The sequence below is a fragment of the Lentzea sp. NPDC036949 genome (genome assembly GCF_055608075.1).
This window is the reverse complement of the sequence record NZ_JBVJRA010000004.1, coordinates 168,980-394,395: the sequence shown is the minus strand read 5'-3', so window position 1 is coordinate 394,395 and position 225,416 is coordinate 168,980. Positions and strand designations below refer to the sequence as shown.

220 protein-coding genes, 4 tRNA genes, 2 pseudogenes and 1 riboswitch (1 of these 227 cut by a window edge) are annotated in these 225,416 nt (G+C 70.1%); of the genes and pseudogenes, 136 read left to right on the top strand and 90 right to left on the bottom strand.

Annotated features, from left to right (window positions below; all coding sequences use genetic code 11):
* Positions 1–574 precede the first annotated feature (574 nt).
* Positions 575–1,978 (top strand): hypothetical protein, encoded by a 1,404-nt coding sequence (locus ACZ7CD_RS14360; protein WP_470379026.1) that lies wholly within the window; start codon positions 575–577, stop codon positions 1,976–1,978.
* 44 nt (positions 1,979–2,022) lie between these two features.
* Positions 2,023–2,586: an HD domain-containing protein gene (locus tag ACZ7CD_RS14355; RefSeq protein ID WP_470379117.1), complete on the top strand. Its 564-nt coding sequence runs from the start codon at positions 2,023–2,025 to the stop codon at positions 2,584–2,586.
* Here ACZ7CD_RS14355 and ACZ7CD_RS14350 read toward each other — a convergent pair.
* On the bottom strand, positions 2,571–3,044 hold the full coding sequence (locus ACZ7CD_RS14350; RefSeq protein ID WP_470379025.1) for an NUDIX hydrolase: 474 nt from the start codon (positions 3,042–3,044) through the stop codon (positions 2,571–2,573). The two genes, ACZ7CD_RS14355 and ACZ7CD_RS14350, sit on opposite strands and share 16 nt — an antisense overlap.
* Before the next feature lie 10 nt (positions 3,045–3,054).
* Entirely contained in the window at positions 3,055–3,798 is a 744-nt protein-coding gene (locus tag ACZ7CD_RS14345) for a DUF5919 domain-containing protein (RefSeq protein WP_470379024.1), read from the bottom strand.
* A gap of 224 nt (positions 3,799–4,022) precedes the next feature.
* Here ACZ7CD_RS14345 and ACZ7CD_RS14340 point away from each other — a divergent pair, with 224 nt between their 5' ends.
* From ACZ7CD_RS14340 to ACZ7CD_RS14315, 6 genes and pseudogenes are all read left to right on the top strand, one after another.
* Complete coding sequence (locus ACZ7CD_RS14340) at positions 4,023–4,412, top strand: plasmid replication, integration and excision activator (RefSeq protein ID WP_470379023.1); 390 nt, start codon at positions 4,023–4,025, stop codon at positions 4,410–4,412.
* Between the two features lie 203 nt (positions 4,413–4,615).
* Positions 4,616–4,876 carry a hypothetical protein gene (locus ACZ7CD_RS14335; protein WP_285642567.1) on the top strand — a complete coding sequence of 87 codons (261 nt, stop codon included), beginning with the start codon at positions 4,616–4,618 and terminating at the stop codon, positions 4,874–4,876.
* Positions 4,863–5,123 carry an AMED_5909 family protein gene (locus ACZ7CD_RS14330; RefSeq protein ID WP_470379022.1) on the top strand — a complete coding sequence of 87 codons (261 nt, stop codon included), beginning with the start codon at positions 4,863–4,865 and terminating at the stop codon, positions 5,121–5,123. The genes ACZ7CD_RS14335 and ACZ7CD_RS14330 overlap by 14 nt, the downstream gene beginning before the upstream one ends.
* A gap of 418 nt (positions 5,124–5,541) precedes the next feature.
* Positions 5,542–7,005: an FtsK/SpoIIIE domain-containing protein gene (locus ACZ7CD_RS14325; protein WP_470379021.1), complete on the top strand. Its 1,464-nt coding sequence runs from the start codon at positions 5,542–5,544 to the stop codon at positions 7,003–7,005.
* A gap of 26 nt (positions 7,006–7,031) precedes the next feature.
* Positions 7,032–8,604: pseudogene (locus ACZ7CD_RS14320) on the top strand (replication initiator).
* A gap of 218 nt (positions 8,605–8,822) precedes the next feature.
* Positions 8,823–10,190, top strand: coding sequence for a tyrosine-type recombinase/integrase (locus ACZ7CD_RS14315; RefSeq protein ID WP_470379020.1), 1,368 nt, complete (start codon positions 8,823–8,825; stop codon positions 10,188–10,190).
* A 53-nt stretch (positions 10,191–10,243) separates the two neighbouring features.
* On the opposite strand, the gene ACZ7CD_RS14310 is transcribed toward ACZ7CD_RS14315, so the two are convergent.
* From ACZ7CD_RS14310 to ACZ7CD_RS14300, 3 genes are all read right to left on the bottom strand, one after another.
* The gene (locus ACZ7CD_RS14310) at positions 10,244–11,101 is read right to left on the bottom strand and encodes a hypothetical protein (RefSeq protein WP_470379019.1); all 858 of its coding nucleotides are present in this window, start codon (positions 11,099–11,101) and stop codon (positions 10,244–10,246) included.
* A complete protein-coding gene (locus ACZ7CD_RS14305; protein WP_470379018.1) occupies positions 11,094–11,903 on the bottom strand; it encodes an SMODS domain-containing nucleotidyltransferase in 810 nt (269 codons plus the stop codon). Before ACZ7CD_RS14305 ends, ACZ7CD_RS14310 begins: the two co-directional genes overlap by 8 nt.
* A gap of 346 nt (positions 11,904–12,249) precedes the next feature.
* A tRNA-Arg gene (locus ACZ7CD_RS14300) sits at positions 12,250–12,325 on the bottom strand.
* 162 nt (positions 12,326–12,487) lie between these two features.
* On the opposite strand from ACZ7CD_RS14300, the gene ACZ7CD_RS14295 reads away from it, so the two are divergent.
* On the top strand, positions 12,488–13,345 hold the full coding sequence (locus ACZ7CD_RS14295) for a hypothetical protein (RefSeq protein ID WP_458429475.1): 858 nt from the start codon (positions 12,488–12,490) through the stop codon (positions 13,343–13,345).
* A 46-nt stretch (positions 13,346–13,391) separates the two neighbouring features.
* On the opposite strand, the gene ACZ7CD_RS14290 is transcribed toward ACZ7CD_RS14295, so the two are convergent.
* Positions 13,392–16,589: a penicillin acylase family protein gene (locus ACZ7CD_RS14290; RefSeq protein WP_470379017.1), complete on the bottom strand. Its 3,198-nt coding sequence runs from the start codon at positions 16,587–16,589 to the stop codon at positions 13,392–13,394.
* 28 nt (positions 16,590–16,617) lie between these two features.
* Here ACZ7CD_RS14290 and ACZ7CD_RS14285 point away from each other — a divergent pair, with 28 nt between their 5' ends.
* Together ACZ7CD_RS14285 and ACZ7CD_RS14280 are read left to right on the top strand one after the other, a co-directional pair.
* Positions 16,618–17,355, top strand: a complete 738-nt coding sequence (locus ACZ7CD_RS14285) for a peptidoglycan recognition protein family protein (protein WP_470379016.1) — start codon at positions 16,618–16,620, stop codon at positions 17,353–17,355.
* Positions 17,356–17,489: 134 nt separating this feature from the next.
* Positions 17,490–18,137, top strand: a complete 648-nt coding sequence (locus ACZ7CD_RS14280; RefSeq protein WP_065914918.1) for a response regulator — start codon at positions 17,490–17,492, stop codon at positions 18,135–18,137.
* Between the two features lie 36 nt (positions 18,138–18,173).
* On the opposite strand, the gene ACZ7CD_RS14275 is transcribed toward ACZ7CD_RS14280, so the two are convergent.
* A complete protein-coding gene (locus tag ACZ7CD_RS14275; protein WP_470379015.1) occupies positions 18,174–19,673 on the bottom strand; it encodes a tetratricopeptide repeat-containing diguanylate cyclase in 1,500 nt (499 codons plus the stop codon).
* Positions 19,674–19,717: 44 nt separating this feature from the next.
* Positions 19,718–20,350, bottom strand: coding sequence for a 5,6-dimethylbenzimidazole synthase (bluB, locus tag ACZ7CD_RS14270; RefSeq protein ID WP_360385741.1), 633 nt, complete (start codon positions 20,348–20,350; stop codon positions 19,718–19,720).
* Positions 20,351–20,433: 83 nt separating this feature from the next.
* Between bluB and ACZ7CD_RS14265 the strand changes: the two genes are divergently transcribed.
* Complete coding sequence (locus tag ACZ7CD_RS14265; RefSeq protein ID WP_360385743.1) at positions 20,434–20,790, top strand: hypothetical protein; 357 nt, start codon at positions 20,434–20,436, stop codon at positions 20,788–20,790.
* Here the strand turns inward: ACZ7CD_RS14265 and rpsR are convergent.
* Genes rpsR through rpmB form a run of 4 tightly spaced genes read right to left on the bottom strand, consistent with a single transcriptional unit; the run spans position 20,738 to position 21,655 of the window.
* A complete protein-coding gene (gene rpsR, locus ACZ7CD_RS14260) occupies positions 20,738–20,971 on the bottom strand; it encodes a 30S ribosomal protein S18 (RefSeq protein WP_360386651.1) in 234 nt (77 codons plus the stop codon). The two genes, ACZ7CD_RS14265 and rpsR, sit on opposite strands and share 53 nt — an antisense overlap.
* Positions 20,965–21,258 carry a 30S ribosomal protein S14 gene (gene rpsN / locus ACZ7CD_RS14255; protein WP_360385745.1) on the bottom strand — a complete coding sequence of 98 codons (294 nt, stop codon included), beginning with the start codon at positions 21,256–21,258 and terminating at the stop codon, positions 20,965–20,967. Before rpsN ends, rpsR begins: the two co-directional genes overlap by 7 nt.
* Complete coding sequence (gene rpmG, locus ACZ7CD_RS14250) at positions 21,258–21,425, bottom strand: 50S ribosomal protein L33 (RefSeq protein WP_065914914.1); 168 nt, start codon at positions 21,423–21,425, stop codon at positions 21,258–21,260. The genes rpsN and rpmG overlap by 1 nt, the downstream gene beginning before the upstream one ends.
* Positions 21,425–21,655, bottom strand: coding sequence for a 50S ribosomal protein L28 (gene rpmB / locus ACZ7CD_RS14245; protein ID WP_360385748.1), 231 nt, complete (start codon positions 21,653–21,655; stop codon positions 21,425–21,427). Before rpmB ends, rpmG begins: the two co-directional genes overlap by 1 nt.
* Before the next feature lie 66 nt (positions 21,656–21,721).
* On the opposite strand from rpmB, the gene ACZ7CD_RS14240 reads away from it, so the two are divergent.
* Genes ACZ7CD_RS14240 through rpmF form a run of 3 tightly spaced genes read left to right on the top strand, consistent with a single transcriptional unit; the run spans position 21,722 to position 23,015 of the window.
* Entirely contained in the window at positions 21,722–22,606 is an 885-nt protein-coding gene (locus tag ACZ7CD_RS14240) for a GTP-binding protein (protein ID WP_470374311.1), read from the top strand.
* Positions 22,603–22,854 (top strand): type B 50S ribosomal protein L31, encoded by a 252-nt coding sequence (locus ACZ7CD_RS14235; RefSeq protein WP_360385751.1) that lies wholly within the window; start codon positions 22,603–22,605, stop codon positions 22,852–22,854. Before ACZ7CD_RS14240 ends, ACZ7CD_RS14235 begins: the two co-directional genes overlap by 4 nt.
* On the top strand, positions 22,854–23,015 hold the full coding sequence (gene rpmF, locus ACZ7CD_RS14230; protein WP_470379014.1) for a 50S ribosomal protein L32: 162 nt from the start codon (positions 22,854–22,856) through the stop codon (positions 23,013–23,015). The genes ACZ7CD_RS14235 and rpmF overlap by 1 nt, the downstream gene beginning before the upstream one ends.
* Here the strand turns inward: rpmF and ACZ7CD_RS14225 are convergent.
* Positions 23,012–23,659, bottom strand: a complete 648-nt coding sequence (locus ACZ7CD_RS14225) for a histidine phosphatase family protein (protein WP_360385755.1) — start codon at positions 23,657–23,659, stop codon at positions 23,012–23,014. The genes rpmF and ACZ7CD_RS14225 overlap by 4 nt on opposite strands.
* Before the next feature lie 74 nt (positions 23,660–23,733).
* On the opposite strand from ACZ7CD_RS14225, the gene ACZ7CD_RS14220 reads away from it, so the two are divergent.
* The 8 genes from ACZ7CD_RS14220 (at position 23,734) to lepB (ending at position 30,528) form a co-directional block, all read left to right on the top strand.
* Positions 23,734–24,054, top strand: coding sequence for an EthD family reductase (locus ACZ7CD_RS14220; protein WP_458429470.1), 321 nt, complete (start codon positions 23,734–23,736; stop codon positions 24,052–24,054).
* Positions 24,051–24,866 carry a 3-hydroxyacyl-CoA dehydrogenase family protein gene (locus tag ACZ7CD_RS14215; protein WP_470379013.1) on the top strand — a complete coding sequence of 272 codons (816 nt, stop codon included), beginning with the start codon at positions 24,051–24,053 and terminating at the stop codon, positions 24,864–24,866. Before ACZ7CD_RS14220 ends, ACZ7CD_RS14215 begins: the two co-directional genes overlap by 4 nt.
* A gap of 10 nt (positions 24,867–24,876) precedes the next feature.
* Positions 24,877–26,046 carry a GNAT family N-acetyltransferase gene (locus ACZ7CD_RS14210; protein WP_360385761.1) on the top strand — a complete coding sequence of 390 codons (1,170 nt, stop codon included), beginning with the start codon at positions 24,877–24,879 and terminating at the stop codon, positions 26,044–26,046.
* Between the two features lie 69 nt (positions 26,047–26,115).
* Positions 26,116–26,877 carry a nucleotidyltransferase domain-containing protein gene (locus tag ACZ7CD_RS14205; RefSeq protein WP_470379012.1) on the top strand — a complete coding sequence of 254 codons (762 nt, stop codon included), beginning with the start codon at positions 26,116–26,118 and terminating at the stop codon, positions 26,875–26,877.
* Positions 26,878–26,896: 19 nt separating this feature from the next.
* Entirely contained in the window at positions 26,897–27,508 is a 612-nt protein-coding gene (locus ACZ7CD_RS14200; protein ID WP_360385765.1) for a trimeric intracellular cation channel family protein, read from the top strand.
* 81 nt (positions 27,509–27,589) lie between these two features.
* On the top strand, positions 27,590–28,285 hold the full coding sequence (locus ACZ7CD_RS14195; protein ID WP_360385767.1) for a response regulator transcription factor: 696 nt from the start codon (positions 27,590–27,592) through the stop codon (positions 28,283–28,285).
* Positions 28,282–29,667, top strand: coding sequence for a sensor histidine kinase (locus tag ACZ7CD_RS14190; protein WP_458429467.1), 1,386 nt, complete (start codon positions 28,282–28,284; stop codon positions 29,665–29,667). The genes ACZ7CD_RS14195 and ACZ7CD_RS14190 overlap by 4 nt, the downstream gene beginning before the upstream one ends.
* A gap of 9 nt (positions 29,668–29,676) precedes the next feature.
* Entirely contained in the window at positions 29,677–30,528 is an 852-nt protein-coding gene (gene lepB / locus ACZ7CD_RS14185) for a signal peptidase I (protein WP_360385769.1), read from the top strand.
* Between the two features lie 56 nt (positions 30,529–30,584).
* Here the strand turns inward: lepB and ACZ7CD_RS14180 are convergent, their stop codons facing one another.
* Genes ACZ7CD_RS14180 through ACZ7CD_RS14170 form a run of 3 tightly spaced genes read right to left on the bottom strand, consistent with a single transcriptional unit; the run spans position 30,585 to position 33,744 of the window.
* Positions 30,585–31,487: a carbohydrate ABC transporter permease gene (locus tag ACZ7CD_RS14180; RefSeq protein WP_458429466.1), complete on the bottom strand. Its 903-nt coding sequence runs from the start codon at positions 31,485–31,487 to the stop codon at positions 30,585–30,587.
* The gene (locus ACZ7CD_RS14175) at positions 31,484–32,440 is read right to left on the bottom strand and encodes a carbohydrate ABC transporter permease (protein WP_360385773.1); all 957 of its coding nucleotides are present in this window, start codon (positions 32,438–32,440) and stop codon (positions 31,484–31,486) included. Before ACZ7CD_RS14175 ends, ACZ7CD_RS14180 begins: the two co-directional genes overlap by 4 nt.
* Positions 32,437–33,744 (bottom strand): ABC transporter substrate-binding protein, encoded by a 1,308-nt coding sequence (locus ACZ7CD_RS14170; RefSeq protein WP_458429465.1) that lies wholly within the window; start codon positions 33,742–33,744, stop codon positions 32,437–32,439. The genes ACZ7CD_RS14175 and ACZ7CD_RS14170 overlap by 4 nt, the downstream gene beginning before the upstream one ends.
* 251 nt (positions 33,745–33,995) lie before the next feature.
* Here ACZ7CD_RS14170 and ACZ7CD_RS14165 point away from each other — a divergent pair, with 251 nt between their 5' ends.
* From ACZ7CD_RS14165 to ACZ7CD_RS14130, 8 genes are all read left to right on the top strand, one after another.
* Complete coding sequence (locus tag ACZ7CD_RS14165; RefSeq protein WP_470379011.1) at positions 33,996–35,978, top strand: beta-galactosidase; 1,983 nt, start codon at positions 33,996–33,998, stop codon at positions 35,976–35,978.
* A 1-nt stretch (position 35,979) separates the two neighbouring features.
* Entirely contained in the window at positions 35,980–36,777 is a 798-nt protein-coding gene (locus ACZ7CD_RS14160) for a DeoR/GlpR family DNA-binding transcription regulator (RefSeq protein ID WP_360385779.1), read from the top strand.
* Positions 36,774–37,856 carry a galactose-1-phosphate uridylyltransferase gene (galT, locus tag ACZ7CD_RS14155; RefSeq protein ID WP_470379010.1) on the top strand — a complete coding sequence of 361 codons (1,083 nt, stop codon included), beginning with the start codon at positions 36,774–36,776 and terminating at the stop codon, positions 37,854–37,856. The genes ACZ7CD_RS14160 and galT overlap by 4 nt, the downstream gene beginning before the upstream one ends.
* 66 nt (positions 37,857–37,922) lie before the next feature.
* On the top strand, positions 37,923–39,491 hold the full coding sequence (locus ACZ7CD_RS14150; RefSeq protein WP_470374318.1) for a S1C family serine protease: 1,569 nt from the start codon (positions 37,923–37,925) through the stop codon (positions 39,489–39,491).
* Positions 39,492–39,715: 224 nt separating this feature from the next.
* Positions 39,716–40,402 carry a response regulator transcription factor gene (locus tag ACZ7CD_RS14145; RefSeq protein WP_360385785.1) on the top strand — a complete coding sequence of 229 codons (687 nt, stop codon included), beginning with the start codon at positions 39,716–39,718 and terminating at the stop codon, positions 40,400–40,402.
* 23 nt (positions 40,403–40,425) lie between these two features.
* Positions 40,426–41,286: a sensor histidine kinase gene (locus tag ACZ7CD_RS14140; RefSeq protein WP_360386657.1), complete on the top strand. Its 861-nt coding sequence runs from the start codon at positions 40,426–40,428 to the stop codon at positions 41,284–41,286.
* Between the two features lie 5 nt (positions 41,287–41,291).
* Positions 41,292–41,792 carry a MogA/MoaB family molybdenum cofactor biosynthesis protein gene (locus ACZ7CD_RS14135; RefSeq protein WP_360385787.1) on the top strand — a complete coding sequence of 167 codons (501 nt, stop codon included), beginning with the start codon at positions 41,292–41,294 and terminating at the stop codon, positions 41,790–41,792.
* A gap of 7 nt (positions 41,793–41,799) precedes the next feature.
* Entirely contained in the window at positions 41,800–41,985 is a 186-nt protein-coding gene (locus ACZ7CD_RS14130) for a hypothetical protein (protein WP_458429462.1), read from the top strand.
* A gap of 239 nt (positions 41,986–42,224) precedes the next feature.
* On the opposite strand, the gene mscL is transcribed toward ACZ7CD_RS14130, so the two are convergent.
* The 4 genes from mscL to ACZ7CD_RS14110 form a co-directional block, all read right to left on the bottom strand.
* Positions 42,225–42,674: a large-conductance mechanosensitive channel protein MscL gene (gene mscL, locus ACZ7CD_RS14125; protein ID WP_458429461.1), complete on the bottom strand. Its 450-nt coding sequence runs from the start codon at positions 42,672–42,674 to the stop codon at positions 42,225–42,227.
* The gene (locus tag ACZ7CD_RS14120; protein ID WP_360385793.1) at positions 42,674–43,228 is read right to left on the bottom strand and encodes an SAF domain-containing protein; all 555 of its coding nucleotides are present in this window, start codon (positions 43,226–43,228) and stop codon (positions 42,674–42,676) included. The genes mscL and ACZ7CD_RS14120 overlap by 1 nt, the downstream gene beginning before the upstream one ends.
* Before the next feature lie 72 nt (positions 43,229–43,300).
* On the bottom strand, positions 43,301–43,621 hold the full coding sequence (locus tag ACZ7CD_RS14115) for an FmdB family zinc ribbon protein (RefSeq protein ID WP_470369487.1): 321 nt from the start codon (positions 43,619–43,621) through the stop codon (positions 43,301–43,303).
* A gap of 94 nt (positions 43,622–43,715) precedes the next feature.
* On the bottom strand, positions 43,716–44,282 hold the full coding sequence (locus ACZ7CD_RS14110; RefSeq protein WP_360385797.1) for a 5-formyltetrahydrofolate cyclo-ligase: 567 nt from the start codon (positions 44,280–44,282) through the stop codon (positions 43,716–43,718).
* A 38-nt stretch (positions 44,283–44,320) separates the two neighbouring features.
* On the opposite strand from ACZ7CD_RS14110, the gene ACZ7CD_RS14105 reads away from it, so the two are divergent.
* The 7 genes from ACZ7CD_RS14105 to ACZ7CD_RS14075 all read left to right on the top strand — a co-directional run bounded on the left by ACZ7CD_RS14105 (position 44,321) and on the right by ACZ7CD_RS14075 (position 49,485).
* Positions 44,321–45,205 (top strand): UTP--glucose-1-phosphate uridylyltransferase, encoded by an 885-nt coding sequence (locus ACZ7CD_RS14105; protein WP_360385799.1) that lies wholly within the window; start codon positions 44,321–44,323, stop codon positions 45,203–45,205.
* 32 nt (positions 45,206–45,237) lie between these two features.
* The gene (gene glp / locus ACZ7CD_RS14100; protein WP_360385801.1) at positions 45,238–46,461 is read left to right on the top strand and encodes a molybdotransferase-like divisome protein Glp; all 1,224 of its coding nucleotides are present in this window, start codon (positions 45,238–45,240) and stop codon (positions 46,459–46,461) included.
* Complete coding sequence (locus tag ACZ7CD_RS14095) at positions 46,461–47,114, top strand: GNAT family N-acetyltransferase (protein WP_360385803.1); 654 nt, start codon at positions 46,461–46,463, stop codon at positions 47,112–47,114. The genes glp and ACZ7CD_RS14095 overlap by 1 nt, the downstream gene beginning before the upstream one ends.
* A gap of 155 nt (positions 47,115–47,269) precedes the next feature.
* Positions 47,270–47,998, top strand: a complete 729-nt coding sequence (gene sepX / locus ACZ7CD_RS14090) for a divisome protein SepX/GlpR (RefSeq protein WP_360385805.1) — start codon at positions 47,270–47,272, stop codon at positions 47,996–47,998.
* A gap of 58 nt (positions 47,999–48,056) precedes the next feature.
* Positions 48,057–48,129, top strand: a tRNA-Ala gene (locus ACZ7CD_RS14085).
* 130 nt (positions 48,130–48,259) lie between these two features.
* Entirely contained in the window at positions 48,260–49,024 is a 765-nt protein-coding gene (locus ACZ7CD_RS14080) for an excalibur calcium-binding domain-containing protein (protein WP_470379009.1), read from the top strand.
* A gap of 89 nt (positions 49,025–49,113) precedes the next feature.
* The gene (locus ACZ7CD_RS14075; protein WP_360385809.1) at positions 49,114–49,485 is read left to right on the top strand and encodes a cupin domain-containing protein; all 372 of its coding nucleotides are present in this window, start codon (positions 49,114–49,116) and stop codon (positions 49,483–49,485) included.
* 595 nt (positions 49,486–50,080) lie between these two features.
* Here ACZ7CD_RS14075 and ACZ7CD_RS14070 read toward each other — a convergent pair.
* The 3 genes from ACZ7CD_RS14070 to ACZ7CD_RS14060 form a co-directional block, all read right to left on the bottom strand.
* The gene (locus ACZ7CD_RS14070) at positions 50,081–52,093 is read right to left on the bottom strand and encodes a hypothetical protein (protein ID WP_470379008.1); all 2,013 of its coding nucleotides are present in this window, start codon (positions 52,091–52,093) and stop codon (positions 50,081–50,083) included.
* A complete protein-coding gene (locus tag ACZ7CD_RS14065; protein WP_360385813.1) occupies positions 52,090–52,818 on the bottom strand; it encodes a nucleotidyl cyclase domain-containing protein in 729 nt (242 codons plus the stop codon). Before ACZ7CD_RS14065 ends, ACZ7CD_RS14070 begins: the two co-directional genes overlap by 4 nt.
* Before the next feature lie 94 nt (positions 52,819–52,912).
* A complete protein-coding gene (locus ACZ7CD_RS14060; RefSeq protein WP_470379007.1) occupies positions 52,913–53,575 on the bottom strand; it encodes a Crp/Fnr family transcriptional regulator in 663 nt (220 codons plus the stop codon).
* Positions 53,576–53,638: 63 nt separating this feature from the next.
* Between ACZ7CD_RS14060 and ACZ7CD_RS14055 the strand changes: the two genes are divergently transcribed.
* The 4 genes from ACZ7CD_RS14055 to ACZ7CD_RS14040 all read left to right on the top strand — a co-directional run bounded on the left by ACZ7CD_RS14055 (position 53,639) and on the right by ACZ7CD_RS14040 (position 57,579).
* Positions 53,639–54,472 carry a hypothetical protein gene (locus ACZ7CD_RS14055; RefSeq protein ID WP_470379006.1) on the top strand — a complete coding sequence of 278 codons (834 nt, stop codon included), beginning with the start codon at positions 53,639–53,641 and terminating at the stop codon, positions 54,470–54,472.
* Positions 54,473–54,517: 45 nt separating this feature from the next.
* Complete coding sequence (locus tag ACZ7CD_RS14050; RefSeq protein ID WP_360385821.1) at positions 54,518–54,781, top strand: hypothetical protein; 264 nt, start codon at positions 54,518–54,520, stop codon at positions 54,779–54,781.
* A complete protein-coding gene (locus ACZ7CD_RS14045; protein ID WP_470379005.1) occupies positions 54,778–55,362 on the top strand; it encodes a hypothetical protein in 585 nt (194 codons plus the stop codon). Before ACZ7CD_RS14050 ends, ACZ7CD_RS14045 begins: the two co-directional genes overlap by 4 nt.
* A gap of 243 nt (positions 55,363–55,605) precedes the next feature.
* Entirely contained in the window at positions 55,606–57,579 is a 1,974-nt protein-coding gene (locus tag ACZ7CD_RS14040; protein WP_470379004.1) for a serine/threonine-protein kinase, read from the top strand.
* A 175-nt stretch (positions 57,580–57,754) separates the two neighbouring features.
* On the opposite strand, the gene ACZ7CD_RS14035 is transcribed toward ACZ7CD_RS14040, so the two are convergent.
* Complete coding sequence (locus ACZ7CD_RS14035) at positions 57,755–59,296, bottom strand: dolichyl-phosphate-mannose--protein mannosyltransferase (protein WP_470379003.1); 1,542 nt, start codon at positions 59,294–59,296, stop codon at positions 57,755–57,757.
* 24 nt (positions 59,297–59,320) lie between these two features.
* Between ACZ7CD_RS14035 and rsmI the strand changes: the two genes are divergently transcribed.
* Positions 59,321–60,166, top strand: coding sequence for a 16S rRNA (cytidine(1402)-2'-O)-methyltransferase (gene rsmI / locus ACZ7CD_RS14030; protein WP_458429452.1), 846 nt, complete (start codon positions 59,321–59,323; stop codon positions 60,164–60,166).
* A gap of 67 nt (positions 60,167–60,233) precedes the next feature.
* Here the strand turns inward: rsmI and ACZ7CD_RS14025 are convergent, their stop codons facing one another.
* From ACZ7CD_RS14025 to ACZ7CD_RS14015, 3 genes are read right to left on the bottom strand one after another with little or no spacing between them, the layout of a single operon-like run.
* Positions 60,234–60,947, bottom strand: coding sequence for an ABC transporter permease (locus ACZ7CD_RS14025; RefSeq protein ID WP_360385831.1), 714 nt, complete (start codon positions 60,945–60,947; stop codon positions 60,234–60,236).
* Positions 60,937–61,869, bottom strand: coding sequence for an ATP-binding cassette domain-containing protein (locus ACZ7CD_RS14020; RefSeq protein ID WP_470374326.1), 933 nt, complete (start codon positions 61,867–61,869; stop codon positions 60,937–60,939). The genes ACZ7CD_RS14025 and ACZ7CD_RS14020 overlap by 11 nt, the downstream gene beginning before the upstream one ends.
* A 58-nt stretch (positions 61,870–61,927) precedes the next feature.
* Positions 61,928–62,479 (bottom strand): PadR family transcriptional regulator, encoded by a 552-nt coding sequence (locus ACZ7CD_RS14015; RefSeq protein ID WP_360385835.1) that lies wholly within the window; start codon positions 62,477–62,479, stop codon positions 61,928–61,930.
* A 54-nt stretch (positions 62,480–62,533) separates the two neighbouring features.
* Here ACZ7CD_RS14015 and metG point away from each other — a divergent pair, with 54 nt between their 5' ends.
* The 10 genes from metG (at position 62,534) to ACZ7CD_RS13965 (ending at position 74,332) form a co-directional block, all read left to right on the top strand.
* Positions 62,534–64,327 carry a methionine--tRNA ligase gene (gene metG, locus ACZ7CD_RS14010; protein WP_470379002.1) on the top strand — a complete coding sequence of 598 codons (1,794 nt, stop codon included), beginning with the start codon at positions 62,534–62,536 and terminating at the stop codon, positions 64,325–64,327.
* 26 nt (positions 64,328–64,353) lie between these two features.
* Entirely contained in the window at positions 64,354–65,148 is a 795-nt protein-coding gene (locus ACZ7CD_RS14005) for a TatD family hydrolase (RefSeq protein WP_360385839.1), read from the top strand.
* A 301-nt stretch (positions 65,149–65,449) separates the two neighbouring features.
* Positions 65,450–66,859 carry a transglycosylase family protein gene (locus ACZ7CD_RS14000; protein ID WP_360385841.1) on the top strand — a complete coding sequence of 470 codons (1,410 nt, stop codon included), beginning with the start codon at positions 65,450–65,452 and terminating at the stop codon, positions 66,857–66,859.
* Positions 66,860–67,050: 191 nt separating this feature from the next.
* Positions 67,051–67,872, top strand: coding sequence for a 16S rRNA (adenine(1518)-N(6)/adenine(1519)-N(6))-dimethyltransferase RsmA (gene rsmA / locus ACZ7CD_RS13995; protein WP_470379116.1), 822 nt, complete (start codon positions 67,051–67,053; stop codon positions 67,870–67,872).
* Between the two features lie 88 nt (positions 67,873–67,960).
* Positions 67,961–68,054, top strand: a riboswitch (SAM riboswitch).
* 218 nt (positions 68,055–68,272) lie between these two features.
* Positions 68,273–69,271: a methionine ABC transporter ATP-binding protein gene (locus ACZ7CD_RS13990; RefSeq protein ID WP_360385843.1), complete on the top strand. Its 999-nt coding sequence runs from the start codon at positions 68,273–68,275 to the stop codon at positions 69,269–69,271.
* Positions 69,268–69,951, top strand: coding sequence for a methionine ABC transporter permease (locus tag ACZ7CD_RS13985; RefSeq protein WP_360385845.1), 684 nt, complete (start codon positions 69,268–69,270; stop codon positions 69,949–69,951). Before ACZ7CD_RS13990 ends, ACZ7CD_RS13985 begins: the two co-directional genes overlap by 4 nt.
* 28 nt (positions 69,952–69,979) lie before the next feature.
* Positions 69,980–70,780, top strand: a complete 801-nt coding sequence (locus tag ACZ7CD_RS13980; RefSeq protein WP_360385847.1) for a MetQ/NlpA family ABC transporter substrate-binding protein — start codon at positions 69,980–69,982, stop codon at positions 70,778–70,780.
* Between the two features lie 57 nt (positions 70,781–70,837).
* The gene (locus ACZ7CD_RS13975; RefSeq protein WP_360385849.1) at positions 70,838–71,800 is read left to right on the top strand and encodes a 4-(cytidine 5'-diphospho)-2-C-methyl-D-erythritol kinase; all 963 of its coding nucleotides are present in this window, start codon (positions 70,838–70,840) and stop codon (positions 71,798–71,800) included.
* Between the two features lie 246 nt (positions 71,801–72,046).
* Complete coding sequence (locus ACZ7CD_RS13970) at positions 72,047–73,813, top strand: ABC-F family ATP-binding cassette domain-containing protein (protein ID WP_470379001.1); 1,767 nt, start codon at positions 72,047–72,049, stop codon at positions 73,811–73,813.
* 111 nt (positions 73,814–73,924) lie between these two features.
* On the top strand, positions 73,925–74,332 hold the full coding sequence (locus ACZ7CD_RS13965; RefSeq protein ID WP_470379000.1) for a hypothetical protein: 408 nt from the start codon (positions 73,925–73,927) through the stop codon (positions 74,330–74,332).
* Positions 74,333–74,396: 64 nt separating this feature from the next.
* On the opposite strand, the gene ACZ7CD_RS13960 is transcribed toward ACZ7CD_RS13965, so the two are convergent.
* Both ACZ7CD_RS13960 and ACZ7CD_RS13955 read right to left on the bottom strand, forming a co-directional pair.
* Complete coding sequence (locus ACZ7CD_RS13960; RefSeq protein ID WP_470379115.1) at positions 74,397–75,566, bottom strand: DivIVA domain-containing protein; 1,170 nt, start codon at positions 75,564–75,566, stop codon at positions 74,397–74,399.
* 6 nt (positions 75,567–75,572) lie between these two features.
* Positions 75,573–75,677: pseudogene (locus tag ACZ7CD_RS13955) on the bottom strand (DivIVA domain-containing protein); the annotation flags it as partial.
* Positions 75,678–75,831: 154 nt separating this feature from the next.
* Between ACZ7CD_RS13955 and ACZ7CD_RS13950 the strand changes: the two are divergent.
* Positions 75,832–77,445, top strand: a complete 1,614-nt coding sequence (locus ACZ7CD_RS13950; protein ID WP_458429445.1) for a fatty acyl-AMP ligase — start codon at positions 75,832–75,834, stop codon at positions 77,443–77,445.
* Here ACZ7CD_RS13950 and ACZ7CD_RS13945 read toward each other — a convergent pair.
* From ACZ7CD_RS13945 to ACZ7CD_RS13905, 9 genes are all read right to left on the bottom strand, one after another.
* Positions 77,442–77,756 (bottom strand): hypothetical protein, encoded by a 315-nt coding sequence (locus ACZ7CD_RS13945; RefSeq protein ID WP_458429444.1) that lies wholly within the window; start codon positions 77,754–77,756, stop codon positions 77,442–77,444. The genes ACZ7CD_RS13950 and ACZ7CD_RS13945 overlap by 4 nt on opposite strands.
* A 35-nt stretch (positions 77,757–77,791) precedes the next feature.
* Positions 77,792–78,370: an aminoacyl-tRNA hydrolase gene (pth, locus tag ACZ7CD_RS13940; protein WP_470378999.1), complete on the bottom strand. Its 579-nt coding sequence runs from the start codon at positions 78,368–78,370 to the stop codon at positions 77,792–77,794.
* Positions 78,360–78,866, bottom strand: coding sequence for a DivIVA domain-containing protein (locus tag ACZ7CD_RS13935; protein ID WP_470374330.1), 507 nt, complete (start codon positions 78,864–78,866; stop codon positions 78,360–78,362). The genes pth and ACZ7CD_RS13935 overlap by 11 nt, the downstream gene beginning before the upstream one ends.
* A gap of 62 nt (positions 78,867–78,928) precedes the next feature.
* Positions 78,929–79,534: a 50S ribosomal protein L25/general stress protein Ctc gene (locus ACZ7CD_RS13930; RefSeq protein ID WP_360385863.1), complete on the bottom strand. Its 606-nt coding sequence runs from the start codon at positions 79,532–79,534 to the stop codon at positions 78,929–78,931.
* Between the two features lie 299 nt (positions 79,535–79,833).
* Entirely contained in the window at positions 79,834–80,805 is a 972-nt protein-coding gene (locus ACZ7CD_RS13925) for a ribose-phosphate diphosphokinase (RefSeq protein ID WP_360386664.1), read from the bottom strand.
* Between the two features lie 14 nt (positions 80,806–80,819).
* Positions 80,820–82,289: a bifunctional UDP-N-acetylglucosamine diphosphorylase/glucosamine-1-phosphate N-acetyltransferase GlmU gene (gene glmU / locus ACZ7CD_RS13920; RefSeq protein ID WP_470378998.1), complete on the bottom strand. Its 1,470-nt coding sequence runs from the start codon at positions 82,287–82,289 to the stop codon at positions 80,820–80,822.
* 47 nt (positions 82,290–82,336) lie between these two features.
* Positions 82,337–84,079 carry a GGDEF domain-containing protein gene (locus tag ACZ7CD_RS13915; protein WP_360385867.1) on the bottom strand — a complete coding sequence of 581 codons (1,743 nt, stop codon included), beginning with the start codon at positions 84,077–84,079 and terminating at the stop codon, positions 82,337–82,339.
* Positions 84,050–84,120 (bottom strand) — tRNA-Gln (locus ACZ7CD_RS13910). Before ACZ7CD_RS13910 ends, ACZ7CD_RS13915 begins: the two co-directional genes overlap by 30 nt.
* Before the next feature lie 100 nt (positions 84,121–84,220).
* Positions 84,221–85,360, bottom strand: a complete 1,140-nt coding sequence (locus tag ACZ7CD_RS13905; protein ID WP_470369473.1) for an alpha/beta hydrolase family protein — start codon at positions 85,358–85,360, stop codon at positions 84,221–84,223.
* A 73-nt stretch (positions 85,361–85,433) separates the two neighbouring features.
* Here ACZ7CD_RS13905 and ACZ7CD_RS13900 point away from each other — a divergent pair, with 73 nt between their 5' ends.
* On the top strand, positions 85,434–86,033 hold the full coding sequence (locus tag ACZ7CD_RS13900; RefSeq protein WP_360386666.1) for a TetR/AcrR family transcriptional regulator: 600 nt from the start codon (positions 85,434–85,436) through the stop codon (positions 86,031–86,033).
* 123 nt (positions 86,034–86,156) lie between these two features.
* Here the strand turns inward: ACZ7CD_RS13900 and ACZ7CD_RS13895 are convergent, their stop codons facing one another.
* A complete protein-coding gene (locus tag ACZ7CD_RS13895) occupies positions 86,157–87,266 on the bottom strand; it encodes a PQQ-dependent sugar dehydrogenase (protein WP_360385871.1) in 1,110 nt (369 codons plus the stop codon).
* A 154-nt stretch (positions 87,267–87,420) separates the two neighbouring features.
* Positions 87,421–87,549 carry a DUF4291 family protein gene (locus ACZ7CD_RS13890; RefSeq protein ID WP_470379114.1) on the bottom strand — a complete coding sequence of 43 codons (129 nt, stop codon included), beginning with the start codon at positions 87,547–87,549 and terminating at the stop codon, positions 87,421–87,423.
* A gap of 152 nt (positions 87,550–87,701) precedes the next feature.
* On the opposite strand from ACZ7CD_RS13890, the gene mfd reads away from it, so the two are divergent.
* From mfd to ACZ7CD_RS13865, 5 genes are read left to right on the top strand one after another with little or no spacing between them, the layout of a single operon-like run.
* Complete coding sequence (gene mfd / locus ACZ7CD_RS13885) at positions 87,702–91,256, top strand: transcription-repair coupling factor (RefSeq protein WP_360385873.1); 3,555 nt, start codon at positions 87,702–87,704, stop codon at positions 91,254–91,256.
* 13 nt (positions 91,257–91,269) lie between these two features.
* On the top strand, positions 91,270–92,211 hold the full coding sequence (locus ACZ7CD_RS13880) for a hypothetical protein (protein ID WP_360385875.1): 942 nt from the start codon (positions 91,270–91,272) through the stop codon (positions 92,209–92,211).
* A complete protein-coding gene (locus ACZ7CD_RS13875; RefSeq protein WP_470378997.1) occupies positions 92,208–93,128 on the top strand; it encodes a nucleoside triphosphate pyrophosphohydrolase in 921 nt (306 codons plus the stop codon). The genes ACZ7CD_RS13880 and ACZ7CD_RS13875 overlap by 4 nt, the downstream gene beginning before the upstream one ends.
* A 29-nt stretch (positions 93,129–93,157) precedes the next feature.
* Positions 93,158–96,334 carry a S41 family peptidase gene (locus tag ACZ7CD_RS13870; RefSeq protein WP_470378996.1) on the top strand — a complete coding sequence of 1,059 codons (3,177 nt, stop codon included), beginning with the start codon at positions 93,158–93,160 and terminating at the stop codon, positions 96,332–96,334.
* A gap of 41 nt (positions 96,335–96,375) precedes the next feature.
* Positions 96,376–97,005, top strand: a complete 630-nt coding sequence (locus ACZ7CD_RS13865; protein WP_470378995.1) for a hypothetical protein — start codon at positions 96,376–96,378, stop codon at positions 97,003–97,005.
* Here the strand turns inward: ACZ7CD_RS13865 and ACZ7CD_RS13860 are convergent, their stop codons facing one another.
* Positions 97,006–97,812, bottom strand: a complete 807-nt coding sequence (locus ACZ7CD_RS13860) for a lysozyme family protein (RefSeq protein WP_458429435.1) — start codon at positions 97,810–97,812, stop codon at positions 97,006–97,008.
* 130 nt (positions 97,813–97,942) lie between these two features.
* Between ACZ7CD_RS13860 and efeU the strand changes: the two genes are divergently transcribed.
* Genes efeU through efeB form a run of 3 tightly spaced genes read left to right on the top strand, consistent with a single transcriptional unit; the run spans position 97,943 to position 101,132 of the window.
* A complete protein-coding gene (gene efeU, locus ACZ7CD_RS13855) occupies positions 97,943–98,761 on the top strand; it encodes an iron uptake transporter permease EfeU (protein ID WP_360385884.1) in 819 nt (272 codons plus the stop codon).
* Positions 98,762–98,781: 20 nt separating this feature from the next.
* The gene (gene efeO / locus ACZ7CD_RS13850) at positions 98,782–99,897 is read left to right on the top strand and encodes an iron uptake system protein EfeO (RefSeq protein WP_470378994.1); all 1,116 of its coding nucleotides are present in this window, start codon (positions 98,782–98,784) and stop codon (positions 99,895–99,897) included.
* The gene (gene efeB, locus ACZ7CD_RS13845; RefSeq protein WP_360385888.1) at positions 99,894–101,132 is read left to right on the top strand and encodes an iron uptake transporter deferrochelatase/peroxidase subunit; all 1,239 of its coding nucleotides are present in this window, start codon (positions 99,894–99,896) and stop codon (positions 101,130–101,132) included. Before efeO ends, efeB begins: the two co-directional genes overlap by 4 nt.
* A gap of 7 nt (positions 101,133–101,139) precedes the next feature.
* Here efeB and ACZ7CD_RS13840 read toward each other — a convergent pair whose 3' ends face one another.
* Positions 101,140–101,523 carry a tetratricopeptide repeat protein gene (locus ACZ7CD_RS13840; protein WP_360385890.1) on the bottom strand — a complete coding sequence of 128 codons (384 nt, stop codon included), beginning with the start codon at positions 101,521–101,523 and terminating at the stop codon, positions 101,140–101,142.
* Positions 101,524–101,630: 107 nt separating this feature from the next.
* Positions 101,631–102,785 (bottom strand): MalY/PatB family protein, encoded by a 1,155-nt coding sequence (locus tag ACZ7CD_RS13835; protein ID WP_470378993.1) that lies wholly within the window; start codon positions 102,783–102,785, stop codon positions 101,631–101,633.
* Positions 102,786–102,866: 81 nt separating this feature from the next.
* Between ACZ7CD_RS13835 and ACZ7CD_RS13830 the strand changes: the two genes are divergently transcribed.
* The 3 genes from ACZ7CD_RS13830 (at position 102,867) to ACZ7CD_RS13820 (ending at position 105,677) form a co-directional block, all read left to right on the top strand.
* Complete coding sequence (locus ACZ7CD_RS13830; protein WP_360385894.1) at positions 102,867–103,307, top strand: Lrp/AsnC family transcriptional regulator; 441 nt, start codon at positions 102,867–102,869, stop codon at positions 103,305–103,307.
* A gap of 61 nt (positions 103,308–103,368) precedes the next feature.
* Positions 103,369–104,886 carry a BTAD domain-containing putative transcriptional regulator gene (locus ACZ7CD_RS13825; protein ID WP_360385896.1) on the top strand — a complete coding sequence of 506 codons (1,518 nt, stop codon included), beginning with the start codon at positions 103,369–103,371 and terminating at the stop codon, positions 104,884–104,886.
* A gap of 50 nt (positions 104,887–104,936) precedes the next feature.
* Positions 104,937–105,677 carry an SDR family NAD(P)-dependent oxidoreductase gene (locus ACZ7CD_RS13820; RefSeq protein WP_458429432.1) on the top strand — a complete coding sequence of 247 codons (741 nt, stop codon included), beginning with the start codon at positions 104,937–104,939 and terminating at the stop codon, positions 105,675–105,677.
* Here ACZ7CD_RS13820 and ACZ7CD_RS13815 read toward each other — a convergent pair.
* On the bottom strand, positions 105,662–106,363 hold the full coding sequence (locus tag ACZ7CD_RS13815; RefSeq protein WP_470378992.1) for an alpha/beta fold hydrolase: 702 nt from the start codon (positions 106,361–106,363) through the stop codon (positions 105,662–105,664). The two genes, ACZ7CD_RS13820 and ACZ7CD_RS13815, sit on opposite strands and share 16 nt — an antisense overlap.
* A 16-nt stretch (positions 106,364–106,379) precedes the next feature.
* Here ACZ7CD_RS13815 and ACZ7CD_RS13810 point away from each other — a divergent pair, with 16 nt between their 5' ends.
* The 13 genes from ACZ7CD_RS13810 (at position 106,380) to ACZ7CD_RS13750 (ending at position 119,497) form a co-directional block, all read left to right on the top strand.
* Positions 106,380–107,600 (top strand): cytochrome P450, encoded by a 1,221-nt coding sequence (locus tag ACZ7CD_RS13810; RefSeq protein ID WP_470378991.1) that lies wholly within the window; start codon positions 106,380–106,382, stop codon positions 107,598–107,600.
* Between the two features lie 147 nt (positions 107,601–107,747).
* Positions 107,748–109,034 (top strand): phosphopyruvate hydratase, encoded by a 1,287-nt coding sequence (gene eno, locus ACZ7CD_RS13805; RefSeq protein ID WP_470378990.1) that lies wholly within the window; start codon positions 107,748–107,750, stop codon positions 109,032–109,034.
* Between the two features lie 3 nt (positions 109,035–109,037).
* A complete protein-coding gene (locus tag ACZ7CD_RS13800) occupies positions 109,038–109,532 on the top strand; it encodes an FtsB family cell division protein (RefSeq protein ID WP_360385906.1) in 495 nt (164 codons plus the stop codon).
* 17 nt (positions 109,533–109,549) lie between these two features.
* Entirely contained in the window at positions 109,550–110,011 is a 462-nt protein-coding gene (locus tag ACZ7CD_RS13795) for a DUF501 domain-containing protein (protein ID WP_360385908.1), read from the top strand.
* A 152-nt stretch (positions 110,012–110,163) separates the two neighbouring features.
* On the top strand, positions 110,164–111,489 hold the full coding sequence (locus tag ACZ7CD_RS13790; RefSeq protein ID WP_470379113.1) for a lytic transglycosylase domain-containing protein: 1,326 nt from the start codon (positions 110,164–110,166) through the stop codon (positions 111,487–111,489).
* A 104-nt stretch (positions 111,490–111,593) separates the two neighbouring features.
* Positions 111,594–112,151: a GNAT family N-acetyltransferase gene (locus ACZ7CD_RS13785; RefSeq protein ID WP_360385912.1), complete on the top strand. Its 558-nt coding sequence runs from the start codon at positions 111,594–111,596 to the stop codon at positions 112,149–112,151.
* Positions 112,152–112,200: 49 nt separating this feature from the next.
* The gene (locus ACZ7CD_RS13780; protein WP_360385914.1) at positions 112,201–112,752 is read left to right on the top strand and encodes a GNAT family N-acetyltransferase; all 552 of its coding nucleotides are present in this window, start codon (positions 112,201–112,203) and stop codon (positions 112,750–112,752) included.
* 3 nt (positions 112,753–112,755) lie between these two features.
* The gene (locus tag ACZ7CD_RS13775) at positions 112,756–113,703 is read left to right on the top strand and encodes a Ppx/GppA phosphatase family protein (protein WP_470378989.1); all 948 of its coding nucleotides are present in this window, start codon (positions 112,756–112,758) and stop codon (positions 113,701–113,703) included.
* Positions 113,704–113,873: 170 nt separating this feature from the next.
* Positions 113,874–115,493 carry a peptide ABC transporter substrate-binding protein gene (locus ACZ7CD_RS13770; RefSeq protein ID WP_360385918.1) on the top strand — a complete coding sequence of 540 codons (1,620 nt, stop codon included), beginning with the start codon at positions 113,874–113,876 and terminating at the stop codon, positions 115,491–115,493.
* A 122-nt stretch (positions 115,494–115,615) separates the two neighbouring features.
* Positions 115,616–116,545, top strand: a complete 930-nt coding sequence (locus ACZ7CD_RS13765) for an ABC transporter permease (protein WP_360385920.1) — start codon at positions 115,616–115,618, stop codon at positions 116,543–116,545.
* On the top strand, positions 116,538–117,512 hold the full coding sequence (locus ACZ7CD_RS13760; RefSeq protein ID WP_360385922.1) for an ABC transporter permease: 975 nt from the start codon (positions 116,538–116,540) through the stop codon (positions 117,510–117,512). The genes ACZ7CD_RS13765 and ACZ7CD_RS13760 overlap by 8 nt, the downstream gene beginning before the upstream one ends.
* A 10-nt stretch (positions 117,513–117,522) precedes the next feature.
* Positions 117,523–118,509, top strand: coding sequence for an ABC transporter ATP-binding protein (locus ACZ7CD_RS13755; protein ID WP_360385924.1), 987 nt, complete (start codon positions 117,523–117,525; stop codon positions 118,507–118,509).
* Entirely contained in the window at positions 118,502–119,497 is a 996-nt protein-coding gene (locus ACZ7CD_RS13750) for an ABC transporter ATP-binding protein (RefSeq protein ID WP_360385926.1), read from the top strand. The genes ACZ7CD_RS13755 and ACZ7CD_RS13750 overlap by 8 nt, the downstream gene beginning before the upstream one ends.
* Positions 119,498–119,655: 158 nt before the next feature.
* Here the strand turns inward: ACZ7CD_RS13750 and ACZ7CD_RS13745 are convergent, their stop codons facing one another.
* The gene (locus ACZ7CD_RS13745; protein WP_470378988.1) at positions 119,656–120,084 is read right to left on the bottom strand and encodes a GNAT family N-acetyltransferase; all 429 of its coding nucleotides are present in this window, start codon (positions 120,082–120,084) and stop codon (positions 119,656–119,658) included.
* The gene (locus ACZ7CD_RS13740) at positions 120,081–121,538 is read right to left on the bottom strand and encodes a S10 family peptidase (protein ID WP_360385930.1); all 1,458 of its coding nucleotides are present in this window, start codon (positions 121,536–121,538) and stop codon (positions 120,081–120,083) included. The genes ACZ7CD_RS13745 and ACZ7CD_RS13740 overlap by 4 nt, the downstream gene beginning before the upstream one ends.
* On the opposite strand from ACZ7CD_RS13740, the gene ACZ7CD_RS13735 reads away from it, so the two are divergent.
* The 12 genes from ACZ7CD_RS13735 to ACZ7CD_RS13680 all read left to right on the top strand — a co-directional run bounded on the left by ACZ7CD_RS13735 (position 121,494) and on the right by ACZ7CD_RS13680 (position 131,281).
* Positions 121,494–122,201: a uracil-DNA glycosylase gene (locus ACZ7CD_RS13735; protein WP_360386676.1), complete on the top strand. Its 708-nt coding sequence runs from the start codon at positions 121,494–121,496 to the stop codon at positions 122,199–122,201. The genes ACZ7CD_RS13740 and ACZ7CD_RS13735 overlap by 45 nt on opposite strands.
* A 62-nt stretch (positions 122,202–122,263) precedes the next feature.
* Positions 122,264–123,394, top strand: coding sequence for a type IV toxin-antitoxin system AbiEi family antitoxin (locus ACZ7CD_RS13730; RefSeq protein ID WP_470369460.1), 1,131 nt, complete (start codon positions 122,264–122,266; stop codon positions 123,392–123,394).
* Entirely contained in the window at positions 123,391–124,215 is an 825-nt protein-coding gene (locus ACZ7CD_RS13725; protein WP_470378987.1) for a hypothetical protein, read from the top strand. The genes ACZ7CD_RS13730 and ACZ7CD_RS13725 overlap by 4 nt, the downstream gene beginning before the upstream one ends.
* Before the next feature lie 16 nt (positions 124,216–124,231).
* Positions 124,232–125,083, top strand: a complete 852-nt coding sequence (locus tag ACZ7CD_RS13720) for a DUF4129 domain-containing protein (protein WP_470378986.1) — start codon at positions 124,232–124,234, stop codon at positions 125,081–125,083.
* A complete protein-coding gene (locus ACZ7CD_RS13715) occupies positions 125,080–125,430 on the top strand; it encodes a hypothetical protein (protein ID WP_360385934.1) in 351 nt (116 codons plus the stop codon). The genes ACZ7CD_RS13720 and ACZ7CD_RS13715 overlap by 4 nt, the downstream gene beginning before the upstream one ends.
* A 109-nt stretch (positions 125,431–125,539) precedes the next feature.
* Positions 125,540–126,481 (top strand): AAA family ATPase, encoded by a 942-nt coding sequence (locus tag ACZ7CD_RS13710; RefSeq protein ID WP_360385936.1) that lies wholly within the window; start codon positions 125,540–125,542, stop codon positions 126,479–126,481.
* The gene (locus ACZ7CD_RS13705; RefSeq protein WP_470378985.1) at positions 126,478–127,707 is read left to right on the top strand and encodes a DUF58 domain-containing protein; all 1,230 of its coding nucleotides are present in this window, start codon (positions 126,478–126,480) and stop codon (positions 127,705–127,707) included. The genes ACZ7CD_RS13710 and ACZ7CD_RS13705 overlap by 4 nt, the downstream gene beginning before the upstream one ends.
* 210 nt (positions 127,708–127,917) lie before the next feature.
* Positions 127,918–128,163 (top strand): hypothetical protein, encoded by a 246-nt coding sequence (locus ACZ7CD_RS13700; RefSeq protein WP_470378984.1) that lies wholly within the window; start codon positions 127,918–127,920, stop codon positions 128,161–128,163.
* Positions 128,164–128,305: 142 nt separating this feature from the next.
* Entirely contained in the window at positions 128,306–129,631 is a 1,326-nt protein-coding gene (locus ACZ7CD_RS13695; RefSeq protein WP_360385942.1) for an NAD(P)/FAD-dependent oxidoreductase, read from the top strand.
* Between the two features lie 231 nt (positions 129,632–129,862).
* Positions 129,863–129,985: a hypothetical protein gene (locus ACZ7CD_RS13690; protein WP_360385944.1), complete on the top strand. Its 123-nt coding sequence runs from the start codon at positions 129,863–129,865 to the stop codon at positions 129,983–129,985.
* Positions 129,982–131,085, top strand: a complete 1,104-nt coding sequence (locus ACZ7CD_RS13685) for an ATP-grasp domain-containing protein (protein WP_360385946.1) — start codon at positions 129,982–129,984, stop codon at positions 131,083–131,085. Before ACZ7CD_RS13690 ends, ACZ7CD_RS13685 begins: the two co-directional genes overlap by 4 nt.
* Before the next feature lie 119 nt (positions 131,086–131,204).
* Positions 131,205–131,281, top strand: a tRNA-Leu gene (locus tag ACZ7CD_RS13680).
* A 155-nt stretch (positions 131,282–131,436) separates the two neighbouring features.
* Here the strand turns inward: ACZ7CD_RS13680 and ACZ7CD_RS13675 are convergent.
* Complete coding sequence (locus ACZ7CD_RS13675) at positions 131,437–131,916, bottom strand: very short patch repair endonuclease (RefSeq protein WP_470374343.1); 480 nt, start codon at positions 131,914–131,916, stop codon at positions 131,437–131,439.
* A 103-nt stretch (positions 131,917–132,019) separates the two neighbouring features.
* On the opposite strand from ACZ7CD_RS13675, the gene ACZ7CD_RS13670 reads away from it, so the two are divergent.
* A complete protein-coding gene (locus ACZ7CD_RS13670; RefSeq protein WP_470378983.1) occupies positions 132,020–133,402 on the top strand; it encodes a DNA cytosine methyltransferase in 1,383 nt (460 codons plus the stop codon).
* Positions 133,403–133,430: 28 nt separating this feature from the next.
* Here the strand turns inward: ACZ7CD_RS13670 and ACZ7CD_RS13665 are convergent, their stop codons facing one another.
* Positions 133,431–134,240 (bottom strand): hypothetical protein, encoded by an 810-nt coding sequence (locus ACZ7CD_RS13665; protein WP_470378982.1) that lies wholly within the window; start codon positions 134,238–134,240, stop codon positions 133,431–133,433.
* A 286-nt stretch (positions 134,241–134,526) separates the two neighbouring features.
* On the opposite strand from ACZ7CD_RS13665, the gene ACZ7CD_RS13660 reads away from it, so the two are divergent.
* The 4 genes from ACZ7CD_RS13660 to ACZ7CD_RS13645 all read left to right on the top strand — a co-directional run bounded on the left by ACZ7CD_RS13660 (position 134,527) and on the right by ACZ7CD_RS13645 (position 142,381).
* Positions 134,527–135,231, top strand: a complete 705-nt coding sequence (locus tag ACZ7CD_RS13660) for a hypothetical protein (protein WP_470378981.1) — start codon at positions 134,527–134,529, stop codon at positions 135,229–135,231.
* Positions 135,232–135,280: 49 nt separating this feature from the next.
* On the top strand, positions 135,281–136,675 hold the full coding sequence (locus tag ACZ7CD_RS13655; RefSeq protein WP_470374347.1) for a ParB N-terminal domain-containing protein: 1,395 nt from the start codon (positions 135,281–135,283) through the stop codon (positions 136,673–136,675).
* Positions 136,676–136,821: 146 nt separating this feature from the next.
* Positions 136,822–138,498: a DEAD/DEAH box helicase gene (locus ACZ7CD_RS13650; protein WP_470378980.1), complete on the top strand. Its 1,677-nt coding sequence runs from the start codon at positions 136,822–136,824 to the stop codon at positions 138,496–138,498.
* A gap of 298 nt (positions 138,499–138,796) precedes the next feature.
* Entirely contained in the window at positions 138,797–142,381 is a 3,585-nt protein-coding gene (locus tag ACZ7CD_RS13645; protein WP_470378979.1) for a DUF4082 domain-containing protein, read from the top strand.
* Positions 142,382–142,387: 6 nt separating this feature from the next.
* On the opposite strand, the gene ACZ7CD_RS13640 is transcribed toward ACZ7CD_RS13645, so the two are convergent.
* Together ACZ7CD_RS13640 and ACZ7CD_RS13635 are read right to left on the bottom strand one after the other, a co-directional pair.
* A complete protein-coding gene (locus ACZ7CD_RS13640) occupies positions 142,388–143,068 on the bottom strand; it encodes an SDR family NAD(P)-dependent oxidoreductase (RefSeq protein ID WP_360385950.1) in 681 nt (226 codons plus the stop codon).
* The gene (locus tag ACZ7CD_RS13635; RefSeq protein ID WP_470378978.1) at positions 143,065–143,814 is read right to left on the bottom strand and encodes an inositol monophosphatase family protein; all 750 of its coding nucleotides are present in this window, start codon (positions 143,812–143,814) and stop codon (positions 143,065–143,067) included. Before ACZ7CD_RS13635 ends, ACZ7CD_RS13640 begins: the two co-directional genes overlap by 4 nt.
* A gap of 116 nt (positions 143,815–143,930) precedes the next feature.
* Between ACZ7CD_RS13635 and ACZ7CD_RS13630 the strand changes: the two genes are divergently transcribed.
* Entirely contained in the window at positions 143,931–144,776 is an 846-nt protein-coding gene (locus ACZ7CD_RS13630) for an SGNH/GDSL hydrolase family protein (protein WP_470378977.1), read from the top strand.
* Here ACZ7CD_RS13630 and ACZ7CD_RS13625 read toward each other — a convergent pair.
* The 6 genes from ACZ7CD_RS13625 to pqqA form a co-directional block, all read right to left on the bottom strand.
* Complete coding sequence (locus tag ACZ7CD_RS13625) at positions 144,730–145,878, bottom strand: PucR family transcriptional regulator (RefSeq protein ID WP_470378976.1); 1,149 nt, start codon at positions 145,876–145,878, stop codon at positions 144,730–144,732. The two genes, ACZ7CD_RS13630 and ACZ7CD_RS13625, sit on opposite strands and share 47 nt — an antisense overlap.
* A gap of 68 nt (positions 145,879–145,946) precedes the next feature.
* Complete coding sequence (pqqB, locus tag ACZ7CD_RS13620) at positions 145,947–146,825, bottom strand: pyrroloquinoline quinone biosynthesis protein PqqB (protein ID WP_360385958.1); 879 nt, start codon at positions 146,823–146,825, stop codon at positions 145,947–145,949.
* On the bottom strand, positions 146,822–147,901 hold the full coding sequence (gene pqqE, locus ACZ7CD_RS13615) for a pyrroloquinoline quinone biosynthesis protein PqqE (protein WP_360385960.1): 1,080 nt from the start codon (positions 147,899–147,901) through the stop codon (positions 146,822–146,824). Before pqqE ends, pqqB begins: the two co-directional genes overlap by 4 nt.
* Complete coding sequence (pqqD, locus tag ACZ7CD_RS13610; RefSeq protein ID WP_360385962.1) at positions 147,894–148,163, bottom strand: pyrroloquinoline quinone biosynthesis peptide chaperone PqqD; 270 nt, start codon at positions 148,161–148,163, stop codon at positions 147,894–147,896. Before pqqD ends, pqqE begins: the two co-directional genes overlap by 8 nt.
* Positions 148,157–148,855 (bottom strand): pyrroloquinoline-quinone synthase PqqC, encoded by a 699-nt coding sequence (pqqC, locus tag ACZ7CD_RS13605; RefSeq protein WP_360385964.1) that lies wholly within the window; start codon positions 148,853–148,855, stop codon positions 148,157–148,159. Before pqqC ends, pqqD begins: the two co-directional genes overlap by 7 nt.
* A 169-nt stretch (positions 148,856–149,024) precedes the next feature.
* The gene (gene pqqA / locus ACZ7CD_RS13600; protein ID WP_360385966.1) at positions 149,025–149,147 is read right to left on the bottom strand and encodes a pyrroloquinoline quinone precursor peptide PqqA; all 123 of its coding nucleotides are present in this window, start codon (positions 149,145–149,147) and stop codon (positions 149,025–149,027) included.
* Between the two features lie 289 nt (positions 149,148–149,436).
* Here pqqA and ACZ7CD_RS13595 point away from each other — a divergent pair, with 289 nt between their 5' ends.
* Positions 149,437–150,474, top strand: coding sequence for a PQQ-dependent sugar dehydrogenase (locus ACZ7CD_RS13595; protein WP_458429356.1), 1,038 nt, complete (start codon positions 149,437–149,439; stop codon positions 150,472–150,474).
* Positions 150,475–150,590: 116 nt separating this feature from the next.
* On the opposite strand, the gene ACZ7CD_RS13590 is transcribed toward ACZ7CD_RS13595, so the two are convergent.
* The 3 genes from ACZ7CD_RS13590 to ACZ7CD_RS13580 form a co-directional block, all read right to left on the bottom strand.
* On the bottom strand, positions 150,591–151,727 hold the full coding sequence (locus ACZ7CD_RS13590; protein ID WP_360385970.1) for a polysaccharide deacetylase family protein: 1,137 nt from the start codon (positions 151,725–151,727) through the stop codon (positions 150,591–150,593).
* 82 nt (positions 151,728–151,809) lie between these two features.
* A complete protein-coding gene (locus ACZ7CD_RS13585) occupies positions 151,810–152,511 on the bottom strand; it encodes a class F sortase (protein WP_360385972.1) in 702 nt (233 codons plus the stop codon).
* Positions 152,508–153,872, bottom strand: a complete 1,365-nt coding sequence (locus ACZ7CD_RS13580; protein WP_458429355.1) for an MSCRAMM family protein — start codon at positions 153,870–153,872, stop codon at positions 152,508–152,510. Before ACZ7CD_RS13580 ends, ACZ7CD_RS13585 begins: the two co-directional genes overlap by 4 nt.
* A 354-nt stretch (positions 153,873–154,226) precedes the next feature.
* On the opposite strand from ACZ7CD_RS13580, the gene ACZ7CD_RS13575 reads away from it, so the two are divergent.
* A complete protein-coding gene (locus ACZ7CD_RS13575) occupies positions 154,227–155,030 on the top strand; it encodes a Bax inhibitor-1/YccA family protein (RefSeq protein WP_360385976.1) in 804 nt (267 codons plus the stop codon).
* Between the two features lie 94 nt (positions 155,031–155,124).
* A complete protein-coding gene (locus ACZ7CD_RS13570; protein ID WP_470378975.1) occupies positions 155,125–155,514 on the top strand; it encodes a GNAT family N-acetyltransferase in 390 nt (129 codons plus the stop codon).
* On the opposite strand, the gene ACZ7CD_RS13565 is transcribed toward ACZ7CD_RS13570, so the two are convergent.
* From ACZ7CD_RS13565 to ACZ7CD_RS13555, 3 genes are all read right to left on the bottom strand, one after another.
* A complete protein-coding gene (locus tag ACZ7CD_RS13565; RefSeq protein WP_360385980.1) occupies positions 155,511–155,723 on the bottom strand; it encodes a hypothetical protein in 213 nt (70 codons plus the stop codon). The two genes, ACZ7CD_RS13570 and ACZ7CD_RS13565, sit on opposite strands and share 4 nt — an antisense overlap.
* Positions 155,724–155,890: 167 nt before the next feature.
* Complete coding sequence (locus ACZ7CD_RS13560; RefSeq protein WP_458429354.1) at positions 155,891–157,111, bottom strand: acetyl-CoA C-acetyltransferase; 1,221 nt, start codon at positions 157,109–157,111, stop codon at positions 155,891–155,893.
* A 92-nt stretch (positions 157,112–157,203) separates the two neighbouring features.
* Positions 157,204–158,076 carry an SGNH/GDSL hydrolase family protein gene (locus ACZ7CD_RS13555; protein ID WP_360385984.1) on the bottom strand — a complete coding sequence of 291 codons (873 nt, stop codon included), beginning with the start codon at positions 158,074–158,076 and terminating at the stop codon, positions 157,204–157,206.
* A gap of 115 nt (positions 158,077–158,191) precedes the next feature.
* Here ACZ7CD_RS13555 and ACZ7CD_RS13550 point away from each other — a divergent pair, with 115 nt between their 5' ends.
* The 3 genes from ACZ7CD_RS13550 to ACZ7CD_RS13540 all read left to right on the top strand — a co-directional run bounded on the left by ACZ7CD_RS13550 (position 158,192) and on the right by ACZ7CD_RS13540 (position 161,973).
* Entirely contained in the window at positions 158,192–159,562 is a 1,371-nt protein-coding gene (locus ACZ7CD_RS13550) for a cystathionine beta-synthase (protein ID WP_360385986.1), read from the top strand.
* Between the two features lie 88 nt (positions 159,563–159,650).
* Entirely contained in the window at positions 159,651–160,730 is a 1,080-nt protein-coding gene (locus ACZ7CD_RS13545; protein WP_360385988.1) for an RDD family protein, read from the top strand.
* Positions 160,731–160,827: 97 nt separating this feature from the next.
* Entirely contained in the window at positions 160,828–161,973 is a 1,146-nt protein-coding gene (locus tag ACZ7CD_RS13540) for a cystathionine gamma-synthase (protein WP_360385990.1), read from the top strand.
* A 258-nt stretch (positions 161,974–162,231) separates the two neighbouring features.
* Here ACZ7CD_RS13540 and ACZ7CD_RS13535 read toward each other — a convergent pair whose 3' ends face one another.
* Together ACZ7CD_RS13535 and hppD are read right to left on the bottom strand one after the other, a co-directional pair.
* Positions 162,232–162,480 (bottom strand): hypothetical protein, encoded by a 249-nt coding sequence (locus ACZ7CD_RS13535; protein WP_360385992.1) that lies wholly within the window; start codon positions 162,478–162,480, stop codon positions 162,232–162,234.
* Between the two features lie 54 nt (positions 162,481–162,534).
* Complete coding sequence (gene hppD / locus ACZ7CD_RS13530) at positions 162,535–163,716, bottom strand: 4-hydroxyphenylpyruvate dioxygenase (RefSeq protein WP_458429351.1); 1,182 nt, start codon at positions 163,714–163,716, stop codon at positions 162,535–162,537.
* A gap of 74 nt (positions 163,717–163,790) precedes the next feature.
* Here hppD and ACZ7CD_RS13525 point away from each other — a divergent pair, with 74 nt between their 5' ends.
* On the top strand, positions 163,791–164,300 hold the full coding sequence (locus ACZ7CD_RS13525; RefSeq protein ID WP_458429350.1) for an Lrp/AsnC family transcriptional regulator: 510 nt from the start codon (positions 163,791–163,793) through the stop codon (positions 164,298–164,300).
* Between the two features lie 24 nt (positions 164,301–164,324).
* Here the strand turns inward: ACZ7CD_RS13525 and greA are convergent, their stop codons facing one another.
* On the bottom strand, positions 164,325–164,822 hold the full coding sequence (gene greA / locus ACZ7CD_RS13520; RefSeq protein ID WP_360385997.1) for a transcription elongation factor GreA: 498 nt from the start codon (positions 164,820–164,822) through the stop codon (positions 164,325–164,327).
* A gap of 184 nt (positions 164,823–165,006) precedes the next feature.
* Positions 165,007–165,429 carry a DUF4307 domain-containing protein gene (locus ACZ7CD_RS13515; protein WP_360385999.1) on the bottom strand — a complete coding sequence of 141 codons (423 nt, stop codon included), beginning with the start codon at positions 165,427–165,429 and terminating at the stop codon, positions 165,007–165,009.
* A 96-nt stretch (positions 165,430–165,525) separates the two neighbouring features.
* Here ACZ7CD_RS13515 and mca point away from each other — a divergent pair, with 96 nt between their 5' ends.
* Both mca and ACZ7CD_RS13505 read left to right on the top strand, forming a co-directional pair.
* On the top strand, positions 165,526–166,395 hold the full coding sequence (mca, locus tag ACZ7CD_RS13510) for a mycothiol conjugate amidase Mca (RefSeq protein WP_360386001.1): 870 nt from the start codon (positions 165,526–165,528) through the stop codon (positions 166,393–166,395).
* A gap of 2 nt (positions 166,396–166,397) precedes the next feature.
* A complete protein-coding gene (locus ACZ7CD_RS13505) occupies positions 166,398–166,646 on the top strand; it encodes a hypothetical protein (protein ID WP_458429349.1) in 249 nt (82 codons plus the stop codon).
* 48 nt (positions 166,647–166,694) lie between these two features.
* Here ACZ7CD_RS13505 and ACZ7CD_RS13500 read toward each other — a convergent pair whose 3' ends face one another.
* Positions 166,695–169,163 carry a polynucleotide kinase-phosphatase gene (locus ACZ7CD_RS13500; protein ID WP_470378974.1) on the bottom strand — a complete coding sequence of 823 codons (2,469 nt, stop codon included), beginning with the start codon at positions 169,161–169,163 and terminating at the stop codon, positions 166,695–166,697.
* On the bottom strand, positions 169,163–170,500 hold the full coding sequence (locus ACZ7CD_RS13495; protein ID WP_360386004.1) for a 3' terminal RNA ribose 2'-O-methyltransferase Hen1: 1,338 nt from the start codon (positions 170,498–170,500) through the stop codon (positions 169,163–169,165). The genes ACZ7CD_RS13500 and ACZ7CD_RS13495 overlap by 1 nt, the downstream gene beginning before the upstream one ends.
* 55 nt (positions 170,501–170,555) lie before the next feature.
* Between ACZ7CD_RS13495 and ACZ7CD_RS13490 the strand changes: the two genes are divergently transcribed.
* The 3 genes from ACZ7CD_RS13490 (at position 170,556) to ACZ7CD_RS13480 (ending at position 173,834) form a co-directional block, all read left to right on the top strand.
* A complete protein-coding gene (locus ACZ7CD_RS13490) occupies positions 170,556–172,535 on the top strand; it encodes a thioredoxin domain-containing protein (RefSeq protein WP_470378973.1) in 1,980 nt (659 codons plus the stop codon).
* Positions 172,536–172,593: 58 nt separating this feature from the next.
* Positions 172,594–173,148 (top strand): hypothetical protein, encoded by a 555-nt coding sequence (locus tag ACZ7CD_RS13485; RefSeq protein ID WP_360386007.1) that lies wholly within the window; start codon positions 172,594–172,596, stop codon positions 173,146–173,148.
* Between the two features lie 98 nt (positions 173,149–173,246).
* Positions 173,247–173,834: a hypothetical protein gene (locus tag ACZ7CD_RS13480; RefSeq protein WP_470378972.1), complete on the top strand. Its 588-nt coding sequence runs from the start codon at positions 173,247–173,249 to the stop codon at positions 173,832–173,834.
* Here ACZ7CD_RS13480 and ACZ7CD_RS13475 read toward each other — a convergent pair.
* Positions 173,818–175,467, bottom strand: a complete 1,650-nt coding sequence (locus ACZ7CD_RS13475; RefSeq protein WP_470378971.1) for an ATP-dependent DNA ligase — start codon at positions 175,465–175,467, stop codon at positions 173,818–173,820. The two genes, ACZ7CD_RS13480 and ACZ7CD_RS13475, sit on opposite strands and share 17 nt — an antisense overlap.
* A gap of 90 nt (positions 175,468–175,557) precedes the next feature.
* Here ACZ7CD_RS13475 and ACZ7CD_RS13470 point away from each other — a divergent pair, with 90 nt between their 5' ends.
* On the top strand, positions 175,558–175,698 hold the full coding sequence (locus tag ACZ7CD_RS13470) for a hypothetical protein (protein ID WP_470369438.1): 141 nt from the start codon (positions 175,558–175,560) through the stop codon (positions 175,696–175,698).
* A gap of 118 nt (positions 175,699–175,816) precedes the next feature.
* Here the strand turns inward: ACZ7CD_RS13470 and pdxR are convergent, their stop codons facing one another.
* Entirely contained in the window at positions 175,817–177,163 is a 1,347-nt protein-coding gene (gene pdxR / locus ACZ7CD_RS13465; protein ID WP_470369437.1) for a MocR-like pyridoxine biosynthesis transcription factor PdxR, read from the bottom strand.
* A gap of 47 nt (positions 177,164–177,210) precedes the next feature.
* On the opposite strand from pdxR, the gene ACZ7CD_RS13460 reads away from it, so the two are divergent.
* From ACZ7CD_RS13460 to ACZ7CD_RS13440, 5 genes are read left to right on the top strand one after another with little or no spacing between them, the layout of a single operon-like run.
* Positions 177,211–178,074, top strand: a complete 864-nt coding sequence (locus tag ACZ7CD_RS13460; protein ID WP_360386017.1) for a DMT family transporter — start codon at positions 177,211–177,213, stop codon at positions 178,072–178,074.
* Positions 178,071–178,847 (top strand): GNAT family N-acetyltransferase, encoded by a 777-nt coding sequence (locus tag ACZ7CD_RS13455; protein ID WP_360386019.1) that lies wholly within the window; start codon positions 178,071–178,073, stop codon positions 178,845–178,847. The genes ACZ7CD_RS13460 and ACZ7CD_RS13455 overlap by 4 nt, the downstream gene beginning before the upstream one ends.
* Before the next feature lie 43 nt (positions 178,848–178,890).
* Positions 178,891–180,330, top strand: coding sequence for a GuaB1 family IMP dehydrogenase-related protein (locus tag ACZ7CD_RS13450; protein WP_360386021.1), 1,440 nt, complete (start codon positions 178,891–178,893; stop codon positions 180,328–180,330).
* Positions 180,331–180,333: 3 nt separating this feature from the next.
* Positions 180,334–181,287 (top strand): ABC transporter ATP-binding protein, encoded by a 954-nt coding sequence (locus tag ACZ7CD_RS13445; protein ID WP_360386023.1) that lies wholly within the window; start codon positions 180,334–180,336, stop codon positions 181,285–181,287.
* Positions 181,284–182,054, top strand: a complete 771-nt coding sequence (locus tag ACZ7CD_RS13440; protein ID WP_360386025.1) for an ABC transporter permease — start codon at positions 181,284–181,286, stop codon at positions 182,052–182,054. The genes ACZ7CD_RS13445 and ACZ7CD_RS13440 overlap by 4 nt, the downstream gene beginning before the upstream one ends.
* Positions 182,055–182,129: 75 nt before the next feature.
* On the opposite strand, the gene ACZ7CD_RS13435 is transcribed toward ACZ7CD_RS13440, so the two are convergent.
* Together ACZ7CD_RS13435 and ACZ7CD_RS13430 are read right to left on the bottom strand one after the other, a co-directional pair.
* Positions 182,130–183,422, bottom strand: coding sequence for a PhoH family protein (locus ACZ7CD_RS13435; protein WP_360386027.1), 1,293 nt, complete (start codon positions 183,420–183,422; stop codon positions 182,130–182,132).
* 387 nt (positions 183,423–183,809) lie between these two features.
* Positions 183,810–185,063, bottom strand: coding sequence for a DUF885 domain-containing protein (locus tag ACZ7CD_RS13430; protein ID WP_470378970.1), 1,254 nt, complete (start codon positions 185,061–185,063; stop codon positions 183,810–183,812).
* Between the two features lie 227 nt (positions 185,064–185,290).
* Between ACZ7CD_RS13430 and ACZ7CD_RS13425 the strand changes: the two genes are divergently transcribed.
* Together ACZ7CD_RS13425 and ACZ7CD_RS13420 are read left to right on the top strand one after the other, a co-directional pair.
* On the top strand, positions 185,291–185,605 hold the full coding sequence (locus ACZ7CD_RS13425; RefSeq protein WP_360386031.1) for a hypothetical protein: 315 nt from the start codon (positions 185,291–185,293) through the stop codon (positions 185,603–185,605).
* A gap of 95 nt (positions 185,606–185,700) precedes the next feature.
* Positions 185,701–185,970: a hypothetical protein gene (locus tag ACZ7CD_RS13420; protein WP_360386033.1), complete on the top strand. Its 270-nt coding sequence runs from the start codon at positions 185,701–185,703 to the stop codon at positions 185,968–185,970.
* Positions 185,971–186,033: 63 nt separating this feature from the next.
* Here ACZ7CD_RS13420 and ACZ7CD_RS13415 read toward each other — a convergent pair whose 3' ends face one another.
* Entirely contained in the window at positions 186,034–186,813 is a 780-nt protein-coding gene (locus ACZ7CD_RS13415; RefSeq protein WP_360386035.1) for an isoprenyl transferase, read from the bottom strand.
* A 77-nt stretch (positions 186,814–186,890) separates the two neighbouring features.
* Between ACZ7CD_RS13415 and trhA the strand changes: the two genes are divergently transcribed.
* From trhA to ACZ7CD_RS13395, 4 genes are all read left to right on the top strand, one after another.
* Positions 186,891–187,565: a PAQR family membrane homeostasis protein TrhA gene (gene trhA / locus ACZ7CD_RS13410; RefSeq protein ID WP_360386037.1), complete on the top strand. Its 675-nt coding sequence runs from the start codon at positions 186,891–186,893 to the stop codon at positions 187,563–187,565.
* Positions 187,566–187,798: 233 nt separating this feature from the next.
* Positions 187,799–188,854: a YaaC family protein gene (locus ACZ7CD_RS13405; RefSeq protein WP_470378969.1), complete on the top strand. Its 1,056-nt coding sequence runs from the start codon at positions 187,799–187,801 to the stop codon at positions 188,852–188,854.
* Between the two features lie 415 nt (positions 188,855–189,269).
* Positions 189,270–189,557 carry a hypothetical protein gene (locus ACZ7CD_RS13400; RefSeq protein WP_470378968.1) on the top strand — a complete coding sequence of 96 codons (288 nt, stop codon included), beginning with the start codon at positions 189,270–189,272 and terminating at the stop codon, positions 189,555–189,557.
* 328 nt (positions 189,558–189,885) lie between these two features.
* A complete protein-coding gene (locus tag ACZ7CD_RS13395; RefSeq protein WP_470378967.1) occupies positions 189,886–190,203 on the top strand; it encodes a hypothetical protein in 318 nt (105 codons plus the stop codon).
* A 339-nt stretch (positions 190,204–190,542) separates the two neighbouring features.
* On the opposite strand, the gene ACZ7CD_RS13390 is transcribed toward ACZ7CD_RS13395, so the two are convergent.
* Positions 190,543–191,937: a class II fumarate hydratase gene (locus ACZ7CD_RS13390; RefSeq protein WP_470378966.1), complete on the bottom strand. Its 1,395-nt coding sequence runs from the start codon at positions 191,935–191,937 to the stop codon at positions 190,543–190,545.
* Between the two features lie 62 nt (positions 191,938–191,999).
* Here ACZ7CD_RS13390 and ACZ7CD_RS13385 point away from each other — a divergent pair, with 62 nt between their 5' ends.
* Positions 192,000–192,968: an NAD(P)/FAD-dependent oxidoreductase gene (locus ACZ7CD_RS13385; RefSeq protein WP_360386043.1), complete on the top strand. Its 969-nt coding sequence runs from the start codon at positions 192,000–192,002 to the stop codon at positions 192,966–192,968.
* A 20-nt stretch (positions 192,969–192,988) separates the two neighbouring features.
* Here the strand turns inward: ACZ7CD_RS13385 and ACZ7CD_RS13380 are convergent, their stop codons facing one another.
* Positions 192,989–193,444 carry an Lrp/AsnC family transcriptional regulator gene (locus ACZ7CD_RS13380; RefSeq protein ID WP_360386045.1) on the bottom strand — a complete coding sequence of 152 codons (456 nt, stop codon included), beginning with the start codon at positions 193,442–193,444 and terminating at the stop codon, positions 192,989–192,991.
* A gap of 110 nt (positions 193,445–193,554) precedes the next feature.
* On the opposite strand from ACZ7CD_RS13380, the gene ACZ7CD_RS13375 reads away from it, so the two are divergent.
* Positions 193,555–194,493, top strand: a complete 939-nt coding sequence (locus ACZ7CD_RS13375) for a Glu/Leu/Phe/Val dehydrogenase dimerization domain-containing protein (RefSeq protein ID WP_470378965.1) — start codon at positions 193,555–193,557, stop codon at positions 194,491–194,493.
* Positions 194,494–194,551: 58 nt separating this feature from the next.
* On the opposite strand, the gene ACZ7CD_RS13370 is transcribed toward ACZ7CD_RS13375, so the two are convergent.
* From ACZ7CD_RS13370 to ACZ7CD_RS13340, 7 genes are all read right to left on the bottom strand, one after another.
* Positions 194,552–194,971: a L,D-transpeptidase gene (locus ACZ7CD_RS13370; protein WP_360386049.1), complete on the bottom strand. Its 420-nt coding sequence runs from the start codon at positions 194,969–194,971 to the stop codon at positions 194,552–194,554.
* A gap of 159 nt (positions 194,972–195,130) precedes the next feature.
* Positions 195,131–195,901: a S1 family peptidase gene (locus tag ACZ7CD_RS13365; RefSeq protein ID WP_360386051.1), complete on the bottom strand. Its 771-nt coding sequence runs from the start codon at positions 195,899–195,901 to the stop codon at positions 195,131–195,133.
* A gap of 131 nt (positions 195,902–196,032) precedes the next feature.
* Positions 196,033–197,073 (bottom strand): class II fructose-bisphosphatase, encoded by a 1,041-nt coding sequence (gene glpX / locus ACZ7CD_RS13360; protein WP_360386053.1) that lies wholly within the window; start codon positions 197,071–197,073, stop codon positions 196,033–196,035.
* Between the two features lie 67 nt (positions 197,074–197,140).
* Entirely contained in the window at positions 197,141–197,368 is a 228-nt protein-coding gene (locus ACZ7CD_RS13355; RefSeq protein WP_360386055.1) for an exodeoxyribonuclease VII small subunit, read from the bottom strand.
* A complete protein-coding gene (locus tag ACZ7CD_RS13350; RefSeq protein ID WP_360386057.1) occupies positions 197,365–197,709 on the bottom strand; it encodes a sugar ABC transporter substrate-binding protein in 345 nt (114 codons plus the stop codon). Before ACZ7CD_RS13350 ends, ACZ7CD_RS13355 begins: the two co-directional genes overlap by 4 nt.
* Positions 197,699–198,946 (bottom strand): exodeoxyribonuclease VII large subunit, encoded by a 1,248-nt coding sequence (xseA, locus tag ACZ7CD_RS13345; protein WP_360386059.1) that lies wholly within the window; start codon positions 198,944–198,946, stop codon positions 197,699–197,701. Before xseA ends, ACZ7CD_RS13350 begins: the two co-directional genes overlap by 11 nt.
* Complete coding sequence (locus ACZ7CD_RS13340; protein WP_360386061.1) at positions 198,943–199,434, bottom strand: lipid droplet-associated protein; 492 nt, start codon at positions 199,432–199,434, stop codon at positions 198,943–198,945. Before ACZ7CD_RS13340 ends, xseA begins: the two co-directional genes overlap by 4 nt.
* Before the next feature lie 63 nt (positions 199,435–199,497).
* Here ACZ7CD_RS13340 and ACZ7CD_RS13335 point away from each other — a divergent pair, with 63 nt between their 5' ends.
* Entirely contained in the window at positions 199,498–200,442 is a 945-nt protein-coding gene (locus ACZ7CD_RS13335; RefSeq protein WP_458429332.1) for a 4-hydroxy-3-methylbut-2-enyl diphosphate reductase, read from the top strand.
* Between the two features lie 135 nt (positions 200,443–200,577).
* On the opposite strand, the gene ACZ7CD_RS13330 is transcribed toward ACZ7CD_RS13335, so the two are convergent.
* Entirely contained in the window at positions 200,578–201,297 is a 720-nt protein-coding gene (locus ACZ7CD_RS13330) for a DUF6542 domain-containing protein (RefSeq protein ID WP_470378964.1), read from the bottom strand.
* 89 nt (positions 201,298–201,386) lie between these two features.
* Positions 201,387–202,298: a DNA recombination protein RmuC gene (locus ACZ7CD_RS13325; protein ID WP_360386067.1), complete on the bottom strand. Its 912-nt coding sequence runs from the start codon at positions 202,296–202,298 to the stop codon at positions 201,387–201,389.
* Positions 202,299–202,396: 98 nt separating this feature from the next.
* On the opposite strand from ACZ7CD_RS13325, the gene ACZ7CD_RS13320 reads away from it, so the two are divergent.
* On the top strand, positions 202,397–203,536 hold the full coding sequence (locus tag ACZ7CD_RS13320) for an exonuclease SbcCD subunit D (RefSeq protein WP_470378963.1): 1,140 nt from the start codon (positions 202,397–202,399) through the stop codon (positions 203,534–203,536).
* Complete coding sequence (locus ACZ7CD_RS13315; RefSeq protein ID WP_470378962.1) at positions 203,533–206,409, top strand: AAA family ATPase; 2,877 nt, start codon at positions 203,533–203,535, stop codon at positions 206,407–206,409. Before ACZ7CD_RS13320 ends, ACZ7CD_RS13315 begins: the two co-directional genes overlap by 4 nt.
* 322 nt (positions 206,410–206,731) lie before the next feature.
* Here ACZ7CD_RS13315 and ACZ7CD_RS13310 read toward each other — a convergent pair whose 3' ends face one another.
* Positions 206,732–207,229 carry a methylated-DNA--[protein]-cysteine S-methyltransferase gene (locus tag ACZ7CD_RS13310; protein WP_360386071.1) on the bottom strand — a complete coding sequence of 166 codons (498 nt, stop codon included), beginning with the start codon at positions 207,227–207,229 and terminating at the stop codon, positions 206,732–206,734.
* Positions 207,226–208,512: an AlkA N-terminal domain-containing protein gene (locus ACZ7CD_RS13305; RefSeq protein WP_360386073.1), complete on the bottom strand. Its 1,287-nt coding sequence runs from the start codon at positions 208,510–208,512 to the stop codon at positions 207,226–207,228. The genes ACZ7CD_RS13310 and ACZ7CD_RS13305 overlap by 4 nt, the downstream gene beginning before the upstream one ends.
* 80 nt (positions 208,513–208,592) lie before the next feature.
* Between ACZ7CD_RS13305 and ychF the strand changes: the two genes are divergently transcribed.
* From ychF to ACZ7CD_RS13275, 6 genes are all read left to right on the top strand, one after another.
* Positions 208,593–209,672 (top strand): redox-regulated ATPase YchF, encoded by a 1,080-nt coding sequence (gene ychF, locus ACZ7CD_RS13300; RefSeq protein WP_360386074.1) that lies wholly within the window; start codon positions 208,593–208,595, stop codon positions 209,670–209,672.
* A gap of 53 nt (positions 209,673–209,725) precedes the next feature.
* The gene (locus ACZ7CD_RS13295) at positions 209,726–210,889 is read left to right on the top strand and encodes a Fic family protein (protein ID WP_470378961.1); all 1,164 of its coding nucleotides are present in this window, start codon (positions 209,726–209,728) and stop codon (positions 210,887–210,889) included.
* 77 nt (positions 210,890–210,966) lie between these two features.
* Complete coding sequence (locus tag ACZ7CD_RS13290; RefSeq protein WP_470378960.1) at positions 210,967–213,717, top strand: AfsR/SARP family transcriptional regulator; 2,751 nt, start codon at positions 210,967–210,969, stop codon at positions 213,715–213,717.
* Positions 213,714–216,416, top strand: coding sequence for an AfsR/SARP family transcriptional regulator (locus ACZ7CD_RS13285; protein WP_470378959.1), 2,703 nt, complete (start codon positions 213,714–213,716; stop codon positions 216,414–216,416). Before ACZ7CD_RS13290 ends, ACZ7CD_RS13285 begins: the two co-directional genes overlap by 4 nt.
* Positions 216,417–216,482: 66 nt before the next feature.
* A complete protein-coding gene (locus ACZ7CD_RS13280) occupies positions 216,483–216,638 on the top strand; it encodes a DUF6131 family protein (protein WP_170067891.1) in 156 nt (51 codons plus the stop codon).
* A gap of 189 nt (positions 216,639–216,827) precedes the next feature.
* A complete protein-coding gene (locus ACZ7CD_RS13275) occupies positions 216,828–218,171 on the top strand; it encodes a mannosyltransferase (RefSeq protein ID WP_470378958.1) in 1,344 nt (447 codons plus the stop codon).
* Between the two features lie 13 nt (positions 218,172–218,184).
* Here ACZ7CD_RS13275 and ACZ7CD_RS13270 read toward each other — a convergent pair whose 3' ends face one another.
* Positions 218,185–218,478, bottom strand: a complete 294-nt coding sequence (locus tag ACZ7CD_RS13270; RefSeq protein WP_458429324.1) for a 4a-hydroxytetrahydrobiopterin dehydratase — start codon at positions 218,476–218,478, stop codon at positions 218,185–218,187.
* Positions 218,479–218,609: 131 nt separating this feature from the next.
* Here ACZ7CD_RS13270 and ACZ7CD_RS13265 point away from each other — a divergent pair, with 131 nt between their 5' ends.
* The 4 genes from ACZ7CD_RS13265 to ACZ7CD_RS13250 are packed head-to-tail and all read left to right on the top strand — an operon-like array spanning position 218,610 to position 222,925.
* On the top strand, positions 218,610–219,614 hold the full coding sequence (locus tag ACZ7CD_RS13265; protein WP_470369413.1) for a thiamine ABC transporter substrate-binding protein: 1,005 nt from the start codon (positions 218,610–218,612) through the stop codon (positions 219,612–219,614).
* Positions 219,590–221,206, top strand: coding sequence for an ABC transporter permease (locus ACZ7CD_RS13260; RefSeq protein ID WP_470378957.1), 1,617 nt, complete (start codon positions 219,590–219,592; stop codon positions 221,204–221,206). The genes ACZ7CD_RS13265 and ACZ7CD_RS13260 overlap by 25 nt, the downstream gene beginning before the upstream one ends.
* Positions 221,206–222,156, top strand: a complete 951-nt coding sequence (locus ACZ7CD_RS13255; protein WP_470378956.1) for an ABC transporter ATP-binding protein — start codon at positions 221,206–221,208, stop codon at positions 222,154–222,156. The genes ACZ7CD_RS13260 and ACZ7CD_RS13255 overlap by 1 nt, the downstream gene beginning before the upstream one ends.
* Positions 222,157–222,166: 10 nt before the next feature.
* Entirely contained in the window at positions 222,167–222,925 is a 759-nt protein-coding gene (locus tag ACZ7CD_RS13250; RefSeq protein ID WP_470378955.1) for an SDR family oxidoreductase, read from the top strand.
* Between the two features lie 24 nt (positions 222,926–222,949).
* Here the strand turns inward: ACZ7CD_RS13250 and ACZ7CD_RS13245 are convergent, their stop codons facing one another.
* The 3 genes in view from ACZ7CD_RS13245 to ACZ7CD_RS13235 are tightly spaced (each overlapping or abutting the next) and all read right to left on the bottom strand, a layout consistent with a single transcriptional unit that may run on beyond the window.
* A complete protein-coding gene (locus ACZ7CD_RS13245; protein ID WP_360386094.1) occupies positions 222,950–223,750 on the bottom strand; it encodes an ABC transporter permease in 801 nt (266 codons plus the stop codon).
* Entirely contained in the window at positions 223,747–224,751 is a 1,005-nt protein-coding gene (locus tag ACZ7CD_RS13240) for an ABC transporter ATP-binding protein (RefSeq protein WP_470378954.1), read from the bottom strand. The genes ACZ7CD_RS13245 and ACZ7CD_RS13240 overlap by 4 nt, the downstream gene beginning before the upstream one ends.
* Positions 224,748–225,416: the 3' portion of a LolA family protein gene (locus ACZ7CD_RS13235; protein ID WP_458429319.1), read on the bottom strand. The gene runs 399 nt beyond the window's last position; 669 of the gene's 1,068 nt are visible here — the last part of the coding sequence; its start codon lies beyond the right edge, outside the window; it ends in the stop codon at positions 224,748–224,750. Before ACZ7CD_RS13235 ends, ACZ7CD_RS13240 begins: the two co-directional genes overlap by 4 nt.

The window sequence follows — 225,416 nt, the reverse complement described above, 5'->3', positions numbered from 1 at the left end:
AGTTGCAGACTGACGTCGACGACCAACGTGCGGGTTCGCATCTGCTCGCTGAGCCTGTCACTGGTAGGCAAGCGCGTACGACGTGGAGTCGGTTGACTGGTCGTCTCCGTCGTACTAAGCGCCCTGATGACGCGGAGTCGGCTAGTAGTTGACGGTGGCAAGGCGGCGGAGCCGTCGCGGCAGTCGAGCGCCGGGCTCAGCACGTCAGCGGCGACCATGCTGGCGCTCGTGGGGAGCTGCGGGCCCGCATGGCTCTATGGGCAGGCTCGTCGGTTGGTGTGAGGCCGGAGTAGCGGTGCGCAGCGCCGCCCGGCCGACCGGCGGAGCGAAGCGGATGCCGGGAGTGCCGGGATGGAAGGTGTTCGCCGTACGCGCGGGACGCGCCGCCAGCGGCGGCCTTGATCCTGTAGAGCTGAATTCGGCAGAGTCGACAGGGTGGGTAACGGGACGACCGTTGGAGCCGATCAGTGCGGTACGAGGCGGTCGGGGCGAGAAGGGCTAGGTGACCTAGCGTATGCGGGTTTCGCAGAGGTACGATCTTGTCGGCTCTCAGGGCACATTTGACTTTGTTGACGTGGATATCAGCCGCGACATACCTCTGTTCATCGATCCCGCAGCGCTGGCTGCAAGTCCGGATCCTTGGGCGAAAAGTTGTGCGGCCGCCATTCAGCACTTTTTTCAGACTGTGCTCGACGCTATTACTTCTGGTGACAATGCCCTGGCGCTTCGTCTTCTGTCTCGTCTGAATGAAGACAACTCTACGCACCTTGGATACTCCTCCATCTCTAAGGGGAGTGGGGTTGGGGACGGGCTGGCCGAGAAGTTCTTTGCAGAAATCTCATCAAGCCAGGCGGTGAAATCAGGCTTGATTTCGGATTTGGAAGACACTGCTTTGCTTATTGAGGGTGTCGCTGAGGACAGAATCTCGGATGTAACTACGAACGTAATTCGACGGCAACTGATCGAGTATACTCAAGAGGCCTGCAATTTCTACGGCATTCCGATGGAGCGAGGCGTGGTCGTTCCTCCTTGTTGGGATGTAAGTGAAAGAAAGTGGAAGCAGGAGTCCTTTAGTCTTCCGATGCCTGCTGGTTCTCCTCTCCTGCTTGTTCCAAAGTTCATTGTCAGGCGTAAACTGCACTGTAACCCAGGCGAGTACTACACCCATTACGTTTTGGAGTATCTGAGGGACGAGGAGATTCGTAAGCGGTCGCCTCTGACGTATGTCACACGGCAGGGGGAAGTAAAAGCTCTAAAGAAGGAAGTGGAGGCCAAATATCGCGAGAAGCATGCGGATGGCACTCCGGGAATTTTCAAACGGGTTAATACGGATGGCACGATGAGTAATCCGGACCTGCTTGCGCGTTTTAAGAGAGTTAAGCGTGACAATCCCCCTAGGGTCATCTCGCACGAGGACCTTGCTGATGCCTCGGGGGCTCCGCCGACGCCGGACTATGCGAGCCTGCTGGCTGAAGTTAGAAAGACCCCGAAGGGAAATGCGGCGGCCACCCCGTATGAGAGGCGGGTTGAGGCGCTCTTTAATGCCCTGTTTAATGAGCATCTGGTGCACCCGGTTCGCCAGCAGCGCATACACGATGGTCGAAAGATCCTTGATATCTCATACACGAACACGTCTCGGGACGGATTCTTCTATTGGCTATCGCAGCATCATCCTGCCGCGAACGTTGTTGTAGAGTGTAAGAACTACTCGAAGGAGCTCGGCAACCCGGAGTACGACCAGCTTGCCGGTCGCTTTTCTCCGTCAAGAGGGGTTTACGGCATCCTTGTTTTTCGTGATTGTAAAGACAAGGGTAAGTTGTTTGAATCTTGTCGCGATACAGCTCGCGATAACAGGGGTTTCATTACGCCTCTGAGCGACGATGACCTAGAGGTTCTGGTAAAGGAGATGATCGAGACGGGATCGTGCACGAATTTCGGCGGCCTGCTGCATTCGGTCTTCAATAAGCTAACGCAGTAGAGGCGGCCGCCTCTTAGGTGCTCGGGTAAAATGAGAGCGTGTCGATGCTGCCCTCGGAGGCTCTTGAGCTAGCTCGTCGTCATCTGGAAGGGCCCTTGCCTCGGCGTTGGGCTCATGTTCAAGGAGTAGCGAAGTGTGCCCGCCAAGCGGTCGGGATCCTGATGCCGGAGGAACGGGATCTTCTTGTGTCCGCTGCGATTCTGCATGATATCGGGTATGCGCCAGATCTTGCGCGCACCGGATTTCATCCCCTGGATGGAGCGAGTTTTCTTTCAAGTGTAGGTGCGTCGCAACGTCTCTGTGGCCTGGTCGCACATCATTCATGTAGCTATCGCGAGGCGGAACTTCGTGGGCTTAGTGCTGAGATTGCAAGGTGGAGGGACGAAAGAACTGTTCTGCGTGATGCTTTGTGGTGGTCAGACATGTCTACTGCGCCTGATGGTCTGCCTACGAACGTGCATGACCGAATTGAAGAGATTCAGAAGAGGTATGGCCCGGAAGGTCTAGTGACCTTCTTTATCCGGCAGGCGAAGCCTGAGTTGGTAGCTGCGGTCGAGCGCACTGAGGAACGGCTACGCGCAGCGGGAGTCGACTACACCGTGAAGTAGGGCGTCGACCGCTCTTCGAACCCGTGCTCGATCCGCAACCGGATGGACGGGTGGATGTTGAGCGCGTCAAGGTCTCCGCGGCTTACCCAATGAACTTCGCTGGACTCGTCGCTAGTTCGCAGTTCGCCACCGATCAGCCGCGCCCGGAAGCAGATGGAGAACTGCTGCCGCACCTCGCCGTCCGTGTAGGCGATGACGTGCGCGGGGTCGGAATACACGCCGATGATGTCGACGGGCTCGACGTCGATCCCGGTCTCTTCCTTGATCTCGCGGATGACGGTGTGGCCGATGGTCTCCCCGACGTCCTGCGCACCGCCTGGGATCGAGTACAGGTCGTTGTCAGTCCGCCGGATCATCAAGAGCCGGCCGTGCTCGTCCTGCACGAACGCCGTCACCGCCACGACGATGTTGGTCGCCTTGGGAGCGTTCGGGTCGTTGTAGTGATCAGTGCGAGCCATGCCTACCTGCCTACCACTTCGGCGGCTTCGCGCCATCCCAGACGCCCTGGAAGCTCTCGGCGTACGTCTCGAACAGGTCGCCCCCGGACAATCGCCGTAGGTGAAGGACCGGTGCGTGAGCTGCCATGAAGCCGTGCACGTGCGTGTTCACGAGCATCTCGTCATCGAAGCGGTAGATCGAGTTGTAGAGCGTCGTCCCGTGCACGCGGATCTCCACGCCGGGCACCTCGGCCAACGGTTTGTAGACCGCGAGGGCGTTCCGGATCTTCGCGCCAAGCGTCGTCTTGCCGATGCCCTCTTCTTCGCTGCGGCGCGCGACCTCCCTGCTCGCTGGGTCCCCGAGCAGCAACCGGATCCGGACGCCGCTCTCCGCCTTTTGGCGAAGCGTCCTGATCAAGGCTGGGTTGTCCACGAGGAACATGCCGGCGTAGACCAGGATCGAGATACTGATCTTCGACTGCTCGATCAGGTGCCCCCAGATGTCGTGCGATACAGCGTGGCGGTGCGCGTAGACCTGCACGACCTCCGACTCGTTGATCTCTTTCTTCTTCTCCGGCGCTACGGCGTCCGGCCAGAGGTAGGTCTCCGACTCGCGGACCATCGCGGCGATGGCGTGCCGGTGACGTGGGTACGGCGTCCGGTCCTGCGTGATCCACCGTTCGACGGTCTTCGGGTCTACGCCGGTTGCCTTGGCGACTTCATCGAAGCCCAAAGTGTTGCGCAGCAACGCATTCCGCAGGCGTTGGTTCGGCATGACCCACCCTCCGTACAACTAGGGACGACTTCAATGTAGCGAAGACGTCTGTAGTTGTCCCGTTGTGTGGTGTTGACGTCCTCTCGATTCGTCGAAAGTCGTAGGTGTCGAGATGTCGGGGAGTGGCCCCGACCGGCACAAACGTCAGGAGAACGACGATGGCGATCACAGGTGGGAGCAGGCTCCCGGCGGGTCACGACTTCGTGTTCCCGAGGGGCGCACTCGTGATGGGCGTCGAGCCGGTGCTCAAGTTCCAGTCGGCGGAGGACCGCGCCAAGGGCCTCCCCGTCGAGCAGGAGAAGGACAAGGAGAACGGTCAGCTCGTGTGGTCCGTCCTGGTGATCGACCAGGCTGCGGAGCGCAAGGCGGACGCTGCGGTCACGGTCAAGATCTCGGCACCCCACCAGCCGGTGCCGCCAGAGGCGATTCCGGGTACGGATATCCGCCCGGCGATGTTCGAGGGCCTGACGGTGACGCCGTGGATCGATGACAAGGGCTGCCGTGGTGGCCACGTCGGTGAACGTCACCGCTGCCGGGCGAAGCTGGGCTACAGCCTGCGTGCCACCGGCATGAAGTCGGCTGTCGCGGCTAAGTCCGCACCCAAGGCGGCGTGATCCGTGCCCGACTTGATGCGTCTGCACCTGACGGCGAACCTGCCGATCCGGGTGGAACCGCTCGTCTTCGCTGGACGGGTTGAGTTCCGGCTGGGCAACGCGTTTCCGGCCGTGCTCGTGGTTGACGCGGAAGCACTGCCTCGCCTTGCTGAGGCTGTCGCTGAGGGGCAGACGGCTCTTGATGCGTCGCGGGGTGGTCAGTGATGGGGTTCAACGCCACCTGCACGCCTGGGCAGGACGCGGGCGCGGCCATGATCCGCGTGACGCCTGAGGTTCCGGCATTGGCCATCTACCTCGACCCGGTCAACATCGCGATCCAGCTCCCGCCCTTCCCCGGCGGTTCGGACGTGCTGATGAGGTTCTGTCGGGAGTTGTCGCGTGAGGCTTCGAAGCTGGCGGATCACCTCGGTAGCCAGGAAGGCCGGCACGCCCTCGCGGAGGGAGATCCTGATGTCCGCGGTTGAGGCGATGCACTGGGGCCTCGCTGAGCAGGCCCGGACGCTGAGCGAAGCGCACGACGTGCTGAGCAAGCTCCTCCCCAATCCCAAGTCCGCGCCCGCCGTGCTGAAGGACTACTACCTCCGCTCGGCCGCCATCTATGCGCGGATCGCTGAGACCGATCGCAGCCACCACCACGAGGCCATGTACTGGGCCAACCGTGAGCGCGAGAAGGGGGAGGCGATCAAGGTCGCGAAGACGACGAAGAAGTAGCTAGAAGTCCTTATTGGACAGAGCGCGTGACTCTGCTGGGTCACGTGGCGATGCCGCACATCTTGTTGCGGTGCAAAGAGAACATGAGACGCAGGAGCGGAACCCGGCTACCAACCTCGCCGCTCCTGCGTTGTCCACCCAACTCGGGAGTGAACAAGATGAGCGTAGAGCCTGAGCGCATCCGTGCGCTAGACGGGGATCGGATGGTCTCCACCAGGCAGACCGTTGCCAGCTACGCCGTGATGCTCGACGGCGGCTCGTTGGAGACGATGGAACTCACGGCCGCACAGGCTCGGGGCTTCGAATGCCTGACCTGTCGGGCGCAGCACACAGCCGCTTCGGGAGCGTTCCAGCCTGTTGGGCGCATTCCCAGCGTGGGCAGCGTCTTCCAGTGCCTGAAGTGCGCTGGCGGTGTGCGATGAAGGGCAACCGGTGGGTCGATCCCGCGCCGTTCGAGGGTGCACGTCCGCAGGTTCCTTGGTGGATGTGGCTTCCCGGTTGGGTCAAGCTCGTACTCGCGCCGGTTGCCCTGCTGTGGCTCGCCGTCCGCTTGGCCGCGCGGTTGGTCGTGCTAGTCGTTCGGTACCCGGTCGCGGTGACTGCCGGCCTCGGCGGGTACGTCGCCTATTACCGGTTCGGTCTCTCGCCGCTGGTGCTCGCGTTGCTGTCGCTCGTGTGCGCCCTGGCGGTCTGGTACGGCCTCGACCGGGACTCGTTCCTGCGGCACGGCTGGTACCGCTTGCTGACCGAATGGCGGTGGCTCACCGTGTACGTGCCGCAGTGGCGGACCGTGGTGCGGCTTGCTGAGCTGACGAAGGAAGTCCGCGGGAAGGAGTACCTCCCGAAGCTGCGCCGCATCCGGTCGGAGGGCTGGCGGGACAAGGTGCGCGTGCGGATGATCCCTGCTCAGTCGCCGGAGCAGTGGGAGCTGCGGCGGGAGAACCTGGCGCACTCGTTCAACGCTCGGTCCTGCCGGGTGCGGGTGCTGAGGCCTCGCGTGCTTGAGCTCGACTTCATCCACGCTGACCCGTTGGCGCATTCAGTCGCCGTGCCGCAGCTTGCCGACCCCGGAGAGGTTGACCTCAAGCGCGTGGTCGTCGGTCGCACGGAGACCGGTAAGCCCTGGCGGCTGAGGCTGCTCGGGTCTCAAGTCCTCGTGGTCGGGGTTCCTGGTGCTGGCAAGGGTTCGGTGTTGTGGTCGATCGTCTGGCAGCTCGCCCCGGCCATCAAGGCCGGCATGGTTCGGCTCGTTGGGATCGACCCCAAGGGCGGGATGGAGCTGGGTCAGTGCCCGGACGCGTTCGAGAAGGTCGTCTACGACAACGGTCCTGAAGCTGTTTCCCTGCTTGAAGAAATCGCCACAGAGGTGAAGGAGCGGGCTACCCGTTACCGGGGTGTTCGGCGGCTCTGGGCGCGGAGCACGGGTGAGCCGTTCACGGTCTTGGTCGTGGATGAGCTAGCGGACCTGATTGCCTACCAGTCAGACCGAAACCTGCGAGAGCGTGCGACGCGGGCTATCCAGACGATCACCTCTCAGGGGCGTGCTCCTGGCTACGCCGTCGTCGGCCTGGTCCAGGACCCGCGCAAGGAGATCGTGGGCTTCCGACACCTGTTCACCACTCGCGTGGCGCTGCGCCTCGATGAGCCGGTGCAGGTGGACATGGTCCTGGGCGACGGCGTTCGGCAACGTGGCGCGGCTGCTCACGAGATCAGCGAGAACACGCCCGGTGTCGCCTGGGGCAAGGAAGACGGGCAGCGCGAACCGGAGTGGGCGCGGGCCTTCAACGTCACGGACGCGGACCTGGTCGAGCTGGGGGCCTACCTCGCTCCGGCCACCGTGCACGAGTTCCCCGAGCTGACAGACGGGAGGGCAGCGGCGTGACTGAGTACCTGACTCGCTCGGAGCGGATGAAGCAGCCGGCCGCGCTCGACGTTGTCCGGGCCGTGGCTGAGGAGCACGGCGTCTGTGTCCGGCCGTTGGCCAAGGAGCGGATCGACCTCGACACCGGTCGCGTGGACATCGTGCCCGTGCCGTGTGGCTCGACGGTCGCGAGTGTCTGCCCCACCTGCGCCGAGAAGAACCGGCGTCTGCGGATGGCGCAGTGCCGCGAGGGATGGCACCTGACCGAGGAACCGGACTTCACGCCGGACGCTCCGAGCGACGAACAGCAGGAGCTGACCGAGTACCGGGCTGACTTGGTCAAGGCCTTTCGCCTGGCCCTCGCTGAGGGCGACGAAGTGGGAGCGGAGGAGGTTCGGGAAAAGGTCGTGGAGGTCGACGCCGAACTTCGGCAACTCGGGGTCCGCGGTTCGCTTCCCTCCCTGGAAGTCCCGGTCAAGGGCGTGCGAAAGCGGTCCACGAGGCGGCGGCAGGATGCGCCCAACCTGCCTCGGCGGCCGGTCAGCAAGCGGACCGTCGGCAAGGTTTTCGGGGGCAAGTACCAGCCCTCGACGTTCCTCACGCTGACGCTCGACACCTACGGCAAGGTTCGGAGCGACGGCACTCCGGTAGATCCGACGAAGTACGACTACCGCCGTGCGGCTCGGGACGCGGTGCACTTCGCTGCTCTGCTTGATCGGTTCGTCCAGAATCTTCGGCGCTGTGTGGGCTGGGAGGTCCAGTACTTCTCGGCGGTCGAGCCTCAGAGGCGGCTTGCTCCGCACTGGCACGCGGCGGTTCGGGGCTCGATCTCGCGGGCGGAGCTGAAGGCGGTCACCGAGGCCACGTATCACCAGGTCTGGTGGCCTGAGCATGACGAGATCAAGTACGGCAGTGAGAACCTGCCGTTCTGGGATGTGCGGGCCAAGGGCTTCGTTGATCCGCAGACGCGAAGGGCCTTGCCTACCTGGGAAGAAGCCCTTGATGAGGTGGTGCGTCCGGCTCATGTGGCGCGGTTCGGGGTGCAGGTGCACTCCAAGGGCATCCTCGGCGGCACTGAAGAGGCCGGCCGTCACATCGGCTACCTGACGAAGTACCTCACCAAGAGCATCAACGAGTGCTTCGACGCCCAGACGGCGCGGCAGGAGGACCACGCCGAACGGTTGTGTGCAGAGCTGGCCGTGACGCCCTGCTCGCCGCAGTGCGCAGTGTGGCGAGCAGGGCGTCCAGCCTCGTGGGGCTCGGCTGTCCACGGTGCCTGGGAAGTGCAAAGGCAAGGCGCACAAGCGAACCACGCTCGGCGTTGCTGGGCGGCGGGTGCTCGTGTCGCGGAAGTGGTCGGGGAAGTCGTTGGCGGACCACAAGCACGACCGGAAGACGTTCGTTCGGCAACTGCTCGCGGACGTCGGGATCAAGCCCGAGGACCAGGCGCAGCGCGTCGTCTGGAACAACGTCCAGCCCGGTGATCCGAACGTGCCGCCACGGGCGCACCTGCTCTTGAGCGCTGTCGCTGAGCGGCGCAGGTGGAAGGCCGAATACACGGCCGCGCTGCTCGCATCTGCCGGACCGCCAGAAAGTTCGGCAACGCATCTAGCTGCGTAAACGGGGGGAATCATGAACGTCAAGGCGCGTGAGATGGCTGAACTGATGTCTGTTCCGGAGATGCTGGAGGCGCTCGGTGGGGACGTCTCTCGGGACACGTTCTACAAGTGGCGGCAGACGGGGAAGGGGCCTCGTTGCTTCCCGCTCCCGAACGGGGAGTTGCGTTGTCGGCGCTCGGACTTCCTGGACTGGATGGATGACCTGTACGGGCGGGCCGCATGAGTACGACGTTCAAGGTTCGGTTCTGGGAGATCAAGAAGCGGGCTGGGCGGAAGCGGCCCTACGGCGTGCGGTGGGTGACGGAGACCAAGGAGCACTCCGAGTGGTACGTGACGAAGGCGCTGGCTGCTAGTCGGTTGTCGGAGTTGAGCAGTGCAGCTCGGGCTGGTGAGCCTTTCGATGTGGACACCGGGTTGCCGCTGTCGGAGTTTCGTCGGAAGAACTCCTTCTCGTTCTTAGAGTTCTCTCAGTCCTACATGGACATGAAGTGGCCGGACACTGCTGCCAAGACTCGTGCTAGCACCGTTGAGGCGCTGGCGACGGCTGGAGCTTCGTTCGTGAAGGACGCGGCTGGGCGGCCTGAGGTGACCGAGTTGCGCGGGGTGTTGATTCGGAACCTGTTGCCGCCGGCCACTCGTGAACTTGAGCTGGGTGGGGAGGAGAAGGAGGTTACGGCCTGGCTCGTTCGGCACTCGCGGCCGCTCTATGACGTGACGGATGCTTCGGCGGTTCGTGGGCTGCTGGATGCGCTGGCGACGAAGCTTGATGGGAAGTCCGCGGCTGCTTCTGTGTATCAGCGCAAGCGGGCCGTGCTGTTCAACATGCTGTCGTACGCAGTTGAGAAGGAGCTGATCCCGGACAACCCGTTGACGCGGATCAAGCGCAAGGCGGCGAAGGTTGTTGAGCAGGTCGATCCTCGGGTGGTCGCCAACCCTCGGCAGGTTGAACAGTTGTTGGCGGCGGTGACCTACGTTGGACGTCGAAACGCTGATCGAGGTGCACACCTGGCAGCGTTTTTCGCCGTGGGGTACTACGCGGCGGCTCGTCCAGCTGAAGGTCTGGCGCTGAGAGAGGATGACTGCACGCTTCCCGCGGAGGGATGGGGCGTGCTGATGCTTGGCGAGTCGCGCCCCTCTGTAGGAAAGAGGTGGACGGATTCGGGGAAGGTCCACGACCGGCGCGGGTTGAAGCACCGTGGGCGCAAAGAGGTTCGGCCAGTACCGATCCCACCTGTGCTGGTGCGCATCCTGCGCGAACACGTTGAGAGGTTCGGGGTTGGGCAAGACGGCCGGTTGTTCCGGTCCCCGCGTGGTGGTGTGGTCTCTTCGTCGACCTACTACCGCGTCTGGGAAGAGGCACGCGAGTACGCCCTCACTCCGATGCAGGTGGCGTCACCTCTTGCGGGCAGGCCTTACGACCTTCGGCATGCGGCGGTGTCACTATGGCTGAACGGTGGCGTTCCGGCCCCAGAAGTCGCAGCGCGCGCGGGACATTCGGTTGATGTCCTGTTGAAGGTATACGCGAAATGTATTGATGGCCAAAAGGATATCATGAACGAGAAGATTGGCAAGTTGTTCGAGGCGTAGGCTGAGATTGCGGGGTTGGCTCCTTCCTGGAGCCTCCCATGGAGATGCGAGCGCTACGGTGCTTTGGCTATGTCTTCTCTGTCTTTCCAGAGTTTGTTCAAGCTGTCGCGGTTATTCTCGTAGATCGTGGGAGGGATAGGTGCAATCTTCGAGGTGGCTACTGCGTATTCCGAAAGGATGGTCATGATCTGCCCTTGTTGAGTGGCGAGGGAGCTGTCATCAAGATGCTTGATAGCATCAAGCTGTCGATCAAGCCTTTCAATCGAAGTTGACGCCGAACGCCACGCAAGTACGTCAACTAGGAGCGTGTATCCCAGGAGGAATGTTAGGGAGAATACAAAGATTCGCACGATGTTGACGGCTGTGTCTTGGGGTACAAGAGCAATTGCTAGGAACACCACCAGGACGGAAACAATCGTGATTGTCACAAGTATCCATCCGCCACGCTTCGATGCCTCTGAGAACAGTCTTCTGTTCCAGAAAGAATTTTCTCGGAGATGGTCACGCAAGCGTGCAAGGCCATACTGTGCATCACTCGCGAAGTAATCAGAGGTTGCTTTCGATAGGGCTCGGTCCCTTGTGGAGTTGCTGATCTTAGCTAGTAGCTCCGCGAGGTCGTATGACTGGTCGTACGGCCCCAGTGCATCCATGAGTAGGCCGCGGCGCCGGATTTCATCACCGACACCTTGTTTCTGCTGTGCGGTTTGTCGCGTATACCAAGTTGTGGCCTGGATTACCAGAACTGCTAGGGCGCCAAAATAGGCAAATTTTGGAACGAACATGATTACCACGCCAACTGCGAGCGCTGCCGCCTGTAAGTAGCGTCCTGCCAGGTAGAACTTAGATGCATCCCTCAGCTGCTCATGTGCGATCAAGCTGAGCTCGGCTGGGCTAGGCGAGGATTTAGGCACCGAAAAGTTCCTTCATAGTGTTCTGGCCTTGCATGGATTCTTCGGATCTTAGCGTCACGGCGAGGCTGTTTCTGATGATAGTTCGAGCCTTTTTTGCTGAGGTACTGCGGAATCGTCTGCCAACGGCTTTGTCCGCTTCTTTAGAGCCTTTTGACCAATCAATCACGAACTCAAAGAACTCGGTCATAAACCTCGTGTGCTCGGGCACCGTGCGGTGTCTTAGCGCAACCAAGCATACGATCTCTTCGATGTCCGATGAGATGAGTCCGGCATCATTCTTGTGGTTCCAATACTTAAGCAAGCGGATGAGCTGGCGTACATTTGAGCCGAGCTTATTGGTTGATTGCTTGACGAGGTCGTTAAGTTTAGAGGGCTCGAAACTCTGCCAATGGTTGCCGTAGTCTGGAATCAGGAAGCTGCTGCCTGAACTTGAAGTTCTGGCGGGAAGGACATCCACCAAGGGCTTGTTTGAGTAGTTGACAGTGACTGCAATGCTGCCGCGCGAAACTGACCAATCATATTTGCTGATGGCTTTTGCGACCGCTTGAAGCACTTGGTCTGGCCGCGCTGTGGAGTTATTTTCATTAGGCTTTATCTCGGCGAGTAGGTCGACGTCAGAATGTTCGCGTAGGGCAGTGTTTCGAGTGAGTGATCCAATTATGGTGCATTTCGCTATGAGGGTAGATTTGATCAGAAGATCACGTATTTCGTTTGCACGCGCGCTAAAGCGCATGCGATCCTCTTCGGTCAATTGGATTTGTTTATCCAGTTGATCGAAAGCGCTATCTAGAAAGCCGGGCACGCTGCTCCTGTTCGGTGCGGGCCAGTAAAACTGTCGAGGACGTGATGTTGGCCGGAACCCTATCTGACGCCTTGCTCAAGAAGGTGGTGCCACGCACTGCGTTCCCCCTGGGTGTCGAGATCGAGAAGGAGTCAGCAAGAGCTGTTCGGGCTGCACGGTCGTGTTGGTCGCCGACCGCGGTTGGCTGGGGTCGCGCGCTCCTGCGCAGGCTAGAGCCGACCCAGTCCGTGGTCAGTCCGTGGATGGTGGCAAACAGGGACAGATTCCCGCTGACGCTGACTGACCAAAAAGATCAAGCTCCGACCGCGTTGCCGCTGGTCAGAGCTTGATTTCACCCGGCGAAAGGTGGTGCCCCAGGCAGGATTCGAACCTGCGACACACGGTTTAGGAAACCGATGCTCTATCCCCTGAGCTACTAGGGCTGGCGTGAGCAGTCTAGCGGTCCACCGCCACCGAGTTGACCAGGCCCCCGCCTCGCAAGGCCATCACGCTCGGTAAGGGACCGAACGAGTTGTGTGCGGCCGTTCGAAGGAAGTGAGGCAGGCCACCTTCTCCCGACGGGATGCGTCGGGTACGCAGAGGGCGTGAGCAGACCCTGGCCCGACTTTCGTCCTGGCCCGCTGGGGGCCGTCCGGTCCTGGTGGCGGCGGCGGGTGCCGAACCGGCGTGACGACTACACGTACGTGCCGCCGGCGAGCAGTCATCAGCAGGAGTTCGAGACGCCGTTGCCCAGTGCGGTGTACGGGTTGGACTTCCTGTTGAAGATGAACGTCGTGTGGCGGTTCGACCTGGCCACCGGGTTGCGGCACAACTCGCCGAAGAGCGCTGCGATCCACCACGTGGTGCAGCGGGCCACGGAGATCAGTTCGTCGCGGATGTTGGTGCACCACGCGGCGTTGCAGGTGCACCTCGGGGACGAGTTGGCGCGCGAGCAGCAGGTGCCGGGGACGCACGTGTGGGCGCGGGCCGAGCAGGTCAAGGTCGAGGTGGACGACGGGGACCTGGAGATGGCGCGCAAGCACATCGAGTTGTTGCGGAGCTCGACGTTCAAGTTGGCGGAGCGGGACATCGAGCGGCAGGAGATCCGGTACCTGCGTGACGAGGTGCTGACGGACGTCGGGACCGCGACGATCTGGTGGTTGCAGCGCAACGGGTACCGGGTCGAGGAAGCGGTGAAGCTGTCGGACGAGCTGGCGCAGCTGGTGCGGATCGCGCAGCAGCAGCCGGCCAAGCACTGGGCGGAGTCGCTGATCAGCAGCGTCGAGAAGGCGTTGCCGGAGCTCGGGGACCAGCACCGGGTGGAGTTGCAGCAGCACCTGGCCAAGGCGTTGAGCGTGTACGGGGGCAGCCGGATCGCCACCGAGTTCGCCGACCAGGTGGGGTTGCCGGCCGGGGAGCAGGACGACGGTGTCCACAACGGACACAACAACGGGCATAAGTAGAGGCCGCCGACCCCTGGGGGTGGATCGGCGGCCTCATCTCGAAGGCCTACGAGCTGTAGACCTCAAGTTCGTACAGGGAGTATCCGTACCGAGTGGCCCGGTGGGTACCGGTCATCCGGAGGTGCCTCGCGTCCTGTGGCGTAAACGCTACGACATCGGAGCCGCCGTCGCCACTACTTGTCGCGAAAACGTTGCGCCAGTTTGTCCCGTCGCTGGACAGCTCGATGCGGTAGCCGGTGGCGTAGGCCGATTCCCATTGCAACACAGCGCGACCGACCCGTTGCACAGAGCCGAGATCGACCTGGATCCATTGGTCGTCGCTCCAATCGCTGGCCCAGCGCGACTGCGGGTTTCCGTCGACCACGTGCTGTGGCGGGAGGGTGTTCCAGCCGGTCTCGTGCGATGACGCGGTGGCCGTCGCGGAGGTGGCCAGGTTGGTGATGTTCTGGCCGCGGCGGGACGGGAACTGCACGACCTGCTGGTAGGTCGGGCGGTTCTGCCAGTGGATCTTGTCCTGGGTGATGCCGCCCATCGCGCGGTGGATGATCGTGTCCGCGCACCACTGGTTGCCCGCGGCGCAGTCGGCGTCACCGGGGTAGACCTGGGTGGCGGGCTTGGCCGCGGCCTGCTTCAGGGAGTCGACCAGTGCCGTCCGGCAGCCGGACAGGGTGCCGCCGCCGCAGTAGGTCTGCGGGAACGCGCCCTGGACCGGGTCGCCGAGGACCTTGCGGAGGTCCTTGTCGACGAAGCCCCACCAGCCGTATTGGAACGAGGAACCCTTGTGCGGGGCGGCGCCGTGGGTGTCGGACGGGGCCTCGTCCACCTGGATGGCGCCGACCAGGGCGGTGTACAGGTCGGTGCCGAGGGACGGCTGGAACTGCGCGGCGACCAGCAGCGGCCACCACGCGTCCAGCACGCGGATCGCGTCGGCGTGGGCGTAGGTCTTGCTGCCCTTGCTGGTCTCCTTGCGCAACGAACCGGAGCGCTGCCAGTCCTTCAGCTGCTGCACGACCGGGGCGAGCGCCGGGTCGACCGGTGCGGACTCGACGACGCGCAGCAGTTCGGGCAGCACCTGTTCGGCGCGCAGGTCGGCCACCGCGGCCTCGGCCATCGCCTTCGTCAGCGCCGCCCGCGTGACCTTCTGGCCGGAGGCGATCAGCGCGCGGACGCGGCCGTCGAGCAGGTCACCGCGGTGCACGGCGCTGTGGCCGAAGCCGCCGAACGTGAAGTCCTTGGCCTGCTTGTTGTTCCACGAGACGTAGTAGTCCTGGTTGATCGAGTTCGGGTGGCCGGCGAACGGCATGTACTGCGCGGTGTTCTCGTCGCCGTCGAAGCCCTGCCACTCGAACTCCGGGCGGCCCCACACCGGCAGGTTGGGGTCCACAGTGGACTTGCGCACCGGGTTCAGGCCCGAGTTGAAGTACGCCGTGTCCTTCGAGTCGACGTAGAACCAGTTGAACGCGTACCCGATCCGGTCGGCCGCCCGCTGGAAGTCGGTCGCCGACCGGATGGCGGTCGGGTCGTTGAGCTCCTGGAAGCCGATGATCGAGTCGACCTCGTGCAGGTAGGTCGAGCGCAGCGTCGTGTACGCCACGACCTTGCCGCCCACGGTGGCGCGGCTCGCGACCAGGCCGTACTTGGTCCGCCACATCACCAGGGTGTACGAACCGGCCGGCGTGCCGTCCGCGACGGTCGGCTTCCACGCGTTCTTGCGCTCCAGCCGCTCCATCGGCAGGCAGGCGCCGCGGTACAGGTAGTGCGAGGACGCCTTGGAGGGCGCGGAACCGTCCGGGTTGCACAGTTCCACGGCGTAGGTGTCGACGATGTCCTGACCCGCCGAGGTCGCGCTCCACGAGTAGTCGACGCCGCGGCCGAGCTGCACGTACATCGAGACGCCCGCGAACGACACGCCACGCGAGCGGATGCCGGGGCCGTTGAGCTCCTGCAGCATCAGCAGCTGCGGCGCGAAGTACCCGGTCTGCGGGCCCCACACGGCGACCGGGTTGCCGGAGTCGGTGTGGGCGCCGGACACGGCCAGCGCGTTCGACATGCCGTGCTTCTTGTTCAGCAGGTCCGCCGGCAGCACGCCGTCCGCGAAGATGCCGGAAGCCTTCTTCAGCTCGTCCGGTGCGGGAACGGAGACCGCGGCACCCGTTCCGCCCGCCTCGTCGTAGATCATCCGCTCCGGGGTCAGGCTGCCCGCGTCCGGGAGTGCCACGCCCGCGGGGGACGCAGGGGAGGCCGCGTACGGGAACGACTGTCCGTTGTGGAGGGTCAGCACGGCCTCGGGGTCGTTCTGCGCCCGGAACGCCTTCCACACCTGCTCGCCGACCGCGGCGCCGTAGCGGTTCTGCGCGGCCAGCTTCACCAGCGCCGACTGCACCTCACCGCCGCCGCCCGCGCCGAACAGGCCGCCGACGACCGCGGCGATGGCCACCATGTCGGTCGACTTGAAGGGCTGGATGTCGTTCCAGTTCGTGATCGCGTCCGCGTGGCCGGTCAGCACGTACTCGCCGGGGAAGTTCCGCGCGCTGATCGCCTGGGTCAGGTAGGCGTTGATGCCGGCGATGTAGTCGTTGACGTCGGCCAGCGCCTGCCGGCCGCGGTCGCCGCCCTTGGCCGCGGCGGTGTCGATCTGCTTCTGCAGGTCCGCCTCGGTGTAGGGGATCTGGTTGTAGAACGACTGCTCCAGCACCCGGTTGCCCGGCGCGCCGCCCGCGAAGCCGCTGAGCTGGCCGCGGCCGAGGTGGCGGAAGAGGTCCATCAGCCACATCCGGTCCTGGCCGGCCGCGTAGCCGGCGCCGAACATCGTGCCGGAGCGGGTGGTGCCGGTGATGTGCGGCATGCCGATCTTCTTGTCGCGCACGATCGTCACGTCCGCGCGCGGCTTGACGGTGCTCTCGACCTGGTCGGCGGGCACGCCGAACGACGCGTCGTTGAAGAAGTCGGTCAGCTGGGCGTTGGACAGGCCGCCGTAGCCGGCGACGAGGGCGTCGTACTTGCCGAGCTGGTCGGCGGAGTGCGCGGGCCGGGTGCCGAACGCCTTGTGGGCGAGGATCTCGGCCAGCGTCGCGTTGCCGTTGTTGCCGGGTGGCAGGACGTCGCCGCACTGGCCCAGGCAGTAGTCGTCGGCGGTGAACGTGGGCGCGGGCGCCGCCTGGGCGGGTGCGCCGGGGACGATGACGAGGGAGGCGGTGACGGCGGCGGAGGCCAGCAGGGACGTCACCGGGTTGGCTCTCCGCATCCGCGAAGCTCCTCTCCGTGCAGGGCTGATGTGGCGCAGATTACTTTCTGCCACGCCTATTGCGAAAGACCTTCGCATTTTTGGAACTGCTTCCGGATGCGCTGTATCGATCACGTATGCGACGAAGATCGGCATGATCCGCCGACGCACGCTCTTGACATCCCTCACCGCGACCGCCGCCGTCCCGGCCCTGTCCGCCACGCCCGCGACCGCGCAAGCCCCTGTTCAGATCTATTCCTGCGCCGACTGGGGTGCCCGCCCTCCGGGTGAAGGCATCGAGGTGGTGGTCCGAAAGCCGGAACGCATTGTGATTCACCATTCAACTTCCCCGAACCTCGACAACCAGTCGATAGGCCGGGCCTATGAGCACGCGCAGTGGATTCAGAACCTTCATATGGACCAAAACGGCTGGGTCGACTCAGGTCAGCACTTCTCGAACAGCCGCGGCGGGTTCGTCCTGGAGGGGCGGCACGGCAGCCTCAACGCCCTCGAGCTCGGCGACCGCATCGTGGTCGGCGCGCATTGTCCAGGTCAGAACGACTGCGCCATCGGAATCGAGAACGAAGGCCTCTACGTGGACGTCTCCCCGCCGCTGGCGCAGTGGGATTCACTGGTCGCCTTCTGCGCGCACCTGTGTTTCCGGTACGGCATTCCAACAGGTGAGATTTTCGGCCATCGGGACTTCATGGTCACTCAGTGTCCAGGTGATGCCCTCTATGCCCTGCTGCCGCGCCTACGCAGCGAAGTCACCGCGCTATTCCGGTAACTGTGAACGCCTCCCGCCATCTCGAAAAACGGTTACCACATGATGAGATAACTGAGAATTAACGTGACCTTCGGCGGTTGTACGCGAAGATCACGGCTCATGAGGGAGCACGGAACGCCAATGCGGGAGGCGTCGTGATCAAGGTTCTGCTGGCCGACGACGAGGACCTCGTCCGTTCTGGCCTTCGCATGATCCTGAGCAGTGTCGGGGACATCGAAGTCGTCGCCGAATGCGATGACGGGCACCTGGTGGCCGACCTGGCGCGCCAGCACCGTCCCCACGTGGTCCTGCTCGACATCCGGATGCGCACCTCGGACGGACTCGCGGCCCTGCGGCGGCTGCGGACCCTGCCGGAACCACCACGGGTGTGCATCCTGACCACGTTCGACGTCGACGAGTACGTCTCGGAGGCGTTGAGACTCGGGGCCTCCGGGTTCTTGCTCAAGGACACCGAACCGGAACAGCTCGTGAAGGCCGTGCGCGACCTCGCGCGCGGGGGAGCGGTGCTCGACCCCGGTGTCGCGGCCCGCGTCCTGGCCGCGGTCGCCGACGGTGAGCGGATGGCCGAGCCGGCCCGCCGGTTGCTGGCGTCGCTGTCGGAACGCGAGCGCGAGGTGCTCGTGCTGATCGGGCAGGGCATGTCGAACGCGGAGATCGGTGGCACGCTGCACCTGTCGGAGGCGACGGTGAAGGGCTACGTGTCGTCGGTGCTCGGCAAGATCGGCGCGGTCAACCGCGTGCAGGCCGCCCTGGTGGCCTACCGAGGTGGGCTGATCGCCTGAGGACGGGCTGGGCCGGGCTCCCGCACGGGGCCCGGCTCAGCCACCGGAAACGATCTCCTGCACCTCGTCGGCGGAGGGCTCGACCTCGACCCGGTTGCGGCCGTGCCGCTTGGCCCGGTAGAGCGCCATGTCCGCTGCCGCGAACAGCTGGTCGAGCTTCGCGGGGCCGGCCGCCACGCCGATGCTCACGGTCGGGCGGCGGACCGCGCCGAGCACCATGGTCCAGTCGTGGCCGTCGACGGCCGCGCGGATGCGTTCGGCCACGGTGGGGCCCACGTCCATGTTCGGGCCGGTGTCGCCGAGCAGCACCACGAACTCGTCGCCCGCCCAGCGGGCGACCAGGTCGTCGGAACGGCACTCGCGGCGCAGCAGCGCGGCGATCTCGCGCAGGGCGGCGTCGCCCGCGGCGTGACCGGCGTCGTCGTTCACGCCCTTGAACCAGTCCACGTCCACCAGCACCAGCCACGGAACCCGGCCGCGGGCCGCGGTCGACTCCAGCAGTGCCTGCGCCGCGCGTTCCAGGCCCAGGCGGTTGGCCAGGCCGGTCAACGGGTCGCGGGCCGCGGCTTCCTGGGCGGCCACCGCCAGGCGTTGCGCCTGGACGGCCACCCGGCGTTGTTCGAGCGCCTGGCCGAGTCCCTCCTGGAGGGTCTCGGTGGCGGTGCGGGCCGCGGTCATCGACCGGCGCAGCGCCTCGGCCTCCCCGACGGAGTCGCCCAGTGCGTGGCAGATGTCGGCGAGCTCGGTGGAGAAGCGCAGCAGCAGCGAGGTGTCGTTGATGCGCTCGGCGTTCGCCACCGCGCGGGCGGCGAACGTGCGGGCCTCGTCCAGCTCGTCCTTCTCGCGGCGGACCACGGCGAGGACCCAGTTGCCGACCGAGATGCCCCACAGGTCGGCGGCGTCGAGCGCCAGGCGCAGCGTCTCCTCGCCGAACTCGTCGGCCTTCTCCAGCTGGCCGACGCCCGCGAGGGAACGACCGCAGGCGCCCATCAGGGCACGGCGGATCTTCTCGTCCTTCACCAGCCCGAGGCCCTCCTCCAGGTGGGCGAGGGCCTCCTCGAAGATCGCCGGTGCGGCGGCGGGCGGACCGGAGCAGGCGCGGAAGTTCAGCGAGCCGCCGAGGCGCTGCAGGCAGCGCGCCAGGGTGTCGGTGTTGCCCGCGCGGCGGGCCACCTGCACCGACAGCCGCAGCATGTCGAGCGATGCCCGCCGGTTGCCGATGCCCTCCATGAGGTAGCCCAGGCCCGCCATGGTCTCGGCGACGGCGGGGCTGTCGGCGCGGTCGGTGTCGAGGTCGGTCCAGCCCTCCGCGGCCAGCTCCAGCGCGAGGGGGATGCGGCCGAGGCGCCACGCCATGACCGCGCGGTTCACCAGCACGGCCGACCGCACCCAGCGGTCTGCTCCGGGGGACACCTTGGTGACCACCTCGTCGAACAGGCTGTTGGCCTCCGGCTTGCGGCCAGCGTCGAGCAACGCGCGGACCTCCCGGTCCAGCCGCGGTACCTCGCCCGCTACCAGCGGATCGCGCTGCTCCACTCGTTCATCGACTCCGTTCCGACTCGCCGAGCGGCCCGCACAGGCTACCGGGTCGGTCGCGCCCCGTACCGATCGTGGTGCAGGACGTCATCGAGGGGTAGGCGGTTGCGCCAACCGTGACGTTCCAGATCAGGCGTGTCGGGCAGTGATCGGACCGGACCCACGCACAGCCACGCGACCGGGCGGACCCTCGTGGGGATGCCCAGCAGCCGGCGCAGCACATCCTCCCGGTAGAAGCTCACCCAGCCCACACCGAGGCCCTCCTCGGTGGCGGCGAGCCACAGGTTCTGGATGGCCAGGCACACCGAGTACAGCCCGGCGTCGGCGATGGCGTGCCGGCCGAGCACCGCGGGTGAGCCGCGGTCGGGGTCGTAGGTGACGACGATGCCCAGCGAGGACTCCAGGACGCCCTCGACCTTGATGCGGGAGAACGTCTCGGCGCGCTCGGCGTCCAGCGAGGCGGCGAACACGCTGCGCTCGGCCTGCACGTGGTCGCGGAACGCGCGGCGCACGGAGTCGTCGCGCACCAGCACGAAGTCCCACGGCTGGGAGAGCCCCACGCTGGGGGCGGCGTGGGCGGCGGTCAGCACGCGGCGCAGGACGTCGGGCGGGATCTCCGCACCGGTGAACTCCGCGCGGGTGTCGCGGCGGCGGTGCACAGCTTCGTACAGGTTCATTCGCGTGATCGTGCCTCACACGAAAGCACCAACTTCACACCGGAGAGGTGGCGCCGATCTCAACTTCGCGATATGGACCACGGATGACGAGAATGGCAGGTGGTTATGGCTCCGCCCTGGGTTTCGGCGCCGGGGTCGGTGTGACCGCGTTCACCGGTGCCTGGCCGGTGCTGGCGCTCGCCGGGCTGGCCGCGGTCGTGGTGGTCGTGTCGCTGCGCACGACGGTCCTCGGTGCCGCGCTGGCCGCGTTGCAGTGCTGGGGTCTGTACGCGACCTTCCTGGTCGGTGTTCGGGGCGATCTCACGGTCGACGAACACACGACCTGGGTGCTCGCGTTGCTGGTGCAGCTCGCCGCGCTGGCCTTCCTGGCCAGCGCGGCGATCCGCGTCATCGCCCTTGTGACGGGTACGGCAGCAAAGCCATCTCCCGTGCGTTTTTGACCGCGGTGGCGACCTGGCGCTGCTGCTGCGGCGTCAGGCCGGTCACCCGGCGCGACCGGATCTTGCCCCGGTCCGAGATGAACTTGCGCAGCAGCGCGACGTCCTTCCAGTCGACGACCGCCACGCCCTCCCTCGCGAGCAGGTTCTGCCTGCGCTTCGCAGGCCGCGGCGGCTTCACCAGCTGGCCTTCGACACGCCGGGGAGCTCGCCGCGGTGGGCCATCTCCCGCAGCCGCAACCGCGACAGCCCGAACGCGCGGAAGTAGGCGCGTGGCCGTCCGTCCACGACGTCCCGGTTGCGCAGCCGGGTCGGCGACGCGTCCCGCGGCAGCTTCTGCAGCCCCCGCAATGCTTCCGCGCGCGTCTCCGGGTGCCGCAGCATCTCCTTGAGCTCGGCGCGGCGGGACGCGTGGCGTGCCACGACCTCGCGCCGGCGCCGGTCGGCCGCGATCTTGGACTTCTTCGCCATCAGCGCTCCTCCTTGAAGTCGACGTGCTTGCGCGCCACCGGGTCGTACTTGCGCAGCACCAGCCGGTCCGGGTCGTTGCGGCGGTTCTTGCGGGTCACGTAGGTGAACCCGGTGCCCGCGGTCGACCGCATCTTGATGATCGGCCGGACGTCGTTGCCCTTCGCCATCAGACCTTCACCCCCTGCTTGCGCAGCTGGGCGACGACGGCCTCGATGCCGCGCTTGTCGACGGTCTTGACGGCCTTCGTGGACAGCGTCAGCGTCACGAACCGGTTCAGCGACGGCACCCAGTACCGCTTGCGCTGGACGTTCGGGTTCCAGCGCCGCCGCGTCTTGCGGTGCGAGTGCGAGACGCGGTTGCCGAAGCCGGGCTCACGGCCCGTCAGCTGGCAGCGCATTGCGTACCTCCCAGGTCGGAACAACACAGATTGAAACGACATTCGTTTTCAACTACGGTAGCGCACATGGAAACCGTTGTCGTCATGGTGGCGGGGCTGGTCGAGCACGACGTGGCCGTGCGGGTGTGGCGCGACCGGCCCGGATCGGTGCTGGTGCGGCACGTCGCCACGCCCACCGCGGTCCGGCGCTGGGTCGACGGCGTCGCCACCGAGGTCGACCTGCTGCACGGCTGCGTGTCCTGCACCGTGCGCGACGACCTCAAGGCGCTGCTCGAAGCACTCCGAGGTCACACGGTCGTGCTGCACCTGGACCCGTTGCTGGAACCGGACGTCGTGCGCCGCGACCTCGACGTGGACGTCGAGTGCGTGATCACCGTGCTGGACGCGGCGACCTGGCTGGACGACGCGCTGGGTGACGCCTCGGTGGTCAGCGACCAGCGCACGGTCGCCCAGGTCGTGGTCGCGCAGGCCGAGGCCGCCGACGTGCTGGTGCTGAAGGGCGACGCCGACGACCGCACCCTCGCCGTGCTCGACCGGCTGGCTCCCGGCGCGCACCGCTGCACGCCCGACACCGTGGAGGTCAGGCGCGGCACCAGGCCGCGGATGATCCCGCTCGTCCCCGAGTGCGGCGTCTCCACGGCGGTCTTCACCGCCGACCGCCCGTTCCACCCGAAGCGGCTCGACGACGCGCTGGACGCGTTGCTCGACGGCACGGTCGTGCGCTCGCGCGGCCGGCTGTGGGTCGCCGACGAACCGGACATCGCGCTGCACCTGGAGTCCGCGGGCGGTGGCCTGCACGTCGGCACCGGCGGGCCGCGCGAGGGCAGGACCACCCAGATCGTGGCGATCACCGTGGGCGAGCCGGACGGCATCACCGCGGCGTTCGCCGACGCACTGCTCACCGACGACGAACTGTCCTTCGTGGACTCGATCAGGAAGTTGCAGACATGAAGCCCGGCATCCACCCCGACTACCACCCGGTGGTCTTCCAGGACGCGTCCACCGGAAGGACGTTCCTGACCCGCTCGACCGCCACCTCGAACCGGACGGTCGAGTGGGAGGACGGCAACACCTACCCGTTGCTCACCGTCGACATCACCGCCGACTCGCACCCGTTCTGGACGGGCACGCAACGGCTCGTCGACACCGCGGGCCGGGTCGAGAAGTTCAACCGCCGCTACGGGAAGCGTGAGCGCTGATGGCCGTTCCCAAGCGCAAGACCTCGCGTTCCAACACCCGCCACCGCCGTTCGCAGTGGAAGGCCACCGCACCGGACCTGGTGCGCGTGAAGACGTTGGACGGCAAGGAACTCCTCGCCCCACGCCGTCTCGTCGCCGCCTACAAGCGCGGACTCCTCTAGTGGGCCAGCTGGGTCGTCCCGTCCGGTGAGTCGCGCCACTGGACGAACGGGCGATCCAGCCTCCACCGCGTCCCGTCGTGGTCGAGCACGCGGTGCTCGCACGTGTCCGGGTTGGACAGCGACTCGAACAGGTCGATGCTCCAGTCGAAGAACCTGCGGCACAGCAACCTGATCGTCAGCCCGTGCGACACGACCAGCACGGTCTTCGGGTGCTCCTCGTCCTCGTGCATCCGCACCGTGAGGCCGTCGAGGAACGCCGCCACGCGGTCGTCCACGTCCGCGCCGGACTCGCCGTTGGGCAACCGGAAGAAGAAGTGCCCGAACGCGTGCCGCTGGTGCTTGAGCACCTCCTGCTGCACCGGGTCCTGGAGGTTGCCCCAGTCCTGCTCGCGCACCCGCGGCTCGGTGACGACCCGCTCGGTGTCGAGGCCCAGCAGCTCGAACGTCCGCCTCGTCCTGCGGTACGGCGACACGTAGGCCGCGACCGGTTCGTCGCCGGCCAGCGCCCTGATCACCGGGCCGGCCGCGCGGGCCTGCTCCTCACCGGTCTCGGTCAGCGGCAGGGCGTGGTCGGGGATGCGGCAGTAGGCGAGCTCGTCGACGTTGCCGAGGCTCTGGCCGTGGCGCAGCAGGATGATCCGCACCTCTCCATCGTGCCCTGCGCCCGCGGGTGCCGTCGGCGTTACAGTGCTCGGCGAGTCGAGGAGGAAGCCGTCACATGATCAAGTACATCGCGCTGTACAAGAGGCCCGCCGACCCCGAGGGCTTCGACCAGAGGTACTTCGAGTCGCACCTGCCGATCGTCGCCTCCGTGCCCGGCCTGGTGCGGGCCGAGGTCGCGAGGGTGCAGCAGGTGTTCTTCGCCGGATTCCTGGGCGACACCGAGCCGCACCTGGTCGCCGAGATGTACTTCGAGTCCGCCGAGTCGATGAGGGCCGCCGTGCAGACGCCGGAGTGGGCCTCGTCGGGCGCCAACCTCGCCGAGATCGGCGGCATGGAGCTCGTGGCGATGTTCAGCGCCGAGGTGGTCGAACGGTGAAGGCCGTCGTCATCGGCGGCGGCACGATGGGCGCCGGCATCGCCCACGTGCTGCTCGCGGGCGGCCACCAGGTCACGCTGGCCGAGGCGGACGCCGAGCGGGCCGAACAGGGCGCGCGCACCGTCAAGCGGTCGCTCGACAAGGCGCAGGAGAAGGGCAAGCTCGCGGACGCCGGCGCGGTGTTCGCGAACCTGAGCACCGGTGAGCTGCCCGCGGACGCCGAGCTGGTCGTCGAGGCCGTGCCGGAGAACGTGCCGCTCAAGCAGCAGGTCCTCGGCAACGCCGCCCGGCGGTGCCCGGACGCGGTGCTCGCGTCCAACACCTCGTCGCTGTCGATCGCCGAGATCGCCGCGGGACTGCCCGGCGAACGCGTGCTGGGCATGCACTTCTTCAACCCCGTCCCGGTGCAGCAGCTCGTCGAGCTCGTCCACCACGACGGCGTCGACCCCGCCACCGTCGCCAAGGCGCGGACCTGGGCCGAACAGCTGGGCAAGACCGTCATCGAGGTCAGGGACTCGCCCGGCTTCGCGACGTCCCGGCTCGGCGTCGCGGTCGGCCTGGAGGCCATCAGGATGCTGGAGGAGGGGGTCGCCTCCGCGGCCGACATCGACACCGGCATGAAGCTCGGCTACCGCTGGCCGATGGGCCCGCTGGAGCTCACCGACCTGGTCGGGCTCGACGTGCGGCTGGCCATCGCCGACCACCTCGCGGCTCAGCTCGGACCGCGCTTCGCGCCGCCGCGGCTGCTGCGCGACAAGGTGGCGGCCGGTGAGCTGGGGCGCAAGACCGGCCAGGGCTTCTTCACCTGGTAGAGAGGTGCCCGTGCACATCCGTGAGTACGGCGAGGACGACCTGGACGCGGTGTTCCGGCTGCGGAGGGTCGCGTTCAACTCGACCGAGCGGCCGGAACGGCTGGTGCGCCCCGGCACGCACGGCCTGGTCGCCGAGGTCGACGGCCAGGTCGCCGGCGTCCTCGGCATCGGCGCGTACGCCCAGTTCTACGGCGGCGCCGCGGTCCCCATGGGCGGGATCGGCGGTGTCGCCGTGGACGGGTCGTTCCGCGGCAGGGGCGTCGCGGGCGCGCTGCTCGACGCGGCGCTGGGCGTCATGCGGGAGCAGGGTCAGGTCGTCTCCGCGCTGTACCCGACCGTGCCCGCGCTCTACCGGGGCTTCGGCTGGGAACGCGCGGGGCGCTTCGAGTGGGTCGAGCTGCCGATGGACCGGGTGCTCTCGATCCCCGGTCCTGCCGAGCGGGTCCCGGCGCGGCCCGCGCGGGAGAGCGACCTGGCGGCGATCCACGAGTGCTACCTGGAGGTGGCGCGGACCGTCGACGGCCTCGCCGACCGGCGGCCACCCCGGATCGACCCGGCCGAGGTGCTGGAGCTGGACGTCGTCACCGTGCTGCCGGGACCGGACGGGCTGCGCGGCTACCTCACCGCCAAGCGCGAACCCGGCGACGGCATGGGCCGGCTCAAGGTGTTCGACCTCGTCGGCGCCGACCTCGACGCCCAGCTGACGCTGCTCGCGTCGCTGAAGTCGTGGGCGGGCACGCTGGAGGCCGTCGACCTGCGGATCGTGGACCCGGCGACGGTCGACCTGCTCGGCGCGACCCCGGTGCGCCACTCGGTGCTGACCTCGACCTGGATGCTGCGGGTCGTCGACCTGCCCGCCGCCGTCGCCGCACGGGGCTGGTCGTGCACCGGCGACCCGGCCGCGGACCTGGCCGTGGACCTGGAGGTCGTCGACCCGCGGGCGCCGTGGCACGCCGGACCGTGCCGGATCGTCGCCTCGGACGGCGTGGTGCGGGTCGAACCGGGCGGATCGGGCGCGGTGCGGGTGCACGCCCGCGCGCTGGGACCGTGGTTCTCCGGCCTGCAGAACACGCACGCGCTGCGGCGGGCCGGGCTGCTCGAAGGCGACCCGGCGGACGCGGTGGCGCTGGACCGGCTCGTCGGCTCGGCGGGCGTGCCGCGGCTGGCCGACTTCTTCTGACGGCGCCGTTACCGGCCGTCCCGCATGTCACTCGTCGCCCGACCGCCCCCATCGGGTGACAATGGCGGCATGTCTGGGGAGATCAGGCGTGCGCAGTGGTACCCGAACGGGCACCCGCTGTGCCGGGACCGGGAACCGGTGGCCGCCGCGCGGGACCTGCTCGACGAGCACTTCGCGCTCGCACGGGCCGCGTTCCTCGGCGGCAGTGCCGCCTCCGGTGACTACACACCGAACTCCGACCTCGACCTCGTCGTGATCATCGACGGGCTGCGCGGCGCGTACCGGGAGACGTTCGTGCACCGCGGCTGGCCGGTCGAGCTGTTCTGCCACACCGTCGAGTCGTTCCTGGACTTCGTCGCCCGCGACACGAAGGAACGCCGCCCGCCGCTGCTGTACATGTGCGCGGAGGGGCTGATGATGCTCGACGCGGACGGCACCGGCGCGCGGCTGCGGGCCGAGGCGCGGCTCCTGCTCGACGCGGGCCCGCCGCCGCCGACCGTGACCGAGCTGGAGGACCGCCGCTACGCCGTCACCGACATGCTGGAGGACCTCGTCTCCGCGCGGGACGACGACGAGCTGCTGTTCGTCGCGGCGAAGCTGCTGACCGGCGCGGGCGAGCTGGCGCTGGTGGTGCGCAACCGGTGGCTCGGCCACGGCAAGTGGCTGCTGCGCCGGCTGCGCGACGCGGGCGAGGGCGAGCTCGTGGACGCCTACCGGGCGCTGGCGCGCGGCGGTGACCCGAAGTGGTTCGCGCAGTGCGTCGAACGCGTGCTGGCCGCTGCGGGAGGGCGGCTGGAGGCCGGTTACCGCAGGGAGGCGCCACCCCGGTGACCACGTACCCTTCTCGTCCGTGCTGCTCACCGCACTCGAGCTGATCGGGATCGCCGTCTTCGCCGCCTCCGGCGCGCTCGCCGCCGTGCGGGCCAGGCTCGACGTGTTCGGCGTCGTGATCCTGGCGCTCACCACGGCGCTGGGCGGCGGCATCGTGCGCGACGTCCTGCTCGGCGTGCACCCGCCCACGAGCCTGCGGACCTGGCCGTACCTGCTGGTCGCCGGCGTGACCGGGGTGCTCGTCTTCTGGTTCAGCCCGCAGGTGGCGAAGCTGCGGCGCTCGGTGCTGGTGCTCGACGCAGTCGGCCTGGGGCTGTTCGTCACCTCCGGCACGACGACCGCGCTCACCCTCGGCGCACCCCCGTACGCGGCGTGCCTGGTCGGCATGACCACCGGCATCGGCGGTGGCGCGTTGCGCGACTTGCTGCTGCGGGAGATCCCGTTGGTGCTGCGGCGGGAGATCTACGCCGTCGCCGCGCTGGCCGGAGCGGTGGTCGTGGCGGTCGGCGAGTGGGCGCGGCTGCCGAAGGGCCTGGTCGCGCTGGCCGGTGCGGTGCTGATCATCACCGTGCGGCTGGTGGCGCTGTGGCGGAAGTGGAACGCCCCCGTCGCGCGGGGCCTGGACGGCTGAGCGGCGGCTAACGCCGAACTCACACCCGCTGTTGAGGACCTTCTCAGGCGCCTCTCAGTTCCCTCGGCAAGACTGACCCACATGCGCATCCTCGTTGTCGATGACGATCGGGCGGTCCGGGAGTCGCTCCGGCGCTCGCTGCAGTTCAACGGCTACCAGGTCGAGACCGCCGGTGACGGCATGCAGGCACTGGAGTCGGTGACCGCCGCCAGGCCGGACGCGATGGTGCTCGACGTGATGATGCCGCGCCTCGACGGGCTCGAGGTGTGCCGCAGGCTGCGCAGCACCGGTGACGACCTGCCCATCCTCGTGCTCACGGCGCGGGACGCGGTGAGCGACCGGGTGTCCGGTCTGGACGCCGGTGCCGACGACTACCTGCCCAAGCCGTTCGCGCTGGAGGAGCTGCTCGCCCGGCTGCGGGCGCTGCTGCGGCGGGCCACCCACGACACCGAGGCCGCGTCCGGCTCCGCCGCCGTGCTGAGGTTCGCCGACCTGGAGCTCGACCCGTCCACGCGGGACGTGCGCCGCGGCGAGCGGCCGATCAGCCTGACCCGCACCGAGTTCGCGCTGCTCGAGCTCCTGCTGGCGCACCCGCGCCAGGTGCTCACCCGCGGCCGCATCCTGGAGGACGTGTGGGGATACGACTTCCCGACCTCGGGCAACGCGCTGGAGGTCTACGTGGGCTACCTGCGCCGCAAGACGGAGGCGGAGGGCGAGCCCCGGTTGATCCACACGGTGCGCGGGGTGGGCTACGTCCTGCGGGAGACGCCTCCGTGATCGCCGAACCCCAGGGACGGCTGCAACGGGCGTCGCTGCGGGCTCGGGTCACCTGGCTGGCGGCCTTCTGCGTCGCCGGCGCGGTCGCACTGGTGTCGTTCGGCGCGTACATGATCGTGCGCAAGAACGTCTACGACGCCCTGGACGAGAGCCTGCGCGAACGCGCCGTGGCCGTCGTCAACGGCGTGGCGATCAACGACGCCCAGGTGACGACGTACCCGGCGGCGTTCCTCGCGGCCGGTGACGTGCGGATGGGCCTGCTGTCCGGCTCGACCGGCACGTTGCGCTACCCGGAGAACTCGCAGGAGCCGCCGAACGCACCGCAGGCGCGCGAGGTCGCGCAGGGCCTGCGCAGCGACTTCCTGTGGACCGACTACAAGACGGACACGCGGGCGATCGCCGTCGGCTACCGCAACGGCTCGGCGATCGTGATCGCGCAGTCGCTGGAGCCGCAACGCGCCACGCTCGCGAAGCTCAGCATCGTGCTGCTGCTGATCGGCGGTGCCGGCGTGCTGCTCGCTGCCATCGCGGGCACGGCCGTGGCACGCACCGGTCTGCGGCCGGTGCAACGGCTGACCGAGGCCACCGAACGCGTCGCGAACACCGGTGACCTCACGCCGATCCCGGTCTCCGGCGACGACGAGCTGGCCCGGTTGACGCACAGCTTCAACGCCATGCTCGGCGCGGTCGCGGAGTCGCAGGAACGGCAACGCCGCCTGGTCGCCGACGCGGGCCACGAGCTGCGCACCCCGCTGACGTCGATGCGCACCAACCTGGAGCTGCTGCTCGCGTCGGAACGCCCGGATTCACCCACGTTGTCCGAAGAGGACAAGCGGGAGATCCAGTCCGATGTGCGCGCTCAGCTCGACGAGCTCACCACGCTCATCGGTGACCTGGTCGAACTGGCCCGTGAGGACGCACCTCAGGTCGTGCACGAGCCCGTCGACCTCGTGGAGGTCGTGGAACGGGCGCTGGACCGCGCCCGCCGCCGTGCCTCCGGTGCCGTCACCTTCGACGTGCGGCTGCAACCGTGGACACTTCTGGGTGATTCGAGTGCGCTCGAACGCGCGGTGCTGAACCTCCTCGACAACGCGGTGAAGTTCAGCCCCTCGGGCTCGGCGGTGCGGCTGGAGCTCCGCCAGCTCGGCGACGGCAGTGCCGCGGTGGAGGTGGCGGACGCGGGCCCCGGCATCGCGGATGCCGATCTACCTCACGTTTTCGAGCGGTTCTACCGTTCGTCGGAGGCGCGCACGCTGCCGGGTTCCGGGCTGGGGCTCGCCATCGTGAAGCAGGTCGCGCAACGGCACGGCGGCACGGCCACCGCGGGCAGGGCGCCCGAGGGCGGTGCCCTGTTCACGTTGCGCCTACCCGGACGTCCGTAAGGTGGGGGTGTGAGTCATCGCGTGAACGACGATTCTTCGTCGACCTGGGAGACGACCCCGCCGGCCGGGGACGGTCCTGCCGAACCCACGTCGCGCTTCTCCACGTCCGCGTCCCGGTCCTCCGCGCAGTCGTCGTCGTCCTCACCCGACGACGACTCGACGCCGGGGTTCTCGAAGAAGAAGCCGAAGAAGAAGCAGCCGTTCTGGAAAGAGCTGCTGGTCATCTTCGGCGTGGCGCTGCTGCTGACCGTCGTCATCCAGACGTTCATCGCGCGCGTGTTCGTCATCCCGTCGGCCTCGATGGAGACGACGCTGCACGGCTGCACGGGCTGCGTGAACGACAAGGTGCTGGTCGAGAAGATCACCTACCTGTTCCGCGACCCCCAGCCCGGTGACGTGATCGTCTTCCGCGGCCCGCCGAACTGGACCGGCGGCAAGCAGCCCCCCGGTTTCGTGCAGGGCACGCTGCAGGACCTCGGCTCGATGGTGAACCTCTCCGAGCCCAGCGGCACCGACTTCATCAAGCGCGTCATCGCCGTCGGCGGGCAGACCGTCGAGTGCTGTGACGACAAGGGCCGCGTCCTCGTCGACGGCAAGCCGCTGGACGAGCCGTACATCAACTTCGGTCCCGGCCCGAAGCAGCAGGAGACGTTCGAGAAGGTCACCGTTCCCGCGGGCAAGCTGTGGGTGATGGGCGACAACCGCAACAACTCGTCCGACTCGCGCAAGCACGGCGACCCGACGCCCGCCGACGGTGCGATCCCGATCGACAACGTCGTGGGCAAGGCGCGGGTGATCGTGATCCCGGTCAGCCGGTGGGGCACCATCTCGGACCACAACCCGCAGACCGGCGGCAAGTAGTCCGCACACGACAACGCCCCCGAGCCGATGGCCTGGGGGCGTTGCGCGTTGCCCGGTCAGCCCTTCGTCGACCCCAGCGTGAGGCCGCCGACGAACTGCCGTTGCAGCACGAAGAACACCACCAGCGTGGGCAGCGCGACCAGCAGAGAGCCGGCTGCGACGAGGTTGTTGTCGGTGAAGAACGTGCCCTTGAGGTTCTGCAGCGCCGAGGTGACAGGCATCTTGTCGCCGTCCTGGATCAGCACCAACGCCCACAGGAAGTCGTTGTAGATCCAGGTGAACTCCAGCGTCGCGAGCGCGGCGAGCACCGGACGGCACAGCGGCAGGGTGAGCTGCCAGTACTGCCGGAACACCGACGCGCCGTCCACGCGGGCGGCCTCGGTCAGCTCGTACGGGATGGTCTTCATGTAGTTCGACAGCACGAACGTGCAGAAGCCCATCTGGAACGCGATGTGGATCAGGATCACGCCGAGCGGGGAGTCGATCAGCGACTCGCTCTCCGACAGCCACGCCGGCAGCTCGATCAGCCGGTACAGCCGCCACAGCGGCGTCACGATCACCTGCTGCGGCAGCAGGTTGCCCGCCGTGAAGACCATCAGCAGCGCGATGTTGAACTTGAAGCTGAACCGGGACACGCCGAACGCGACCATCGAGCTGAGCACCAGCGTGACGACCAGCGCCGGGACGGTGATCAGGAACGTGTTCCAGTAGAAGTGCGGCAGGTCGCCGACCTCCCACGCCTTGGCGAAGTTGTCGAGCGTCAGCGACTTCGCGATGGAGAAGTAGCCGTTGACCGACGTGTCGTCGTAGGTGCGCAGCGAGGCGTAGACCGCCCACAGCAGCGGCGCCAGGGTCACCAGGCAGGTGAGGACCAGGAACACGTGCAGTGCGACCCGCGCGGGGGTCACCGGGTGCTTCTTCACGGCCGGCACCGAGGGCCGTTCCAGCGTGGCCGTCACGTCCGGTTCTCCTTGCTGAACACCTGGTACAGGTACGGGATGATGACGCCGAGCGAGATCGTCAACAGGATCACCGCGACCGCGGAGCCGCGGCCGATGCGGGAGGCCTCGCCGATGATGTTGTCGGTCACCAGCACCGACAGCAGCTCCAGTCCGTTGCGGCCCTTGTTGATGACGTAGACGATGTCGAACGCGCGCAGCGCCTCGATCACCGTCACGACGGCCACCACGATATTGACCGGCTTCATCACCGGGAAGGTGACGCGGAAGAACGTCTGCGCCGCCGACGCGCCGTCCAGTGCCGCGGCCTCCTTGAGCGCCGGGTCCACCGCCTTCAGGCCCGCCAGGTACAGCAGCATGATGTAGCCGGTGTGCCGCCACGCCGCCGCGACGAGCACCGCGTACAGGTTGATGTCCGAGTCGCCGATGAAGTCGACCGGGTTGTCCCCGAGCCCCAGCAGCGAGTTGAGCAGGCCGCCGTCGGGCGTGTAGATCAGCTGCCAGATGAAGCCGACCAGCGCGAGCGACAGCACCATCGGCATGTACAGCGCGCTCTGGTAGACCCGGCTGAACCGCAGCTCGCGGTCGAGCAGCACGGCCAGCAGCAGACCGGCGCAGGTCGGGACGACCAGCAGGAACGCCAGCCACACCAGGTTGTGCTGCACCGCGGGCCAGAACCGCGGGTACTCGGTGAAGATCTCGGCGTAGTTCCCGACACCGATCCACTCGATGTCCTCGAAGCCGCCGATGCCGTTCCACTTGCTGAACGACAGCGCGACCGAGCCCAATGCCGGGACCCACACGAACATGAGGTGCACGAGCGTGGGGATGCCGAGCATGAGCGCCAGCACCAGCTTGTCCGTGCCCGCCAGCGCGGTGGCGCGCTTCCCACGCCGGCGAGGCGGCGGCCCGCTGGGGACCACCGCCTTCGGCTTCTCCTGGACCGCGGTCACTTGAAGATGTTCTTCGCCTGGTCGGCCATGCCCTTGAGCACGGAGTCGACGCTGTTCGGGTCCTTGATGAACGCGATCAGCCCGTTGGTCGCCGCCTCGCTCGCGAAGCCGGGGTCGGTGTCGCGGTCGAGGAACTGCGTGATGTGCTTGGCGTTCTTGATGGTGTCCGCCACCTTCTTCTGCAGCGGGCTGTAGCTCGCCTGGTCCGCCTTCTGGTTGGTCGCGACCGCGGTCGGGTCGGCCTTGAGGTAGGCGAGCTGCGGTTCGGCGGAGGACAGGTATTCGAGGAGCTTGAGCGCGCCCTCGGAGTTGGCCGGCTTCTTCGCCATCAGGTAGCCGTCGATCGGCGCCTCGACCGTGTCGGTGCCGTGCGCGGGGTTGATCTCCGGGAACGGGAAGAAGTCGAGGTCGGCCTTGTCGGCGTCGGGGAACTGCTGGCCCACGAACGCGCCCAGCAGGTACATGCCGGACTTCTTCTGCTGCAACGTCTGCGCGGCTTCCTGCCACTCGCGGCCGAGCGCGTTCTCCTGGTGGAACGGCAGCAGCCGCTTCCAGGTGTCGAAGACGTCCTTGACCCGCTTGTCCTGCCAGTCCTCCTTGCCGGCCAGCAGGTCGACGTGGAACTGGTAGCCGTTGATGCGGAAGTTGAGCTGGTCGAACGTGCCCATGCCCGGCCAGCCCTGCTTCTGCGCGAAGGCGATCGGGATCAGGCCGTCCGCCTTCATCCTCGTGGACAGCGCCACGAGCTCGTCGAGCGTCTTGGGCACCTCGTAGCCGCGCTCCTGCCACAGGCTCTTGCGGTAGAACATGCCCCACGCGTACTGGGTGAACGGCACGAAGTACTGCTTGCCGTCGGTGCCGGTGGAGGCCTGCTTGAGCGCGTCGGAGTAGTTGCCGCCGACCTTGCCCCACAGGTCGCTGAGGTCGCCGGTCAGGCCCTGGTCGGCGAAGAACCGCATCCGGTAGCCGGCGAACCACGCCAGTACGTCGTCCGGCTTGCCCTGCAGGTAGTTGTTGATCTGCTCCTGGTACTGCTCGTGCTGCTTGGTGTTGATCGTGACCGACAGGCCGCCCGAGCTCGCCTCGAACGCCTTCAGCGCCGCGGTGATCGCGTCCTTCGGCACCTGGTCGCTGAGGTTGTTGCCGAACGTCACGACCTTCGAGTCCGCACCGGAGCCCGAGCCGCCGCCGCAGGCCGCGAGGCCACCGGTGGCGGCGACACCCGCACCGGCCAGCATGACGCGCAGCATGGTGCGCCTGCCGAAGTGCGGCAGGGGAGTGGAACCCGACGCGTACCGAACCATCATCGCTCCTACAGGTGACACTCGCTCGTGCGAACCGAACAGGACTCCAACAAAGTTGCGCACAATGTGGTCCCAGCCACACAGCATGTCAAGTCCCGTTACGGAGCTGTTAAACCAGTGCACACGCAGTGCACGCGCTGTGTCCGGACCGTTCCCGGTACTCGTTGCGGTCAACCGCCGAACAGAGCCAAACGCGAAGTGTTGTTTGCTTGTGTTGACGTTGGGGGTTGTTGTCGGCCACGCTTGCCGCCGTGACGACTTGGCCCACGGGCATGCCAGGCCTCGGCTGGGGTGCCGACTACAACCCCGAGCAGTGGCCGGAACACGTCTGGGCGGAGGACGTCGAGCTCATGCGCGGGGCCGGGGTCAACCTGGTCAGCGTCGGGATCTTCTCCTGGGCGAAGATCGAGGTCAGCAAAGGTGAGTACCGGTTCGGCTGGCTCGACCGGGTGCTCGACCTGCTGCACGACAACGGCATCCGCGCCGACCTCGCCACCGCCACCGCCGCACCCCCGCCGTGGCTGACGACCGAGTACCCCGAGATGCTCCCCGTCCGCGCGGACGGCGTGCGGCTCTCGCACGGCTCACGGCAGGCCTACTGCCCGTCGTCGCCGGTCTACCGCGACCGGGCGACGGCGCTCGCGGCCGAGATGGCCGGGCACTACCGCGACCACCCGGCGCTGGCCGCGTGGCACGTCGGCAACGAGTACGGCTGCCACGTCAACCGCTGCTACTGCGACACGTGCGCGGCGTCGTTCCGCGAGTGGCTGGCCGCCCGCTACACGCTCGACCAGCTCAACGACGCGTGGTCCACGGCGTTCTGGAGCCAGGGCTACACCGACTTCGCGCAGGTCCTGCCGCCGCGGGTGACGCCGACGTTCGCGAACCCCGCGCACGTGCTCGACTTCGACCGCTTCAGCGACGACGCGCTGCTGGAGCTCTACAAGGCCGAGCGCGACGTGCTGCGGATGATCACGCCGGACGTGCCGGTCACGACCAACTTCATGGTCAACTGGACGTTCGGCGCGCTGGACTACTGGAAGTGGGCGCGCGAGGTCGACTTCGTCTCCAACGACCACTACACGCAGGCGGAGTCGCCCGACCGGCACGTCGAGCTCGCGATGTCCGCCGACCTCACCCGCGGGCTGGCCGGCGGCAGGCCGTGGCTGCTGATGGAGCAGTCGACGTCGGCGGTCAACTGGCAGCACCGCAACATCGCGAAGCTGCCCGGCGAGATGCGCCGGCACTCGTTCCAGCACGTCGCGCACGGCGCGGACGGGACGCTGTTCTTCCAGTGGCGGCAGTCGCGCGGCGGCAGCGAGCGCTACCACTCGGCGATGGTCCCGCACGCCGGCCCGGACACCGAGGTCCACCGCGAGGTCCGCCAGGTCGGCGCGGAGTACGCGAAGCTGGCCGACGTCGTCGGTTCCACTGTGGACGCCGCGGTGGCGGTGCTGTTCGACTTCCAGTCCGGCTGGGCGCTGCGCCAGGACGCGCACCCCACCGCGGACTTCGACCACTGGCAGCACGTCTTGGGTTACTACAGGGCGCTCTGGCAGGCCGGCGTCACCGTCGACTTCGTCGCGCCCGGCACGAACCTCTCGAAGTACTCCCTGGTCGTGGTCCCGGCGTTCTACGCGGTGTCCGACGCGCACGCGGCGGTGGTCGCGGATTACGTGGCCGGCGGCGGTCACGTCCTGGTGACCTACCTGTCCGGGGTCACCGACGAGCACACGCGGGTGCGGCTGGGCGGCTACCCCGGTGCGTTCCGCGACGTGCTGGGCGCGTACTCGGAGGAGTTCTTCCCGCTGCGGCAGGGGGAAACCGTCTCGCTGACCGACGGGTCGACCTGCTCGTTGTGGACCGAGCACCTGCACACCCGCAGCGCCGAGGTCGTCGCCTCCTACGCCGACGGGCCGCTGCCGGGCGTCGCGGCGGTCACGCGGAACGCGTTTGGGAACGGCGTCGCGTGGTACGTCGCATGTGACCTCGACGAGGCAGGTCTCCGCCGAACGGTGGAAAGCGCGCTTTCCGGTGCGGGGGTCGCGGTGTCACGGACCGGGATCGAGCTCGTGCGGCGGCACGGGGCCGTATCGTGGCTCTTCGCCGTCAACCACACCGACACCGACGCGGAGATCGAGGCGTCCGGTGTCGACGTGGTGTCCGGCACGCAGGTCTCCGGGCGCCTCACCGTGCGGGCCGGGGACGTCGTCGTCCTCAGGGAAGAGGTGTGAGGTGCTGGCACGTCAACGGCAAGCGGTGATCCTGGAAGAGGTCAGGCGGACGGGAGCGGTGCGCGTCAGCGACCTGGTCGTCCGCCTCGGCGTCTCCGACATGACCGTGCGCCGCGACCTCGACGTGCTCGCCTCCCGCGGACTGGTGGAGAAGGTCTACGGCGGCGCCACCACGGTGGTCGGCCGCTCGACCGACGAGCCCGGGTTCGAGGCGAAGTCGGTCCGGCAGCTGCCGGAGAAGGAAGCGATCGCGGCCCAGGCCGCGGGCCTCGTGCGGCCGGGGACCGCCATCGGCCTGTCCGCGGGCACCACGACGTGGACGTTGGCCAGGTTCCTCGACGACATCCCCGACCTGACGGTCGTCACGAACTCGATCCGGGTCGCGGACGTGCTGCAGCAGAGCGGGCGCACCGACCGCACGGTGGTGCTCACCGGTGGCGTGCGCACGCCGTCCGACGCGCTGGTCGGCCCGGTGGCCGTGCAGGCGCTGCGGTCGCTGCACCTGGACGTGGTGTTCCTGGGCGTGCACGGCATGGCCGAGCGCTCCGGCTTCACCACCCCGAACCTGAACGAGAGCGAGACGGACCGCGCGCTGGTCGACGCCGCGGGCCGGGTCGTGGTGGTCGCCGACCACACCAAGTGGGGCACCGTGGGCATCTCCACGATTGCCGATCTCGACGAGGCGGACGTGCTGGTGACCGACGAGGGTCTGCCGGACGCCGCGCGCGCAGTGCTCGCCGAGCAGGTGGGCGAGATGGTGCTGGCCCATGTACCGGGAAGTGGCGAGGAGTTGGCGTGAGGCGTACCGCGGGGAAGCTGGCGGACGGCCGGGAGATCATCTACTTCGACGACAGCGCTGAGGCACCACCGCGGGTCGCGGCGGACACGCGGGACCTGCCCGCGACCCAGCCGATGTCCGAGGTGCGGCTGGACCCGTTGACCCGCGAGTGGGTCGCCATGGCGGCCCACCGGCAGACGCGGACCTACAAGCCGCCGGCCGACCTGTGCCCGCTGTGCCCGTCGACACCGGGGCGGCCCACCGAGATCCCCGAGGCCGACTACGACGTCGTCGTGTTCGAGAACCGGTTCCCGTCGCTGGCGCAGAACGTGCCGGACGTGCCGTCCACTGTGGATGGCGAGGAGCTGTTCGTGCGCGCGCCGGGGCGTGGGCGGTGCGAGGTCGTGTGCTTCACCTCGGACCACGGCAAGTCGTTCGGCGAGCTGTCCGAGTCGCGCGTGCGGACCGTCGTCGACGCGTGGGCGGACCGCGTCGCCTTCTTGTCAACGTTGCCAGGGGTCGAGCAGGTCTTCCCGTTCGAGAACCGCGGCGAAGAGATCGGCGTGACGCTCTCGCACCCGCACGGGCAGATCTACGCCTACCCGTTCGTGACGCCGCGGACCGAGCGGATGCTCTCGGCGGCGCTGGACTACCACGAGCAGCACGGGCGGCCGTTGTTCGGCGACGTGCTGGAGGCGGAGCTCCGCGCGGGCACGCGGGTGGTGGAGGAGTCGGCGCACTGGGTGGCGTTCGTGCCCGCCGCGGCGCGGTGGCCGGTCGAGGTCGTGCTGGCACCCCGCCGCCAGGTGCCCGACCTGGCCGCTCTGTCCTCTGTGGAGCGTGACGGCCTGGCCGCGCTGTACCTGAAGGTGCTGCACCGCCTGGACGCGCTCTACGACCGGCCGCTGCCCTACATCGCGGCCTGGCACCAGGCGCCGGTGAACGCCGGTCGCGCGGAGATGTGGCTGCACCTCCAGGTGTTCTCGGTGCTGCGGACCAAGGACAAGCTGAAGTACCTCGCCGGCTCCGAGTCCGGCGAGGCGGTGTGGATCAACGACGTGACGCCGGAGCAGATCGCGGAGCGGCTGCGCGCGCTCTGAGGAACCCTCACGGACCTCAAAGGCTGGTTTAAGGCTGCTCTCAGGACGGCACCCGACACTATGGGTATGACCGAGAGCAACGAGCCAGCGCAGCAGCCGGACGAGTCCCGCTCCGTGCCGCCGACCGCCGGTCACCCCGACTCCGGTGCGCGGGAGCAGGGCCCGCAGCCGCCGGAACCCGGCCAGCCGGATCCTTTGCAGGGGGGATCCGGCCAGGCCGGGACAACTTCTCCACCGGCCCAGCCGCAGGTGCACGCACCTGACGCGGGCCAGGCGCAGCTCGGCGGGTCCGGACCCGGCCGGCAGCAGTTCCCGCCCACCGGGTCCGGCCAACTTCCCCCGGCGCACCCGCTGGGGCTGGGGAGCACCACCGCGCAGTTCGACACCCCCGGTCAGCCGGGTCCGTTCAGCCCTCCCGGTCAGCACGGCCAACCCGGTGAGCACGGTCAGCCGGGCCAGCCGGGTCCGTTCGGCCCGCCCGGTGAGCACGGTCAGCCCGGTCAGCCCGGGACCGGTGCCTTCTACCTCCCGCCCGGCTACCAGTCGTCGGTGCCGAACCGCCCGAAGGGCCGCGGCAAGGTCGTGGCCGGTGTGGCGGCGTTGATGCTGCTGGTCGGCGGTGCCTCCGGCGGTGTCGGCGGCTACCTCGGGTACACGTTCGCCAACGAGTCGTCCGCGGTGAGCTCGCTCGACACCCCGCGCCCCGCCTCGCAGACGAGCAACGCGGCCCCCGGCTCGGTCGAGGAGGTCGCGGCGAAGATGCTGCAGTCCGTCGTGCAGATCCAGGTCGTCACGCGGTCCGGTGCCGGCGAGGGCTCCGGGTTCGTGATCTCCAGCAACGGTCAGGTCGTGACGAACAACCACGTCATCGAGGGCGCGGCGAGCGGCGGCAGCATCAAGGTCGTCTTCCAGGACGGCAAGACCGCCACCGCCAAGATCCTCGGCCGCGACCCCAGCTCCGACATCGCCGTGATCCAGGCCGACGGCGTCTCCGGCGCCCCGGTCGTGCAGCTCGGCAACTCCGGTGACCTGAAGATCGGTCAGAGCGTCGTCGCCATCGGCTCGCCGTTCGAGCTGTCCGGCACCGTCACGTCCGGCATCGTCAGCTCGCTCAACCGGCCGGTCTCCGCCGGCGGCGACGCCCGCAACTCGCAGGCCACCGTGCTGAACGCCATCCAGACCGACGCCGCGATCAACCCCGGCAACTCCGGCGGCCCGCTGGTGAACATGCAGGGCCAGGTCGTCGGCATCAACAGCGCCATCTACAGCCCGAACTCCGCGGGCGGCCAGGCCGGTTCGGTCGGCATCGGCTTCGCCATCCCGATGGACCAGGCCCGCCGCACGATCGACGAGATCGTGAAGACCGGCAAGCCCAAGCAGACCGTGCTCGGCGTCGAGGTCCGCGAAGCCCAGGACGGCGGTGCCCAGATCAGCAAGGTCACCTCCGGCGGTGCCGCGGAGCAGGCCGGCCTGAAGGAGGGCGACGTCATCACCAAGTTCGGCGACCGCCGCATCGACAGCTCGGACACCCTCGTGGCCGCCGTCCGCTCCAAGGCGCCCGGCGACAAGGTGACCGTGACGCTGTCGGACGGCAAGACCGTGGAAGCCACCCTCGGCGGAGTCGAGGTGGGGTAGGTCGGGGGCACGCCCGGCTCGGACAACCGCCCGTCCGAGCCGGGCGTGACGACCCGGAGGCCACATCTGCACGCACCTGCCCCGCGCGCAGATGTGGCCCCCTTCTTTCAGGTCACGCGGGAGTCCCGCGTGCCCCACAGGGGAACGCGGGACTCCCGCGTGACCTGATTACGGAGTGCTGACGGGTGCGGGTGACGGGGTCGTTCGTGGCCTAGCGTGGTGACGTGGTGGAACGGGTGCTGGTCGTCGAGGACGACACGACGGTGCGGGACGTGGTGCGCCGGTACCTCGAACACGCCGGGTACGAGGTGGAGCTCGCCGGCGACGGGGAACAGGCGTTGCGGGTGCTCGCCGTGCGGGAACCGGACATCGTGGTGCTGGACCTGATGCTGCCCGGCATCGACGGCCTCGAGGTGTGCAGGCGGATCCGCGAGCGCGGGGCGACACCGGTGGTGATGCTGACGGCGCTGGGCGAGGAGGAGGACCGGATCGCCGGGCTGCAGATCGGCGCGGACGACTACGTCACGAAGCCGTTCAGCCCGCGCGAGCTGGCGTTGCGCGTGAGCTCGGTGCTGCGCAGGGCCAACCGCGCCTACGAACCGCGCACGGTCCGCGACGGCGACCTCGTGCTCGACCTGGCCGCGCACACGGCGACGTTGAACGGCATGCCGTTGCAGCTGACGACCCGCGAGTTCGACCTGCTGGCGTTCTTCATCGGCAACGCCGGCCGCGCGTTTGGCCGCGCCGAGCTGCTGGAACGCGTGTGGGGCTGGCAGTTCGGCGACCAGTCGACCGTGACCGTCCACGTGCGACGGCTGCGGGAGAAGATCGAACAGGACCCGGCACGGCCCGTGCGGCTCAGCACCGTGTGGGGCGTCGGCTACCGGTACGACCCGTGTTCGACCGGCTGAGCCGCGTCTCGCTGACGAGCGCGATGACCGTCATGGTCATCGTGCCGGTCGTGGCGACCATCGCGGGCGTGCTGATGGTCAGCGGCTTCATGTTCACGCCGATGCTGACCGCGACCCTGCTGGCGTGCGCGCTGGTGGCCGTCGTGACGGTGCCGTTCTCGATCATGCTGGGCCGCGCCATCGCCCGCCGCAGCGTCTGGGAACGCGAGGCGGAGGCCCAGCGGCGCCAGCTGGTGGCGTGGATCAGCCACGACCTGCGCACGCCCCTGGCGGGCATCAGGGCCATGACGGAGGCGCTGGAGGACGGCGTCGTGTCCGAACCGGGCGAGGTCGCCGTCTACGCGAAGCAGATCGCCCAGGAGGCCGACCACCTGTCGAAGATGGTGGACGACCTGTTCGAGCTCTCCCGCATCACCGCGGGCGCCCTGAAGCTCACGCTGCACGACGTGCGCCTGGCCGACGTGGTGAGCGACGTCGTGGCCGCCTCCGCTCCGGTGGCCGCGCTGAGGGGCGTGGAACTGCGCGCCGACGCCCGTGAATGGCCGGTCGTCCGCGGCACCGAACCGGAGCTGATGCGGGTCGTGCGCAACCTCGTGTCGAATGCGATCCGCCACACCCCGCAGGGCGAGGCGGTGGCCGTGCAGGTCGATGTGGACGGACCCGATGCGGTGGTGCGGGTCGACGACGCGTGCGGCGGCATCCCCGCCGACGTGCTGCCGCAGGTCTTCGACGTGGGCTTCCGCGGCGCCGTCCACCGCAACCCGGTGGGCGCGGGCCTGGGCCTCGCGATCGCCCGCGGCCTCGTCGACGCCCACCACGGCCGCATCGGCGTCGAGAACCACGGTCCTGGCTGCCGCTTCGAAGTCCGACTCCCGCTACGGTGATCGGTATGGAACGCAGCGCGCAGCGCCTTGGCCGCGCTTTGGTCGTGATCGTGGACGACCGGGTGGCGCACGGCGAGCAGGACGACAGCTCCGGCCCCCTCGTCACCGAACTCCTGGAAGAAGCCGGCTTCATCGTCGACGGCACCGTCGCCGTCGAGGGCGAGGTCGTCGACATCAGGGCCGCCCTCAACACCGCCGTCATCGGCGGCGTCGACCTGGTGGTCACCGTCGGCGGCACGGGCGTCTCACCCCGCGACGTCGCCCCCGACGCCACGCAGGGCGTGCTCGACCGCCCCATCCACGGCATCGCGGAAGCCCTCCGGGCCTCCGGCCTGGCCGCGGGAGCGGTCGACGCGGGCATCTCGCGCGGCCTCGCCGGCGTGTCGGGCAGCACGCTGGTCGTCAACCTGGCCGGGTCGCGCTCCGCGGTCCGCGACGGCATGGCGACCTTGTCGTCGCTGGTGCCCTACGTGATCGAACAGCTGTCCGGGCTCGACGAAGAGTGAAGTAGCAGTGGCGGAGCAGGGAACACGGGCAGCCGATGACGGCGACGACGCGGACCGGCGTCGGCGGCGGCGTCGGCTGGCCGAGGTGTTCGGGGACGTGCTGCCGGAGACCACGTCGGACGAGCGCGGGGAGACCGGCGGTGACTCCGAGGCCTGGTACCGGGAGAACCGGCCGCCGCACCACGGCGGTTGAGGCCGGGGCGCCTCGGCGCTCCGGCCGGTGAACGCAGCGCGTCCCGCCCTCGCACCGCACCCCGCCCTACCTCGGCACCCGAACCACCGGCGGGTGCGCTGAACCAGCGCCGCCTCGCCCGCACGGCGTTTGCCCGGACGGGGCTAGCTCGCACGGCGCTTGTCCGCACGGCGCTCACTCCCCGCGTGGGGCGGGAGGTGGGTGGGCCGGCCGCCGTCGGGACGGCGGCCGGTGGGGACTCAGATCGCCGGGTCGCGGCGGTCGCGGGTGGGGGTGGTCGGCGGCTGGCTGGCCTGGGCGGCCAGGAGGTCGCGGATCTCCTTGAGCAGTTCGACGTCGGTGGGCTCGGCCGGGCCGCTCTCCTCTCCCCTCTTGCGGCGCTCCTGGATCTTCTTGATCGGCAGCACCAGCACGAAGTAGACGACCGCGGCCACGATCAGGAAGTTGATGACGGCGTTGATGAACGAGCTCAGGTCGATGAAGGTCGAGTCCTTCAGCGCCTGGGTGTCGGTGCGCAGGGAGAAACCGAGGCCCTTGGTCTCCGCGCCGCCGAACACGTTGATCAGCGGCTTGATGATGCTCGTGGTGAACGCGGTGACGATCGCGGTGAACGCCGTGCCGATGACCACGGCCACGGCCAGGTCGACGACGTTCCCGCGCATCAGGAAGTCCTTGAAACCCTTCAGCATCAGCGGAGAGTAACGGCTAAGGCGTGCTCCAGTGATGCCGCGGCCACGCGCGTCGCGTTTCGTCTCGGCAACGTCAGGACGACGACCTGGCCCCTCGTCTCGCGGACGGAGGCGTCCGAGGCGAGGACCTCGCCCTCCGCGGACACGACGTCCACGCGGTCCTGCACCCGCACCACGGCGGCGAGCTCCTGGTCAGCGACGCGGACGGCCACGGAGGCGAGGTCGGGTGGACCGGTCGCGAGGGCGAAGTCCGTCAGCGGGACGCCCGCGCGGGTCGGGGTGGACAGGGTGCGACCGATCACCGCACCGGGTGAGGGGAACGACCCCGGTAGTGGGACGGACAGCGGCTGCACGCGGACGTCGGAGGGGCCGAGCGGCACGCCGGCGGGCAGGTCGCGGGTCGCGACGACCGCGGGGTGGCCCACGTCGGGCCAGAAGAACGTCGAGAGCGCCAGCAGGGTCAGCCCGAGCGCCAGGAGACGGCGCCAGAACGGCGGGACACCGCGGCGGAGCAGCGAGCGGAGGCGGTCGGACGGGGTCGGGGACAGCGTCATGCCCTCGACGGTAGGACCGGCGAGGGCATGACGGAGGTGTCGAGCTGCGAGGTTGTGGACAACTCGCGATCTTCAGGAGGCCGCGGCCGCCGGGGAGCTCGTCGAGGACTTCGTGGAGTTCGACGAAGACGCCGTGGACGACGACGAGGACTCCGTGGACGAGGACGTCGACGAGGTCGAGGTCGAGGTCGACGAGGCGGCGGGGGCCTTGGTCGACGAACGGCTGTCCGTGCGGTAGAAACCGCTGCCCTTGAAGACCACACCGACGGCACCGAACAGCTTGCGCAGCTTGCCCGAGCACTCCGGGCACTCGGTGAGGGAGGCGTCGCTGAACGACTGCACCGCCTCGAACCGGTGCTCACACGCGGTGCAGGCGTACTGGTACGTAGGCACTGGGTTCGCTCCTAGATCTGGCACTCGACCGTTGTGAGTGCCAACACGATTTTCGCCCAGGACCTTCCCCGAGCGCAAACACCACAGGTCAACGTCACAGCCACCGCAGGCCCGCGGCGGGCGTCAGCACGCCGTTCATCCGCACGTCGTGGGGTTCCGCGGGCACCGACTCCAGCACCTCCGCATCCCTCACCACGGCCACCAGCGGCGCGGTGACCAGCGGCAACGACCGGTCGTAGTGCCCCTTGCCCTTCCCGAGCCGCACCCCGTCCACCGACACCGCGAGCGCGGGCACGAGCACCAGCGCGGCTCCAGCGATCGCCGAGGCGCCGAGCCGGGGCCCGGTGGGTTCGAGCAGCCGCAACGCCGCCGGGGCGAGGTCGGCGGGACCGGTGTGGACCGCCCAGTCGAGCGGCGAGTCACCCGTCACGACCGGCAGCAGCACCCGGCACCGCAACCCGTCGAGCCACGAGGCGTCACCGGGCTCCGACCCGACCGGCAGGAACGCGCACACGGTCTGGTCGGGCCCCACCTCCAGCCGGGCCACGTGCGCGGCCAGCGCGGCGGCCTCACGGGCGCGCACGTCGGCGGGCACCGCGCGGCGCTGCGCCAGCAACCGCGAACGCAGGGTGGCCTTCCGGTCACGAAGATCGGACGTCATGGTGGGTATCCCCCGGTATGTCGTTAGCATCGCAGCCCATGAGCAGCGCTTTCCACACCGCCATCGTGCCCGCGGCCGGCCTGGGCACTCGCTTCCTCCCCACGACCAAGGCCGTGCCGAAGGAGTTGCTGCCGCTCGTCGACACCCCCGCCATCGAGTACGTGGCCAGGGAGGCGGCCGGTGCGGGTGCCACCAGGCTCGTGATCGTGACCTCGCCGGAGAAGGCGTCGGTCGCCAACTACTTCGACGAGAACCCCGAGCTCGAGCAGACGCTCGCCGACCGCGGCAAGCCCGAGCTCGTCGAGAAGATCCGGCGTGCCCCTCAGCTGATCAAGGCCGAGACCGCGATCCAGGAGCAGGCCCTGGGCCTCGGCCACGCGGTCGGCTGCGCAGAGGCCAACCTGACCGGTGAGGACGAGGCCGTCGCGGTGCTGCTGCCCGACGACATCATCCTGCCCACGGACGCGCTCAAGAAGATGGCACAGGTGCGCGAGGAGAAGGGCGGCAGCGTCCTGCTGGCGTTCGACATCCCGCGCGAGCAGATCTCCGCGTACGGCGTGTTCGACGTCCGCGACACCGGCTCCGACGACGTCAAGCAGGTCGTCGGCATGGTCGAGAAGCCGAAGCCGGAGGAGGCGCCCTCGACGTTCGCCGCCGCCGGGCGCTACCTGCTCGACCGGGCGATCTTCGACGCGCTCAAGCGCATCACCCCCGGTGCGGGCGGCGAGCTGCAGCTCACCGACGCCATCGCGCTGCTGATCAACGAGGGGCACCCGGTGCACGTCGTGGTCCACCGCGGTGGGCGACACGACCTCGGCAATCCCGCGGGATTCCTGCGGGCTGCGGTTGACTTCGCACTCAACACCCCGGAGTACGGACCCGACCTGCGCGAGTGGTTGCGGGAACGCCTCGACAAATCCTGATCAACACCATTCTGGGCGCGAGGACCAATCACATGAGGTCAGTGGACGAGCAGCTCGCCCGGGTGATCGCGGCCGCGGTGCGGCCCGCGCCGGTGCGGGTGGCGATCTCCGAGTCGCAGGGCCTGCTCTGCGCCGAAGAGGTCGTGGCGGAACGCGCGTTGCCCGGTTTCGACCAGGCGGCGGTGGACGGGTACGCGGTGCGCAGCGTGGACGTGTCCGGTGCGAACGCGGACCCGGTGCAGCTGCCGGTCGTGGGGGAGATCCCCGCGGGCTCCCGGCAGCCGCGCAGGCTGCAACCCGGCCAGGCGGTGCGGGTCGCGACCGGTGCGCCGCTGCCCACGCTGGCCGACGCGGTGGTGCCGCTGGGCTACACCGACGGCCACCACGCCAAGGTCACCGTCAACCGCAGCGTGCCCTCCGCCGGGTTCGTCCGCCGCACCGGTGAGGACGTGCAGACCGGTGACGTCGCGGTGCGCCGCGGCGCGTCCATCGGGGCCGCCCAGGTGGGCCTGCTGGCCGCCGTCGGCCGCAACAAGGTGCTCGTCCACCCGCGCCCGCGGGTGTCGGTGATCTCGCTCGGCGAGGAGCTCGTCGACGTCGACCGCACGCCCGGCCAGGGCCAGGTCTACGACGTGAACTCGTACGCGCTGGCCGCCGCCGCCCGCGACGCGGGAGCCGAGGTCAGCCGGGTCGGCATCACGTCGGCCGACCCGCGCCGGCTGCGCGAGGTCGTCGAGGGCCGGCTGCTGCTGTCCGAGATCGTCGTCATCGCCGGTGGCGTGGGCGGCGCGATCGGCGACGAGGTCAGGGCGGCGCTGTCGGAGCTGGGCGACATGGACGTCACCCGCGTCGCCATGCACCCCGGCTCCGCGCAGGGCTTCGGCCGGCTCGGACCGGACGCGGTGCCGACGTTCCTGCTGCCGGCGAACCCGATGAGCGCGCTGGTCGTGTTCGAGGTGCTGGTCAGGCCGCTGATCAGGGCCGCGCTCGGCAAGAAGAACCCGTACCGCCGCGCGGTGTCGGCCCGCCTGCTGTCACCGCTGCAGTCGACGAAGGGCCGCCGCGGGTTCCTGCGCGGCCAGCTGCTGCGCGACGCCGACAACGGCGAGTACCTGGTGCAGCCGCTGGGCACCTCCGGGTCGCACCTGCTCGCCTCCCTCGCCGAGGCGAACTGCCTGGTCATGGTCGACGAGGACGTCACGGACGTCTCCGCCGGCGAGGAAGTGCGGGTCAGCTTCCTGGCCCAGAGGAGTTGATGAGCGCCTTCGCCGATCTCGGACGGCACCCCGGCTGGCCCGTCCGGCTGGGGCCGCTCGACGTGCGCGCGGGAACCGTCGTTCTGCGCGGCCCGCGGCTCTTCGACGGCGCGCGGTGGTCGCGGCTGCGCATCCGCGACCGCGAGTACCTGGAGCAGTGGGAACCGACCGCCGTGGAGGGCTGGGACGAGCGCAACGCCGTGCTCTCCTGGCCCGCCCAGTGGTCGACGCTGCGCTCCACGGCCCGGCGCGGCACCACCCTGCCGTTCATGATCCTCGTCAACGGCGAGGTGGCCGGCCAGATCACCGTCGGCAACATCGTCCGCGGAGCACTGCGCTCGGCCTGGATCGGCTACTGGGTGGCCGCCGACCGGGCAGGCGGCGGCGTCGCGACGGCCGCCGTGGCGTTGCTCACGGACCACGCCTTCCGCGGGGCTGGTCTGCACCGCCTCGAAGCGACCGTCCGGCCCGAGAACGGGCCCTCCTTACGGGTGCTCGCCAAGTCCGGGTACCGCGAGGAAGGCCTCCTCAAGCGTTATCTGGATGTTGCCGGGCAGTGGCGTGACCACCTCTGCCTGGCCCTCACGGCCGAAGAGGTCCCTGATGGCCTAGTGCGCCGTTTGGTCGCACGCGGAGAGGCCCGTCTTCCCTGACATCCGCTTCCGTTCGTCCTAATCGCTTCACCCGAAAGTGGGTGATACACCACACTTTGGTACGCACCGCGCTCGGCGAGCCTCCGACACAGGTGTGACTGTTGTGACTAGCGTGGTGACAGCACCACGCGTGGGCCGGGGGAGGTGAACGGGGAATGCCGAGTTCGCTGATCATCGTTGCGCTGGTAGTGGCGTGGCTGGTCGTCCTCGTCCCCATGGTGGCCCGCAAGCGCCAGGAGAGTGCGCGCAGCGTGGGGGAGGAGTACGACGCCATGCCCGACGCCGAGTACGACGACATCCACGACATCGACGACGACTACTTCGACGAGGAGGAGTACGTCGAACGCCCGTTCCGGCGTGGCCGCGGTGGCTACGACCCGGAGACCGCCGCGCTGGTCGCGCAGGCGAAGTACGCGTTCCGCCGCAGAGTCGTGGCGTTCCTGCTGGTCGCCGCCGTGGCGACCGGTGTGGTCGCCGGCGTCTTCTGGACGCCGCTCTGGTACGCCCACGCGGGCCTCGACCTCCTGCTGGCCGGCTACCTGACGTACCTGCGCCGCCAGGTGCGGATCGAGGAGGAGATCCGCGCCCGCCGGCTCGCCCGCCTGCAACAGGTCCGCCGCCGCCGTGCGACGGGCCCGCAGCAGCAGACCCCGGCCGTCGAGGCGGACGCGCCGGTGGTCGTCGAGGCGCTGGAGACCACCGAGGTCGAGGTCGTCGACGTCGCCGAGGTGGCCGACGACCTCCCGGCGCTGCCGCCGTTGCCGCGCTACGAGCACCACGTGCTCCCGGGCACGATCCCGGTCGACTCCGACGACGAGGACCCGGTGTTCGTCGAGCTCGACGGAGTGGAGTCGCTGCGGTACCGGGGTGCTGTCGGGGCATAGGAGGGGGGTGGTGAAACACCTCTTTCCGCCCTGCTATAGTTCTCTCGTAACACCGCAAGGGGCTGTAGCACAGTTGGTAGCGCGTCTCGTTCGCATCGAGAAGGTCAGGGGTTCGATTCCCCTCAGCTCCACGCAAGAAGAAGTCCGGTGGTCATCACGACCGCCGGACTTCTTCTTTTTGTCCTGAATGGACGTTCGGTCCACTGGGCCTTTTGAGTGACACGGGTAACACCGGGTGCGGGGCTTCGCGATGTGACGGCCATGACCGCCGCACGCGCCCTCTGGCGACAACTGCCGAAGAACCCCCGCATCGTCCTGGTCGCCATCACGGCCGTGTTCCTGATGGTCGTCGCGGGCTGTGGGCAGGAACCCGTCGACCTCGCCGGTTCCACGTCCACGTCGAACACGACGACGACCACGACCACCACCACGACGACGACCACGACGACGCCGCCGCCGGTGACCGTCGCGTCCGTTGTGGACGGTCGCACGGTGGCGTTGTCGGACGGCAGCAAGGTGGTCGTCGCCGGGCTGGCCGTGCCCGGCGAGTGCTGGGCGGCGGCGTCGGCCGAGTTCGCGACCAAGACCTTGGTCGGCAAGCCGGTGAAGGTGTCGGGGCTGCGGCTGCTCCTGTCCGACGGCAACGACTACTCGGTGCTCGCCGTGAGCCAGGGCGCCGCGCGGGCGCTGGCCGAGGCCGACACGGCCGTCCAGCAGGCGCAGGCGGTCGCGAAGCAGGCCGCGCTGGGGTTCTGGGGCCCGTCGTGCGGCGGCCTGGACGTGAAGCCCGCTCCGCAACCCGTTGTCCCGCAACCGGTCGCCCCGCAGCCCGTGGCGCCCCAGCCCGCACCGCAGCCCGTCGCACCCCAGCCGCAGCCGCAACCCCAGCCGCAGCCGGCGCCCGCTCCCGCGTACTACGCGAACTGCGCAGCGGCCAGGGCGGCCGGCGCGGCGCCGCTCTACCGCGGCCAGCCGGGTTACCGGTCCGCACTCGACCGGGACAACGACGGCGTGGCGTGCGAATAGCGCAAGGACACGGGCGTCCACAGGCGTAATGCCCGCGGCCTTTTCGCCTATACAACGGTCATAGCCCCCGATCCGGAAAGGCCGTGCCCGTGAGTGACACGCCGCAGGACAAGGTCACCGTCATCTCGCCGGATGCCCTCGCGCAGATGAAGCCGTTCCCGCTGCACGGCGACGAAGGGCTGCAGAACCGCATGCTGTGGAGGTCACCCACCGGCGACACGGTCGTCGGCCTGATCCAGATGGCACCGGGCGCACGGGACGCCGGCCACGTCCACCCGACGGCCGCGCAGCACACGTGGGTCGTCGACGGCACGGTCAGCATCGGCGGCGTCGAGGCCACGGCCGGTTCCTACGCCGTCGTCCCGCCCGGTGTCGACCACGAGACGGTCGCGGGTGACCAGCCGGTGACGATGTTCTACGTCTTCCAGCCGTTCGCGCCGAAGCACGACCACGGGCACTGACCCGTCCGGTGTGGACTCGGAACCCTGAGTCACCTGCGGTACAACGTTTCCGGGCTCACCCGCCCGTGGGGTGAAGCTGGTCGGCGAACGCGCCGGTCGGGGCTAGGTTGGTCTCATGGAATCGGTGGTCGCCGCCTTATTACTCGGGGCCGCCACCTCCGGCGGGTCACCGGCGTCAGCCACGACCCCGCACGCGAGGTGAGCGGCCGCCCACCCCACGGTCGTGCCCGGCGCGACGGCGGTCGAGGCGCGGGTGCTGGTCGGTTGCACGGCCGGCGAGCCCGTCGTCCTTCGCGCCGCCCTCGCCGCCCGCACCCACGGCCCTGCACCGCGACTCGCGGGCCGGGGGACGGGAACCGAACCCGGTCGCCCGCCTCGAACCGGCCCGCGCTCCCGGACGGGCGCCTCGCCCCACACGCCAGCCGTGACGCGTCGAGGACGGACATCCCACCTCGCACGCCAGCCGTGGCGCGTCGAGGACGGGCGCCTCGCCTCGCGCACGCCACCCCGCGCACGCCAGCCATAACGCGTCGGGACGGGCACCTCACCTCGCACGCCGCGGTCGACGCACCCGGCTGCTGGTCGAGCACGAGGTCTACGACGGCTGAGCCCGGCCCTTCTGCACCTTGCACGCGATGCGGAAGATCCGCTGGATCTCCGAGCGCTTGGCCGGGTGCTGGAAGCACACCGCGTCGACCGCGTCCCTGCGCCGCCACCACGACAGGTCCGGCGCGATCAGCCGGGTGAGCCGGACGAGCTCGGCCGCCTTCGCGGCGTCCCACCGGGCGTGCAGCGCCAGCTCCCCCAGGTGTTCGAGCACGTAACCGCCGAACTCCTCGTCCGCGAGCACGTGCTTGAGCAGGTCCCTGACCTGCTTCGGGAACGCGCGGCCGAACTCGACGAAGTACTCGTGGCGGGTCCGGTAGATCCCGGAGACCCAGAGCCCCAGCACGAGGGAGATCGGCTGCAGACCGGTGCGCCGGTAACGCCCCGCGGTCCAGGACACCACCGTGTCGAGCGCGATCCCGCGGATGTCCTCCTCCACGAGCATCGCCAGCACGGCGAGGACCACCTCGCGCTGCGGTGTGTACTGCTCGGACTTGCCGATCTCGGTCAGCTTCGCGAGTGCGGTGGTGAGGTCCCGGCGGCCGAACGCGGACGAGTACACCCGAGCCGCCGTCGACTTCTGGTAGGCGCTGTCGGACCTGACCCACTTCTCCAGCGCCTTCTCGGCGAGCGGCTGGACCACGACGTCGTCCATCAGCACCTCCAACGCCCGCGCCGCCAGCCCGCGGCGGCCGTAGTGCCGTTGCAGGGCGAGGTTCTCGACGATCGCCAGCGGCTCGTGGGCCGGAACGGTCCGCACCACCTCGCACACGGCCTGGGCACTCTCCTCTTTGAACCGGTCGAGCGCGGCGTCCGCGGACATCCAGTCGCGCAGGACCTGGTGGGCCGCCGGGTACTGGCGCCACATGTGCTTGAACACGCCGCGCGCCCAGTCGTGGCGTTCGAACCGGACCGTCTCCTCGAACATGTCCTTGTGCTTCGGGTGGGCGCGGACCTCGGTCGTCGCCCTGATCTCCCGCAGCAGCTGGTCCTTGGGCTTGTGGTGCACGCAGCACGGCCGCAACCTGCGGCCCTCGGCGAGCCGCGCCTTCCTGATGTCCATGTCCAGCGCCCAGGCCCGGTCCATGACGTGCTCGTAGGGCTGGTTCTCCAGCACAGCGACCGCGAACGAGTAGGCGTGCGCACGGACGTCCAGCTCCTCGAACCACCGCGCGACGGCCGCGGTGACCTCCTCCCGCAGCGACGCGAGCGCCTCCGCGACGGGCAGGCCTTCCTCGTGGATCTGCACGGCGAGATCCGCTGCGCGCACGGCCTTGTCCGGCGAGGCGCCGTCCAGCGCGGGAGCCAGCTCGTCCTTGAGCGTCTGCAGCTCCGCCTCGCCGGCGTGCCCGCGCCGGCGCAGCTCCGCCTGCGCGACCTCGACCGGTGCCGGTGCGGTGAGCAGGACGGCGTCCTTCGCCGCACCGGCGGGTACCTGGCCGAGGTGGTCCAGCAGGACCACGAGGTGGCAGCCCGCGTCCTTCAGGACGTCGCGGCACTGGGAGAAGTCCTGGTCGGTGAACGGCCGGTCGCGGCTGTCCCGGACGTCCAGCACGACACCGGTGCCCGGTTCCAGCTCGGTGGCCCGCAGGGTGCCCAGCGTGCGGGACCGGTTCATGTCGGCGATCCGCGCGACCCGCAGCTCGTAGGCCAGCAACCGGCGGGCGGCGAACGTGCGCCCGGTGCCCGGACCGCACAGGACGACGACGTTGTCCCTGCGCAGCGCGGCGAGTGCCGACGCGAAGCCTCCCGGCGGCACGAACTCGCGCTGCACGTCCTCGATGTCTTGAGGCGCCGCGTAGCGCACGATGAGATCGGCTTGTGGCTTGATGATGGCGGCGTAGTAGTTGACGTCGCCGGCCACGTCCCCGGTCTGCATCCCGTGCATGTCGCCGTGCGAGACGTTCGACATGCGCCGGACGTCGTCCGGTGACAGCGGCGCGGCGTCGGCCGGTACTTCCTCCGCGGCCGGCTGCGGCTGGTCCTTCTTCTCCTCGCTCACGGCCGGTGCCCCGCGTACAGCGTGACCCCGCCGTGGATGTCGCCCGCCTGCACCCCGTGGTTGGTGCCGTGCACCGTGTTCACCACCCGCGCCGCGCTCTCCGGCGGCGCGGGCGTGGTGGTCAGCGCGGTCAGTGCGCGCGGGTCGAAGCCGGGCACGCGCACCCACGCGGTGTGCCGGTACTCCTTGTTGGCCACCGGGAGCGGGCCGAACTCGGCGCGCCGGGCCAGGCGGGTGTGGTTGCCGCTGAAGGCGGTGTCGAGGGCTTCCGCGGAGACGATGAGGCCGGTGTTGGCGGTCTCCTCGCCGCCCTCTTCGCGGCAGCGGGTGAGCAGGGCCTTGAACTCCCTGGCGTCCAGGAGCCGGGTGTGGGTGATCCTGGCCTGGTAGAAGCCGCCGTCCGCACCGACCGGACCGGTGTGGACGGCCGCGCGCAGGCGGACCTCCGGCTTGCGCCAGCGGTTGTGCTCGGTGGTGAGCTGGTCGAGGTGAGCGGCCGCGTCGACGGCGGCGCCCAGCAGCTCGCTCGGCAGGACGAGCAGGGCGCCGTCGCCGGGTGACTCGACGGCGAGCACGTCCGACCGGTCGATGCCCGCGGCCGAGAGGGCGGCGTGCAGCAGCTCCGAGACGGTGGTGGGGACTGCCGCCAGCAGGTGGGGCGGCAGCTGTGCCGAGCCGATGACGTCGACACCGAGCAAGGTGCGGTGCTGGGGAACGGGGTTCAACTCACTGCCTCCGAGGTGCTCGCGCCCGAACTGAGCTGTCGAGTCTGGCGGCTCGCGGCGGTGGCCATCCCCGGAAAACTGGGACAACAAGTTGTCAGTTCCCGCGGTCCGCTTTGGCAATGAAATGTCCCAGCCGGTCCGGGTCCGGCAGCCAGAACCGCAGCCGGCCGGTGTGCAGCAGACCCTCGGACCGCAGTGCCTTCAACGTCTCCTGGACGTGCTGCACCGACGCCGCGACCGCCTGGGACAGCTCGTCCTGGCTCAGTCCGCGCAGCTCCAGACCTCCGCCGTCGACCTCCTCGCCGAACGCCAGGGCCCACCGCAGCAGGCAGAGCGCCACCCGCTCCGGCACCGGCCGCACGAGCAGCCGCTGGAGCTCGTCCGCGTTGCGCTGGCGGTCGCGCCACGTCTGGTCGACCAGGCGCTGCACGTCCGGGTTCGTCGCCCGCAGCGCCACGAACCGGCTGCCGGCCACGTGCCACGCCGAGCCTGCGGCGAGCGCGATCACGTGGGCGCTGCGCGGGACGCCACCGGTGACGCCCAGCTCGCCGAGCAGGTCGCCGCGGCCGAACAGGCCGGTGATCGGTTCCCGGTCGCCCGCCGTCGGCAGCACGACCTTGACCAGGCCCGAGTCGAGCAGCAGCACCTCGTCGCTGCGCTCACCCGCGTTGATCAGGTGCTCGCCCGCGGCGAACGGCCGCAGCGCACCCGCGGTGCGCAACGCGCCGCGTCCGCGGGCTGCCGAGGAATCCGCCACGATCGTCCATCGTGCCCGGCTTAATCCGTTGGAGTCCATACGACCGGCTGCCATGATTCCGCGATGCAGCCGCAAGCCTTCGTCGTCTGGGCGCACAGCAGCCCCGGCTGGGACGCCGCGCGCGTCCAGGCGTGGCGGGACACCGTGCACGCGTTCGCGCAGCTGCTGCACCGCATCGGCGTGGACGCCGACCTCGACCTGTTCAACCAGCACCTGCCCGTCGACTGGTCCACGTACTGCCTGCAGCGCATGGAGGACGCGGACCGGATCGTGGTCGCGGTGTCGGCGGGGTGGCGGCTCGCGTTCCGCGGTGACAGCCCGATGAGCGCCGGTGCCGAGTACGAGCTCAAGCACCTGCGCGGCATGCTCATGCGCAAGCCGGAGGAGTTCAAGCGCAAGGTCGTCGTCGCGGTGCTGCCGGGCGCGAGCGTCGACGACATCCCGTTCGCGCTGAACTGCGTGCCGCACTTCCGCGTCGACCCCTCGGTGCCGTCGACCGCCGTGGAGCTGGAGCACGTCCTGCACGGGCGGCCGATGTACCGCAGGCCGCGCGCGGAGCCGCGGGTACGCGAGCTGGCGCGGGCAGGTGATCCCGGCGTGGCCGCGGAGCTGCTCGGCACCACCGTGTTCCTGCCCGACCCTGGGGAGCCGGGGCTGGTCACCACGAGCGTCGACGGCTACGAGAAGGCAGTGCTCGTGTTCACCGGGCTCGACCGGCTCGTGGCCTACCGGCGGGCGAAGGAGCTGCCGTGGGAGGACCGGTGGCTGGAGGTCGAGGGCGCGGAGCTGCTGCCGTTCGTGGCGTCGGCGCGGCTCGCGGTCGTGGTCGACGCGGGCGCCGCGGAGGAGGAGACCGTCTTCCTGTCCAGTTCGGACGTCGGCGCGCTCATCAGGTAACAGGTTGGTATCGTTCAGCGTCAAACTTCCGGTGTGGAGGGTGCCGTGCGGGGGTTCGAGGTCGACCCGGCCGAGCTGAGAGCGCTCACCGGACCGCTCGCGAGGGCGGTCGAGCAGGTCGCGGAGCAGGCGGTCCACCCGGACGGCGAGGTGGACGGGCGGCGCGGTGAGCTGTTCGCGGCGCTGAGCAGGTTCCGCGGTGCGGCCGGCCACGCGACCGGCGTGCTGGGCGGCGACGCCGACGAGACCGTGCACCGGCTGAGGGACACCGCTCGGTTGTACGAGCAGGTGGACACCCCGCCGGCGTGACGCTCCCCGACGAGTTCCACTCCCTGCGGGCCGTCCAGGAGTGGCTGAGGCGGATGCGCGACGAGAGCGCATCGGCCGCGGCCGCGCACGCCGCCGCGACGGCACCGGCCTGGCGCGGGGCGGCGAGCGAGGCGTTCGACGACTACCGGCACCGGGCGCGGATGAGGTGGCTCGACACGTCCGAGGCGTTCGGGTCCGCGCACGACGCCGTCGAGGCCTACCTGCACACGGTTGCCGAGGTCGTGCGGCTCGGCCTGGGCGCCGACGGCGAGCTGCTCGACCGGCTCGACCAGCAGCGGGCCGGGGAGGAACGGCTGGCGGTCCGCGCGGTCGACCGGGCCGCGGAGGAGCTGTGGAACGTCCGGTCGGAGCTGCCGGTGCTGGTCGCGCCGCCGTTCGTCCCGCTGGTGCCGCGCCCGGCCGTACCACCACCACCCGTGCCCGCCGCTCCGGAGCCCGCCGCCCAGCCGGGGCCGGCGAGGTCGCGTGCCGCGGACTTCATGGCGAAACCGCACGTGGAGGGGGTCCTGACCTCGCTCGCCCTGGCCGCGCGGTACCGGCACTGGCTGCGCAGCAACTGAGCGGCGATTCCACACCGCAGGTCGTGGCACGTGACGCTTCCGAGTCGCAAACCGGCTCCAACCGTGATGAGCCGCCGTTCAACGGACAAGGCCGCGGACACGTCCTAGAGGGCAGAAGAGCGCATTTCTCGCGAGGTCCGGCCAGGTGCGGGAGGTGCAACGCAGTGGACGCGATTTTGGTTGCTGTGGCGTCGGCCGCACACCGATCACGCACCGTAGGCTGAATCGGCACCTAGGCTGGGGATGATCGCGGAAGGGGTGGTTCGGGTCGTGGGGCTCGCGGAGTCCTTGCTCACGTGGCTGCACGGTTTCGTGGGCGCCAGCGTCTGCCCCGGTGACTGGGTGTGGACCACGACGGCGCTCGGTGCCGTTCTCGGCCTTTTCCCCACCGTGGCCGCGTTGCTCGCCATCGCGGTGCGCCGGGTGGTCGGCAACTCCTACGGCGCCGTGACGGGCGCCGCCTTCGCCGTGCTCGGCGTCGCCGGCACGCTGGTGCTGCCGTGGCTGATCCTGCGCGGCACCGTGCAGGGCCTCGGTCAGCGCACGATCGCCGGGTCCGACTCGCTCGACCAGGCGACCTGCTTCGGACAGTTCTCCCAGGGCGCCTACCTCGTCGACGGCACGCCGTCGATCCTCGGCGTGTTCCGCGCGCCGGGCGACGAGTGGCTGTTCCTGGTCGCCGCCGGAATCACGATCGTGCTCGGCCTGCTGTGCCTGCTGTTCGTCATGCTGCAGGCCGGGTCGGCGTTCCGGCTCGGGCCCAACTGGCCGCGCCGGGTGTTCTGGCCGCCGTTCCTGGTGCTCCTCGCGTCCACGTCGGCACTGCCCGTGACGCTGGTGGGGCACGTCCTGCTCGGGTTCTTCCCGATCGCGGTGATCGGGTCGATCGTCGTGCGCATCTTCGGGTTGACTACCGCCATGCTGAACCGCCCCGGCCGTGACCGGTCCCAGGACCGCAACGCGAACCAGGCGCCACCCCAGCCGGTGGCGCGCAACACCGCGCAGCAGCCCTCTCAGCAGCCCCAGCTGCCGCAGAAGAAGGCGGCGACCAAGCCGATCACGGCCGCCCAGCAGCAGCCGCCGCCCTACCAGCCGGCACAGGTGCCGAAGTACCAGCCGGCGCCGATGAACCGGCCGATGCGCCCGGTGAACCAGCCGCCGCCCCCGCCGCAGCAGTACCCGCCGACGCGGGTGGCCGAGGTGCTCCAGCAGCCGTCCCAGGCGAACCCGCAGCCACCGCAGCCGTCCCGGCCCGCGGTGCTCGCGGACACCCCCGGCCCGCTGCCGTTCGGCCCCGGCGCCGCGAACGCGGAGTCGCCCGCACCGGTGCAGAAGTCGGGCAAGGTGTGGAACCCCGGCAACGGCCGGTTCCGCCGCGTCCGCCAGCTCGGCTCCGGCGGCTTCGGCACGGTCTGGCTCGCCGTCGACGAACAGCTCGACCGCACCGTCGCCGTGAAGCTCGCGCACGCCCCGGACAACGACACCGAGCAGCGCATGCTCCGCGAGGCCCGCGCACTGGCCGCGGTCCGCCACCCGAACTGCGTGCGGGTGTTCGACATCGTCCAGGACCCGGACGGCCTCGCGCTGGTGATGGAGTACATCGAGGGCGCGTCGCTGTCCGAGACGGTCATGAAGAACGGCCTGATCGACGACAAGCTGGCGGCCCGGCTGTGGCTGAACATGGCCGACGCCCTCACCTCCGCCCACACCCGCGGCGTCCTGCACCGCGACGTGAAGCCGTCCAACGTCATCGTCGACGTCCAGGGCACCGCCCACCTGATCGACTTCGGCATCGCCCGCTCCAAGGGCGACAGCACCCTCACCGCCACCGGCATGATGGTCGGCACCCCCGACTTCCTCGCGCCGGAGACGGCACGCGGTGAGGCCGCGTCCCCCGCCTCGGACTCGTGGCAGCTCGCCGCCACCGTGTCCTACGCCCTCACCGGCCATCCGCCGCGCGGCTCCCGCGAGAACCCGATCTCCTCGCTGATGGCCGCCGCCCAGGGCGAACCGGTGACGAAGCTGCCGCAGAACAGCGCCCACGCGCGGCTGCTGCTGGCGGCGATGGACCCGGAACCGGGCCGCCGCCCGACGCTGGCGCAGGTGCGCGGCGAGATGGCGCAGTTCCTGGAACGGGCCGGGATGAGCAAGGAGGGGCCGGTCACGAAGTTCATCAGCAAGCCGGGACCGCCGCCGACGAAGCACATGCCGATGTAGGCGAACCGGGTGAACCCCTCGCGGGGCGGTAACGGTTGTTTCGTCGCCAACGACCTAGGCGGTGGTCCACCCGCGAAGCCCCGGCATCGGAGCACCACCGCGATGCCCCGCGAAGAGTGGTGAGGCGGTTTCCGCCGATCGCCTCACCACTCACCCGCGCACCGGCCGCGACCGCTCAGCGCCAGCTGGGCAGCCACAGCTGCTGCTGCCACATCTCCGGCGTGATCGGGTTGCCGTTGAGGATCGGCCACAGCCACACGAAGTTCGCCACCACGATGCCGACGTACAGCGCCACGACCAGCAGACCGGTGCCGCGGCGTTCGGAGCCCACGCGCGCACGGCCGAGGACCTCGCCCAGCGCCAGCACGATCAGCAGCACCAGGAACGGTGCCATCGGCGTGACGTAGAAGAAGTACATCTGCCGGTCGAGGTTGAGGAACCACGGCAGCAGGCCCGCCAGGTAGCCGACGAGCACACCGGCGTAGCGCCAGTCCAGGCTGCCGACGGCCCGCCAGATCGCCCAGCCGATCGCCGGGAACGCCACCCACCACAGCGCCGGGGTGCCGATCAGCATGATCGCGCCGAGGCACGAGGCCTGGCCGCAGCCGGTCACCGAGTTGTCGTAGTAGTAGAGCATCGGGCGCAGGCCCATCGGCCACGTCCACGGCTTCGACTCCCACGGGTGCCGGTTGGTCTCCGAGGTGACCAGCTCGACGTGGAACTTGTAGACGTTCTTCGCGTTGTACCAGAGCGACTGGAGCACGTCCGGGACGTAGCTGATGTCCTGCACCTTCGTGCCGACCACGTGCCGGTCGATGCCGGTCTCGCTGGCCATCCACGGGAACCACGTCACCAGGTACACCAGGACCGGGATCGCGACCAGACCGCCCAGCGAGGGCAGGACGTCCTTCGCGATCGACCCGAGCCACGGCTCCTCGACGCCGGCCGCCCGCCGTGCCAGTGCGGTCCAGACGACCGTCAGCAGGCCGAACGCCGCGATGTACCAGATGCCCGACCACTTGATGCCGCACGCCAGGCCAAGCATCACGCCCGCGCCGAAGCGCCACCAGCGGAAGCCCAGCCACGGGCCGAAGGCCGAGTTCGTCACGAAACCCTCGCGCACGGCGACCGCGAGCCGTTCCCGCACCTGTTCGCGGTCCACGACCAGGCAGCCGAACGCGGCGACCACGAACAGCGCCAGGAAGATGTCGAGCATGCCCATCCGGGACTGGACGTGCGAGACGCCGTCCGCGATGAGCAGCACGCCCGCCAGCGCGCCCAGCAGGTCCGAGCGGGTCAGGCGGCGGGCGATCCGCACGATCAGCAGGATCGTGATCGCGCCCGCCAGTGCCGAGGCGAACCGCCAGCCGATGCCGTCGTAGCCGAAGAGAGCCTGGCCGATGGCCATGAGCTGCTTGGCGAGCGGCGGGTGGACGATCAGCTCGTAGCCGGGGTTGTCCTCGTAGCCGCCGTTGCGCAGCACCTGCGCCGCCTGCGGCACGTAGTGCTTCTCGTCGAAGATCGGCGTGCCCTTGTCCGTCGGGTACCCGACGTTCCAGAACCGCACGACCGCGCCGATCAGCGTCACGGCGATCGTGACCAGCCACCCGCGCAACCGGTTGCCGTGCGGAGGTGGGTCGAGGGCCGCCGCGCGGTCCGTCCGCGGTTCCTCCGCGACGGCGGCGGGCGCCTCTCCTGGCTGCACGAGGACTGTCACGTCGCCGATCGTAGGGTGAACCACGTGAGTCCTGTATCCGGTTCAGGCCGTCTGGTCCTCGCCGCTACTCCGCTCGGCGACATCCGCGACGCCTCCGCGCGCCTGGTGGAGGCGTTGGCGACGGCGGACGTCATCGCCGCGGAGGACACCCGCAGACTGCACAGCCTCGCGGCGGCACTGCAGGTCAAACCCTCCGGGCGGGTGATCAGCTTCTACGACCAGGTCGAGCAGGCGCGCCTGCCGGGGCTCCTCGAGTCGCTGCACGGCGGCGAGACCGTGCTGCTCGTGACGGACGCCGGCATGCCGTCGGTGTCCGATCCCGGCTACCGGCTCGTCGCCGCGTGTGTCGAGCAGGACATCACCGTCACGTGCCTGCCGGGGCCGTCCGCGGTCACGACGGCGCTGGCGCTGTCCGGGCTGCCGAGCGACCGGTTCGCGTTCGACGGGTTCCCGCCGCGCAAGTCCGGTGAGCGCAAGCGCTGGTTCGCCCCGTTGGCCACCGAGCAGCGCACCGTCGTCTTCTTCGAGGCCCCGCACCGGCTCGCGGACACGCTCCAGGACGCCGTCGAGGTGCTCGGGCCCGGCCGCCGTGCCGCCGTGTGCCGCGAGCTCACGAAGAAGTACGAGGAGGTCGTGCGCGGGTCGCTGGCCGAACTCGCCGCGTGGGCCGTGGACGGTGCACGCGGCGAGATCACCGTGGTGCTCGGCCCCGCTCCTGTGGCGGACACGCCTGACCTCGACACGCTCGTCGCCGAGGTCAGGCAGCGCGTCGCCGACGGGGAGCGGATGAAGTCGGCCGCCGCCGAGGTCGCGGAGGCGGCCGGGATCAGCAAGAAGACGCTCTACGACGCGGCGGTCAGGTCAAGCTGACCTGCCTTTTCAGGGGAACGCGGGACTCCCGCGTTCCCCTGGGGGAAACGCGGGGCCCCCGCGTGCCTCAAGCTGACTCCCGGTTGAACGTGCGGATGCCGTAGAGCACGCCGGCCACGACCAGCAGCGCGACCGAGATCAGCCCGTACGTCACCGTGCCGGGGTTGAAGATCGACCGCTCGGCGTCCACGACGTGCGCCAGCGGGTTGACCCGCGACAGCCAGTAGAGCCACTGCGGGCCGTTCGACATGGGCAGCAGCACGCCGCTCAAGAGCATCAACGGCACGATGGACGCCGACAGCACCGACGCGAAGACGTACTCCAGCTTCACCTTCAACGCGATCGCGTACGACACCGAGCCGATCGCGACGCCGAGCAACGCCACGAGCCCGAGGCCGAGCAGCACCTGACCCGCCGACGCCCGGAAGCCGAACAGCATCGCGGCCAGCATGATCAACAGGCTCTGCACGACCAGCAGCACCACGTCCTTGCCGACCCGCCCGACGAGCAGCGCGACCCGGCTGACCGGGGTGACCCGCAGGCGTTCCATCACGCCCGTGCGCACCTCCGGCAGCAGCGAGAAGCCCGCGTAGGCCGTGCCGAACAACGCCATCTGCACCAGCAGGCCCGGCACGAACCACTGCCAGCCGCCCTCGCCCAGCAACGGCCCGAAGAGCCCGAGGTAGAGCAACGGCTGGGCGATGCCGAAGACCACCGCCACGGGGTTGCGCAGCACGGGCAGCATCACCCGCCAGAACACGAGCCAGGTGTCACGCAGCATTGCTGTCCTCCCGCAGTGAGCGGCCGGTCATGGTCAGGAACACGTCGTCGAGCGTCGGCCGGTGCACCTGGACGGAGTGCAGCTCGACACCGATGTTGTCGAGGTCCTTCAGCAACGACGGCAGCGCGCGGTCGCCGTTCGGGATGCGGAAGCTGACCTCCTCGCCGTCCACGGCGGCGTCGGCGAACTTGGTCGCGACCAGCGCGGCCTGCGGCGTGCCGAGCACGACCAGGTCGCCGGAGACGCGGTGCTTCAGCTCGTCCGGCGACCCCTCGGCGACGATCGCGCCCTGGTCGATGACGAGCAGCCGGTCGCTGAGGTGGTCGGCCTCGTCGAGGTAGTGGGTGGTCAGGAAGACCGTCACGCCGTCGGCCCTGAGCTGCCGGATGTGGTCCCACAGGTTGCGGCGGCTCTGCGGGTCGAGCGCGGTGGACGGTTCGTCGAGGAACAGCAGCCGCGGGTCGTGCAGCATGCCCATCGCGAGGTCGAGCCTGCGCTGCTGGCCGCCGGAGAGCGTGCCTACGCCGCGCTGCTCCAGCCCGGTCAGGTCGAACCGTTCGAGCAGGCCGGCGACCTTCCTGCGGGCGTCGTGCCGGGAAAGGCCGTAGAACCGGGCCTGGAGCTCCAGCTCGTCGGCGACCCGCTGGTCCAGGCCCGCGCCGGGCTTCTGGCCGACGTAGCCGATGTTGCGGCGCACGCCCGCCGGGTCGGTGAGCAGGTCGTGCCCGGCGACGAGCGCTTCGCCCGCCGTGGGCCGCAGCAGCGTCGTGAGCATGCGCAGCGTCGTCGACTTGCCGGCGCCGTTGGGTCCGAGGAACCCGACGAGCTCGCCCTCGGCGACGTCGATGTCGACGCCGCGCACCGCGTCCACCGGACCGGCCTTCGTGGTGAAGCGGCGTGCGAGGCCGCGTGCCTTGATCATGCCGGAACCCCCTCTAGTCAAGTTTGACCAGAGGCTAGTCGGGACTATTCAAGTTTGACTAGTCCCGAAGTTCGTACGCACCGGCCTCCAGGCGTTCGATCAGCTCCCGAGTCCACCGGACCTGACCTTCGAGGTGGACGAGCCACAGTCGAAACAGCTCGCTGACGTGCGCCGGCTTGCCCATCTCCGGCATCGAGGTGATGCCGTGCCGGGTCGGGGTGAGCTGCCCCTCCAGGCCTGCGAGGCGGTTCTTCAGCAGCACGACGGCCTGCTTGCGCGGGACGAGGGTGAGCATCGCGACGCCCGCGGACACCTCGTCGTTGCCGGCGGCCGGGTTCGCGAGCGCGTGCGCGAGGAGGTCGTCCAGCTCGTGCTCACCGGACGGCGTGATCCGGTAGGAGGTGCGGGCGGGGCCCTCGCGGGACTCGGTGCCGACCGGTTCCAGCAGTCCGTCCTTGGCCAGCGACTTCAGCGCGTGGTAGATCGAACCTGGCTGCACGTTCGCCCAAGACTCCGCCGACCACGACTGCAGCTCACGGCGCACCTGGTAGCCGTGCGCCTCGCCGACGAGCTTGACCACGCCGAGCACCAGCATCCTGGTCGCGGACAAACCGACCTCCCATGCAGTGAAAAGCGGCTGGCACCGCCTCCGTAGGCTATGCACATGAGTGCCTCCGTACTGACCGCGGTGGCCTGGCCTTATGCCAACGGCCCCAGGCACATCGGTCACGTCTCCGGTTTCGGTGTCCCGTCCGACGTCTTCTCCCGCTACATGCGAATGTCCGGACACCGGGTGCTCATGGTCAGCGGCACGGACGAGCACGGCACGCCCATCCAGGTGCAGGCCGAGAAGGAGGGCCTGACGGCCCGCGAGCTCGCCGACAAGTACAACCGCGTCATCGCCTCTGACCTGCAGGGCCTCGGCCTGTCCTACGACCTCTTCACCCGCACCACCACCGGCAACCACTACCAGGTGGTGCAGGACCTGTTCTCCGCGCTGTGGAAGAACGGCTACGTCATCCCCAAGGTCGAGATGGGCGCCATCAGCCCGTCGACCGGCCGGACGCTGCCCGACCGCTTCATCGAGGGCACCTGCCCGATCTGCGGCTACGACGGCGCGCGCGGCGACCAGTGCGACAACTGCGGCAACCAGCTCGACCCGATCGACCTGAAGAACCCGCGCTCGCGGATCAACGGCGAGACGCCGAAGTTCGTCGAGACCGAGCACCTGTTCCTCGACCTGCCCTCGTTCATCGAGTCGCTGGGCTCGTGGATGGGCACGCGGTCCGAGTGGCGCCCGAACGTGCTCAAGTTCTCGCAGAACCTGATCAAGGACCTGCGGCCGCGCGCCATCACCCGCGACCTCGACTGGGGTGTGCCGATCCCGCTCGACGGGTGGAGCGACCAGCCGATGAAGCGGTTCTACGTGTGGTTCGACGCCGTCATCGGCTACCTGAGCGCGTCCGTCGAGTGGGCACGGCGCACTGGGAACCCCGACGCCTGGAAGGAGTTCTGGACCGGTGACGCCCAGGGCTACTACTTCATGGGCAAGGACAACATCGTCTTCCACTCGCTGATCTGGCCGTCGCTGCTGCTGGGCCAGAACGGCGCGGGCGACAAGGGCGGCGAGCCCGGCCGGTTCGGCACGCTGAACCTGCCGACCGAGGTCGTGTCGTCGGAGTACCTGACGATGAGCGGCTCGAAGTTCTCCACCTCGCGCGGCACCGTGATCTACGTCGGCGACTTCCTGAAGGAGTTCGGGCCGGACGCGCTGCGGTACTTCATCTCCGTCGCGGGTCCCGAGAACCAGGACACCGACTTCACCTGGGAGGAGTTCGTCCGCCGGACCAACTTCGAGCTGGCGAACGAGTGGGGCAACCTGGTCAACCGCTCGATCTCCATGGCGCACAAGAACGTCGGCGCCATCCCGAAGGCGACCGCGCTGACCGACGCCGATCACGAGCTGCTGCGCCAGTCGAAGGCGGCGTTCGACACGGTCGGCGCGCACCTGCGCCGCTCGCGGTTCAAGCAGGCCTCCGGCGAGGCCATGCGCGTGATCTCGCTGGCGAACAAGTACCTGTCCGACCAGGAACCGTGGAAGCTCAAGGACGACCCGGACCGCCGCGACTCCGTGCTGCACACGGCGTTGCAGGTCGTGCAGGACGCGAACACGCTCATGACGCCGTTCCTGCCGCACTCGGCGCAGCAGGTGCACGAGGCGCTGGGCGGCACGGGCGTGTGGGCCGCGCAGCCGTCGATGGACGAGGTCAGCGACCTCGACGTGCCCGACCGCTCGTACCCGGTGCTGACCGGTGACTACGCGGGCGAGCAGGCGAAGTGGGAGTCGACGCCGATCGAGGTCGGCCGGCCGCTGCAGAAGCCCTCGCCGCTGTTCGCGAAGCTCGACCCGAAGCTGGGCGAGACCGGGCCCGAGTGGGCCCCGATCGTCACCGACTAGTGGCGGAGAAGCGGGAACGACCGCCGGTGCCGGAAGCCCTTCCGGTGCCGGTGGTCGACGCCCACACCCACCTCGACGCGTGCGGTGCCGTCGACGCCGCCGACGTGGCCGTGCTGCTGGACCGGGCGGAGGCTGCCGGCGTCTCGCACGTGGTGACGGTCGCGGACGACCTGAAGTCCGCGCAGTGGGCCGCGGAGGCGTCCACCTGGGACCCGCGGGTCTACGCGGCCGTGGCGGTCCACCCGACCCGCACCGCCGCGTTCGGCGACGCGGAGAAGGCCGAGCTGGAGCGGCTGGCCCGGTTCGACCGCGTCGTGGCGATCGGCGAGACCGGTCTCGACTACTACTGGGACTACTCGCCGCCGGCCGCGCAGCAAGACGCTTTCCGTTGGCACATCGACCTTTCCAAGCGCGTCGGGAAGCCGTTGATGATCCACGACCGGGACGCGCACGAGGACGTCCTCAAGGTGCTCGACGCCGAGGGTGCACCGTCCACAGTGGTCTTCCACTGCTTCTCCGGTGACGCGGACTTCGCGCGCCGGTGCGTGGACGCGGGGTACGTGCTGTCGTTCGCGGGCCCGGTGACGTTCAAGAACTCCCGTGCCCTGCAGGAGGCGGCCCGGCTGGTGCCGCAGGATCAGCTGCTCGTCGAGACGGACGCGCCTTTCCTGACGCCCCACCCGTTCCGGGGGCGGCCGAACGAACCCTATTGTGTGAATTACACAGTTCGGGCCTTGGCCACCCTGCGTGGCGAAGATCTTTCTGAACTCGCTGCCGCCGTCACCCGTACTGCTCAACGAGTCTTCGGGCTTGGCCACTGAGATGCGACTTGAGACGAACGGAGCAAAGGGTTCCTACCTCTACGGGTGACTGAGGTCACAACATCGGTGGGGGTGTTTGCGCAACGTCGGCTGCCCCGTTACTGTCCCGTGACCGTGCCACCTGAACCGACCCTGTCGGTTCGGAGCACGCCCGCAGTCGGGGCGGGTCCCAAGCCGGAAGCGCGAAGCAGCGAGACCACGTAGGAGGAGTTGCCGGGAACCTTCGAGCTGCAACTCGAATGATCTTGTCAACGCCAACTGTGCGGTGGCCTCGGAGCTTCCGCAATGGAGGTATCGACCCTTGTCTGGTAGCGACAGAACTGCCGCTCCGTACGACTTCAACGAGGACACCGACTGGTTCACGCCGGTCGGGAACACCGCGGTCGCGGTGGCCGATCCCCACCCGAGCTTCCCCGCCGGTGCGCTGACGATCTCGCCCGCGGACGTGCTCGAGGTGCTCGGCCCTGACGCCGACGAGCTCCTCGCGACGGCGAACGTCGACGTCGACGAGCTGATCCGGCTCATCAACGCCGAGACGACGATCATGCCGCCCCTCGTCCTCCCCACGGAGGAAGAGGAGAAGGAGGACCCGCAGCTCCTCGTCACGGCCGTCTCGTCCTGGAAGCGCCGCTTCCTCAAGGGTGCGGTCGCCGCGGTCCTGGTCTCCATCTCCGGCGGTGGCGTGACCGCGATGGCGATGGACAAGTCCGTGGCCGTGGACATCGACGGCATCACCTCGACCGTCCACTCCTACGAGGGCACGGTCGGCGAGGTCCTCGCGGAGGAGGGCATCAGGGTCGGCGAGCACGACGCGCTGTCCCCGTCGCTCAACGCCCCGATCTCCGACGGCGGCAAGATCACCCTCGACCGCGGCCGCCTGCTCAAGATGAGCGTCGACGGCCAGTCCCGTGAGGACTGGGTCCGCTCGGTCACCGTCGAGGAGGCCGCCAAGCAGCTCGGCGTCCCGGTCGACGGCTCGTGGTTCTCCGCGCCCACCGGCTCCGAGGTCCCCCTCGACGGCATGAACCTCGAGGTGAAGACCCGCAAGGTCGTCAAGCTCTTCGACGGCGCGAACCCGGTCCGCGAGGTCCAGACCACCGCCGTCACCGTCGACGAGCTGCTGAAGAGCGAGAACCTCACCCTCGGTCCCGAGGACGCGGTCCAGGCCGGCACCGACGTGCGCCTGGCCTCCGGCGCCGAGGTCTACATCTCCCGCACCGGCGTCACGGTCATCAACGTGAACGAGCCGGTCGCCCCGCCCGTCGAGAAGACCAACGACCCGACCCTGAACCAGGGTCAGCAGAAGGTCCTGGAGCCCGGCGAGGCCGGCGAGCAGATCTCCACCTACCGCGTGACGGTGAAGAACGGCAAGGAGATCAACCGCGAGAAGATCGGCGGCAAGGTCACCAAGGAGCCGAAGCCGAAGAAGATCGCGGTCGGCACCAAGCCCCTCCCCGACGGCGAGGTGTGGGACCGCCTGGCCAAGTGCGAGGCCGGCGGCAACTGGGCCATCAACACCGGCAACGGCTACTACGGCGGCCTCCAGTTCAACGCGAGCACCTGGGCGGCCTACGGCGGCACCGCCTACGCGGCCCTGCCGCACCAGGCGACCCGCGAACAGCAGATCGCCATCGCCACCAAGCTCCGCGACGGCCGTGGCGGCACGTACTCCGCGTGGCCCGGCTGCCGCGCGAAGCTCGGCCTGCCGTAACCCCGCCTCCCCACCCATCCCTCCGCTCTGCTTGACCGCACGCGGGGACCTTTCGTACTCCAGGTGAGTACGAAAGCTCCCCGCGTGCACTCGTCGCAGCAGGGGGCGGGGGTCTTCGGTGGGTAACTTGAGGTCTTCGGTGGGCAACCTGAGGTCTTTGGTGGGTGACCTGAGACAATGCCCCGGTGAGCCTGTTGGGACCCGCCGAAGTCCGCCGTCTAGCCGAAGAGCTGGGCATCCGCCCGACCAAGAAGCTGGGCCAGAACTTCGTGCACGACCCCAACACGGTCCGCAAGATCGTCGCCGCCGCCGGTCTGACCGACGAGGACGTCGTCCTGGAGGTCGGCCCCGGCCTGGGCTCGCTGACCCTCGCGCTCCTCCCGGCGGCCGCTGAGGTGGTCGCGGTCGAGATCGACCCGCCGTTGGCGCACCGGCTGCCCCAGACGGTCCAGGAGCACGACCCGGCCAACGCCGGCAAGCTCCACGTGGTCCTCAAGGACGCCATGAAAGTCACCCAAGAGGACCTGCCGGTGCAACCGACCGCGATCGTCGCCAACCTGCCGTACAACGTCGCGGTGCCCGTGGTGCTGCACCTCCTGCACGAGCTGCCGAGCCTGCGCAAGGGGCTCGTCATGGTCCAGGCGGAGGTCGCCGACCGGATGGCGGCGAAGCCCGGCAGCAAGGTCTACGGGGTGCCCAGCGTGAAGCTCGCCTGGTACGCCGACGCGCGCAAGGCGGGGTCGGTCGGGCGCAACGTCTTCTGGCCCGCGCCCAACGTCGACTCCGGGCTGGTTTCCTTCCAGCGCCACGAAAAGCTGTTGTCCACAGTGGATAAGAACAAGCTGTTCAAGATCGTCGACACGGCCTTCGCGCAACGCCGCAAGACCCTCAGGGCCGCCCTCAAGAGCTACACGCCGCACGTCGACGAACTGCTGGCCGAAGCGGGCATCGATCCCCAGGTCAGGGGCGAGCAGTTGAGCGTGATCGACTTTGTCCGGATCGCCGAGGTCTGATCCGGCGATCCTTCGGCCAACAGTGTGATCTGTCGAACGAATCCGAATCTGGCTTGCGCAACCGAACGTCCGTCCGGTTGACTGCTAACTGCCATCCGGAGCGACTGAGAGACCTGGCTCTACGACGTCGCAGCAACCACCCGCTGGATGCGGGCAGGTGCTAACGCCAGGACCGATGGAGGATCACGTGGGTACCTCGCGAATGCTGACGCGCCGTCGAGTCGTCGACCAGTGCCGTCGCACCGCTTCTGCATGTCGTCGCCACCTCGTCTAAGGCGCCTTCTCAAAGTCCTTTGACGCGCACTCGGTCGCTGAGTGGCGCACACACCTGAGCAGAACTTCGACCGCGCACCCCCGCACAACGGGAGCGTGCGCCGTCGCGCGCAGCCGTGGAGCAGAAGTGATCACTGTCGAAAACCTCACCAAGTCCTTCCAGGGTGTCAACGCGCTGAACGGCGTCACCCTCGACGTCCAAGCCGGCACCGTTCTCGGCGTCGTCGGCCCGAGCGGCGCCGGCAAGTCCACGCTGGCCCGCTGCGTCGCACTGCTGGAGCGCCCCGACTCGGGTGCGATCCGCGTCGACGGCACCGACATCACCTCGCTCGACGGCTCGGCGCTGCGTGCCGCCCGTCGGCAGATCGGCGTTGTGCCGCAAGGGGACTCGCTGCTGCGGCAGCGGACCGCGGCCGGCAACATCGCGTTGCCGCTGGAGTCCGCCGGCGTGCCGGGACCGCAGCGGCGCACCCGCGTGGGCGAGCTGCTGGACCTCGTCGGGCTCACCGACAAGGCCGCCGCCTACCCCGACCAGCTCTCCGGTGGGCAGCGCCAGCGCATTGCCGTTGCGCGCGCCCTCGCCGCGAACCCGTCCGTCCTGCTGGCCGACGAGCCCACCAGCGCACTCGACCCGGAGACCACCGGGTCCGTGCTGGCGGTGCTCGACCGTGCGCGCGCAGAGCTGGGTGTGACCGTCCTCGTCGTCACGCACGACATGGGTGTGGTCCGCAAGATCTGCGATGACGTCGCGGTCTTGGAGCAGGGCCAGGTCGTCGAGCACGGCAAGGTGCTCGACCTCGTCAACAACGCCGCCAGCCGCACGAGCTCCGCGCTGCTGCCCGCCGTCGACCTGAACCCGATCAACGAGAACGCCTACGACCGCGTCGCGGACGTCGTGCTCGTCGGGTTCGCCGCGGTCGGCGCGCTGCTGCCCGAGGCCGCGCACCGGTTCGGCGTCGAGCTGAACATCGTCGGTGGCGGGCTCACCCGCCTCGGCGAGACCCCCGTCGCGCGGTTCCGCCTCGGCCTGAACGGCGAGCGGTCCGACTCGGCGCTGGAGTGGATCGGTGAGGCCGGCGGCGCGGTTCAGAGGTCCCTGAAGGGGCCGCAGGGAGTAGCTGCGTGAGGTCTGCAACACCCTGGTCCGACGTGGTGAGCTACCTCGTCGAGGCCACCGGGGAGACGCTGTACATGGTCGGCGTCTCCACCGTGATCGCCACAGTTCTCGGAGTTCCCGTCGGGGTCTGGCTGCAGCTCACCGCCAAGGGCGGGCTGCGGCCGAACGCCGCGGTGCACAGGGCCCTCAGCTTCGTCACCGACCTGGGCCGCTCGATGCCGTTCATCGTGCTGCTCGTCGCCCTCACGTCCGTGACCCGCCTGATCGTCGGCGGGTCCATCGGCAGCACGGCGGTCATCGTGCCGCTGGCCGTGGGAGCGATCCCATTCGTCGGGCGGCTCGTGCAGAACATCCTGTCCGAGGTGCACGTGACCGTGGTCGAGGCCGCGATCACGACCGGTGCCTCGACGCTCAGGATCGTGCGCAGCGTGCTCATCCGCGAGTCGTTGCCGGCGCTCATCAACGCCATCGGCGTCACGGTCATCGCCCTCATCGGCTACTCGGCCATGGCGGGCGTGATCGGCGGCGGTGGCCTCGGCGACCTGGCCATCCGCGAGGGCTACCAGCGCTTCAACGACCGGATCCTGTGGAGCACCGTGGCGTGGCTCGCCGTGCTCACCACCGTGATCCAGTTCGGCTTCACCCGTGCCGCCCGTGCGTCGGACCGACGCCGGCACGCCTCCGTCTGACCCAGTAGCAATTCTCAAAAGGAACGTCATGCGCATTCGTGCTGCCCTCATCGCTGCCGCTTTGACCGGTTTGACCGCTCTGTCCGCCTGCTCGTCCGGTGGTTCGTCCGCTTCGGACACGCTGAAGGTCGGCGTCTCGCCGGTCCCGCACGCGCAGATCCTCAAGTACGTCGCCGACAACCTCGCGGCGTCCAAGGGCCTGAAGATCGAGGTCGTCGAGTTCACCGACTACGTCCAGCCGAACACGGCACTGGTCGACGGCTCGCTCGACGCCAACTACTTCCAGACCGTCCCGTACCTGGCGACGTTCACGAAGGAGAGCGGCGCGAAGGTCGAGTGGGTCGAGGGCGTGCACGTCGAGCCGCTGGGCCTGTACTCCAAGAAGGTCAAGAAGGTCGACGAGCTGCCGCAGAACGCCAAGGTCGCGGTCGCCAACGACGCCACCAACGAGGCCCGCGGCCTGAAGCTGCTGGAGGCCAACGGCCTGATCAAGCTCAAGGCCGTGGACCAGCCGACCGTCCGCGACGTCGCGGAGAACCCGAAGAACCTGCAGTTCGTGCCCCTGGAGGCGGCCCAGCTGCCGCGCTCGCTGGAGGACACCGACGCCGCGGTGATCAACGGCAACTACGCCATCGACGCGCAGCTCAAGCCCGCCACCGACGCGCTGGTGCTGGAGAAGGCCGAGGGCAACCCCAACGCCAACGGCCTCGTCACCCGCAGCGAGCTCAAGGACGACAAGCGGATCAGGGACCTCGCCGAGCTGCTGGCGTCGCAGCAGGTCAAGGACTACATCAAGCAGACCTTCAACGGCTCCGTCATCCCGGTCTGAGGCCCGTGGTGACCGGGGGAGGAGTCCGCACACGCCGATCGCCCGTAGGCTGACGAGGTGCTCGCTGTCGTTCCCCCTCCGGTCACGGTCCGCGTCCCGGCCAAGGTCAACCTGCACCTGGCCGTCGGCGACGTGCGACCGGACGGCTACCACGACCTGGTGACCATCTTCCAGGCGCTGTCCCTGGCCGACGAGGTCACCGTCGCCGTCGCGGACGAGCCCGGCGTCGAGGTCCACGGCGAGGGCGCCGACCAGGTGCCCACCGGTGCCGGCAACCTCGCCTGGCGTGCCGTGCGGCTGCTCGCCGCCCACGTCGGCAAGGACCCGGACGACCCCAAGGTCCGCGTCGTGATCCGCAAGGCCATCCCCGTCGCCGGCGGCATGGCCGGTGGCAGCGCGGACGCCGCGGCCACCCTGGTCGGCCTGGCCGCGCTGTGGCGGCTGGAGATCAGCCGCGACGAGCTGGCCGAGCTGGCCGCGAAGCTCGGCGCCGACGTCCCGTTCTGCCTCTACGGCGGCACCGCGCTGGGCACCGGCCGCGGCGAGCGGATCGTGCCGGTGCTGGCCCGCCACCAGTTCCACTGGGTGCTGGCGTTCGACCGGCGCGGACTGTCCACGCCGGACGTGTTCGACGAGCTCGACCGGCTGCGCACCGAGGGCGACCCGCCCCGCGTCGGCGCGGTCGAGGCGGTGCTGGAGGGCCTGTCCTCCGGTGACCCGCGCCAGCTCGCGCTGCTGCTGGGCAACGACCTGCAGGCCGCCGCCGTCTCGCTGCGGCCGAACCTGCGCCGCACGTTGCGCGCGGGCGTCGACGCGGGCGCGCTGGCCGGCATCGTGTCCGGTTCAGGCCCCACGACGGCGTTCCTGTGCGAGGACAACGACACGGCCGTGCGCGTCGCCGCCGAGCTCGCGGGCGCGGGTGTGTGCCGGACCGTGCGCGTCGCACAGGGCCCGGTGCCCGGTGCGCGGGTGATCACGACCGAGGAACCGAAGCCCACCCCTCCCGAGGTCCACGCCTGACCCCCGCCCTCCGTTTTCCGCATCTCGGAACTCACGCGGGGAGCTTTCGTACCCTCTACGAGTACGCAAGCTCTCCGCGTGCACTTCGGGGGTACGCAAGCTCCCCGCGTGCACTTCGAGGGTACGTAGGGTCCCCGCGTGCACCTAGGGGGTTACGTGGGGTCCCCGCGTGCGGTCGGGGAGCGGGGGCGTTGGCGGTGCTGGGTAGCCTTCACCGGGCAGTTTCTTACGAGTCGTGAGGTTTTGATGGCCAACCTGGTCAACCTGGAGTCCGTGTCGAAGTCGTTCAGCGTCCGGCCGCTGCTCGACGGCGTGTCGCTCGGCGTCAACGAGGGCGACCGCATCGGCGTCGTCGGCCTGAACGGCGGCGGCAAGACGACGCTGCTCGAGGTGCTGGCCGGGGTCGAACCCGCCGACGACGGCCGGGTGTCGCGCTCGCGCGACCTGCGGATGGCGGTCGTGACGCAGCGGACCGAGCTGCCGGAGGGGTCGACCGTGCGCAACGCGGTCATCGACCCGCTCGGCTTCGACGCCGAGCACGAGTGGGCCTCCGACGCGCGTGTTCGGTCCATTTTGGACGGACTCGGGATCACGGCGCTGGGCCTGGACTCCGTGGTGTCCACGATGTCCGGTGGCGAACGGCGCCGGGTCGCGCTCGCGACCGCGTTGATCCAGGACCTCGAGCTGCTCGTGCTGGACGAGCCCACCAACCACCTCGACGTCGAGGGTGTGCGGTGGCTCGCCGAGCACCTGCTGGCCCGTAAGTGCGCGCTCGTCGTCGTCACCCACGACCGGTGGTTCCTCGACACCGTCTGCAACCGCACGTGGGAAGTGGTGCAGGGCAAGGTCGAGCAGTACGAGGGCGGGTACGCCGACTGGATCTTCGCGCGCGCCGAGCGGCAGCGGCTCGCGGACGCGGCCGAGGAGAAGCGGCAGAACCTGGCCCGCAAGGAGCTCGCGTGGCTGCGCCGGGGCGCTCCCGCCCGCACGTCGAAGCCGCGCTACCGCATCGAAGCCGCCGAGGCGCTGATCGCGGACGTGCCGCCGGTGCGCGACACCGTCGAGCTCGTCGCGTTCGCGAAGAAGCGGCTGGGCCGCACGGTGGTCGAGGTCGAGGACGTCACACTGTCCATTCCGGACCGTGTGCTGGTGCGCGACCTGACGTGGCGGATCGGGCCCGGCGAGCGGATCGGCCTGGTCGGCGTCAACGGCTCCGGCAAGACGACGCTGCTGCGGCTGCTGGCCGGTGAGCGCGCACCCGAGACGGGCAAGCGGATCCAGGGTCAGACCGTGAAGATCGCGCACCTCTCCCAGGAGCTGCTCGACCTCAACGGGTCCATGCGCGTGCTGGAGGCGATCGAGGAGGTCGCACGCCGGGTCGTGCTCGGCAAGTACGAGATGTCCGCGTCCCAGCTGGGCGAGCGGTTCGGGTTCTCGTCGCAGAAGCAGTGGACGCCGGTGTCGGACCTGTCCGGTGGCGAGCGGCGGCGGTTGCAGCTGTGCCGGCTGCTGATGGCCGAACCGAACGTGCTGCTGCTCGACGAGCCGACCAACGACCTCGACATCGACACGTTGCAGCAGCTGGAGGACCTGCTCGACTCGTGGCCGGGCACCCTGGTCGTGATCTCGCACGACCGGTACCTCGTCGAGCGCGTGTGCGACAAGGTCGTGGCGCTGTTCGGCGACGGCGGCCTGACCGACCTGCCCGGCGGCATCGAGGAGTACCTGCGGCGCCGCGACTCGGTGCGCGACCGGCAGTCGGCCGCTCCCGCGGCGGAGAAGGCCCCGTCGAACGCCGCGGACCAGCGTGCCGCCCGCAAGGAGCTGGCCCGGCTGGAACGGCGGCTGGAGCAGCTGCACAAGAAGGAGGCTGAGCTGCACGCGGCGCTCGCCGAGGCGGCCACCGACCCCGACCGGCTGCTGAAGCTCGACGCCGAGCTGAAGTCCGTGCTGGCCGAGGAGTCCGACGTCGAGGCCGCCTGGATGGAAGCCGCCGAGGCCGTCGAGGGCTGACCCCAAACCGAACGGAATCCTTACGGGCGCTGCCGGAGGCTCGCCAGCCGGTCCCGCACGGCACCAGACTCACCGGTGATCCACTGCGAACGGATGGAGAGTGCGGATCCCATGGGTGTGAAGGTGTTGTGGAGCAGGCGGATCGTCGCGGCGGCCAGTGCGCTGGCGGCGACCGGGGCGTTGACCCTGGGCGGTGCCGGCACCGCCGCGGCGGCCGACACGCTGCGCTACAGCGTGTGCATCAGCAAGGGCAGCAGCGCCAGGGCCCAGATCGTGTTCCTCGGGTCGCACGGCGCGTCGGGTGAGGCGGCTCCCGGGTACTGCGCGTCGGTCGACAAGGGACGCGGCCTGCTGTTCAAGGTCAGGACGCGGACGTTGTCCGGCCAGTGGAAGGAAGACGGCAAGTTCTACAGCTCGGCCGACAAGCACCCGTGCGTGACGGCTTGGAGCCGCAACGGCGGCACGGACACCGCGTACGGCATCAGCTACTTCTCCTCGCCCAACTCCCTGTGCGGCTGAGGGCATCTGCAAGTACCACCAACTCGCAGTTGGCAGTACTTGCAGACGCCGGCAGCAACAGGGGTCAGCGGCCGCGGCGGCGCAGTTCGTCGGCCAGCTGGGGCAGCAGCTCGTCGATGAACGACGTGTCGTAGCCCTGACCGGTCAGCAGCGCGTAGCTGAAGCGGGTCTTCACGACCTCCTCGGAGGTCGCCCCCAGCATGCCGTCGAGCGCGACGCCGATCTCCTCCAGCATCCGGTCGACCTGCGCGGTGCGGTAGCCGCGCTGGCCGGACGCCGCCTGCGGGATGCGCAGCTGGCGCAGGTCCTTCCACGACTTCACCTGCGGCATGCTGCGCACCGGCCCGGAGAGCTGCTGCTCGATCTGGGCGAGGAACGCGTCCACCTCGGTCTCGTCGTACCCGCGGCGGCCGATCAGCGGACGGGAGAAGCGGACGTCGCGGACGTCCTTGCCCGTCAGGTTGTCCTGCCCCAGCAGGGTCGCCTCGATGCGGTCGAGGAAAGCGTCCACCTGGGACTCCTGGTAACCGCGGCGGCCACGGGGAGGGCGGTGGAACGCGACGTTGCGGATGTCCTTCGCGGTGAGCTTCCCGTCCGCAACGGCCTCGGGGCGCGCTGAGGCGGGCAGTGCGGCCTGCGGCTGCACCGGCGGGGGCAGCTGCGGACGTGGTGCCGCCGGGGGCTTCGGTGCGGGCTGCTGCCGCGGCGGCGGTCCCTGGCGCAGCGGGCGCTGCTGCGGCAGCCGCGCCGTCGGAGGGGCCGCGGGTGCGGGCGGGGGAGCGGTCTCGAACATGAGCACGACCAGGTCGAGGAAGGTGTCGACGTCCTCGGAGTCGTAGCCGAACGTGCCGGGAGCGGTCTCACCGAACACCGCGTCCTGCACCTGCTGGGCGGTCAAGTTGTCCTCGCCGCGCAGGGTGGCCTCGATGCGGTCGAGGAACGCGTCGATCTGGCCCTCGTGGTACCCGCGGGTTCCCGGTCTGGGCTTGTGGAAGCGCACGGCGGCAACGTCGTCGGGGGACAGTCGCACCGCGGGCCTGAGCGCCTGCGACGTGGCGTGCGCGCCCTGGGCCGGTGCGGCGGCCTGCTGGCGTTGCGGAGTGGACCGCAGCGTGTCCGCCACCAGCTCCATGAACACGTTGACCTCGTTCACGTCATAACCCGGATCACGGGTCGCCGTGCGGAACCTGACGTTCAGCACGTCCTCGCGCGTGAGGATGTCCTTGCTGCGCATGGTGTCCTCAACCCGGTCGAGAAATGCGTCCACCTCAGCTGCGTCGTAGCCGCGCCGCCCCTGCGGGGGGCGGTGGAACGCGACGAGCGCCACGTCCTGCGCGGAGAGCAGAGGTGCCGGATGCGCGGGCAGACGATGCTGCGCTCCGGGGCCGCCCCGATCCACCAATGACCTCCTCCTGCGTACCTGTACTCGGGAGTATCGCGTTTCGCGTGGCACAACGTTTCGCCCTGATGGACCAAAGGCCGCCACTACGATCACGAACATGAGTCAGTTCGTGGATGTGATGCTGGCGACGGCCGCAAACGGCAGGGACAGGGGCATGACGACGGGGGAACCCGCCGCGCCCGTCCGCCGGACCTGGGCCGAGGTGCACGAACGCGCCCGGCGGGTGGCCGGTGCGCTCGACGTGGCGCCGGGCACCGCGATCGCAGTGCTCGCCGCCGAACCCGCCGCCATCGCCCCGGCCGTGCAGGCCGCGTGGCTGTGCGGCGGCAGCGTCACGATGTTGCATCAACCCACACCGCGCACCGACCTGGCCGAGTGGGCCGAGGACACGGTGCGGGTGCTCGCCATGATCGACTCGCGGCTGGTGCTGCTCGGCAGCCCGTTCGACGCGCTGGCCCCCGTGCTGGAGCAGCACGGGATCGCCTACCGGAAGCTGTCCGAGCTCGACGGCGAGCCGATCGAAAACCCTGTTCCCACCCCCGAGGATGCCACCGCACTGCTGCAGTTGACCAGTGGTTCCACGGCCGACCCGAAGGCCGTGCGGATCACCCACCGCAACCTCATGTCGAACGCGCTCGGAATGCGCGAGGCAGCGGCGCTGGACCCCGAGTCCGACGTGATGGTGTCGTGGCTGCCGCTGTTCCACGACATGGGGATGGTCGGCTTCCTGACCGTGCCGATGCTGTTCGGCCTGGAGCTCGTGAAGGTCACGCCGGTCGACTTCTTGGCCCGCCCCACCCTGTGGGCGGACCTCATCACCCGCCACCGGGGCACGATCACCGCCGCGCCGAACTTCGCCTACGCGATCGTGGCCCGCCGCCTGGCGTCCTCGTCCGACTCGTTCGACCTGTCGACCCTGCGCCTGGCGCTCAACGGCGCCGAGCCGATCGACCCGGCCGCCGTGAAGTCGTTCATCGACGCCGGTGCCCGCTTCGGCCTGCGCCCGGAGTCGATCCTCGCCGCCTACGGCATGGCCGAGACCACGCTGGGCGTCGCCTTCGCGCCGCTGGACACCGGCCTGGAAGTCGACGTCGTCGACGCCGACGAGCTGGAGGCCTCGCGCCAGGCCGTGCCGTCCGAGACGGGCCGCGCCTACCCGCTGCTGGGCCCGCCGCTGCCCGGCCTGGAACTGCGGGTCGTCACCGACACCGGTCAGGTCATGGGCCTGCGCGGCGTCGGCGAGATCCAGCTCCGCGGCGACGCCGTCACCCCCGGCTACCTGACCGTGGACGGTCCACTGGCGACGCAGGACGCCGAGGGCTGGCTGTCCACCGGCGACCTCGGCTACGTCGTCGAGGACGGCCAGGTCGTAGTCTGCGGCCGCCGCAAGGACGTCATCATCATGGGCGGCCGCAACATCTACCCCACCGACGTGGAACGCGCCGCGTGCTCCGTCGAGGGCGTGCGCGCGGGCAACGCGGTCGCCGTGCGGCTGGACGCCGGAACCCAGCGCGAACGCTTCGCCGTGGTCGTCGAGTCGAAGCTCGCCGGCGACGCGGACGCGGAGAAGGTGCTGGTCAAGGAGATCACGGCCCGCGTGGTCGACGCGGTCGGGTTGCGGCCGTTCTCCGTCGTGGTGCAGCCGCCGGGGACGTTGCCGAAGACGCCGTCGGGCAAGCTGCGGCGGTCCGCGGCGGCCGCACTGGTCTAGTAGAGGTCATCGAGTTCGTCGAGTCGCCTGCGCAGCTCCCGCGCGCTCGTGCGGGGGAGCGCGCAGGCGACGGCGTCGAGGAGGTCGCGGGCCCTGAACGGATCTTCTTCCGGGTAGTGGTCCCACTCCCACGGCGTCTCGTCCATCCACCGGTGCCGTGCCGGAGAGGCGAGCCAGCTGGTCCAGACGCGGAGCGCGAGCTCGACCGAGCCGGGGCCGAGGTAGTTGCGGGAGCGTTCGACGCGGCCCAGGTCGGCGAGGAGCCGGCCGGACAAGCCCTTGAGCACGTCGGGGCGGCGCTTACGCGGCATGGCCCTTTCGGTTGGTCATGCGCTCAGCGCACGGCTCAGTGGAAGGCGTTTTGCGCGGCTTCCAGGCCCTTCGAGATGAGGGCCTCCGTCGCGTCCGCCGCCCGGTCGATCTCCAGGGCGAGCTGCTTGCGTTCGACGGTGGAGAAGTCCTTCAGCACGTAGTCGGCGGGGTCCATGCGGCCCGGCGGGCGGTCCACGCCGAAGCGCACGCGGTGGTAGTCCTTGGTGCCCAACGACTTCGTGATGGAGCGGAGTCCGTTGTGGCCGTTGTCGCCGCCGCCGAGCTTCATCCTGACCGCGGCGAACGGGAGGTCGAGCTCGTCGTGGACGACGACGATCAGGTCCGGCTTGTAGAACTTGGCCGCGCTGGAGACGGGGCCGCCGGAGAGGTTCATGAAGCTGCGCGGCTTGGCGAGGACGACGCGGCGGCCGGACAGGCGGCCCTCGACGACCTCGGCGCCGGACTTGTGGGCCTTGAACTTGCCGCCGACGCGGGCGGCCAGCTCGTCGAGGACGAGGAAGCCGATGTTGTGGCGGTTGCCCTCGTACTTCGGGCCCGGGTTGCCCAGGCCGACGATCAGCGCGAGGCCGTCTCGGGCGAGCTCATCGTCCACGGAAGCGCAGCTCCTGCTCGATCTCGTCCAGCAACGTGTCCACGGCCTGCACCTGGTACCCGCGACCCAGCAGACCGGACGTGGTGCTGAACCGGGTGTTGCGGACCTCGGTGGAGGTCATCGCGCCCCTGCCGTCCAGGTTGGCCGCGGCACGGGCGAGGAAGGCGTCGACCTCGACGCGATCGTAGCCGGTGCTCGACCTGGGGATCTTGCGCGCCGTCAGGTCCGCGCCGGTGTTCAGGCCGGTCGGCGGCACGACGCCGTTGCGGACCTGGAACTCCAGCAGGTGCAGCAGCTCGTCCACGGCCTGCGGGTCGTAGCCGTTGGGCACCGCGGCGAACCGGACGGTCTGCACGTGCTCGGGGTTGAGGCGCATCCGGCCGGCCAGCGCGTCGGCGATGATCAGCAGGAACTCGTTCACCTGGCCGGGGTCGTAGCCCTGGCGCTTGCGGCGGAACGTGCGACCGCGGATCTCGGCCGGACTCAGGTACTGCAACGGCGCGCCTCCCCCCTCGTGAGGGGGTGGCGCGCCGTGTGTCCGGCCCGACGTGATGGGGCTCAGCTCTCCTCGGTGGCCTCGGCCGGGGTTGCAGCGGTGTCGTCGCCCTCCATCTGAGCCGCGGACGGCGCCTCGTTGACGGCGACGACGAGAGCGTCGGCGTCGGTGATCAGGGCGGCGCCTTCCGGCAGCGTCAGGTCGCTGGCGTGGATCTGCGTGCCCGCGGCGACGTCGGCGATCGACAGCTCGATCTGCTCCGGGATGTTCATCGCGTCGGACTCGATCTGGATCGTGCTGAGGTCCTGCGTCAGCAGCGTGCCCGAAGCGGGCTCGCCCGAGATGACCAGCGGCACCTCGACGGTGACCTTCTCGCCGCGCTGGACGAGCAGCAGGTCGACGTGCTCGATGTAGTTCTTGATGGGGTGCGTGGTGACGGTCTTCGTCAGCGCCAGCTCACTACCGCCGTCGAGGGCGAGGGTGAGGACGGCGTTCTGACCGTGCTCGCGGACGACACGGGCGAACTCGAGCGCCGGCAGGGCCAGGTGCTTCGGGTCGGAACCGTGGCCGTAGAGGACCGCGGGGATCTTGCCGGCGCGACGGGTACGGCGGGCGGCGCCCTTGCCGAATTCGGTGCGCTGCTCAGCGGCGAGACGAACCTCGGACACGGTGGGGTACTCCTTACAAGTCTGGCCTTGTACGTCGGGGCGGTGCACAAGTATCAGCGGTTGAGGCTTGGGGTGGTGGCCAGCGGCGGCGAGCAGCGCGGAAACGGTCAACACGCGCGGCATCAAGCCACCGCGTCGATCACGCCGAGCTGTGGAGCTCGCCCTCGCCGAGGCAACCCGACCAGTGTAGGTGAGTGGCGTCGACAGGCCTAATCGGGGGGTCCTCGCGAACGCACGCGGGGACCTTTCGTACTCCCAGACGGTACGAAAGGTCCCCGCGTGCGGTCAAAGAACGGAGGTCAGGCGTTGCCGTCGAACAGCGAGGTGACGGAGCCGTCCTCGAAGACCTCCTGGATCACGCGCGCGAGCAGCGGCGCGATGGACAGCACGGTCATGTTCGGGAACCGCTTCTCCGCCGGGATCGGCAGGGTGTCGGTGAACACGACCTCGCGGGCACCCGAGTCCTGCAGGCGCTGGGTGGCAGGGCCGGAGAGGATGCCGTGCGTCGCGGCGATGACCACGTCGGCGGCACCCTCGCTGAGCAGCTGCTTCACGGCGCCGGCGATGGTGCCGCCGGTGTCGACCATGTCGTCGATCACGATGCAGAGGCGGCCCTCGACCTTGCCGACCACGCGGTTCGAGACGACCTCGTTGGGTCGCAGCGGGTCGCGGGTCTTGTGGATGAACGCGATCGGCGCGCCGCCGAGCGTGTCCGCCCACTTCTCGGCCAGCTTGGTGCGGCCGGCGTCGGGGGAGACGACGGTGAGCTCGTGGCCCGCGTACTTGCCGCGGATGTGGTCCGCGAGCAGCGGCATGGCCCACAGGTGGTCGACCGGGCCGTCGAAGAAGCCCTGGATCTGGGCCGTGTGCAGGTCGACCGAGACGAGGCGGTCGGCGCCGGCGGTCTTGAACATGTCCGCGATGAGGCGGGCGGAGATGGGCTCGCGGCCGCGGTGCTTCTTGTCCTGCCTGCCGTAGGGGTAGTACGGCAGGATCACGGTGATGCGCTTGGCCGAGGCGCGCTTCAGGGCGTCGACCATGATCAGCTGTTCCATCAGCCACTGGTTGATGGGCGCGGTGTGCGACTGGATCACGAAGGCGTCGCAGCCGCGGACCGACTCCTCGAAGCGGACGAAGATCTCGCCGTTCGCGAAGTCGTAGGCCTGCTGCGGGGTCACGGTGACGTTGAGGTGCTTCGCGACCTCTTCCGTCAGCTCCGGGTAGGCACGCCCTCCGAAGAGCATCAGGTTCTTCTTCGGTGTGCCGGGCATCTGCGGGTTCACGGTCAGCGACCCTCCTCAGTCTTCTCGGAATTCTGCTGCGCGAGTGCCGCGGCAGCTGCCTGGGCGGCTGCCGTGCCCTCGCGCCGGCTGATGACCCAGCCTTCGAGGTTGCGCTGTGGGCCGCCGGACACGGCGAGCGCGCCCGGTGGGACGTTGCGGCGCAGGACCGTGCCCGCGCCGGTGTAAGCACCATCGCCCACCGTCACCGGCGCTACGAACATGTTGTCCGAGCCGGTGCGGCAGTGGGATCCGACGATCGTGCGGTGCTTGTTCACCCCGTCGTAGTTGACGGTTACCGATGCTGCACCGATGTTGCTGTGATCACCGATCGTGGCGTCACCGATGTAGGACAGGTGGGGGATCTTCGAACCCTCGCCGATCGTCGAGTTCTTCGTCTCGACGAACGTGCCGATCTTGCCCTTGACCCCCAGAGACGTGCCGGGGCGCAGGTAGGCGAACGGGCCGACGCTCGCGCGCTCGCCGATGACCGAGTCGCTGCCGTGCGTGCGCACGACCGACGCGCCGTCGCCCACCGTGACGCCGGACAGCGTGGTGTCCGGGCCGACCACGGCACCGGCGCCGATCACCGTGCCCGCGCGGAGCTGCACGTTCGGCTCGATCAGCGCGTCCTGGCCGATCCGCACGTCCGCGTCCACCCACGCCGAGGACGGGTCGACGAACGTGACGCCGGAGCGCAGGTGGCCCTCGACGATCCTGCGGTTCATCTCGGCGCCCACGGCGGCCAGCTGCACGCGGTCGTTGATGCCCTCGACCAGCCAGCGGTCGGACGCGACCAGCGCGCCGACCCGCAGGCCGTCGCCGCGGGCGATGCCGAGCACGTCGGTCAGGTACAGCTCGCCCTGGGCGTTGTCGGTCGACAGCCGCGACAGGCCGTCGCGCAGCACGGCGGCGTCGAACGCGTACACGCCCGAGTTGATCTCGGTGATCAGCCGCTCGGTCGCGGAGGCGTCCTTCTGCTCCACGATGCCCTGCACGGTCCCGTCGGGGTCGCGCACGATCCGGCCGTACCCGGTGGGGTCGTCCACCACGGCGGTCAGCACGGTCACGGCGTTGCCGGCGGCCGAGTGCTCGGCCAGCAGGGCCCTGAACGTCCCGGTGTCGAGCAGCGGGACGTCGCCGTAGCTCACGACCACGGTCCCGCCCAGGTCGTGGGGCAGCTCCGCCAGACCGCAGGAGACCGCGTGCCCGGTGCCCTTCTGCTCGGCCTGCACGGCGACGGTGACCTTGCGGCCCAGCGCGCCGGACAGCGCCTCCAGGTGCTCGGTGACCGCTTCACGGCCGTGTCCGACGACGACGGCCAGGTGGTCGGGGTCTGTGCCCGCCGCCGCACGCACCGCGTGTTCGACGAGAGACCGTCCGGCGATCCGGTGCAGCACCTTCGGCGTGGACGACCGCATGCGGGTGCCTTCCCCGGCGGCGAGCACGACCGTGCTGACAGGGCCTTCGAGCATCAATGCTCTCCCTAACAGGCTGGGTGGTTCGAAGTCCGCGGACCAGCCTAAGCCTCCGCGGAGGGCTCCCCCGCCACGGCCGCGACCCGGCAGCCGCCCTGGCGCTTCGCCACGTACATCGCCGAGTCGGCCCTCGACAGGGCCTGGTTGGCGGATTCACGCGGGCGCAGCGAGATGACGCCGACCGACAGCGTCACCCCGCGGGAGAGGTCGATTGGCAGGCCTGCCACCGCATCCACCGCCCGTCCGAGCGCGGCCTCCGCGGCGTGCAGGGGTGCTCCCGGCAGCAGCACCACGAACTCGTCGCCGCCGTAGCGGGCCACCATGTCGTCGCCGCGCAGGGCCTGGCGGAGTGTGCTGGCAATCACCCGAAGAACATCATCACCCTCGGCGTGGGAATGCCGGTCGTTCACGCCCTTGAACCCGTCGAGGTCCACCAGCGCGACCGAGAACGGGTAGACCTCGCCCGAGATGAGCTCGCGCATCTTGTCGTCGAGCGCGCGCCGGTTCGGCAGCCCGGTCAACGGGTCCTGCAACGCCTGCTGCGCGATCGCACCGTGGGTGCGCGTCAGCCGTTCGTGTTCACGTCGCGTCGTCAGCGTGGCGACCCGCGACTCGCGCATCTGCCAGAGCTCCAGCTCCAGCGCCGCGTTGTAGGCCTCCAAAGCGGACGTCGTGTGTGGACCGCAGAGGTGCGCGTACTCGCGTTCGAGCGACAGCAACAGCGACGGTTCCGACGTGTCGTGCTCCATCTGCGTGCGGGTGTCGCCGAGCACCTTCAGCGCGTCGTCCAGCCGGTTGGCCTCGACCAGGCACCGGGCCAGCGCTATCGCGACGATGATCAGCTCCCGCGCGTACATCGACAGCCCGCGCAGCGACCACAGCCGGTCGAGGTGGTCCTCGCTCGGGCGGGTCAGCGCCTGCGCGGCACCGAGGATCGGCACCTGCTCGGCGGCGTCGAGGTCGCGCCGGCCGGGGTGCAGCGACTGCCGGAACGGCACCTCCGCGGCCTCGGCGAGCCCGGCGGCGACCCGGAACTGCTCATCGGCCTCCTGCCGGAAGTTCACCCGTTCGAGGCGCAGGCCCCAGCCGATCCGCAACCGCGTGCGGTTCACCAGGTGCACGTAGATCTGGTGCGGCTGGCCGCTCTCCCACAGCGCGTTGTGCGCGCGGGCCAGCACGTCGTCGGCCATCTCGTAGACGCCCAGCTGGGTCAGCACCAGCGCGATGTCCTGCAACGTCGTGGCCAGCAGCTGGTCCCACGTGCGCTTGTCGAAGACCGGGTCGGGCTCCGGCTCCTCGTCGAGCATCATCGCGAGCGCCGCCGCGATCTCGGTGAGCGCCTTGTCCTCGGCGTTGCCCAGCAGGAACCGGCGCCCGCGCAACGCCCGCGCGTCCGCCTCCAGCACGATCAGGCCGTGCCGGCGGCAGTGCGCGAGCATCTCGTCGAGCTGCGGGTCCGACATGTCGACCAGGCCGGGCGTGACCAGCCGGACCACGGCGGCGGCGCGCAGCAGCTGCGCGACGATGCGGGGCTCACCGCGGCCCTGCGCCTCGGCCAGGATGTGGTCGATCTCGTTGGCCGCGTCGAGCTGCGCGGCGAGGTGGCTGCTCTGGGCCACGGCGACGAGCTCGCTCGCGCGGCCCACCAGCCACGCGTCGGACATCTCGTGGTGGCGGCGGCCCACGTTGCCCTGCTCGTCGACCGTCTCCTCGGGCAGCTCCGCACCTCCTGAAGACCCACGCGAACCAGTGTCCAGCTCCGCCACCAGGATTCGAACCTGGACCATCGGAACCAAAATCCGAGGTGCTGCCTTTACACCATGGCGGAACGGACGAGCCGGAGCCCGTCCTGCGCACATGTTGTCACGAGACCCGCTCCGCTTGTCCAACCACCACTCGACCGGCCGTGGCGGTGATCCGCCGCGAGATCACCGCCGCACGCCGATCGTGCTGGTCAGGAAGTCGCCGAGCTCCCTGCGGTACGTGTCCGGCGCCACATTCCATCCCGAAGTGTGGTCGGCGCCGGGGATCTCCACGTACCGCAGCGGCCACCCGAGACCGCCCGCCGCGGCGGCGAGGTCGCGTGACGACTGCGCGGGCACGGTGCCGTCCGCGGTGCCGTGGAAGACCAGCGTCGGGGGCTTGACCGCCGGCGGGTTGCGGACCAGGTCGAAGCGGTCGAAGTCGAGGTCGGCGCGCCAGCCGGAGACCAGCTCGGCGACCGGTGTGAGCCACGTGGGCACGCCCCGGTTGCGCGCCTGCAGGTCCAGCGTCTTCGACCAGCTGGTGACGGGGGAGTCGAGCACGACCCCGCTGACCGCGGCGGCCGTGCCGGAGCGGGCCAGGGTCTGCCCGACGATCGCGCCGCCCATCGACCAGCCGTAGAGCACGACCTCCCGCGCGCCCCTGCCCTGCGCGTACCGGATGGCCGCCTCGACGTCGCGCCACTCGGTGTCACCCAGGTGGTAGAAGCCGTCGGGGGAGGCGGGGGCGCCCGCGTCGTTGCGGTAGGTGATCAGCAGGACGGGCAGCCCGGCGCTGTGCAACTGCGGAACCACGCGCAGCGCCTCCTCCCGCGACGCGCCGCGGCCGTGCACGGTGACGACCCACGTGTCGCTGTTCTCGGCCGGCACCAGCCACGCGGGCATCTCGCCGAGCTCACCGGGCACCCGGACCTCGCTGTAGGTCAGGCCCAGCGTGGTCCTGGGGTCGCCCTCGTAGACGTCGGTCTCGATGCGCACCCGCGTGCCCTCCGGCGGCGCGGTGCCCTCCAGCAGCGGGCGTTCGACGCGGCCGTTCCGCGTCGCGGCCACGTCGCCGACCTTGGCGCTGCCGCCCGGCCAGACGAGGCCGAACGTGCCGGCCAGGGTGGACAGCCTCGACTCGGCCAGCACGACGGTGTCGCCGTCCCCGCCGAGGGAGGTCTCCGGGTACCGCTGCGGCACCTCGGCCGGTACCAGCAGCTCATCGCTGTAGTACCAGCCGATGCCGCCCAGCGCCGCCGTGACCAGCACGAGAAGGGACAGCAGCGTGGCTGCGGTGATCCGGATGATCTTGCGTCTGGCCATGGCCAGATCATCCACCGCCGCGGGCCGGACCGTGAGCCCGGCCACGTACGCTGGCTCGGTGGCACGGGTCAGGATGACGGGCGGGGAACGCCGCGAGCAGCTCCTGGACGTCTCCCGCTCCCTGTTCGCCGAGAAGGGCTTCGAGGCCACCTCGGTCGAGGAGATCGCGCACCGCGCCGGCGTCTCGAAACCGGTCGTCTACGAGCACTTCGGCGGCAAGGAAGGCATCTACGCCGTCATCGTCGACCGCGAGATGCGCCGCCTGATGGACCAGATCAGCACCGCGCTGGTGGTCGGCAGCCACCCGCGTGAGCTGCTCGAACAGGCCGCCTGCGCGTTGCTCGACTACATCGAGGGCTCGACCGACGGGTTCCGCATCCTGGTGCGCGACTCGCCCGTCGCCTCCACCTCCGGCACGTTCTCGTCGCTGCTGAACGACATCGCCTCGCAGGTCGAGCACATCCTCGCCCTGCACTTCGCGGAACGGGGCTACGACCGCGGGCTCGCGGGGCTGTACGCGCAGTCGCTGGTCGGGATGGTCGCCCTGACCGGGCAGTGGTGGCTGGAGGCGCGCAGGCCGAAGAAGGACGAGGTGGCGGCGCACCTGGTCAACCTCGCCTGGAACGGCCTGTCGGCGCTGGAGCACGAGCCCCGGCTGCGGTCCCGTTCCTGAGAGGGCGAAACGGAACGGGCCCCGCGCAGCGATGTCCCGGGTGGACGCACCGCGCCGTACGTCGAGGGGTCGAGCGGCACGGCGGTGGCCACGTGGTGGAGAGGGCCCGCGGTGCTGCGGGCCCTAGGCGGCCCCGGTGAGCTTGAGCAGCTTGTCGCCCGACCCGTTCGACGTCGTGACGTAGAGCGCCCCGTCGGGTGAGGTGCGGGCGGCGCGCAGCCGGCCGTACCGGTCGTTCAGCTCCTCGGGGATGCTGACGTCCCGCACCTTCCCGGCCTCGTCGAGGGTGAACAGCAGCAGCTTCGAGCCCTTCAACGCGGTGATCGCGAGCTTGCCGCCCCAGAACGCCGCCTGGCAGATCGCCTCCGTCGGCGACCCGGACGACCACACCGCGGGCACCGCGTCCGGGAACCGCTGCAGGTCGGTCATCGGCACGGACTCGTCGTACCCGCCCTGCGTGCCGCCTCTGGACGGGTCCCACCCGTAGTTGCCGCCCGCCTTCAGCAGGTTGACCTCGTCGTCGACCGACGGCCCGTGCTCGCTGGAGAACACCTGGTCGGTGCCCGGCCGGAACGCGACGCCCTGCACGTTGCGGTGCCCGAAGCTGTGGACCCGCCGCTCGTTGGCGTCGGCCGACGACTCGAACGGGTTGCCCTTGGCGCCCTCGCCGGTCTCGGGGTCGATCCGCAGCACCTTGCCGCCCAGGCTGGTCCGGTCCTGCGGGTTGCGCCCCTGCGCGACGTCACCGGTGGCCACCCACATCGCACCGTCCGGCCCGAGCGTCGGCCGGCACCCGGAGTGCCGCCCGCTGGAGTTCGACGGCATGCCGGTGAGCAGGTCCTTCGCCTTCGTCGCCTTGGTGCCGTCGAGCCGGTACGTCACCAGCCGGACGTCCCCGGTCGTGTTGTAGCAGGTGGTGAAGCGCTGCCCGTCCGGGTGGACGACGAGGCCCATCAGGCCGCCCTCGCCGCGCGCCTGCAGGTCGGTCAGGTCGATGTCGACCGGCGTGACCTGGCCGTTCTTGACGAGCTTGAGCGTGCCGGGGCGTTCGGTGACGAGCACAGAGCCGTCCGGCAGGAAGCCGAGGTCCCAGGCGTGCTGGAACCCGCCCGCGACCTCCTCCACCCGGAGGCCCTGCGGCGCGGGGGCCTTCGACGGCGCGGTGCCGCCCGGTTCGGGGGAGGAGCAGGCGGCGAGGGCCAGGACCGAGACAGCAGCAACGAGTGCGCGCATGTCCCAACTATGCGTTTTGTGCCGTTGCGGCGCCGTAAGGCCGCTCGATCGGCGGCAGAGCGCGTGCCGTGTCGTCGTCGTTCGCGCGGACCGCCGCGTGCACCTCGCGCGCAAGGCCGGTCACGTCCGTGATGCTGACCGTCCACTCGGTGATTCACACGGCCGGCACCCGCTCCAGCTTGAACGGCGGCACGAACCGTTGCGCCGCAACGGCCGGACCGGCGATCGCGGGCGAGCAGGCCTGGTGGACCACGATGGTCTGGTCGTCGAAGCCAGCCCTGATCCGTCTCTTCCCCGCGCACCCAGCGTGACCGCTCGACCCCCGCCGGAGCCACCCGATGAGTGGTCGCGGAACGGGCTATGGTGGGCAGCCGAGACCCCTCGCCCCAGGCAGGGGTCTGTCTGGCGTCTCCCACTCGACGGGGTTTGGAAATCATGCCGCTGCTCGGCCTGCTCGACGGTGTCCTGCCCGACAAGGCCCTCCGCACGTTGATCGACTCCGCCGGTGTGCCCGAGCTGGCGCTCGACGGCCCGCTGGCCGCCCGCCCGCTCGTGGCCGCCGCACTGTCCACCGTCCGGCCCGTCCTGGCCGTCACCGCGACCGGCCGCGAGGCCGAGGAGCTCACCAACGTCGTCCGCGACCTCATCGGCCACGACCGGGTCGCGTTCTTCCCGAGCTGGGAGACGTTGCCGCACGAGCGGCTCAGCCCGCGCGCGGACACCGTCGGCGCGCGGCTGCAGGTGCTGCGCAGGCTCAGGCACCCCGAGGGCAACCCGATCAAGGTGCTGGTCACGACGGTCCGCAGCCTCATCCAGCCGATGGCGCCCGGCCTGGGGGACCTCAGGCCGGTGCACCTGGTGGTCGGCGAGGAGCAGGACTTCGCCGAGCTCGTCACGCGGCTGGCCGAGAACGCCTACACCCGCGTCGACATGGTCGAGAAGCGCGGCGAGTACGCCACCCGCGGCGGCATCCTCGACATCTTCCCGCCCACCGCCGAGCACCCCTACCGCGTCGAGTTCTGGGGCGACGAGGTCAGCGAGATCCGGCCGTTCTCCGTGCAGGACCAGCGGTCGCTGCCCGAGGAGGTGCAGGAGTTCGTCGCGCCGCCGTGCCGTGAGCTGCTGCTGACCGACGACGTGCGGCACCGCGCGGCCGAGCTGGCGCAGGAGCACCGGTCGGACGCGCACCTGGCGGAGATGCTGGAGAAGATCTCCGGCGGCATCGCGGTCGAGGGCATGGAGGCGTTGATCCCCGCGCTGTGCCCCGGCGAGCTGCAGATGCTCACGGACGTGGTGCCCAGGGGCACGCACGTGCTGCTCAACGACCCGGAGAAGATCCGCGCCCGCGCCGCCGACCTGGTGCGCACCGGCCAGGAGTTCCTGGAGGCGTCGTGGATGGCGGCCGCGGGCGGCGGCAAGGCGCCGATCGACCTCGGGCGCAGCGCGTACCAGGGGATCGGTGAGGTCTCCGAGAGCGCGCGGGCCGGCGACCGTCCGTGGTGGACGCTCAGCCGGCTCACCACCGACGCCACCGACGTGGTGCACCTCGACGTCAAGCCGGTCGAGGCCTACTCCGGCGACGTCGAGCGGGCGTTCGCGGACCTCAAGGCGCACACGGCGACCGGCGGCGCGGCCGTGCTCGTCGTGCCCGGCGCCGGCACCGCGCACCGGGCCGAGGAACGGCTCAAGGAGGCCGAGGTCCCGGCCGTCTGCGTCGAGTCCCTCGACGAGGCGCCGAAGGCAGGCCTGGTCACGGTCGTGCGCGGTGCGCTCGAGGACGGCTTCGTGCTGCCGGACCTCGCGCTGGTCGTGCTGACCGAGACCGACCTGACCGGTGGCCGCGGCGGCACGTCCACGAAGGACATGCGCAAGATGCCGTCCAAGCGGCGCAACGCGGTCGACCCGCTGGCGCTCAAGGCCGGCGACTTCGTGGTGCACGAGCAGCACGGCATCGGCAAGTACGTGGAGATGGTCCAGCGCACCGTCGCCGGAGCGACCCGCGAGTACCTGGTGCTGGAGTACGCGTCGTCCAAGCGCGGTCAGCCCGGCGACCGGCTGTTCGTGCCGACCGACCAGCTCGACGAGGTCAGCCGGTACGTCGGCGGTGAGCTGCCCACGCTCAACAAGCTCGGCGGCAGCGACTGGAAGAACACGAAGTCCAAGGCGCGCAAGGCGGTCAAGCAGATCGCGGCCGAGCTGGTGCAGCTCTACGCGGCCCGGCAGTCGGCGCCCGGCCACGCGTTCGCGAGCGACACGCCGTGGCAGCGCGAGCTGGAGGACGCGTTCGCGTTCACCGAGACGCAGGACCAGATGGCCGCGATCGACGAGGTCAAGGCCGACATGGAGCGCGGCGTGCCGATGGACCGCGTCATCTGCGGTGACGTCGGCTACGGCAAGACGGAGATCGCGGTGCGCGCGGCGTTCAAGGCCGTGCAGGACGGCAAGCAGGTCGCGGTGCTGGTGCCGACGACGCTGCTGGCCCAGCAGCACCTCAACACGTTCTCCGAGCGCATGCGCCAGTTCCCGGTGAACATCAAGGGCCTGTCCCGCTTCACCGACCCGCAGGAGTCCGAGCAGACCGTCGCGGGCCTCGCGGACGGCGCGGTCGACATCGTCATCGGCACGCACCGGCTGCTGCAGAAGACCGTGCGGTACAAGGACCTCGGCCTCGTGATCGTCGACGAGGAGCAGCGGTTCGGCGTGGAGCACAAGGAGCACATCAAGGCGCTGCGCACGCACGTCGACGTGCTGACCATGTCCGCGACGCCCATCCCGCGCACCCTGGAGATGTCGCTCGCCGGCATCCGCGAGATGTCGACGATCCTCACCCCGCCGGAGGAGCGGCACCCGATCCTCACCTACGTCGGCGCGTACGACGACAAGCAGGTCGGTGCCGCGATCCGCCGCGAGCTGCTGCGCGACGGCCAGGTCTTCTTCGTGCACAACCGGGTCTCGTCGATCGAGAAGGCCGCGCGCCGCATCCGCGAGCTGGTCCCGGAGGCGCGGGTCGTCACCGCGCACGGCCAGATGAACGAGGACAAGCTCGAAAAGATCATCCAGGGCTTCTGGGAACGCGAGTTCGACGTCCTCGTCTGCACCACGATCGTCGAGACCGGTCTCGACATCTCCAACGCCAACACGCTGATCGTCGAGCGCGGCGACCTGCTCGGCCTCGCCCAGCTGCACCAGCTGCGCGGTCGCGTCGGCCGCGGCCGCGAACGCGGGTACGCGTACTTCCTCTACCCGCCCGAGACGCCGCTGACCGAGACCGCGCACGACCGGCTCGCGACGATCGCGCAGAACACCGAGCTGGGAGCCGGCATGGCGGTCGCCATGAAGGACCTGGAGATCCGCGGCGCCGGCAACATCCTCGGCGCCGAGCAGTCCGGTCACATCGCGGGCGTCGGCTTCGACCTGTACGTGCGCCTGGTCGGCGAGGCGGTCGAGGCGTTCCGCAAGCACGCGGGCGCCGACGGCGGTGCCGAGGAGGAGGAGCTCGCCGAGGTGCGGGTGGACCTCCCGGTCGACGCGCACATCCCGCACGACTACGTGCCCGGCGAACGGCTGCGGCTGGAGGCCTACCGCAAGATCGCGGCCGCCGCCGACGAGGCCGCGCTCCAGTCCGTCTGGGACGAGCTCAAGGACCGCTACGGCACGCCGCCGGAGCCGGTCGAGCGCCTGCTCGGCGTGGCCAGGCTGCGGCACACCTGCCGCCGCCACGGGGTCACCGAGGTGATCGCGATGGGCCAGAACATCCGGTTCGCGAAGCTGGAGCTGCTCGACTCGCAGCTCGTCCGGCTGCGCCGGCTGTTCCCCAAGGCCGTCTACAAGCAGGCGGTGGGCACGGTCACCGTGCCTAGGCCGACGGAGGGAGCGGCGGGCGGCCGGATGGGCGCACCGCAGCTGCGGGACCAGGAGCTGCTCGACTGGTGTGGCGCGTTCCTCGGCTCTCTGGCGGGGACTCCCGTGACCGGAGTCACCACGGCGTGAGAGGCTGATCCCCGTGAGCACTGTTCTGAAGCGTTTCTCGCTGGTCGGTGTTGCTGTGGCCCTGCTGGCCACCGGATGCGCCGCCGGGCCCGCGAAGGCCGGTTCGGCCGCGATCGTCGGAGGTCAGGCGATCGATCTGAAGACCGTCCAGGATCGCACCATCACGGTGCTCAAGAAGGAACCCGCCGCCCAGCAGATGCAGGACCAGGGCAAGCTGGACCAGGTCTCGCGGCTCGTGCTGGCCGACGAGATCACCCACAAGATCGCCGAGTACGCCGGGCAGCGCGAGAACATCTCGGTCGACGAGACCAAGGTGTACGACGCGATCCAGGAGCGCGGCGGTCCGGAGGAGGCGGCCAAGCAGAGCGAGCAGGACGCCACCACGATCCACCGCCGCCAGCGCGACGCGATGATCATGGGTGAGCTGGCCCGCCGCAACCTCTCCACCCTCCAGATCACGATCGACTTCTTCCAGGTCAAGGACCCGAAGGAAGCCAAGGACAAGGCCAGGGAGGCCGCGGCGGACCCGGCGAAGTTCGCCAGGTTCGTGCAGGAGGCACCGCGCACCTCCAGCGGTCAGCAGGCCTCGGCCACGAACCAGAAGGTCCGCGTCTCCGAGAACGCCTCGCTCGTGCACACCATGCTGTGGGGCGTGAAGCCCGGCACGGTCGTCGCGTTCCCCGCCGACGAGCAGCAGGCCAGCTGGATGGTCGCGCTGGTCAAGGAGCGCACCACGGTCCCGGCGACGCCGGGCGAGGACGAGCTGGCCGACCGGATGGACCCGCGGCTGCTCGCGGCGTTCGGCCTGCGGATCGCCCAGTTCCACGCGGCCGACCTCGACATCGAGGTCAACCCCCGCTACGGCGTGTGGGACCCGACCGGTGCCACCGTCGTCGGCAAGGCCGGCGAGCAGGCCGGTTTCGTCGGCGTGAGCGCGAACCAGAAGAAGTCTTGATCACCGTCGTCGTCCTCAGCGAGCGGCTCGGCGCCGTGCTCCCCGCTGCCGCCCTGCCCGCGTTGCGCACGGCCACCGCCGTGTACGCGGGCGAGGGCGTGCCGGTGGAGTCCTGGTCGGCGTACGGCGTCGACGGGGCCGCTCCCGAGGTGCCGGAAGACGGTGCCGTGGTGCTGACGACCTCCGCCTCCGCCTACCCCGGCTCCACCGTGATCACCACGCCGGAGCCGCTGGGCGCCGGGCTGCTCGACGCGGCCGCGGTGATGCACCGGCTGCGGTCGCCCGGCGGGTGCCCGTGGGACGCCGAGCAGGACCACGACTCGCTGCGCCAGTACCTGGTCGAGGAGACGTTCGAGCTGCTCGAAGCCATCGAGGACGGCGACAGGGCAGCGATGCGCGAAGAGCTCGGCGACGTGCTGCTGCAGGTGCTGTTCCACGCGCGCGTCGCGGCGGAGCACGCGGAGGACCCGTTCGACATCGACGCGGTGGCCGCCGAGCTGGTCGCGAAGCTGGTCGGCCGGCACCCGCACGTGTTCGAGGGCCACGACCCGGCCGTGCACGACGCGACCTCGCAGGAGCACCGCTGGGAGGAGCTCAAGCAGGCCGAGAAGCGCCGCGAGTCCAGTGTGGACGGTGTGGCGCTCGGTCAGCCGGCGGTCGCGCTCGCCGCGAAGCTGGTGCAGCGCACCGGACGCGCCGGTCTCCCGGTCGACCTGTTGCCCGAGGGCGACGACACGGGCACGACGTTGTTCGCCGTGACCGCGCTGGCCAGGCTCGCCGGTGAGGACCCGGAGACGGAGCTGCGCCAGGTGTGCAGGCAGTTCGCCGCCAGGGTGCGGGATGCCGAAGCGAAAGCACGGGCCGAAGGTCTGGAATCTGTGACAGCGGAGGACTGGCGTCGCTTTTGGCCCTCCTGAACCGGTGACGGTGGGCTAACGTCGATCACGTGACTTACCTGCGGTATCCGCACCTTCGCGGTGACTTGGTGACGTTCGTGGCCGAGGACGACGTGTGGCTCGCCCCCGTCGGCGGAGGAAGGGCCTGGCGCGCGTCCGCCGACCAGGTACCCGTCCGCTCGCCGCGGTTCTCGCCCGACGGCACCCAGCTGGCCTGGGCCAGCTGGATCGACGGGGCCCCCGAGGTGCGGGTGGCCCCTGTGGACGGTGGCCCCGCACGCCGGTTGACGCACTTCGGCGTCGCCCGCACGGCGGTGTCGGGTTGGACGCCGGACGGCCGGGTGGTCGCCGTCTCGACGACCGGTCAGATGTCCCGGCACCGCAAGCAGGCCTGGGCCGTGCCGCTCGACGGCGAACCGCCAGAGCTGCTGCCGTTCGGGTGGGTCAACGACGTCTCGTTCGGCCCGGACGGGCAGGTCGTCACCTCGTCCAGCTACATGCAGGACCCCTCCTACTGGAAGCGGTACCGCGGCGGCACCGCCGGGAAGCTGTGGGTGGACGAGGCGGGCGACGGCGAGTTCGCCCGCATCCTGGTGGACCTGAAGTCGCCGCTGACGAACCCGATGTGGGTGGACGGGCGGATCGCGTTCCTGTCCGACCACGACGGCGTCGGCAGCGTGTACTCGGTGGCGCCGGACGGCACGGACCTGCGGCGTCACACCGAGCTGGAGTTCTACGCCCGCAACGCCTCCACCGACGGTTCACGGGTGATCTTCCACTCCGCCGGTGAGCTGTGGCTGCTGGAGGGCCTGTCGGAGCTGCGCAAGCTCGACATCCGGCTGGGCGGGCCGCGCACCGGCCTGCAGCAGCACCACGTCAAGGCCTCCGGCAACGTCGACTCGTTCAGCGTCGACCACACCGGCCGCGCGTCCGCCGTCGAGGTGCGCGGTTCCGTGCACTGGGTGACGCACCGCGACGGCCCCGTGCGCGCGTTGGCCGAACGCTCCGACGTGCGCGCGCGGCTGCCGAAGGTCCTCGGCGAGACGGGCCACGTGGTGTGGGTGACCGACGTCGAGGGCGAGGAGGCGCTGGAGATCGCGCCCGTCGGCGGTGTCGAGCCCGGCAACACCGCCCGCCGCGTCGCGTCCGGTCAGCTCGGCCGGGTGCTGTCGCTGGTCGCCGCGCCGGACGGGTCGCGCGTGGCGGTCGGGACGCACGACGGCCGGTTGCTGCTGGTGGACATCGCCTCCGGCGAGGTGCGGGAGGTCGTCTCCGGCGCCAACGCGAACGTGAGCAACCTGGCGTTCTCGCCCGACTCGGCGTGGCTCGCGTGGTCGCACCCCGGCCCCACGCCGTTGCGGCACATCAAGATGGCGAACGTGACGGACCTGTCGGTCGTGGACGTGACGCCGCTGCGGTTCGCCGACTTCTCGCCGGCCTTCACCGAGGACGGCAAGCACCTGGCGTTCCTGTCGGTCCGGACGTTCGACCCGGTCTACGACGCGCACGTCTTCGACCTGTCGTTCCCGACCGGCTGCCGCCCGTACCTGGTGCCGCTGGCCGCGACGACGCCGTCACCGTTCGCCCCGACGCGCGGCGGCCGTCCCGTGGACGACGAGGACGACGACAAGGACTCCTCGGACGACGACGACAAGCCCCCGGTGTCGAAGGTCGACATCGACGGCCTGGCCGGCCGCGTGGTGCCGGTGCCCGTGCCCGGTGCGGAGTACTCGGGCCTGCGCGCGGCCCGCGGCGGCCTGCTGTGGCTGCGCCGTCCGTTGCTCGGGGTGCTCGGCGACAACCTGGCCACCCCGGACGCCCGCCCGCCGCGCACGGTGCTGGAGCGGTTCGACTTCGCGAAGCAGAAGACCGAGTGCCTGGCCGACAGCGCGGACGCGTTCGCGGTGTCCGGTGACGGCCGCCGGATGGTCGTCGAGGACCGCGGTGACCTGCGCGTCGTGCCGACCGACAGCAAGGCCGACGAGGACTCGGCCGACTACGTCGAGATCGACCTGGCGCGGGTGCGCGTGGTCGTCGACCCGGCGCTCGAATGGGCGCAGATGTACGCCGAGAACGGCCGTCTCATGCGCGACAACTTCTGGCGCACCGACATGGGCGGCGTCGACTGGCAGGGCGAGCTCGACCGCTACCGCCCGCTGGTCGAGAAGCTCGGCAGCCACGACGACCTCGTCGACCTGCTGTGGGAGGTGCAGGGCGAGCTCGGCACGTCCCACGCCTACGTCTGGGGCTCGGCGCACCACGTGCCGACGTCCCGCCGCCAGGGCCTGCTGGGCGCCGACCTGGAACGCGTCGACGGCTCCTGGCTCGTGCGCCGGGTGATCCCCGGCGAGACCTCCGACCCGCACGCCCGTTCACCGCTGACGGCGCCAGGGGTGGCCGTGCGCGCGGGCGACGCCATCGTGGCCGTGGACGGTCGTCCGGTCGGACTGGGCGGCCCCGCGCCGTTGCTGGTGGGCACGGCGGGCAAGCCCGTCGAACTGACCGTGCGCCCCGGTGGTGGTGGCGAACTGCGTCGGGTCGTGGTCGTGCCGTTGGCCGATGAGGAGCCGTTGCGCTACCACGACTGGGTGGTCGGCCGACGCGCATTCGTGCACGAGAAGTCCGGCGGTCGCGTCGGCTACCTGCACGTTCCGGACATGATGGGCGCGGGCTGGGCCCAGCTGCACCGCGACCTGCGCGTGGAGCTGACCCGCGAGGCCCTGGTGCTGGACGTCCGCGAGAACGGCGGCGGCCACACCTCCCAGCTCGTGATCGAGAAGCTCGGCCGCAAGGTCATCGGCTGGTCCGTCGCCCGCGGCTACACCGCGTCCGAGAGCTACCCCCAGGACGCCCCGCGCGGCCCGGTCGTGGCGGTGGCCGACGAGTTCGCGGGCTCCGACGGCGACATCGTGAACGTGGCCATCAAGGAGCTGGGCATCGGCCCGGTCATCGGCGTCCGCACGTGGGGCGGCGTGATCGGCATCGACATGCGCTACTCCCTGGTCGACGGCACGATGGTCACCCAGCCGAGGTACGCGTCGTACTTCAACGGCCACGGCTGGGACGTCGAGAACTACGGCGTCGACCCGGACATCGAGGTGGTCATGACCCCCGCGGACCGCGTTTCCGGCCGCGACCCCCAACTCGAACGTGCCGTCTCCCTTACTCTGGAAAGGCTTTCGTCTTCACCGGCAGCTCACGCTCCGGAGTTGCCGCCTCTCGCGTGAGTACACCATCGTGTGGCTGAAGAACTGTGACGCACTGTTCCTTGTGGACGATCAACAAGACGGAACAGTTGTCCTCGTGCGGGGGTGTGTCGCAGATGAGTCACCGTGAAGAGCCGCGCAGTGGCCGTGGGTGCTTCGGGGCCGTGGTCGTCGTCCCGTTCCTGGCGCTCACCGGCATGTTCGCACTGATCGCCCTGACGGGGTCGCCGGAGGAAGCCCCTCTGGCGGCCCCGCCGGCCACCAGGCCCACCTCGCAGTGGTGGACCGAGCCGTTCGACGCGCTCACCACCTCCACGATCACCGAAACCGTTGTGGTGCAAGGGCAGGCGCGCGAGCTGAAGGGGGCGCGGCCGGCGACGCGGACGCAGGTGGTGGGCACGACGGTGACCGAGACCGTGCGGGTGCCGGTGTCCTCGTCCAAGCCGTCGGCGGTGGGGCGGAACGAGGAGCCCGATGTGCCCGGGGACGAGGACTCTTCGGTTTCGCCGTCTACTTCGGACAGCTCTCGGCCGGTGGTGACGTCCAGCGTGGTTCCGCCGCCGCCTTCTTCTGCGTCGGTGGTTCCTTCGGAGACGACGGTGCCGTCGTCGGCTCCGGGAAGGGCGCGCCCCGGTTCCGCCGCCGACCCCAGCCGGCCGTCCGCCTCAGCGAGCCACCGCAACCAGGCCTGACTACGGCATGCTGGCCCGTGCGTACGCGTCAGCCCCGCTGAACACGTTCTGCCCGTACTCCACGGAGTTGTTGTAGGCGAGCACGGCGGCCCACCAGCCGGCGCCGGTGCCGAGGTCGCGGGCACCGCCGCCGCACAGGTAGCGGGCCGCGGTGAGGGCGGCGTCGTCGATGTTCTGCGGGTCGGCGGGGAGGCCGTCGGGGGCGGCGCGTTTGGCCCAGCGGTTCCAGGTGCCGGGGATGAACTGCATCGGGCCCACCGCGCGGTCCCAGGTGGTGTCGGTGTCCAAGCGGCCGCCGTCGGTGTCGTGGATGGCCTTGACGCCGGGGGAGCCGTCCAGGGGGATGCCGATGATCGGGCGGGAGGGCAGGCCGTTGTCCTGGAGGCGGGCCCCGTTGATGTTGCCGTGGTGGGACTCGATGCGGCCGATGCCCGCGAGGGTGGCCCAGGAGATGCGGCACGCCGGGGCGTCGCGTTGCATCGTCAGGTCCGCGTTGGCGTAGGCGTGCAGGGCGCGGGCCGGGATGTCGGTCTTCGACGCCACGCGGGTGGCCCACTCGGTCAGCGGGCTGTCGCCGGTGGCGGGGTTCGGGGCGACGGCGTTGCCGGGGGCGGCGGCGCCGGGCTCGACCTCCTGGAGGGGGACGAGGAACGGCGGCGGGCCGAGGGGGGCTGCGGAGCGGCGGTTCAGGGCGCCCAGGCCCCACGCTCCTGCTGCCACGACCACGATCAGCAGCAGCACCAGGACGATGCGGCCGAAGATGGCGGCGTTGCGCGAGCGGCTTCGGGGTGCGGACGGCGGGACCACGAGACCCAGGCTACGTGCTCCCGGCAAGCGGGTGGCTGCGTGAACCGTGATGCAAACGGCACTGTCGGCGGCTGGACATACAGGTGAGCCTTACCTAAATTCAGGCCGACCTGATTCACGGAGGCGTCGGATGCTGTTCGCAAATGGCCTGATCGGGCTGCGGGAGGGGCTTGAGGCCGCACTCGTGGTGAGCATCCTGATCGCATTTCTGGTTAAAACGGACAGAAGGTACGCGCTGAAGTGGGTCTGGGTCGGCGTGGTGACCGCGCTGGTGCTTTCCGTGACGGCGGGGGCGGTCATCACCTTCGCCGGTGCGAGCATGACCTTTGAGCAGCAGGAAGCGTTCGGCGGGACGATGTCGGTCATCGCGGTCGCGTTCGTCACGGGAATGATCTTCTGGATGCGGCGCGCCGCCAAGACGATCGCGGCCGAGCTGCGCGGCAAAATGGACGAAGCGCTCAACGTCGGACCGCTCGCGGTCGTTGTCGTGTCCTTTTTGTCGGTCGCCCGGGAAGGGCTCGAAACCGCCGTCTTCTTCTATTCCAGCGTGCAGGCCGCGGGTGGGGGAACGACGCAGCCGCTGATCGGGTTCCTCGGCGGGATCGCGGTGGCGGTCGCCATCGCCGCCGGGCTCTACGCGGGGGCCATCCGGTTCGACCTCGGCCGGTTCTTCACCGTCACGGGCGTGCTGCTCGTCTTCGTCGCGGCCGGGGTGCTCAGCTACGGCATCCACGACCTGCAGGAGGCGGCGATCCTGCCGGGGCTCGACACGCTCGCGTTCGACATCAGCGACGTGCTGCCGGAGGACTCCTGGTACGGCGCGCTGCTCAAGGGCTTCTTCAACTACTCGCAGCGGACGTCGGTGCTGCAGGCCGTCGCGTGGGTCTCCTACGTGGCGGTCGTCCTGTCCCTCTTCCTCGTCCGGCCGCGCGCTCGCGCGGCCGCCTGAAACAGATCACTGGAGTTGCCGTGCGGAAGGCAGCAGTCGTCCTGGGCTCACTCGTGGTGCTGGCCGCCTGCGGCAGCGCTCCGGAGAACGCCGCGAGCGGCGCCATCGCGGTCGAGGCGAGCGACAGCGCGTGCAAGGTCGCGAAGACCGAGGCGGGGACCGGCAACGTCGCGTTCGAGGTGACGAACAAGGGCACCAAGGTCACCGAGTTCTACCTGTACGCGGAGGGCGACCGCATCCTCGGCGAGGTCGAGAACATCGGCCCCGGCCTCACCCGCAAGCTGATCGTCGAGGTCACCGAGGCCGGCAAGTTCCAGACCGCCTGCAAGCCCGGCATGAAGGGCGACGGCATCCGCGGCGACTTCACCGTCACCGGTGACGCCAAGAAGTCGACCGACGGCGACGCGCTGCTGGCCGAGGCGACGAAGAGCTACCAGCGCTACGTCTCCTCGCAGGCCGACCAGCTGCTCGTGAAGACCGAGGAGTTCGTGGGCGCCGTCAAGGCCAAGGAGGTCGACGAGGCCAAGGCCCTGTACCCGGTGTCGCGGATCTACTGGGAGCGCATCGAACCGGTCGCGGAGAGCTTCGGCGACCTCGACCCGAAGATCGACGGCCGCGAGGACGTGATCGAGGAGGGCATGGCCTTCACCGGCTACCACCGCCTGGAGAAGGACCTGTGGGCGTCCGGGTTGCAGGCCGACTCCGACAGGATCGCCGACCAGTTGCTGGCCGACGTCAAGGAGATCGTGGGCAGGGCCAAGGCCGTCGAGCTCACGCCCGTGCAGCTCGCCAACGGCGCCAAGGAGCTGCTCGACGAGGTCGCCACCGGCAAGATCACCGGCGAGGAGGACCGCTACTCGCACACCGACCTGTGGGACTTCCGGTCCAACGTGGACGGTTCGCAGGCCGCCGTCGCGGCGCTGCGACCGGTGGTGCAGCAGCGGGACGCGGCCCTCGTGTCCACGCTGGACGAGAAGTTCAAGGCCCTCGACGAGGCGCTGGAGAAGCACCGCAGGGGCGACGGGTTCGCGCTGTACACCGAGCTCTCCCAGGACGAGGTCAAGGCGCTGGCCGAGGCCGTCGACGCGCTGGGCGAGCCGGTCAGCAGGGTCGCCGAGGTGGTGTCGGCCAAGTGAGCGGGGTGTCACGGCGCAGGTTGTTCGGGTACGCGGGCGCCGGGGTGGCGCTCGCGGGGACCGGTGCGGCGGCCGGCGCGTTCGCCGTCAGGGCGGCGCCGGAGGCCGAGAACGCCGCGGCGGCGCAGGTGCCGTTCCACGGCGACGTCCAGGCGGGCATCACCACGCCCGCCCAGGACCACATGCACTTCGTCGCGCTCGACGTGAAGACGAAGAACCGGGCCGAGCTCGTCGACCTGCTCAAGCAGTGGACGCGGGCCGCGGAACGGATGACCGCGGGCCAGGAGGCCGCCGAGAACGGTGCCGTCGGCGGCAACGCCGACGCCCCGCCCAAGGACACCGGCGAGGCGCTCGGTCTCCCGGCCTCCGCGCTGACGCTGACGATCGGCTTCGGCCCGTCGCTCTTCGACGACCGGTTCGGGCTGGCCGGTCAGCGGCCGGAGGCGTTGATCGACCTGCCGCGGTTCCCGAAGGACGACCTCGACCCGGCTCGCAGCAACGGCGACATCTGCCTCCAGGCCTGCGCGAACGACCCGCAGGTCGCCGTGCACGCCATCCGCAACCTGGTCAGGATCGGCTTCGGCCGGGTCGCGGTGCGCTGGTCGCAGCTCGGGTTCGGCCGCACGTCCTCGACCACGCGGGCGCAGGCCACACCGCGCAACATGTTCGGGTTCAAGGACGGCACCCGCAACATCAAGGCCGAGGACACCGACCTGCTGCGCGACCACGTGTGGGTCGCGGAGGGCCCCGAGTGGATCCGCGGCGGCACCTACCTGGTGACCCGCCGGATCCGCATGCACGTCGAGATCTGGGACCGCACCTCGCTGAACGAGCAGGAGCAGATCGTCGGCCGCTCCAAGGGCGAGGGCGCCCCGCTCGGGCAGGCCCGGGAGTTCGACGAGCCGGACCTGCACGTCAAGGGCGCGGGCGGGGTGCCGCGGATCGGCGAGCTCGCCCACGTCCGGCTCGCGTCGCCGGAGTCGTTGAACGGCGCCAGGATACTGCGCCGCGGCTACAACTTCACCGACGGCTCCGACGGGCTCGGGCACCTCGACGCCGGCCTGTTCTTCGTGGCGTTCAACCGGGACTCCCGCACGGCGTTCGTGCCGATGCAGCAGGCGCTGTCCACAAAGGACAAGATGATGGAGTACCTGGAGCACACCGGTTCCGGGCACTTCGCCGTGCCCCGCGGCGTGCAGCCGGGCGGCTACTGGGGTGAGGCGCTGTTCCGGTAGGCGGTGCTCAGCCCGGCCGGCCGCCGCCCAGCGCCAGCCTGGCCTTCACCTCGCCGAGCGCCTCCTGGTACTCCGGCGACGGGTTCATCGCGACCGCCATCCGCAGCTGCGCCAGCGCCTCGGTGAGCCGCTGCTGCCGTTGCAGCGTCTTGCCGAGCGCGAACCGGGCGTAGTGGTCGCTCGGGTCGAGGTCGAGGACCTTGCGGAACGCCTCCTCCGCCCGCCGCAGCTGCGCGGTCCCGAGGTAGGCGCGGCCGGCGAGCAGCTGCACGGACGGCGCGTCCGGGGCCTCGTCCAGCACCTGCCGCAGTTCGCGCAGCGCGTCCAACGGCCGCTGCTGGCCCAGCAACGCCTCCGCCCTGCGGAAAGCTTCGAAGGTGCCGTCCGTCATTCGATCAACGGTACCCACCGCGGGCGGGTTCTTCGACTGCCGTCCGGGCGACAGAACTCGAAAGGGGTGGTCGCGGGGCGTCGAACCCGCTGCGCGAGCGGGACACCTCAGTCCGATTCGGACGTGGCGGCACCGGCCGGCAGGCTCGCTGCCATCCTGCGCACCGCCGTCGTGAGGATCTCCGGCGAGGTCGCGAGGTTCAGCCGCACGAACCCCGCCCCGCCGGTGCCGAACGGGACGCCGCAGTTCACCGCCACCCGCCCGCGGCGCAGGAACTCCCCGGCCGGCCGGTCGCCGAGCCCCAGCCCGCGGCAGTCGAGCCACGCCAGGTACGTGCCGGGCGCCGGTTCGTAGCGCACCCCCGGCAGCTCCTCGGCCAGCAGCGCGGCCAGCACCCGGCGGTTCTCGGTGAGGCCCGCCAGCACCGCGTCCAGCCAGTCGCCGCCGTCCCGGTACGCCGCGGTGTGCGCGAGGACGCCGACGTGGCTGGGCCCGTGGCCGACCTCCTCCGGCAACCGCGCGAGGTCACCGGCCGCCTCCGGGCCCGCGATGGCCAGCGCCGCCTTGAGCCCGGCCAGGTTCCACGCCTTCGACGCCGACATCAGCGACAGCGCGTTGCCCGACACGCTCAGGTACGGCACGAACCGCACACCGGGAGCCACGAGCGGCGCGTGGATCTCGTCCACGACCACCCGCACGCCGTGCCGTCCGGCCAGGTCCGCGACGGCGGCCAGCTCGTCGGCGGTGTGGACGGTCCCGGTCGGGTTGTGCGGGCTGCACAGCAGGTACGCCGCACCCCGTCCGGCCCGGTCGAAGGCCTCCTCCAGCACGGCGAGGTCGATCCGCCCCGCCGGGTCCAGCGGCGCCTCGACCACGCGCCGCCCCATCGACGTGACGAACTGGTAGAAGGGCGGGTAGACCGGGCAGTTGACCACGACCGGCGCGTCCCGTGCCGACACGAGCCGGAGCATCTCGACGACGCCCATCATCACGTCGGGGACGATCGCGGTGCGGTCGACGGCCGGCTCCCAGCCCCAGCGCTCGCGCGCGAACCCGGCCAGCGCCTCGGCGTAGGCGCTGCCCTCGGGGTAGCCGGTGTCGCCCAGCGCCACCGCGTCGGTGACCGCCCGCGCGACCGGCTCGGCCAGCAGGACGTCCATCTCGGCCACCCACACCGGCAGCACGTCGGGCGGGTAGTGCCGCCACTTCATGCTGGTCCGCTGCCGCAACTGGTCGAGGGTGAGCTCGCGCAACGGGTTCATGCCGCAAAGCTAGGAGAGATCGCGCAGGAGGTGTTTGCTTTCTTTGCTGCATGAGCGCTGAGGACAGGCCAGGATGTGCGAATGGACGCCGTGGACCGCAAGATCCTTGCCGAGCTGCAGCGCGACGGCCGCATGACCGTCACCGACCTCGCCCACCGCGTGCAGCTCAGCGTCTCCCGCTGCCAGCGCCGGCTGCGCGAGCTGGAGCACCGGGGCGTGATCCGCGGCTACCGCGCCGTGGTGGACGCGGCGGCGATCGGCTTCGGCTTCGAGGCGCTGGTGTTCGCGAAGGTGCGGCTGGAGTCGCTGGACGACTTCGACGACGCGCTCGCCGGGGTGCCGAACGTCGTGGAGGCGCAGCGGTTGTTCGGCAGCCCCGACTACCTGCTGCGGGTGGTCACCGCCGACCTCGCCGACTACCAGCGGTTGTACGAGGGCACGCTGGCCCGTTTGCCCGGTGTGCGCGGGCTGACGTCGACCATTGTGATGAAGCAGGTGGTCGAACCGCGCCCGTTGCCGTGAGCCGGGAAGCGGGGAATGCGCGGGGGCGTTGTGCCGTTGCATGAGCCTGCGCTTCTCACTGATGGGTCCAGTACGAGCCTGGCGAGGGGACGAGGAGGTCGACCTCGGCCCGCGGCAGCAGCGGGCCGTGCTGGCGGCGCTGCTGCTGAACAACGGCATCCGGTTGAGCAACGACCAGCTGATCGGGATGGTCTGGGACGACCCGACGCCGAGCGCGCTGACGGCGTTGCGCACGTACACGTACAAGATCCGCAAGGCCCTGCCGGAGCTGGACCTGAGGTCGAAGGACGGCGGCTACACCGTGCGCGCCGAGCTCGTCGACGACTGCCGCGGGGAACCGCTGGAAGGCCTGACCGGCACGTACTTCGAGGCGCAGCGGGTCAGGCTCGCGCAGGAGCGGCTCAAGGCCCGCGAGGACTGGCTCGAACGCGAGCTCGACGTGCTGGAGCTGCAGAAGCACGTGGCCGCGAACCCGTTGCGGGAACGCCCGCGTGCGCTGCTGATGCACGCCCTCTACCGCGACGGCCGGCAAGCCGAGGCGCTGGACCACTACCACCAGGCGCGCGCACTGCTGAACGACGAGCTGGGGCTCGAACCCGGTCCCGAGCTGCGCAAGGTCCACGCCCAGATCCTCACCGGCGACCTGCACCTGCCGCGCAAGCCCGAGCAGCTGCCCCCCGACCTGCCCGACTTCACCGGGCGGGCCCAGGAGATCGCGCAGGCGCTGCGGGTCCTGCCCGGCACGGTCGGCATCACCGGCATGCACGGCAGCGGCAAGACCGCGCTGGCCGTGCGGATCGGCCACCTGGTGAGGCACCGGTTCCCCGACGGGCAGATCGTCGTGCGCGGCAAGGACGTCGCGACCGAGCTGCTGCGCGCGGTCGGCGTCGAGAACCCGGCAGGCGACCGGGCCGCGCTGTGGCGGGAGAAGGCGCGCGGCAAGCGGTTCCTGGTCGTCGTCGACGACGTCACCGACGCGGCGTCCGTGCGCGACCTGCACACCCCGGGTTCCGCGCTCGTCCTGACGAGCGTGCGCAGGCTGAACGAGCTGCCCGCCGTCACGTGGGTCAGGACCGCTGGCCTCACCGAGACCGAGGCGCACGAGTTCTTCCGCAAGGTCCTCGACCCGCGGCGGATCGACGCCGAACCGGAGCGCGCGGCCGAGGTGCTGGCCCGCGTCTCGCACCTGCCGAACCCGATCAGGGTGCTCGGCGGCAAGCTGTCCTCCCGGCCGCGGTGGACCGTCGAGATGCTGCAGCTGCAAATGGAGCGGGAGAGCAGGCTCGGCACCGCCGTCCCGTCCGACTGCCGGGCCGTGCTGGCGCCGCTGGACAAGGCCGCGCTGCAGCTCACCGACGAGGAACGCCACCTGCTGCGCCTGCTGGCCCGCCAGGACCGGGACGTGGTCACCGTGTGCGAGGCGGCCGAGCTCTACGGCGGTGACGTGGCGTGCATCGAGATGCTGCTGGAGTCGCTCGCCGACGTGCACCTGATCGAACCGGTGGTGCTCGGCTGCTACCGGCTGCCGCGGTTCGTGCAGCTGTACTTCGGACTCCGCACACCCGTCCTGACCAGCTGATTCATCCGAAATTCACGGCTCGACCATCCGGCTGCGCCAAATTTGTGGACATGTCAACCAAGGAACTCGCAGGCAAGAAGGCACTCGTCACCGGAGCCACCTCGGGCATCGGCCGCGCGATCGCGGTCAGGCTCGCGGAGGCGGGTGCCACCGTCTACCTCACCGGCCGCCGCGCCGAGCTGGGCAAGGAGACCGTCGAGCTGGTCGAGAAGGCCGGCGGCACCGCGCACTTCATCGTCTCCGACGTCGGCGACCTCGACGACGTCCGCAAGCTCGCCCAGGAGGTCGGCGAGGTCGACGTCCTGGTCAACAACGCGGGCATCTTCCCGTTCTCCTCGACCCCCGAGCAGTCGGTGAAGACCTACGAGCAGGTGTTCGACGTGAACGTGCGCGGCACCTACTTCCTCACGGCCGCACTCGCCCCGGCGATGGTCGCGAAGAAGAAGGGCGCGATCATCAACATCTCGTCCATCGGCGCTGCTGCCGGCAACGCGGTCACGAGCGTGTACAGCGCCTCCAAGGCCGCGGTGGACGCGTTCACCCGCTCGTGGGCCGTCGAGTTCGGCGGGCACGGCGTCCGCGTCAACTCGGTGGCACCCGGACCGGTCCGCACCGACGCCGCGGTCGTGCAGGCCGGTGAGGTGTTCGAGGAGTTCAGCGCGCAGCTGCCGCTGGGCCGCGTCGGCGAGCCGGAGGAGATCGCCGACACCGTGCTGTTCCTCGCGTCGGACCGGTCCAGCTTCGTGACCGGCGTGGTCCTCGCGGCCGACGGCGGCTACCTCGCGAGCTGAGCGAGCACGGGGGACAGGGACGAGGGCGACTCGACGTGCACGTTGTGGCCCGCGCCGGTGAACACCACTGGCTCGGGCACCAGCTCCTCCAGGTGCTCCCGGGGGCTCATCGGGTCGTTCTCACCCGCCGCCAGCACCACGTGCGCCTGCGCGGCCATGACCAGCCCGGCCATGTCCGGGCGGCCGACGCCGAACGCGCGCATGTCCAGCGCGGGCGCCCAGCCGCCGTCCACCTCGGTCACGCCGTGCCGCAGCGGCACGCCGGCCATCTTCGCGGCGCGGTCGGCGGCCTCCGCCTCGGTGCCGAAGACCTTGGCCGGCTTGGCGGCGAGCGCGGCGGCCTTGGCCAGCTCCTCGTCGGTCCACCGCACCTTGACCCCGACGCCGACCGCGGTCGTGACCTCGACCCCGAACCAGCCGCTCGCCAGCGCCAGGCCGACCACACCGCCCAGCGAGTGGCCGATGACCGTGACGGGCTCGCGAGGGATCACGGTCGCGACGGAGGCCGCGAGAGAGCCGAACGAGTACCGGTCGAGGGGCGCGCTCCTGCCGTGACCGGGCAGGTCCGGCACGAGCCAGCTGCCGTGCCAGTCCGCGACGACCTGCTCCCAGACCTCACCGGTGGCACCGAGGCCGTGCAGCAGCACCAGCAGCGGTCCGTTCCCGCCACGTTCGACATGGAGCACGTCAGAATCCTGTTCTATGCGTACCGATGCCGAGCTGATCCTCGACCCGGACACATATACCTCCGGTGTCCCGCACGACGCACTCACCCGGCTGCGCGAAAAGAACGTGGTGCGCATCGACGACTTCTGGGCGGTGTTCCGGTACGACGACGTCCGGACGGTCCTGCGCTCGCCCGGCGTGTTCTCCTCGCACCGCGGCGCCACGCAGATCCGCGACCCGCGGCCGGACGACCTCGCCTACGTCCAGCGGATGATGCTCAACCAGGACCCGCCGGAGCACTCGCGGTTGCGGCGCATGCTGACCGGGGCGTTCACCCCGCGTGCGGTCGCGCGGCTGGAGGAGGGCATCCGGGAGAACGCCCGCCGCATCGTCGCCGAGCCGTCCGGTGACTTCGCCGCCGACGTCGCCGACCTGCCGCTGCTGACGCTCGCCGACGTCTTCGGCGTCCCGCGCCAGGACCGCGCGTTGCTCTACGACTGGAGCAACCGCGTGATCGGCTTCCAGGACGCCGAGTACGCCCTGTCCTCCAGCGACACGACCGGGATGACGGACATGGCGCTGGCGGCGCTGGAGCTGCGTCCCGACGACGGCCGTGACCCGCGCGCACGCAACGGCATGCCCGACCTCTACGCCTACGCGCACGCGTTGGGCGAGCACAAGCGTGCGCACCCGTCGGACGACGTGATCAGCAACCTCATGCGCGAGGACCTGTCGATCGAGGAGTTCGAGAACCTGTTCTGGCTGTTCTCCGTGGCGGGCAACGAGACCCTGCGCAACGGCATCCCCGGCGGCCTGATCGCCCTGCTGGAGCACCCCGGCCAGTACGACCGGCTGCGCGCCGACCGGTCGCTGCTCGGCACGGCGGTCGAGGAGGTGCTGCGGTGGTGGACGCCGGTGATGCACTTCCGCCGCACGGCCGTCCGCGACACGTCGCTGTCGGGCGTGGAGATCAGGGCGGGGGACAAGGTCGTCGTGTGGTTCTCGGCGGCCAACCGGGACGAGCGCGTGTTCACCGACCCCGGCCGGTTCGACGTGGGCCGCCGCGAGGCCGACCACCTGAGCTTCGGCCACGGCCCGCACTTCTGCCTCGGCGCGCAGCTGGCCCGCACCCAGCTGCGCGCGGTCTTCGAGGCGGTTCTGGACCTGCCCGGCCGGCTGCGGCTCGACGGCGAGGTCGTCCGGCTGCGGTCGAACTTCCAGAACGGCGTCAAGCACCTGCCGGTGTCGCTGTCGTAGCCGTGTACGGCACCGGGGCGCGTCTGGCACGATTCAGTAGACCGGCTCCGGCGGCCCGCTGTGATCTGACGGTGTCGAGCCCCGGTCGGTCACCTGGCCCAAGTAGGCTCGTCGCGAGACGAGACGCAGGAGAAACAGGGAGCGCAAGTGGCGGTCATCGAGCAGGTCGGAGCACGCGAGATCCTGGACTCGCGCGGCAACCCCACCGTCGAGGTCGAGGTGGCGCTGGACGACGGCACGCTGGAGCGCGCCGCCGTTCCGTCGGGTGCCTCGACCGGTGAGCACGAAGCGGTGGAGCTGCGCGACGGCGACGCCAAGCGGTACCTGGGCAAGGGCGTCGAGCGTGCGGTGACCGCGGTGCTCGACGAGATCGGCCCCGAGCTGGTCGGCATCGAGGCCGTCGAGCAGCGCGTCGTGGACCAGAAGCTCGTCGACCTGGACGGCACCCCGGACAAGGGCCGCCTGGGCGCCAACGCGATCCTGGGCGTGTCCCTCGCGGTCGCGAAGGCGGCGGCGACGAGCTCCGGCCTGGAGCTGTTCCGCTACATCGGCGGACCGAACGCGCACGTGCTGCCGGTCCCGATGCTGAACATCCTCAACGGTGGCTCGCACGCCGACACCGACGTGGACATCCAGGAGTTCATGATCGCGCCGATCGGCGCGGAGACGTTCCGCGAGGGCCTGCGCTGGGGCGCCGAGGTCTACCACGCGCTGAAGTCCGTGCTGAAGAGCAAGGGCCTCGCCACCGGCCTGGGCGACGAGGGCGGCTTCGCCCCCAGCCTCGGCAGCAACCGCGACGCGCTCGACCTGATCCTCGAAGCCGTCGAGAAGGCCGGCTACCGCGCCGGCCGCGACATCGCGCTCGCGCTCGACGTGGCCGCCACGGAGTTCTTCTCCGACGGCGCCTACACGTTCGAGAAGAACAAGCGCTCCGCCGAGCAGATGATCGGCTACTACTCCGAGCTGGTCCGCGACTACCCGATGGTCTCCATCGAGGACCCGCTGTCCGAGGACGACTGGGACGGCTGGGTGCAGATGACCGCCGAGCTGGGCGAGAAGGTCCAGATCGTCGGCGACGACCTGTTCGTCACCAACCCGGAGCGCCTGGAGGAGGGCATCTCCCGCCGCGCCGCCAACGCGCTGCTGGTGAAGGTCAACCAGATCGGCACGCTGTCCGAGACGCTGGACGCGGTCTCGCTGGCCACCTCCTACGGCTACAAGTCGATGATGTCGCACCGCTCGGGCGAGACCGAGGACACGACCATCGCCGACCTCGCCGTCGCGACCGGTGCCGGCCAGATCAAGACCGGTGCCCCCGCCCGCGGTGAGCGCACCGCGAAGTACAACCAGCTGCTGCGCATCGAGGAGAGCCTCGGCGACGCCGCGCGGTACGCGGGCGAGCTGGCGTTCCCCCGGTACACGCCGGAGGGCTGACGCATGGCTGAGCGCGCGCGCCGACCACGCCGCCCCCGTGCCGAACGGGAGGCGCGGCCCACCCGCGCGCGCAAGCCACCCCGTCCGAAGGGGCCCGCCCGCCGTTCCGACGGCACGGGCGGCGCCTTCGGGATGACCGGCACGCGGCGGGCCGCGATGTTCGCGATGGTGCTGTGCGCACTGGCGTTGAGCATCGCGGTCCCGCTGCGGACCTACCTGTCCCAGCGCGACGAGCTGCGCGACGCGAACGCGGAGTCCGACAAGCTGCGCGACCAGGTCGCCGCGCTGGAGCACCGCAAGGCGCAGCTGAACGACCCGGCGTTCGTGGAGATCGAGGCGCGCAAGCGGCTGCACTGGGTGCGGCCGGGCGAGACGCCGTACATCGTGCAGCTGCCGGGCGACGAGAACCGCAACACTGAATCGGAGCGTCCGTCGGGCAAGCCGTCGGCGAACCAGTCTTGGTACGAGGAACTTTGGCAATCGGTGACGCACAAGTAACTGCTGCTGACCTGGAAGTGGTCGCGAAGCAGCTGGGCCGGACGCCGCGCGGAACCCGCGCGATCGCGTCGCGGTGCCCCTCGGGACACCCGAACGTCGTGCAGACGCACCCGCGCCTGCCGGACGGGACGCCGTTCCCGACGATGTTCTACCTGACCTGCCCGAAGCTGAACTCCCTGGTCAGCACGCTGGAGGGCAACGGGCTGATGAGGGAGCAGACCGACCGGCTCGCGGAGGACCCCGAACTCGCCGCCGCCTATCAGCGCGCGCACGAGTCGTACCTCGCGGAGCGGGACGCCCTCGAACCGCTGGGCACCCAGGTCACCGCGGGCGGCATGCCCACGAGGGTCAAGTGCCTGCACGTGCACGTGGCCCACTCGCTGGCGAAGGGCCCCGGCGTCAACCCGTTCGGCGACGAGGCGCTGGCGGTCCTGCGCGAGCAGGCCCTGTGGCCGGTCGGTGACTGCGCGGCCGGTTAACGGTCAACGGAACCGAACAGGCGCTTCACTCCGTCTTGGGTACACCTGGGCTCGCGAGTGAGGCAGGCTGGGACCAGGGCAGCGAGGGGGCGCACGCCGTAACTGTCGGACGGCGCGCCGCGATGACGCACGAGAGGTGAGTATTCGTGGCAATGGCCAAACTGCGCGGTCCCGCGGCCCTGTCAGCCCGTCACAAGGGCTTCGCCGTGGCCGCACTGGCTGCCATGCTCGCGCCGGCGCTGATCGTGGGCACCAGGCTGGTCGACTGGGTCAACCTCTCCAAGCACACCGACATCGCGGTCTCCCTGGGCCCTGCCGACGTCTTCGGCGCCCTGCGGCGCGACCCGTCCGAGCTGGGCGCGACCGGCCGCCTGCCGTTGTCCGACGAGCTCAGCGCCGCGCTGCTGCTCGACCTGGAGGACGGCGACCTCGACGACCTCGACAACGACCCCGGCGTCATCGAGGACTTCCCCGGCGACCACGGCATCCCCGGCGTCGTGCTGGAGGCGTACCTGCGCGCCGAGGACAAGATGGCCACCATGGTCCCCGGCTGCAACCTCGACTGGGCCCTGCTCGCGGGCATCGGCAAGGTCGAGTCGAACCACGCCAACAACGGCCGCGTCAACGCCATCGGCGACGCCACCCCGAAGATCCTCGGCCCGGTCCTCAACGGCGCCCCCGGCATGGCCGCCATCCGCGACACCGACGGGGGCCGCCTCGACGGCGACGCCACCTGGGACCGCGCCGTCGGCCCCATGCAGTTCATCCCCGGCACCTGGGCGGGCTACAGCGCCGACGGCAACGACGACGGCGTCATCAACCCGAACAACGTCTACGACGCCGCCCTCGGCGCCGGCCGCTACCTCTGCGCGGGCGGCGGCGACCTGTCCCAGCCCTCCGCCCGCTCGGCCGCGATCTTCCGCTACAACAACTCGAACTCCTACGTCCGCACGGTCCTGCAGTGGGCCAAGCAGTACACCGACAACGTCGACACGCTGCCCCTGCTCCCCGACACCGGCAACAACGTGCAGAACCCGACGCCGGGCAACCCCGGTGACCCCGGCAACTCCGGGAACCCGGGCAACCCCAGCACGTCGACCCCGCCGCCGTCGTCGTCCTCGAACCCGTCGACCCCGCCGTCGTCGTCGAACCCGTGCACGCCGCCGACGACGACCACGTCGTCCTCCACCACTTCCTCCTCCGCGCCGCCGTCCTCCTCGTCCGCGCCGTCGTGCCCGCCGTCCTCCTCGACGCCGCCGTCGTCCTCCTCGTCCACCCCGCCCTCGTCCTCGAACCCGCCCGCCCAGGAACCGTCGAACCCGCCGGCCGGGTCGTCGAGCCAGTCGCAGGGGACGACCACGCGGGTGGAGCCGACGACGACCGTCGAGCCGACCACTGCGGTGACGACGACGGCAGCGGCCAGCAGTGTCGTGCCGACCACGGGGGCGAGCGGTCCGGTCATGAGCACGACGACCTGATCCGTTGTCCGCTCAGCCCTCGTGCTGCGCGCCCGGAGCGGGACTGACCTTCGTCACACCGCGATCCGCCCTGCACCGCCGGTGTTCCTTGGCAAGGTGTGACCGTGCGCCCTGACTACCCGATCAAGACCGACCGCCTCCTCCTGCGCCCCTTCACCCCGGCGGACCTCGACGACTACGCGGCTTACCGCACCGATCCCGAGGTCAACCGCTACCTCCTCACCGTGGTGACCGACCGCGCCGGGACCTCCGAGCTGCTCGCCAGGAAGGCCGCCCAGACCGAGCTGACCGGCGACGGCCAGGGGCTCTCCCTCGCCGTGCACTGGCCGGAGGCGGGGCGGGTGGTCGGCGACGTCGTCCTCAAGTGGCTGAGCGAGGAGCACCGGCAGGGCGAGATCGGGTACGTCTTCAACCCCGAGTTCCAGGGCAGGGGACTCGCGGGCGAGGCGGCGGGGGCGTTGCTGCGGTTCGGGTTCGAGGAGCTCGGGCTGCACCGGGTCATCGCCAGGGCCGCCCCGGGCAACGAGGCGTCGTGGCGGGTGATGGAACGGCTCGGGATGCGCAGGGAGGCCCACTACCGGCAGAACAGGGTGGTCAAGGGGGAGTGGGCCGACCTCTACACCTACGCGGTGCTCGCACAGGAGTGGCGGGCACGCCGCTGACACCGGAAAACCAGGAGGCACCGCCGGTGTTCCTTGGCAAGGTGTGACCGTGCGCCCTGACTACCCGATCAAGACCGACCGCCTCCTCCTGCGCCCCTTCACCCCCGCGGACCTCGACGACGTCCACGCCTACCGCCGCCTCCCCGAGGTCGCCCGCTACCTCTACGACGAGGCACTGACCCGCGACGAGACCGCGGAGAAGCTGCTCAGGTGGTCGGCCATGGACGAGCTCACCGGGGACGGCCAGTCGCTCGCCCTCGCCGCCGTGCTCGACGGCACGGTCATCGGCGAGGTCGACATCAAGTGGCTGAGCCGGGAGCACGCGCAGGGGGAGCTGGGGTACATCTTCAACCCGGAGTTCCAGGGCAGGGGGTACGCGCGGGAGGCGGCCGAGCAGATGCTCCACCTCGCCTTCGAGCAGGTGCGGCTGCACCGGGTGATCGCGCAGTGCGACCCGCGCAACGAGCCGTCGTGGCGGTTGATGGAACGGCTCGGGATGCGCAGGGAGGCGCACTTCCGGCAGAACGAGGTCTTCAAGGGCGAGTGGGGTGACCTCTTCGTCTACGCCATGCTTGCCGAAGAACACCGAAACGAGGAGTGAGCCATGGCGCGGGTTGCCGCCGTCGACTGCGGGACCAACTCGATCCGGCTGCTGGTCGCTGACGTGACCACGCGGGACGACGGCACGGTGTGGCTGCGGGACGTGCACCGCGAGATGCAGGTCGTCCGGCTCGGGCAGGGGGTCGACGCCACGGGGCGGCTGCACCCCGACGCGATCAAGCGCACGAAGGACGCCCTGCTGGACTACGCGCGCACGATGCAGCGCAAGGGCGTGGAGCGCGTGCGGATGGTGGCCACGAGTGCCACACGGGACGCGAGCAACCGGGACGACTTCTTCGGCATGACCGAGGAGGTGCTCGGGGCGCCGGCGGAGGTGATCTCCGGGGACGAGGAGGCGCGGCTGTCCTACCTCGGCGCGGTCGCCGACCTCGACCCGGACGGGGGACCCTTCCTCGTCACCGATCTGGGTGGTGGCAGCACCGAGTTCGTCCTCGGCAGCGGTGCGGAGGTCGAGGCGGCGCGGTCGATGGACATCGGTTGCGTGCGGCTGACCGAGCGGTTCCTCCACTCCGACCCGCCCGAGAAGGGCGAGGTCGACAAGGCGGAAGCGTTTGCGCGCGAGCAGGTCCAATTGGCCTTCGAAACAGTTCCGGTCGAGAAGACGCGCACGTGGATCGGCGTTGCCGGAACGGTCACGACGTTGTCCGCCCTGGTCCAGGGGTTGGCGGTGTACAACAGCGACGAAATCCACCTCTCCCGCATCACACTTGACAATGTTCGTGAAATCACTGACAGTGTTCTCTCCATGACGCATGATGAACGGGCCGGGTTGGGACCCATGCATCCCGGCCGGGTGGACGTCATCTGCGGTGGAGCGATCGTTCTGCGCGCGATTGCCGAGGAGCTGCACAATCGCGCGGGAACTGACGTGCTCGTTTGCAGTGAGCACGACATCCTCGACGGCATCGCGTTTTCGCTGGTCCGGCGCTGAATTAAGGTCGACTTGAGACGATCGTGACGAGTTTGTGACCGGTTTCAGTGCGCGTACTCCTGGACACCCCGGTTAACGTCCTCTCACGTTTTGGGAGGTGGACGAGACCTCCCGGGGAGGCGTGCGCCCGCACCACTTGCGGCGCCGCCGGGAATAGGCGGGAGAGATTGATGTCGCGATCACGGGTTGCGTGGGTGGCTCTGCCGGCCGCGCTGGCCATGACGCTCAGCGCGTGCGGCGGGGGTGGCGGTTCGTCCACCTCCGAGGGCAAGGAGAACCCCGAAGGCACGGTGTCCATCTACGGCACCGAGCCCAAGAGCACGCTGTTCCCGGCCAACACGACCGAGGCCGGTGGCTCCAAGGTCACCGAGGCCCTGTTCGCGCGCCTCGTGGACTACGCGCCGGAGGACGGCAAGCCCACCAACCTCATGGCGGAGTCGATCGAGTCGACCGACGCCAAGGTCTACACCGTCAAGATCAAGCAGGGCTGGAAGTTCCACGACGGGACCGAGGTCAAGGCGAAGAACTTCGTCGACGGCTGGAACTGGTCGGCCAACGCGAACAACGCGCAGCAGGCCGCCTCGTTCTTCTCGGTCATCCAGGGCTTCAAGGACGTGCACCCGGCTGACGAGGCCGCGAAGCCGACCGCCGACAAGATGTCCGGCCTCGAGGTCGTCAGCGACTACGAGTTCAAGGTCACGCTCAACGCGCCGACCTCGGTCTTCACCACCATGGTCGGCTACCTGCCGTTCTCGCCGCTGCCGGACGCGTTCTTCGCGGACCCCAAGGCGTTCGAGGCCAAGCCGATCGGCAACGGCCCGCTGAAGTTCGTCTCGCGCACGCCGAACTCGCTCATCAAGCTCGACCGCTTCGACGACTACAAGGGCGAGAAGGTCCACTTCAAGACCCTCGACATCAAGATCTACTCCAGCCAGGAGACCGCCTACCAGGACCTGGTGGCCGGCAAGCTGGACTTCATGGAGGCCCTGCCCCCGTCGGCCAAGGTCGGCGAGAAGTACAAGGCGGACCTCGGTGACCAGGTCCTGACCGCGAACCTGCTGGGCCAGAGCGCGATCGCCCTGCCGTACTACGTCCCGGCGTTCAAGGACAACGTGAAGCTCCGCCAGGCCATCTCCATGGCCATCAACCGCGAGCAGATCACCAAGACCGTCCTCGCCGGCTCCTTCACGCCGTCCGACGGCTGGGTCTCGCCCGGCATCAACGGCTACCGCAAGGGCGTCTGCGGCGAGTACTGCACGTACAACCCGGAGAAGGCGAAGCAGCTCCTGCAGGAGTCCGGCTTCACCGGCAAGCTGACCATCCAGTCCAACCAGGACGGTGGCCGCAAGGAGCCGCTCGAGGCGGCCTGCAACAGCATCAAGCAGGCGCTGGGCGTGGAGTGCGAGTTCGTCGGTGCCACCAACTTCGGTGCGTTCCGCCAGATCGTCGACGGCAAGCAGCTGACCGGCATGAGCCGTTCCGACTGGTCGGCCGACTACCCGTCGATCGAGAACTTCCTCAACCCGCTGTACCGCACCGGTGGTTCGTCCAACGACTCGAACTACTCGAGCCCGGTGGTCGACAAGCTCCTGGAGCAGGCCGACGGCACCGCGGACGAGGCCGCCGCGATCAAGCTGTACCAGCAGGCGGAGGACCAGATCGCGAAGGACATGCCGTCCATCCCGACCTGGAACGAGAAGGGCATCGGCGGTCGTTCGAAGAACCTGCTCGCCGCCAAGCTGACCTTCAAGCGTGACGCCGACCTCGCGTCGTTCCGCGTCAAGGGCTGACAGCCGAACACCCGTTGTGAGCAGCTAGCACGATCCGGCCTCGCGTCCACTGAGCGTCACGGGCGCGGGGCCGGAGCGGTGTTCAGGCTCAGACGCCCCCCACCACGCAAGGAGCCGACCTCATGGGTCGCTATGTGCTGCGCCGTCTGCTGCAGCTGATACCGGTCTTCCTGGGGACCACCTTCCTGATCTACGCCCTCGTCTGGGCGATTCCGCAGGACCCGTTCGCCGGCAAGTGCGGCCAGCGTCCGTGCGACCCGTCCTACGTCGCCGAGATGAGCGAGAAGCTCAACCTGAACGACCCGCTGGTCGTCCAGTACTTCAAGTACCTGGGCAACCTGGTCGTCGGTGACTTCGGCACCACCTTCAACGGCGTGTCCGTCGGCGAGCAGATCGCCACCTCGTGGCCCATCACGCTGAAGATGGGCATCATCGCGCTGATCATCGAGGCGGTCATCGGCATCATCGCCGGTGTCCTCACCGGTCTGCGCAAGTCCGGCTTCCTGGACAACCTGGTCCTGATCTCGACGCTGTTCCTGATCTCGCTGCCGGTGTTCGTCACCGGTTTCGTGCTGCGCCTGTACCTCGGCCCGCAGGGCTTCGACTTCATGGACACCTCGGTCAGCTCCGACCCGACGTTCGGTGAGCTGATCCTGCCCGGCTTCGTGCTCGGCAGCCTCTCGATGGCCTACGTCGCCCGCCTGAGCCGCAGCAGCATCGTGGAGAACCGCCGGTCCGACTACGTGCGCACCGCGATCGCCAAGGGCCAGCCCCAGTCCCGCGTCGTCGGCGTCCACCTGCTGCGCAACTCGCTGATCCCGGTGATCACGTTCCTCGGCACCGACCTCGGCAGCCTCATGGGTGGCGCGATCGTCACCGAGGGCGTCTTCAACATCAACGGCATCGGCGGCCTGATCTTCCGCGGCATCCAGGAGAAGGAAGGCGTCATGGTCACGGGCATCGTGACCCTGCTGGTGCTCGTGTACCTGCTGATGAGCCTGCTCGTCGACCTCCTGTACGCCGTTCTCGACCCGAGGATTCGCTATGAGTGACCCAGGATCCGTGTCCGGTGGAGCCGGACTCGAGGCGTCCGCGGCGGCCGGTGTCGACCAGCTCAGCCACGTCGACGACTCGTCGCAGAAGCAGCGCAAGCCCCGCTCGCTCTGGAGCGACGCGTGGGGCGAGCTGCGGCGCAAGCCCACGTTCATCATCTCGCTGGTCATCATCGCGGTCGTCGTGCTGATGGCGATCTGGCCGACGCTGTTCACGTCGGTCGACCCGCGCGCGGCGAACCTCGACAAGTCGCTGGCGCCGCCGTCGGGTGACGCCTGGTTCGGCTACGACCTGCAGGGCTACGACGTCTACGCCCGTGCCATGCACGGCGCCCGCGCGTCGCTGCTCGTCGGCATCTTCGCGACCCTGCTGACCGTGCTGATCGGTTCGACCGTCGGCATCATCGCCGGGTACGCGAAGACCTGGATCGACAGCGTGCTGTCCCGGTTCGCCGACATCTTCGCCGGCATCCCGTTCGTGCTCGGCGCGATCGTCATCCTGACCACGCTGAACGCCCCGACCGAGAACCCCGGTGTGGTCAAGATCGTCACGCAGGTGGTGCTCTCGATCGCGGTGCTGTCGTGGCCGGTCGCGATGCGCATCATGCGGTCCGCGACGCTCGTGGCCAAGCAGCAGGACTACGTCAAGGCGGCCCGCGGTCTCGGCGCCTCGCCGATCCGCATCGTGTTCCGGCACCTGCTGCCGAACACGGTCGCGCCGGTGCTCGTGTACGCGACGATCGCGCTGGGTGCCTTCATCGGCGCCGAGGCGACGCTCGCGTTCCTCGGCATCGGCCTGCGCCCGCCGGTCGTGTCGTGGGGCGTGATGATCTCGGAGTCCCGCGACTACTTCCAGGCGGCACCGCACATGCTGCTGTTCCCCGCGGGCTTCGTGACGATCACCGTCCTGGCCTTCGTCATGCTCGGCGACGCCGTGCGCGACGCACTCGACCCCAAGTCCCGATAGGGGAGATCTCGTGACTCAGCCACTGCTGGAGGTCGAGGATCTCCACGTGGAATTCCGCACCCGCGACGGTGTCGCGAAGGTGCTCAACGGCGTGTCCTACCACGTCTCCGCCGGCGAGACCCTGGCCGTGCTGGGGGAGTCCGGTTCCGGCAAGTCCGTGACCGCCCAGACCATCATGGGCATCCTGGACATGCCGCCGGCGTTCATCACCAACGGCACCATCAAGTTCCGCGGCGAGGACCTGCTGACCAAGTCGGCGGAGGACCGCAGGCAGGTCCGCGGCGAGGGCATCGCCATGATCTTCCAGGACGCCCTCTCCGCGCTGAACCCGGTCTTCACCGTCGGGTTCCAGATCGAGGAGCAGCTCAAGGTCCGCCGCGGCATGTCCAAGGCGGACGCCCGCAAGCGCGCCGTCGAGCTGCTCGACCAGGTCAAGATCCCGAACGCCAAGGGACGGGTCAACGACTACCCGCACCAGTTCTCCGGCGGCATGCGGCAGCGCGCGATGATCGCGATGTCGCTCGCGCTCGACCCGGAGCTGCTGATCGCGGACGAGCCCACGACCGCACTGGACGTCACGGTGCAGGCCCAGATCATGGACCTGCTCGCGGAGATCCAGAAGGAACGCGACATGGGCATGATCCTGATCACCCACGACCTCGGCGTCGTCGCCGACGTCGCGGACCGGATCTCGGTCATGTACGCGGGCCGCATCGTCGAGCACGCCGACGTCTACGAGCTGTTCCGCGCGCCGGGGCACCCGTACACCGAGTCGCTGCTCGAGTCCCTGCCCCGCGTGGACCTGCGCGGCCAGGAGCTCAAGACGATCAAGGGTCTGCCACCGTCGCTGACCAACATCCCGCCCGGCTGCCCGTTCAACCCGCGCTGCCCGCGCGCGTTCGACCGGTGCGTCACCGAGGTCCCCGCCGTGCACAACCTCGGCATGGGCCGCACCAGCCGGTGCCACATCGCGGAGGAGGTCGTCGCTCGTGGCTGAGCCGATCCTCGAGGTGGAGAACCTCGTCAAGCACTTCCCGGTCCGCGTCGGCGTGCTGTTCAAGCGCACCGTGGGCCACGTCAAGGCCGTCGACGGCGTCTCGTTCTCGCTCGGCAAGGGCGAGACCCTGGGCGTCGTGGGCGAGTCCGGCTGCGGCAAGTCCACGCTGGCCCAGGTGCTGATGCGCCTGGAACCGCCGACGTCGGGCATCGCGCGCTTCGAGGGCCGCGACATCTTCGGCATGAAGGGCGCGGAGCTGCGCAAGCTGCGCCGCGACATCCAGATCGTGCTGCAGGACCCGTACACGTCGCTGAACCCGCGCATGACGGTCGGCGACATCGTCGGTGAGCCCTACGAGATCCACACCGAGGTCGCGCCCAAGGGCGACCGGCAGCGGAAGGTCCAGGAGCTCCTGGAGATCGTGGGCCTCAACCCGGAGCACATCAACCGGTACCCGCACCAGTTCTCCGGCGGCCAGCGCCAGCGCATCGGCATCGCGCGGGCACTGGCGCTGAAGCCCAAGGTGATCGTGTGCGACGAGCCGGTGTCCGCGCTCGACGTGTCGATCCAGGCGCAGGTCATGAACCTGCTGGGCGACCTCCAGCAGGAGATGGGCCTGTCGTACGTGTTCATCGCGCACGACCTGTCCGTCGTGCGGCACCTGTCGGACCGCGTCGCGGTGATGTACCTCGGCAAGATCGTGGAGATCGGCACCGAGGAGCAGATCTACGAGCACCCGACGCACCCGTACACGCAGGCGCTGCTGTCCGCGGTGCCGGTGCCGGACCCGACCCAGCGCGGCCGGCGCGACGTCATCCGGTTGACCGGTGACGTGCCGTCGCCGATCGACCCGCCGTCGGGCTGCCGGTTCCGCACGCGGTGCTGGAAGGCGCAGGACATCTGCGCCACCGAGGTGCCCGAGCTCGTCACGCGGGTCGCGAACCACCCGTCGGCCTGCCACTTCGCCGAGGAGCGCGCGGTCGTCTGACCGCCGTTCCCAGGTGCCCGCGGGGAGCTTTCGTACTCTTCTGGAGTACGGGGGCTCCCCGCGTGCGTTTCTGGGGTACGGGGGCTCCCCGCGTGCGTTCCGGGGTACGGGGGCTCCCCGCGTGCGCTTCTGGGGTACGAGGGCTCCCCGCGTGCGCTTCAGGGCCGGGCGAGGTGGGTGATCGACACGCCGGGGGCGACGTCGTGCGTGCCGGTTTCGACGAAACCGCGGCCGCGGTACAGGCGCAGGGCGGGCTCGTTGCGGGTGCCGGTGCTGACCGACTGCGGCCCCTCCGGCAACGCGTCGAGCAGCTTCGTCGCGATGCCGCGGCGGTGCGCCCGCGGGTGCACGACCAGCCGGTGGATGTCCACGGTGGACCCGTCGAGCACGTAGGACACCGCGCCCGCGAGACCTTCCCCGTCGTACAGCCCGAGGAACGTCTCACCGCACGCGCGCAGCTCGTCGAGCGACTCGTGCAGCGGCGGGATGCCGTCGAAGCCGATCAGCTCGGCCTCGACGGCGTACGCCAGCCGTTGCACCGTCCACAGCTCGCGCAGGACGGTGTCGTCGGTCAGGTCCAGGATCACGTGTTCGACGAGTTCCGGACGAACGCGGCCAGGTCCTCCGACTGCTGGATGCGGCTGGGCTCGTGCACGTACATCATGTGGCCGGCCGGGTAGTAGGCCGACTCGATGTTCGCGGTGAGCTCCTTCGGGATCTGCAGGTGCGCGATCAGGTGCTCGGCGGCGAAGTACGGCGTGGCGCCGTCGTACCAGCCGAACGCCACGTGCACCTTGAGGTGCGGGTTCGAGCGCATCGCGGCCGAGAGCTTGCCCGCCGTGGTGACGTGCCGGCCCTCGAACTCCTTGTAGGACCACTGCTCGATGACCCGCGAGAGCACCTCGTAGGGCAGGTCGCTGGAGTAGCCCAGCTCGGCGTGCAGGTAGTGGTTGAGCACCGCCGCGTACGGGCCGAGGATGGCGTCGATGGACGGGTCCGCGGAGATCTCCTCGCGGCCGTAGTCCTTGTCCCACCCGGTGAACCGGGCGTCGATGCGGCCGACGGTCTTGCGGTCCTTGCGCAGCAGCTCGGTGAAGAACCGGATGTGCTCGATGCGCAGGTCGACCGCGTCCACGTACTCCTCGGACAGGCCGGTGAGGTGCGCGATCCTGCTGATCGCCGCCGCGCGCTCGTGGTCGGGCAGGCGGTTGCCGCGGGCCAGCGCGTACGGGTAGTCGCGCGAGGCGAACTCCTCGGCCTCGGCGAGCACCTCCTTGAGCGGCCGGTCGCCGTGCAGGCCGTGGTAGTGCGCGATCGCCGCGTACGTCGGCAGGTAGAGCGCGTAGGCCAGGTCGTGGCCCTCGTTGAACTGCAGCGTCGCGAAGTCCAGCACCGACGAGATCAGCATGAGCCCGTTGAGGTACATGCCGTGCTTCTTCTGCAGGTGCTCGGCCAGCCCCGCCGCCCGCAGCGTGCCGTACGACTCGCCGCACAGGAACTTCGGCGACATCCACCGCCCGTTGCGCGCGGTCCACAGCCGGATGATCTCCGCGATGGAGTCGATGTCGGGCTGGTAGCCGTGGTAGTCGCCCGGCTTCTGCCCCTCGGCGGCCCGGGAGTAACCCGTCGACACCGGGTCGATGAACACCAGGTCGCTCTCGGCGAGCAACGTCTCCTCGTTGTCCGCGATGCCGTACGGCGGCGGCGTGAGGTTGCCGACGTCGCCCGACAGCACCCGGCGCGGTCCGAGGAGACCCATGTGCAGCCACACGCTGGCACTGCCGGGACCACCGTTGAACGCGAACGTGACCGGCCGCTTCAACGGGTCGGCGCCGTCCAGCGTGTAGGCGGTCAGGAACACCTCCGCCTTCGGCTTGTGACCCTCGAAGACGCCGTCCTTGAGCACCTCCTCCCTGAGCACGACACGCCCGGTGGTGGCGGTGTAGTTCAGCTCCCGGCCCTTGACGGTGGTGCTGTGCTGGGTGGTGACCAGATCATCGGCAGGAGATACTGGCTTCTCTTCGGTCTTCTCCTCGGACATGGGAGCAACACTACGGAACTCGACGATCGAATAACGTCCTGTCGAGCGTGCCCGCGCCTGGTCGCCTGGCGCGAAACCGCCGCGCGCACCAAACGCGCCGCCTTCCGCGACCAGGTCTACTGGGGCCGTCCGGTCCCCGGCTTCGGCCCGATGGACGCCTCCGTCCTCATCGTCGGCCTGGCCCCCGCGGCCCACGGCGGCAACCGCACGGGCCGCATGTTCACCGGCGACGCGTCCGGCGACTTCCTGTTCCGCGCGCTGTACGAGGTGGGCTTCGCCTCCCAGCCCACCAGCACCTCCCGTGACGACGGCCTGGAGCTCCACGGCCTGCGGATGGCCTCCCCGGTGCGGTGCGCGCCGCCGGAGAACAAGCCGACGACGGAGGAACGCGACCGGTGCCTGCCGTACCTGCGGGAGGAGATGGCGCTGCTGCCGAACCTGCGTTCCGTCGTGGTGCTGGGCGGGTTCGGGTGGAAGGCGTTCCTGCCGTTGGTGGGTGGCCCGCCGGTGAAGTTCGGGCACGGGGTGGAGGTGGAGGCCGGTGGGGTGCGCGTGTTCGGCTGCTACCACGTGTCGCCGCACAACACCTACACCGGGCGATTGACGCAGGAGATGCTGCAAGGGCTGCTGCTGCGGGCCAAGGAGCACGCGGGTCTGAGCTGACCAGCCGGACGTGTGACGGCAATGGTCGCCTTGGAGCTGTTCCACGAATTAGCATGTTCCAGGTGTCACGGAACGGCGAGGAACGCGGAACAACCACAGTTGAGCTGGTCGGCTCCTTCGAGCGGCTGGTTCGCTCCTTGCTGCCGTCCACGTGGTCAGTGCGGCATGAGCTGCATCCGCGCGCTTCCGGAGTTCAACGCCTTTTCGAGGCTGATGCGGGAGTGGTGGTCACGGCACCGGACGGGACGAGCGTGATGGTCTTGGTCGAGTGCAAGGGCGTGGTCGTGCCGCGGGACGTCGCGCGGATCGCCAAGAAGTTGGACGCGCACACAGCGGCCGTGTCAGGCCATCGCATTCCTGTTCGCGGGGCGGTGGTCGCCACGCCGTTCGTGTCGCCGACCACGCGCGCGCAGCTCGACCAGCACGGGATCGGCTGGTTCGACCTCACCGGGAACCTGCGCGTGCGGCTCGACGAGCCCGTGGTCTTCCTCGACCGGGCCGGAGCCGAGCGCAGCGGGTTCCGCGATCCCGCCGATCGACTGCTCAAGTCCCTCCGCGGGCCTGCCGCCGCCAAGGTCGTGCTCGAACTCGCCGAAACCGCGGTGCCGGTGCGCGTCCGCGAACTCGCGGAGCGCGCGGAGGTCGGCGTGGCCACGAGCGCCAGGGTGTTGGAGCTGCTGGATCGTGAAGCAGCGATCACCAGGAGCGAGGACGGCGCTGTCGTCGCGGTCCGCAAACGACTGCTACTCAAGCGCTGGGCGCAGGACTACAACGTCATGACTTCGAACGAAGTGATCACGACGCTGGACCCGAGGGGACTGAGCCACGCGCTGAAGTCGTTGGCAGGCCTCAAGACCCCAGTCGTCGTCACCGGTTCGGCAGCGGCGCGGGCATATCTGCCTGACCACGTGACACCTGTGTCACCGATCGTATCGCTGAGCCTGTACGCCGAGGACCCCCTCGAACTGATGAAGCAGCTCGGCTTGAGAGCTGCTGATCGTGGAGCCAACGTGCTCGTCATGAGGCCGTACGACGAGGTCGTCCAGCGCAGGTCACGCCTTGTCGACGGCATCGAGTACGCACCACCTGCCCAGGCTGTGGCGGATCTGCTGACAGGACCTGGGCGGTCGACCGAAGAGGCCGAGCAGCTGATGGCGGCGCTCGCCCTGAGCGAACCGGGTTGGGAAGGATGATCCCGCAGGAGTACGTCGAGGCGCGGTCGGTGCTCCTCGACGCCCTGGAAGGGCTGGGACCACACCGGGAAGCGCTCGTTCTGGTTGGCGCACAGGCGGTCTACCTGCACACGGACATTGCGGACTTCGTGACGGCGCCCACCACCACAGACGCGGACCTCGCGCTCGTTCCCGGATGGCTCGCGGACGAGCCGTCGATCGTCGACGCGATGCACGCGGCCGGGTTCTTCCCAGGTGGGCAACCCGGTAGCTGGAGGGGCCGCGGCGACATCACGGTCGACCTCATGGCTCCAGAGGCCCTGTGCGGCGCAGGAGGTCGGAGGTCCGCTCACCTGCGGCCACCGCACCAGGCCACGGCGACGGCTCGCCGAACGCCCGGACTGGAACCCGCGGTGGTGGACAACGAGGTCCGCTTGATCCGGGCCTTCGACCGCGCCGACGCCAGGGCGTTCGAGATCAAGGTGGCGGGACCGGCGGCTCTGGTCGTCTCCAAGGTGGTCAAGATCGCCGAACGGCGTGAGCAACAGCCGCATCGGTTGAAGCCGAAGGACGGCCTCGACGTGCTTCGGCTGCTCCGCTCCGCCGACCTGCCGGCGCTGGCCGCGAGTTTCACGACGATCGCGTCGCACGACCTGTCGCGTGCCGTGGTCGCGGGTGCCGTCGAGGACCTCCGCGAGCTGGCGTCCACACCAGAGGACCTGCTCCCGCGTCTGGCGGCGGACGCGGAGAGGGGCTTCAGCGATCCGGACGAGATCAAGATGTCGATGGTGCTGCTGGTCGGCGACCTCTTGGAGGAGTTCCGCCGTCTGCACCGCGGATGACCGGCCGCTGAACGCGTTGACCGTCCGCCACGAGGACGGCACGCTGCTCGGCCACCCGCTGTACGAGGAGTTCAGCGAGCCGCTGTGTGCCGGGCTGCGGCTGCTGGACCAGGCCGCGAGCTGGCCGGGGCGGCGGGTCGAGTTCTGGAGGACCGGCACGAAGAGCACACCCGGCGCCGCGCGGTGTTCCCGCACCGGGACCGACCGGCTCGATCCTGCGAACCGGTGGGGAAACGCGCGCGGGCGTGCGACGCTGGCGCGCATGAGGTGGTGGCGGGCCGGTGTGGCCGTCGCGGCGCTGCTGGTCGTGGCCGCCGCGGCGAGCGGGGCGTCGCCGGTGCGGTTCGTGCCGCGCACCGGCTCCTCGCCGCCGCGGCCCGCCGACAACTCGCTGCCGGTGGACCTGCAGGTGCCCGGTGAGCTGCCGGACGTGGTGGCGGTGCCGTTCACGGTGTTCCTGTTCGTGCTGCTGGTGCTCGTCCTGTTCGGACTGGTCGGCCTCGTGCTCGCGGTCGAGCTGCCGCGGTGGCGCCGGCGCGGGGGCACCCGCGGGGTCGAGGTGGGCGACACCGCGCTGCCGCCGGAGCAGGCGCTCGTCCGGCGGGCCGAGAAGGCGTTGCAGGAGTTCACGGAGCACCCGAACCGGCCGCCGCGGGACGCCGTCATCGCTGCCTGGCTGGCGCTCGAAGGAACACGTACGCGCGAGCCGCACCAGACGCCGACCGAGTTCACCGGGAGCCTGGGCGTCGATGCCGCCGTGCTCAGGGGCCTCTACCAACGCGCGCGGTTCGGGCACGAGGACGTCACCGCCCAGCAGGCGCGCGCAGCCAGGGACGAGCTGGACCGCATCATCAGGGAGCTCGCGTGAGGACCGTTCTCGCACTGGGCGCCGGGGTCGTCATCGGCGGCGTGCTGTGGTGGCTGGGCGCCACGCCGCTCTGGGCGACCGCGCTCGCCGTGCCGCCCGCCGCGTTCGCCGTGCTGGTCACCCGGCTGCCCAGGGCCACCGACGTGCTGTGGAGCGCGGGACCGCAGGTGCCGGGCTCGATCAGCACCGCCCACGCCAGCACGCTCGCGAGCAGGCTGGAGGAGGCCGCGGGGGATCAGACCCGGTTCGACGAGCGGTTCCGCGCGCGGTTGCGGCGGCTCGGCGTCGACGCCGACCGCATGCCGGACCCCGCAGACCTCGCGGAACGGCTCAGGAGGGTCGAGTGAGGGTCCGGGAGACCGGCACGCACGGCGTGCGGCGGCCCGAGGCCCTGCCGGCGCTGCGGCGCGTGCGGAGCACCGGGACCGCGGCGGACGAACCACCCGGGAGGGGCGAGTGACGATCGAGCTGGAGGCCGAGGCCGTTCTCGACGAGATCGGCCGGGTCGTGGTCGGGCGGGGGCGCACGGTGCGGCTCGCGCTCGCGGCGGTGCTGGCCGGTGGCCACGTGCTGCTGGAGGACGTGCCGGGGCTGGGCAAGACGCTGATCGCCCGGTCGCTCGCGCAGGCGCTCAGCCTCGACTTCCGGCGCCTGCAGTGCACGCCCGACCTGCTGCCCGCCGACGTCACCGGGTCGTTCCTCTACGACCCCGGCACGCGCGAGTTCGAGTTCCGCGAGGGGCCGGTGTTCACCGGGCTGCTGCTGGCCGACGAGATCAACCGCACGCCGCCCAAGACGCAGTCGGCGTTGCTGGAGGCCATGCAGGAGCGGCAGGTCACGGTCGAGGGCCGCACGTTCGCGCTGCCGGCGCCGTTCCACGTGCTGGCCACCTCCAACCCGGTGGAGTACGAGGGCACCTACCCGCTGCCGGAGGCGCAGCTCGACCGGTTCCTGGTGCGGCTCGACATCGGCTACCCGCCGGTCGACGAGGAGGTCGAGGTCCTGCGCAGGCGCATCGCCCGGCAGCGCGAGGACGCCGAGGTGCCGCCGGTGCTGGCCCCCGGCCGGCTCGCCGAGCTGCAGCGGGAGCTCGAACTGTCCACTGTGGACGAAGACGTGCTGCGGTACTGCGTCGACCTGGCCCGCGCGACGCGGCAGCACCCGTCGGTCGAGGTCGGCGCCTCCCCGCGGGGCGCGCAGGGGCTCGTGCTCGTCGCCCGCGCACTGGCCACCCTGGACGGACGCGGCTACGTGCTGCCAGAGGACGTCAAGGAGTGCGCCGTCGCGGTCCTCGCGCACCGGCTCGTGCTGAAGCCGGAGACGTGGACCTCCGGCGTGAGCGGCGTGCAGGTCGTGACCGAGCTGCTCGGCAGGGTGCCGGGACCACCGAGCGCATGAGCAGGGCCGACCGGATCCGCGAGGCGTTCGCCGCCTCCCACGGCGCGCACTGGCACCCCACCGACGCCTACGCGCGGGCGGTGTGGCTGGGCCTCGGGCTGGTGCTGGCCGGACTGTTCCTGCACGAGGTGGAGCTCGTCCTGTTCGGCACCCCGCTCGTGCTGTCGGTGCTGCTCACGACCAGGCCGAAGGGCACGCCGACGGTGGAGGTCCGGCCCGTCCCGCGCGGTGCGGGCGCAGGGCTCGTGCACACCGTCGCCCACGTCGAGGGCGCCGACGCCGAGATCGCCGTCGTGAAGCTGTCCGGCAAGGTCGTCGCGCTGCCCGCCGAGGTGCCCGACCTGCCCGTCGAGATCCGCCGCGACGCCTGGGGACCCGGCGTCGACCTGCGGCTCGACCACCTCTTCGCCGGACCGGACGGCCTGCACGTCCACGGCCCGGTCGTCGGCGTCGAGCACGTCCGCACGATCCTGCCGCCGGTCGAGCACCACCCGGCCGGCCCGCTGCCGCCGCGCCCGGCCGGCCTGGTCGGCGTCCACCGCTCACCACGCCCCGGCGACTCGACCGAGCTGCGCGACATCCGCGCGTTCCAGCCCGGCGACCGGCTGCGGCGGATCGACTGGCGGGTCACCACCCGCACCGGCGCGCTGCACGTCCGCGAACGGCACGCGGAGGCCGACGCGGAGGTCGTGCTGGCGGTGGACACCAGGACCGACCTCGGCGCCGAGGTCGGCGAGTGGGCGTCGGTCCGCCACGGCGCCACCACCCGCCCGGACGGCAGCCTGGACCGCTCGGTGCGCGGCGCCGCGTCGATGGCCGCCGGGTACCTGCGGCAGGGCGACCGGGTGGCGCTGGTGGACCTGGGCCGGCCGCAGCTCAACGTCCGCTCCGGCGTCGGGCGCCGCCACCTGATGCGCATCCGCACGCAGCTCGTCGTGTGCGCGCAGGCCGCGGGGTGGTCGGCCAAACCCGTGCTGCGCGCTCTCCCGCACGGCTGCGTGGTCGTGCTGCTGTCGCCGTTCATCGACGACGACATCGCCGACCTGGCCGTGCAGACGGCGAAACGCGGTCACCTGGTGCTGGCGGTCGACACGCTGCCCTCGCCGCTGGAACCCGACCGCGAGACCCCGTGGGGCGAGGTGGCGGCGGAGCTGATCGCCGCGGAGCACCGGGTGCGGCTGCGGCGGATGGCGCGGCACGGCGTGAGGGTGACGAGCGGATGCTGATGCGGCTCGCGCTCGTCCTGGCCGCGCTCCCGGTGGCCCTGATCCTCGACGCCGAAGCGGACTCGATCGTGCCGCTGGTCGTCGTCGCGGGGCTGACCGCGTTGTCGGTGTTCCTGCCGGCGAGCGCGGGACCGGCGTTGCTCATCGGGTACGCGGCGGTCACGATGGCGTTCGGGGGACGGGCACCCGCTGCGGCTCGGGGTGCTGGTGATGATCCCGTTGTTGCACCTCGTTCACGTGACGTCCGCGCTCGCGGCGGTCGTTCCGGTGAAAACGAATGTGGAACCCGCCGCGCTGAAAGCACCGGCACGCCGGTTCGCCATTGTCCAGACGATCACATTCGTTGTTGCGGCGTTCACCGCGTTCATCCCATCAGGGACTCGGACCGGGCTCGTGGAACTGCTCGGCCTGGGCTCTCTGACGGTGCTCATCGGGGTCGTCGCACTGAGGATCTGAACCGTTCCTCTCAGCGAGAACCGGTCGAACCGGGCTCTCGGCGCAGGTCAGTGCCGAGGGTGTCCGGCATCACCCGGCGACGGTAGTCACAACGGCCCCTCCGGACGCGCGAAAAATGGGGTCGTGGTGCAACCATGTGTGTATGGCTGCTGTGAAGTCGCAACCCACGCGAATCGTCATTGTCGGCGGTGGGTACGTCGGGATGTACACGGCTCTCGGACTGCAGAAGAAGCTGCGTTCCGGTGAGGCGTCGGTCACCGTCATCGACCCGCAGCCGCACATGACCTACCAGCCCTTCCTGCCAGAGGCGGCGGCCGGCTCCATCGAGCCGCGCCACGTCGTCGCCCCCCTGCGCAAGGTGCTCAAGCGCTGCCACGTCGTCACGGGCCGCGTCACCAAGATCGAGCACGCGCGCAAGATCGTGACCGCCGAGCTGTCGGACGGCCACGTCGAGGAGATCGAGTACGACGTGCTCGTCTCCGCGCTGGGTGCGATCTCGCGCACGCTCCCGATCCCCGGCCTGGCCGAGGTCGGCATCGGCATGAAGACGATCGGCGAGGCGATCTACGTCCGCAACCACGTGCTGTCGCGCCTGGACCAGGCCGCCAGCACGAACAACGCGGACCTGCGCAAGAAGCTCCTGAGCTTCGTCGTGATCGGTGGTGGCTTCGCGGGCATCGAGACGCTCGCCGAGCTTGAGGACATGACGCGGTATGCGCTCAAGTACTACGAGGGCATCAAGCCCGAAGAGATGAACTGGGTCCTCGTCGAGGCGATGGGCCGGATCATGCCCGAGGTCTCCGCGAAGCTCGGTGCGTGGACGGTCGAGGCGCTGGAGAAGCGCGGTATCAAGATCTACCTCGACACCCGCGTGAAGTCGCTGGAGAACGGGCACGTCGTCCTCGACGACGGCACCGAGTTCGACTCCGACACGATCATCTGGACCGCCGGCATGAAGGCGAACCCGGTGCTGCGCAACACCGACCTGCCGCTCGACGAGCGCGGTCGCGTCCGCTGCACCGCCGCCATGCAGGTGCAGGGCCTCGAAGGCGTGTGGGCCGCCGGTGACTGCTCCGCGGTGCCGGACCTCTCGCGCACCGACGAGGACCCGACGGCGACGTGCGTGCCGAACGCGCAGCACGCCATCCGCCAGTCGAAGCTGCTCTCCAAGAACATCGTCGCGTCGCTGCGCGGCCAGAAGCCGAAGGACTACTTCCACAAGTACCTCGGCTCGGTCGCCGGCCTCGGCCTCTACAAGGGCGTCGCGGACGTGTTCGGCCTGCGCTTCAAGGGCCTGCCGGCGTGGTTCATGCACCGCAGCTACCACGTGGCGTTCATGCCGACCGTGAACCGCAAGCTCCGCGTGCTGATGGACTGGACGCAGGCGCTGTTCTACGGCCGCGAGGTCGTGGCGCTCGGCCAGATCAACGACCCGAAGTCGGACTTCGACCGCGCGGTCCAGAGCTGATCCTGGTTCGGTCCAGTGGGCCGAACGCGTGACCGCCACTCGCTGTGAGTGTGAAGATGCCCCGGACGACACCTCGTCCGGGGCACTCTTATGGCCCAGAGGCGGAACTTGAGCGCCCAATCGGAGTAAAGCGCTGACGCCTGCCTTGACATTGCGTTACGTGAACCTGAGACTACGGCTGGTGCATCACCTGAATGCGTGGTGCGCCCGTGTGGGAAAGAGGTGATCCCGATGTCTCTCGAGGAGCTGGCCGCACAGCTTCGTCGCGGCGAGATCGAGGACCCCGCGTTGGCGCGGTACGCCGCGGAGTACGCACAGGCGGGGAAGAGTTTCAGCAGCAAGAAGGACGATTGAGCAGGTCGGCTGACGGGCGGGTGCCGAGTGCCCCGTCCGAGGCTGCCAGACCACTGCTGCTGCAGGGTCAGGACTACCTCTTCCGCTCTCCTCCCAAGTGCCTGGACTTCCAGGAGCAGGTCCACCGCCTCGGCATGGTCGACGAGGGCGACGGAAACCCCCAGCCGTGCGTGCTGGTCCTGGCGCGCGCCGCCGACATGGAGATGAACGAGCTCTCCATCGCACTGGCCGAGCGCGGCATCCGGATGGCCCGCATCGACGCCGACCGCTGCGTCGACCTCCCGCTGTCGGTCTACACCGACCAGCCCCTCGTCGAGCTCGACCGCTGGCTGCTGCGCCCCCTGCTGGTCTGGCGCCGCCACTTCGAGCTCTCCGCGGTCCCCGTCGAGCCCGGCACCCTCGCCGGCGCCTACGCGGTCGACCAGTGGGCCTCAGTGGCCAACTGGCTGTCCTCCCGCTCCGACTGGGCCCACGTGAACCCCTCGCGCTTCTCGACGCACCTGGACCGCCTAACGCAGCTCTCCGACGCCGCCGCGTTCGGCCTGCGCGTGCCCCGCACCGCCGTGACGACCCGCCCCGGCCGCACCCGCCCCGGCGGTGGCCGCTGCATCGTCAAGACCGCGGGCCGCCACCTGCTCGAACCCCGCCCCGGCGTCCAGCACGGCCTGTTCCCGCGCCCGCTGGAGACCTCCAGGGCCTCCGACGCCCCCGAACCCGCGCCGGTGATCGTGCAGGAGTACGTCCCCTCCGACACCGAGCTGCGCGTCTTCGTGATCGGCGAACGCTGCATCGCCTACCAGGTCGACAAGCTCGACCCGGCCCAGCTGTGGGTGGACCCGGACGCCGTCCGCGTGACCCCGACCTCGGTCCCCACCTCGCTGTCGGACCGCCTGCTGGCACTGGCCCGCCACTGGCGCGTCCAGGTCGCCGCCTTCGACCTCCTCGTCACCGGCCGCGACCACGTGTTCCTGGAGATCAACGTCAACTGCGACTGGCGCTGGTTCGAACACCGCGCCGGCGACAACTCCGTGTCCGCCGCCGTCCACGACTGGGTCGCGCTGCGCTTCAAGGAGCTGCTCGGAGCGGGGAGGACGCGCTGATGTTCGGGTCCGTTCGATGCTTAGCCGGATGCTCGCTCTAGTCCAATTCACTGGGCCGCTCGGGCGAGAAACGACCATCCGCGCACACAAGCCGACGATCAAGGCCTAGGCTCCCCGTCGCCCCCGTAGCCCAATCGGTAGAGGCAGGTCCCTTAAAAGGATCACAGTACGGGTTCGAATCCCGTCGGGGGCACCATGCGCATCACCCGGTCGACCACGGCGTTGACCAGCGCGACCGTGCCGCAGAGTTGATCTTGTAACCGTCGGTGACAACCATTGGTCACCGATCTTCCGCGATGGTGCAGAAGTGCGTTTTCAGGCCGGCGTGAATGCGTGCACTCTGATCGGAGATCAGTTAGGTTCGAACCCGTGTTCGACGGCGGTCGTGACGCGCTCCACGGCGGCGTCCAGGTGCTCGTGCTCCCAGATGCGGATCACGGACCACCCCGCCGCGGCCAGGACCTCGTTGGCCCGCTGGTCCCGCTCTACGTTGCGCCGCAGCTTCGGCGTCCAGTACCAGTCGTTCGTCGTGGGCTGTCGTCCGTGTTCAGGGCAGACGTGCCAGAAGCACCCGTCGACGAACACCGCGATCTTGCGGGCGGTGAAGACGATGTCCGGCCTGACCTTGACACCGTCCTCGAACCGCAGCAGGTGGTCTTTCCGGTACCTGAAGCCGCGCCGGTGCAGCGCGCTGCGCAGCGCTACCTCGGGTTTGGTGCCGGACCTGCGGTTCGCCTGCATGTTCCGCGACCGGCCCTCGTTGAGGGGTGCGGGATAAAGGCCTTTGGCGTGGGCCTTCTCCCGGCGAGCGCTGTGATCTTCGTCCGGCACGCTCATCCCGTCTGGCAGGCGCCTTTGCGCTGTTCGTGGTCAGTGCCGGAAGATACCCCAGGCCGCGCATGCGCCTGAAGACTGAAGTACGAGAGGAGGGCCTGTGGAAACCCCTGAGTCCGGCAAGCCGTTGAAGGTCGTCGAGATCTGCGCCGGCGCTGGTGGACAGGCTCTCGGGCTGATGCAGGCCGGGTTCGAGCACGAGCTCGCGATCGAGCTGGACCCGACAGCGGCCGACACCCTCCGGCTCAACCTGCGTGCCCGGCACGGCATCGCCGCCAAGCCCGAGCTGAAGCCCTTCCGTGCGAAGCCCCGCCCCAGGAAGCCGGTGCCCGAAGCTGCCGCGGTCGAGATCGTCGACGGCGTGATCACGGGTGACGTCGCGGCCCCCGAGGTGTGGGACAAGGCGCACAAATCAGGCCTCGCGCTTCCGGAGAGCTTCGACCTGCTGGCAGGGGGCGTGCCCTGCCCGCCGTTCAGCCTGGCCGGGAAGCAGCTCGGATCAGCCGACGAGCGCGACCTCTTCGCCTGGGCCGTCCAGCAGTGCCAGACGCTCAAACCTCGCGCTCTGCTCCTCGAGAACGTGCGCGGGCTGAGCATGCCGAGGTTCTCCGGGTACCGGCAGGAGATCCTCGACAAGCTGATCGACATGAAGTACGTCGCCGAATGGCGGTTGCTGCACGCCTCCGACTTCGGTGTGCCGCAGCTGCGTCCCCGGTTCGTCCTCGTGGCGCTCCAGGAGGAGTTCGCTCCCTACTTCCACTGGCCCGAGTCCCAGGGGAAGCCGCCCACCGTCGGCGAAGCCCTGCGCGAACTCATGGGGGCGCGCGGCTGGGAAGGCGTGGACGAGTGGGCCGCGAAGGCCAACGACATCGCCCCGACGATCGTCGGCGGCTCGAAGAAGCACGGTGGTGCTGACCTGGGGCCGACTCGGGCCAAGAAGGCGTGGGCTCAGCTCGGCGTCGATGCCATGGGCATCGCGAACGAGGCGCCGGCACCGGGCGCCGACTTCGGTGACGCACCCGGCCCGAAGCTCACCACGGAGATGGTGCAGCTGCTGCAGGGCTGGCAGCCGGCCGAGTGGCAGTTCGTCGGGCTCAAGACCTCCAGGTACCGGCAGGTGGGCAACGCGTTCCCGCCGCCCGTCGCCAGGGCCGTGGGTGCCGCGATCAAGTCGGCGCTGCTCAAGGAGGGCACCGCGGTGGACCGTGAAATCGACACCGACCACGATCCGGTCTACCGGGCCCTTCGCAACGCCGGTGACTTCCTGACGGCCGCGCAGATCTCCAGGGCGATCGGTTTCGAGATCGAGGCACACGAGCTGGAGCGCCGAATCTCCTTGCTGAGCAAGGATTTCGACGTCGAGATCCAGGTCGGCAAGAGTGGCGTGGCCGCGTTCAAGATCGGGCGGTTCAAGGCGTTCGTCGGGCAGGCCGACCACGTCCGGCACGATCTCTTCAGCCTGAACAAGTCGAAGATCAGCTGAGCGGCGGTCTCGCCGGCACGATCGTTCGCTAGCGAACGATCGTGCGCAGCAGGATGTCGGCGTACTCGGGCAATCCGGTGGCTTTGAGCTCGATCGCAAGTTCGACCGCTTCTTGGGGCGTCCGGTCGCGACCGTAGATGTTGACCAGTGTTCCCGCGATGTCGTCCTGCCCGCGATGGCGCAGCTCGGCCAGGAACGCGGCTGTCCACGCCGCCGGGTGCTCGTCGGGGATGTGCCTCAGGCCGTCGAGCACGGCCGCGTGGTCGCCGCCGGAGGACAGGCTGATGTACTCCTGGGCCGCCAGCGACTGCTCCGCCCACTTCTCGAAATTTTCACTCGGCCGGTCCCCGTCGGCAGGGGGGACCGGCAGGTGCGCGGCCGCCGACGTTCGAAGATTCTCGACGACCTGCGGCGTCCGAGTTGACGTGGCCAGATCGTGCTTCAGCTGCTCAACGGTTCTCATCAGCTCCCCGTTGCGGTGTTCCAGCTCCACTCTCCTGTTGCCCCTGGAGGATTCGGCGGCATCCCGAAGTGCGCAAAGCCGCTCCAACTCCGCGACATCGGTTGCTTTTCCGGCGTTGACCAGCGTGTACAGCGCCTCCAGCAGTTCAGCCGACGGGACGCGCTTGCCGTTGAGGTTGCGCGACAGGACATCGGCCGTCACCGGCTTGTGGTAGCCCCCTCCGCCTTTGCTGATGGGCTCCGCCAGCTTGCTGGCCAGGACGGCGAGCGACAGCTTCGGCTCAAGGCGCTGATGCAGTTCCCGCAAGGCTTTTGCCAGCTCCCGCCGTTGCTCGGTGCTCGCGTTGTCGGTGTTCCCCACGTCGCCCAGCCGCATCCGCAGTCCCCCTGGCGTGTCTCATAGGAGCGTTCGATCGTACTCGATGTGGAAGCGTCGAACATATTGCTCGTCTTGTCGAGCAACATCGCATAACGGGCAATTCGGGTATCCGATGTTGCGCCTATTTTCGCGCAACATGAAGATATTGGAATTGCTGCTAGCTTTTTAGCTGCTGATGATGTCTAGTTAGGCCTCCAAGTCCCAAAGAACACGCACGGCGCGATGACGTCGCACGGACACATGTTCCGTCGGTGCCTTGTCGTCGATCGGATTCGTGCTGCAGATGAGGAGGACCGGAGTGCCGACCATGCCGTCGTGGACCGACGAACGTTTCGGAAGCATGATCCGGGTGGCGTTGTGGCTGGAACAGGTGGTCGGGGTGGGCAACGTGTTCACCAAGGCGCGCCTGCGCGAGGCGTTCCCCGACGTGGCTCAGATCGACCGGCGGGCCAGGGACCTCCGCGCTCACGGCTGGAAGGTCGACACCAGCCGTGAGGACCCGTCACTGCGGCAGGAGGAACAGCGGTACGTGCTGAAGGGCGCCGAGGTCTGGTTGCCCGGTCAGGCCAAGGCCAAGTCGAGGGCGAGCCTGACCGCTGCGCAGCGGAGCAAGGTTCTCCACGACGACGGTTTCCTGTGCAGGACCTGCGGCATCGCGCCGGGTGACCCCTACGAGGACGACGACATGGCGACCGCGCAGCTCGACATCGCACGACGGCTCGTCCGCTTGCCGGACGGCACCACGGACACGCAGCTCATCGCTGAGTGCAACCGGTGCCGTGTCGGAGGGCGCAACCGCACCGTGGACCTCAGCTCGGTGCTCCGCGACGTCGAGCTGCTGGGGCCTCTCGAGCGCAAGGTCTTCATGGGCTGGGTCGCCGCGGACCAGCGGAAGCTCGGCGGGCTGGAGCGGCTGTGGGGCAGGTACCGCGCGTTGCCGGCCGACTCGCGGGCGGCCGTGCGTGACGAGCTCGGTGCAGGCAACTGAACGGGGAGAACGAGTAACAGTGCAGGAGTACCCACCTCCACCGTCGGCGATGGAGTTCAGCGACTTCGTCAAGAAGCGCCTCGCCGACACGCGGACAGCCGCGGGAACCAGGGAAACCGTCACCGTGGAGTGGCACGACCAGCGCATCCACGTCGACGTGATCGACGTGCCGCTGGCCATGCTGCTGTTCAACCCCGCGACGCACCGCATCCGCGCCCAGCGCGAGCACTACCCCGAACGGGACAGGTGCTTGCACGAGGACCCGTACAGCAGCGACAGCCAGGCGTACCTCAAGCACCTCCTGCAGGCCGAGCCGGCGAACCCGGACAGGCGGGACCCCGCGTTCGACGACCTGCTGCTGAGCCTGAGGGAGTTCGGGCAGAACGATCCCGGCCTCATCACGCACGACGGCATCCTGGTGAACGGCAACACCAGGGCCGCCGCGCTGAAGGAGATCGGCGTCCAGCACATGCGGGCCGGCGTGCTGCCCGAGTCGTTCACGTGGGCGGACATCAACGCGGTCGAGCTGTCGCTCCAGCTGCGCAAGGACCACCGCCGCGACTACAGCTACGTCAACCGGTTGCTGGCCATGGAGGAGCAAGCATCTCTCGGCATCTCCCCGGAGGACATCGCGAAGGAGTTCAGGATCCGGGTGTCCACCTACGAGCAGGAACGGTGGATCCTGGGTGAGCTCCGGGCGCTGGTCGACCGCAGCAGGTCCGGTGAACGAGGTCCCTCGTTGCGGCTGATGGACTTCGAGGCCCACCAGGAGAAGCTCAAGGAGCTGCACCGGGCGTACGTCAAGAAGAGCGCGGCGAACCCGGACGAGGCGGACCTCTTCAAGGAGGTGCGGCTGGCTGCCATCACCCTCGGCTTCTCGAAGACCGACGTCCGCCACATCGAGGAGAACTTCTACGAGGCCTACCTCAGCCGGACGCTGCCGGCACACCTGCGCCCGGCCGGAACCGTTGCCGCTGCGCCCGTCGTGGTGCCCGGGCTCGGCGTTTCGGTCTCGGCCACGTCGTCGGTCATCGCCACCGCCCGCGCGCTGAACGACAAGGTCCTCCGGTCGAAGGCTGAAGCACAGGCCGCGTCCGACGCGGACGCAGACGGTCAGCTCGCGGCGCAAAGAACGTTCACGGAGCTCAAAGACGTGTTCAACGACGCGATCGACCTCGCTGGGCGCGACGCGCGGGTCCGGAAGAAGAAGCAGTTGGCGCCGGCCAGGCTGGCCGATGCCTGCGCGAGCATCGACCAGTGCGTGGTCGACCTGGTGCAGGCCCGTGCATCGCGCGCCCTCGACGAGGAAGCTTTCGACGATGCCGTGGTCAAACTGCGCGAGAGCCTGCGAAAGCTCGCTCACCAGGCTGGCCGCGGTGTGCAGGACCCCGGTGACGGCGTCAGCTGGTTGATCGACGCCGCCGGGCTGGGGGGAACCAGGTGACCGACGCCTCGGTGCAGCCGTCGCTGCGTCTCGACTTCAACGAGACCAGGACGAAGGTCACGCTGAGAACGACTCCCGAGCACCGAGCGGACCTCGTCCAGCTGGCGACGCGCTTCCGCACCGGTTCGCAGCTGGCAGTTCTCGAGGTGGCCGTCGATCTCGAAGAGCTGCTGGCGCAGCTCGGCGTGCTGTCGACCTGGCCGCGGCCGGAGACCGTGGTCTGGTCGGAAGAGCTGGCTGATCTCGTTCGCGGCAACGTCGAGGACGCGGAGGTCGTGAGGCAGCAGCTCAGTGAGCCGGGCTCCGCCATCGGCCTCCCCGCTGACCGGGTGGCCGATGTGCTCGGCGATGACTGGATCGGCAACCTGCGGGAGTTCCAGCGCCGGGACATCGGCAAGCTGCTGGCCCTGCGGCACGGCGCCAACTTCAGCGTTCCGGGTGCGGGCAAGACCAGGGTGGCGCTCGCCGTGTACGCGGCGCAGCGGAAGGAGGGGAGGGTCAGCCGTCTTCTGGTCGTGTGCCCCAAATCCGCCTACGACTCCTGGCTGTTCGAGAGCGGCGCGTGCTTCGAGCGCCCGCTGCGCACCCTCATCCTCGACCGCGGCATGGACCCGTGGGCCGAGGTTCTGATCATCAACTACGAACGGCTGGCGCGTTCGCTCGGCACGCTCGCGTCCTGGCTGAAGGCCAAGCCCTCCATGATGATCCTGGACGAGGCGCACCGCATGAAGCTGGGTTCACGCGGCATGTACGGCGCCGCCTGCATGGCGCTGGGACCGCTCGCCCGGCGACGGCTGATCCTCACGGGTACGCCTGCACCCAACGGGGCCAAAGACCTGGAAAGCCTGATGGGTTTCGCCTGGCCCGGGTACGGCCACCGCACGGTCGCGTCCGCGGTGTCGGGCGGCGATCTCTCGTACGCGAGCACGGTGTTGCGGCCGCTGTTCGCCCGCACGACGAAGCTCGAGCTCGGCCTGCCGCCGATGGAGCCGAAGGTGCGCTACGTCGACATGCCGCCCTTGCACGCGCAGGTGTACGACGCGCTGGTGGGGAAGGTGGCGCTGCAGGGGATGCGGCACGACCTGGGCACGCTCGGCAAGACGGCGTTGCGGTTGCTGATGGCGGCCACCAGCCCGGCTCTCCTGGTCGAAGGTGTCTCGAGGTACGAGCCTCTGACCTATCAGTTGCCCCCGCTGGAGGAGGAGATCCCCAACGCCGGGTCGATGCTCGACCTCATCAAGCGGTTGCCGGACTTCGAGTTGTCCCCGAAGTACAAGGAGACCGTCGCCATCGTGGCGGCGAATGCCGCGAAGGGGCGCAAGACCCTGGTCTGGACGACTTTCGTGCGCAGCTTGAACACCCTTCAGAAGCTGCTGGCGGAGTACCAGCCAGCAGTGGTGTACGGCAGCAGCGGCAACAGGAGCGAAGAGCTGGAGCGGTTCCAGAACGATCCGGACTGCCTGGTGCTGGTGTCCAACCCCGCGACGCTGGGTGAGGGCATCAGCCTGCACCACGTGTGCCATGACGCCGTCTACGTCGACCGCGACTTCGCGGCCGGGCGCTTCCTGCAGAGCCTCGACCGCATCCACCGCCTCGGGCTCGCCCCTGACACCGAAACACGCGTGACCGTTCTGGCCGTCCGGAACACGATCGACGAGGTCGTCGAGATGCAGCTCGGTCAGAAGCTCGAGTTCATGGGGAAGATCCTCGACGACCCCTCGGTGCAGGTGCTCTCGGACCTCGAGGAGGAGCCAGCGGTCGCCAGTGGGCTCGAACCGGGCGACATCCAGGCTCTGCTCAGCCACATCCGATCTCCGCGTTAGCCCGCTTGCGCGCAGATCGCGTGTTCCTCCGCGCGCGGTCAGCCACTGCGAAGCGCCCGGCGAGGCGCTCGTCGTGTGGAACGCAGGACCACCTCGGGCCTCGGCACCCGGCCGGTCCTGCGTTCTGTTGATGCCGAGAGTTCTCGCAGCTCAGGCTCCCTCCGTTACAGGATTTGGCAAACCTTTCATCGTCACCTAATCCATTCGGGTGTCAGCGTGCCCACTGGGCTAACGACGACTACGGAGAGGCATACATCCCGGTCACGAGCATGTCCAGAGGGGGACGAAGGGGGCCGGGATGCCGAACCCGATCGTGACCGAGAACCAGTTGCCGGGGAGTCCGAAGTCCGAGTGGGACGGCATCAGCGGGGCCGCTGATCCCACCCTGGCGGGCTTCACCACGAAGCTGAGCGTCAACAGGGGCCAGACGATCGACTTCAAGATCCACTCGAACTCCGCGAACTACCGCATCGACATCTACCGGCTCGGCTACTACGGGGGTGCCGGCGCGCGGAAGGTGCACACGATCCAGCGCACCACCTCGTCGGTGCAGCCGGCCGCGTTCAACGACCTCGGCACCGGGTTGTGGGACGCGTCGAACTGGTCGGTCACCGCCTCGTGGGCCGTGCCCGCGACCATGGTGTCCGGTGTGTTCCTCGCGAAGCTGGTGCGGCAGGACGGGGTCGCGGGGGCGAGCCACATCCCGTTCGTCGTGCGCGACGACGGGACGCAGCGCGACATCGTCTTCCAGACCTCGGACACCACCTGGCAGGCCTACAACGGGTGGGGTGGCGCGAACCTCTACGGCGGCAACGCGGCGACCGGGACGCCGACGGGGCGGGCGTTCAAGGTGAGCTGCAACCGGCCGTTCAGCACGCGGCTCGCGCAGGGCGGTGTGGACGCCGGGCCGCAGGACTTCGTGCTCAGCGCCGAGTACGCGATGATCAGGTGGTTGGAGCGCAACGGGTACGACGTGGCCTACGTGACCGGCCTGGACGTCGGGCCGGGCAACTACGTCCTCACCAACCACCACGTGTACCTCTCCGTCGGGCACGACGAGTACTGGTCGGGGGCGCAGCGTGCGCGCGTCGAGGCGGCCAGGGACGCGGGGGTGCACCTGTGCTTCTTCAGCGGCAACGAGGTCTACTGGCGGGTCCGCTGGGAGCCCGACGTCACCGGCACGCCGAACCGGACCATGGTCTGCTACAAGGAGACCAGGAACGCCGCCAAGATCGACCCGAGTCCGGAGTGGACGGGCACCTGGCGCGACCCGGCGTTCTCACCGCCCTCGAACGGCGGCGTCGCGGAGAACCGGTTGACGGGCACCAGCTTCTCCGTCGACTCGCACCAGGCCGACCGGATCGAGGTGCCGGAGGCGTACGGGAAGCTGCGGTTCTGGCGCAACACCGGCATGGCCGCGCTGACCGCGGGACAGGTCGGGTACGTCGAGGACGGCGTGCTCGGCTACGAGTGGGACGAGTCGCCGGACAACCGGTTCCGGCCGCCGACGCTCGTCAAGCTCTCCCGCACCGACCGGTTCATCGGCGCCAAGTACCTCCTCGACTACGGCACCACGACCGGTGACGGCGACGCCACCCACCACCTCACGCTCTACCGGGCGCCCAGTGGTGCCCTGGTCTTCGGCGCCGGCACGGTGTTCTGGTCGTTCGCACTCGACGCGGTGCACGACTACACCAGCACCGACCCGTCCATGCCCGTGGTGTCCGAGGACCGCGACGCGCAGCAGGCGACCGTGAACCTGTTCGCGGACATGGGGGTGCAGCCGGAGACGTTGCAGGGCAACCTGACGCCCGCCACGGCCTCGACGGACACGACGCCGCCGGTCACGGTGATCACGACGCCCGCGAACGGTGCGACGTTCACACAGCAGGCGCAGGTGATCATCAGCGGCACGGCGAGCGACGTCGGCGGCCGCGTCGCGACCGTCGAGGTGTCCACCGACAACGGCCAGTCCTGGCGGGCGGCCACGGGTACGACGAGCTGGTCGTTCTCCTGGTGGCCGCACCTGCCGGGCACGTACGCGGTCAAGGTGCGGGCCGTCGACGACAGCCTCAACGTCGAGAACGGGCCCACGCGCACGGTGACGGTGACGCCCGCGGCCTCGGTGCGGCTCTTCCAGCCCACCGACGTGCCGTACGGGCTGCACGCGCCCGACGAGAACCCGCTGGAGCACGGCATGCGGTTCTCCGTAAACACGCCCGGTTCCGCCACCGCGCTGCGGTTCTACAAGAACCCGTACAACACCGGTGCGCACACCGCCCGGCTCTACAACGCGGCCGGCACCAAGCTCGCCGAGGTGGGCTCCACCGGTGAGACCGCGAGCGGCTGGCAGCAGGTGAACATCGCCCCGGTCGCGCTGACGCCCGGCGAGACCTACACCGTCAGCGTGCACTCGGCGAAGTTCGAGAACTCCGACCACAACTTCTTCCACGTCCCGCGCACGTGCGGTGCGATCACCGCGCCCGCCGACGCCGGCGTCTTCCGCTACGGCGCGGGCGGCACCATGCCCACCGAGACGTTCCTGAAGTCCAACTACTGGGTCGACGTGGTGTTCGCACGGGCGGGCGGTGCCGGCAACCTGGCGCCCGTCGCGGTCGGCAACAGCGGTTTCACCACGCCGGTGGGCACCGCGCTCACGATCCCCGCGGCGACGTTGCTGGCCAACGACTCCGACCCCAACGGCTACCCGATCTCGATGGTGTCGGCGGGTTCTGCCACCAACGGCACGGTGAGCTTCGACGCGGGCGCCCAGACCGTCACGTTCACGCCCACCGCCGGTTTCTCCGGGCCCGCGAGCTTCCAGTACACGATCACCAACGGGTTCCTGCAGTCCTCGGCGACGGTGAGCCTGAACGTCGGCGCCGCGATGACCACGCAGTCGCTGTTCACCGGCGCCGACGTGCCCGCCATCCCGAACTCCACCGACAACGGCCCGGTCGAGCTCGGCGTGAAGTTCCAGTGCACGGTGGCGGGGGCGAGCGCGACCGGTGTGAAGTTCTACAAGGGCACGCTGAACACCGGGCCGCACACCGGCCGGTTGTGGAGCGCCACCACCGGCGTGCTGCTCGCGACCGCCACGTTCAGCGGTGAGACGGCGAGCGGCTGGCAGAGCGCGACCTTCCCGTCACCGGTGTTGTTGACGCAGAACCAGTTCTACGTCGTCTCGTACCACACGACGACGAAGTACTCGGTGACCGAGAACGGGTTCACCTCGGCGCGGACGGCGGGGCAGCTCGTCGCACCGTCGAGTGCGAGCGCGGGCGGCAACGGCGTCTTCACCTACGGCCCGGCGGGCAGCTTCCCCTCGTCGTCGTTCGTGGCCAGCAACTACTTCGTCGACGTCATCGCCGCGGTCCCGGTGCAGCCGCCGGCACCGGTCTCGTTGTTCAGCGGCTCCGACGTGCCCGCGATCGTGAACTCCGGCGACGTCGGCCCGCTGGAGCTGGGCGTCAAGTTCCGCACGTCCTCGGTGAACGCCACGGCGACGGGCATCAAGTTCTACAAGGGTTCCCTGAACACGGGCACGCACGTCGCGCACCTGTGGAACGCCGCCACGCAGCAGCTGCTCGCCACGGCGACGTTCACCGGCGAGTCGGCGAGCGGCTGGCAGACGGTGACCTTCGCGAACCCGGTGCCGTTGACGGCCAACACCACCTACATCGCCGCGTACCACACGACGACGCGCTACTCGGTGACGAACGGCTACTTCGCCAACGCCAGGGTGGTCGGCTCGCTGACGGCGCCGTCGAGTGCGAGCGCGGGCGGCAACGGGGTGTTCGTCTACGGCCCGGCCGGGTCGTTCCCCGCGTCCAGCTTCGACTCCACGAACTACTGGGTGGACGTGGTCGTGCAGGCCGGCTGAGCAGGGCTACCAGGTGGGGCGTGCGGTCACCCCGCCGTCGACGACCAGGTCGTGGCCGGTGATCCACGCGGCCAGGTCGGAGGCGAGGAACACGCACGCGTTCCCCACGTCCTCGGGCGTGCCGAGGCGGTGCAGCGGGGCGGCGTCGTGCCAGCGCGCGACGCCCTCCGGCCACTGCTCCTCGATGCCGGGGCGGCTGATCAGGCCGGGGGACACGGTGTTCACCCGCAGCCGCGGCCCGTACTCCTGGGCCGCGGCCCGCGCGTGCACGACCAGCGCGGCCTTGGAGGCGCTGTAGTGGGCGTGGCCCGCGGCCGGGTGGGTGCCCTCGATCGACGCGATGTGCGTGATCGACCCGCCCTGCGGCAGGACCTCTGCGGCCGCCTGGGTGACGGCGAACGGCCCGGTCAGGTTGATGTCCACAACGGACTGCCAGGACTCGGTGCTCATGCCCGGCAACGGTTCCACGGGCTGCACACCGGCGTTGTTCACCACCGCGTCGAGCCTGCCGTGCAGTGCGAAGGCCTCCTCGACCACGCGCCGCGCCGCGAACCGCAGGTCGCCGTCGGCACGGCCGCGGTGCGGCACGACGACGGCGCCGGCCGCGGTGAACCGGCGCGCGATGCCGGCCCCGATCGTGCCGCCCGCGCCGGTGACCAGGACGACCCGGCCGCTGAGGTCGATCACGAGACGATGCCCTCCAACCGGTCGCGCAACCAGTCGACGACCTCACCACGGCCGGCCACGAAGCCCGCCGCCCCCAGCGCGTCGCCGCCGACGTGGTGGAACACGCCGCCGGCCGCCCGCACCAGCACCGCGCCGGCCGCCACGTCCCACGGGTGGATGCCCAGGTTCGCCGCCGCGTCCGCCCGCCCGGCCGCGACCCAGGCCAGCGACAGCGCCGTCACGTAGACCCGCCGCACGTCCGCGACGGCGAGCAGGTCGGCCAGCAGCTCCACCTCGCCGCTGTAGGGGCTGCCGGGCAACGGGACGTCGGTCAGCACCACCGGCCGCGGGCTCGGTCCCGGCGGGATCACCAGCCCGGCCGACCGCACCGCGAACGGCACGCCCTCGGCCGCGGTGAACAGCTCGTCGCGGAACGGGTCCAGCACGCACCCCGCCACCAGTCGCCCGTCCACCGCCGCCGCCACCGACAGGCACGCGAGGGGCAGCCCGCGGACGAAGTTGCGGGTGCCGTCGATCGGGTCGACGTACCAGGTGATCCGCGCCTGCTCCGCGCCCAGCTCCTCGCCGACGACGGCGGAACCGGGCACGTCGAGCGCACGCCGCAGGAACGCCTCGACCGCCAGGTCGGCACTGCTGACCTGGTCGAACGCGCCCTTCGCGGCAACGTCCACCGGCAGCTCGCGCAGCAGCTTCGCGGCGTCCACGCAGGCCTGCGCGGCGAGGTCGAGGAGTTCGCCAGGAGTCACGCCCCCATTGTGATCGGTCACAAACCCGACCGGCCGACTCTGGGCAACGTCCCACCCCCGCACGTGACCGGAACCACCACGATGAGCTGACCTGACGACGACGTTGGAGGTTCGGGATGCGGATCGTGGCCGGGTTGGCTCTGGTGGCGGGTTTGGTCGCCGGAACAACCACCGCCCAGGCGGACACCGTGGAGTACGTGGCACTGGGCGACTCGGCGGCGGCCGGTCCGCTGGTCCCGGCCCAGGACCCGGCGCTGTGGTGCCTGCGGTCGGCCCGCGACTACCCGCGGGTGGCGGCGGAGCTGCTCGGCGCGCGGCTGACCGACGTCACCTGCTCCGGTGCGAAGACCGACGACTTCACGGGCCGCCAGTTCGGGTTCGTGGCACCGCAGTTCGCCGCGCTCAAGCCGTCCACCGACCTGGTGTCGCTGACGGTCGGCGCCAACGACGTCGGCCTGTTCCAGACGGCGTTGAGCTGCATCAACCTGCTGCCCCAGCCGATCGGGGTCTCCTGCAAGGACCGCTACACCTCCGGTGGGACGGACCGGCTGGCCGCGGCCGTGGACGCGTGGGGGCCGGAGCTCGGCACCGCGCTCGACGAGGTCAAGCGCCGGTCACCGCGGGCGAAGGTGCTGGTCACCGGCTACGGCACGTACATCAGGCCGGGCGGCTGCTACCCGGTGCAGCCGGTGTGGAGCCGGGACGCCGACTACCTCCAGGGCGTGCTCAACCGGGTCAGCGCCACCGCGCGGGCCGAGGCCCAGAAGCGCGGCGCGACGTACGTGGACTTCGCCGCCGTGACCGTGGGCCACGACATCTGCGCCGCACCCGCAGACCGCTACCTGGAGGGGCTGGTGCCGACGACCGCCGCCGCGCCGCTGCACCCCAACGCCGCCGGCATGGCCGCGTTCGGCGCTACGGTCGCGCGCGCCGCGCGGCCAGGGCAGCCGCCAGCAGCGTGACGTGCTCGATCCGCGTCGGGTCGAGGCCGGTGAGCTCCGCGACCCTGCGCAGCCGGTAGTCCACGGTGTTCGGGTGGACGTGCAGCTCGGTGGCGGCCGGCCGGCGCGACCCGCGGCGCAGGTAGACCTCCAGCGTCTGCACGAGCTCGTCGGACAACGGCGCCACGACCGCGGCCAGCGGTTCCAGCGCCGCGCTCGGCCGGGACAGCTGGTACTCCAGCAGCACGTCGGCCAGCCGGTACAGGCCGGGACCCGAGCGCACGGCGACGGCGAGCACCTCGCGGGCGAGCCCGGCGGCGGACGCGACCCCGGACGGCGGGGCCGCGACCGCCGCCACCGTCAACGGCACCCCGGCGGCCCGCGCCGCGTCCGCCACGACTCGGTCGGCCCGGTCGTCCTCACCCGGCAGCAGCACGATCCCGCCGTCGGGGGTGAGCGCCGACAGGACCGGCTCGCGGCTGTGCCGTTCCAGCTCGGTGCGCAGCCGCCGCAGCTTGCGCCGCCCGGCCACGGCCGCGTCCACCCCGTCGGTCAGCTCGTCCGGGTGCGGCGGCACGTGCAGCGCCAGCACCACCACGGGCCCGTCCGCGACCCGCGTGCCGTCGAGCAGCCCGGTCAGCTGCGTGTGCCGCGCCGACCGCTCGTCGTCGAACATCGTCTGCCGCTCGTCGAGGTACCCGGCGCTCACCACCGGCGTCACGAGCTGCAGGTACCGCATGGCCAGCGCGTTGAGCGCCAGCACCTCGCCGACCTCCTCCGGCCGCGCCTCGGGCACCAGCACGTCCCAGACCACCTGGATGCCCACGTGGTACGCCGTGAGCACGACGTCGACCGGCACGCCCTCCTCCGCACGCCGGGCCGCCGACTCGCGCAGGAACCGCAGCTCGTCGGCCGTCGGCAGCTCCCGGCTGCGCAGCACCCGCGCGAACGCCCGCAGCGTCCCCTCGATCACGCGGGCGATGTCACCGGAGAGCTCCTCGGCGGGCAGCTGCCGGTAGCCGGGCACCCGGTCGGTGATCTCCGCGAGCACGAGCCGCACGAACGACGGCAGCTCCGCGACGATCCGCTCGGCCAGCGGACGACCACCGATCACGAAGGACATCCGCCCATTCTGGCCCGTTCGGGGTCCGGGGCACCTCAGAGTCCGGGGCACCTCGGAGTCCGGGCACCTCAGAGTTCGAGCACCGTGCCGTCCTGCGGGAGCTCCACCCCCGCCGCGCGCACCTGTGCCGCCTCCGGCGAGTCCGGGTCCAGCACCGGGTTGGTGTTGTTGAGGTGCGTGTAGATCCGCCGCACGGCCGGGAACCGCCGCAACCGCGGCAGGCTCGCCGTGATCGGCAGGTGGCCCATCGCGGCCTGCCCGGACCCGCTGCCCGTCGCCGTGCCCATCTCGGAGGCCGCGTGGAACGTGCCGTCGAGCACCAGGCAGTCCGCCCCGGCCACCACGTCGTCGAACCCGTCCGGCCAGTGCGCGAGGCACGGCGCGTAGACCAGCACACCACCGGTGACCGGGTCGGCGAACCGGTAGGCGACCACCCAATCGCCCTCCACGGTGGACGACCGCGCGTACTTCGGGCGCTTGCCGCTGATCGGGACCGCCGTCACCCGCAGGCCGTCGAGCTCGACCTCGGCGGTGGTGACCTCGCGCCAGTCCACGGGTGCGTACCCGTCGACCACCGAGCGCAGGTCGAACCGGTCGCGCAACGCGTGCAGCACCGGGCCCGGCGCCCACACCGCCAGGCCCGTGCCGCCGCGCAACGTCAGCAGGCCGAGCGCGTGGTCGAGCTCCGCGTCGGTGAGCAGGGCGCCGCGCACCGGGGTCTCGCGCGGGCCGGGACCGGGGTTCAGCAGCGCGCAGGCGACGAGCTGCGTGCGGATGTCCGGCGAGGCGTTGACCAGCCACCAGCGCGTGCCGTCGGCGCTGACCGCCAGGCAGTCCTGCGACCGGGCGGGCAGCTCGCCGGACCGGGCGCGGACGCACAGCGCGCAGGCGCAGTTCCACTGCGGGAACCCGCCGCCGGCCGCGGTGCCCAGCAGGACCGCCTTCACGACATCCTCCGCATGGCCACGGCCGGTTCGACCGCCGGTGCCACCTCGGTCGCCAGAATCAGGTCCACAGTGGACCGATGCGGCGACAGCGAGCACACCGGGTCGGTGGCGGCGGCGTCACCGGTGAGCTGGAACGCCTGGCACCGGCAGCCGCCGAAGTCGACCTCCTTGCGCGGGCACGACCGGCACGGGTCCCGCATCCAGTCGAAGCCGCGGAAGGCGGTGAACGACGGCGAGTCGTGCCAGATGTCGTGCAACGACGAGTCGCGCACGTTCTCGACCGGCAGCGTCGGGATCACGGTGGCGGCGGGGCAGGGGAGCACCGAGCCGTCGGGCGCCACGGTCAGCTGCCGCGCACCCCACCCGTACATGCACGGCTTCGGGTGCGCCTCGTGGTAGTCGGCGATGACGTAGACGATCTCCATCACCCCGCGCAGCCGTTCCTGCGCCGCGGCGACGACCGGGCCGGCCGCCGCCAGCTGGTCGCGCGTGGGCAGCAACGCCGCCCGGTTGCGCAGCGCCCAGCCGTAGTACTGGGTGTTGGCGAGCTCCAGCCGTTCCGCGCCCAGCCGCTCGGCCAGCGCGATGATCCCGGCGACGTTGTCGAGGTTCTGCCGGTGCAGCACGGTGTTCACGGTCAGCGGCAGGCCTTCGGCGCGGATGAGGGCCGCTGCCTCGACCTTCCGGTCGAACGCCTTGATGCCCGCGATCCGGTCGTTGCCTGCCTTGGTCGCGTCCTGCAAGGAGAGCTGCACGTGGTCGACGCCGCGCCCGGCCAGGTCGTGCAGCCGGTCGCGGGACAGGCCCACACCGGACGTGACGAGGTTGACGTAGCAGCCGAGGCTGTTCGCGTGCGCCACCAGCTCCGGGAGGTCCGGTCGCAGCAGCGGTTCCCCGCCGGACAGGTGGACCTGCAACACGCCCAGCGAGCGGGCCTGGTCGAAGACGCGCAGCCAGTCCTCGGTGGGCAGCTCGGCGTCCCTGCGCACCAGCTCCACCGGGTTCGAGCAGTACCCGCACTGCAGCGGGCAGCGGTGCGTGAGCTCGGCGAGCAGGCCGAACGGTGCCTCAGCCATCGACGTCGACCACCCTCCGGTCCACCAGCCGCGCCACCAGCTCCGCCACGTCCGCGGGCTCGACGCCGGCGTACTCGTCGCCCAGCGCCAGCGCGATGTCCCCCACCGACCGGACGCCGTCGCACAGCGCCACGACGGAGGCGGCGGTCTCGTTGAGCACCAGCACGCCCTCGGGGAACAGCACGACGTGCGCGGAGCGGATCTGGTCGTAGCCGCGTTTCACCCCACGCCGGATGCGCGGCACGGCGCCGAGTGCTAGCACGGCCTGCCCCTGCCCGAGTAGTAGTCGACGGCGTCCAGCACGGCCCGCAGCACGTCGCACTTGAACGCCAGCGCCGCCACGGCCGCCAGCTGCTGTTCGCGGGTGCGGGCGTGCCCGACCACGACGTCCACAGTGGCCTGTCCCTCGCCGGCGACCGCCCGGATGCGGTCGGTGAAGTAGGCGAACCCCTCCTCGGCGATCCACGGGTACCGCTCCCGCAACGCCGCGAGTCGCTTGCGCATCAACGCACCCGAGAACATCTCGGTCAGCCCGGAGGCGACCCCCTCGACCCACGGCCTGGTGCGCGCGAAGTTCACGTAGGCGTCGACGGCGAACCGGACGCCGGGCAGCACGTGCCGTTCGTCGAGCACCTCGTCCCTGGTCAGCCCGACCGCCTCGGCGAGCAGCAGCCAGTTCTCGGCGCCACCCTCACCGGGTCCCGTGCCGTCGTGCCACACGATCCGCTCGCGCCACTGGCGGCGGACCTCCGGCACCGGGCAGTTCGACAGGATCGCGGCGTCCTTCTGCGCGATGCAGCGCTGGTAGTACCAGCGGTTCGCGGCCCACGCCTGCAGCTCGTGCTTGCTCAGGCCGCCCTCGTGCATGCGCAGGTGGAACGGGTGGCTGTCCCAGTACCGCGGGGCCAGCGCGCGGAGCTCCGCAACGAACTCCTGGGCGGACACGGCTTTCATCAGCGTGCACTCCTCAGCGGTTGGCCAGAAGTCGTACCCGTCGCGTTCGCTCCCCTGGCTTCGACGACGATTCGATCATGTGTTGGTGGTACTTGCAGATGCCGTTGCCAGCAGGGGAGTGCGGGAGACCGGGGCCCCCGCCGCCGCGGGGGTCCCGGTGCGGGCCGCGTCAGCTGCGGGCCGCGTAGGCGGTGACCTCCATGGGCGTGTCGAAGTCGCGGAAGTCGGGCTTCACCCACTCGCGCTTGACCTCGGGAAGCTTGTGCTCGGTAGCGGTAGCGGCAACGTTCATGCGCGACTCCTCGGGTCTACGGCGTGCCCGGGAAGGGCACGCGCGGCTCTTCCGTGGGGCGCGGCGGCGACTTTCACCGTAGGACGTCCCGCGTGGATCGCGCTAGACCGTTCACAAGGTTCCCAAAGATCATCGGAGCGGAACCGCCTTTCAGGCCTTGCAAGACGGATGGTTGTATCGAAACATCCGATGAGCGTTGTGGGTTTGTGCGAGCTGTGATTGGGTAAACACGCCCTGCAACACCTCCGCCGCAGACTGAAACCACGAGCGGACCCGAAGGAGAGCACACATGCGTGCTCGTCGTATCGCGGCAGCGGCAGCCTGCACCGCCGTCGCCGCCTCCCTCTGCGTGATCCCGGCCTCCGCGCAGGACGGACCCTCCGCGCAGGCCGAGCGGACCCTCGCCAGCGGGTTGGACATCCCCTGGGACATCGAGTTCCTGCCCGACGGCAGCGGCATCTTCACGGAACGGGACACGTTCAAGATCAAGAAGCTCAGCGGCACGACCGTGACCGAGCTCGACACCGTGGAAGCGGCCCAGAGCACGGGCGGTGAGGGCGGACTGCTCGGCCTCGCGGTGTCGAAGACGTTCGCGACCGACAACTCGGTCTTCATCTACTACTCGACGGCGACCGACAACCGGATCGCCAAGCTCGCGCTGGGCGGCACGCCGCAGCCGATCGTCACCGGCATCCCGAAGAACCGCTACCACAACGGCGGCGGCCTGGAGTTCGGTCCGGACGGCTACCTGTGGGCGACCACCGGCGACGCGCAGAACACGGCCAACGCGCAGAACTGGAACTCGCTGGGCGGCAAGATGCTGCGCTTCGACACCGCGGGCAGGCCGGCGAGCGGCAACCCGCGCGCGAACAGCGTCGTGTACACGATCGGCCACCGCAACCCCCAGGGCATCACCTGGGTCGGCACCACCGCGTACGCCACCGAGTTCGGCAACAACACGACCGACGAGATCAACCGCATCGAGGCCGGGAAGAACTACGGCTGGCCGACGTGCGAGGGCAACTGCAACGTCGCCGGCATGACGAACCCGGCCGTCACGTGGTCCAACCGGCTGGCGGGCCCGACCGGCATCGCCCTGCACAAGAACGCGCTCTACGTCGGCGCCGTCACCGGCCGCCGGATCTGGAAGATCCCGGTCAACGGCACCACGCTCGGCACGCCGCAGGCGTTGTTCACCGGCGCCTACGGCCGGGTGCGCTCGATCGCTCCCGCACCGGACGGCACCCTGTGGTTCGGCACGTCCAACCAGGACGCCAACGGCCAACCCGGTTCGACCGACGACCGCATCGTCTCCACCGACGCCTGACCCACCCGTTCGCGCACCGCTGCTTCGGCACGCGGGGACCTTTCGTGCGCTTCTGGGGTACGAAGGGTCCCCGCGTGCCGTAGGCGGACACGAGTGGGTGACGTCGGGAGGTGGGGTCAGTTGCGGGCGGCGGGCATTCGGCGGAGCTGGTCGAGGACCGCCGGGTCCTGCAGCTGCATCCACTGGATGACCTCGGTGTAGGTGGCGCACACCGTCTCCGGCTTGCCGCACACCTCGCCGAGGAACTGCTCCATCGCCGTGGAGAACGCCGACCCGTTCCACTCGTTGAAGTGGTTGCCGATCACCAGCGGCGCGCGGTTGCCGTTCAGCGCCGCCCGGTACACCGACCGGTACGTGTCGACGACGATCTGCGTGAACTCCGGGGCGCGCGCCGGTTCCTCCTTGGCGCCGTTGAGCGCGTACCAGAGGTTGAAGTCCATCATCACGACCTGCCGGCCCAGCGCGGGGACGCGCACCTCGGGCATCGGGAACTCGTACAGTCCCCTTTGGACGGACGGCCACTGGACGCCGAGCGCGACCTGGCTGGTGTCGTAGACCAGGCCGTGGGCGGCCATCGCAGGGAAGGCCTCGTCCCAGTTGCCCTCCAGGCACGGCGTCCGTCCACCCCGGACCGCGTCGGCGGGCAACCGGAAGCCCTCGGACCGCGCCTTGTCGACGATCAGGCGGAACTGCGCCAGCTCCGCGTTCCAGGCGGCGTTGTCCCACTTGTCCACCGAGGGCTGGCTGCCACCGGAGCAGAAGTGGCCGTTGTAGTGCGTGCCGATCTCGTGGCCGTCGGCGATCACCTGGTTCAGGTAGCCGATCCTGGCCTCGATGTCCTGCCTGCTGCCGCCGAAGTCGATGTCCGACCGGCCCCGCTTGAGACCCGCGGGCGGCTGGTACAGCGTCCGGTCCTGGTCGGCCAGCATGTACACGCCGGACAGCAGGCCGGTGACGTGCGCGCCCGTCTGCCTGGCGACCGGGAGCACCTTGTCCCAGTGCTGCTTGGACACCGCGCCGTCGAAGGAGAAGAGCACGAACTGCGGCGGCTTCTCACCCTGCGCCAGCTTGTGCATCCACGGTTGCTTCGCGAGCTGTTCCGGCGTGGGGCCGGGCACGCGCGGCGCGGGCCCGGACTCCTTCGGAGTCGGAAGGCGGGGCGCCATCGGCAGCGGGCCGTTCTCCGCCTGCTGGTCCGGGTCGTCGTGCGGACTCAGCGTCATCACCAGCACGAGTGCCAGTGCCAGAGCCACGCCCGTGGTCAACCATCCCCAGCGCTTCACACAGTAGGAGACGATCGGTCACCCGAACGGGTTGCGCCGGGGAGGCGATTGGTCACCTGACGGGGTCGGCGATCACCACTCGGTTCGCCTCGTAGCCCTGCTGCCCACCGATCCAGGTACCCCCGCACGTGACCAGCACCAGCCGGTGCGGGCCGCGCGGCCCGAAGAGCTCCAGCGCGCGGGCCGGCAGCTCCTCCTTGCGGACCGTCTCGATCTGCCGGATCTTGAACCGGAACTCCTCGCCCGCGCTGTCGGCGACGACGACCTCACGGCCGTTCTGCGCCTGCCACAGCTCGGCGAACGGTCCCTTCGCGCCCTTCCAGTCGACGTGCCCGGCCAGCACGGTCGCGCCCTCGGCGCCCGCCAGCTCGGTGCCCCACCAGGTCGCCTCGCCGATGCCGTCGGGCACCGGCAGCACGCCGTCCTTGACCTCGCGCCGCACCAGAGTGGCCGAGCCACCGGCGGGCAGCCGCACCGAACCGGGACCGGCCTTGGGCGGCGCGGGCTGTTGCTGCTGCGGTGGTGCGGGCTCGACCGGCTTGGCGTTGCCGGTGTTCGCGCCGCCGATCAACCCGGTGAGGTCGGCGCCCCTGCCGGTGCTCATGCTGTCGCCGACAGGACCGGGCCCGACCACGGGGATCTCGTCCGCGACCGGCCGTCCCGCGAGGACGTCGGTCTCGGACGAGGTGACCAGCACGCTGGTGGCGGCGACGCCCACCACCAGCACGCCGGTCAGGAAAGCCCGGGAACTCACTGCCTGCGCCACACCAGCAAGCCTGCCAGTGCCCCGCCGAGCAGCACCAGGCCACCCACCGAGAGCAGCAGACCGGGGCGCAGCTGCGAGTCGAACGACGCGGTCGCGACCGGCGTGCTGCCCTCCGTGCCCGCCGGGATCGTGCTGGGCACGACCGGGGTGTTCGGCTTGTTCACCAGCTCCAGCGCGAGCGTCGAGCCGGGGCCGACGGACCCGCACGCGGCCGGTGGTGCCTTCGCGTCGAAGAACTCCTCATACCCCTTCGGCGCGGCCACCTCGACGAGGCAGATCTCCTGCGGCGTGCGCAGGTCCGGCACCTCGACCGTGCCGTCGGCGCCGGTCTGCAGCACCAGCGGCTTGCCGTCCGTGCCGACCAGCGGGCTGTCGTCCTGCTTGAGCGCGGGGCTCGTCTGGTCCTTGGCGGTGACGCGCAGCGCGACGCCCGCGATGGCCTTCTTGGTCTCCGAGTCGATCTTCGTGATCTTCACGGCGCCCGGAGCGGTCTTGGCCTGGGCGTTGGCGGCGGCGGTCAGCTTCTTCTCGCCGCCGGTGGTGACGATCCGCTGCATGTTCTCGGTCTGGATCGGCTGGTGCACGACCGGCTTGTCCGCGGGGGAGTCGGCGGTGACCGCGATCGCCGGCTTCGGGCCGGTGGGGACGACCTTGAGCGCGACCGGGCTGCCGTTCGCGTCGGTGGTGACCTTGCCCTCCGCGCTGCCGTCGACGAGCGTGGCGTCGGTCAGCGCGAAGCTGATCGGCGCGCCGGAGACGCCCTTGTCGTTCTGCTTGAGCAGCGACACGGTCCACGTCGACTCGGTGCCGATGACGAGCGGTTCCTGCGGCGCGGTCGCGGCGAGCTTCCACGGGCCGCGGTTGGCCTCGGCGTCGGCCCGCATCCGCGCGACGGCCTCCAGCACGGGCGCGGGCAGCCGGGCGGCGTACCACTCGGCGTTGTAGGCGAGGTAGCGCGGGTCCTTCGTGTCGAAGTTCACCGCACCGTCCGGTGCCGCGGTCCAGCTGTGCAGCAGGTGCGCGAGCGCCGCCGCCTCCTCCGCCGACTTGGTCGTGGAGTAGCGCAGCAGGAGGTAGGAGATGTTCGCGGCCACGTCGGGCGCGAGCTTCTTGCCCGCCTTGGTCAGCAGCTCGTCACCGGGCTGGTAGCCCACCGCGCTGTCGGGAGCGGGCAGGGCGTACTGCACGCACCACACGTGCTTGTCCTGCCACACGTACGACCCGTGCCACTCCGAACCCGTGGTGGCGTTGGGCTGGACCTCTGTCGCGTTGTAGCCGATGCCCTTGACGCCGACCGCTGTCGCCGTCGCGGGGGCGGTCAGGAGCGCGAGCCCCGAGACCGCAGCCACTGCGGCAAGACGTTTCCAGCCCATGGTGAATCGTGGTCCCCTCTGACCTGTACATATCCCGCGTGCGAGCTTGTCGGTAGCCCACTTCGGGGACAAGCCGCCACGAGGGGGAACTAGGGCGCTGCGCAGGGTGTGATCGTGAATGTTATGTGATCGGCGTTACGCGCACGGGGCCGGACACGCCGCAACACGCCGTGGTCAGGTCACGCTCCGGAGTCTTCGCGCGAGTTCGCACACTATTAGCGCACGTGTGATCGCTTGTGCGAGTAAAGTCGGCTTTACCGACGGGGAACCTGGCACCCAGCGTGCTCGTTGTACCCGTGACGGCGTAAAGCAACGCCCCAGGAGGACCAGGTGCGCTCCAGCAGCAACCCGGCTTTCCGTAACCTGCCGACCGGCGGCGGGTACGGAGGCTATGCAGGCTTCGGACAGCCCGAAGCCGGCTACCAGCAGGCCCCGCCGCCGCTGACCAGCGAGCGGCCGATGACGATCGACGACGTCGTCACCAAGACCGGCATCACGCTGGCCGTGGTGGCGGTCACCGCCGTCATCACCTACCTGATGCAGGCTTGGGTACTGCTGTTCCCGGCCGCGATCATCGGACTCGTGCTCGCGCTGATCATCTCGTTCAAGCGCGTCCCGAGCCCGCCCCTCGTCATCGCCTACGCCGCCGTCGAGGGTGTCTTCCTCGGCGCGTTCAGCGGGATCATCGGGCGGCTGATCGACGGCTGGACCGGCAACCCCGGCCAGGGTGTCGTGGTGATCGGCCAGGCGATCATCGGCACGATCGGCGTCTTCGCCGGCATGCTGGTCGTCTACAAGACCGGCGCGATCCGCGTCACGCCGAAGTTCACGAAGTGGATCACGGGCGCGATCATCGGCGTCGCCGTCCTGATGCTCTTCAACCTGATCATGAGCTTCTTCACGACCGGCGGCCTCGGCCTCCGCTCCGGCGGCACGCTCGCGATCATCTTCAGCCTCGTCTGCATCGGCCTCGCGGCGTTCAGCTTCCTGATCGACTTCGACGCCGCGGACCAGGCGATCCGGGCCGGCGTGCCGGCCAAGTTCGCGTGGCAGATCGCGTTCGGTCTCACGGTCACCCTGGTGTGGCTTTACACCGAGATCCTGCGCCTGCTCTCGTACTTCAACTCGGACTGACGTCCGGGCATCCGATCGGAGGGCGTTCCGCTGCGGCGGGGCGCCCTTCTGCATTTGTAGGCTGGGTCGCGTGGAAAACGGGTACCGCCTGGAGATGAGTCCGCCGACCGTCGACGACTACCTGCGCCTGCGCGAGGAATCCGGCCTGAGCGCGCGCAGTCGTGAGGAAGCCGAGAACGGCATCAACGGCGCGTGGGCCACTGTTCGCGCGATTCACGCGGAATCAGGCGAAACCGTGGGCATGGGTCGCGTGCTGAGCGACGGTGGCTGGTACTTCCACATCATCGACATGGCGGTGTTGCCGCGCCACCAGCGCAAAGGCATCGGTGACGCGATCATGACCGCATTGCTGGACCGCATCGGCGACCACTCGCCCGACGCGTACGTCAGCTTGCTCGCCGACCCGCCCGGCCGTCGTCTCTACGAACGGCACGGCTTCACCGAGAGCGCCCCGGTGTCGGTCGGCATGCGGCTCGTGCGCTAGACCCGCCAGCGCACGTCCGGCAGCTCGGTGCCGATTTTGATCAGGCAGTCCGTGCAGAGGGCCCCCACCTGCGAACGCGACACCCGTTCATCGGGCACCGAGTGCTCGCACACCGCCTCGTAGAAACTGCGGCGGGAACCACGGGCCTGGTCGAGCGAGAACGCGTGGCATTGCAGGTCGTATTCGCTTTGCCACCACACATAGGGCATGTCCCAACCTCCTGACTCGTCGGTAGGGACGGACTTCCCCTCGCCCGATGACGCCATTGCTGGACGATTCAGGTCATCGGCAGAACGGTGGTGGGCAAGTAGCTCCGTTCGGGTGAAACGGAGCTACTTGCAAGTGGCAAATTGCAGATCTTGGAATCGGTCCAGGATCAGCTGAGGCGTTCCAGCACCATCGCCATGCCCTGGCCACCGCCCACGCACATCGTCTCCAGACCGAACTGCTTGTCGTGGAACTGGAGCGAGTTGATCAGGGTCGTGGTGATCCGCGCGCCGGTCATGCCGAACGGGTGGCCGACGGCGATGGCGCCACCGTTCACGTTCAGCCGGTCCAGGTCGATCCCGAGGTCCTGGTAGGACGGGATCACCTGGGCCGCGAACGCCTCGTTGATCTCCACGAGGTCGATGTCGGAGATCGACAGGCCCGCCAGCGCCAGCGCGCGCTTCGAGGCCTCGACCGGGCCGAGGCCCATGATCTCCGGCGACAGGCCGGAGACGCCGGTGGAGACGATCCGCGCCAGCGGCGTGATGCCGAGCTCGCGGGCCTTGGTGTCGGACATGACCACGAGGGCGGCCGCGCCGTCGTTGAGCGGGCAGCAGTTGCCGGCGTTGATCCGGCCGTCCGGGCGGAACACGGGCTTGAGCTGTGACACGGCCTCGTAGGTGACGCCGGCGCGCGGGCCGTCGTCGGTGGAGACGACAGTGCCGTCCGGCAGCGTCACCGGGGTGATCTCGCGGGCCCAGAAGCCGTCGGCGATCGCCTTCTCGGCGAGGTTCTGCGAACGGACGCCGAACTCGTCCATCTCCTTGCGGGAGACGCCCTTCAGCAGTGCCAGGTTCTCCGCGGTCTGGCCCATCGGGACGTAGACGTCCGGCAGGGCACCGGACACCCGCGGGTCGTCCCACGTCGAGGCGCCGGAGGCGGCGACGGAGGCCGTGCGGGCCTCGGCGTCGGCGAAGAGCGGGTTGTGGGTGTCCGGCCACGAGTCGGAGCTGCCCTTGGCGAAGCGCGACACCGTCTCGACGCCCGCGGAGATGAACACGTCGCCCTCGCCCGCCTTGATGGCGTGCAGGGCCATGCGCGTGGTCTGCAGCGACGAGGCGCAGTAGCGGGTGACCGTCGTGCCGGGCAGGGTGTCGTGGCCCAGCAGCACGGACACGACGCGCGCCATGTTGAAGCCCTGCTCGCCGCCGGGCAGGCCGCAGCCGAGCATCAGGTCGTCGATCTGCGCCGGGTCGAGCTGCGGCACCTTGTCCAGCGCCGCCTTCACCATCCGCGCGGCGAGGTCGTCGGGCCGCACGTCCTTCAGCGAGCCCTTGCCCGCGCGGCCGATGGGGGAGCGGGCGGCGGAGACGATCACGGCCTCAGGCATCGGGGAGCTCCTCGTTGGGGGTCAAGGTCGCAGCCGAGCCTAGTTAACGCCCGCTCACCCCGGCCAGCGCACGTGACGAGGATTTCCGGAACTCACGCGTGCCGCCGGTGCAGCCACGCGGGCCACCGCGACGCGCCCACCGCCAGCGCCGCCGCCGAGCGCAACGGCACCGGCGCCGCCGCCCACTCCGGCAGGAACCCCGCCACCCGGCACAACGGCGCCAGCAGCACACCGGCCGCCGCCTCGTAGCCGGCGGCGCTGGGGTGGAAGCGGTCGGAGCTGAACATGTCGGCGTGCCGCGCGGTGAACTCCGGTGCCAGCAGGTTCCCCAGCGGTACCGCGACACCGCCGGCCCGCCGCACCTGCGCCGTCTGCGCCGCCGCCAGCCGCAGGCTGTACCGCCGCCCGATCGCCCGCAGCGGCTGCGGGATCGGCCGCACGATCCCGAGGTCGGGGCAGGTGCCGACCACGACACCGCACCCGGCGGCGCGCAGCCGGCGGACCTGCTCGCCCAGCAACGCCGCCGAGTCGCGCACCCGCGTCCGCGTCGTCACGTCGTTCGCGCCGATGATGACCAGCGCCGCCTGCGGCTCGCCCGGCAGCGCCGCGTCGACCTGCGGCACCAGGTCGCGGGTCGTCGAGCCGCTGATCGCGTACGTCGACAGCCGCACCGGCCGGTCCGCCTCCTCGGCCAGCGCCCCGGCCAGCAACACGCCCGGCATCTGCGAGGGGTGCGTCACACCGACGCCGACCGCCATCGAGTCGCCGAGCACCGCCAGCCGCAGCGGGTCCCGGCCGTCGTCGCGGTACACGCCGTCGGGTGCGGGCCACAGGTGTTCCAGCACGCCGATGGCCACGCGGGCCCGTCTGCCCTGCTCGTTCAGCAGCCCGACGAGCGCCCCGGACAGCCCGCCGAGCGTCGCGGCGGTCATGGCGGCCGCGCGCAGGTGTCCCGTGCCGAGCATCCGCACCACCCCCTCTCCCCTGGAATCGTCGGCATCACCGTTCGAATCAACCTCCGCTGCCACTAGAGCTACGCTTCGTGCGCTATCTCGGAGAGTGGGAGTGGGGAGTACAGCGGTGGAGTACGTCGAGCACGTCGTCGACCTGGTGGGCAACACGCCGCTGGTCAAGCTCAACTCCCTGACCTCGGGCATCAAGGCGACCGTCCTGGCCAAGGTCGAGTACCTGAACCCGGGCGGCAGCGTGAAGGACCGCATCGCGCTGCGCATGGTGGAGGCGGCCGAGAAGTCCGGCGAGCTGCAGCCCGGCGGCACGATCGTGGAGCCCACCTCGGGCAACACCGGTGTCGGCCTCGCGCTGGTCGCCCAGCGCAAGGGCTACAAGTGCGTGTTCGTGTGCCCCGACAAGGTCAGCGAGGACAAGCGCAACGTCCTCAAGGCCTACGGCGCCGAGGTCGTGGTGTGCCCGACCGCCGTCGCGCCCGAGCACCCGGACTCGTACTACAACGTCTCCGACCGGCTGGTCCGCGAGATCCCCGGCGCGTGGAAGCCCAACCAGTACGCGAACCCGGAGAACCCGGCGAGCCACTACCACCAGACCGGCCCCGAGGTGTGGCGCCAGACGGCGGGCAAGATCACGCACTTCGTCGCGGGCGTCGGCACCGGCGGCACGATCTCCGGCACCGGCCGTTACCTCAAGGAGGTCTCGGACGGCGCGGTGAAGATCATCGGCGCGGACCCGGAGGGCTCGGTCTACTCCGGCGGCACCGGCCGGCCGTACCTCGTCGAGGGCGTCGGCGAGGACTTCTGGCCGGAGACCTACGACAAGACCGTCTGCGACCAGATCGTCGAGGTCTCCGACGCGGACTCGTTCGACGTCACCCGGCGCCTGGCCCGCGAGGAGGGCCTGCTCGTCGGCGGCTCCTGCGGCATGGCCGCCGCCGCGGCGCTGCGCATCGCCCGCGACCTGCCCGAGGACGCCGTCGTGGTCGTGCTGCTGCCCGACGGCGGCCGCGGCTACCTGTCGAAGGTCTTCAACGACCGCTGGATGGCCTCCTACGGCTTCCTGCCGCCCGACTCGACCGGCGCGACCGTCGGCGACGTGCTGCGCCGCAAGGGCGGCCAGCTGCCCGACCTGGTGCACGCGCACCCGAACGAGACCGTCGGCGACGCGGTGGCGATCCTGCGCGAGTTCGGCGTCTCGCAGATGCCCGTCGTGAACGCCGAACCGCCGGTCATGGCGGCCGAGGTCGCCGGCGCGGTCAACGAGCGCGACCTGCTCGACGCGCTGTTCACCGGCAAGGCCCAGCTGGCCGACCGCCTCGACAAGCACATGGGCGCACCGCTGCCCACGCTGGGCGCCGGTGAGCCGGTGAGTGTGGCCATGAACGCCATGACCCACGCCGACGGCGCGCTGGTGCTGGAGGACGGAAAGCCCGCCGGTGTCGTGACGAGGCAGGACATTCTCGGTTTCTTGGCTGGTCGCTGAACGTAGAAGGCCGTACGTCCGATAGCGTGACGCCCCAGATCAACCAGACTCATACACACACGGCCCAGCCAAGGGGGTTGGAAACCGGATGAACGCTCCGCAGCCGCCAGGAAATCCGTTCGGCGGTCAGCCGCAGCACGAGCAGCCAAACGCGGACGCCACGCAGGTCGTCCCAGGAGGTGGGCAGCCGCAGGCGTCCCACAACCCGGACGCCACGCAGGTCGTCTCGCCTGGTCAGACGCCTGCCGCGCCGCAGCAGAACGCGGACGCCACCCAGGTCGTCAGCCCGGGGCAGGTGCCCCCGGCCGGCGCTCCCGGCTCCGGCGGTTTCCCGGCACAGGGTCCCGGCTCCGGCGGGTTCCCCGCCCAGCAGCCGCCCCCGTACGGTGCTCCGCAGCCGCCCGCCTACGGCGCTCCGCAGTCGAACCCGTACGGGCAGCCCGTGCAGTCCAACCCGTACGGCCAGCCCGCGCAGTCGAGCCCGTACGGCCAGCCGCAGCAGCACCAGCAGCAGCCCTACGGCGCTCCGCAGAGCTCGCCGTACGGTCAGCCGCAGCAGCAGCCCTACGGCCAGCCCTCCTACGGCGGCGCTCCCGGCTTCCCGCCGCCGCCTCCCACCGGTTACGCCGAGTGGGGTTCGCGGTTCGTGGGCTACCTGATCGACGTCGCGGCGCCGGTCGTCGTGGTGTGGCTCGTCGCGTTCGTGCTGGGCCTCGTCGGCGCGGGCATCGGCCCCGACGCCGCGTGGATCTTCGCGATCATCGGCATCGTGCTCTACCTGGCGCTGTTCGGGTTCTACATCTGGAACCTGATCATCAGGCAGGGCGCGACCGGTCAGACGATCGGCAAGAAGATCGCCAAGATCAAGCTCGTCTCCGAGGAGACGCTGCAGCCGCTCGGCGCCGGCACCACCTTCGTGCGCCAGCTGTGCCACGTCGTCGACTCGCTGCCGTGCAACGCGGGCTTCCTGGCCCCGTTGTGGGAGCCGAAGAACCAGACCTGGGCCGACAAGATCATGAAGACCATCGTGATCAACGCCCCGGAGACGGCCTCGCCGTACGGCGGTGGCACCGGCGGCTTCCAGCAGCCGGGCACCGGCGGCTACCCGCAGCAGGGTGGCTACGGCCAGCCGCCGCAGCAGGGCTACGGCCAGCAGCAGGGTTGGTAAGACCTCACCAGCAACAGCCCCCGGTCCCTGTGACCGGGGGCTGTTCTGTTCCGCACTCCTGCCGGTCGGCGGCCGGACGGGTGAGTACCCTGCGGACATGAGCACCCCATACGGCTTCGCGACCAGGGCGATCCACGCCGGTCAGGACCCGGACCCGACCACGGGTGCGGTGAACGTGCCCATCTACGCGACGTCGACGTACGCCCAGGACGGCGTCGGTGGGCTGCGCCAGGGCTTCGAGTACTCGCGCACCGGCAACCCGACCCGCCGCGCACTGGAGACCGCCCTCGCCTCCCTGGAACGCGGCCGCTTCGGCCGTGCGTTCTCGTCGGGCATGGGTGCCACCGACACGGCCCTGCGCGCGTTCCTCAAGCCCGGCGACCACATCGTCATCCCGAACGACGCCTACGGCGGCACGTTCCGCTTGATCGACAAGGTCTTCTCGCAGTGGGGCGTCACCCACTCGCCGGCCCCGGTCTCCGACGTCGACGCGATCCGCGCCGCCATCACGCCGGCCACGAAGCTCGTGTGGATCGAGACGCCGACCAACCCGCTGCTGAACATCGGCGACATCGCCGCGATCGCCGAGGTCGCCCACTCCGCGGGCGCCAAGCTGGTGGTGGACAACACCTTCGCGTCCCCGGCCCTGCAGACCCCGCTGGAGCTCGGCGCCGACGTGGTGCTGCACTCCACCACCAAGTACGTCGGCGGCCACTCCGACGTCGTCGGCGGCGCCCTCGTCACCTCCGACGAGGAGACCGACGCGGCGTTCGGCTTCCTGCAGAACGGCGCGGGCGCGGTCCCCGGCCCGTTCGACGCCTACCTGACCCTGCGCGGCCTCAAGACGCTCGAGCTGCGCATGGAGAAGCACTCCGACAACGCGGAGCTGGTCGCCGAGGCCCTCACCCGCCACCCGCGCGTGAAAAAGGTCATCTACCCCGGCCTGGAGTCGCACCCCGGCCACGCGGTGGCGGCCAAGCAGATGCGCCGCTTCGGCGGCATGATCTCGTTCCTCGTCGAGGGCGGCGAGGAGGCGGCGCTCGCGGTCTGCGCGCGCACCAAGCTCTTCACTTTGGCCGAGTCGCTCGGCGGCGTCGAGTCGCTGATCGAGCACCCCGGCAAGATGACGCACGCCTCGACCGCGGGCTCGATGCTGGAGGTCCCCGCCGACCTGGTCCGCGTCTCGGTGGGCATCGAGTCGGGCGACGACCTGGTGTCCGACCTGCTGGCCGCCCTCGGCTAACCCCGCCCACCGCTGCCCCACCGCACGCGGGGCCTCACCGCACGCGGGGCCCTTTCGTGCGCTCCTGGTGTACGAAAGCTCCCCGCGTGCACTTTCAGGAGCACGAAAGTTCCCCGCGTACACCAGGAGTACGAAAGCTCCCCGCGTGCGCTCCTGGTGCACGAAAGGGCCCCGCGTGCACTCCGAGCAACGGGAAGAGGGCGTCTGCAAGTACGGCCAACGTGGAGTTGGTGGTACTTGCAGACGCCCTCAGCGCTACTACGGCTTCTTCGAGCCGCCGAACCTGTCCACGTTGTCCGCGGTGTCGGCTGTGGGCGCCGCCGGTAGGTCGGCGCCGTTGACGCAGCCGCCGACGAACTCGATCGACTCGCCGGTGCGGACGAAGCGGCCGGCCTCGTCGCAACCCGCGTGGGCCACGGTCAGGAACGCCGCGCCGGTCAGCGCCGCAGCCGTGGTCACGGCTCCGACCAGCGGAATCACCGCGGCCACGCGTCGTACGAGTGCCATGCCACCTCCCCACGATGTGAGTCCCCCGTAAGGCAGCCTACCGGGGAACGCGCATCAGAGGTTGCCGCGGCGCTCCTGTTCCCGCTCGATGGCCTCGAACAACGCCTTGAAGTTGCCCTTGCCGAAGCCCAGCGAGCCGTGCCGTTCGATCAGCTCGTAGAACACGGTGGGGCGGTCGCCGATCGGTTTGGTGAAGATCTGCAGCAGGTAGCCGTCCTCGTCGCGGTCGACCAGGATGCGGTGCTCCTTGAGGACCTCGATCGGCACGCGGACCTCGCCGATGCGGGCGCGCAGCTCGGGGTCGTCGTAGTAGGAGTCCGGGGTCTCCAGGAACTCCACGCCCGCCTCGCGCATGGCGGTGACGGTCTTGATGATGTCGTTGGTGGCCAGCGCGATGTGCTGGACGCCCGCGCCCTCGTAGAACTCGAGGTACTCGTCGATCTGCGACTTCTTCTTGGCGACCGCCGGCTCGTTCAGCGGGAACTTGACGCGGTGGTTGCCGTTGGAGACGACCTTGGACATCAGCGCCGAGTAGTCGGTGGCGATGTCGTCGCCGATGAACTCCGCCATGTTCACGAAGCCCATGACGCGGTTGTACCACTCGACCCAGTAGTCCATCTTGCCGAGCTCGACGTTGCCGACGCAGTGGTCGACGGCCTGGAACAGGCGCTTCGGCGCACCCTCCGGCCGCTTCACGGTCGACGTCTTGGCCACGTAACCGGGCAGGTAGGGGCCGGTGTACTTCGAGCGGTCCACCAGGGTGTGGCGGGTCTCGCCGTAGGTGGCGATGGCCGCGAGGCGGACGGTGCCGTGCTCGTCGGAGACGTCGTGCGGCTCCTCCAGGACGGTCGCGCCCTGCGCGCGGGCGTGCTCGATGCACTGGTCGACGTCGCCGACCTCCAGCGCCAGGTCGACGACGCCGTCGCCGTGCTTGCGGTGGTGGTCGAGCAGCGGGGAACCGGGCTGCACGCCGCCGTGGATCACGAAGCGGGCCGAGCCCGACTTCAGCACGAACGACTTGTGCGTGCGCTGGCCGGTCTCGGGGCCCGCGTAGGCCACGAGCTCCATGCCGAACGCCACCTGGTACAGCCACGCGGTCTGCGTGGCGTTGCCCGCGACGAACACCACGGCGTCCATGGCGCGCACGGGGAAGGGGTCCTTGGTCGCGTCGTAGTCGACCAACCCCACGAGCTGCCGGAGCTGGTCGTAGCTCACGTCGTCAAGCTGCTGCGTCATGCTCATCAGCATGAGATGACCCGACAGGGTGAGCAACAGTCTTCAATTTTCCTGCGCATTTTGTACAGTGATGCGTGGCCGAAGACCAGCAGAGTGAGCACTCTGACCAGACAGTCGACGAACTGGACGCACGGCTGCTGCTGCTCCTCACCGACGAGCCGCGGCTGGGCGTCCTCGAATGCTCCCGCAGGCTCGGTGTCGCACGTGGCACCGTGCAGGCCCGGCTGGACCGGCTGACCGGCCGCGGTGTGCTCACCGGGTTCCCACCCGCGCTGGACCTGGGGGCGATGGGCTACGGGCTGACCGCGTTCGCGACGGTCGAGATCGCGCAGGGCCGCCGGCAGGAGGTGTGCGAGGGCCTGGCCGCGATCAGCGAGGTGTGCGAGGTGCACGCCACGACCGGGCAGGGCGACCTCTTCGTGCGGATGGTCGCGCGGTCCAACGCGGACCTGCAGCGCGTGGTCGACCATATCGTCGACGTGCCGCACGTGCGCAGGCTGTCGACCTCCATCGCGCTCTCCACGCCGGTGCCGCCGCGGGTGCGACCGCTCCTGGAACGCGTGAAGGGGCGGTCACCGCAGTGACCGCCCCTCCGCAACGTCGTGTGATCAGCCCGAGTACGGCACCGCGGAGATCAGCGTGACCTTCTGGAGCTTGCCGTTGGGCAGCTCGTACTCGACGGTCTCGCCGTCCTTCGAGCCGTTCAGCGCCTTGCCCAGCGGTGAGGACGGGGAGTAGACCTCCATCTCGCCGTGCGCGCCCTCTTCCCGCGTCGCCAGCAGGAAGGTCTCGGTCTCGTCGTCGCCCTCGTAGCGGATCGTGAGCACCGTGCCCGGTGCCGCGACACCCTTCGTGGTGGGAGCTTCGCCGACCTTCGCGGCCTGGAGCAGCTCGTGCAGCTGGCGGATGCGCGCCTCCTGCTTGCCCTGCTCCTCGCGAGCCGCGTGGTAGCCGCCGTTCTCGCGGAGGTCGCCCTCTTCGCGACGAGCGTTGATCTCGGCAGCCATGACCGGGCGGTACGCGATCAGTTCGTCCAGCTCAGCCTTGAGCCGGTCGTAGGCCTCCTGGGTCAGCCAGGTCACCTGGGTGTCGCTCACGGTCACCAACTCCTCGTCTTGCTCCGGCGCACGCGTGTGTGCCAGATAGTTCCCGGGCCGCCAGCCCGGAACGGAAAAACACGGCCCGCGCCGGGGCCGTGCTTGAGCTGCAATAGTAACACGGAGACAACGTTCAGCGACGGCGATTTGTTCCTCATCTCGCCGCTTAAACCGCAGATCACCCGCTTGGCCGCTAGGTCGTGGACAAGTAGGCGGGAACCTGGTAGGAGCAGCCGAACACTTCGCCGGTGACCGGCGGCTTCGAACCGCGAACAACAGTTGTCTCGACAACGGTCGAATTCCCCGGCGGGATCAGAACTTCACGCCGACCCGCTTCGTCCCCGTCCTTGGACCGGGCCCGAATGATGCAGACGGCCGGTCGCTCCGGTTGGTCTCGGGAAACCTGGAAAGTGACCTGCACCCGCTCGCTGTCGAGGATCTGGAACGCCGTCTGTTCGGCCTCGATCGGTTTTGTGCCGAGATTTCGGTAACCGACGAACGCGACGACCGCACCGACCACCACGGCTACGGCGAGTAACGCCCACCGCGCGAGCCTGGGCATCGCCGCGCGGCTGCTCTTGCCGTACCGCCCCTCGGGGAGAGCGCGCTGTGCCACTATCCCGCGCCTCCTCAAGCCTCTGGGGAACAATGGTGCTCGACGTTCAGTTGTTGAGTGTCGCAGGACCGTTCACACAGGAGGACCACGGGGGTCATGGCCGACAAGCTGCGCCTTATGGCAGTGCACGCACATCCCGACGACGAGTCGAGCAAGGGCGCGGCCACGATGGCCCGCTACATCGCGGAAGGGCACGACGTCATGGTTGTGACCTGCACCGACGGTGGTGCGGGCAGCATTCTGAACCCGGCGATGGACAAGCCGGACGTGCTCGAGAACATCATCGAGGTCCGCCGCGAGGAGATGGCCAACGCGGCCAAGATCCTCGGCATCCAGCACCGCTGGCTGGGCTTCAAGGACTCCGGTCTGCCCGAGGGCGACCCGAAGCCGCCGCTGCCCGAGGGCTGCTTCGCCCTCGTCCCGCTGGAGGAGTCGGTCCCGTCGCTGGTCGAGGCGATCCGCGACTTCCGCCCGCACGTGATCGTCACCTACGACGAGAACGGCGGCTACCCGCACCCCGACCACATCCGCACGCACGAGATCTCGATGGCCGCGATCGACGCGGCCGCCGACGCCTCGTACAAGCCGGAGCTCGGCGGGGCGTGGGACACGGTGAAGGTCTACTACTCGCACGGGTTCTCCCGCGCGAAGCTGGTGGCGTTCCACGAGGCGCTGGAGGCGCGCGGCCTGGAGTCGCCCTACACCGAGTGGCTCGCGAACTGGGACGCCGCCCGTCCCGACGTGATGGACCGCGTCACCACCCGCGTCCAGTGCTCCGAGTACTTCGACGTCCGTGACGAGGCCCTCAAGGCCCACGCCACCCAGATCGACCCGACCAGCCGCTGGTTCGCCATCCCGATGGACATCCAGGTCGAGGTGTGGCCCACCGAGGAGTACGAGCTCGTGCGCTCGCAGGTCGACTCGACGCTGCCCGAAGACGACCTGTTCGCCGGAGTTAAGGTCTAGGGGTGAACCCCTGGACCGACACGGTTGCGATCGTCGCTGTTCAGCAGCCGTCGAACACGAACGACGACAAGGGCGGCCAGGGGGAGGACTTCGGCAAGTCCTCCCCGGTCGGCCTCGTCCTGCTCATCCTGTTCTTCGTCGCCGTGTTCTTCCTGGTGCGCTCGATGAACAAGCACCTGAGGAAGCTGCCCGCGTCGTTCGACGAGCCGGCGGAGACCGCGGAGCCGGCGAAGGCGCCGAAGAAGGACTGACCGGGTTCCGGCGCACGCCCGCCAGGAGGCAGGCGTGCGGCCCGGCCGTCACAGGCGCGGGTCCACCGGTTCCGACTCCAGTGCCAGCACGCCGAACACGCATTCGTGCACGCGCCACAACGGCTCGCCGCGTGCTGCCCGTTCCAGCGCCTCGATGCCCAGTGCGTACTCGCGCAACGCCAGCCCGCGCTTGCGGCCGAGGCTGCGCTTGCGCAGACGGGCCAGGTTCGCCGGCTCGGTGTAGTCGGGGCCGTAGATGATCCGCAGGTACTCGCGCCCGCGCACCTTCACGCCCGGCTGTGCCCGCCGGGTCAGGTTCGCCAGCGGCTTCACGACCATCCCCTCACCGCCGTCCGCTGTCAGCGACTCCCACCACTCGACCCCGCGCGCCACCGAGGACTCGTCGGTGACGTCGACCACGAGGTGCCGCGTCTGCTGCCACAGCGGACCCTCCAGCGCACCCAGCTTCTCCAGGTGCCACAGGTGCGAGCGGTCGTGGAACGTCTGCCCGGCCGCCGCCAGCAGCTGGAACGGTGCGATCCGCACGCCCTCCAGGCCGTTCGTGGGCCAGCAGTAGCGCGAGTAGGCCTCCTGGTACGCAACGGCGTTCGCGGCACGACGCGAAGTACGCGCCAGCAGGTCCGACACGTCCACACCACGGGCCGCCGCAGCCGACAACGCCTCGACCGCCACCGGCAGCGCGCCACCGGCCGCCGCGCCGACCGCCGCGTACTGCTCGCGGATCAGGCCGGAGGCCTTGGCGTTCCACGGCAGCAGCTCGGCGTCGAGGAGCAGCCAGTCGGTGGCGAGCTCGGCGAACAGCGGCCGGACGGCCTCCCGCACCCGGTCGAGCAGCTCCTCGCCCAACGCGCCGTCGAAGAACGCGCGGCCGGTGCGCGTGTACACCGCCCCGCCCTCCTCGCGCACCAGCAGCACCGCGCGGGAGCCCATGTGCTTCTCCTCGCAGATGACCTGCGCGACACCGGCCGCGCGGTACTCCGCGAACGCGTCGGAGGGGTGCTCCAGCACGTCCTCGTGCCGCGAGGTCGCCGTGGGCGCCATCGTCGGCGGCAGGTACAGCAGGTCGTGCGGGTCGATCGCGAACCGGCTCATCACCTCCAGCGCCGAGGCCGACTGCTCCGCGCGCACCGTCACCGCGCCCATCACCGACGTCTCGATCCGGCGCAGGCCGGTGACGTCGGTCAGCGACAGCACGTCCGGCGTGCGCTCGGCGACCGGCGGCGGGAACGGCCGGTCGTTCTCGTACCAGACCTGGTGCGCCTTGACGGAGACGAGCTCCTTCTCCGGGTAGCGCAACGCGGTCAGCTTCCCGCCGAACACCACGCCCGTCTCCAGGCACATGGTGTTGTTGACCCACTCGGCCTCGGGCACCAGCACGTGCCCGTACAGCACCATCGCGGAGCCGCGGTAGTCGTTCGCCCACGGCAGCCGCACGGGCAGGCCGTACTCGTCGGTCTCGCCGGTCGTGTCGCCGTAGAGCGCGAAGCTGCGCACCTTCGCCGACGCACGGCCGTGGTAGCGCTCGGGCAGGCCCGCGTGCGCCACGACGAGCTTGCCGTCGTCCAGCACGTAGTGCGCGATCAGCCCGTCGCAGAACTTCTGCGCAGCCAGGCGGAACTCCTCCGGCTCGTGCGCGAGCTGCTCCAGCGACTTCTCCAGCCCGTGCCGGACCGTCACCTTGTGCCCGCGCAACGCGCGGACCAGCTTCTCCTCGTGGTTCCCGCGCACGCTCAGCGCGTGGCCGTTCGCGACCATGCCCATGACGAGCCGCAGCACACCGGGCGTGTCCGGGCCGCGGTCGACCAGGTCGCCGACGAACACGGCCCTGCGGTCACCCGGCGGCAGCGCGTCGACCGCGCGCCCCTCCTCGTCGCGGACCAGCGCGTAGCCCAACTCGGTGAGCAGCTCCTCCAGCTCGGCGCGGCAGCCGTGCACGTCACCGATCACGTCGAACGGGCCGGTCTCGTGCCGCAGGTCGTTGAGCAGCCTCTCGTACACGATGGTCGCGTTGTCCACATCGGACTCCGAGCGCAGCACGTGCACGCGCTTGAAGCCCTCCTTGCCCAGATGCTTCAACGACCGGTGCAACGCGGCCCGGTGCCGCTTCACGACGTGCGCGCCGAAGTCGCGGTCCGGCCGCGATGCGTTGCGCCGCAGGCAGACGTCGGCCGGCGTGTCCAGCACGATCGCCACCGGCAGCACGTTCGCGCGCTTCGCGACCTCGACCAGCTTCGCGCGGTCGGGCGCCTGCACGTTGGTCGCGTCGACCACGGTGACCTTGCCGGCTTCCAGCCGCTTCGCCGCGACGTGGTGCAGCACGTCGAACGCCGCCGCGGACGCCGACTGGTCGTTCTCGTCGTCGGAGACGAGCCCGCGGAAGTAGTCGCTGGACAGCACCTGCGTGGGCAGGAAGTGCCTGCGCGCGAACGTGGACTTGCCCGAGCCGGAGGCGCCCACCAGCACCACCAGGCACAGGTCCGGGATCTTCAGTTCCATCAGTTCTCCGCCCCCAGGCTGAACACGGCCATCTGGGTCGGTGCGCCACGTTCGGCGTCCTCCGGCCCGATCGGCACATGTCGCACGGTGTAACCGCGTCGTGCGGCCACACCTCCCGCCCACTCCCGGAACTCCGCGCGAGTCCACTCGAAACGGTGGTCGGAGTGCCGCAACCGGCCCTCCGGCAACGTGTCGAAGAGCGGGTTGTACTCCACGTTCGGCGTGGTCACGAGGACCGTCGCCGGGCGCGCGACCACGAACACCGAGTGCTCCAGCGCGGGCAGCCGCGACGGGTCGACGTGCTCGACGACCTCCATCAGCACCGCCGCGTCGTACCCGGCGAGCTCGGGGTCCGCGTAGGTCAGAGCCGACTGCCGCAGCGTGATCCGCTCGCGCGCCCGGTCGTTCACGCGGTCGAGCTTCAGCTTGCGCGCGGCCTCCTGCAGCGCCTTCGCGGACACGTCGACGCCGTGCAGCTCGGTGAACTCGGGTTCGTCGACGAGCACCCGAAGCAGTGCGCCCCCGCCGCAGCCGAGGTCGAGCACGCGCTTGGCCCGCGCCTGCTTGAGCGCCTCGACCACGGCCACCTTGCGCTGCGCGGCGAGCGAGACCTCCGGTTCGGCCAGCGCGTTGTCCAGCTCCTCCGGCTCGACCTCGTCGACCTCGGCGAGCCGTTCCAGCGCCGACAGCACCAGCGGCCGCTTGCGCGCCAGGTACCGGGTGGTGATCAGCTCCTTGTCCGGGTGCCGCGCCAGCCAGCCGTCACCGGCCTTGAGCAGCTTGTCGACCTCGTCGGCGGCGACCCAGTAGTGCTTGCCGCCGTCGAGCACGGGCAGCAGCACGTACAGGTGCCGGAGCGCGTCGCTGAGCTTGACCGTGCCGGTCAGCGTGACGTCGCCGTAGCGGGAGTCGCCGTGCTCGTCGACCTCGACGGTCCAGCCCAGCGGCGTGAACAGCCGGTCGGCGAGCCGGTGCGGCAGCGCGGGAATGCGGACCACCAGCGGGATCGGCGTGCGCGCCAGCTCCGGGTAGCTGTCGCTGCGGCCGTTCATGGCGGTGCGGAACACGCTGCCGAGCGCGACCGTGAGCAACGACCCGGCCGCGTACGGGCGGTCGTTGACGTACTGGGTGAGCGTGCTGCCGGGACCTCGCACCAGCGCGACCGGGTCGACCTCCAGCAGGAGGGCGACCGTGCACTCCTCGTGCGTCGCCTTCGGGTAGAAGACGTGCGCGACACCCGAGCTCGTCGTGAACGACTGGGCCCGGTCCGGGTGCTTGTGCAGCAGGTGACCGAGGTCGGTCGCCGGCCGGTGGGTGGTGGTCATGGTGAGCAACACCCGGTCGAGTCTGATCGAGAGTCGCCGTTTCCGCTGCTCATTTAGTGTTGTTCGCATGACGAACCGGCTAGCGGACGCGACCAGCCCCTACCTGCTGCAGCACGCGGACAACCCGGTCGACTGGTGGCCGTGGTGCCCCGAGGCGTTCGAGGAGGCCCGGCGGCGCGACGTCCCGGTGCTGCTCTCCGTCGGGTACGCGGCCTGCCACTGGTGCCACGTCATGGCACACGAGTCGTTCGAGGACGCCGGCATCGCCGTGTACGTGAACGAGCACTTCGTGGCGGTGAAGGTCGACCGCGAGGAACGCCCGGACGTCGACGCGGTGTACATGGAGGTCACGCAGGCCATGACCGGCCATGGCGGCTGGCCGATGACCGTGTTCCTCACCCCCGACGCCAAGCCGTTCCACGCGGGCACCTACTACCCGCCGTCGCCGCGGCCCGGCATGCCGTCGTTCCGGCAGCTGGTCGAGGCGGTCTCCTCGGCGTGGACGACGCAGGGTGACGAGGTGCTGGCGTCCGCCTCGGCCGTGGTGGAGGAGATCTCGCGCCGCGCCACGCCGCTACCGCCGTCCACTGTGGACGCCGAGGTGCTGGGCGGTGCGGTGGTGTCGTTGCTGGGCGAGTTCGACCGGCGCAACGGCGGCTTCGGCGGCGCACCGAAGTTCCCGCCGTCGATGGTGGTGGAGTTCCTGCTGCGCCACCACGAACGCACGGGCTCGGTGCAGGCGCTGTCGATGGCGACCGTCACGGCCGACGCGATGGCCGACGGCGGCATGTACGACCAGCTCGGTGGTGGGTTTGCCCGATACAGCGTCGACGCGTCCTGGGTCGTGCCGCACTTCGAGAAGATGTTGTACGACAACGCTTTGCTGCTCCGCTTCTACACGCACCTCACGCGTGTCACGGGTTCTTCGCGCTACGAGCGGGTCGCGCGTGACACGGCCGGGTTCCTGCTGCGCGAGCTGCGCACGGACGAGGGCGGCTTCGCGGCGTCGCTGGACGCGGACACCGAGGGCGTCGAGGGCCTGACCTACGTGTGGTCGTACGACGAGCTGGGTGCGGCGGCGGCAGAAGCCTTCGGCGTCACCGAGGAGCCGAACTTCGAGGACGGCAGGTCCACGCTGCGGTTCGTGTCCGAGCCGGGGGAGGACGTGCGGGCGGCGTTGCTCGCGCGGCGTGCCGAGCGCCCGCAGCCCGGCCGCGACGACAAGGTGGTCGCGGCCTGGAACGGCATGGCGATCGCGGCGCTGGCCGAGGCGGGCGCGTTCTTCGGCGAGACGTCCTGGGTGCTCGCGGCGACGACGGCGGCCACGACGCTGACCGGCGTGCACCTGGTCGAGGGACGGCTGCTGCGGACCTCGCGCGACGGCGTCGCCGGCCCGTCCGCGGGCGTGCTGGAGGACTACGGGTGCCTGGCGGACGGCCTGCTCGCGCTGCACCAGGTCACCGGGTCGGTGCGGTGGCTCGACACGGCGTGCGGCCTGCTGGACACGGCACTGGCGCGCTTCGCCGTCCCCGGCACCGCAGGGGCCTACTTCGACACCGCGGACGACGCCGAGGCGCTGGTGCGCCGCCCGGCCGACTCGACCGACAACGCCTCGCCCTCCGGTGCCTCGTCGCTGGCCTCGGCGTTGCTGACCGCGTCCCTGCTGGTCGGCGCGGACCGGTCGGCCCACTACGCCGAGGCCGCCGCTGCGGCGGTGACCCGCGCGGGTCTGCTGGCCGCACGCGCGCCCCGGTTCGCGGGTCACTGGCTCACCGTCGCCGAGGCGCTGGTGGCGGGCCCGGTGCAGGTCGCCGTGGTGGGGGCGGTCGACGATCCGCGCCTGGTCGAGCTGTTCGCGACGGCGGTGGCCCACGTGCCCGGCGGTGGGGTCGTGGTGGCCGGTGAACCCGGCTCGGCGCCGTTGCTGGAAGACCGTCCGCTGGTGGACGAAGCGCCCGCCGCGTACGTGTGCCGCGGTTACGTGTGCGACCGGCCAGTGGTGTCGGTGGACGCGCTGGTCACTTCACTGTCGGCGAACACCCTCTGACTGGTTGCAGGCGTAACGTCAGTAACGACGTAATCATGTAATCAAGGGTGTGGTGGAAATGGGACGTGGATGGCGCGGACGAGGAGGCTGGCAGCAGGCTGACCTGCCACCGGCCGACGACGCGGCGGCCTGGTTCGCAGGCCGGCTGCCGGACGGCTGGTTCACCGGCGCCCCCGAGGTCGTCGTCGACCGCGAGGAGATCACCGTCGTCGGCACGCTGCCCGACCTGGAGGGCGAGTTCGACGACGCCTCCCGCGCGGCGGCCGAGTCGGGCCGCATCTCCCGGTGGCGCGAGCAGACCCGCGACGAACGCATCGAGATCGCCCGCCAGGCCGAGCACCGCTACGGCCGCAAGGTGGCGTGGGGCGCCGTGCAGGGCGGCACCCGCGAGCTCTTCACGCACCTGGCCGTGCCGGTGATGACGCGCCTGCGCCAGCCGGAGCGCCAGGTGCTCGACACCCTGGTGGCCGCCGGTGTGGCGCGGTCACGGGCCGACGCGCTGGCGTGGGCCGTGCGGCTGGTCGGGGAGCACGCGGACTCGTGGCTGGCCGAGCTGAGGGACGCGATGTCGAAGGTGGACGACCTGCGGGAGCAGGGCCCGGACCTGACCTGAGGTCCAGGGCGGCGTGGACCGGCTCCCCCGCGACTTCCGCCCGCGGGGGAGCCGCTGCCGCACCCCGGCTCGGTGCCGCCGTCCGGTTGCCCTGCGGCGTGAGCTGCGCCCGATCGGCCAGGAAGGCGCTCGACGTCTCGCTGCCGCTGAACCAGCGGGTCAACGGCCCGAAGGGCTGCGTCGAGCGCTACCACCCCATCGGGTTCGCGGCGTCGATGAGCTTCCTGGAGGCCGTGGCCGGTGACTTCGCCTCCGACCCGGCGGCGTTGCCACTGGCGGTGGAGGTGCTCACGGCCGGCCGGGACGCGTGGCAGGCCGAGGTCCGCGCCTACGCCGTGCTGCGGCGGAGGGCCAAGCGGCTCGGTCTGCGGGTGCCGCACCCGGCCGCGCCCAACCCCAACCGGCCGTCGCACTGGCACGGCGCACGGCGGGAAGCGGCGTTGCACGCCGTCTGGTTCCGGTACTCGCAGGGCACCATCGCCGACGTCGACCTGCACTGCCTCGCCGCCGCGCTCGTGCGGCGCGGACGGCTCACGGCGATGCAGCTCGCCGTGTTAGACGAGGTGCACGCCGGGTTGGAGGAGCGCTTCGCCGCCGCCGGCACGCACGACTACCAGCACTACGACGAGCTGCGGCAGCTGCTCGCGCTCGCCGCGCAGATCGCGGTCGTCACGGGCCGGTGCTGAGCGCCGTCGGCAGAAGGGCGCGCACCTCCTCGATCGTCGTGGCCTCGGACGGGTCCTTGTCCGGGCGGTAGCGGACCACGCGGGCGAAACGCAGGGCCACGCCACCGGGGTAGCGCGGCGAGACCTGCACGCCGTCCAGCTCGATCTCGATCACGAGCTCCGGGCGGACCATCACGACCCACTCGTCCTCGGAGACCGCGATCTCCTGCAGGGCCTTCGTCTGCCAGGTCAGCAGCTCGTCGGTGAGGCCCTTGAAGGTCTTGCCGACCATGATCGGCGGGCCACCGTCCGGGTCGCGGGCGCCGAGGTGGAGGTTCGACAGCCAGCCGCGGCGGCGCCCGGAGCCCCACTCGACGCCCAGGACCACGAGGTCGAGGGTGTGGACCGGCTTCACCTTCTGCCAGGAGCGGCCGCGCCGGCCCGCCGCGTAGACCGAGGACAGCGACTTCACCATCACACCCTCGTGGCCAGCGCCCAGCGACGCCGCCACCACCGCGCCTGCCTCCTCCGGTGACGGGTCGAGGACGCCGGGGATGACGTGCTCACCCGCGACCGAGCGCAGGGCGGCGAGGCGGTCGCGCAGCGGTTCGTCGAGCAGGTCCTCCCCGTCGAGGTGCAGGCAGTCGAAGAAGTACGGGTGCAGCAGCAGCTCGCGTTCGTCCTGCGCGCCGAAGCGGCTCATCGTCTCCTGGAACGGGCGCGGGCGGCCCTCGTCGGTCAGCGCCAGCGTCTCGCCGTCCAGCACGACCGAGGTGCACGGCAGGCCGCGGACGAGCTCGACCAGCTCCGGCACGGTCTTGGTGATCTCCCGCAACGTGCGGGTGTAGACGTGCACCTCGTCGCCGGAGCGGTGCACCTGGATGCGGGCCCCGTCGAGCTTGTGCTCCACGACGCAGCCGCCCAGCTCGGTCAGCGCCGCGTCGAGCGACTCGGCGGGGGAGGCCAGCATCGGGCGCAGCGGCCGGCCGACCTCCAGCCGGAACGCCTCCAGCTCCCCGGCACCGCCCCGCAACGCCGCCACGGCCGTCTCCGGCAGGCGACCGGACAGCATGAACGCCCTGCGGACCGCCTCACCCGGCACGTCCGCCGCCGAGGCGATGGCGTCGAGCATCACGCCCTCCAGTGCGCCCTGCCGCAGCTCACCGGTCAGCAGGCGGCGCAGGAAGTCCTGCTCGGCGGCCGTGGCCAGGCCGAACAGCCCGACCAGCAGGTCGACCCGCCGCTGCGCCGACCCCTTGCCGGACGTCGTGGCGACGGCCCCCAGGGTCAGGTCGACCTCGGCCACGGTCAGCGACGGCTCCGCGGCCGGGGGCACGGACAGGTCGAGGACCGTCCGCCAGCCGGTGCCGATGCGGCCCTGCCGGGGCGTGCCGATGAGGAACGACACGACGGCGACCACCGTGTCCGCGGTGCCCTCGGCTTCTGCAGCGACTGCGGCGCCCGCGGTGCCGGTGGCGGTCTCGGCTCCTGCGGCGTCCCCGGTGCCAGCGGCGCCTTCGGCCCCTGCAACGTCCTCGGCGTCCGCGGGGGCCACCGCCGCGCGCAGCACCGCGGCCAGCGCCTTGACCTTGGCCAGGCGCGACCGCGTCGCGGCCACCGCGGCCGACGTGTCGACTACTTCGGAGAGGTGCACGGTTTCATGGTGCACCCGTGCACTGACAATTTCTCGAGGGCCGGACTAGGCTGGGCCCGACATTCGTTCTACCTGGGGGTTCACCGCGCCATGCGAGCCGTCAAGATCATCGCCGCCGCCCTGCTCGTCGCCGCCGTCGCCGCTGTCACGGCCGGTGCCACCGCCGGTCAGGCCCGCGAGCACATCCTCCAGGGCAACACCGCCGCTGAGAAGCGCGAACACATCCTCTGAGCAGCTTGCCAGCTGTTGTGCCTGTGACGCCTCCGAGCTCCCACTCCTGGCTCTGCTGGCGTCTGCAAGGAGGGGGAGGGGCGGGCAAGGCTTCTGGCCAGGTGCTCAGACCAGCCCTCTAGACCACCGCGGCGATCTCGCGGACTGCCTCGCGCAGGCGGTCCGGCGTCAGCGCGGCGTAGCCCAGCACCAGTCCGGGCCACATGGGCGTGCGCGCGTACTGCGCGAGCGCCCACACGTGCACACCTCGCGCCTCCAGTGCGCGCTTCAACGCCATGTCGTCCGTGCCGTCCGGCATGCGCAGCACCACGTGCAACCCGGCCGCGACACCGATCGGCTGCCACGACGGCAAGTGCGTCGCAACGGCGTCGAGCAACGCATCCCGGCGCTTGCGGTAGAGCGCGCGCGTACGGCGCAGATGCCGGTCGTAACCACCGGTCCGCAGCAGGTGCGCGAAGGCGGCCTGCGGGATCGTGCCGGTGCCCATGTCGTTGTACTTCTTGCGGTCCACGACACCCGCGCGCAACCGCTCCGGCACCACCAGCCACCCCAGCCGCAGGGCCGGCGCGAGCACCTTGCTCGTCGTCCCCTGGTACACGACGTGGTCGGGCGCCAGCGCCTGCAACGCGCCCAGCGCCGGCCGGTCGTAGCGGTGCTCGGCGTCGTAGTCGTCCTCGATGATCAGGCCGTCCCGCTCGCGCGCCCACTCCACCAGCGCCCGCCGCCGTTCCGGGTGCAGCACCACCCCCAGCGGGAACTGGTGCGCCGCCGTCACCAGCACCGCGCGACAGTCCGTTCTGGACAACAGGTCGACCCGGATTCCCTTGTCGTCAACGGGAACCGACACCGGCTTGAGGCCGTGCGACCGCAGCAGGTCCGCGCCGCCGAAGTGGCTCGGCTCCTCGATCGCGATGCTGCCGTTCAGCATCCGCGCGGTCAGCTGCAGCCCGTCCGCCGAGCCGTTGGTGATCACCGCGTCGCGCGCCACGACCGCGCGCACCCGCGCCAGGTAGTCGACGATCTCCTTGCGCAGCCCCACGAACCCGGCCGGGTCGGGGTAGGCGAGGTCGTCGTCGGGCAGCTCGGCCAGCGCCGCGCGGTGCGCCGCGACCCAGTCGGCGCGCGGGAACGCGCTCAGCGCGGGCAGTCCCGGCCGCAGGTTGTACCGCCAGCGCCGCGGCGGCTCCGGCACCCCGCACACCCCGGCCGGCCCGAGCGCCGCGACCGTCGTACCCGACCCGCGCCGGGCCGTGAGGTAGCCCTCCGCCACGAGCTGCGCGTACGCCGACGTGACGGTGCCGCGCGCGACGCCGAGCTGCGCGGCCAGGTCGCGCGACGACGGCAGCCGCGTGCCCGGTGCGAGCCGCCCGTCCCGGACCGCCCGCCGCAGCGCTGCCTCCACGCCACGGCGCCGCTGGTGCTCGGGCAGCAGCAGCTCGCGGAAAGTGGTCCAGTTCGCAGACATCGAAGTGGAGCTTAAATCTGGACCAGTCCGCGGCAAAGCTCTGGTGCATGAGACTCGGGGTGGCCGCGGGAGCGACAGCGGCAACGATCGTCGGCGCGTCGGTTCCGATCACGGGGATGCTGGCCGGCTACCCGGTCCTGACCGGCCAGGCCCTGCGCTACGCCCTCGCGGCGGCCATCCTGCTGCTGGTCGCGCGCCGGCTGCCGGTGCCGTCGTGGCGCGACCTCCCGCCGCTGCTCGGCGTGGTGCTCACCGGCATGCTCGGCTTCAACGCCCTGCTCATCGCCGCCCAGCAGTACGCGGAACCCGGTTTCGTCGCCGCCGTCATGGGTGCCTCGCCGATCGCCCTCGCCCTGCTCGCCCGGCAACGGTCGCTTGCCGCGATCGTCGGCGCGGTGGTGGTGGCCGCGGGTGTGGTGGTGTTGTCCGGCGGTGGCGCGTGGCACGGCCCCGGCCTGCTGCTCGCCCTGCTCACGATGGCCGGCGAGGTCTGCTTCACGCTGTTCGCGGTCGGTGTGGTGAAACGGCTCGGCGTGCTCGGCGTGGCCACCTGGACGTGCATCATCGCGGCCGTCATCGGGTCCGTCCTGGGCACGTTCGTCGGCGGCTGGCAGGTGCCCGACGCGAAGCAGGCGCTTGCGCTCGTGTCGCTCGCCGTCCTCGTCACCGCGCTGGCGTTCGGCCTCTGGTACTTCGCCGTGCACCGCCTCGGCTCCGACCGCGCGGGCGTGCTCATCGGCCTGATGCCGGTCGCGGGGCTGGCGGCGTCCGTGCTGCTCGGCGTGCAGGACCTGACGTTCGCGTCCGCGGTCGGCGTCGTCACCGTGACGCTCGGGTGCGGCATCGCGCTGCACAAGGGCGGTAAATCGCGTGCGGTCGAGGAACCGGCGCCCATAGCGTTGGGTCAGTGACCGACGCTGCCGCTCTGCTGAGCGCCTACGACACCCAGGCCCGTCCCGCCGAGTGGGCGAACGCGGTCCCCGGCGCCCCCGTGCACCGCGACGGCCCGGTGTTCCGGGTGGAGGGCCCGCACGGCGGCACCGTCGCGGGCCTGCCCGACCTGGGCGTCACCGGCGCCGAGCTGGACGCCCTGATCGCACGGCAGCGCGACGTCTTCGCGCGGCGCGGTCAGCCGGTCGAGTGGAAGACCTGGGCCCACGACCGGCCCGCCGGCCTGCCGCGGCGCCTGGAGGCCGCCGGGTTCGCCGCCGAGGACCGGGAGACGGTGTTGATCGGCCTCGCCGAGGAGATGACGGCGCCGGTCGAGGTCGCCGGCGTGGTGCTGCGGGAGACGCGGGCCGAGGCCGACCTGCGGCGCATCGGCGACTGCCTCGGCGAAGTGTGGGGCAAGGACTGCGGCGCGCTCGTCGACCGGCTGGTGTCGATCAAGGACGACCCGGACGTGGTGATCGTCGTCGCGGAGGCCGGGGACGTGGTCGTGTCGTCGGCCCGGCTGGAGGTCGTGCCGGGCACCGAGTTCGGCGGGCTGTGGGGCGGCTCGACGCTGGAGCGGTGGCGCGGGCGCGGCATCTACCGGGCGCTGGTGGCGCACCGGGCGCGGATCGCGGTCGAGCGCGGCGTCCGGTACCTGCAGGTGGACGCGTCGGAGGACTCGCGGCCGATCCTGGAACGACTCGGGTTCACGGCTGTGACGACCACGACGCCGTACGTGTGGCGGCCGTAGACGCGGCTGGCCATCCCGGGCGCTGCGCGTATCGTGGAAGCACGTGCGGTTCATCGAAGGGCATCGACCCTCTTACGACCTGACCTACGACGACGTCTTCCTCGTCCCCGGCCGCAGCGCCGTGGAGTCGCGGTTCGGCGTCGACCTGTCCACCTCGGACGGCACCGGCGCCACCATCCCGATCGTCGTGGCGAACATGACGGCCGTGGCCGGGCGCAGGATGGCCGAGACCATCGCGCGGCGCGGCGGGATCGTGGTCATCCCGCAGGACGTGCCCACGGAGGCCGTCGCGGAGATCACCGCCTGGGTCAAGGAGCGGCACCCGGTCTGGGACACGCCGCTCACCCTCACCACCGGTGACGCCGTGGCGGACGCGCGCAACCTCATGCACAAGCGTGCGCACGGCGCGGTTGTCGTCGTCGACGACGGTGGGCGGCCCATCGGTGTGGTGGACGAGGCCGCGTGCACCGGGGTCGACCGGTTCGCGCGCATCGGCGACGTCATGAACACCGACGTCCTCCTGCTGCCGCTCGACACCAAGCCGCAGGACGTCTTCGAGCACCTGCACCACAGCACCCACAAGATCGCGCTCGGCGTCGATGAGCAGCAACGGCTGCGCGGCGTGCTGACCGAGCTCTCGGCGTTGCGGGCGGAGATCTACAAGCCCGCCACCGACGACGACGGGCAGCTGCGGATCGCCGCGGCGGTCGGGGTCAACGGCGACGTCAGGGCCAAGGCGGAGGCGCTGCTCAAGGCCGGGGTGGACGTGTTGGTGGTCGACACCGCGCACGGGCACCAGGAGAAGATGATCGGCGCCATCCGCGCGGTTCGCGAGGCGAGCCCGACCGTGCCGATCGCCGCGGGCAACGTGGTCACGAAGGAGGGCGTGCGGGACCTCGTCGAGGCCGGTGCGGACATCATCAAGGTCGGCGTCGGACCGGGCGCGATGTGCACCACCCGCATGATGACCGGCGTCGGCCGGCCGCAGTTCAGCGCCGTCGCCGAGTGCTCCGCCGAGGCGCGCGGGCTCGGCAAGCACGTGTGGGCCGACGGCGGCGTGCGGCACCCGCGGGACGTGGCGCTGGCGTTGGCGGCGGGCGCGAGCAGCGTCATGGTCGGCAGCTGGTTCGCCGGCACCTACGAGTCGCCCGGTGACCTGCAGCGCGACGAACGCGGGAATCTCTACAAGGAATCCTTCGGAATGGCGTCGAAGCGGGCGGTCACGGCGCGCACGCGCAGCGACAACGCGTTCGACCGTGCGAAGAAGGGCCTGTTCGAAGAAGGCATCTCGACGTCGAAAATGCGGTTGGACCCGGCGCGCCCGAGCGTGGAGGATCTGCTCGACGCGATAACGTCCGGCGTTCGCTCGGCCTGCACGTATGCGGGTGCGACCTCGCTGGAGGAGTTCCACGACAAGGCAGTTCTCGGCATCCAGTCCGCTGCTGGCTTCGCGGAAGGGCGGCCGTTGCCAGGGGGTTGGTGAGAAATGGACGACGCGGTCTCCGTGAGAGAACTCCGCAAAATCTACAAACCAGGACAAAAGCCGGCGGTGGACGGGTTGAGCTTCACCGTCCGCCGCGGTGAGGTGTTCGGCCTGCTCGGCCCGAACGGGGCCGGCAAGACGACCACGGTCGGCGTGCTCACCACGCGCGTCCGCCCCACCTCGGGGCAGGCGCTCGTGGAGGGCGTCGACGTGGTCGCCGACTCCAAGCGCGCACGGCAGCTGCTCGCGGTCGTGCCGCAGCGCAACAACCTCGACCGCTCGCTCAACGCACGGCAGAACCTGCTGTTCCACGCCGCCTACCACGGCATCGGACCGAAGGAACGCCAGCAGCTCGCCGACGACATCCTCGAACGCATGGGGCTGAAGGACCACCGCAACGCGCTCGTGGACACGCTCTCCGGCGGTCAGGCGCAACGGCTGATGATCGCCCGCGCGCTCATGCACCGCCCGAAGGTGCTGTTCCTCGACGAGCCGAGCACCGGACTCGACCCGCAGGCCCGGCTCTTCGTCCACGAACGCGTCGCCGCACTGCACGCCGAGGGCGTCACGGTCGTCCTGACCACGCACGACATGGACGAGGCCGCGAAGCTGTGCGACCGGGTCGGCATCGTCGACCACGGCAAGCTGCTCACCCTCGACACGCCCGCGGAGCTCACGAGGAACCTGCCCGGCAGCAACACCGTCAGCGTCACGGTGAGCCCGAACGGCCACGAGCCTGCGAAGATCAACCAGGTGCTGTCCGAGGTGGACGGTGCGCAGCGGGTCGAGGAGGTCGGCGGGATGTACCGCGTGTACACCGACGCCGACACCGCGGTCACGCTGCCGGCGGTGCTGAACGTGCTGCGCGACCTCGACGTCGTCGTCAGCGACGTGGCGATCGGCAAGCCCAGCCTGGAGGACGTCTTCATCCACCTGACCGGGCGGGAGCTGCGGTGAGCCAGTTGCGCACGTTCAAGGCGATCCTGTGGCGCGACGTCTTCGTCACCGGCCGCGAGCTGCCGAGCTTCCTCGCGCAGGTCATCATCCAGCCGTTCTTCATCCTCTTCATCTTCGCGAAGGTGCTGGGGGACATCGGGTACGTCCAGGACGACTTCGCGCAGGTGCTGCTGCCCGGCATCATCGCGATGAACGGGTTCCTGGGCGCGCTGCAGAACACGACGCTGCCGCTGGTGCTGGACTTCTCGTGGACGCGGGAGATCGAGGACCGGTTGCTGGCGCCGATCTCCATCCCGCTGGTCGCGGTGGAGAAGATCGTGTTCGGCGCGATCCGCGGGTTCTTCGCCGCGGTGCTGATGGTGCCGGTCGGGTTCGTGATGCTCGACGTCTCCTGGCAGTGGTCGGGAATCCCCGGTGCGCTGCTGGTGATCGTCCTGGGCTGTCTCGCGGGCGGGTCGGTCGGCATGGTCATCGGCACGTCGGTGCCCGCCCGCCGGGTCAACGTGATGTTCGCGGTGATCCTGACGCCGTTGCTGTTCACCGGTTCGTCGCAGTTCCCGTGGCGGTCGCTGAGCGACGACCTGCTGTGGTTCAAGGTGGTCTGCGCGCTGAACCCGTTGACGTACGTCAGCGAGGGCATGCGGGCGGAGCTGGTGCCGGAGGTGCCGCACATGCCGCTGCCGGTCGTGCTGCTGGTGCTCGTCGTGGCCATCGCGGGCTTCGGCGGGCTGGGTCTGCGCGGCTTCATGAGGCGCGCGCTCGACTAGGGCCTGTGTCCTGGCAGAGAACGGGAAACGGCCCCGCGCGGTGGGAACGCGGGGCCGTTCCGTCCACTCAGGACACTACGAGGCGTAGTCCTCCAGCATCTCCGTGACGAGCGCCGCGATCGGCGACCGCTCCGAGCGGGTCAGGGTGATGTGGGCGAAGAGCGGGTGGCCCTTCAGCTTCTCGATCACCGCCGCCACGCCGTCGTGCCGCCCGACCCGCAGGTTGTCGCGCTGCGCCACGTCGTGCGTCAGCACCACCCGCGAGTTGCTGCCCAGCCGCGACAGCACGGTCAGCAGGACGTTGCGCTCCAACGACTGCGCCTCGTCCACGATCACGAAGGAGTCGTGCAGCGAGCGGCCGCGGATGTGGGTGAGCGGCAGGACCTCCAGCATCCCGCGGTCCAGCACCTCCTCCAGCACCGCCTGGCTCACCAGCGCGCCGAGGGTGTCGAACACCGCCTGCGCCCACGGTCCCATCTTCTCGTTCTCGCTGCCGGGCAGGTACCCGAGCTCCTGGCCGCCGACCGCGTAGAGCGGCCGGAACACCACGACCTTGCGGTGCTGCCGTCGTTCCATCACCGCTTCGAGACCGGCGCACAGCGCCAGTGCCGACTTGCCGGTGCCCGCACGTCCGCCCAGCGAGACGATGCCGACATCGGCGTCGAGCAGCAGGTCCAGCGCGATCCGCTGCTCAGCGGACCTCCCGTGCAGTCCGAACGCCTCCCGATCCCCGCGCACCAGCCTGATCTGCTTGTCCGCGGTCACCCGGCCCAGAGCGCTCGACGTGCCCGCCAGCAACCGCAGACCGGTGTGGCAGGGCAGCTCGGCGACGTGCTCCAGGCCCTCGTACTGGGCCGGGTCGACGACGTTCTCCTTGAACAGGCCGTCCACCAGGGACTGCGGAGCGTCCAGGTCGGACATCCCGGTCCAGCCGGACAAGGTGACGTCGTGCGCCCGGTACTCCTCCGCGGGCAGGCCGACCGATCCGGCCTTGACCCGCAGCGGCATGTCCTTCGTCACCAGGGTGACGTTGCGCCCCTCAGCAGCGAGGTTGAGGGAGCACGCGAGGATCCGGGCGTCGTTGGAGTCCGTTCGGAAGCCTGATGGCAACACCTCCTGGTCGGAGTGGTTGAGCTCGACGTGCAAGGTGCCCCCCAGATCCCCGATGGGGATCGGCGAGTCGAGGCGACCATGCCGCAAGCGCAGGTCGTCGAGCAGGCGCAGGGCCTCCCTCGCGAACCAGCCCAGTTCGGGGTGGTGGCGCTTGCCCTCCAGCTCGCTGATCACCACGAGCGGGAGCACGACCTCGTGCTCCGCGAACCGGGTGGGGGCGAGCGGGTCGGACAGCAGTACCGACGTGTCCAGCACATACGTGGTGATGGCCGGAGCGGCGGACTTGCGCCGGGAGGAGGATGTGCGCGATGAGCCTGAGGAACGGCTCGCGGGACGTCGTGCGTTCACGGCAACTCCCTCACGAACGCGGCACCCGCGTCCGCTCCTCGCTGGGCCAGGCACCACCCTGATCGACCGTCCCGCCCTTTCAGGCTGGTCGGCCACGAGGGCCGGGTGCCGGCCCCCTCGCGACGTCGTCTGCCACGATCAGAGCCTCCCTGCGCGGTCCGCAGTGGTCGCGTCCCGCCACTTCCGAAGTTACCTGCGGAAGTGCCACGTGTGCATGAAGCCACACAGGTGAATCCGAACTTGTCATCTCCGCGAAAACTGGACGAAACGTGGTCGCAGAGGTTTATCCGCAGGTCAGGAGCCGCTCTCGGCGGCGTTGCGGGCGAGCCACGACAGCCCTTCGCGGACCTGGGCCCGCAAGGACTCCGGCACCAGCGGCTCGTCGAGGAGCCTCAGGTACCGGGACTCGAGCGACTCACCGGGCGCGCGGACGTCCAGCCAGGCCCTGACCAGGCGCACCCCCTCGACGTACGTCGTCGTGTACGCGCGCCACAGCGGGTCCGCCAGAAAACGCACCATCTGCCGCGCGCGGCGGTCCGGCACCAGCAGCCACTTGCGCAGGTACGCGACGACGTCGTCCTGGTCGGCACCTCGGTCGTGCAGCATCAGCGCGGCGTCCTGCCGCACGGTGAGCAGACCGGCCGCCGCGGCCTCGACCTCTTCGGACAGTCGGCCGTCCATTCGCAACCCGAGGTCGCGCAGGACCTCCTCGGTCCACAGGCCCCAGCCGGGCCCGACGACGGCGTGCAGCCCCAGGTCGGCCATGCCCTCGGCCATCAGGCACTGCGGCGTGTTGATCAGGAAGATCGACTGCTCGGCGTGCCCGCGCCGGTGGACGAGCCCGGCCTCCTTGCGGCAGTGCTCGGTGTGGTGGCCGGGGTAGGACTCGTGCGCGACCAGGTGCGGCAGGTTCGACATGCGGTGGCCCATGTCGGCGTTGATCGCGACCCTGGACCGGTAGCCGCCCAGGTAGTAGTTGAAGCCGCTCCACGGCTTGTTCGTGACGACCTGGTACTCGACGATCTCCTGCTCGGGCAGCGCGTACCGGTGCCGCACGCGGTCCCGCAGTGCGCTGGACAGGGCCTGCACACACCCCTGGAGCCGCCGTTTCGGCACCTCGTCCTCCTCGCGGAAGTCGGCCAGCCGGTCGCCCAGCGACCCGCGACCGGGCAGCAGCGCGTCGAGGTTGCGGTGCGCCTGCGCGTACGCGTCCTCGTCACCGGGGCGGATGCGCACCTGGAAGTACTGCTCCACCTCGTCGACGAACGAGATGCGCTCGCCGGCGAGCTTGCGCGCGTTGCACTCCATCGCCCTCAGGTGCGCGTCGAGGAACTGTTTGCGCTGGTCGGCGAGGTCGGCGCAGTCCAGCAACTCCGCGCGCAGCTGCCGGGCGTGCCCGGCGAGCGCCCGCGGGTCCAGGCGCGGTTCGTTGTCGACCGCGCGGCTCAGCGCCGGGTCGCCGGTGTACGAGTCCACGAACCCCGACCTCAGCCGCCCGAGCCGCAGCCCCAGCACCAGGTACCTGCGCACCAGCTCGCCTGCGTCCATGAGCAGGAGAGCGTAGAGCGTGTACCACAGCGTCCCGGTCGCGGCCGAATCGCGAAACGAACACCACCTGAAGGGGGAATGTTGTTGATCATGCCGTCACACAATGGGGGCAACGGGAGCATCAAGCCAGATTCCCGCGGGTAGCTTTTCTGCACGAGAACCCCACCGTCCGGAGATCCCCGAAGACTCCGGAAATGACGGGGAGACCCGACATGAAGGAGAACGACGTGAAGAAGGTTTTCGCCGCGGTCGCCGCTGCTGCCGCTCTGTCGCTCGCGTTCGCCCCGGCCGCCATGGCCGGCGAGGGTGACGACCACCACGGCCACGACCAGGGCCACCACAACTACTACCACGGCTTCCACCAGTCGAACGGCCCGCTGCTCAGCGTGCTGAACGGCAACAACGTCAACGCCGTCGTCGGCGCCTGCGGCAACAACGTCGGCGTGCTGGGCGCCGCGGTGCCGATCAACTCGCCGAGCATCACGGAAACCTGTGCCGCCGGCGGCATCGTGGACGGCGACGACGTCAACTTCGAGGGCTGATTTCCGCCTTCGGGTTAATTCCCGGGTCCAGGGACGTCATTTGATGGCGTCCCTGGACCGTTTCCGGCAGTAGCACCCGTTCACGAGGAGAAGAAATGCTGAAGAAGGCGTGTGCCGCTGCGGCCGCCGCGGCTGGCCTGATGATGCTCGGCGTCGGCATGGCCTCCGCGGCCCCCGATTTCGACCAGTCCAACGGCGGGCTGCTGAGCGTGCTGAACGGCAACAACGTCGACGCCGTCGTCGGTGTCTGCGGCAACAACGTCGGCGTGCTGGGTGCGGCCGTGCCGGTGAACTCGCCGAGCATCACCGAGACCTGCGCCGCCGGCGGCATCGTGGACGGCGACGACGTCAACTTCGAGGGCTGACGTCCTCACGCACGAACGGGGCGCCCACCTTCGCCGTGGGCGCCCCGTTCCGCGTGCGGGTCACTAGCCGCCGTAACGGCGGTGGCGCTTGGCGTACTCGCGCATCGCCCGCAGGAAGTCCGTGCGCCGGAAGCCGGGCCAGTACGCCTCGCAGAACCAGAACTCCGAGTGCGCCGACTGCCACAGCATGAACCCGGACAGCCGCTGCTCCCCGGACGTGCGGATGATCAGGTCCGGGTCCGGCTGCCCCGAGGTGTAGAGGTGCTCGGCGATGTGGTCGACGTCCAAGACCTCCGCGAGCTCCTCGATCGTCCCGCCGCGCTCGGCGTGCGCCTGCAACAGCTTGCGGACCGCGTCCGCGATCTCCTGCCGCCCCCCGTACGCCACGGCGACGTTGACCTGGATGCCGGTGCGGTCCCTGGTCTTGGCCGCCGCGGTCGTGAGCCGCTCGGCGTGCTCCCGCGGCAACATGTCGATCGCACCCACGTGCCGCACCCGGAACGGGTTGCCGTCGGCGGCGAGCTCGTCGGTGATGTCGGCGATGATGTCCAGCAGCGGCGCGAGCTCGTCGGACGGCCGGTTGAGGTTGTCCGTGCTCAACATCCAGAGCGTGACGACCTCGACCTTCGCGTCACCGCACCACTCGAGCAGCTCCAGGATCTTCCGCGCCCCCGCCCGGTGCCCGTGCGCGACGTCGGTGAACCCGGCCTCCCGAGCCCACCGCCGGTTCCCGTCGAGCACGACACCGACGTGCTTGGGCACCTGCGTCCCGCTCAGCTCGCGCCGGAGAATCCACTCGTAGAGGTGGATAGCGACGTCTTTCACACGCGTGCGGAGTGCCACGTCCGAACAGCGTACGCCGTGCGGAGTTCATCACTGATCCATGGTCGGAAACCTACGGTGGCGTAACCTGTTGTCCTGTGACCGCTGCTGCGCCTCTTCCCCCACAGCCCGGACTGCGGCCGCGCCTGCGTGGATGGCTGCACCTCTGGTCCTTCATAGTCTCCGTCGCCACCGGTGCCACGCTCATCGCGCTGGCGGCCTCCACGGTGTCCGGCCTCGCCGCACTGGCGACCTCCGTCTACGGCGCCACCGTCGTGGGCCTGTTCGGCGTCTCCGCGCTGTACCACCGCGTGACGTGGCAGTCCGAACGCGTCCGCACGTGGATGAAGCGCCTCGACCACTCGATGATCTTCGTGTTCATCGCCGGCACCTACACCCCGTTCGCACTGCTGGCGATGGACCGCGACACCGGCCACGTCGTGCTCTGGGTGGTCTGGCTCGGCGCACTGGCCGGCGTGACCCTGAAACTGGTCTGGCCGCACGCCCCCCGCTGGCTCGGCGTGCCCATCTACATCGCCCTGGGCTGGGTGGCCGTCTTCGTCCTGCCCGAACTGCTGCACCACGCCGGGGCGGCCGCTCTGGTGCTGCTGCTCGTCGGCGGGCTGCTGTACACCGCCGGGGCCGTGTTCTACGCGACCCGGTGGCCGAACCCGTGGCCGCAGGTGTTCGGGTACCACGAGTTCTTCCACGCGGCGACCGTGGTGGCGGCCATCTGCCACTACATCGCCATCTGGCTCGCGATGTACTCCTGACCTGGCTTTCGTGATTGCTTGATCTTGTCAGGCCGTCAGCCCGCTTCGGTTTGAGGAGCGCGTTGGCGGCCGTTCTATTCTTGTCGCCGCTGGACGGCATCAGGTGGGTGTCGACGCGGAGGGTGAAGCCGGGGTCGTGGTGGCCGAGGTTCAAGCGCCGACGCCTTCAAATCTGGCGTCCAGACAAGGTTGCATGATGGTATAAAAGCCTCCGACTGACCTTGGAGGTGTAGATGCCACTTATTCCTTCAATTTTTGGCAACTCGAACACTGCGGATGAACAAAAGCGACTCGGCCAGCTTCCTTGGAGACGCCTACGCGCCCTGCGGTATCAGCCGCCTGGGCGTGCTACAAGTGGTGTGCGGCACGCGGTTTTCAGCGCTGCTCTTGAGCAATCTGAGCAACTTTTCCTTGCTGCGGCAAACACGGGTTATGCATCGCGTCCACTGCTGGCGTTCTACGGGCTAAGTCAGGCTGGGCGAGCTATCGCGGCGGCTGCAACGAGTGCGGCCGGTAATAATGATGCCTGGAAGCTGTCGGGGCACGGCATCAAGGCCGTCAACCTTGCTCAAGACGTATCTTTCCCTAAAATAGAATTGCGGGATGAAGGCAAGGGAAGCTTCGTAAAGATTGCAGAGTTTTTGGGGTCTGCCACGCTTTTGAGTGGCGTGGATATGCGGTTTCTGTGGGCCTGCATACCTGAGCTCCAGGACTATCCGCTAGTAGGACAAGAGCAGGTTCCGAATGTCCTAACGGTGACAGTGCAGTCGGCCGGCACTGAGGGAATGCTCTGTCGTCTGGGACGGATCCCTGATCGTTTTCTCGATGAATCCGTAACAAAAGATGACATAACTGAACTGATTAGAAATTACCCAACTTTGTCTGGATTTAAGGACGTTGATCCCGGGGAGGATCTTGCGCGCGCGCAACCTTGGTATGTCGAGCCCGGCTCTCCTCTACGCGCAACGATTCTTAGGTATTGGGATTTCCCTGAAGACGGCGATGCTCGAAAGTTTTGGATGTCTCGAACTCGGGAATATGGATCTTCGAAGGAAAGGTGGGTTTTCCCTGCGCCTCTAGGTCAGAGTCTTCCCATTCATCCTCTGGTTTCCTGGTGGGGGATCCTGTATGCGCTCTCAATGATGGCTCGCTATCATCCAGGAAGCTGGGTCCGGCATCTCAATGTGGACAGTGCTGCCACTGCGGTGCCTCTTGAGTTGGCTCTCGACGCCGCATTGGAGGTATGTCCACTTTTGATCTATCAAGCGATTGAAGAAGTTTCATCATAGTAGGTCTGACACTACGGTCAGAAAGCGTAGCCTCCGACCAGTCGTGTCAGTCGCTGCTGAATTCAGCTTTATGGGATCAACGCGCCGCCGTCGGCGGCGCGCAGCGGGCCGGTCGTTTACCAGCGTGGCCCGCATTCATCCAGGCACGTCGAATCCCCGCTTCGCTCCGCCCACCGGCCACGTCTCCAGGCCGTAAGACGTCCCAAAGCGTTGAAACCACTGAGAACCACTGAGCAAGAAAACCGCAGCTCAACGGCCATACAACCCAAGATCCACGCCTAGCAAGATCTCAGCGACCACCACATCGTCACCTGGCTCGCGATGTACTCCTGACCTGCTGTTTTCGGTCTAGCGGATCTTCCAGGCCGTCATACTCGTCCACATGACACGAGTGAGATGCCAAGCGGTGCGCTGGGTGAGCGATGAACCTCAGCCGGGTTGGGTCGAGGTTCAGCTCACCGACGCCGACGGAGCGGTCTGGAGCCTCTTCGACAAGCCGCCGGTGTTCGACGCGGATGACCGGCTGACGCCCGACGCGGTGTACCCGGTCGAAGTCGAGCTGGACTGCGAGATCGTGTCGCGCCAAGCCGACGCCGACGGTCGCGATCTGATCACCATCTCGACTCGACGTCCCCAGGGCGTTGAAATGGAGACCGGCCGAGACCAGTTCACGGTCGCGCCAAGTCAGCTCATCCGTGCCTAGCTGTGGCATCACACCGTCTCCAGGCCGTCAGCCCGCTTCTTCGGCTTGAAGAGCGCGTTGACGGCCTTGCGGCTCTTGTTGCCGCTGGACGGGTATCAGGTGCGTGTAGACGCGCAGCGTGAAGCCGGGGTCGTGGTGCCCCAGGTTCACGCTCAGAGTCTTGACTGAGACGCCGCCCTCGAGCTTCAGGTGATGGTTGACGTTTCGGCTTCACCTGAAGCTTGACGCCAGACCTGGTCGATCCGGTAGAGCGACAGCTCGTCGTAGCCCCCGCCGATCGCGGCTACGGTGGTACTGCGTGCGGCAATCGACGTTGTGGGAGCGAGACATGGAGATCCAGGCGCGCAGCAGGTACGACATCGTGCACTGCTTGGTCACTGGCCATGCTCGGTACGGGCTCCTGATCGAATCCGAGAACGGTGAACGCGGATTCGTGGACAGCTCGTACATCACAGACCAGCCGGGCGAGCCGTGGCCTGCGGTGGGGCAGCGGCTGCGTTGCATCGTTTTGGGCTACGCGAACGACGGCAGACTTCGTGCGGCGGCAACACCGCTATGCGTCGAGATGGTGGCCTCAGCAGATGATCCTGTCGCGGCGGTGAAGCGATGGAGCGTGCTGGCCAGCCGGACACGACAACCCGAGTGACGTGCAGGCCTGACTGTCCGCCGCTGCGGGAAAGCGTGTCTTGACCCGCCACCACTGACCGCGAGATCGGCTCGGTGTCGGGATGATGCCCCGGCAGTGGTTGATCAACTCCCGGGCCGTCCCCAGGCCGTGAGACGTCCCGAAGCGTCGAAAATCAGTGAGAACTGTTGAGCACCAAAACCGCAGCTCAACAGCCATACAAGCCAAGATCCACGCCTACAACGAACCCTGGCGATCACAACTCGCCATCTGGCGCGCGATGTACTCCTGACCAGCCGTTCCAGGACTTTCACCCCGTCAGGCCGTGCCGGAACCGGCACGGCCTGACGGGGTGCGGCGTCAACGTCCGCCGCGAGCCATCCGCAGCACGTCCAGCGCCTCGTCCAGCTGCTCCTCGCTCAGCTTCCCAGGCACGTGACCGCGCTCCAGCACCACCGCGCGGATCGTCTTGCGCTCCTTCAGCGACTGCTTGGCGATGGAGGCGGCCTCCTCGTAGCCGAGGTAGCGGTTCAGCGGCGTCACGATCGACGGCGACGACTCCGCGTACTCGCGCATCTGCGACTCCTGGGCCTCGGCGCCCGCGAGCACCTTGTCGGCGAGCAGGCGGGCGACGGCGGCGAGCAGGCGGGAGGACTCCAGGACGTTGCGGGCGATCACCGGGAGCATCACGTTCAGCTGGAAGTTGCCCTGGGAGCCGGCGAACGCGACCGCGGCGTCGTTGCCGATGACCTGGGCCACGACCATCATCGTGGCCTCGGAGATCACCGGGTTGACCTTGCCGGGCATGATCGAGCTGCCGGGCTGGAGGTCGGGCAGTGCGAGCTCGCCGAGGCCGGTGCGGGGGCCGGAGCCGAGCCAGCGGAGGTCGTTGGCGATCTTGAACAGGGCCACGGCGGTCGCGCGGAGCTGGCCGGAGATCTCGACCACGCCGTCCTGGGTGGCCTGGGCCTCGAAGTGGTCGCGGGCCTCGGTCAAGGGGAGGCCGGTCGCGGTGGCGAGCTCGGCGGCGACCGCCGCGCCGAACCCCTCGGGGGCGTTCAGGCCGCTGCCCACGGCGGTGCCGCCGATCGGGAGCTCGGCCAGGCGCGGGATCGAGGCGTTCAGGCGTTCGACGCCGTAGCGGACCTGGGCGGCCCAGGCGCCCGCCTCCTGGCCCAGCGTGATCGGCACGGCGTCCATCAGGTGCGTGCGGCCGGACTTGACCAGGTCGGACCACTCAAGAGCACGCTGCGCGAGCACCGACTCCAGGTGTTCCAGTGCCGGGACGACGTCGGTCACCACGGCTTCCGTGGCGGCCACGCGCAGGGTCGTGGGGAACGTGTCGTTGGACGACTGGGAGGCGTTGACGTGGTCGTTCGGGTGGACGTCACGGCCCAGTGAGCGCGTGGCGAGGGTGGCGATGACCTCGTTGGCGTTCATGTTCGACGACGTGCCGGAGCCCGTCTGGAAGACGTCGACCGGGAAGTGCTCGTCGTGGGCGCCGGAGGCGACGTCGTCGGCGGCCGCGGCGATCGCGGCGGCGACGTCGTCGGGGAGGACGCCGAGGCGGGCATTCACGCGGGCCGCCGCGGCCTTCAGCAGGCCGAGGGCGCGGATCTGCGCGCGTTCCAGGCCTCGACCGGAAATCGGGAAGTTCTCGACCGCGCGTTGGGTCTGGGCACGCCACAATGCGTCGACCGGCACGCGGACCTCGCCCATCGTGTCGTGCTCGACGCGGTACTCCTGTTCAGACATACCCCGAGTCTCTACGCTCGATCACAGCACTGCCACCCACCACTGGCAGAAGGGCACCACTCATGGAGCGTGACGTCGACCTCCTCATCGTGGGCGCTGGTCCCACGGGGTTGTTCGCCGCTTACTACGCAGGCTTCCGGGAACTCTCCGTCGCACTCGTCGACGCCCTGCCCGAACCGGGCGGCCAGGTGACGGCGATGTATCCGGAGAAGATGATTTTCGACGTGGCCGGGTTCCCCGCGGTCCGCGGCCGCGACCTCGTCAACGGCCTCGTCGAGCAGGCGGGCCAGTTCAAGCCCACCTACCTGCTCGGCCGGCAGGCCCGCACCTGCGAGTCCACTGAGGACGGTCTGCGGGTCGGGCTCGCGGACGGCACCACCCTCAACGCCGGCGCGGTGCTCATCACCGCCGGCATGGGCGAGTTCAACCCGCGTCCGCTGCCCGCGGGCGACGGCTGGCTGGGACGTGGCATGGTGCACTTCGTCCCGGTGCTCGCCGAGCACGCCGACCAGCACGTCGTGATCGTCGGCGGCGGCGACTCGGCGTTCGACTGGGCGCTGGCGCTGCACCCGATCGCCGCGAGCGTCACGCTGGTGCACCGCAGGGCGAACTTCCGCGCGCACGCCGCGACCGTGCGGCAGGTCCGCGAGCTGGGCATCGAGATCATCACCGACGCCGAGGTGCTCGCGCTGCGCGGCACACCGCTGTCCGAAGTGGACGTCAAGGTCAAGGGCGAGGACGTCAAGACGCTGCCAGCCCACACCGTGGTCGCCGCGCTCGGCTTCACCGCCGACCTCGGGCCGATCGAGTCGTGGGGCCTGGAGCTCGACCACCGCGCGGTCGTCGTCGACACCACCATGCAGACGAAGATCGACCGCGTCTACGCGGCGGGTGACGTCGCGCAGTACCCCGGCAAGGTCAAGCTGATCGCGACCGGGTTCGGCGAGGCGGCCACGGCGGTCAACAACATCGCCGTGGCGCTCAACCCCGGCGCCCACCTCTTCCCGGGGCACTCCAGCAACGCCGGCTGACCACGACCCGGCACCGCGCGCTACGGCAGCGGTGCCGGGTCGTGCTTCGCGATGGCCTGGAAGATGATCGACGTCCGGAAGCCGACGATCTCCTTGCGCTGGCTCAGCCGGTCCACCAGGAACGCGTGCAGGTGCTCGTTGTCCTGCGCGCTCACGTGGATCACGAAGTCGTCGCTGCCCGCCATCACGAACACCGACTGCACCTCCGGCAGTCCGGCGGCGAAGTTCTGGAACGCGTCGATCACGGCTCTGCTGAGCGGGCGGACCTGCACCGACACCAGGGCCTGCACCGAGCGGTTCAGCGCGATCGGGTTGATGTCGGCGTGGTAGCCGCGGATCACGCCGCGTTCGCGCAGCAGCCGGGTGCGTTCGAGGCACGTCGACGGCGCCACGCCCACCTTGCGCGCGATGTCGCGGTTCGACTGCCGGGCATCGCGCTGCAGTTCCCGCACGATCGCCGAATCAAGTTCGTCCACCACGCCTCCTGCCTGCCTCTGCCGAACAACGTTCAGCAGAGCATCCACGGCCTTGGTCATCACCCTAACTTCAAGCGCGGATGTTGTCGGAAGTTCGGGGAGGACACGAGATGTGGGAACACGAGCAGCTGGTCGTGCGCACCGGGCGGAGGTCGGGCATGACCACCATGGTCGCCGTCCACTCGTCCGCGGCGGGCCCTGCGGTCGGCGGCTGCCGGATGAAGGCCTACCCAGCGGTCGGGGACGCCATCGCCGACGTGCTGCGGCTGTCCAGGGCGATGACGCTCAAGTGCGCCGCGGCCGGCCTCGCGCACGGAGGCGCGAAGAGCGTGATCGTGGCCGACCGGCCGCTCATGCCCGAGCTGCGGCGGGCGGTGCTGCTCGACCACGCGGAGCTCATCGAGGAGTTCGGCGGGCAGTACCGGGCGGGGCCGGACGTCGGGACCGGGCCGGACGACATGCTGGTGCTGCGCGAGATCACCCCGCACGCGTACTGCCTGCCGGAGGAGCACGGCGGCACGGGCTCGTCGAGCGGGCCCACGGCGCGCGGGGTGCTGGCGGCGCTGCACGCGGCGGCCGAGGAGGTGTTCGGGAGCGCGGACCTGACCGGGAGGAAGGTCGTCATCAGCGGGTTCGGGTCGGTCGGCGAGCTCGTCGCACGGGGGCTGCCTGGCGCGGACGTCGTGGTGTCCGATGTGGACCGGAGCAGGCGGACCGGCGAGTTCGGCTGGGTGGAGCCGGAGCAGGCGTGCACGACGAAGGCCGACGTGCTGGTGCCCGCGGCCGTCGGCGGCGTGCTGAGCCCGGAGGTGGTGCGGTCGCTGGACGTCCGGCTGGTCGTCGGCCCGGCGAACAACCAGCTGACCGACGACGGTGTCGCGGACCTGCTGGCCGAACGCGGGATCGTGTGGGTGCCCGACCACGTCGCGGGTGCGGGCGGGGTCGTCTACACGCTCGCACGGGAGGACGAGGGTCTCGACCACGAGTCGGCCCTCAAGCGCGTGGACGGCATCGCCGGGACCGTCCGGCGCCTGCTGCACGGCGGCTGACCGCGCGACGAGCCCGCCGGAGTCCACTTCGGACCCCGGCGGGCTCGTCACCGCTCGATCAAGGAAGGACCTGCACCTGCTCGCCGACCACCAGGTTGTCGTAGAACACCTGCGAGGCGTCGAGCGTCATCCGGATGCAACCGTGCGACTGGACCGCGATGTCACCCTGGTGGAACGCGATACCGGTCGTGGTGAAGTACACCGCGTTCGGCATCGGGCCGTTGTAGGGGACGCTCCAGTCGTTCTTCACCTTGCGCAGTACCGAGAACGTGCCGACAGGGGTTTCGTGCCCCGGCTTGCCGTGGCTCACCTTCACCGGGCCGTAGCTCGTCTTCCCGTTGTAGACGAGCCATGCCAGGTTCGAGTGCTTCTCCAGGCACGCTCCGTTGTAGACGGTGCACCCCGCCTGAGCCTGAGCGGGAGTGGCGAAGGCCGCCACACCGAGGAGCAGGAGCACCGTCGTGATCAGAACTCGCATCCTCATCACCCCTCGGTGATGGGATAACCACCCTCAGGTGACTTCAATCATGTTCGGATGCACCCCGGCCACGGCACGAGCGGCGGTCGCGACGCGGAGGACCCGCCTCCCGCGATGAAGGGGAGACGGGTCCTCGGGGCTGCGCTTACCGCCGTGCGACTAGACGGTGCCGGCGTACTGGCTGATCCACGAGCGGAAGTACGGGACGTCCACGTAGATCGACGGGGCCTGGGCGCAGTTCGCGCCGCCACCGGAGCGGCTGGTCGCGCCGATGAGCTCCCAGCGGCCGTTGATCGACTTCACCTCGGGGCCACCCGAGTCGCCGTAGCAGGCGCCCTTGTTGCCGTCGGTGTTGTTGGTGCAGATCTCCGACGCGGCGCTGATGCCGGAGCAACGGCTGTCCGAGACGATCGAGGTGTTCAGCTCCTGCAGGGTGACCGGAGCGCCACAGGCACCGCGGACCGGGCAGGTCTGGCCCCAGCCGATGATGCGGGTGGCGGTGCCGACCGGACCGGACGTGGCCGCGACGGGGGCGGGCGCCTGGCTGACCGAGGTGCTGAGCTGCACCAGCGCCAGGTCGGCCGACGGGTGCGTGACGATCCGGGACGCGCCGGTGACCGTGCCGCCGCTGGTGCGGTTGGTCGTGCCGATCCGGGTGCGGATCGAGGCCGCCGAGGAGCCCTGGACGCAGTGCTTCGCCGTCACGACCCAGTTGGCCTTGATCAGCGTGCCGCCGCAGAAGTGGCTGCCGGAGGTGCTCTGCAGGGAGACCATCCAGGAGTAGACCTGCGTGGCGTTGCCGCCACCCACGATCATCGGCGAGACCTCGCCGTCAGCGGTGGGGGTGGGGGCCGCCGTCGCCGAGACGGCCGAGGCGAGCAGAGCGCCCGCGGCCACGACGAATGCGGAGAACAACGAACGTGCCCTCATCGTTGAGTTCCTTTCCTGAACCCGGCGCAGGGTTGCCGGGGTCAGGACGGAAACTAAGGACAAAACCGACCCGGTCACTAGGGTCACTCGGAGGGTGACGGTCCGTTGACGGTTCACAGATTCACAGCGACCTACGGCAGCGGCTGCTGGACGTTCTCGGGCGCGTCGAAGTCCACCGAGGCGTATTCGCGCAGCTTGTGCAGGCTGTGGAAGCCGTCGATCATGCGCACCGTGCCGGACTTGGACCGCATGACGATCGACTGGGTCGTGCAGCCACCCGCCCGGTAGTGCACACCGCGCAGGAGGTCGCCGTCGGTCACGCCGGTGGCGCAGAAGAAGACGTTGTCACCCGACACGAGGTCGTTCGTCGTGAGCACGCGCGACAGGTCGTGGCCCGCGCCGATCGCCTTCTCGCGCTCCTCGTCGTCCTTGGGCCACAACCGGCCCTGGATCGCACCGCCGACGCACTTGAGCGCCGCCGCCGCGATGATGCCCTCCGGCGTGCCGCCGATGCCCACGAGCATGTCCACACCGGACGTGGGGCGTGCAGCCGCGATCGCGCCCGCCACGTCGCCGTCGGAGATGAAGTGGATGCGCGCGCCGGCCTTGCGCACCTCCCGCACGATCGACTCGTGCCGGGGGCGGTCGAGGATGCACACGTTCACGTCGGACACGTCGCTGTGCTTGGCCTTCGCCACCCGGCGGATGTTCTCCGCGATCGGGGCGGTGATGTCGATGACGTCGGCCGCCTCCGGGCCCACGGCCAGCTTCTCCATGTAGAACACGGCGGACGGGTCGAACATCGCGCCGCGCTCGGCCACGGCCAGCACGGCCAGCGCGTTCGGCATGCCCTTCGACATCAGCGTGGTGCCGTCGACCGGGTCGACGGCCACGTCGCACTCGGGGCCCTCGCCGTTGCCGACCTCCTCGCCGTTGAACAGCATGGGCGCCTCGTCCTTCTCGCCCTCGCCGATCACGACGACACCGCGCATCGACACGGTGTGGATCAGCTTGCGCATCGCGTCGACCGCGGCGCCGTCACCACCGTTCTTGTCGCCGCGTCCCACCCACCGGCCGGCGGCCATCGCCGCGGCCTCGGTGACGCGCACGAGCTCCAGCGCCAGGTTCCGGTCCGGGGCTTCGCGACGTCGTTCCGCGGGGGTGTTCACCATTGCGCGCCTCCATGCGACTACTCAGCGTGCCGGGTTTGTGATCGGCAATCTGAATCCTTGCACGGGATCACGCCTGCGAAACGTCCTCCTCGACCACGGCGAGAGCTGCATCGATTCGCTCGCGCGCACCGGCGAGATGCTGCTCACACGTCTTGGCGAGCGCCTCACCGCGTTCCCAGAGCGCGAGCGAGTCCTCCAGCGACAGGCCACCGGCCTCCAGCTTGCGGACCACCTCGACCAGCTCGTCGCGGGCGGCTTCGTAACCCAGTGTTTCCTTCTGTGCTTCCGGACTCACGCGGACTGGCTCCTCAGACGGCTCAGCACGGTCGCGACGGCCAGGTCGTACCCGACCAGCGCCTCCGCGAACTCCTCGCCGTCACCCTCTCGCACCGCCTCGTCGATGAGCGCCTCGGCCTCCGCGACGCGCCGGTACTGCACCGTGCCCGCGGTGGCCTCGCTCAGGTCGTGCAACGTCAGGATCAGCGTGCGGCGGCTCGCGGTGTCGCAGTCGCCCACCAGATCGGTCCAGCACTCCGCCGCGGCCCTGTTCGCCGCCTCCGCCTTGGTGCGCAGCCCGGACGCGCACGCGCCGGCCGCCTCCATGGTCAGGGGCAGGAACACGGCATCACGCATCATCGGTACCTCCCCCTCCCGCATCGGTTCCCGCGCTGGTCACCACAGCGCGCACTGCTCCGTCAACGACGCGCACCCGCAGCTGTGTTCCGCCGGGGGCGTCCGTCACGGACCGCAACACACCGTCCGGCCCGTCGGGTGTGACGAGTTGCACAACGGCATATCCGCGCGCCAGCGTGGCGGCTGGTCCGAGGGTCGTCAAGCGGGCTTTCGTCCCGGAGAGGTGGACGTCCTCGCGGTCGAGACGTTGCGTGACCGCTCGCCGTCCCTGCTCCCGCAGCCGGTTCACCTCTTCTGCCCTGCGGTCGAGCGGACCGTGCGGGTCCGAAAGCACAGGTCGTGAGCGCAGCTGGTCGAGCAAGCGGCGTTCGCGGTCGACCCAGCCGTGCAGCGCGCGCCGGCCGCGGTCGCGCATCTGCCTGACCCGTTCACCCTCCTCGGCGACATCGGGAACCACCCGTTTGCCCGCGTCGGTGGGCGTCGAACACCGCACGTCAGCGACGTGGTCGATGAGCGGGGTGTCCGGTTCGTGCCCGATCGCGGACAGCACCGGCGTGCGGCACGACGCGACCGCGCGGCACATCGCCTCGTCGGAGAACGGCAGCAGGTCCTCCACGCTGCCGCCGCCGCGGGCGATGATGATGACGTCGCACTCCGGATCGCGGTCCAAAGTGGACAGTGCGGTGATCACCTGGGTGACCGCGGTCGGGCCCTGCACGGCGACGTTGATGACGCGGAAGTGCGCGCCGGGCCAGCGGTTCCGCGCGTTCGTCAGCACGTCCCGCTCCGCCGCGGAGGCGCGTCCGGTGACGAGCCCGATCTTCTGCGGCAGGAACGGCGGCCTGCGCTTGCGGCGCGGGTCGAACAGGCCCTCGGCGTGCAGCAGCTTGCGCAGCCGTTCGATGCGGGCGAGCAGCTCGCCGATGCCGACCGCGCGGATCTCGTCCGCGCGCAACGAGAGCGTGCCGCGGTTCGGGTAGAAGCTGATCTTGCCGTGCACGATCACGCGACTGCCCTCGGTCAGCTGCAGCTCGCGCACCATCCCCGAGCTCGCGGTGATCGACATGGACATGTCGACGCTCGGGTCGCGCAGCGTCAGGAACGCCGTGGAGCTGCGGGCGTTCAGCTGCGTCACCTGGCCCTCGACCCAGACCTCGCCGAGCCGGTTGATCCAGTCGAGCAGCTTGCGCGCGACCGTCCGCACCGGCCACGGGTTCTCCGGCGTGGATTTGTCGGTCACTGAGCCTTGACCGTCGCGATCCGCCGGTTGAGCATGCCGATGAACTCCGGCCGCGCGGCGTGGTCCAGCTCGTAGCGCAACAGCTCTTCGAGGTGCTCCAGCGACAGGTTCCGCAACCGGGCGCGCAGCTGGGCGATCGTCAGCTCGTCGTAGGACGGCAGGAACTCCGGCACCTCGGCGAGCGCGCGTTCCTCTTCCTCCCACGGGTCACCGGCGGGGGTTTCCTGAGAAGTCGTGACCGGCGTCTCGTCCTCGTCGAACGTCGCCCACTCCGGCTCCTCCTCCGCGGGCCTCAGTCCGGAGAGGACGTCGTCGCCCTTGATGGCGAGTTCGGTCACATGCTGCTGCACCCGCATGGAGAGCTGCATAGCCTCGCTGACCACCGTCAACGGAAGTCCGGCCAGCTGCTGCGGCAGCTTGCGGGCCTGTTCGAGGGCGGTCACCGCGAGCCCGGCGGCGACTCGGACACCCAGTGGCAGTGGCTTCATACCGCCTAGCCTGCCGCACCAGCGCGGCAAATGCCTAGGAACGGTCCTGGGTACCCTGGAGGCATGCCCAAGCGAGTCCTGTTGGCGAAGCCGCGTGGTTACTGCGCGGGCGTTGATCGTGCCGTCGAGACGGTCGAGCTCGCCCTCGAGAAGTACGGCGCTCCCGTCTACGTGCGCAAGGAGATCGTCCACAACAAGTACGTCGTGGAGACCCTGTCCGACCGAGGCGCGATCTTCGTCAACGAGACGGACGAGGTCCCCGAGGGCGCACTCGTGGTGTTCTCGGCGCACGGCGTGTCGCCCGCGGTGCACGCGGAGGCCGAGCAGCGGTCGCTGCGCACCATCGACGCGACCTGCCCGCTGGTCACCAAGGTCCACAAGGAGGCCGTGCGGTTCGCCAAGGAGGACTACGACATCCTCCTGATCGGCCACGAGGGCCACGAGGAGGTCGAGGGCACCGCCGGTGAGGCACCCGACCACGTGCAGCTCGTCGACACCGCGGAGGACGCGGCCACCGTCGAGGTGCGCGACCCGAACAAGGTGATCTGGCTGTCGCAGACGACGCTCTCGGTCGACGAGACCATGGTGCGCGTCCGGCAGCTCAAGGACCGCTTCCCCGAGCTGCAGGACCCGCCCTCGGACGACATCTGCTACGCCACGTCGAACCGCCAGACCGCGGTGAAGACGATGGCGCCGTCGTGCGACCTGGTGCTGGTCGTGGGCTCCAAGAACTCCTCCAACTCGGTCCGCCTGGTCGAGGTGGCGCTGCAGCACGGCGCCAAGGCCTCGTACCTCATCGACTACGCCAAGGAGGTCGACCTGGCGTGGCTCGAAGGCGTCGAGACCGTCGGCGTCACCTCGGGCGCGTCGGTGCCGGACCTGCTCGTGATGGAGCTGCTGAAGTTCCTGGAGACGCACGGTTTCGGCGAGGTCGAGGAGATCACCACGGCGAACGAGCGGATCACGTTCTCGTTGCCGCGCGAGCTCCGCAAGGACCTCGTCCGCTAGTCCTCCGAAGTGCACGCGGGGACCTTTCGTACTCTCACTGAGTACGAAAGGTCCCCGCGTGCGTTCAGCCGAGGTTGTGCGGGGTGTGGTTGAGCGGGCTGGGTCCGGACAAATGAGTCAGGGTGTTTCAGCAGCTCAGCGGTCGTCGCGTGGGGGGCGGGGACGGCGCTGGCCGGCCGGGCGCTCGCCGCGGGCGGCACCTTCCGGGCGCGGGCGGCGTGCTGGAGCACCCTCCGGACGCGGACGGCGCGCAGGGGCCCCCTCGGGACGTGGGCGGCGCGGACGCTCCTCCGGCTCGTCGACGGCCTCTTCACGCGCAGGCTTGCGAGCGGGCTTGTTGCGCGACTTGATCTCGGCCTTCGCCTCGCGGACCTCGTCCGCGCTCGGCCGGTTCGGGTCCTTCTGCAGGAAGATCCGCACGATGCCCAGCGCCACGGTGACGGCGGTGGTGATCGCCATGACCGGGAAGCTGTCGATCAGCGGCTTGCCCAGGCCCAGCGCCATGGCGGCGAGGCCGCCCTTCTCCACCCCGCCGGTCATCAGGACCAGCAGCGGCACGGTGGCGGCCAGGACGAGCGGCGGCTGCACCATCGGCGCGAACAGGCTGCGGCGCTGCACCAGCAGGATCGCGGCGAGCGCGCCGAGGAAGAACGCCACGTTGAACGTCCAGCCGACCGTCTTGGTGCCGCTGATGTCGATGAACGCACTGATGGCCGCCGGGATGAACGCGCAGAGGATCGCGGCCCACCACGGGATGCCCTTGAACGACCCGCCGATGGCCCGGTAGTTCCACGGCACGGCGTCGTAGTCCTCGACCTCGTCGAGGTCGTCCTGACGGTCACGCAGCTCACTCACGAGGCACACGGTAGCCGTTCGGCCATTCGGTGTTCGTCAGTCCGTGGTTATCTCACGAGAAAGCAACCCGACCGCACGCTCCGTGCGTTTTATGCGGACTGTTCGTCCGCCCTTCGGACGATCGGGAGGGGCGTTGGGGTGGCGGAGGCGTCGGTGAGCGGCTCCACGCTCGCGCGGAACCCCTCCAGCGCGTCGAGCTCACGGCGCCGCGCGCTGAGGAAGCGCTGCAGGTGGGTGGAGGAGAGGTTGACGGCGTCGATCGCGGCGTCGGCGGCCCGGTGGGCGCGCCCGGCCTGCACGCGGACCTGTTCGACGTCGTCGGCCAGCGCCCGTTCGGTCACCGCGAACATCGCGGAGGACGCGATCACCGCGAACCCGGTCGGGCCGCACAGGAACACCCGGCGGTCGAGCAGCCAGCGCAGCAGCTCCGGGTCGGTGTCCAGCGCGGCGACGACGGCGCCGTCGTTGGGGACGAACATGATCGTGCCGTAGATCGCGTCGGCCCAGCGCTGGTAGCCCTTGCCGGCCAGCTCCGCGGCGCGCGAGCGGATGTTGCGGACGTGCACCCGCAGCGCGTCCCGGCGTTCCTGCGGGTCGTCGGTCTCGACCGCTTCCGCCCAGGTCGCCATCGACATCTTCGAGTCGACCGGGACCGCGCGGCCGCCGCCGACGTTGAGCACCATGTCCGGCCGCACCGAGCCGCCGCCGGCCACGTCCGTCTGCAACGTGTAGTGCAGGTTCTCCCTCAGGCCGAGTGCGCGCGCCGTCTCGACGAGCACCTGTTCGCCGAGCTCGCCGCGGCCGGAGACGCTGGAGAACGCCACCTCGTACCGTTGCAAAGCCGCTTGCTGGGCGTCCACGCGCGCGCGTTCGGCCTGGATGGCGAGCATGGCCTCGTCGGTCCGGCGGACGCCGTCCTGGTACAGGCGCCAGACGAACACCAGCGCCCCGGCGCACACGAGGGCCAGGACGAGGGAGGCGGTGATGATCACTGCGGTCACGGCACCGATGATGCTCCACCACCGATGTGAACTCGATCGGGTGACACGCCGGGAACCCTGGCGGAGTTTTGTCGGACCCCGTCTCTACGGTTGGGCCCATGCGGATCCTGCACACCTCCGACTGGCACGTGGGGCGGACGTTCCACGGCCGGGACCTGCTCGTGGAGCAGGAGTTGGTGCTGGGCGGCCTCGCCGACCTGGTCGCCTCCGAGCGGGTCGACGTGGTCGTGATCTCCGGCGACCTGTACGACCGGGCGGTGCCGTCGGCGGACGCGGTGTCGTTGTGCGCGCGGGTGCTGATGCGGATCAGGGCGGCCGGCGCGCGGATCGTGATCACGCCGGGCAACCACGACTCGGCGGCGCGGATCGGCGTGTTCGGCGAGTTCGCGGCGGCCGGCGGGCTGCACCTGCGCACCTCGATCGCCGAGCTGGCCACGCCCGTCGAGCTGGCCGACGAGCACGGACCCGTTGTGCTGTACGGCATCCCGTTCCTGGAACCGGAGCCGGCCCGGCACGTCCTGGGAGTCGTGGAGAAGGGTCACGCCGGGGTGCTGACCGAGGCGATGCGGCGGGTGCGGGCCGACCTGGCCGGTCGCGCGGCGCGGTCGGTGGTGCTGGCGCACGCGTTCGTCACCGGCGGGGCGCCGTCGGAGTCGGAGCGCACCATCGCGGTCGGCGGCGTGCAGGACGTGTCCTCCCGGGTGTTCGAGGGCGTGGACTACGTGGCGCTGGGGCACCTGCACGGGCCGCAGACGCTGGCGGACAACCTGCGGTACTCGGGCAGTCCGCTGGCCTACTCGTTCTCCGAGGCGCGGCACCGCAAGTCCGTGTGGCTGGTGGAGCTCGACGAGGGCGGCCTGGTCGGTGTGGAGCGGCGCGACCTGCCGGTGCCGCGGGCGCTCGCGACGGTGACGGGCACGCTGGAGGACGTGCTGTCCGACCCGGTGCACACGCCGCTGGAGGACCACTTCCTGTCGGTGGTGCTGACCGACCGGGTGCGGCCGATGGACGCGTTGCGGCAGCTGCAGAAGCGGTTCGAGCACGCGGTGCACGTGGAGTGGCGGCCGGAGCAGGGCCAGCAGCACACCATGACCTACGCCGAGCGGGTGCGCGGCCGCACCGACGAGGAGGTGGCCTGCTGCTTCGTCTCCGACGCGCGCGGGTCCGAGCCGTCGGAAGCGGAGAAGGCGTTGCTGCGCGAGGCTTTCGCGTCGGTCGCGAGGGAGCGGGAGCGATGAGGCTGCACCGCCTGGAGCTGACGGCGTTCGGGCCCTACCCGCGACCCGAGGCGGTCGACTTCGACCAGCTCGGCGCGGACGGGCTGTTCCTGCTGCACGGGGACACGGGCGCGGGCAAGACGACACTGCTCGACGCGGTGGCGTTCGCGTTGTTCGGCCGGGTGCCTGGCGCTCGGGGCGACGTGAAGAAGCTGCGCTGCGAGTACGCCGACCCGCAGACGCCGACCGAGGTGTCGCTGGAGCTCACCGTGCAGGCGCGTCGGTTCCGGATCGTGCGCTCGCCGGAGTTCGACCGGCCGAAGAAGCGCGGCGGCGGCTTCACCACGCAGCCCGCGAAGTGTTCCCTGACCTGGCTGGAGGGCTGGGACGGCGAGGGCATCACCCGCATCGACGACGTGGCACGCGCGGTCGAGGACCTGCTGGGCATGTCGTACGAGCAGTTCTTCCAGGTCGTGCTGCTGCCGCAGGGCGAGTTCGCGAAGTTCCTGCGGTCGGACACGGCCGAGCGGGAGGTCCTGCTGGAGAAGCTCTTCGGCACCGAGCGGTTCCTCGACGTGGAGAAGTGGTTCCGCGACAGGCGGCTGACGGCCGGCCGCGCGCTGGACGAGCGCCGGCGCGGTGCGAACGAGCTGGTGCACCGGGTCGCCGAGGCCGCAGGCGAGGAGCCGTCCGACGAGCCGGACTGGCTGGAGTCGTTGCTCGACCGGCTGTCCCGCGCGGTGAAGGAGCTGGAGGAGCGGTCGGTGGAGACCGCGGGGCTCGCCGACTCGGCCGACGCGCTGCTCGCGCAGGCGCGCGTGCAGGCCGACCAGATCCGCCGCGTCCGCGAGGCCCGCGACCTGTTGCAGCGGGTGGAGGACGCGGACTCCGCCGCCTGGTTCGCCGAACGCGACGCCGCCCGCCGGGCCGTCCCGGTCGTGCCCGCGCATGGCGAGATCGCGAAGCTGCGGCAGTCCCACGAGTTCGCGCTGCGCGACGAGGCGCGGGCCGCCGAGGCGCTGGAGCGGCTGGGGTACGCGGGTACGGAGCTGCGGGCCGACGCCGAGCGGTTCCGCGAGGAGGCCGGTGGGCTCGGGGAGCTGGCCGCGGAGGCCGAGCGGCAGAAGGCCGACGAGCGGCGGCTGTCGGAGCTCAAGCACGCGTCCTACCAGGTCGAGCGGCGGCTGCTCGCGGTGAACGCCGAGCTGGAGGTGCTGCCGGAGGAGCTGGCGCGGTGCCGTGCCCAGCTCGACGCCGCGGCCGAGGCGTCCGCGCGGCTGGAGGGCCTGAAGGCCAAGGCGGACGCGGCCGAGGCGCTGCCCGGTGCGCTGCAGGCGTTGGAGGCGCGCAAGAACGAGCTGCACCAGGCGATCGACGTGCACCAGAAGGCCAAGGACGTGCTGCAGCAGGTCCGCCAGCAGCGCCTGGAGAACATGGCGATCGAGCTGGCGTCGGCGTTGCAGCGGGGCAAGCCGTGCGCGGTGTGCGGGTCGCCCAGCCACCCCGCTCCCGCGCAACCGATGCTGGGCGGTGTCGGTGCCGCCGACGAGGAGGACGCGGCGCGCGACGAGCAGGCCGCGCTGGAGCAGCGCAACGCGGCCGAGAAGGCCCAGCACGCAGCCGAGCTGCGCATCCAGTCGTGCTGGGAGGTGCTGGGCTCCGACGAGCCCGGCGTCGTGGTAGCTGAGCACCGCGCCGCGGCGGAGCTCGCCCGGACCCGGTCGCAGCGGCAGACGGAGTTCGTGGCGCTGGAGGCCAAGACCCGCGACCTGGGCGCGGAGAAGTCGCGCGTCGAGCAGGACCTGGTCGGCCTGCGCACCGAGCACACCGCCCTGACCACGACCGTCGAGGTCCGCGCCGCCCGCCTGGACGCCGCGCGCGGTGAGCACGACGACGTGCTGACCCGCCGCGACCACCTCCTGCGCCTGGCCAAGGCCCTGGTGGAGCTGGCCGACCGCCGTTCCGCCCGCGACGCCGCGCTGGCCCGCGTGACCGAGCAGGAGGCGCTGGTCGCCGCTCTCGCCGCGGAAGCCGGCTTCGCCGACGTGCCCACCGCCCTGGCCGCCGCCCGCCCGCCGGTGAAGCTGCAGGCCCTGGACGACCGCATCGCCGCCTGGGAACGCGCTCGCGCCAGCGCCACCGCCACCCTGGAGGAGCTCGCTGGCGTCGACCCGGCCACCGCCGTGGACCTCGACGAGGTGGTCGCCCAGGCCACCGCGGCCCGCACGACCGCCTCGGAGGCCGCCACCCGCCTGGCCCGCGCCCGCGGCGCGTTCGACCGCGTCGGCGAACTGGCCGCCCGCCTGCGCGCCGAACGCAAGGCACTGGAACCGCTGGAAGCCGCCTACGCCGAGCTGGACGCGCTCACCGACGTGATCAACGGCCGCGGCCAGAACTCGAAGAGGATGACGCTGCGCTCCTACGTCCTGGCCGCCCGCCTGGAGGAGGTCGCCGTCGCCGCCTCCGCCCGCCTGCACCGCATGAGCCAGGGCCGCTACAGCTTCGTGCACTCCGACTCGGCCGGCGCCCGCGGCACCCGCGGCGGCCTCACCCTCGACGTCCTCGACGACTACTCCGGCCGCGAACGCCCGGCCAAGACCCTGTCCGGCGGCGAGTCGTTCCTCGCCTCCCTCTCCCTGGCCCTGGGCCTCGCCGACGTGGTGGCCAACGAGACCGGGGGCGCCCTCCTCGACACCCTGTTCGTCGACGAGGGCTTCGGCACCCTCGACTCCGACACCCTCGACATCGTCATGAACACCCTCGACGAGCTCCGCGCCGGTGGCCGCGTCGTAGGCCTGGTCTCCCACGTCGAGGAACTCCGCCAACGCATCCCCACCCGCCTGCGCGTCCGCAAGGCCCGCACCGGCTCCACGCTGGAGGTGTCGCTGGCCTGACCGTCCCGCACCACCTCCAGCGCGGAGCCGGTGTCATGCGGTTGGTCGCGCCGCGACCAGCTCGCTCGGTGTTCGTCGCGCCGCCGTCGGCTCGCACGCGGTTCGCCTGCGCGCCCGCAGGCTCGCGCTCCGCTCGCGTCCACCCGCTTTGCTCAGGTGCCACTCGCGACCGCTCCGCCCGCACAGCGGCCCTGCGCCTCGCCCGCTCGTGTTTCGCCCGTACGCGCCGCGCTTCGTCGCTGGCTCCGCTTCGCCCGGACGCGTCTCGCTCCGCCGCCTTGCCCGAACTGCCGTTCCGCGCCCGGTCCCTATCGCCCGGGGCTCAGCTCTCGTGCGCGAGCAGCCAGCGCTTCACGTCCAGCCCCCAGCGGAACCCACCCAGGTCCCCACCGATCCGGATCACGCGGTGGCACGGCACGAACAACGCCGCGGAGTTCCGCGCGCACGCCGACGCCGCCGCCCGCACCGCCGCCGGACGCCCGGACAGGGACGCGTACTCGCTGTAGGTGACCGGTTCGCCGGCGCGGACGGTCCGCAGGACGTCCCACGCGTGCTGCAGGAACGGTCCCGACCTCTGCCGCACCTCGACGGTGTCGATCACCTCCAGGTCACCCTCGTGGTAAGCCTCGACGGCCTTCGTTACGGTGCCGAGGTCGGGGCGCGGGACGATCTCCGACGGCATCAGCGAGGCGTGGATCTGCGGCGTCAGCAGGGCGAGGTCCGCGGTCCAGCCGCTGGCCAGCACCGCTCCGTCCGCCGCGACGACCGCGGTGAACGGGCCGGTCGGGGTGTCCACGGTGGACGTGTGGGCGACGCTCATGGGGTTGCTGCCTTCCTCGTCAGGTGTGCGCTCGCGTAGGAGCGCCACGGCCGCCAGTCCGGGCCGTGGGGAGCCAGGTCGCGCAGTCGCGCGGGGAGCACCAGGACGTCCGGTGCGCCCAGGACCCGCATGGCCACCTCGTCGGCGTTCTGGGCGCCGACCAGGGGTGCGAGCTCTTCGGTCAGGTCTTCGAGGGAGCGGCCCACGTCCACGACGAGTCTGCCGCTCGCCAGCGCCTCGGCCACCGGGTGGTCACCCGCCGAGTACAGGTGCGTCAGCGCGCCGTCCGGGACCCGCAGCGGGACGCCCGCGAACGGGGCCACGAGGCGCAGCAGGGTCTCGGCGCCGTCGACGCTGCCCGCGACGCGGATGCCGGGGACCGCGCGGACCAGCGGGCCGATCAGCGGGTCGGCGCCGAGGAACGAGTCCACGGCCACCGGGTCGGCGTCGAGGTCCAGCAGGCGCCGCACCCGCGCTACGGCGGCGCCCAGGTCGCGGACGTCGGCCAAGCGCAGCGAGCACAGGACGTGGTCGGCCGGGAACGTCAGCCGCACGGTCGCCTCGCCGTGCGGCAGGAGCAGCGTGCGCGCGTAGGAGTCGTCGGTGACCTCCTCGACGCCGGGCAGTGCGTGCGCGCGGAAGTGCGCGAGCAGGCCGACGGCGTCGAACGGGGGCCGGTAGGGCAGGCGCAGCACGATCCGTCCCGGCGTGCCGACCGGCGCCTTGCCGCGGCCGCGCATGTCGGAGGGCGTGGAGGCGAACACCATGCGGATGGTGTCGTTGAACTGCCGCACCGAGGCGAACCCGGCCGCGAACGCGATGTCGGCGAATGCCATCTCGGTCGTCTCGATCAGCAAACGGGCGGCGTGCGCGCGGTGGGCACGGGCCAGCGCCAGCGGACCCGCGCCCAGCTCGGCGGTCAGCACCCGCGTGAGGTGGCGTTCCGAGTAGCCGAGCTTCGTCGCCAGGCCGGACACGCCGTCGCGTTCGACCACGCCGTCGCTGATCAGCCGCATCGCGCGGGCGGCCAGGTCGGCGCGCAGGTTCCACTCCGGCGAACCGGGCGTGGCGTCGGGCAGGCAGCGGCGGCAGGCGCGGAAGCCGGCGGACTGCGCGGCGGCCGCGGTGAGGAAGAACCGGCTGTTGCGGCGCTTCGGGGTCACCGCGGGGCACGACGGCCGGCAGTAGATGCCGGTCGTGCGCACCGCGTGGATGAAGCACCCGTCGAACCGGGCGTCACGTGCGGCGCACACCCGGTACGCGTGCTCTTCGTCGATGACCATGTCAGCGATCCTGCCAGCGGGAACGCGCTATGGCTCGCGGGAATCGGACACCACCGTGGTCTGCCGTAGACTCGTCACCCGTGAGTTTGACCCTCGGTATCGTCGGCCTGCCCAACGTCGGCAAGTCCACCCTCTTCAACGCACTGACGCGCAACGACGTGCTCGCCGCGAACTACCCGTTCGCGACCATCGAGCCGAACGTCGGCGTCGTGCCGCTGCCGGACGCGCGCCTCACCAAGCTCGCCGAGATCTTCGGCTCGGAGCGCGAGGTGCCGGCCGTGGTGTCGTTCGTCGACATCGCAGGCATCGTCAAGGGCGCGTCGGAGGGCGAGGGCCTCGGCAACAAGTTCCTCGCCAACATCCGCGAGGCCAACGCGATCTGCCAGGTCATCCGCGTGTTCGACGACCCCGACGTGGTGCACGTCGACGGCCGCGTCGACCCCGCCTCCGACATGGAGACGATCAACACCGAGCTGATCCTCGCCGACCTCCAGACCCTGGAGAAGGCCGTCCCGCGCCTGGAGAAGGAGGCGCGGATGCAGAAGGACCGCCGCCCCGCCCTCGAGGCCGCGCAGAAGGCCAAGGAGATCCTCGACTCCGGCCGCACGCTGTTCTCCGCGAAGTCCGAGGTGGACCACGCGCTGATCCGCGAGCTGTCCCTGCTCACGACCAAGCCGTTCCTCTACGTCTTCAACGCCGACGAGGGCGTGCTGGGCGACGAGGCCCGCCAGAAGGAGCTGCGCGAGCTGGTCGCCCCGGCCGACGCGGTGTTCCTCGACGCCAAGGTCGAGTCCGAGCTGCTGGAGCTCGACCAGGAGTCGGCCCTCGAACTGCTGGAGTCCATCGGCCAGCACGAGCCGGGCCTGCACTCGCTCGCCCGCGCCGGCTTCCACACCCTCGGCCTGCAGACCTACCTGACCGCGGGCCCGAAGGAAGCGCGGGCGTGGACCATCCCGCAGGGCGCGACCGCCCCGCAGGCCGCGGGCGTCATCCACACCGACTTCGAGAAGGGCTTCATCAAGGCCGAGGTCGTGTCGTTCGACGACCTGGTGGCCGCGGGCTCGAAGGCCGACGCGAAGGCGGCGGGCAAGGTCCGCATGGAGGGCAAGGACTACGTGATGGCGGACGGCGACGTGGTGGAGTTCCGCTTCAACGTCTGACCCCGGACGACGGTGCCGGATCGTCGAGGTCCGGCACCTGACGCATTGACGCAATGTTTGCGTCATTCTATTGTTGGTCGATGCTGTACCCCACGCCCGTCCTCAGGTCTGAAGATCAGCGTGTTCTGCACGAGATCGAGGAACTGCGGCGCTCGTTGCGCCTCCAGGTCCGGTCCGCTCCGACGAAGTGGACCGACGGGCTGCGCAAGTTCCTGACCGCTGACGCGGTGGCCGCCTCCAACTCGATCGAAGGCTTCAAGGTGTCCACCGTGGACGTCGAGGACCTGATCGACGGTGAACGGGACGTCGACGTCTCCGAAGAAGATCGCGAGGAGACGCTCGCCTACCAGCGGATGATGACGTACATCCAGACGCTGCACGACGTCGAGGACTTCCGGTACGGCAAGGAGCTCCTCAACGCGCTCCACTGGATGCTGCAGGGGCACCGCAACACCCCGCGCAAGCCGGCTGGCCAGTGGCGTCGCGGCGCGGTGTACGTGACGGATGCCCGAGACCCCAGCATCGCGGTGTACACGGCGCCCGAAGCGGCCGACGTGCCGGATTTGATGGGCGAGCTGGTGGAGTGGCTGAACGCGGACGACGGCAGTCATCCGCTCGTGCGTGCCGCGATGGCGCATCTCCACCTCGTCTCCATCCACCCGTGGGCGGACGGGAACGGCCGCATGTCCCGGTCGCTCCAGACGCTCATGATCGCCAGGGAGGGAGAGCTGGCGCCGGAGTTCTCCTCGATCGAGGCGTGGCTCGGGCGGCCGGGCAACACCTGGGAGTACTACCGCGAACTGCAGAGCCGCGGGGCGATCTACCGTCCTGACCAGGACGTCTCCGGCTGGGTTCGGTTCAACCTCACCGCTTACCACCAGCAGGCGCAGACCGTGCGCAGTCGCCTGGACCGTTCTGGTCGCGTGTGGGTGCTGCTCGACGAGTTCGCCGCGTCCCGGGGGCTGGAGCAGAGGGTGGTGTCGGCTCTGCACGACGTCGCGATGTCGGGCCGGGTGCGCCGTACCCGCTACGAGCGAGCCGAGGACCTGGGCCTGCAACGAGCCCAGCGTGATCTCAGGGACCTGGTCGCCGCCGGGGTCCTCACACCTGTCGGTCGCACCCGTGCGCGCTTCTACACGGCCGGTTCGGCTTTTCCGGAACCGGCCCTCGAAGCGGCTCGGACACCGCTGACGCTTATCGACCCGTACGCGTCCTGACGGTGACCTGGACTCCCGGCCCGCGCGGTCGGAACGCGCGGGTACTCGGTTGACGATCACACCTAGACTCTCGCTGTGTGATCGTCGAGTACCGCGTCCTGGGACCGCTCGAGGTGCTGGCCGACGGCGAGCCGATCGCCGTCCCGGCTGGGCGGGGACGGGTGTTGCTGGCCACCTTGTTGTTGCGCGCCAACGAGTTCGTGTCCGTCGACGAGTTGGTGGACCGGGTGTGGGAAGGGGCGCCGCCGGCTGCGGAACGGGCGCACAAGACGTTGCAGACGGTCGTGTTGCGGTTGCGGCGGGCGTTGGGGGCGGCCAACTGCGTGCGGACGGTGTCCGGTGGGTACCGCGCGGAGGTCGCGCCGGAGCAGCTGGACCTCACGCGGTTCCGGGCGTTGGTGGAGCAGGGGGAGTTCCGGGCGGCGCTGGGGTTGTGGCGGGGGCCGGTGCTGGCCGACGTCGCTTCGGAGGCGTTGCACCGCGAGGACGTGCCGCCGCTGGTGGAGGAGCACGTCGTGGCGTTGGAGCGGCGCATCGACGAGGACCTGGCGCGGGACACCGACGTGCTGGTGCCCGAGCTGCGGGCGTTGATCGGGAAGCACCCGTTGCGGGAGACGTTCTGGGCGCAGCTGGTGCTGGCGTTGCACCGGTCGAACCAGCAGGCGGAGGCGCTCGCCGTCTACGAGGAGGTGCGCAGGAGCCTCGCCGACGAGCTCGGGGTCGACCCCGGTCAGCGGTTGCGCGACGCGCACCGGCAGGTGCTCAGCGGTGAGGTGCCGTCCGGCGGTGTGCCGCGGCAGTTGCCGGCCGGTGTGCCGCACTTCGTCGGTCGGGAGCGGGAGCTCGACCGGCTCACCGAGCTGTTGCGGACGCGGCCGGGTGAGCCGGTGCTGATCTCGGCGATCAACGGGATCGGCGGCGTCGGGAAGACCGCGCTCGCGGTGCAGTGGGCGCACCAGCAGGCCGACCGGTTCCCCGACGGGCAGCTCTACGTGAACCTGCGCGGGTTCGACTCCCAGGCCGAGCCCGCGGACCCGATGTCGGTGGCCCGCGACTTCCTGGTAGCGCTGGGCTTCGCGTCGCACGAGATCCCGACGTCGGGGGAGCCGCTCGTGGCGGCGTACCGGTCGGCGCTGGCCGAGCGGCGGATGTTGCTGGTGCTCGACAACGCGCGTGACGTCGAGCAGGTGCGGCCGTTGCTGCCCGGTGGCGCGGCGAACCTGGTGGTCGTCACCAGTCGCAACCGGCTCGCCGGGCTGGTGGCGCGGGAAGGGGCGCTGCCGGTCGCGCTGGACGTGCTCGACGAACGGCAGGCGGTCGCCCTGCTGGTCGAACGCGTCGGCGCCGCCAGGGTCGAGGCCGAGCCGGACGCGGTGCGGCGGCTGGTCAAGCGGTGTGCCGGGTTGCCGCTCGCGCTGAGCATCGTCGCCGCGCGTGCCGCGTACGGGGACTCGCTGGGCACCCTCGCCGACGAGCTGGACGACGAACGGCTCGACGCGCTGGACATCGACGACCCGACCACCGGCGTCCGCGGTGTGTTCTCGTGGTCGCTGCGGTCGGTCAGCGAGCCGGCGGCCAGGACGTTCGTGCTGCTCGGGCTGCACCCCGGCCCCGACTTCGCGTTGAGCGCCGTGGCGAGCCTCACCGCGCTGCCGGCGGCCGAGGCCCGGCGCGCGCTCGCCGAGCTGGTCGCGGGCAGCCTCGTGCAGGTCGGTGCGAGCGGCCGGTACTCGCAGCACGACCTGGTGCGCGACTACGCGGCGGAACGGGCGGCCGAGCTGCCGGCGCAGGTGCGGGACGCGGCGGTGCACCGGATGTTCGAGCACTACCTGCACCTCACCCAGAACTGCTGGCAGCGGTTGCAGTTCAACATCCCGCCGGTCGTCACGGAGCCGCCCTCGCCGGGGGTGGTCGTCGAGGAGGTCCCGGACTCGGACGTGGCGTGGGCGCGGTTCGGCGCCGAGTACCCGGTGCTGTTCGGCACCGTCGAGCGCGCGAACGAGCTGGGAGCGGACCACGTCGTCTGGCGGGTGCCGTTCATGCTGCACGGCTACCTCTCCCGGCAGGGCTACATGCGGGAGGCGGTGGGCCTGCACCGCCTCGGGCTGGCGGCGGCGCAGCGGCTCGGCGACGTGGAGGCGCAGAGCCTCATGCACCGCAGGATCGCCGCGATCCTCATGAGCTTCGACGACTACGGGGAGACCGAGTTCCACCTGCGCGAGGCGATCCGGTGCGCCCGACCCGGCGGCAACGTCCTCGCGGAGGCGCACCTGCGGCGCGGGCTCGCGTTCGCCTACGAACGGCAGGGCCGGCTGGCGGACGCGCTCGACGTGCTGGCGGAGATCCACCCGCGGATCGTGGGCCAGGACGACAGCTACGAGGTCGGCCGCCACCTCGCCGCACTGGGCCGTGCCCACCACACCGTCGGGCAGCACGAGCGGGCCCTGCAGCTCTGCCTGCAGGCGGCCGAGAAGTTCGCGGAGACCGACTTCAACGGCCAGGACGAGGGACCGTGCGGCAACACGGAGACGCTGGGTGACATCCACCACGCGCTGGGACGGCACACCGAGGCCGTCGTGATCTACCGGCGGGCGCTGCAGATGTGGCGGGACATGCGGACCGCGACCAACATCGCCGACTGCCTGCGCAAGATGAGCGAGGCGTTCATCGCCATGGGGGACGCCGTCCAGGCGCGCGAGTGCCTCCTCGAAGCCGTGCAGATCATCAAGGGCAGCCAGGACTCGACGTACTACCAGGGGGCGGAGGACCTGCAGGACCTGCTCGCCCGGCTCGACCGGATCGAGGACGCCGACGGGACGCCGGCGTGAAGGCCGAGTACCGGGTGCTGGGGCCGCTGGAGGTCCTGCTCGACGGTGCGCCGGTCACCGTCCCGGCCGGCCGCTGCCGGGTGCTGCTCGCGACGTTGTTGTTGCGCGCCAACGAGTTCGTGTCCGTCGACGAGCTGGTGGACCGGCTGTGGGACGGCGCACCGCCCGCACCGGACCGGGCGCACAAGACGTTGCACATGGTCGTGACGCGGCTGCGGCAGGCGCTCGGCGCGGCCGGCTGCGTCACCACCCGCAGCGGCGGCTACGCGGCCGTGGTGGCGCCGGAACAGCTGGACCTCACGCGGTTCCGCGTGCTGGTGGAAAAAGGGGAGCTGCACGCGGCGCTGGCGCTGTGGCGCGGCCCGGTGCTGGCCGACGTGGTCTCCGAGCCGCTGCACCGCGACGACGTGCCACCGCTGCTCGAAGAACAGGTCGTGGCGCTGGAACGCCGGATCGACCAGGACCTCGCCCGCGACACCGGCGCGCTCGTGCCCGAGCTGCGGGCGCTGGTCGCGCGGTACCCGTTGCGGGAGGTGTTCTGGGCGCAGCTGGTGCTGGCGTTGCACCGGTCGGACCAGCAGGCGGAGGCGCTGGCGGTCTACGAGGAGGTCCGCGCCCGCCTCGCCGCCGAGCTGGGAACCGGTCCGGGGCAACGGCTGCGCGACGCGCACCGGCAGGTGCTCAGCGGTGAGGTGCCGCCCGACGACGTGCCCCGGCAGCTGCCGGCCGGTGTGCCGCACTTCGTGGGCAGGGAGCGGGAGCTCGACCGGCTCACCGAGCTGGTGCGGGCGCGGCCGGGTGAGCCCGTGCTGATCTCGGCGATCAACGGGATCGGCGGGGTCGGCAAGACCGCGCTGGCCGTGCGGTGGGCGCACGAGCAGGCTGACCGGTTCCCCGACGGGCAGCTCTACGTGAACCTGCGCGGGTTCGACTCGCGTGCCGAGCCGGTCGACCCGCTGTCGGTGGCCCGTGACTTCCTGGTGGCGCTCGGTTTCGCCGCGGCCGGTGTGCCGGTGGCGGAGGACGCCCTCCTCGCGGCCTATCGGTCGGCGTTGGCCGAACGCCGCGTGCTGCTGCTGTTGGACAACGCGCGTGATGTCGAGCAGGTGCGGCCGTTGCTGCCCGGCGGTGCGGCGACCCTCGTGGTCGTCACCAGTCGCAACCGGCTCAGCGGGCTGGTGGAACGGGAGGGTGCGCTGCCGGTCGCGCTGGACGTGCTCGACGACCGGCAGTCGGTCGACCTGCTGGTCGAACGGATCGGGCCGGCCAGGGTGGCGGCGGAACCCGAGGCGGTGGCCCGCCTGGTGCGGCGCTGCGCGGGTCTGCCGCTCGCGCTGAGCATCGTCGCTGCCCGTGCCGCGTACGGCGACGCGCTGGGCACCCTCGCCGGCGAGCTGGACGGCGAACGGCTCGACGCGCTGGACATCGACGACCCCACGACCGGCATCCGCGGCGTGTTCTCGTGGTCGCTGCGGTCGGTCAGCGCGACCGCGGCGAGGGTGTTCGTGCTCCTCGGCCTGCACCCCGGCCCCGACTTCACGGCCGACGCCGCGGCCAGCCTCGCCGCGGTGCCGGTGGAGACCGCTCGCGCGGCGCTCGGCGAGCTCGTCGCCGGCACCCTCGTCCAGCACGGCGCGGACGACCGGTACTCCCTGCACGACCTGTTGCGCGACTACGCGGCGGAACGGGCCGCCGAGCTGCCGGAGACCGAACGGGAGCACGCGCTGCGTGGCATGTTCGACCACTACCTGCACACCTCGCTGCTCGCCTGGGCGCAGGTCCGGTCGGTGGTCGTCGAGCCGCCGGTCGCACCGCCGGTCGCGCACGCGGTGGTCCGGCCGGTCGCGGACTTGGCCGCCGCGGGGGAGTGGTTCGCCGCGGAGAAACCGGCGCTGCTGCGGGTCGTGGCGCACGCGGCCCGGTCCGGCGCGGACGACGTCGCGTGGGCGCTGGCGTTCTCGATGCACCTGGCGGTCCTGCGGGCCGGTGACCTCGCCGTTGCCGTGGCGCTCAACCTCCAGGGGCTCACGGCGGCGGAACGCGCCGGCAGCCGCTGGGGCCGTGCGCGGATGCACCGCTGCCTGATCGGCACGTACATCGCCATGCGGGCGCTGGACGACGCCGAGCTGCACCTGCGGGCGGCGCTGCGGCTGGAGGAGGACGACCCCGCCTCCAGGGTGAACCTGACCAGGGGCCTCGCCCAGATCTACCAGTTCCAGGACCGTCCTGCGGACGGGCTGGCCGCCCTGCTCGGGGTGCGGGACCTGGCCGATGGGCTCGCCGACCGGGTGGAGCGGGCGAACTACCTCGCGAGCCTCGGCGACTTCTACCTGATGTCCGGTGACGACGAGCAGGCGCTCGTGGTCGGGGAACAGGCGCGGGTGGCGATGCGGGAGGCCGGCGTCCGGCCGACCCCGGTGCTGTGCCGCAACATCGAGGGGCTCGCCGCCCTGCACCTGAAGGCCGGGCGGTATGCCGAGGCCATCGCGTACTACGAGGAGTCCGTGGGCCTGCTGCGCGAGATGCGGGCGACGTACGACCTGGCGCACACGCTCGTGCTGCTCGGGAAGGTCCTCAAGCAGACCGGTGACCTGCGGCGGTGCGAGGAATGTCTGCGCGAGGCGGAATACATCATCGGCGAACGTGATGACGGATCGTCACGAGACGTGCGCAGAGAGCTGAATGTCGTGCGGGGCTAGAAAATTCGTGTTTGTACCGACCTTCGTGGGGTATCCGAGTTGAGGATTTCCCCACCTGGAGGTGTCATGATCGTCCTCGGACTGATCCTGCTCGTCGTCGGATGGCTCGCCGGTATCAGCATTCTGACGACCATCGGTGTCGTGCTGCTGGTCATCGGCGCGATCCTCGCCGTTCTCGGCGCGGTCGGCAAGCCGATCGGCGGTCGCGCGCACTACTTCTAAGAAGGTCCTGACGCCAGGACCGCGGTCCTGAAGCAGGGCTACGAAGCCAGAAGGGGGAGCCTCCACTGTGGAGGCTCCCCCTTTCGGCTTGGGTGGCAACGGTTTGTGGACGTTGCTCCGGCTTCAGCTGCCTAGAGGCTGCTCTTGCTCCGAGCGGCCGCCGCGAACACTCCGAACGCGACTCCCAGCATGCCCAGAGCGGCGACAGCGGCAACAACAAGATCAACAGACATGATCAGAAAAACTCCCTACAGCGATCTCTCCCGTTCTGATGACGCTCGGGTACCCACTCGCGTTGCATCGAGTAACGTTTTCCGCGTGAAACTCCGTGCTGTGGAAGCGCGTGTGCTCTCCGTAGCGCCGTGGCTGCTCGCCCTGTCGGTGGTCGGGCACCTGCTCATGGTCGCCTTCCAGGCGAAGATGACCATGATCGACCTGCTCGTCTACCGCAACGGATCACCGCACCTGTTCCGGGGCGACCTCTACGAGTGGCGGCTCGACCAGTACGCGGACGTCTTCCCGCTGCCGTTCACCTACCCGCCGTTCGCGGCCGCGATCTTCACGCCGATGAGCTGGGTGCCGTGGGAGGCCTCCCGCTGGATCTGGCAGCTGATCTGCCTCGGGTGCCTGTACTTCATCGTCCGCACGAGCCTGAAGCTGCTCAGGCTCGACGACCCGCGCCGCGCGATGCTGTGGACCGCGCTGGTGCTGTGGATCGAGCCGGTGCGCACCACGCTCAACTACGGGCAGATCAACCTGGTGCTGTGCGCGATCCTCATCGGCACGCTCGCGAGCGCGCGCAACTGGGTCGGTGGCGCGGGTGTCGGTTTCACCGCGGGCATCAAGCTGACGCCCGCAATCTCCGGTTTGTACTTCCTCATCACGAAGAGGTGGATGGCGGCCGTTTGGTCGTTCGTCGCTTTCGCGGCCACGTACGGCATCGGCTGGGCGATCTCACCGTCGCAGTCGGACAGGTTCTGGTTCCAGCTGCTCGGCGACGCGAGCCGGGTCGGGCCGGTCGGCAGCGCGATCAACCAGTCGATGCGCGGCGCGCTGAGCCGCACGGTCGGCCACGACGTGCAGACCGGGCCGCTCTACCTCGTCGCCGTCGTCGTCGCGGCCGCGCTCACGTGGTTCGCCGTCAGCAGGACCAGGGACGTGCTGGCGTTGATCGTCAGCGTGCAGTTCCTCGGCCTGCTGGTCTCGCCGATCTCGTGGAGCCACCACTGGGTGTGGGTGGTGCCCGCCCTGCTGTGGCTGGTCTACGAGGGCGGCCACGTGCTCTGCACGATCACCGCCTGCCTGTGGGTGCTGCTGACCGGCGGCTTCCTGATCTCGTTCCTGCTGCTCGCCCAGCCGAACATCTGGGACTTCGCCCGCCCCTGGTACCTCGTGGTGCTCGGCTGGGGCTACCCGGCCGCGGGCCTGCTGACGCTGGTCGCGATCGGGCTCGCGGCCCGGCGCCGGGCCGGCGGCCCGCCCTCCGGTGAGGAGAAGGCCGCGGACGGCGCACCGAGCCGGGTCGCCGGCTGACGGCAGCCTTCCCTCAGGAGAGCGCGTCCACCACCCCGTCGATCTCCTCGGCGAGGGAGACGTCCAGCGCGGTGATCCCGCCCTTGTAGTGCGTGCTCAGGCGGAATGTCAGCGTCTTGTACCGGATGTCGACGTCCGGGTGGTGGTTGTCGTTCTCCGCGATCTCCGCGACCCGGTTCACGACCATGATCGCCTGCGCGAAGCTCGCGAGCTCCACCGTCCGGACCAGTGCCGCGTCCTGGGCGGTCCAGTCGGGCAGCTTGGGCAGCACGTCGTTCAACTGATCGTCGCTCAACAGCTCGGCCATGTCCTGATCGTCCCACCACGTCACGTAAGCTGCGCGTTCGCCACGGGAGTCCGGTGAAGCGCCGGGCTGAGAGGAGGGCTCGCAAGCCCTCGACCGTCCACCTGATCCGGGTCATACCGGCGTAGGGAGAGATGATGAGAAGGATTTTCGCTGCTCTGACCGCTGCGGCGCTGGTCACCGGGTGCTCGGCCGGCACGTCGACCGCCCCGCAGGCGCGCGAGGTCACGCTGGTGACGCACGACTCGTTCGCGGTGAAGGACGGCCTGCTCGACGAGTTCAAGCAGGCCACCGGCATCACCGTGAAGCAGATCGCGAGCGGTGACGCGGGTGAGCTCACCAACAAGCTGGTGCTCACCAAGTCGAACCCGATCGGCGACGTCGCGTTCGGCGTCGACTCGACGTTCGCGTCGCGGGCGCTGGCCGAGGGCGTCTTCGCCGAGTACGCCTCGCCGGAGGCGGCCAAGGGCGCGCAGCGCTACCAGGTCGACGGCACGAACCGGCTGCAGGCCGTCGACGTCGGTGACGTGTGCCTCAACATCGACCCGGCTAAGCTCGGCGGCGTCGAGCCGGCCTCCTACGAGGACCTGGTCGACCCGAAGTTCAAGGACAAGCTGGTCGTGGAGAACCCGGCCACGTCCTCGCCCGGTCTCGCGTTCCTGCTCGGCACGATCGCGAAGTTCGGCGAGAACGGCTGGCAGGAGTACTGGACCAAGCTCAAGGCCAACGGCGTCAAGGTCGTGAGCGGCTGGGAAGAGGCCTACAACCAGGAGTTCTCCGCCACCAAGGGCGACCGGCCGATCGTCGTGTCGTACGCGTCGTCGCCGTCGGCGGAGGGCGGCAAGACCAAGGCCGTGCTCGGCACCTGCTACCGCCAGGTCGAATACGCGGGCGTGCTGTCCGGCGCGAAGAACTCCGAGGACGCGAAGAAGGTCCTCGACTTCCTGCTGGGCGAGGAGTTCCAGGCGCAGGTCGCCGAGCAGATGTACGTCTACCCGTCGCGCGAGGGCGTCGCACTGCCCGAGTCGTGGACGAAGGACGCCCCGCTGCCGGCGAACCCGCAGACGCTGCCCGCCGACAAGGTGAAGGACAACCGCGAAGCCTGGGTCGAGCAGTGGCGCAAGCTCGTGCAGGGCTGACGCTGCTGTCGGCCCGCACCGGGTGGTCGGCGGCGGCGCTGCTGCCGCTGGCCTTCCTCGGACTCTTCTTCGCGTGGCCGGTGCTGGCGATCGTCACCCTCGGCCTGCGCGAGGGCGGGGTGCTCGACGCGGTCCTCGCCGGGGAGACCTGGGAGCTCGTCGGGTTCACCCTGGGCCAGGCCCTCGCCTCGACGGCCGTGGCGGTGCTCGCCGGGATGCCGCTCGCGTTCGTGCTGGCCCGGTGCCGGATTCGCGGGCTCGGGTTCGTGCGCGCGGCGGTGATGGTGCCGTTCGTGCTGCCGACCGTGGTGGTGGGCCTGGCGTTCCGGACGTTCTGGCCCGACGGCGGGGTGCTGCCGATCGTGCTGGCGAACGCGTTCTTCAACGTCGCCGTGGTCGCGCGGACCGTCGGCGGGCTGTGGGCGCACACGGACCGGCGGGCCGAGGACGCCGCCCGTGCGCTGGGGGCGTCACGGCCGCGGGCGTTCCTGTCGGTGGTGCTGCCGGCGTTGGCCCCCGCCGTCGGGTCGGCCGCGGCGGTGGTGTTCCTGTTCTGCGCCACCAGCTTCGGTGTGGTGCTGGTGCTCGGCGGGTCGCGGTACCGGACCCTGGAGACCGAGATCTACCTGCGGACGGTCGAGCTGTTCGACCTGTCCGGTGCCGCCGCGCTGTCGTTGCTCCAGTTCGCCGCAGTGCTGGCGGTGCTGGTGCTCGGAGCACTGGCCCGCAGGCGGCGGGAGACCGCGTTGTCGTTGCGCGGCAGGGAGGAGCTGGCACGCCGGCCGTCCGGTGGTGAGTGGTGCGTGGTCCTCGCGGCGTTCGCCGTCGTGGCCGCGCTGCTGACGCCGGTGGTGGGGCTGGTCACGCGCTCGCTGTCCACAAGGGACGGCTGGAGCCTCGCCGGGTACGCCGCGCTGGCCACCCGCGGTGACCGCGGGACGCTCGCGGTCACCGGGGTCGACGCGGCGCTCAACTCGGTGCGCACGGCGTTCGACGCGACCGCGGTGGCGCTGGTGGTCGGGGTGTTCTCGGCGGTCGTGCTGGTCGGGTTGCGGCGCGCGGGCGGCCGGTTCGCCGAGGTGCTGGACACCGCGCTGATGCTGCCGCTGGGCGTGTCCGCGGTGACCGTCGGCTTCGGGTACCTCATCACGATGGACGCGCTGCCGGGCGACTTCCGCACCTCGCCGCTGCTGGTGCCGCTGGCGCAGGCGCTGGTCGTGACGCCGCTGGTCGTGCGGATGGTGCTGCCCGTGCTGCGGGCGGTCGACGAACGGCTGCGGCAGGCGGCGGCCACGCTGGGCGCCTCGCCCGCCCGCGTGTGGCGCGAGGTCGACCTGCCGCTGGTCGGGCGCTCGCTCGCGGCGGCGGCCGGGTTCGGGTACGTGGTGGCGCTGGGGGAGTTCGGTGCTACGAGCTTCCTGGCGCGGCCGGAGTCGCCGACGCTGCCGGTGGTGATCGCGCGGCTGATGTCGCGGCCGGGGGAGTTGAACAGCCAGATGGCCTACGCGGCGTGCGCGCTGCTGATGGTCGTCACGGTCGGGTGCGTGCTGCTGATCGAGCGGTTGCGCGTGCCGAGCAGCGGGGAGTTCTGATGGCACTGGCACTCGGCTCGATCACCGTCCGATATGGACGGACGACGGCCGTCGACGGCGTGTCGCTGGAGGTCGCCGACGGCGAGGTCGTGGCGCTGCTCGGGCCGTCCGGCTGCGGCAAGTCGACGCTGCTGCGCACCGTCGCGGGACTGGAGAAGCCGTCCGCGGGCGCGGTGCGCTGGGACGGCGCTGACCTGGCCGGCGTGCCGGTGCACCGGCGGGGGTTCGGGCTGGTGTTCCAGGACGGGCAGCTCTTCCCGCACCGGTCGGTGGCCGGGAACGTGGCGTTCGGGCTGCGGATGCAGGGCGTCGACCGCGAGGAGCGCGACAAGCGGGTGGTGTCGCTGCTGGAGCTCGTCGGCCTCGACGGGTACGCCGACCGGCGCGTGACGCAGCTGTCCGGCGGCGAGCAGCAACGGGTGGCGCTGGCACGGGCGCTGGCGCCGTCACCGCGGTTGCTGCTGCTGGACGAACCGCTGTCGGCGCTGGACCGGGCGTTGCGCGAGCAGCTCGCGGTGGACCTGGCGCGGCTGCTGCGGGAGTCGGCCACGACGGCGCTGGTCGTGACGCACGACCACGACGAGGCGTTCACGCTGGCCGACCGGGTGGCGATCATGTCGCGCGGCCGGGTCGTCCAGGTCGGGCCGCCCGCGGAGGTCTGGTCGGCGCCGGTCGACGTGGAGACGGCGAAGTTCCTGGGGTGCGGCAAGTTCGTGCCCGGTTCGTTCGTCGGGCTGGACGTTGCGCGAGTGGGGCTGCGGGCGACGGCGTTGCGCGTCGACGCCGACGGGCCGTTGTCCGGGACGGTGGTGGAACGGGTGCACCGGCGCGACCACGTGCGGTTGCTCGTGGAGATCGACGGCGAGGAGTACGAGGCCGTCGGACCGGTGTCGGTCGGTGACCGGGTGCGGCTCGCAATCGACTTGGACGGTGTCGCGCGCGTCGGGTAGTTGTTGGCCCATGGGACATCTCGACGGGCGGGTCGCGCTGGTCACGGGCGTGAGCAGGCGGCAGGGCATCGGGTACGCGATCGCCACGCGCCTGGCCGGACTCGGCGCCGACCTGTTCGTGCAGCACCACGTGCCGCACGACGCCGAACAGCCGTGGGGGGCCGACTCGGTCGACGAGGTCGTCGCGGGCATCGGCGGACGGGTCGAGCACCTGGGCCTCGACCTGGCCGAGCCGGACGCGCCCGACCGGCTGGTGGCGGCCGCGGTCGAGGCGTACGGCCGGGTCGACGTCCTGGTCTGCAACCACGCCCGCTCCGGCGGCGACGGGCCGTTGGGCGAGCTGGACGCGGCGATGCTCGACGCGCACCACGCGGTGAACACGCGGTCGACGATCCTGCTCGCGCAAGCGTTTGCCCGGCAGCACGACGGCGCTCGCGGCGGACGGGTCGTGCTCATGACGTCCGGTCAGAACCTGGGCCCGATGCCCGGTGAGGTCGCGTACGCGGCGTCGAAGGGGGCCCTGGTGGGAATCCTGCCGACGTTGTCGCACCACCTGATCAGGCAGGGGATCACGGTCAACGCCGTGAACCCCGGCCCGACGGACACCGGCTACGCGACGCCGGAGGCGCACGAGTGGGTGCGGGAGCGGATGCCGCTGGGCCGCTGGGGCCGGCCGGACGACGCCGCCCGGCTGGTCTCCTGGCTCTGCACCGACGACGCCGGCTGGGTCACCGGCCAGGTCATCAACAGCGAGGGCGGCTTCCGCTGACCCCCCTGCCTGCCCAGGCAGACGTCAGTTGTCCTTCGTGATCAGGCGAGCCGCCGCCAGGCCGGTGCCGATCAGCAGGTAGCAGCCCGCGAGCAGGGTGCTGTCCCAGATCTGGTCGAGCGGCATCGGGTCGCGCATCACGTCGACCAAGCCGGGGAACCCGGTCGTGAGCAGGAACGGGTGCAGCCAGTCGAGCGACGGGAACTGCCCCAGCACCTGGAACACGATGATCCCGGTCATCGTGGCCGCCTGCACCACCAGCGGGTGCTCGGTGGTCGACGAGACGGCCAGCGCCACCGCGCCGACCGCGATCATCTGGAACGTCACCAGCACGATGAAGAACGCGATCCGCAGCAGGCCCTCACCGGTCGACAGGGTGTTGCCGGACAACGTCATCATGCCGTCGTTGCCCAGGAACGCCGTGCCCGCGGCCATGCCGACGACCGCCATCAGCGTGACGGCCAGCAGCGACATCGCGCTGATGCCGAACAGCTTCACGAACAGCAGCCGCACCCGTGACACCGGCGCGACCAGCAGCCCGCGCAACGTGCCGTGCTGCGCCTCGCCCGCGAGCCCGTCCGCCGCCCAGATCGACGCCACCAGCGGCAGCAGCAGGTTGAGCGACAGGAACAGCGTGAAGATGGACACGACCAGGCCGTTGCCGGTGAGGATCGCGGACAGGCCGGGCCCGCCGCCGTCGCCGTCGGCCGTCCAGATGCCGAAGCTGATGACGATGGGCACGAGCACCAGGCCGAACAACCCGATGAGGGTCCGCGGCCTGCGCAGCATCCAGCGCACCTCGGACCCCAGCTGACGCGTGATCATCGCGTTCCCCCGTCCAGCGTGTCCACGGCGGACATCCCGCGCTCGGCCTCCTCGGCGTCGGTGAGCCGCGCGAACAGCTCCTCCAGGCCGGTCTTCCAGCGCGTCGCCTCGTGGACGTGCACGCCGGCCTTGACCAGCGTCTCGATCACCTGCGGGGCACTGGTCCCCGCGAGCTCGACCCGCAGGCCCTCGCCGAGCGGTCGCGCGGAGATGCGGGCCTGGCGCAGTGCGCCGAGCGCGTCCTCCACGTCCGGCGTGACCACCTGCAGCGCCGAACCGCCCGCCTGCAGCAGCTCGGTCAGCTCTCCTTGCGCCACAACGGTTCCCCGGTGCAGCACGGCGACGTGGGTGCAGGTCGCCTCGACCTCGCTGAGCAGGTGGCTCGACACCATCACGGTGCTGCCGCTCGCGTGCAGCTCGGCGATGATCTTGCGGATCTCCCTGGTGCCGGCCGGGTCGAGCCCGTTGGTGGGCTCGTCCAGCACGACGAGCCTGCGCGGCACGAGCAACGCCCCGGCGAGGCCGAGACGTTGCTTCATGCCGAGCGAGTACCCGCGGAACCTGCGGTGGGCCGCCTGGGCGAGCCCGACGCGTTCGAGTGCGTCCTCCACCGCCTGCTTGACCTGCTTCTTCGGCAGCAGCGGCTCGAACGCGGCACAGCGGATGAGGTTCTCCCGCCCGCTCAGGAACGGGTGGAACCCCGGACCCTCGACCAGCGCGCCCACGTGCGGCAGCGCCTGCTCGGCCCCGTCCGGAAGCGGCCGGCCGAGCAGTTCGATCTCCCCCTTGGTGGGCCGCACCAACCCGAGCAGCATCCGGATCGTGGTCGTCTTGCCCGACCCGTTGGGGCCGAGCATGCCGAGCACGGCCCCCTCCGGCAGCTCCAGGTCGACGCGGTCCACGGCGACCGTGCTCCCGTACTCCTTGCGCAGACCCCTGGTCCGCGCGGCGACCCCGGTCTGCACCGGTGCGGCCGCCGGCGCGCTGGTCGAGGTGGTCACTTCACCTGTCCGATCGTGTCGAACAGGACCTGCTCGGGAACGGCACCCGCGACCACGCGGCCGTCGTCCGCGATCAGGACGTTCGCGACCTTCGTGGTGAACAGCTTGCCGGTGCCCCAGCTGCCGCTGACCTTCTTCGTGAACCGGTCGACCAGCCCCTGCGCCTCGGCGGGCACCCGGGTCATGGCCTGAGCAGGGATGCGCGCGCCGACCACGGTGTCCCAGCCGTCGCCGAAGAACTGCGGGTCCTTGCCCTGCAACGCCTGCTCCAGCGCGGCCTCGGGCTTGCGGTCACCCCGCTGCTCCTTCGCCTCGGGCGTCGTGACCTTCGCACCGGCGGCCGGCGTGAACTCGAACAGCTTCGCGTCCTGCGGTCCCACGGTCAGCTGGGTGAAGCCGACCTGGGCAGCGGGGGAGCTGGCGCCGTTCGTGTGGATCGCGACCCGCAGCGGCATCTTCGTCTCGGAGTCGACGGCGATGCGGACCTCGCGGACGAGGGTCTTCTCGGTCGGCTTCGGGGTGAGGACGAGCTCGTAGGCCGCGCGGTCGGCGACCCGCGCGGTGCCGTCGACGCTGAGGTCGCTCGACTCCTTCGTCAGGTTCACGATCTCCCTGGCCGCGGTCGTCGGGTCGACGGCCTTCGCCTCCGCGGGCGCCTTCCCGGC

Bases quoted from the DNA above. Each gene is read 5' to 3' on its own strand.
- ACZ7CD_RS14355 (WP_470379117.1), top strand. From the start codon at position 2,023: ATGCTGCCCTCGGAGGCTCTTGAGCTAGCTCGTCGTCATCTGGAAGGG.
- ACZ7CD_RS14350 (WP_470379025.1), bottom strand. From the start codon at position 3,044: ATGGCTCGCACTGATCACTACAACGACCCGAACGCTCCCAAGGCGACC.
- ACZ7CD_RS14345 (WP_470379024.1), bottom strand. From the start codon at position 3,798: ATGCCGAACCAACGCCTGCGGAATGCGTTGCTGCGCAACACTTTGGGC.
- ACZ7CD_RS14335 (WP_285642567.1), top strand. From the start codon at position 4,616: ATGGGGTTCAACGCCACCTGCACGCCTGGGCAGGACGCGGGCGCGGCC.
- ACZ7CD_RS14330 (WP_470379022.1), top strand. From the start codon at position 4,863: ATGTCCGCGGTTGAGGCGATGCACTGGGGCCTCGCTGAGCAGGCCCGG.
- ACZ7CD_RS14325 (WP_470379021.1), top strand. From the start codon at position 5,542: ATGAAGGGCAACCGGTGGGTCGATCCCGCGCCGTTCGAGGGTGCACGT.
- ACZ7CD_RS14315 (WP_470379020.1), top strand. From the start codon at position 8,823: ATGAGTACGACGTTCAAGGTTCGGTTCTGGGAGATCAAGAAGCGGGCT.
- ACZ7CD_RS14290 (WP_470379017.1), bottom strand. From the start codon at position 16,589: ATGCGGAGAGCCAACCCGGTGACGTCCCTGCTGGCCTCCGCCGCCGTC.
- ACZ7CD_RS14285 (WP_470379016.1), top strand. From the start codon at position 16,618: ATGTGGCGCAGATTACTTTCTGCCACGCCTATTGCGAAAGACCTTCGC.
- bluB (WP_360385741.1), bottom strand. From the start codon at position 20,350: ATGAACCTGTACGAAGCTGTGCACCGCCGCCGCGACACCCGCGCGGAG.
- ACZ7CD_RS14265 (WP_360385743.1), top strand. From the start codon at position 20,434: ATGACGAGAATGGCAGGTGGTTATGGCTCCGCCCTGGGTTTCGGCGCC.
- rpsN (WP_360385745.1), bottom strand. From the start codon at position 21,258: ATGGCGAAGAAGTCCAAGATCGCGGCCGACCGGCGCCGGCGCGAGGTC.
- rpmG (WP_065914914.1), bottom strand. From the start codon at position 21,425: ATGGCGAAGGGCAACGACGTCCGGCCGATCATCAAGATGCGGTCGACC.
- rpmB (WP_360385748.1), bottom strand. From the start codon at position 21,655: ATGCGCTGCCAGCTGACGGGCCGTGAGCCCGGCTTCGGCAACCGCGTC.
- ACZ7CD_RS14240 (WP_470374311.1), top strand. From the start codon at position 21,722: ATGGAAACCGTTGTCGTCATGGTGGCGGGGCTGGTCGAGCACGACGTG.
- ACZ7CD_RS14235 (WP_360385751.1), top strand. From the start codon at position 22,603: ATGAAGCCCGGCATCCACCCCGACTACCACCCGGTGGTCTTCCAGGAC.
- rpmF (WP_470379014.1), top strand. From the start codon at position 22,854: ATGGCCGTTCCCAAGCGCAAGACCTCGCGTTCCAACACCCGCCACCGC.
- ACZ7CD_RS14220 (WP_458429470.1), top strand. From the start codon at position 23,734: ATGATCAAGTACATCGCGCTGTACAAGAGGCCCGCCGACCCCGAGGGC.
- ACZ7CD_RS14205 (WP_470379012.1), top strand. From the start codon at position 26,116: ATGTCTGGGGAGATCAGGCGTGCGCAGTGGTACCCGAACGGGCACCCG.
- ACZ7CD_RS14195 (WP_360385767.1), top strand. From the start codon at position 27,590: ATGCGCATCCTCGTTGTCGATGACGATCGGGCGGTCCGGGAGTCGCTC.
- ACZ7CD_RS14170 (WP_458429465.1), bottom strand. From the start codon at position 33,744: ATGGTTCGGTACGCGTCGGGTTCCACTCCCCTGCCGCACTTCGGCAGG.
- ACZ7CD_RS14150 (WP_470374318.1), top strand. From the start codon at position 37,923: ATGACCGAGAGCAACGAGCCAGCGCAGCAGCCGGACGAGTCCCGCTCC.
- ACZ7CD_RS14140 (WP_360386657.1), top strand. From the start codon at position 40,426: ATGACCGTCATGGTCATCGTGCCGGTCGTGGCGACCATCGCGGGCGTG.
- ACZ7CD_RS14135 (WP_360385787.1), top strand. From the start codon at position 41,292: ATGGAACGCAGCGCGCAGCGCCTTGGCCGCGCTTTGGTCGTGATCGTG.
- mscL (WP_458429461.1), bottom strand. From the start codon at position 42,674: ATGCTGAAGGGTTTCAAGGACTTCCTGATGCGCGGGAACGTCGTCGAC.
- ACZ7CD_RS14120 (WP_360385793.1), bottom strand. From the start codon at position 43,228: ATGACGCTGTCCCCGACCCCGTCCGACCGCCTCCGCTCGCTGCTCCGC.
- ACZ7CD_RS14110 (WP_360385797.1), bottom strand. From the start codon at position 44,282: ATGACGTCCGATCTTCGTGACCGGAAGGCCACCCTGCGTTCGCGGTTG.
- ACZ7CD_RS14105 (WP_360385799.1), top strand. From the start codon at position 44,321: ATGAGCAGCGCTTTCCACACCGCCATCGTGCCCGCGGCCGGCCTGGGC.
- glp (WP_360385801.1), top strand. From the start codon at position 45,238: ATGAGGTCAGTGGACGAGCAGCTCGCCCGGGTGATCGCGGCCGCGGTG.
- ACZ7CD_RS14095 (WP_360385803.1), top strand. From the start codon at position 46,461: ATGAGCGCCTTCGCCGATCTCGGACGGCACCCCGGCTGGCCCGTCCGG.
- sepX (WP_360385805.1), top strand. From the start codon at position 47,270: ATGCCGAGTTCGCTGATCATCGTTGCGCTGGTAGTGGCGTGGCTGGTC.
- ACZ7CD_RS14080 (WP_470379009.1), top strand. From the start codon at position 48,260: ATGACCGCCGCACGCGCCCTCTGGCGACAACTGCCGAAGAACCCCCGC.
- ACZ7CD_RS14055 (WP_470379006.1), top strand. From the start codon at position 53,639: ATGCAGCCGCAAGCCTTCGTCGTCTGGGCGCACAGCAGCCCCGGCTGG.
- ACZ7CD_RS14040 (WP_470379004.1), top strand. From the start codon at position 55,606: ATGATCGCGGAAGGGGTGGTTCGGGTCGTGGGGCTCGCGGAGTCCTTG.
- ACZ7CD_RS14025 (WP_360385831.1), bottom strand. From the start codon at position 60,947: ATGCTGCGTGACACCTGGCTCGTGTTCTGGCGGGTGATGCTGCCCGTG.
- ACZ7CD_RS14020 (WP_470374326.1), bottom strand. From the start codon at position 61,869: ATGATCAAGGCACGCGGCCTCGCACGCCGCTTCACCACGAAGGCCGGT.
- metG (WP_470379002.1), top strand. From the start codon at position 62,534: ATGAGTGCCTCCGTACTGACCGCGGTGGCCTGGCCTTATGCCAACGGC.
- ACZ7CD_RS13980 (WP_360385847.1), top strand. From the start codon at position 69,980: ATGCGCATTCGTGCTGCCCTCATCGCTGCCGCTTTGACCGGTTTGACC.
- ACZ7CD_RS13970 (WP_470379001.1), top strand. From the start codon at position 72,047: ATGGCCAACCTGGTCAACCTGGAGTCCGTGTCGAAGTCGTTCAGCGTC.
- ACZ7CD_RS13965 (WP_470379000.1), top strand. From the start codon at position 73,925: ATGGGTGTGAAGGTGTTGTGGAGCAGGCGGATCGTCGCGGCGGCCAGT.
- ACZ7CD_RS13960 (WP_470379115.1), bottom strand. From the start codon at position 75,566: ATGCGCAGCAAGGACATCCTCACGCGCGAGGACGTGCTGAACGTCAGG.
- ACZ7CD_RS13950 (WP_458429445.1), top strand. From the start codon at position 75,832: ATGAGTCAGTTCGTGGATGTGATGCTGGCGACGGCCGCAAACGGCAGG.
- ACZ7CD_RS13945 (WP_458429444.1), bottom strand. From the start codon at position 77,756: ATGCCGCGTAAGCGCCGCCCCGACGTGCTCAAGGGCTTGTCCGGCCGG.
- ACZ7CD_RS13925 (WP_360386664.1), bottom strand. From the start codon at position 80,805: ATGCCCGGCACACCGAAGAAGAACCTGATGCTCTTCGGAGGGCGTGCC.
- glmU (WP_470378998.1), bottom strand. From the start codon at position 82,289: ATGCTCGAAGGCCCTGTCAGCACGGTCGTGCTCGCCGCCGGGGAAGGC.
- ACZ7CD_RS13915 (WP_360385867.1), bottom strand. From the start codon at position 84,079: ATGGTCCAGGTTCGAATCCTGGTGGCGGAGCTGGACACTGGTTCGCGT.
- ACZ7CD_RS13905 (WP_470369473.1), bottom strand. From the start codon at position 85,360: ATGGCCAGACGCAAGATCATCCGGATCACCGCAGCCACGCTGCTGTCC.
- ACZ7CD_RS13900 (WP_360386666.1), top strand. From the start codon at position 85,434: ATGACGGGCGGGGAACGCCGCGAGCAGCTCCTGGACGTCTCCCGCTCC.
- ACZ7CD_RS13895 (WP_360385871.1), bottom strand. From the start codon at position 87,266: ATGCGCGCACTCGTTGCTGCTGTCTCGGTCCTGGCCCTCGCCGCCTGC.
- mfd (WP_360385873.1), top strand. From the start codon at position 87,702: ATGCCGCTGCTCGGCCTGCTCGACGGTGTCCTGCCCGACAAGGCCCTC.
- efeU (WP_360385884.1), top strand. From the start codon at position 97,943: ATGCTGTTCGCAAATGGCCTGATCGGGCTGCGGGAGGGGCTTGAGGCC.
- ACZ7CD_RS13840 (WP_360385890.1), bottom strand. From the start codon at position 101,523: ATGACGGACGGCACCTTCGAAGCTTTCCGCAGGGCGGAGGCGTTGCTG.
- ACZ7CD_RS13835 (WP_470378993.1), bottom strand. From the start codon at position 102,785: ATGAACCCGTTGCGCGAGCTCACCCTCGACCAGTTGCGGCAGCGGACC.
- ACZ7CD_RS13830 (WP_360385894.1), top strand. From the start codon at position 102,867: ATGGACGCCGTGGACCGCAAGATCCTTGCCGAGCTGCAGCGCGACGGC.
- ACZ7CD_RS13825 (WP_360385896.1), top strand. From the start codon at position 103,369: ATGGGTCCAGTACGAGCCTGGCGAGGGGACGAGGAGGTCGACCTCGGC.
- ACZ7CD_RS13820 (WP_458429432.1), top strand. From the start codon at position 104,937: ATGTCAACCAAGGAACTCGCAGGCAAGAAGGCACTCGTCACCGGAGCC.
- ACZ7CD_RS13810 (WP_470378991.1), top strand. From the start codon at position 106,380: ATGCGTACCGATGCCGAGCTGATCCTCGACCCGGACACATATACCTCC.
- ACZ7CD_RS13800 (WP_360385906.1), top strand. From the start codon at position 109,038: ATGGCTGAGCGCGCGCGCCGACCACGCCGCCCCCGTGCCGAACGGGAG.
- ACZ7CD_RS13790 (WP_470379113.1), top strand. From the start codon at position 110,164: ATGGCCAAACTGCGCGGTCCCGCGGCCCTGTCAGCCCGTCACAAGGGC.
- ACZ7CD_RS13775 (WP_470378989.1), top strand. From the start codon at position 112,756: ATGGCGCGGGTTGCCGCCGTCGACTGCGGGACCAACTCGATCCGGCTG.
- ACZ7CD_RS13770 (WP_360385918.1), top strand. From the start codon at position 113,874: ATGTCGCGATCACGGGTTGCGTGGGTGGCTCTGCCGGCCGCGCTGGCC.
- ACZ7CD_RS13765 (WP_360385920.1), top strand. From the start codon at position 115,616: ATGGGTCGCTATGTGCTGCGCCGTCTGCTGCAGCTGATACCGGTCTTC.
- ACZ7CD_RS13760 (WP_360385922.1), top strand. From the start codon at position 116,538: ATGAGTGACCCAGGATCCGTGTCCGGTGGAGCCGGACTCGAGGCGTCC.
- ACZ7CD_RS13740 (WP_360385930.1), bottom strand. From the start codon at position 121,538: ATGTCCGAGGAGAAGACCGAAGAGAAGCCAGTATCTCCTGCCGATGAT.
- ACZ7CD_RS13725 (WP_470378987.1), top strand. From the start codon at position 123,391: ATGATCCCGCAGGAGTACGTCGAGGCGCGGTCGGTGCTCCTCGACGCC.
- ACZ7CD_RS13705 (WP_470378985.1), top strand. From the start codon at position 126,478: ATGAGCAGGGCCGACCGGATCCGCGAGGCGTTCGCCGCCTCCCACGGC.
- ACZ7CD_RS13700 (WP_470378984.1), top strand. From the start codon at position 127,918: ATGATCCCGTTGTTGCACCTCGTTCACGTGACGTCCGCGCTCGCGGCG.
- ACZ7CD_RS13695 (WP_360385942.1), top strand. From the start codon at position 128,306: ATGGCTGCTGTGAAGTCGCAACCCACGCGAATCGTCATTGTCGGCGGT.
- ACZ7CD_RS13690 (WP_360385944.1), top strand. From the start codon at position 129,863: ATGTCTCTCGAGGAGCTGGCCGCACAGCTTCGTCGCGGCGAGATCGAG.
- ACZ7CD_RS13665 (WP_470378982.1), bottom strand. From the start codon at position 134,240: ATGCGGCTGGGCGACGTGGGGAACACCGACAACGCGAGCACCGAGCAA.
- ACZ7CD_RS13660 (WP_470378981.1), top strand. From the start codon at position 134,527: ATGAGGAGGACCGGAGTGCCGACCATGCCGTCGTGGACCGACGAACGT.
- ACZ7CD_RS13655 (WP_470374347.1), top strand. From the start codon at position 135,281: ATGGAGTTCAGCGACTTCGTCAAGAAGCGCCTCGCCGACACGCGGACA.
- ACZ7CD_RS13645 (WP_470378979.1), top strand. From the start codon at position 138,797: ATGCCGAACCCGATCGTGACCGAGAACCAGTTGCCGGGGAGTCCGAAG.
- ACZ7CD_RS13630 (WP_470378977.1), top strand. From the start codon at position 143,931: ATGCGGATCGTGGCCGGGTTGGCTCTGGTGGCGGGTTTGGTCGCCGGA.
- ACZ7CD_RS13625 (WP_470378976.1), bottom strand. From the start codon at position 145,878: ATGTCCTTCGTGATCGGTGGTCGTCCGCTGGCCGAGCGGATCGTCGCG.
- pqqE (WP_360385960.1), bottom strand. From the start codon at position 147,901: ATGGCTGAGGCACCGTTCGGCCTGCTCGCCGAGCTCACGCACCGCTGC.
- pqqC (WP_360385964.1), bottom strand. From the start codon at position 148,855: ATGAAAGCCGTGTCCGCCCAGGAGTTCGTTGCGGAGCTCCGCGCGCTG.
- pqqA (WP_360385966.1), bottom strand. From the start codon at position 149,147: ATGAACGTTGCCGCTACCGCTACCGAGCACAAGCTTCCCGAGGTCAAG.
- ACZ7CD_RS13595 (WP_458429356.1), top strand. From the start codon at position 149,437: ATGCGTGCTCGTCGTATCGCGGCAGCGGCAGCCTGCACCGCCGTCGCC.
- ACZ7CD_RS13570 (WP_470378975.1), top strand. From the start codon at position 155,125: ATGAGTCCGCCGACCGTCGACGACTACCTGCGCCTGCGCGAGGAATCC.
- ACZ7CD_RS13565 (WP_360385980.1), bottom strand. From the start codon at position 155,723: ATGCCCTATGTGTGGTGGCAAAGCGAATACGACCTGCAATGCCACGCG.
- ACZ7CD_RS13560 (WP_458429354.1), bottom strand. From the start codon at position 157,111: ATGCCTGAGGCCGTGATCGTCTCCGCCGCCCGCTCCCCCATCGGCCGC.
- ACZ7CD_RS13555 (WP_360385984.1), bottom strand. From the start codon at position 158,076: ATGCTCGGCACGGGACACCTGCGCGCGGCCGCCATGACCGCCGCGACG.
- ACZ7CD_RS13545 (WP_360385988.1), top strand. From the start codon at position 159,651: ATGAACGCTCCGCAGCCGCCAGGAAATCCGTTCGGCGGTCAGCCGCAG.
- ACZ7CD_RS13540 (WP_360385990.1), top strand. From the start codon at position 160,828: ATGAGCACCCCATACGGCTTCGCGACCAGGGCGATCCACGCCGGTCAG.
- ACZ7CD_RS13535 (WP_360385992.1), bottom strand. From the start codon at position 162,480: ATGGCACTCGTACGACGCGTGGCCGCGGTGATTCCGCTGGTCGGAGCC.
- hppD (WP_458429351.1), bottom strand. From the start codon at position 163,716: ATGACGCAGCAGCTTGACGACGTGAGCTACGACCAGCTCCGGCAGCTC.
- mca (WP_360386001.1), top strand. From the start codon at position 165,526: ATGGCCGACAAGCTGCGCCTTATGGCAGTGCACGCACATCCCGACGAC.
- ACZ7CD_RS13500 (WP_470378974.1), bottom strand. From the start codon at position 169,163: ATGGAACTGAAGATCCCGGACCTGTGCCTGGTGGTGCTGGTGGGCGCC.
- ACZ7CD_RS13490 (WP_470378973.1), top strand. From the start codon at position 170,556: ATGACGAACCGGCTAGCGGACGCGACCAGCCCCTACCTGCTGCAGCAC.
- ACZ7CD_RS13485 (WP_360386007.1), top strand. From the start codon at position 172,594: ATGGGACGTGGATGGCGCGGACGAGGAGGCTGGCAGCAGGCTGACCTG.
- ACZ7CD_RS13470 (WP_470369438.1), top strand. From the start codon at position 175,558: ATGCGAGCCGTCAAGATCATCGCCGCCGCCCTGCTCGTCGCCGCCGTC.
- pdxR (WP_470369437.1), bottom strand. From the start codon at position 177,163: ATGTCTGCGAACTGGACCACTTTCCGCGAGCTGCTGCTGCCCGAGCAC.
- ACZ7CD_RS13460 (WP_360386017.1), top strand. From the start codon at position 177,211: ATGAGACTCGGGGTGGCCGCGGGAGCGACAGCGGCAACGATCGTCGGC.
- ACZ7CD_RS13445 (WP_360386023.1), top strand. From the start codon at position 180,334: ATGGACGACGCGGTCTCCGTGAGAGAACTCCGCAAAATCTACAAACCA.
- ACZ7CD_RS13430 (WP_470378970.1), bottom strand. From the start codon at position 185,063: ATGGACGCAGGCGAGCTGGTGCGCAGGTACCTGGTGCTGGGGCTGCGG.
- ACZ7CD_RS13420 (WP_360386033.1), top strand. From the start codon at position 185,701: ATGCTGAAGAAGGCGTGTGCCGCTGCGGCCGCCGCGGCTGGCCTGATG.
- ACZ7CD_RS13405 (WP_470378969.1), top strand. From the start codon at position 187,799: ATGCCACTTATTCCTTCAATTTTTGGCAACTCGAACACTGCGGATGAA.
- ACZ7CD_RS13395 (WP_470378967.1), top strand. From the start codon at position 189,886: ATGGAGATCCAGGCGCGCAGCAGGTACGACATCGTGCACTGCTTGGTC.
- ACZ7CD_RS13390 (WP_470378966.1), bottom strand. From the start codon at position 191,937: ATGTCTGAACAGGAGTACCGCGTCGAGCACGACACGATGGGCGAGGTC.
- ACZ7CD_RS13385 (WP_360386043.1), top strand. From the start codon at position 192,000: ATGGAGCGTGACGTCGACCTCCTCATCGTGGGCGCTGGTCCCACGGGG.
- ACZ7CD_RS13375 (WP_470378965.1), top strand. From the start codon at position 193,555: ATGTGGGAACACGAGCAGCTGGTCGTGCGCACCGGGCGGAGGTCGGGC.
- ACZ7CD_RS13370 (WP_360386049.1), bottom strand. From the start codon at position 194,971: ATGCGAGTTCTGATCACGACGGTGCTCCTGCTCCTCGGTGTGGCGGCC.
- ACZ7CD_RS13365 (WP_360386051.1), bottom strand. From the start codon at position 195,901: ATGAGGGCACGTTCGTTGTTCTCCGCATTCGTCGTGGCCGCGGGCGCT.
- glpX (WP_360386053.1), bottom strand. From the start codon at position 197,073: ATGGTGAACACCCCCGCGGAACGACGTCGCGAAGCCCCGGACCGGAAC.
- ACZ7CD_RS13350 (WP_360386057.1), bottom strand. From the start codon at position 197,709: ATGATGCGTGATGCCGTGTTCCTGCCCCTGACCATGGAGGCGGCCGGC.
- ACZ7CD_RS13340 (WP_360386061.1), bottom strand. From the start codon at position 199,434: ATGAAGCCACTGCCACTGGGTGTCCGAGTCGCCGCCGGGCTCGCGGTG.
- ACZ7CD_RS13335 (WP_458429332.1), top strand. From the start codon at position 199,498: ATGCCCAAGCGAGTCCTGTTGGCGAAGCCGCGTGGTTACTGCGCGGGC.
- ACZ7CD_RS13320 (WP_470378963.1), top strand. From the start codon at position 202,397: ATGCGGATCCTGCACACCTCCGACTGGCACGTGGGGCGGACGTTCCAC.
- ACZ7CD_RS13315 (WP_470378962.1), top strand. From the start codon at position 203,533: ATGAGGCTGCACCGCCTGGAGCTGACGGCGTTCGGGCCCTACCCGCGA.
- ACZ7CD_RS13310 (WP_360386071.1), bottom strand. From the start codon at position 207,229: ATGAGCGTCGCCCACACGTCCACCGTGGACACCCCGACCGGCCCGTTC.
- ACZ7CD_RS13305 (WP_360386073.1), bottom strand. From the start codon at position 208,512: ATGGTCATCGACGAAGAGCACGCGTACCGGGTGTGCGCCGCACGTGAC.
- ACZ7CD_RS13295 (WP_470378961.1), top strand. From the start codon at position 209,726: ATGTTTGCGTCATTCTATTGTTGGTCGATGCTGTACCCCACGCCCGTC.
- ACZ7CD_RS13280 (WP_170067891.1), top strand. From the start codon at position 216,483: ATGATCGTCCTCGGACTGATCCTGCTCGTCGTCGGATGGCTCGCCGGT.
- ACZ7CD_RS13275 (WP_470378958.1), top strand. From the start codon at position 216,828: ATGCCCAGAGCGGCGACAGCGGCAACAACAAGATCAACAGACATGATC.
- ACZ7CD_RS13270 (WP_458429324.1), bottom strand. From the start codon at position 218,478: ATGGCCGAGCTGTTGAGCGACGATCAGTTGAACGACGTGCTGCCCAAG.
- ACZ7CD_RS13265 (WP_470369413.1), top strand. From the start codon at position 218,610: ATGATGAGAAGGATTTTCGCTGCTCTGACCGCTGCGGCGCTGGTCACC.
- ACZ7CD_RS13255 (WP_470378956.1), top strand. From the start codon at position 221,206: ATGGCACTGGCACTCGGCTCGATCACCGTCCGATATGGACGGACGACG.
- ACZ7CD_RS13250 (WP_470378955.1), top strand. From the start codon at position 222,167: ATGGGACATCTCGACGGGCGGGTCGCGCTGGTCACGGGCGTGAGCAGG.
- ACZ7CD_RS13245 (WP_360386094.1), bottom strand. From the start codon at position 223,750: ATGATCACGCGTCAGCTGGGGTCCGAGGTGCGCTGGATGCTGCGCAGG.